This is a genomic window from Crossiella sp. S99.2, from assembly GCF_023094165.1.
Lineage (GTDB): Bacteria > Actinomycetota > Actinomycetes > Mycobacteriales > Pseudonocardiaceae > Crossiella.
Genome location: NZ_JALMDK010000005.1, coordinates 1 through 228,799 on the forward strand (window position 1 = coordinate 1; position 228,799 = coordinate 228,799).

Sequence of the window (228,799 nt, forward strand, 5' to 3'; positions counted from 1 at the left end):
CTTTGCCACGTCTCGTTCCCTCCGGACTCTCCGTCAATTCTACTTGGGGACGTGTCCGGAAAACTCGGGGCACCTCAGTACGACTTTGGCCAACTCGGCGTACGAGATTGGCCAACACGTCGGGGAGGGTCAGACTGCGGTGCCGGCTTTGACTCGGGGTTTGGGCATGCGGAGTTTGCGGATCTGGGTGGCTCGGGTGAAGGCGTACCAGCCCAGACCGAAGCCGCGGCTGGTGTCGCTGGGGAAGCGTTCGCGGACCTTCCTGGTGACCAGACGGCCCAGCACGATGCCTTCGATGATCATCGACAGCAGCATGAACATGCAGAACAGGCTGGCGTACTGCTTGATCATCGGCGACGGCGTGAGGATGGAGACGAAGACGATGATTGCCAGGGGCATGAACAGCCCCATCAGGTTGCGGCGGGAGTCGACCAGGTCGCGCACGTAGGCGCGGGCCGGGCCGCGGTCCCGCGGCATCAGGTAGGCGTCATCGCCTGCGTTCATCCGCTCGCGGCGGATCGCGGCGGCCTTGCGCCGGTCCTCCTTGTTGCCCTTGGCGCGGCGCAGGGCCTCGCGCTGGGTCCGCGGCGGCGGGGGCACGGGTCCGCGCTTGCGCACCTCGGCCTCGCGGCGCTTCGGGGTCGCCCTGCCCTTGGCCGGCGTGCGCCCCTTGTCGCCCTCGATGGGCTCGGCGAGTTCGGCCGACGACACCCCCTCTTCGGGGCCCGTGGTCGACTCGGTGCTGTTGCGACGGAGAAACCTCACGCAAACAGGGTAGGGCAGGGGCAAAACGGCCCGAGTACCGTCCGCCCTTATGACGGAAGACTCGCTTGCGGAGTCGATCATTAGCACGGACATTTCGGGGCGGCTGGTGCTCATCGCCCCTGACTGTTTCGGTGGCACGCTCACGGCTACGGAAGCCGCGGAGGCCATCGCGCGGGGATGGCGGCTGGGTTCGCCCGCCGACCGGCTCCTGCTTCGTCCGCTCGCCGACGGCGGCCCCGGTTTCGTGGACGTGCTGCACACCGCCCTGGGTGGCGAACTGCACACGGTCGAGGTCACCGGACCGCTGGGCGAACCGGTCACCGCTGAGTGGCTGGCCCACGACGGCACCGCCTATATCGAATCCGCCCAGGCCGCGGGACTGCACCTGGTCCCCAAGGCGGATCGGCCGGCCGGTCTGACCACCACCCGTGGGGTGGGGGAACTCCTGCTGGACGCCGTGCGCGCCGGGATGCACACCGCGGTGGTCGGGCTCGGCGGCTCGGCCACCACCGACGGCGGCGCCGGACTGTTCGCCGCGCTGGGCGCCGGGCCGGTGGACACCCTGGGCGCGCCGCTGCCCGAGGGCGGCGCGGCCCTGGCGGACTGCGCGGGGCTGGCCGGTCGGCCGGATCTGGGCGCACTGCGGCTGATCGCCGCCTCCGACGTGGACAACCCGCTGCTCGGCCCGACCGGCGCGGCACACGTGTTCGGCCCGCAGAAGGGCGCGAACCCCGACCAGGTCGAGCAGCTGGACCGGGCGCTGACCCGCTGGTCCGAGGTGCTGCAGGAAGAACTGGGCGTCGAGGTGGCCGGTCTGGCCGCCGCGGGCGCGGCCGGTGGGCTGGGCGCGGCGCTGCTGGCGCTGGGCGCGACCGTGGACTCCGGCGCCGACCTGGTCCGGCGGCTCAGCGCGCTGGACGAGGCCCTGGACGCGGCCGGGCTGGTGCTCACCGGCGAGGGCAGCTTCGACTGGCAGTCCCTGCGCGGCAAGCTGGTCAGCCGGGTGGCCGCGGGCGCGGCCGAACGCGGGGTGCCCTGCCTGGTGCTCGCCGGTCAGGTGAGCGTGGGCCGCCGCGAGGCCGGTGCGGCCGGGGTCGAGGACTCGTATTCGGTGGCCGACCACGTGGGTTCGGTGGCCAGGGCGATCGCCGAACCCGCTGGTGGGCTCAGTGGATTGGCCGAACGGGTGGCCCGTCAGTGGCGGAGCCCACAGAACTAACGCGGAGATATTGCTGTGCGACCATAGGAGTACGGGAACATCCCGGCTCAGGGCTGCGTTGCAGCTACGGTACGGGCCCGAGCGCCGACCTCGTAGGGAGAACCATGACCGCCGAGAACACCACGGCGACCGAAGCGCAGACGCACGGCGTCACGCTCACCGACGTCGCTGCCAGCAAGGCGAAGTCGCTGCTCGACCAAGAGGGTCGGGACGACATGCACCTGCGCATCGCCGTGCAGCCCGGTGGCTGTGCCGGCCTGCGTTACCAGTTGTTCTTCGACGAGCGCACCCTCGACGGGGACGTCTTCCGTGACTTCGGTGGCCTCAAGGTCGCGGTGGACCGGATGAGCGTGCCCTACGTGGAAGGCGCGGTCATCGACTTCGTCGACACCATCGAGAAGCAGGGCTTCACCATCGACAACCCGAACGCCGGTGGCTCCTGCGCCTGTGGTGATTCTTTCCACTAGTTCTGCTGGTAGACCCAGAGCACGAAAACTGGACCGCGGTGATCGCCGCGGTCCTTTTTCGTGCCGGGCGCTCAGGCGCCGTAGTCGTCCATTTCCTTGACCTGGGCCGAGCACACCTCGTTGACCTGCCACGATGCCTGGTTCCGTGGCAGCGGGAGCAGGTGCTCGGACGGCCGGAGGGCAGGGGGGATCTCGGCGCAGTCCTCGATCAGCTCAGCCAGGGTGCTGGCGTCCGGAATCGTCACATCGAGGACGTTAGAACCGTGGATTGATGTGCGACACCCTTACCACCAAGTAGTCTTCGCTCCCGGCTGTCTGCGACCGGAACGGGTGACGATGGCCTGCCAGCAGTCGTCTCATAGGGAGCGCGGTACGTGCCTGTCGCTGTGACTGGAAGCATTGCCACCGACCACCTGATGCACTTCCCGGGCCGGTTCGCCGACCAGTTGGTCGCCGACCGTCTGGACCGGGTGTCGCTGAGCTTCCTGGTGGATGACCTGACCGTGCGCCGGGGCGGCATCGCCGCCAACATCGCCTTCGGCATGGGCGTGCTCGGCTACTCGCCGGTGCTGATCGGCGCGGTGGGCGCCGACTTCGCCGACTACCGCTCCTGGCTGGAGCGCCATGGCGTCGACTGCTCGGGCGTGCACACCTCGGAGGTGAAGCACACCGCCCGGTTCGTCTGCACCACCGACGACGACATGAACCAGATCGCCTCCTTCTACGCGGGCGCGATGGCCGAGGCCCGCAACATCGAACTGGCCCCGATCATGGACAAGGTCGGCGGCCTGGAGCTGGTGCTGGTCAGCCCGAACGACCCCGAGGCCATGCTGCGGCACTCCGAGGAGTCCAGGCAGCGGGGCATCCCGTTCGCCGCCGACCCCTCCCAGCAACTGGCCCGGATGGACGGTGACCAGGCCAAGCGGCTCGTCGAGGGCGCGAAGTACCTGTTCACCAACGACTACGAGCTGCAGCTGCTGCTGCAGAAGACCGGCTGGTCCGAGGAGGAGATCCTGGACCACGTCGACCTGCGGATCACCACCCTGGGCGAGAAGGGCGTGGAGCTGGTCGGCAAGGGCCTGTCCGCGCCGCTGCACGTGCCCGCGGTGCCGGAGACGCACAAGGCCGACCCGACCGGCATCGGCGACGGCTTCCGCGCCGGTTTCCTGGCAGGCATCGCCGCCGGCCTGCCGCTGGAGCGTGCCGCCCAGCTCGGCTCGCTGATCGCGGTGCTGGTGCTGGAGGTCGACGGCCCGCAGGAGTGGGTGCTCGACCGCGAGGCCGCGCTGACCCGCCTGGCCGAGGCCTACGGCGCCGAGGCGTCCGCGGAGATCGCCAAGGCGCTCAAGAACTAGCCAGCACCACCTCCCGCATCTCCGTGAGCCGCGGGAGGAACGCTTCGGTCCGGCCGATCTGCCTGTGCAGGTCGGCCGGTCCTGTTGGGTGGCCCAGATCGGCCATCAACTCGGTGAACGCGGGGTCGTTGTCCCGGTTGAGCGCGATGAGGCAGCGGGCGTAGGTGGCGGCCAGCCAGAACATCGCCTCGCGGTGTTCGCCCGCGGCCAGCAGTTCGTGCGCGCCGTCGATGGCCACCGGGCGGGCCTGCGCGCTGAGGTCGCCTGCGAAGGAGACCGGGCTGGTCGCGGCGGCCGGGCCGGCCTCGTCGAAGATCGTGGTGAGGGCGTCCAGGTGCCCGCGGACCTGGTCCGGGGTGAGGTGGGCGCAGCCCAGGACGGTCAGGAGTTCCTCCTGCCAGTCCGGGTGGCCCAGGTCGGTGAGCAGGGCCCTGGTGGCGGCGTAGCGGCGGCGGATGGTCGGGTTGCGCTGGGCGGCGACCAGCAGCACGTGGGTGGTGACGCCGGTGGCGAAGAGCCAGCGGGTGACCTGCCAGGGCCAGGGTTGCGGGGTCTGCGCGGCCATCAGGCCGGTGCGGATGCGGGTTTCGGCGTGCGCGCAGCGGCGGCGGATCCACCGTGGCGCGCTGAAATCCCTGGCCACCGCCGCCTGCAGGGCGGTGAGGCGGCCGGTGGGGTCGGCCAGGATGGTGTTGACGCGCAGTCCGCCCGCCAGGTGGTAGTCGGACAGGACCGCCTTCGGCGAGGACAGTTCGGTCCAGCTCAGGTAGGTGGGTTCGAGCAGCAGGCCGTCCTGGCGGCACTTGCCGGGCTTGGGCGGGGCCGGGCTGCTGCCGGTGACCAGCATGATGTCCACGTCCGAGGTCGCGGGCAGCACGGCGTCGGCGGGCAGCCAGGCGGCCGAGCCCGCGAGGTAGGCGCCGCCGAACCCGGGGTCGCCGGTGGCGTGTTCGGCGACCCAGCGGGCGGCGGCGGTCCTGGCTGCGGCGATGGTGACCGGCATCAGCCGCCCGCCACCGAGGGGATCACCTGGATCTCCGCGCCGTCGGTCAGCGGGGTGTCCGGGCCGTCCAGCCTGCGGCATTCCTCGCCGTTGACGTAGAAGTTCACGTACCGGCGCAGCGCGCCCTGCTCGGTGCGCAACCGGCGGTTCAGCGCCGGGTGGTCCGCGGCCAGCACGTCCAGCGCGGCGCCCAGGGTCGCGCTCTTCGGCAGCTCCAGGTCCAGCCGGGCGGCGTCGCCCGCGGCGGGGCGCAGCACGCCGGGCAGCAGCACGGTGACCCGCATCCGGCTCACCGCCTGATCACGGCCGCGCGCACGCTGAGCACGTCCGGCAGGTGTTCGATGATCCGCTGCCAGCTGGCGCCCTCGTCCCGGCTGGCGTAGACCTCGCCGGAGCGGGAGCCGAAGTAGACCCCTGGCACGCTCGCGTCGTCCACGCACAGCGCGTCCCGCAGCACCGTGGTCCAGAAGTTCTCCTGCGGCAGGCCCTTGGTCAGCGCGGTCCAGTGCGCGCCCGAGTCCTCGCTGCGGAAGACCCGGCAGGCCCCCTCCGGCGGGAACCGGTTGCTGTCGGCGGTGAGCGGGAAGCCGTAGACCACCTCGGGCCGGTGCGGGTGCACCGCGATCGGGAAGCCGAAATCGCTGGGCAGACCGTCCGCGATGGAGGTCCAGTGCGCGCCGCCGTCCTCGCTGCGGTACACGCCGTGGTGGTTCTGCAGGAACATCCGGTCCGGGTCGGCCGGGTTCTGCGCGATCTTGTGCACGCACTGGCCGTACTCGGGATAAGGATCGGGCAGGAAGTATGCCTTGATGCCGGTGTTGCTGGGCGTCCAGTTCGTGCCGCCGTCCTCGGTGCGGTAGACCCCGCCGGTGGACATGGCCACGGTGACCCGCTCCCGGTCGGTGGGGTGCGGCAGGATCGTGTGCACCGCCTGCCCGCCGTAGCCCGCGCCCCACTGCTCCCGGTGCGGGTGGTCCCACAGCCCGCGCACCATGTCGTAGGTGCGCCCGCCGTCGGTGGAGCGGAACAGCGCCGAGGGCTGGGTGCCGGCGTAGACCACCTCGGGCTGATCGGCCGGGCCGGCGGCGAGCTGCCAGACCCGCTGCAGCTCCGCGCCGGTGTCGGCGGGGAAGGCCACCGGGGCGTGGTCCGGCTCCTGCCAGCTCTCGCCCAGGTCGTCGCTGGTGGCCACGCTCGGGCCGAAGTGCTCGCTGGCCACGCCGGCCAGCAGCCGGGGTGTCTCGCGCCGGGTGTCCACGGCCACCGCGTAGACCTCGGTCATCGCGTGGTGCGGTCCGGACCAGGTCCAGTCCGCCCGGTCGTGTTCGCTGGTGGCCAGCCACAGGCCCTTGCGGGTCCCCACGGCCAGCAGCACCTGTTCGTCAGGCACGGCGTCCTCCGAGTGATGTGGGTCACTTGACGGATCGCAGGCTACGCGGGGTCCCCGACATTTTCTCGGCTGAACAACCGTCCGCCCAGGTCGACGCCGGTGACCCGGCCCGCCGCGTCCCGGGAGAAGCAGCCGCGCTGACCGGTGAACGCGCCACTGGTCAGGATGTACTCGTCCGCGGGCAGCAGGCCCAGGTCGAAAGGCTCGTGATCGGGGATGGTCACGCCGAGCCGGGCGCGCAGGTCCGGCTTGAGCAGCACCTCCAGCCGCAACCGAGGACCGGTCGCGCTGATGGTCAGGGTCATCGCGCCGCTGTCGTAGCGGCCGGTGATCTCACCCGCCCGGGTCTGGTCGTGCGGGAGCGGTTCGGGGTCGCGGTCGAGCAGGCCGAGGTGATGTTCCAGGGCCCAGCGCACGATGGCCTGGTTGGCCGGGATGCCGTCGGGGCCGGCGTTGGACAGCGACACCACGGCGAAGTCCCGTTCCGGCACCAGCAGCAGCTCGGCGAACTGACCGTCCCCGGAGCCGCCGTGCCCGACGGCCCGCACCCCGTTGATCCCGCGCAGGAACCAGCCCAGCCCGAGACCGTCGCCCAGCGAGCTGCCGCGCAGGTCCACGGTGCGCTTCCGCATCCGGCCCAGGGCGGCGTCGCCGAGGTGGTACCGGGCCCAGCGGAGCAGCTCGGACACCGAGGAGACCAGGCCGCCGCCGGGGTTGTCGGCCCGAAAGTCCTTCCAGTTCCGGGCGATGGTCAGCGTGCCGTCCGGCCCGCGGTTGTGGCCGACCGCGAACCGCCGGGTCATCGCGTCGTTGCGCGCGTAACAGCTGGTGGTCAGTCCGGCCGGTTCGAGCACCAGCCCGGCCATGGCCCGCTCGAAGGTCTCGCCGGTGACCCGCTCGATGATCCGGCCCAGCAGGTTGTACCCGGCCTGGCTGTAGGAGGCCCTGGCGCCGACCGGGGCGATCAGCTCGATCTCCGGCAGCCGCGCCACGTACTCGCGCAGCGCGTCCGCGCCCTCGCCGGTGTCCAGCAGCAGGTGGGTGTCCAGGCCGGAGGTGTGGTTGAGCAGGTGCCGCACGGTCATCGTGGCCGCGGCCCGCTCGTCGGCCAGCCGCAGCTCCGGCAGGTGGCGGCGGACCGGGTCGGCCAGGTCGAGGCGGCCCTGCTCGGCCAGCCGGAGGATCGCGGTCGCGGTGTGCGTCTTGCTGACCGAGGCCACCGGGTACAGCGTGTCCGGGGTGACCGGCAGCGGGTTGTCGAGGCTGGTCACGCCGTGGCAGGCGAAGGTCTCGGTGTCCCCGGTCAGCACCCCGGCGGCCAGGCCGGGGATGCCGAACCCGGTGGCCGTGGCCTCGACGAACTCGGCGAACGTGGTGGTCATGCCAGGTCCTCTCACTAGACTTGCACTTTGTTCAAGTTCGACCGTAGGCAAGAGTTGAACAAAGTGCAAGTGGCGAGGGGTTGTCCTATCGTAAGCCCATGCCGCGTGACACGCTGACCAGGGAACAGATCGTCAAGGCCGCGGTCGAGCTGCTGGACGCGGACGGGCTTGAGGGCTTCAACATGCGTGCGCTCGGCAAGTGGCTCGGCTCGGCGGCCACCGCGATGTACTGGCACGTGGGCAGCAAGGAGAACCTGATCACCCTGGCCGGGGACGAGATCTGGCAGGAGATCGCGCTGCCCGACCCGGCGAAAACCGGCTGGCGGGCGGCCGCGGAACAGCTGGCCACCGGCCTGTACGCGATGCTCGGCAGGCACCCCTGGCTGGTGCAGGCCTTCGGCGCGCACCTGATGTTCGGGCCCGGCAAGGCCCGCTACGACGAGTGCGGCCTGACCGTCTACGAGACCGCCGGATTCACCGGCGCGCGCGCCGACCAGGCCGCCGCCGGGGTGTTCACCTACGTGCTGGGCAATGCCCTCGGTCCGGCCGCCACCGCGTCACTGACCAGGAAGCTCGGCCGGGACGGCGGCGACGCCGAGGGGCAGCTGCGGGAGGTCATGGCCAAGGCGTACGAGGCCGCGGCCCCGTTCCCGCGGCTGCGGGCCCGGATGGGGGTGGCCGCCACGGACTACGCGGCGGCCCCCGAGGACTCCTTCGAGTTCGGCCTCCAGGCCATTCTGGACGGCCTGGAGGGCCGGCTCAGAGCTTGACCGGGTAGTGCGGCTCCGGCACGTGCACCGCGATCCGGCGCTCCACGAAGATCCCGTGCCAGAGCATGAACACCAGCAGCGCCCAGATCCGGCGGCTGTGGTCGAGCAGGCCGGAGCGGTGCTCCTCCAGGATGCGCAGCACCGCGTTCTTGTTGATCAGGTCGTCGGTGAGCGACTGGTGCACGATGTCGCGGGCCCAGTCGTGCATCTCGTCCTTGAGCCAGTGCCGCACCGGGACCGGGAAGCCCAGCTTGCGCCGGTTGAGCACGTGCGCGGGGACGATGCCGCGCATGGCCTGGCGCAGCGCGTACTTGGTGGTCTCCTTGGTGATCTTCTGGTCCTGCGGGATGCGCGCGGCCACCCGGAAGACCTCCGGGTCCAGGAACGGCACCCGCAGTTCGAGGGAGTTGGCCATGGTCATCTTGTCCGCCTTGACCAGGATGTCCCCGCGCAGCCAGGTGAACAGGTCGATGTGTTGCATCCGGGTCACCGGGTCCCAGGCCAGCGAGTCCCGGTACCAGCGCGCGGTCACGTCGGTGTGCGAGATGCGCGGGTCGTGCGTGCGCAGCACCTGCTGGATCTGGTCGTCCCGGAAGATCCGCGCGTTGCCGTAGTAGCGCTCCTCCAGGGTCAGCGCGCCGCGGCGGAGCAGGTCCTTGCCGCGCACGCCCTCCGGGATCCGGCTGGAGACCTTGCCCATGACCGAACGCAGCGCGCCCGGCACCTTCTCGAACGGGGCCAGCGAGAGCGGCTCGCGGTAGATCGTGTACCCGCCGAACAGCTCGTCCGCGCCCTCGCCGGAGAGCACCACCTTCACGTGCTGGCGGGCCTCGCGGGCGATGAACCACAGCGGCACCAGCGCCGGGTCGGCCACCGGATCGTCCAGGTACCAGGTGATCAGCGGCAGGGCCTGCATCATCTCCTGCGCGGTGACCGTGCGGACCACGTGCTTGACCCCGATCGCGGCCGCGGACTCCGCCGCCACGTCCACCTCGGAGTAGCCGGTGCGCTCGAACCCGGTGGTGAAGGTGATCAGGTCCGGGTTGTGCTCCTTGGCCAGCGCGGCGATCGCGGTGGAGTCGATGCCGCCGGAGAGGAAGGCGCCCACGGTCACGTCGGCGCGCATGTGCTTGGCCACCGAATCACGCATCACCCCGGCGATGTCCCGGTAGAGCTGCCCGGCCTCGGTGCTGGTGGTGATCGGGCGCGGGGCGAAGGTCGGCTGGAAGTACCGCTCGGTGACCACCTGGCCGCCGGGGGAGACGGTGAAGGAGGTGCCGGACTCGATCCGCCGGATCGTGGTGTGCAGCGTTTCCGGCTCCGGCACGTACTGCAGGATCAGGTAGTGCTGCAGCGCGGCCTGGTCCAGCTTGGGTGACAGGCCCAGCGTGGGCGCCAGGTCGAGCAGGCTCTTCTTCTCACTGGCGAAGGCCACCCCGCCCGGACCCGCCGCGTAGAACAGCGGCTTGATGCCGAACGGGTCCCGGGCGCCGAAGATCACCCGCTTCTCCGCGTCCCAGATCAGGAAGGCGAACATGCCGCGCAGCTTGCCGACCATGGACGGGCCGAGGTGGTGGTAGGCGGCCACGATGGCCTCGGTGTCGCCGTCGGTGGCGAACTCCGCGCCGTAGCTGTCGCGCAGTTCGGCGCGCAGTTCGAGGTAGTTGTAGATCTCGCCGTTGAACAGGATCGTGTAGCGGCCCTGCGCGTAGTGCAGCGGCTGGTGGGAACGCTCCACGTCGATGATCGACAGCCGGTTGAAGCCGAAGACCACGTCGTTGTTGTGCCAGGTGTCACTCTCGTCGGGACCGCGGTGGCGCTGGCACTGCAGCGCCCTCGCGACGCTGCCGACCGCCGTGCCGATGTTCGCGTTGTTGTTCTGGGCGGAACACACCAGTCCAAGCAGGCCGCACACGCTTCTCGCGCACCTCTCAAGTCGACGACGTCGCGGCCAAGTATGCCCGCCGACACGCGGGGCTCCGGTTCACCCCGAACGGGTAGCCAGGCTAGTGCTGGGCTAGAGTCCCGAACTGATTGCGACGGCAGGTCGATCGCGCTGGTGCGCGGGTCGGCCGTGACCGTTTTCCAGCCTGTCACGAGGAGGCAGCGAGCAGTGGGCCGCAAGGAGGGCAACCGGGCAGCGCGGCTGGCCAAGGTCACCGGCCTGGTCAGCCTGGTGGGCGTCGCGGCCAGTGGCTGCTCCGTCGACGAGGTGCTGCGTTTTGGCTGGCCGAAGGGGGTAACCCCGCAGGCAGAGGCCATGCGTCAGTTGTGGACGTGGTCTGTGATCGCCGCGCTGGTCGTCGGCGTGATCGTGTGGGCGCTGATCTTCTGGTCGATCATCTTCCACCGGAAGAAGTCCGAGGAGTTCCCGCGCCAGTTCCAGTACAACGGGCCGCTGGAGTTCGTGCTCATCGGGCTTCCGATGATCATCATCGTGGTGTTGTTCGTCTTCTCCACCCAGGCCCAGAACGTGGTCACGGCCAAGGACAAGACGCCGGATGTCAACGTCAAGGTCTGGGCCTTCCAGTGGAACTGGGAGTTCGAGTACCAGGACTTCAAGACCCCGGACGGCACCACCGTGCGCACCACCGGCTCGAGTACCGAGATCCCGTTGCTGGTGCTGCCGGCGAACAAGGAGATCCGCTACACCATCGAGTCCAAGGACGTCATCCACTCCTTCTTCGTGCCGGAGTTCCACTTCAAGCGGGACACCATCCCGTACCCGGAGAAGAACAGCCAGGACAACGTCTTCCAGAACTCCATCGACCGGGAAGGCGCCTTCGTCGGCCGGTGCGCCGAGCTGTGCGGCACCTACCACGCGGTGATGAACTTCGAGGTGCGGGCGCTCCAGCCGCAGGTCTTCGACCGGTACATGCAGCTGCGGGTGAAGCTGAACCCGGGCACCGGCAAGACCTACACCGCCGCCGAGGCCCTCGCCGAGCTGAAGTGCGGCCCGATGTGCGCCCCGCAGGCGGTCACCACCAAGCCGTTCGACACCAGCCGCACCTCGCGCAAGCCTTCCGGCGGGGACCGGTGAGGAGCCTGGTGAGCAGCGCAGAACTGGAGTTGAGGAAATCATGAAGGTCGAAGCGCGGATCTTCGAGTTCATCACGGCCTTCTGCTTCGTGGCCGCGATCGTCTACGGCTTCTGGGCCAAGGAGCCGGTCGGCACGGTGGGGCTGGTCCTCTCCGGTGGGCTGACCCTGCTCTGCGGCACCTACTTCCGGTTCATCGCGCGCCGCATCGACCCGCGGCCCGAGGACGAGGACGACGCCGAGATCGCCGACGGCGCCGGTGAGCTGGGCTTCTTCAGCCCGGGTAGCTACTGGCCGGTCGGCATGGCCGCCGCGGCCGCCTTCACCGGGGTGGCACTGGCCTTCTTCCACATCTGGCTGATCGCCCTCGGCCTGCTGGCCGTGCTGATCATGGTGGGCGGGCTGCTGTTCGAGTACCACACCGCGGCGCCCAGCCACGACTGAGGTTTTCCGCATCGCCGACGGCGGGCGTTCCCTTCCCGGGGGACGCCCGCCGTTCGCGTTGGTCAGGCGGCGAGCAAGGCGGTGAGGCGGGGGACCGCGAAGTCGACCAGGGCCCGCGCGGGCAGCAGGCGGCACTGCGCCGAGCCTGCCCGGAACGGCCGGATGCCGTGCTGCTGCTCGAACTCCGCGCCCAGGGTGGGGAAGAACCGGCCGTGGTCATCGGCCACGTCCAGGGCCTCGCACCACACCCGTTCACCATCGACGAGCAGCGGGAACCGGCGCAGTTTGAGCCGTGGCGCGGGGGTGCGGGTCTCCACGTGGTGCAGGAAGCTGTTGCGGTCGTGCCCGACGCCGATGAGCAGGATGCGCGCGTCCAGGTCGTAGAGCCTGCCAAAGGGCGAGTCGGCGGACAGCGCGAAGGACAGCGGCTGGTGTTGCACGATGTCCGCGGCCCGCGCGCCGACCGCGGCCACCGACGCCTGAGGGTGGCCGCTGCGCAGCGCGCCGGGGCAGGTGCGGATGGCCTCGGCCACCGCGCCCATCGGCGAGGGCAGCCCGGGGTGGAACAACGGCACCGCGGCACGCTGGTCCCGGGTCCGCGCGTCCGGGACACCCGCTTGCGGGGCCGGATCGGCCACCTGCGGGGTGAACGCGGGGCCGACCAGGGTTCCGGTGCTACCGAGGGCCTGGCGTAGGGAGGCGACCACGGTGGCCGCGCCGCCGGGCACCTGGCCGAGACTGGACAGCGCGGCGTGCGCGATCACCGTCATGCCCTCGGCGATCCCGGCCTGCCGCCAGGCGGCGAGCAGGCCGGGCCCGTCGATCAGGTCAGCTCCGACTTCAGCTTCTGGGTCAGGGTGACCCAGCGGGCCAGCAGGTCCGCCGCCGCGCCGGAGTCGATGGCCGCGGTCACCACGCCCAGGGCGTCCCGCAGGTCGGCGAGCAGGTCGCCGCTGGGGCCACGGTGGGCCACCACCGCGCCGGCGGCGTTGAGCAGCACCGCGTCCCGGACCGCGCCCTTGGCACCGGCCAGGAGCTGCCGGACGGCCTCGGCGTTGACCGCGGCGTCGCCGCCGAGCAGCGCCGCCGGATCGCTGACCGGGATGCCCAGCTCGGTCGGGTCCAGGGTCTGCCGGTCCACCTTGCCCTCGTGCACCAGCCAGACCGTGCTGGTCGTGGTGGTGGTCAGCTCGTCAAGGCCGTCGTCGCCGCGGACCACCAGCACCGAGGAGCCGCGGCCGGCGAAGACCTGGGCCATCAGCGGAGCGGCCTTGGGGTCGGCGCAGCCGATCAGCGCGGCAGGCGGCTGGGCCGGGTTGGTCAGCGGGCCCAGCAGGTTGAACGTGGTCGGGATGCCGATCTCGCGGCGGGCCGGGGCGGCGTGCCGCATCGCCGGATGGAACACCGGTGCGAAGCAGAAGCCGATGCCCAGTTCGGCCACGCTGCGCCGCACCCCCTCCGGCGGCAGGTCGATGACCACGCCCAGGGCCTCCAGCACGTCGGCGGTGCCGCATTTGGAGGAGGCGGCCCGGTTGCCGTGCTTGACCACCGGCACCCCGGCGGCCGCGGTGACCAGGGAGGCCATCGTGGAGATGTTCACCGTGCCGGAGCGGTCGCCGCCGGTGCCCACGATGTCCACCGCTGGCACGTCGATCTGCACCCGGCGGGCGTAGGCCAGCATGCCCTCGGCCATGCCTGCCACCTCGTCGGCGGTCTCGCCCTTGGCGCGCAGCGCGACCACCAGGGCCACCGTCTGCGCGATGGTGGCCGCGCCGGACATCACCTGGCCCATCGCCCAGGCCAGGTCCGCGGTGCCGCAGTCGATCCGGTTGACCAGGCGGCCCAGCAGGTCCGGCCAGGTCGGCTCGACGGGAGTGCTCGGGTCAGGCGTCTCCTCGCTCATGGATCGCACCCGCCCGTCCCGCTCAGCCCTGGGCCGCGGGCAGCCGCTGGGAACGCAGCACCTCGGCCACGGTCTCGGCGGCGGCCAGCGGGTCCAGCGGGTGCACGATCACCGCGTCCGCCTGGGACCAGGTGGCCAGCCACCGGTCGTCCTTGCGCCGCACCGCGACCACGATCGGCGGGCAGTGCGTGATCTCGTTCTTGAGCTGCCTGGACAGCCCCATGCCGCCGGTGGGCTGGGCCTCGCCGTCCAGGATGGCCAGGTCCACTCCGCCGGAGTCGGCCTCCACCAGAACCTCGGCGATGGTGCCCGCCTCGACGTAGCGCAGCTTGGGCAGATCCGGCGCGGGCTTGCGGCCGACCGCGCTGATGATCGCCTCGCGCACCTCGTCGCGGTGGCTGAACACCAGGACGGTCAGGGTCTCGTTGCTCATCACGCGTCCTCTTCGGCAGGTCGTTCGGGCAGTTGGATGCTATAGCCCGGCCCGGCGAGCACGGCCTTCACCCTGGCGGCGGATCCTCGCGCGCGGTGCGCGCGGGGGTGTGGGACAGGACACGATCGGGAACTCGGCCGGACCCGGCCCAGCGAGCGTTGGAGCCGCAGGACATAATGCGTCGCGTGACAACTGCTGCGCCCTCCATCGGCCAACGGGTGCACTCGCTGAACCGCCCGAACATGGTCAGCGTGGGCACCATCGTCTGGCTGTCCAGCGAGCTGATGTTCTTCGCTGGTCTCTTCGCCATGTTCTTCACGGTGAAGGCCCAGAACACGGGGAAGTGGCCACCGGATCCGACCGAGCTGAACCTGCCGTACGCCCTGGTCTTCACGACCATCCTGGTGGCGTCCTCGTTCACCTGTCAGATGGGTGTCTTCGCCGCCGAGCGCGGTGACGTGTTCGGTCTCCGACGGTGGTACACGCTCACCCTCGTCATGGGTGCGATCTTCGTCGGCGGTCAGATCGGCGAGTACTACACGCTGGTCACCGGGCACCACACCACCATCGCGTCCTCGGCCTACGGCACGGTCTTCTACCTGACCACCGGGTTCCACGGTCTGCACGTGGTCGGCGGGCTGATCGCCTTCGTGTTCCTGATCTGGCGTACCAAGCTCAGCAAGTTCACGCCGGCCCAGGCCACCGCGGCGATCGTCGTGTCGTACTACTGGCACTTCGTCGACATCGTCTGGATCGGGCTGTTCGCCGTCATCTACCTCGTTCCCTGACGAGACGACTTCTTCCCGAAGCTCCCACCCAAGGCGTACGCCCGAATTCGACTGCAAGGGTTGCCGCACTGATGACCACCAACAACGATCGGGCCAGGAAGCGGGCCAAGCTCAGGCGCCGCCTGTCCGGCCTGCTCGCCCTCGGCATCGCGCTCGTCGGCGCGGGTGCGCTCTACGCCGGGTTCCTGCCCGAGCCGCAGACCGCGCAGGCCCAGTCGGATCCCACCAAGATCCGGCAGGGCGAGCAGCTCTACAACACCGCCTGCATCACCTGCCACGGCGCGAACCTGCAGGGCGAGCAGGACCGTGGGCCCAGCCTGATCGGCGTCGGCGAGGCAGCGGTCTACTTCCAGGTCTCCTCCGGCCGGATGCCGATGGCCCGCCAGGAGGCACAGGCCGGGCGCAAGCCCGCCAAGTTCAACTCCGAGGAGATCGACGCCCTCGGCGCGTTCATCCAGTCCAAGGGTGGCGGCCCGACCCTGCCGCAGGAGTCCGGCAAGGAGCTGCGCGGGGAGAACTCCGCCCGCGGCGGTGAGCTGTTCCGGCTCAACTGCGCCTCCTGCCACAACTTCACCGGCCGTGGCGGCGCGCTGTCCTCTGGCAAGTTCGCGCCCGCGCTGGACGGGGTGACCGAGGAGCAGATCTACGCCGCGATGCTCACCGGCCCGCAGAACATGCCGAAGTTCTCCGACCGGCAGCTCTCGCCGCAGGAGAAGAAGGACATCGTGGCCTACGTCAAGTCGGTCACCGACGGCAACAACAACCCGGGCGGCCACCCGCTGGGCGGATTCGGCCCGGCCACCGAAGGCCTGGTCGCCTGGATCATCGGTCTCGCCGCGCTGATCGGCGTGACCGTGTGGATCGGGAGCAGGGCATGAGCGACTCGCACGAGAAGAAGACACCCACTGACGCGGAACTCGCCGAGCTGAGCCGGGACGAACTGGTCACCCTCGGCCTGGCCGCCGACGGGGTGCACCTGCGGCACCGGGACCCGCACTTCCCGGTGCCGGGCACCAGGGCCGAGCGCCGCACCGAGCGCGCGGTGGCCGCCTGGTTCGGGCTGGGCGCGCTGGCCGGTCTCGCCTTCCTCGGCGTGTACCTGTTCTGGCCCTCGCACTACGTGGCGCCGGACCAGCCAGGCAGCTTCTGGTACGACCTCTACACCCCGATGGTGGGCCTGACCCTGGGTCTGTCCATCACCGGCATCGGCGTGGGCGTCATCGCCTACGCCAAGCGGCTGCTGCCGCACGAGGTCGCGGTGCAGGACCGGCACGACGGCGGGTCGACTGAGTTCGACAAGGAGACCGCGGTCGCGCTGCTGGCCGACTCCGGCGTCAAGTCCGAGATCGGCCGCCGGTCGCTGATCCGGCGCAGCCTGCTCGGCGCGGGCACCGTGTTCGGCCTGGGCGTCGGCGTCTTCGCCATCGGCGGCCTGGTCCGCAACCCGAAGGCCTACGACGAGAACGGCCCGCTGGCCACCAGTGGCTGGAAGAAGAAGGACGACAAGGAGAAGGTCTTCCTGCGCCGGGACACCGGCGACCCGCACGATGTCGTGCTGGTCCGCCCGGAGGATGTCGAGGCCGGTGGCTTCGAGACCGTCTTCCCGTTCCGCGAGTCCGAGCGCGGCGACAACCACGCGCTGCTCAAGGCACTGCGCCGGTCGGACAACCCGGTCATGCTGATCCGGCTGCGCCCCGGCCAGCCGGTGACCAAGCGCAAGGGCCAGGCGGACTTCAACTTCGGCGACCTGTACGCCTACTCGAAGGTCTGCACCCACCTGGGCTGCCCGACCTCGCTGTTCGAGCAGCAGACCGGTCGCCTGCTCTGCCCGTGTCACCAGTCGCAGTTCGACGTCTTCACCTACGCCAAGCCGATTTTCGGCCCAGCGACCCGCTCGCTGCCGCAGCTGCCCATCACGGTGGACCCGGAAACGGGTTACCTGGTGGCCCGCGGTGATTTCATCGAGCCGGTGGGCCCGGCCTACTGGGAGCGTAAGTCATGAGTTCGATCACCACGCCGACCAAGCAGGCGAACCCGGCGGCCAGGGCGGCCGGCGGCGCGGCGAAGTGGGCCGACGACCGCTATCACGTCGCGGCCGGGCTGCGCAGGCAGATCAACAAGGTCTTCCCGACGCACTGGTCGTTCATGCTCGGTGAGATCGCGCTGTACAGCTTCATCGTGCTGCTGCTCTCCGGTGTCTACCTCGCGCTGTTCTTCGACCCCTCGATGGAGGAGGTCCAGTACGGCGGGGTGTTCACCAACCTCAAGGACGTGTGGATGTCGCGGGCCTTCGAGTCCGCGCTGAACATCTCCTTCGAGGTGCGCGGCGGCCTGTTCGCCCGCCAGGTGCACCACTGGGCGGCGCTGCTGTTCATGGCCTCGATCGTGGCGCACATGTTCCGGGTGTTCTTCACCGGCGCGTTCCGCCGCCCGCGCGAGGTCAACTGGATCATCGGCATCCTGCTGTTCGTGCTGGGCATGTTCGAGGGCTTCACCGGCTACTCGCTGCCTGACGACCTGCTCTCCGGTGTCGGCCTGCGGATCGCCTCCGCGCTGATCCTGACCATCCCGGTGCTGGGCACCTGGGTGCACTGGGCGCTCTTCGGCGGTGAGTTCCCCGGCACGGACATCATCCCCAGGCTCTACACGGTGCACATCCTGCTGCTGCCGGGCATCATCCTCGGCCTGGTCGCGGTGCACCTGGCGCTGGTCTGGTACCAGAAGCACACCCAGTTCCCGGGTGTCGGCCGCACCGAGAGCAACGTGGTCGGCGTGCGCATCATGCCGGTGTTCGCGGCCAAGGGCGGCGGCTTCTTCGCCGTCACCGTGGGCGTCATCGCGCTGATGGGCGGGCTCTTCCAGATCAACCCGATCTGGAACTTCGGGCCGTACAACGCCGCGCAGGTCTCCGCGGGCAGCCAGCCCGACTGGTACATGGCCTGGACGGACGGTCTGGTCCGGTTGTGGCCCGCCTGGGAGATCTACATCTTCGGGCACACCATCCCGGCGTCGTTCTTCCCGTTCATGGGCAGCATCGGCTTCTGTGTCACCGCGGCGATCCTCTACCCGTGGATCGAGCGCCGGATGACCAAGGACGAGGCGCACCACAACCTGCTGCAGCGGCCGCGGGACGTGCCGGTCCGCACCAGCCTGGGCGCGATGGCCATCACCTTCTTCATGGTGATGATGCTGTCCGGCTTCAACGACATCATCGCGTGGCAGTTCAACATCTCGCTGAACGCGATGACCTGGGCAGGCCGGATCGGGCTGATCATCCTGCCGCCGATCGCCTACATCATCACCTACCGGCTCTGCCTCGGCGCCCAGCGCGGCGACCGCGAGGTGCTGGAGCACGGGGTGGAGACCGGCATCATCAAGCGGCTGCCGCACGGTGAGTTCATCGAGATCCACCAGCCGCTCGGCCCGGTGGACGACCACGGCCACCCGGTGCCCCTGGCCTACCAGGGCACCTCGGTGCCGAAGAAGATGAACGCGCTGGGCGCGGCAGGCGAGCCGGTCGCGGGCAGCCTGCTCAAGCCGGACCCGGTGGAGGAGACCGCCGCGCTCAAGCGCGCCAAGCACGAGGGCGAGCAGCGCGGTGGCGACAACACCAGGGAGCTGACCGCGGGCAAGCCCGCGGAGCCCAAGGAGTAAGCAAGAAGCACGAAGGCGCGGCCCGCGAGCACGTTCGCGGGCCGCGTTTTTTTGTTGTCCTAATTCTTGTCCGCCGGCGGCGAACTAGGACACGGGCTGTCCGCTTGGCCCAATACCGTCCCGCTCATGACGAACGAGCGCACCCAGACCCTGGCCATGCTGGCCGAAGCCCGCGAGACCCTGCTGATCACCCTGCGCGGCCTGACCGACGACCAGGCAGGCACCCGGACCACGGTGAGCGAGTTGACCCTCGGCGGCCTGCTCCGCCACCTGAGCATGGCCGAACGCGTGCTGACCAGGATCCTGCTGACCGCGGACGGCTCACTGCCTGAGGGCATGTTCGACATGGACCAGTACCAGATGCCCACGGACCGCACCCTGGATGAACTGCGCGCCGAGTACCTGGCCGCCGCCAAGATCACCGACACGGCCTTCGCCACCGTCGACCTGGACACCATGGTCCTGCTGCCGCAGACCCCGTACTCCCCGCCGGAACCCCAGTACTGGTCGGCCCGCCAGATCCTGCTGCACCTGTTCCGGGAGACCGCGCAGCACGCCGGTCACGCCGACATCATCCGCGAGTCCCTGGACGGGGCCAACACCACGGCGCAGCTGGGCGAGGCGAAGACGGACCAGTCGAGCGGGGACTAGTCGACGCCGATGTTGAACGCGGCCTCGGTGTCGGCCTTGGAGTAGGAGCGGAACGCGATGTGCGTGTCCGTGTTGAGCACCCCGGCCACCTTGCCGATCCGCCCCGGCACCAGCTCCGCCAGATCCTCGTGCCGGGACACCTGGACCACCGCGATCAGGTCCACGTCACCGGCACAGGAGTAGACCTCCAGCACACCCTCGAAGTCGGCGATGGTCTGCGCGGCCTCCGGGATGCTCGCGGCGTCGGACTGGATCAGCACGATGGCCTTGATCACGGTGTGCTCCTTGGGCGCTGAGGTGGTGGACCGATCGTAGCCAGCGGGTTTTCCACCGCGCGGGGTGGCCGGACCCGATCGGGTGGCGGGGGCTGGGTTGACCCTGTGGCAAGGGGGAGACTGAGGGAGGACGGGCAGGGCGGGGACATGGGCCAGCGGGTGGGGACATGGGACAGCAGGTGGGGACAGTGGACCAGCGGGTGGGGACAGTGGGACGGGCAGGGGAGCGGGCGATGAGGCTGGGACCGGGGCATCCGGACTGGGTGGATGTGGCCAAGACGGGGCCCGCGGTGTGGGCGGCGCTGGAAGGTGAGGCGCGGTCCATGTTCGAGGAGGTGTTCCGCGCCGCGCTGGTCCAGGCCGCCGAGGATTTTGACCTCGCGCCGGTGCAGGAGGTCGTGCACGCCTGGTGGCCGATGGCCATCCTCGGGGCCAATCCGGACCCGGAGGTGGAAGCGGAGATCAAGCGGTTCCGGGACAGCGGCGAGGACTTCTCCCTGCTGCCGCCGCCGATCCGCGATGAGGACGAGGCCCGGCCGTGAAGTACGAGGTCATCCTGGCCGAGGTCGCGCAGCGCACCTACGACAGCATGCCGCCGGCCGGGCAGCAGGCGTTCACCACGAAGCGTCGCCGGCTGGCGGTCGCGCCCGAGCAGGAAGGCACCTGGAGCCCCAAGACCCACCGGTGGACCACGCACATGGGGCCGCACGGGGTGATCGAGTACACCGTGCACGGCTCGGTCGTCCGGGTGGTGGTCTGGCGGATCCAGTTCTACGGCTAATCCGCCCCCGCGTACCCCTGCCGCCCGGCCTCCGCCCGCTCCAGCCACTCCCGCCACCGGGCCGCCCCCCGGGCCGGTGACCGCCACGGCTCCGCCGCCCGCACCAGCCGCGTCCCCGGCTGCTCCACCCAGCGCAGGATCACCCGGACCTCCTCCGCCGGCGCCCCGAACAGCGGGCCCGGCCCCGGCAGCACCGTCTCCGCGCCCAGTACCAGGGCCTCCACCACCGGCATCGGCGCGACGCCGCGGCGGGCGCTGCCCGCGGAGGCCAGGCGGCCGTGCCGGACGATCGCGAACAGCCAGCCGCCGGCGCCGTCCGGGCGGGCCGCGATGAACTCCGGGATCGCCGCCAGCGCGGTCAGCCGCTGGCCCCGGTCCAGGCCCTTGAGCAGGCCGGCGATCCGGTCGCGGTGCAGGCCGGCCTGCTCGAAGCGTTCGGTGGTGGCGAAGGCGCCCAGCTGATCCAGCAGCAGGCGGACGGGGGCGTCGTCGTGGCCGGCGACCAGGGCGCGCATGGCGTGCACGGCGGGGGCGTAGTCCTCGGGGGACTGGTGGCCTGCGCAGGGGGCGGCGCAGCGGTCGAGTTCGGCCAGGATGCAGGGGCGGCCCTGGGGGTTGCGGGCGGGGATGCGCTGGTTGCACTGGCGGAGCGGGATGGCTTCGTGGATGGCTTCCACGGCCAGGGTGGCGGTGCCGCGGCTGGTGAACGGGCCGAGTGCCCCCTCGCGAGGGGTGGTGACCACGGACAGGCGCGGGAAGGGCTCGTCGGTGAGGGTGATCCACCAGGCCCGGTGCGGCTGGGTGGAGCGGCGGTTGTACCGGGGGCGGTGCGCGGCGAGCAGGCGGAGTTCGCGGACCGCGGCCTCCAGCGGGTGGGCGCATTCGACGTGGTCGACGCGGACGGCGAAGGCGACCATGTCCCGGACCCTGGCCCTGGTCTCGCCCGCGGTGAAGTACTGGCCGACGCGGCGGCGCAGGTTGGTGGCGGTGCCGACGTAGAGCACCTCCTCGCTGGGGCCGCGGAACAGGTACACGCCTGGCCGCTCGGGCAGACCGCTGGCCAGGCCGCGTTTGCCGCGCTGGGCCGCGGTCACCTCGGGCAGGTAGCCGAGCAGTTCCTCCAGCGAGTGCACGCCCAGCGGACCGACCCGCTCCAGCAGCGCGTGCAGCACGTCCACGGTGGCCTTGGCATCGTCCAGGGCCCGGTGGTTGGGGGTGACCGCGGCGCCGAAGAGCGCGGCCAGCGCGGAGAGCCGGCAGCTGGGGGCCTCCTCGCGGGAGAGCACCCGGCGGGCCAGCCGGACCGTGCACAGCACCTGCAGCTTCGGCCACTCGTAGCCGAGTTGCGCGCTGGCCGCTTTGAGGAAACCGATGTCGAAGGGCGCGTTGTGCGCCACCAGCACTGTTTTGGCGTCCCCGGTGGCGAACTCCAGGAACGCGGGCAGCACCTCGGCCAGTTTCGGCGCGTCGCGCACCATGGCCTCGGTGATGCCGGTCAGCGCGACCACCTCCGGCGGGATGCCGCGCTCCGGGTCGACCAGGGTGCCGAACTCGCCGAGCAGCTCACCGCCGCGGACCTTCACCGCGCCGAACTCGGTGATCATGTCCGTGCCCGGTCGCCCGCCGGTGGTCTCCAGGTCCAGGACGACGAAGGTCACCTCGTGCAGTGGGGTGCCCAACTGCTCGAGGCTGAGCTGCACTGGGATGGCCCTCGGGCGGTCCTGATTCATCGTCTTGAAGGTAGGTCAGGGCACCGACAGTTCCGGCGGCAGAACCAGTGCCCGGGTCAACTTCTCTTCCTGGTGTCCGTTCAAGATCCATTGTTATGTTCCGGCACGTTGGCCGTGGTGGGATGATCCGGAGGTCTGGGCAGTGGGCACGCGCGACAAGCAGGCACTGGCGCGGATAAGCCGCACCCTGGCCGCGGGCGAACGGCCCGACGGCTGGCAGGACAACCGCATCTCCTACGCGGAGAACCTGCGCGCGGAGATGGAGATCCTGGACAAGACCGCGGGCGCCTACTGGCACACCCTCGGCTGCACCCCGGCCGAGGCCAGGCTGGTCGAACCACTGGCGCTGCACTTCCACTCCCTGGTCTTCCAGGGCGAGCGCGGCTACGCGGCGGCCAGGGCCGAGGGGTCCAGCCGGATCACCGACCACAGCTGGAAGACCCGCCTGCAGGACCTGCTCAAGAACCACAACGTCTACGACAGCCGCATCCAGGCCACGCTGGACGATCTTGAGCGCTACCACGTGCTGGAGGGCCAGGTCCTGCTCGGCGAGCTGCCGCTGACCGAGGCCGTCCTGGAGGAGATCGCGTTCCTGCGCTCCTCGGACCTGCACGTGCTGGTCCGGGTGATCGACCGGCTCAAGGGCCGCACCCCGGACGAGGAGTTCTACCAGCTGGTCAAGACCTCGATGGCGCTGTTCGACCTCGACCAGGACCTCGGCTCCCACCAGCGCGGCAGCGCCGGGGACAGCCACAAGACCCTGCGCCTCTACCGCCGGCTGCACGGCGCCGACCAGGCAGGCCGGCGGCTCCGGGAGCTGCGGAACCGGATCGCCGCCAAGGGCCTGGCGCAGTTCGCCAAGGCCGGCAAGCCCGCGCTGGTGCGCTACCTGACCAGCACTCCGCTGGTGAATCTGAACCTGCCGGTGCTGCCGGCGCTGCTCGGCCTGCTGCCACGCCCGGTGCTGGTCACAGCGGCCACCTCGGTCTTCAAGTTCGAGGGATTCGGCGCGCAGGAGAACTCGAAGCCGATCGCCCAGCCGATCGCCGAACTGGACCAGCGGAAGGAAGACCGTGCCCTCTCGTCGTGAGCGGCAGTCCCTGGAGCGCATCCGGGCGACGATCTACAACCAGCCCAGGCACGCCACCTGGCGCCAGTCCGGCGTGCCGTACGCGGCCACCCTCAAGGGCACCTCGGTGCTGAAGTTCAAGGGCGGGGACATCTACCGCCGCCTGCTGGGGTGCAGCCGGGCCGAGTACGACCTGCTGCAGCCGTTGGTCGTGCAGTGGCTCGCGCTGGTCTACCAGGGTGATGAGATCTACGAGGACGCCCAGGCGAGCGGCCAGTCCAGCGCCGAAGGCGGCTGGAAGCAGCGGATGCGCGACATCGCCGAGGGCCATGGCCTCTACGAGCCCGCGGTCGGCAAGGAGATCGACGAGCTGGAGCGCTACTACATCCTGGAAGGGCAGATCCTGCTCGGCGAGGTCGAGCTGACCGACGAGGTGCTCCAGGACGTCCTGCGGATTCGCTCCAGCGACTTCTTCAGCCTGCTGGGTGTGGTGTTCCGGGCTCGTGGCGAGCGCTGCACGCCGGACTACGAGGCTCTGTTGCGTTCGCTGTGGCTGCTCGGTGAGATCAACGACGACCTCACCTCCTACGCCGAGGACGTGGCGGCCAACAGCTTCAACACCCTGCGCCTGATGGTGTGGCGGCACGGGGCGAGCGGCGCGGTCGCCGGGCTGCGCGCGTTGCAGAACAAGGCGATCGCCGACCTGCTCGGCGGCATCCGCACCGCGGGCCGGGACGCGCTGGTGCGGATGGTCAGCGGCAGCGAGGTGCTGCCGCTGGAGCACACCACCGGGCTGCTGCGCCTGCTGCCCACCGGCGTGCTGCGCGCGCTGGCGGGGACGCTGGTGCGGATCGAGATGGACATGCTCCGCAAGATTCCGGTGCCCGCGCCGATCGCGGAGTCCGGGCCGCTGGTCGCCGCCACCTCCTGACCCGGCGGCGCCGAGGGCGCCAGCCACACACTTGAGACGGGGAGAACGATCGTGACCGAGGCGGCGGTGCAGCGGCTCAAGGCGCGGATGGTTCCGGCGGAGCCGCCCGCGGCCTGGCAGGGACTGGACATCAGCTACCGGGACAGCATGCGGGCCAACCGCGCGCTGCGGTGGGACAACTGGGGCGCGCGGTACGCGCTCGGCTTCACCCGGCCCGAGTTCGAGGTGATCCGCCCGTTCGTCCGGCACTACATCGCGCTGGCCTACCAGGCCGAGGCCGACCCGTCGCTGGTGGGCGAGCTGTCCACGCTGGCCGACAGCTACGGTCTGCTCGACGAGCAGGTCAGGGCCGGGCTGGCCGATCTCGGCCGGGCCCTGCTCACCAGGGACCGGATCCGGCGCGGCGAGCTGGCGGTGGACGAGCAGGTCGTCACCGAGCTGACCAGGGACCGGGTCGCCGACATCCGGGTGCTCAACCGGCTGCTCTACCTGCTGCGGGACCAGCCGGTCGACGAGGAGCACCTGGCCCTGCTGGACCCGTGGCTGCGCCTGCAGGACCTGCGCGCCGACCTCGCGAACTACCCGGAGGACATCGCCTGGGACCGGTTCAACCTGCTCCGGCTCTTCGTCCAGGGCCACGGGCACAGCCAGGCCACGCACAAGCTGCGCGCCTACCGGTCCGCGCTGCTGCGCCAGGCGCTGGGCAGGCTGCCGGGCGCGAGCACCCCGGCGTTGCGCAAGCTGCTCCTGGCCGACCTGCCCGACCTGGGCCTGGAGCTGACCGCGGCGGTGGTGGCGAAGCTGCCCAGGGTGGTGCTGTTGCCGCTGCTGACCTCGCTCGGCCGCACCGGGGAGCTGGCCACCGCGCCGTTGCCCGCCCCGTTGCCCGAAAGTGCCAATCCTCGATAGAAATAGCCGAAGACCCCGGCAGTTCTGCGGTTACCGTGGTGACAACAGTTTCCTCATGTTCCGCTGACTTCGGCACCGGCGGCGGCCCGCGCTGCTAGCTTCGCCCCCAGTCCGTGTGTGGCGAGGAGGAGTCGTTGTCCAGCTGGGGAAACAAGTCGTTAACGAATGTCCGGGATAATGTGTACGGGCGGTCGGCGCCGGAGTTCTGGGAACAGAGCAGTGTCAGCTATCGGGACAAGGTGACCTCGACCGCCCGGCTCTTCTCCTGCGGCGGCCTGCGGTACTGGGAACTGCTCGGGGCTTCCCGGGCGGAAATCCGGCTCATCCAGCCGCTGGCCTACCACTACCTCGCGCTGTGCGCCCAGGCCCGCCGCCTGGAGACCGCGGACGGCTCCTGGAAGAAGGAGATCGAGACCTTCTTCAAGAGCTACGGGGTCTATGACACCGATGTGCAGAAGGGCCTCTACGACCTTGAGCACGCCCACACGCTGACCGCCTCGCTGCGGGCGGGCCTGGTCGAGCCGACCGAGTCCCTGCTGACCGAGCTGGCCCGGCTGGGCGCCGGTGAGCTGCTCGCCCTGGTCAAGGTCATCAGCACCCTGTGCGGCAGGCCGCTGTCCACCTTCGCCCTTGGCGCCTACGAGGCCGCGGTGCGGCTGGCCCAGCTCGACGGCGACCTTGTTGATTACGCCCAGGACGTGCGGGCGGGCCGGTACAACCACTACCACGCGCTGCTGGCCATCGCGGGCGCCCAGCAGGTCGGCGCCAGGATGCGCGAACAGCGCCAGGATCTGCTCACCGAGGCGGAGAACCGGTTGCGCGGCGGGCGATTCGGCCTGCGCGGGCACCGCGAGCTGCGCACCTGGCTGGCCCGGCGGCAGGAGCTGCCCGCGCTGCCGCAGCCGATCAGCGCGGTCGTCCCCGCCTGACGTCATTGTCAGGGCAAGCGTTTACCTACCTATCGACCCACGACTGACCTGGGGTATTCGTCATGGTGCAAGCAACAGTCACCGCCGAGGAGTTACGCGAGCGCATCCTCGGCCTCGACGGTCCCGAGACGTGGACCTCGAGCCGGGTCTCCTACCTGGAATCGCTCAAGGCCAGCCGGGTGATGTTCCTCGAGGGCTACGACTCGATGCTGCGCATGCTCGGCGTCACCGAGGACACCGCCAAGGTGTTCGAGCCACTGGTGATCCACTTCCTGGCCCTGGTCTACCAGGCCGACCTCGCCTACGAGGAGGCTCAGCTCAACGGCGACTTCGAGGTCGATCTGAGCTGGCGGCGGGACATGGAGGAGCTGCTGGAGAGCTACGGCCTGCTCGATGAGCGGGGCCGGGAACGCCTGGACGACCTGCAGCGCTACTTCGAGCTGGAGGGCAGGCTGCTGCTGGGCAAGGTCGAGGTCACCGAGGAGTCGGTCTACGAGGTGCTCTCCATCCGCTCCTCCGACATCGCGCTGGTCACCCCGCTGATGCTCAACCTGCTCGGCACCGACCCGCGGGTGGTGGAGGAGATGGTCCAGGTCAGCAAGCCGTTGTACATGCTGTGGGAGATCGCCGACGACGTGCCCTCCTACGCCAAGGACATCGCCGCGGGCAGCTACAGCACGATCCGGATGTACGCGCGCATCTTCGGCGCCGAGCGGGGCCGGGTGAAGCTGGAGGAGTTCCGCTCCCGGCTGGTCGAGCGGGCCTGTGCGGAGATCGACCGGGTCAGCGTGCCCACGATGCTGCTGGTGCTCGCCTCGGCGGTCCCGGACTGGCTGCTGCCGGTGCTGCGCAAGCTGCCGCGCCCGGTGCTGGCGCGGATCCTCAAGACCATCGCGCGCCAGGACAAGCTGGGCAGGCCGGAACTGCCGGTGCTCATTGACGAGAAATGACATTTCTCTGCAATTCGATGTTTCCGCAAGCACTTCTTCCGGCGTTTATGTGAATTCGCCGAAGTGGCCGAGGTGAGATTTTCGAATTCTATCCTGGATTCGCATGTCGGGGCGAACACGGGAGGAATCGGACATGTCGGATTGCTGGCAGGAACACCACATCAGCTACCAGATGCACGCGCGAGCGCACAGGTTCCTGGACTACCTCAACGGCTACAACCTCAAGTTCGGCCACTACACCGCCGCCGAGGCGGCCACGGTGCGGCCGTTGATGGTCCAGTACTACGCCCTGATGTACAAGGGTGACTTCTTATACGAACAAGCCCAGCGGACGGGCAGCTCGACCATCGCCGACCACTCGTGGAAGCACGAGATGATCGAGCTGATCAAGGGCCACGACGCCTGGGACGACGGGGTGGCGCACCTGGTGGACGAGCTGGAGCGGTACTACCTCCTGGAAGGCCGGATCATGCTCGGCGAACTCGAGCTGACCCAGGAGGTCTTCGCCGAGGTCTGCGATATCCGCTCGCTGGTGGTCAACGGGTTGACCAGGGTGCTCAACAACGTCAAGGGCGTGCCCACCGACGAGGAGCTGTTCCACGTGCTGCGGCCGTTGGCCGGCTTCCTGGACATGATCGACGACTTCGAGTCCTACGCCGAGGACGTGGCGCAGGACTGCTTCAACTCGCTGCGGCTGCTGGTCCGGATGCACGGAGTGGAGCAGGCCCAGGTCACGGCGCGGGAGTTCCTGTCGGAGCGGCTGGCGGAGGCCGCGGCGCGGCTGCGCCGGGCGCCCCGGCACACCGTGCTCGGCGTCTACCAGGTGCTGCTGCTGGACAAGGAGAACGTGGCGCCGGTGCGCGCGATGTTGCGGATGCTGCCCACCAGGGCGCTGGCCGCGCTGGCGGAGAAGTTGGTGCGGCTGTACTTCGCCATCCCCGCGGAGATCCCGGCTCCGGTGCCCGAGCGGACCCCGCTCTCGGTCCGGGCGTGATCAGCTTGTTGTGCAAGCGTCGCCGAGCGTGACGGTGGCTGCGCGCCAGGGGCGCTGACGACGGCTAACCTTATCCGGGTGTTCCCGTTGCCCGCGCAGACCAGCCACGACCGGCCGGAACCCGATCCGGGTCCGTCCGCTGTGGACGGTGCGCCGCCGCCGGAGCCCGAGCTGGAGTTCGACACTCTGCCCGAGGCCGTCCGCGCGCGACTCGCCGAGTTGTCCGCCGAGGCGCTGGGCACCATGCCCCAGCTCGACATCCCGCAGCCGCTGCGGCCGGTGGCCCGCTTCGCTCCCGCCAAACGGGCGAAGCTGGGCACCGGTCCGCTGCTGGCCGCGCTGCGGGATTCGGCGGTCTTCCGCAACGCGGTGGTGCAGTGGTGCCGGGAACACCGGCCCAGCACCCTGGAACTGGCCCCCGGCGATCCGGTGGCCACCGCGGCCGCGGCCGTGCTGCTGGCCGATCCGGCCGCACCGCTGCACGTGGAGCTGGTCGCCCGGCGTTCGGTGGACGCCCAGCTGCGCTCCGAACGCGACGCCGGTGTGTCCCGGATCGAGCGCCTGGAGGCCGAACTGGCCAGGGTGCGCGCCGAACTGGACGAGGCCACAGGTGCGGCCGAGCGGGTCCGGCAGGAGGGCGAGGTCGAGCTGGACCGGCTGCGCAAACGCCTCCGCGAGCAGGGCGTGAAGCTGCGTCAGGCCAAGGACGAGGCCGAGGCGGCCAGGACCGCGCTGACCAAGGGCCACGGCGAGACCGAGGCGGTGGTCGCCGCGATCACCGCTGAACGGGACAAGGAACGCGAACGCGCCGAGGCCGAGCGGCTCAAGGCGGGCCGCGCGCTGGCCGAGGCCGAGGTGGCCCGGCAGTCCGCCAGGGAGGCCCGCCAGGCCGACGAGGTCCGGCTCGGGCTGCTGGTGGACACCCTGGCCGGCGCGGTCACCGGCCTGCGCCGGGAACTCGCCCTCGGCGGCAGCGGTCCCCGGCCCGCCGACACCGTGCGCGGGGCCACCCCGGCCACCGGCGCGGTCGGCCGGGTGGAGGATCCGGCCGCGCTGGACCGGCTGCTCGCGCTGCCCACCGTGCACCTGGTGGTGGACGGCTACAACGTGACCAAGACCGGCTATCCGGAGCTGACCCTCTCCGAGCAGCGGGACCGGCTGGTGCACCAGCTCGCGGCGCTGGCCGCGCGCACCGGGGCCGAGGTCACCCTGGTCTTCGACGGCGCCGGCGTGGTCGCGGTGCCCGCCTCGGCGCCGCGCGGGGTGCGGGTGCTCTTCAGCGACCCGGGCGTGCTCGCCGACGACGTGATCCGGGCCCTGGTCACCGCCGAGCCAGAGGGCCGCCCGGTGGTTGTGGTGACCTCCGACCGCGCGGTGGCCGATTCGATCCGCCGCCGGGGCGCGCACCCGGTGCCCTCGGCGGTGTTGCTGGCCAGGCTGGGCCGGGTGTGAGCGTGCGCATACGCGGTTGGCGTGTGGCGCTCGTCACTTTTCTGGGGTGAACCGGGTTGCAACCAGAGACGGACCGTGTCGGTGGGTATTGACAGTTGATCTCTAGGGAAGGCCAACACCGCAGGTCGCGCCGAATATGGTGAGCGATTACACAGCGCTGTTGTGTCGCTGGGTAACTAGTCCGATCGGGCGGCCGGGTCACGGCCAAACATCGGCTGCCCCCGGGCGGTGGACTGGGGGCCTCACTACTCGTAACCTGTCCGAGATCTCGCGGCGGACCGTCGTCCAACCGAGGGCGACAACGCGAGACACCGCCGAATCGGCTTGTCGGGGGCCGAACCGGGGACCCAGGCAGTTGGGGTGAATCGGGCGGGCCTGAACCTGGGCGCCGCGCGTAGGGCGACTTCGGGCCCGAACCCGTCAGCTAACCCGGTAAGCGGTAGCGAGCACGAAGGAGTAGTACGCCACGTGGCGTCGCATCGACTGAAGCGCACAATGCGCGGGGCCCTCGCGGCCTCAGCGGTTGTGGTAGCCGTCGGCCTCGCGCCGACGACCCCCGCGCTGGCCGACCCGGAACTGCCCGCCAACGCCTCCGAGGCGATGAAGCAGCTCCAGGAAATGTCCAAGGAAACCGAGAAGGTCGCGGAATCCCTGCACGAGGCCAAGGACGACCTCAACAAGAAGAACGCCGACCTGGAGAAGGCCAACAAGGAGGCCGAGGAAGCCAGCAAGCTCGGCGCCCTGGCCCGTGAGCAGGAACGGCAGCTCCGCGGGGACGTCGACAAGATGGCCTCCGCCGACTTCGAGGGCGCGCGGCTGAACCAGCTCAGCGCGCTGCTGATGTCGCGTTCGCCGAATGAGTTCCTGGACAAGATGGCGTTGCTCGACATGCTCGCGGGCGACAACAAGGACGCCATCGACAAGCTGCACGCCACCATCAAGCAGGCCGAGGACGCCGGCAAGCGTGCGGTGGAGGCCAAGGACCGCGCGCAGAAGGCCACGGACGAGGCCAAGCGGATCACCACCGAGCTGGACAAGCGCCGGGCCGAGCTGGAGACCCGCCGGTCCAAGGTGAAGGCGCAGTACGACAAGCTCACCCAGGATGAGCGGAACAAGCTCAAGGGCCCCGAGGACAACTCGGTCATCAACATCCCCGGCAACAGCGGGATCGCGGGCGCGGCGCTGGAGAAGGCGCTGAGCAAGCGTGGCTCGAGGTATGTCTACGGCGACGAGGGTCCGAGCACCTTCGACTGCTCCGGCCTGATCTACTGGGCCTACCAGCAGGTCGGCATGACCCTGCCGCGATCCAGTTCGCAGCAGGCCCGGATCGGCACCGCGGTGCCGGTCAGCGCCATCCAGCCGGGCGACCTGGTCGCCTACAAGGGCCACATCGGCATCTCGGTCGGCAACGGCAAGATGGTGCACGCGCCCACCACCGGCGACGTGGTCAAGATCGCCCCGCTGCAGAGCGGCATCGTCGCGGTCCGCCGGGTCGGGGTCGGCTCCTGAGCCACTCGTCCAGGTAAGTCCGTTTTTCCGCGGGGCCGTCACCGATCGGGTGTCGGCCCCGCGGCCTGTCCGGCCCTAGGATGCAGCTGTGTCCGGGGTTGGCCGGTACAGGAGCTGGCTGGTCGCCGCGGTGGCCGCCGTGCTGCTTGCTGGGCTGGCCGTGGTCGCCACCCCGCAGGCCCGCGACGCGGTCGACCCGCAGCCCCAGGTCACCACGCTGGACGCGGCGGGCCGCCCGGTCCCGCCGGAGGCCCCGGCCACCACCGCGGAGGCCCCGCGCGCCGCGGCCGTGGCCGAGCTGATGCGCCGCCGGGCCGAGGCGATCCTGCGCCGGGACGAGGCCACCTTCCTCGCCACCCTGGACCCCAACGCCGACTCGGCCTTCGCCACCGCCCAGCGCAACCTGTTCGTCAATCTCGCAGGCGTGCCGCTGAGCAGCTGGCGCTACCACCTCGAACCCGCCGAAGCCCTGGGCACCTCCGGGCTCACCTCCTACGCCCCCGACGCCGAGGAGCTGTTCGCGCCGAGGGTGGAGCTGAGCTACGCCCTGGGCGGCGGCGACGCGGTGGCCACCACCCGGCCGATGGGCTACCTGTTCGCCCGCTACGGCGAGGGCTGGTACCTGACCTCCGACTCCGCGCTGGAGGCCCAGGGCCGCCGCACCTGGCGCGGCCCGTGGGACTTCGGCCCCTGCGTGGTGCTGACCACCAACTCCGGCATCGTGCTGGGCCACCGGGCCAACCAGGCGCTGGCCCAGCGGGTGGCCAAGGAGCTGGACGCGGCGGTGCGCGCGGTCAGCGAGGTGTGGGGCCGGGAGTGGTCGCAGCGGGTGGTCGTGGTGCTGCCGGAGACCACCAGGGAACTGCAGGCCATGGTCGGCTCGGAGTTCGCGGTGGACTCCATCGCCGCGGTCGCCCTGGCCGACCGGGTGGACCACGAGCAGCAACTGGTCGAGGGCGCCCGGATCGTGTTCAACCCCAAGACCGCCACCCGGTTGTCGGCCAGCGCGCTGCGGGTGGTGCTGCGGCACGAGATCACCCACGTGGCCGCCAGGGCCGCCACCGTGGACGGCGCGCCGATGTGGCTGCTGGAGGGCTTCGCCGACTACGTGGGCTACCGCGGCTCGGGCATCGCCCCCACCGAGGCCGCCCCCGACCTGACCCGCCGGGTCCGCACCGAGGGCGGGGTGCTGGACCTGCCCGCCGACGCCGACTTCCGCTCCGGCGGCCAGAAACTGGACGTGGCCTACCAGTCGTCCTGGTCGCTGACCACGCACATCGCCGAACGCTTCGGCGAGGCCACCCTGGTGGAGCTGTACCGGCGGCTGGCCAGAGCAGGCCAGACCGACACCGCCGGACAGGACCGGATGCTGCGCGAGGTGCTGGGCGTGGACCGGATCAAACTTGTTGCGGGCTGGCGGGATTTCCTCCGCAAGACCTACAACTAGTGGTGCGGCCCGGAGCCTTCACCCGTCCTCGACCGCGCCACGACGCGACCGGCGGCGTTGCCGGGACACCCACGTACGACCCGGTACGCGGGTGCCCCGGCGCCTTGCCGGACGCGCCGTGACACGGCCGATACCGAGCGAATGCTCCGGGCCGAACCACTAGGGTTCCGCTCGTGCGCCGCACCCTGTTGGTCACGAACGACTTCCCGCCACGACCCGGTGGCATCCAGGCGTACCTGCACTCGCTGGCCACCGCGCTGCCCGCGGACCGCCTGGTGGTCTACGCGCCCGGCTGGGACGGGCCGCCCGCCTCGGCCGCCGAGTTCGACGCCGCCCAGCCGTTCCCGGTGGTGCGGCACGCTTCTCCGGTGCTGCTGCCCGAACCGGAGGTGGTGGCCAGGGCCGCGGACATCCTGCGGGCCGAGGGCTGCACCGCGGTGTGGTTCGGCGCGGCCGCCCCGCTGGGACTGCTGGCCGCGCGGTTGCGCTCGGCAGGGGCGCGCCGGGTGGTGGCGTGCAGTCACGGGCACGAGGTCGGCTGGTCGATGTTCCCCGGCGCGCGCTGGGCGCTGCGCCGGATCGGCGCCGCCGCCGACGTGGTCACCTGCGTGAGCCGCTACACCAGGGCCGCCATCGCCTCCGCCTTCGGCCCGCTGGCCGCCCTGGAACACCTGCCCGCGGGCGTGGACGCCACCTACTACCGCCCGGATTCCGTTGCCCGCCAGGAGATCCGCCGCCGGCACAACCTCGGCGCCGCCCCCGTGGTGCTGTGCCTGTCCCGGCTGGCCCCGCGCAAGGGCCAGGACACCCTGATCCGCGCCCTGCCCCGGATCCGGGCCAGGGTGCCCGGCGCCAAACTGCTGCTGGTCGGCGCCGGCCCGTACCGCAAACGCCTGCGCACACTGGCCCAACAGTCCACAGTGGACGAACACGTGATCTTCGCAGGCCACGTGCCCCCCAGCGAGACCCCCGCCTACTACGCCGCCGCCGACGTCTTCGCCCTGCCCTGCCGCAACCGCGGCTTCGGCCTGGACGTGGAAGGTCTGGGCCTGGTGTTCCTGGAGGCGGCGGCGAGCGGATTGCCGGTGGTGGCGGGCGATTCGGGCGGCGCGCCGGAGACGGTGCGGGACGGGGTGACCGGGACCGTGGTCAACCCGCGGTCGGTGCGCGCGGTGGCGGAGTCGGTGACCCGGTTGTTGCTGGATCCGGAGCTGGCGGCCTCGATGGGGCGGGCCGGGCGGGAGTGGATGCGGCGGGCCTGGCGCTGGGATGCGGCGGGGGCGCGGCTGGCGGGTTATCTGGACGGGTGAGCGGCGCCGAGTTCGGCCAGCAGGGCCTTGGCTTCCGCTTCGCCGCGTTCGTGTCCCATATTCTGGAAGGCGGACAACGCCTCGGTCGCGTGCCCGGTCGCCACGGCGGCCTCGCCCAGTCTGGCCTCGGTCCTGGCCAGCACCACCAGTGCCCTGGCCTCGAAGACCCCCTGCTGGGTGCGCTGGGCCAGGGCGACCGCGTCGGTGCCGTGCCGTCGGGCCTCGTCGAGTTCGTCGAGGTCCAGGTGGGCCATGGCGAGTCCGATCAGCGCACGGGCCAGCTCGGTGTGCTTCCGTAGTGGCGCCGCGAGGTTGAAAGCAGCGGTGAAGTGCTCGATCGCCAACCGGGACCGACCCTGCCGGTACTCCACGGTGCCAGCGGAGACACGGGAGTAGGCCGCGTTCATCCGGTGGCTCGCCGGGTCTGGGTCGGCGTGCATCTGGTCGAGCTGACGGCGGGCGTTCGGGTAGTCGCCGAGTTCGGCGTATGCCTCGGCGAGCAAGCCCGCGATGTTCATGTCCGGGGTGGTGAACCCGACGGCACTGCGGTGCTCCATTACCCGCAGCAGGCTTGCCACGGCGAGGTCAGGGCGATCCAGGTAGAGCAGCCTGCTGCCCTCTTCGGCAAGGTAGTACGAGCGCATTCCGGTCGCCTCGACCGCCCCTAGCAGCTCGGACGCGGCGGAGGAATGCTCGTGCGCGGCTACGAGCCTGCCCAGGCGCAGGGCCGCGGTGGCGAGATGGGCCTGGGCCTGGCCTTCCGCGTACTTTGAGCCCGCCCGCACCGCCACCCGGCTTGCGCGTTCGAAGTACTCGTAGGCCATGGCGAGCTGCCCGGCCAGGCCACGCGCGTGGCCGATGCGGGTCAGCGCCATGCTCTCGCCGACGAGCAGACCGATGTCCGCGTAGTGCGCTCTGGCCACGGCGGCGTGCCGCACCGCGGTGGCGTACCGCCCGTGCCAGAGCATCGTCTCGCTCAGCGAGATCAGGGTGTCCGCGACCCCCCGGCGATTCCCGGCCAGGCCGGCGGCCTGGACGGTCAGGTCGGCGATCGCCACTCGCTCGTCTTGCCGGTACTGGAACAGCATCACCCAGAGCATCGCGACACCGAGTACGGCGGCATCGGCCGGGTTGTGCTCAGCCGCTTGCGCGTGCACCGACTGCAGGGTCGCGAACTCGGTGCCGAACCAGGAGATGCTCTCGGGCAGGGTGTGCAGCCGGAACTGGGTGGGCGGTGCTTCCCAGTCGTCGACCACGGTGCCCGTGCTCTGCCCGTGCAGGAAGGCGAACACTTGGATGACGCCGCCCAGACAGTGGATCAGGAGCCGCCGTTCGGCGGCGGCCCGGTCCGCAGGGGCGTCCTCGGCCTGGTGCCGTTCATCAGCGTAGATCCGCAGCAGGTCGTGACTGCGGTACCGGCCGGTCCGGTATTCGTCGATCAGGTGCGCGTCGGCCAGTTCCCGCAGCATCGGCAGCGCCGGCTCCTCGGCGAGCGCGGTCGCCGCGGGTTCGGCGAGGTCGGCTCCCGGCACCACGCTCAGCAGCCGGAACATCCGCCGTGCCGCGGTGGACAAGGTCCGGTAGGACAGGTCGAACGCGCGCCGGACCGCGGTGTCCTGATCGTCCTCAATGGACAGTTCGCCGAGCCGGTCGTTGCTGCTCAGGCGGTGCAGGTATCCGGTCAGGTCGGGGGTGGGCAGGCAGGCGATGTTGGCCGCGGCCACCCGCAGGGCCAGCGGGAGGCGGGCGCAGAGGTCGGCGAGGCGGGTGGTCTCGGCCGGGTGGGCCTCGACCAGGTCCCGGCCCAGGGTGCGGGTGAGCAGGGTCCTGGCTTCGGCAGGGCTCAGCACGTCCAGGGTGACGCGGCGGCATTCGGGCAGGCCGGGGATGATGCCGCGGCTGGTGATCAGGGTGCGGCAGTGCGGGCCGGTGGGCACCAGGGGGGCGACGGTGGCGGCGTCGGCGGCGTTGTCCAGCAGGACCAGGAAGCGGCGCTTGGCCAGCAGCGACTGGTAGAGCTGGGACCGGCCGGGTTCGGTCGGCGGGATCTCGGATTCGGCCAGGCCGAAGGCGCGCAGGAAGCGGGCCAGCACGGCGAAGGGGGCCGGTTTCTCGCCGGGGGAGTAGCCGCGCAGGTCGACGTAGAGCTGGCCGTCGGGGTAGCGGTCCTTGAGCAGGTGTCCGATGTGGACGGCCAGCGCGGTCTTGCCGACGCCGGGCTGGCCGTAGATCACTGTGGTGCCCCTCGGCGCGCTGGTGATGGCCTCGATCAGGTCCGCGCGGCCGACGAAATCGTTGCTGTCCAACGGGAGTTGGTGGATGGGCGGGCCGCGGCGCGGGGGCGGGCCCGGCGGTGGGACCGCCTCGGTGAGGATGGCCTGGTGCAGGGCGCGGAGTTCGGCGGCGGGGTGGATGCCGAGCAGGTCGTGCAGCACGTCGCGGGCGGTCTGGTAGGTCTGCAGGGCCTCGGCCTGGCGGCCTGCCCTGGCCAGGGCGAGCATGAGCTGGGCCCAGTGGCGTTCGCGCAGCGGGTCCTGGGTGGTGAGCCGGCGCAGTTCCACGATCAGGCCGGTGTGCTCGCCGAGTTCCAGGTCCAGGTCGATGCGGCGTTCCAGGGCGCGCTGGTGGTCGGCCTCCACCCCGGCCACGGCCTGGCGCAGGGCGGGGGAGAAGACGTCGGAGAGCGCGGGGCCGCGCCAGAGCGCCAGCGCGGCGCGCAGGGTGTCCCGTTCGGCCTTCGGCTCGCCGGCGGCCTGGGCCAGCAGGGTGCGGAAGCGGTGCAGGTCAACGGAATCGGCCGGCACGTCGGCCTGGTAGCCGGTGGCGGTGGTGCGCAGCACCGGTTCGGGCAGCGCGGCGCGCAGGCGGCGGATGTAGGTCTGCAGCGCGTTCTTCGGGTTGCGCGGCGGTTCCTCCCACACCTGCCCGGTCAGCTCGGCGATGCTCACCGGCCGGCCTGGACGCAGCAGCAGCGCGGCCAGCACGGTGCGGTGTTTGCCTGCCAGGGTGGGCAGTGGCGCGCCGTCCTGCCGGACCTCGGTGGGGCCGAGCAGGCGGAACTCCAGTGTCACGGCGCGGCTCCCTGCGCGGCCAGCCGGGCGGCGAGCCCGGTGCGGTCGACCATGCCCAGCTCACGGTAGAGCGCCAGGGCTTCTGTCCACAGTGGACACGCGGCGGCCGGGCCGTCCAGCACCGATCGGGCGTTGCCCAGCACCTCCAGCGCGGTCGCGGCGGCCGGGCGGCGGCCGGTGTCCCGGTGCAGTGCCAGCGCGGCCTCGGCCAGTTCGGCCGCGGGCGCCGCCTCGCCCAGGGCCAGGCGGACCTCGGCCAGTTCGGTGAGCGCGTCGCCGAGCACGGTGCGCAGCCCGCCCGCGCGGGCGATGTGTTCGGCCGCCACCGCGTAGGGCAGCGCCTCGGCGGGTTCGTGCAGACCGCGGTGCACGGCGGAGAGGCCGACCGAGATCAGCACCGGGAAGGCCGGGTGTCCCGCGGCGTTGGCCAGTTCCCTGGCGGCCAGGTAGTGGTGGTGCGCCCTGGCCCATTCCCGGTGCCCGCGGTGGATGTCGGCGATCAGCGTGCGGGTGCCCGGCGCCAGCCGGTCCCGGGAGTTGTCCACCGCCACGGCCAGCGCCCGGTCCAGGTGCGCGCGGGCGCCGGGCAGGTCGGCGCGGGCCAGCTGGAGCCGGGCGCGGGCCTCGGCCACCATCCGTTCCTGCAACCCGCCCAGCCGCCGGGCCAGTGCCGCCGCCTCGGCCAGTCGCGCTTCGGCCTCGGTGAACTCGCCCAGCGCGGCCAGGGTGTCGGCCAGCTGCACCAGGCACTGCGCCTCGGACTCGTGCGCGTGGTGCCTGCGCATGATCTTGCAGGCGTGCTCGATCCGTTCCTTGGCCTCGGTCAGCCTGCCGACCGCGACGTAGGCCGAGTGCAGGCCCTGACTGGCATATGCCTCGCCGGCCGGGTAGCGCGCCTCCCGGCTGAGCCGGATCGCCTTGGTGTAGCGGGCGATCGCCCTGGGGAAGCGGCAGGCCACCTCGTAGGCCATCGCGATGTTGGCCAGCACCAGCCCTTCCCCGCCGAGCCCGCCCACCTCCCGGTACCGCAGCACGGAGCGCGTGCCGTGCCGCACCGCGTCGGCCACCCGCCCGTACAGCGAGAGCACCCCGCTGAGCCCGTTGTGCATGTCGGCCTGGCCGATGACGTACCCGCGCCGGATCGCCGCGCGCAGCCCGGTCTCGCAGATGAGCACCTGCTCCTCGAAGTGCCCGTTGGTCCAGAAGTGGTTGGTCAGCGCGGTCGCCAGGTCCACGCACAGCTCGTCCGGCCGGTCCTCGGTGGCCAGCACGGTGGCGATCAGGGTGGCGCGTTCCTCGTCCAGCCAGTGCTTGGCCGCCACCGGCTCGTCGAAGGGGGCGAGTTTGCCGACCACGGCCCGGTTGCGCGGGGCCTCGGCGTAGAGCAGCACGGTGCCGTAGTTCGCGCAGTCCAGCAGGTAGTCGAAGAGCTGTTGCCTGGCCTGGGACACCTCCTCCGGACTGTCCTCCAGATCGCGTTGCTGGCCGGTGTAGAGCCGGAGCAGGTCGTGGAACTGGTAGCGGCCCTCCCGGTGTTCCTGGACCAGGTGCGCGGTGGCCAGCGCCTGCAGCAGCTCCTCGGCCCTGGCCAGCTCGAATCCGGTGAGCGCGGCGGCGTGCGCGGCGGTGAAGTCCGGGCCGGGCACCAGGCCGAGCAGTCGGAAAAGTCGTTGCGCGGCAACGGAGAGCGTGCCGTAGGACAGGTCGAAGGCGCGGTGCACGGCCGCGTCGTCGTCGCCGTCGATGGCCAGTGCGGCCAGCCGGTTGCCGGTGGCCAGCTCGTGCACGTAGCCGGGCAGGTCGGGTTCGCCGCGGATGGTCAGGTTGGCCGCGGCGATCCGCAGGGCCAGCGGCAGCCGGGCGCACAGTCCGGCCAGTTCGGTGGCCGCTGCCGGGTGCGCCGCCAGGTGCTCGCCGCCCAGGATCGCGCCGATGAGGGCGAGGGAATCCTGTTCTCCCAACGGATCCAGCCGGATCCGCGGAGTGTCCACAGTAGACAGAGCATTGCGGCTGGTGACCAGTCCGGCGCTGCCGGGGGAGTCCGGCAGCAGCGGCAGCAGCTGTTCGGCCGAGCCCGCGTTGTCCAGCAGCACCAGCACCCGCCGCCCGGCCAGCAGCGCCCGGTACTTGCTGATCCGGTCCGCGCTCCGGTACGGCACCTGGTCGGCGGGCACGCCGAGGGCACGCAGGAACTGGCCGAGCACCTGCGCCGGGTCGAGGCGCTCGCCGGGGCAGAAGCCGCGCAGGTTGACGTAGAGCTGCCCGTCCGGGAAGGCCGGACGCAGCAGGTGCCCAGCGCGCACGGCCAGCGCGGTCTTGCCGATGCCGGGCTGCCCGCAGACCAGCACCCGCCGCGCCTGCTGGCGCACCAGCAGGCCGGTGAGCGCGCGTAGTTCCTCCCTGCGGCCGGTGAAGTCGCCGATGTCGGAGGGCAGCTGGCAGGCCGGTCGCCAGAGCACGGCCGGGGCGGCGGGCGGGGCGAGTTCGGGCGCGTTGGTGAGCACGGCCTCGTGCATCCAGCGCAGCCGCGGCCCCGGCTGCACCTGGAGTTCGGTGTGCAGGGTGGCCGCGGCGGTGGCGTAGGCCTGCACCGCCTCGGCCGGGCGCTGGGCGCGGTAGAGGGCGAGCATGAGCTGGCTCCAGAACACCTCGTGCACCGGGTGCTGCCGGGTGAGCAGCTGGAGTTCGCCGATCACCGCGTTGTGCTCGCCGCGGTCGAGGTCGAGCTGGATCCGCCGGGCCAGCGCGGTCAGCCGCAGTCCGGCCCAGCGGGCCGTCTCGGGGGTGGCGAACTCCGGCGCGGGCACGTCCGCGAACGCCTCGCCGCGCCACTGGGCCAGCGCGGCGGTCAGTTCGGCGTGTTCGGCCGCGGTGTCCTGGGCCTCGTCGGCCCGCCGCAGGTGCGCGGCGAAGCGGTGCAGGTCGACGGCTTCGGCCGGCACGTCGAGCAGGTAGCCGTGCTCGACGGTACGGATGGCCGCGGCGCCGAGCTGGCCGCGCAGCCGCTGCACATAGGTGTGCACCGCGCCGCGCGGGTTGCGCGGCCTGCCGTCAGCAGGCCACAGGTGCCCCGCGATGGTCTCGGCCGCCACCGGCCTGCGCGGGTTCAGCAGCAGACAGGCCAGCAGGATCCGGTGCTGGGCCGCGCCGATCCGCAGCGGCTGGCCGTCCTTGGTCACCTGCAGTGGGCCGAGGACCCGGAAATCCAGCTCGGTCACGCCTACCGCCCCCTCTCCGCTGATCTGTCTACTCGACCCCAGCGGGTTCCCGGTGCCGCCCCCACAACTCGGCGAAGAGCGCGTCGGCCCGCTGCCGGTAGGACTGGGCCGCGGCGGTGTCCGCGCCGAGGGCCAGGCCGTCGGCGATGATCAGCAGCGTGCGGGCCTCGCCGAGCCGGTGCCCGGTCTCGGTGTGCAGGTCCAGGGCCTGCTGTGCGGTGGCCAGGGCCACGCCCGCGCCGCCGCCGGCCAGCGCGGCCGCGGCCAGCGCGGTCAGCGCCTGGCCGATCTTGACCTGCCGGCCTGCCGCGCGGGCCACCCGTTCGGCCTCCCGGCCGCAGTGCAGTGCCTCCTCGGCGGCGCCCGCGGCGGTGTGCGCCTGGGTGAGCACGATCAGCGCGTCGATCTCGGTGCCGGCGTGCGCGATGTCGCGGGCCAGGCCGAGTGAGCCGGTGGCGGCGCGCAGCGCGGCGGTGTGCTCGCCGGCGGCCAGGTGCAGGGCGGCCTGGGTGCACAGCGCGTCGCATTCGGTGCGCCGGTCGTCCACCGTGCGCGCGTTGGCCAGCGCGGCCTCGGCGTGCCGGGCGGCTTCGGCGTGCTCGCCCAGGTCCAGGTGCACCCTGGCCAGCGCCTCCTGGGTGTTGGCCTGGTCGTAGCGGGAGCCGTGGTCGGCGTAGAAGTCCAGCGCCTCGCCCAGGTGCGCGGCGGCGGTGCGCAGCCTGCCGAGGTCGGCCAGCACGATGGAGAGGTTGACCAGGGTGCTGTGCGCCAGGGCCGCCGCGCCGAGTTCGCGGTGCAGGGTGACCGCCTGGAGCAGGTGGTCGGCGGCCTCGGTGAGCCTGCCGAACACCGCGTGCGCGATGCCCAGGTTGTTCAGCGTGGTGGCGGTGGCCTTGGCGGTGGCCACCGTGCGCGGCCGGCCGGCGCGCAGGCTCAGCGCGCGCTGGAAGTGCTCGACGGCCTGCTGGTAGTCGCCGCCGTTGCTGTGCGCGGTGCCGATGTTGTGGTGCATGGTCGCGGCGGCCTCGACCTCGCCGTGCTGCTGGGCGGCGCGCAGCGCGGCGTGCCCGGCGGCCAGCCATTCCGCGGTGTGCCGGTGCGCGTAGAAGTACAGCCGCAGCGAGTCGATGAGGTGCCAGGCGGTCTCCGGCGGCCCGTGGTCGGCGGCGTGGTGCACCGCGGCGAGCAGGTTGGCGCGTTCGGTGTCCAGCCAGGCCAGCGCGGCCGGGCCGGTGTCGAACTCGGGCGCGGGGACGTCCTCGGCGTCCCTGGGCAGCAGCAGCGCGTCGGGGTAGAGCCGCCGGATCGCGTGGTCCGCGCCGGCCAGGTAGGCCGCGAACAGCCGCCGTCTGGCCGCGGCCAGGTCCGCGCCGGAGTCCTCTTCCTCGCCCAGGTCCAGGGCGTAGCGGCGGAGCAGGTCGTGGAAGTGGAAACGTCCGGTGCGCGGGGCAGGGTCGGAGAGGTGGCCGACCAGGTTGGCCGCGGCCAGCCGGTCCAGCAGCCGGTCCGCCTCGGCCAGGTCGATCCCGGCCAGCGCGGCGGCGGCCTGGGCGGTGAAGTCGGGGCCGGGCACCAGGCCGAGGTGCCGGAACAGGCGGCGGGCGTCGGCGGGCAGCGCGGTGTAGGACAGGTCGAAGGCGGCGTGCACCGCGGTCTGGTCGTCGCCGTCGATGCTCAGCGCGGCGATGGTGCCCGCGCGCAGTTCGTCCCGGTAGCCGCCGAGGGTGTGCCGGGGGTTGCTGACCAGGTTGGCCGCGGCGATCCGCAAGGCGAGGGGCAGCCGGGCGCACAGTTCGGCCAGCGCGTCCGCCGCTAGGGGTTCGGCGGCCACCCGCTCCGGCCCGAGGATGGCGGCCAGCAGCCCGCGAGCCTCCGGCCGGTCCAGCACCTCCAGGGTGAGCCTGCGCGCGCCCTGCAGCGCGGTGAGCCCGCGCAGGTCGTCCCGGCTGGTCACCAGCACCCCGCAGCGCGCCTCGGCGGGCAGCAGCGGCCGGACCTGGTCGGCGGCGGCCGCGTTGTCCAGCACCACCAGCATCCGGCGGCCGGTGAGCAGCGACCGGTACAGCGCGGCCTGCTCCTCGATCTCGGCCGGGATCTGCTTCTGCGCCACTCCGAGCACCCGCAGGAAGTGCGCGAGCGCCTCGGCCACGGTCATCGGCCTGCTGGTGGCATGGCCGCGCAGGTTGATGTGCAGCTGCCCGTCCGGGAACCGCTCGCCGAGCCGGTGCGCGGCCCGCACAGCCAGCGCGGTCTTGCCGATGCCTGGCGGTCCGGAGAGCACCACGATCGGCGCCGCGGTGCCCGGCGCCGCCCCGGCCAGCAGCTCGCCGATCTGGGTCAGTTCCGGCTCGCGGCCCACGAAGTCGGCCAGGTCGGGCGGGAGCTGACGCGGCACCCCGGCCCGTGGCGCCTCGGCGGTGGCGGCGGGGTCGACCGGGCAGGGCGCGGCCAGCGCGGGGTCGTTGACCAGGATCGCCCGGTGCAGCTGGCGCAGCGCCTCACCGGGGTCGATGCCCAGTTCCTCGGCCAGGGTGTCGCTGACCTGGTGGAAGGTGCGCAGCGCCTCGGCCTGCCGGTCGCAGCGGTAGAGGGCGAGCATGAGCTGGTGCCAGAACCGCTCGCGCAGCGGGTGCTCGGCGGTGAGCCGCTGCAGCTCACCGGCGAGTTCGGTGTGCCGGCCCAGCTGCAGGTCCACCTCGATCCGCCGTTCCAGGACCTGCAGTCGTTCCTCGGCCAGCCGGGGCGCCTCGTCCCGGCGCAGCGCGTCCGAGGGCACCCCGGTGAGCGCCTCGCCGCGCCAGAGCGCCAGCGCCGCCCGCAGCCGGTCGGCCTCCCCGGCCGGATCGCCCTGCGCGGCCAGTGCCCGGCCCTGTTCCAGCAGCTCGCGGAAGGCGAACAGGTCGAGCTGGGCGGGGGTGAGCCGGATCAGGTAGCCCTCAGGCCGGGTGTGCACGAGCTGGTCGGGGCCGGGTTCGTCGCCCAGGGCCTGGCGCAGCCGCATCACGTAGGTCTGCAGGGTGCCGCGGGCGCGGGCGGGCGGGTACTCGCCCCAGATCCGGTCGGTCAGCTCCTCCAGCGGCACCACCTGGTTGGCCCGCAGCAGCAGGGTGGCCAGCAGCGCCCGGTGTTTTCCGGCCCGGACCTCGATCGGCAGTCCGCCTCGGCGGACCTCGACCGGTCCGAGAATCCGGAAAACCACCTCCTTGGGCGCTGATTCCATCAAATCCTTCCCCCTGTGCCCTGGTTGCGGGCACCATGAAACCCGGGTGGAGCGTGCCCCGAACACTGTAGGCCGCCGCGTTAGCCACACGTCAGCGAGACGACAGCGCCGTCCGGCAATCTTCTTGCCAGGGGGGCCGGGTGGCCCGCGCTACAGGGGGACGAAGCGCGGGTCACCCGATATTTATTTCTGGCTGTACATGCCGGTGATCTCGGTCGAGTAGGTCTCGTTCACCACGTTCCGGCGCAGCTTCAGACTCGGCGTCAGCTCGCCACCGGCCTCGGTGAAGTCCACCGGCAGGATCCGGAACTTCTTGATCGCCTCCGCGTTGGACACCGCCTGGTTGGCCTCGGCCACCGCGGCCTCGATCTCCCCGCGCAGGTCCGCGTCCTCGCTCAACTCGGCCACGGTGGCGGCCTCGGGCTTGCCGTGCTGCTTCTTCCAGGCCGGGAAGAACTCCGGGTCCACCGTGATCAGCGCGGCGATGAAGGGCTGCCGGTCGCCGACCACCATGCACTGGCTGATCAGCGGGTGCGCCCGGAGCCGGTCCTCCAGCACCGCGGGGGCGACGTTCTTGCCGCCCGCGGTCACGATGATCTCCTTCTTCCGGCCGGTGATGCTGAGGAAGCCCTCGTCATCGAGTTCGCCCAGGTCACCGGTGTGGAACCAGTCGTCCCGGACGGCCTCGGCGCTGGCCGCCTCGTTCTTCCAGTAGCGCTGGAAGACGATCTCGCCCTTGATCAGCACCTCGCCGTCCTCGTCGATGCGCACCGAGGTGCCCGCCACCGGGCGGCCGACCGAGCCGATCCGGATCGCGTCCTGGGTGTTCACGCAGGCCGCGGCGCTGGTCTCGGTGAGGCCGTAGCCCTCGTAGACGGTGACGCCGACGCCGCGGAAGAAGTGCGCCAGCCGGGTGCCCAGCGGCGCGCCGCCGGAGACCGCGGCCTGGCAGCGGCCGCCGAGGGCGTTGCGCAGCTTGACGTAGACCAGCTTGTCGAAGATCGCGTGCTTGATCTTGAGCCCGAGCCCGGCGCCGCCGTGGTCGGCCGCCTCGCTGTAGGCCACCGCGGTGGCCTCGGCCAGGTCGAAGATCTTGCCCTTGCCGTCGCCGTGCGCCTTCTGCTTGGCGCCGTTGTAGACCTTCTCGAACACCCGCGGCACCGAGACCACCAGGGTCGGGCGGAACGTGCCGAGGTCGGCGACCAGGTTCTTCACATCGGCGGTGTGCCCGACCGTGGTGCGGGTGTAGACCGCGCACACCGCCAGCACCCTGGCCAGCACGTGCGCCAGCGGCAGGAAGGCCAGCAGCGAGTTCCCGGCCTGCAACAGGGTGGGGAAGGCGGAGATGGCGGCGCGGATCTCGGAGAGCAGGTTGCGGTGGGACAGCTCGCAGCCCTTGGGGCGGCCGGTGGTCCCGGAGGTGTAGATGATGGTGGCCAGGTCATCGGCCCGGACCGCCGCGCGCCGGGCGTGCACCTCGGCGTCGGGGATGTCCTTGCCCGCCTCGACCAGTTCGGCCACCGCGCCGGCCTCGACCTGCCACACGTGCTTCAGCTCGGGCAGGTTGCCGCGCACCCCGTCCAGGGTGCTGCGGTGCGCCGCGGTCTCCACGACCACCGCGCGCGCCCCCGAGTCGGACAGGTTCCACTCGACCTGGGCGGCCGCCGAGGTCTCGTAGATCGGCACGCTGACCGCGCCGGCGAACCAGATCGCGTAGTCGAAGAGGGTCCACTCGTAGCGGGTCTTGGACAGCAGACCGATCCGGTCGCCCTGCTGGATGCCCGCCGCGATGAAGCCCTTGGCCACCGCGACGACCTCGGCCGCGAAGTCCTTGGCGGTCACGTCCAGCCAGGTGCCATCCACCCGTCTGCGGAAACTCACCGCTGTGGCGAACCGCTCGGCGTTGGCCTGCACCATGTCGGTGAGGTTCTCCTCATCGGCCACGGTGGCGGTGGCCGGGACGCTGAACTCTCGCACGTCAACCTCGCTAACGGGGGGACGGTGTTACTGACGGGTTAACCTAGCTCTTTGTGACGCTGTGACAATAGGGCGTAACCCACCTGTGGCCGTTATGGCACGCTTCGTCCCATGTCCTCGGTAGACGTGGTCGACGAACTCTTCATCACGGTCCCGCCGTCCACCCTGGCCGCCAGCCTGGCCGATCCGGCCGCCTGGCGCGAGTACTGGCCGGACCTGGAACTGTCTGTCTACGCCGACCGCGGCGCCGAGGGCCTGCGCTGGACGGTCTCCGGCGCGCTCACCGGCACCATGGAACTGTGGCTGGAAGCCGTGCTGGACGGCACCGTGGTGCACTACTTCCTGCGCGCCGACCGGCCGGGAGAGGTCCCGTTCACCCCGCGCGAGGCCCAGCGCGAGACCGTGCGCCGCCAGCGAGCCCAGAAAAAGGTCGCCTTCACCTGGAAGGACCTGCTGGAAGCCGGGCGCGCTGTCGGTGTCGCGCCCTAGCCTGCCTGCATGCAGAGCAGCGCGGACACCGTCGAGGAGTACCTGGCCGAACTGCCGGCGGACCGGCGCGAGATCGTCGCCGCCGTCCGCGAGGTGGTGCTGGCGAACCTGCCCGAGGGCTACGCCGAGGGCATGGACTTCGGGATGATCTGCTGGCACATCCCACTGAGCCGCTACCCCAAGACCTACAACGGCCACCCGCTCGGCTACGTCGCGCTGGCCTCGCAGAAGCAATACCTGTCGCTGTACCTGATGGGGATCTACGGCCAGGCGGACGGGGCCGAGGAGTTCCGGGCGCGGTTCGAGGCCACCGGGCGCAAGCTCAACATGGGCAAGTCCTGCGTGCGCTTCAAGAAGCTGACCGACCTGCCGCTGGAGCTGATCGGCGAGGTGGTGGCCCAGGTTCCGGTGGAGCGCTACATCGAGATCTACGAGAACGCCCGCGGCGCACGGTGAGCCTCGACCGGTCGGCGCTCGCCGGTGCCGCGCTGGGTCGCCTGCTGACCATCGCCGAGTACCAGGCCCTGGGCGAGATCGAGTTCGGCTACAGCGAACTCCAGGAGGGCCGGGTGGTGATGTCGCCGAACCAGGACGTCACGCATGCCCGGACCGCACAGCGGTTCGCGGACCAGCTGACCAGGCAACTACCGGCGGGCGTCGAACTGATCTGCCGGGTCGACATCGACCTGGAGCTGGCCCCGGCTGATCAGCCGGGATCGTCCCGGCGACCGGATCTGGTGGTTGTCGACCAGGCGTGCCTGCCCCGGGTACGAGCCGAGGGCGGCATGATCCGCGCTGATGAGGTGGTGCTCGCCGTCGAGGTCGCGGCGCGTGACTCCCGGCGGACCGACCACGTGCTCAAACGCCAGGACTACGCCGACGCGGGAATCCCGCACTACTGGATTCTCGATGTCGGCGAGCCCGTCGCACTGGTCTCGTGCCGACTGGCCGGGAAGTTCGGCTACCAGGACGAGCCCAGGGCCACCGGCGTCTTCTCCACCAGTGCGCCGTTCCCGATCACCGTCGATCTGAACCACCTCAACTAGCGCAGGCCCGTCCGGGCGGCCGCCCGGTCAGCGCTGACCGCACCATCGGCCCCTCTTGCCCGGCCGCCGTCGATCCTGCCCGGCAAACCCAGTACCAAAGGGGCATGAGAACTCTCCAGCGGTTCGCCGCTGTCGCCGCGGCCCTGCTGGCCACCACGGTGATCACCCCCGTGGCCGCCGCTCCGGTCGCCTGCCCGTCGGTCAACGGCAACTGGTCCGCCCCCGGCCCCTTCGCCGTCACCAGCGCCTCCACCGGCAACGGCCACACCCTCTTCCGCCCCACCACCCTCGGCACCCTCGGCTGCGCCAAGCACCCGGTGCTGCTCTGGGCCAACGGCGCGCTGGGCACCGTCGAGGCATACGCCCCGCTGCTCACCCACTTCGCCTCGCACGGCTTCATCGTCGCCGCCGGCGAGGGCCAGTCCGGTTCCGGCCAACCGCTGCTCGCCGGACTCGACCACCTGACCGCCGAGAACGCCAAGCCGGGCAGCGTCTACGCGGGCAAGGTCGACCTGGACCGGGTCGGCGCCACCGGGCACTCCCTCGGCGGCGGGGCCGCGATCGGCGCTGGCGCGGACCCGCGGGTGGACACCGTCGCGCCGCTGTTCGGCGGGCCGTTCAACAACCCGGGCAACCTGCGTGGACCCGCGTTCTTCACCGCGGGGCAGCACGATCTTGTGGTGGGCTCGCCGGTGGTGTGGAGCCAGTACGCGCGGGCCGGGCAGGTGCCCGCGATCTTCGGCGAACTGCGTGGCGCCGGGCACCTGGCCAGCTTCGACCTGCGCGGGCCGGTGACGGCCTGGTTCCGCTGGCAGCTCCTGGGCGACAGCCAGGCACGCGGGCTGTTCTCCGGGCAGAACTGCGGGTACTGCGGGGCGGGTGCGGGGACGCCGTGGTCGAAGTTCGAGCGCAACGCGAAAGCGGAAGCCACCGCGACCTAAAGTCGTTGTGTGCGAGTTCATGTGGTCTCCGACGTCCATGGCAACGCCGACGCGCTGGCCAGGGCAGGGGACGGGGCGGACGCGCTGGTCGTGCTCGGCGACCTGCTGGACTTCGTCGACTACCACCAGCACGAGCGCGGGATCTTCGGCGCGGTCTTCGGCGCGGAGAAGGTCCGCCAGTTCGCCGAGTTGCGCAAGGGCGGGCGGCGGGGTGAGGCCGGGGCGTTCGTGCGCTCGCTGTGGGCCGGGCTGGCCGACGCGGGCGCGGTGATCGAGGAGGCGGCGCGGGAGCAGTACGCGGCCATGTTCGGCGCGATGACCGCGCCGACCTATGCCACCCCCGGCAACGTCGACCTGCCCTACCTGTGGAAAGAGTTCGCCGGGGCTGATCTCCAGGTCCTCGACGGGGATGTGACCGAGATCGGCGGGCTGCGCTTCGGCTTTGTCGGCGGGGCGCTGCTGGCCCCCGGCACCAGCCTGCCCAAGCAGGCGCCCTGGCTGCCCTACCTGCGTTCGGAGCAGGAGTACGCCGAGGCTGTGCTCGATCTCACCGCGGTCGACGTGCTCTGCACGCATATTCCTCCGGCACGGGCCGAACTGACCTACGACGTGATCGCACGCCGGGCCGAGTTCGGCTCCCGGGCCATCCTGGAGGTCATTGACCGGGACCGGCCGCGCTGGTCGGTGTTCGGGCACGTGCATCAGCCGCTGGCCCAGCGGATCCGGATCGGGCGGACCGAATGCGTCAACGTGGGTCATTTCCAGCGCCGGGAGCTGCCGTACGTGCTGCGGTGGTGACCCCCGAACGCGGTAACCTCCCCGACATGGCCGACCAGTCCACCCAGTCCATCGTCATCGACGCCTCGCCCGAGGAGATCATGGCGGTGATCTCCGACTTCGTCAGCTACCCCGACTGGGCCGACCAGTTCAAGGCTGTCGAGGTGCTGGACACCGATGACGCGGACCGCCCGAGCCAGGTCCGGTTCAAGGTGGACGCCGGCGCGTTCAAGGACGAGTACGTGCTCGCCTACGAGTACAGCGACGACAACCGCTCGCTGGGCTGGAACCTGGTCAAGGGCACCATGCAGAAGGCCCAGAACGGGCGCTACCAGCTGGCCGCCGAGGGTTCCGGCACCAAGGTCACCTACTCGCTCACCGTCGAGCTGGCCATCCCGATGATCGGGCTGTTCAAGCGCAAGGCGGAGAAGATGATCATGGACATCGCGCTGAAGAACCTCAAGCGCCGGGTCGAGAGCACCGGCTGAACCCGCGTCACGGAGAATCGTTCCTCGTGCGTGTCCTGCTGTTCACCGGTAAGGGCGGGGTGGGCAAAACGACCCTCGCCGCCGCGACGGCCGCCCGCCTCGCGGCAGACGGCCACAAGGCGCTGGTCGTCTCCACCGACCCCGCGCACTCCCTGGCCGACGCGCTCGGCGCGCCACTGACCTCGGCCCCGGCCGAGGTCGAGGGCGCGAGCGGGCTGTACGCGGCGCAGATCGACGCCCGCGGGCTGGTCGACGGGGCCTGGCAGGAGCTGCGTGGGCACCTGCACACCGTGCTCGCCGGGGCCGGTGTGGACGAGCTGGACGCCGAGGAGCTGACCGTGCTGCCCGGCGTGGAGGAGCTGCTCGCCCTCGCCGAGGTCGAACGCGCCGCCCGCCTGGGCCCGTGGGAGACCGTGATCGTGGACTGCGGCCCCACCGCCGAGACGCTGCGCCTGCTGGCCCTGCCCGAAGCCTTCGCCGGCTACCTGGAAAGGCTCTTCCCGACCCACCGCCGGGTGGTCCGCGGGCTGCTCGCCGGGGTCGCGGGCAGCGCCACCGTGGAGAAGTGGGACGCCGCCGCCGAGGCCCTCGGCAGGCTCGCCATCCGCCTGGAGGCCCTGCGCGACCTGCTGGTCAGCCCCGAACACACCAGCGTCCGGCTGGTGCTGACGCCGGAACGGGTGGTCACCGCCGAGACCCGGCGCACGCTGACCGCGCTCGCGCTGCAGGGCATCCGGGTGGACGGACTGGTCGCCAACCGGGTGCTGCCCGACTTCGGCGCGGCCGGTCGCGGGCCCGCCGCGCAGTGGCTGCGCACCCGGCGCGGCGAACAGGACACCGTGCTGGCCGAACTGCACGAGGCCACCGAGGTGCCGGTGCGCACCGTCGAGCACCGCGCCGAAGAACCGGTCGGCGTGGCCGCGCTCTTGGAACTGGCCGCCGAGCTGTACGGCCAGGGCGATCCCCTGGCCGGCGCCGCCCGGCCGCCGCTGGTCTCGGTCAGCGGCACCGGCCGCGGCCTGGAGGCCAGGTACGAGCTGCACCTGGCGTTGCCGCTGCTGGCCGAGTCCACTGTGGACCTGGCCAGAGTGGACGATGATCTGGTGGTCACCGTGGACGGCAGGCGCAAACTCGTCGCGCTGCCCGCGGTGCTGCGGCGATGCGAGGTGACCGGGGCGGCGGCCGGGTCCGAGGGACTCACCGTGCGGTTCCAGCCCGACCCCCGGCTCTGGATGCGGTGAGGCGATGAACGAGCAGAACACCCCCGGCGACGGACAGAACCGGCTGGCCGAGGAGGCCAGAATGTTGCTGGACGCCGTGGCCGACCGCGCCGTGCCCTGGCTGCGCAAGATCGCCGCCGACGCGCCGCCGGAGGGACACAACCCGGCCAGTTGCGGCTGGTGCCCGCTGTGCGCGGCCATCGCGATGGTCCGTGGCGAGCGGCCGGAGCTGGCCGTGCGCGCCGCCGACCACCTGGCCGGACTGCTCGGCACCCTGCGCTCGGCCATGGAGGAACGCGTCCCCGCGCCCCCGGCCGAGCCCCGCCCCGAGCACGAGGACGCCGCCGGGCCGCCCCCTGCCGATCAGCCCGCACCGCCGCCGGGCACGCCCCGGGTGCAGCGGATCACCGTGGAGCGGGAGTGCTGACTGTCGGCATCGATGTCGGCGGGACCACGGTGCGCGCGGGAGTCGTCGACAACCACGGATCCGTGCTGGACACCGCCCGCACCGCCACCCCGGCCGGGCAGGACGCGCTGGAGAACGCGATCAGCTCGGTGGTGGCCCAGCTGACCCACCGGCACGAGGTGTCCGCGGTCGGCCTGGCCGTGGCCGGTTTCGTCACCGAGGACCGGCGCGGGGTGCGCTTCGCCCCGCACCTGGCCTGGCGGCAGGCCCCGGTCGCGGACCGGATGTCCCGCAAGCTGCGGCTGCCCGTGGTGCTCGAACACGACGCCAACGCCGCCGCCATGGCCGAATACCGCTTCGGCGCCGCCCGCGGCGCCCGGGTGGCGGTGATGGTCGCCCTAGGAACCGGCATCGGCGGCGCGCTGCTGATCGACGGCGAGGTCTTCCGCGGCGCGCACGGCGTCGCCCCCGAACTCGGCCACCTGCGGGTGGTGCCCGGCGGTCGCCCGTGCCCGTGCGGCAAGCGGGGCTGCTGGGAGCGCTACTGCTCGGGCACCGCGCTGGCCGCGACCACGGTCGAACTGCTGGCCACCGAACCCGGCCTGTCCACCGTGCTGGCCCGCGAACCCGTCCGGGACGGCCGCACCGTCACCGGTCGCGCGGTGGCAGGCGCGGCCCGCGAGGGCGACCCCTTGGCACTGCGCGCCTTCGCCGAACTGGCCCGTTGGCTGGGCGAGGGCCTGGCCCTGGTCGCCGACGTCTACGACCCGGAGGTCGTGGTGATCGGCGGCGGGGTGTCCGAATCCGCGCCGCTGTTCCTGGACGAGGCCCGCGAGCACTACGCCAAGCAGGTCACCGGGGCCGGCCACCGGCCGCTGGCCCGCATCCGCCCGGCCCAGCTCGGCGACGACGCCGGCATCGTGGGCGCGGCCGCGCTGGCCGCGGACCTGGTCGCCCGGGTCTGACCCAGGAGCCGGGACACCTTCGAAAAGACAACGGACCCGGCGCGAAGGCACGGGTCCGGCAAGAGGAAACGCCTGGCTGAACCGGCGACGCTGCCGGTCAGGCGCCGCTACTTCAGCGGCCGCTACGGCGGAACAGGCGGCGGCGGAGGCCACCGGTGGTGTTGCGACGGTGCTGCTTCTGCTCACGCGCCCAGCTCGTCTCGGCGAGCGCCTTGGCGAGCCACATGGCCTGGAGCTGATCCATGGAGTCCGGACCTGCCTTCCGTGTCTGTATCGGTTCTGACGAGTCTCAGAATACGGCTCGGCTGAATCGGTACACAAACGGATAAGCCCAGTTCGTGGCGTAGTTCACCGTGTTACGGCCGGCCCTGTGAGCTGGCTCCCGCCGGACCAGACGAGTTGGCCAAAGCGGGACGGCCAGTGGGGCCAACCGGGCGTACGACTTGGGCCAACTCGGCGGGGGCGGGCTCAGACCTGCGCGCCGTCGTCCCAGCCGGAGTCCGGGGGCGGGCCCTTGCGCATGTTGACCACCAGCCAGCCGATGCCGCCGCTGATCAGCAGCAGCCCCAGCGGGAACGCGGTGCTCCACAGCATCCCGATCAGCCCGTGCAGGAAGAACAGCAGCACGCCCAGGGCGATCAGGGCCAGCGAGGCGACCGTGGTGCGGCGCATCGGCGGCAGGGGTGGGGGTTCGGGGGGTTCGTAGTGGCCCTCGTCCTCCTCGGGCGGGGCCGGGGGCCGGGACGGTGGGGCGTCCTTTTCGACGGTGGCCGCGCGGTCGGGGCGCGGCGTGCGTTCGGCCTCGGTGGACTCCGGGGCCTCGGCGGCCTTGGCCGCGGCCTCCGGGCTTTCCGGCCATTCCGGCGCGCTGCCCTCACGGCGCAGCCCCGCGACGATCGCCTCGAAGGCGGCGTCGACGTCCTCCGGGCCGTTGGTCTCCTCCGCGCGGTTGCTCATCATCCGCCATCGTCCCACGACCGGGGCGCCTCCGGCAGGCGTCCAGGTAGCGCAAGGTCGTGTTTGGCGGCACCCACACGCGATCGCCGGGCCCAGCCCGCCCCTGGCAGCACCGCTGGGGTGACCACGTACAACACCGGTACGAGGTCACCCCAGCGGCACCGCCAAGAACGACCTGGACTCCGACGCTCACGCACGGGTGCCGCCAAACACGACCTCACCGGCAGAACAAACTGGGTGTGTCTGGTCACCACTGCACGTCAACGGGTGCGTTGCCGTTGTGCGCAGTCGAACTCGCTCCGTAGTCTGGAGTACACCGGCCTGGTCTGGGCTTTGAGGGAGGCGCTTTCCGCGGTGTTGTGGTGGGTGATGAAGTGGGTCCTGCTCGGGCCGATCTTGCGTCTGTTCTTCCGTCCGTCCATTCAGGGCCTTGAGCACATCCCGGAGTCCGGTGGGGCCATCCTGGCCAGCAACCACCTGGCGGTGGCCGACTCGTTCTTCCTGCCGTTGATGGTGCCGAGGCGGGTGACCTTCCTGGCCAAGCGGGAGTACTTCACCGGCAAGGGCGTCAAGGGCCGGTTCAAGCGCGCCTTCTTCGGCGGCCTCGGCCAGGTGCCCATCGACCGGTCCAGCGCGGTGGCCGCGCAGGCCGCCCTGGACACCGGCGTCCGGCTGCTCAAGGAGGGCAAGCTGCTCGGGATCTATCCCGAGGGCACCCGTTCGCCCGACGGCAGGCTGTACAAGGGCAAGACGGGCGTGGCCCGGATGGCCCTGGAGGCCGGGGTGCCGGTGGTGCCGGTGATCATGATCGGCACGGACCGGGCGAACCCGATCGGCTCCAAGATGTGGCGGCCGCACAAGATCCGGATCGTGGTGCTCCCGCCGCTGGACTTCTCCCGGTACGAGGGCCTCGGCGGGGACCGGTTCATCGAGCGGTCCATCACCGACGAGATCATGTACGCCCTGATGGAGACCTCCGGCCAGGAGTACGTGGACGTCTACGCGGCCAAGCTCAAGGATCCGCAGCCCGCGCCTGCCGCGGCCAAGCCCGCGCGCAAGGCGGCCTGAGCGCGGGTCGGCCACGGCGGCGACTAACCTTGGCCGGTGCGGTTCTTCTACGACTGTGAGTTCATCGAGGACGGTGTCACCATCGACCTCGTCTCCATCGGGGTGGTGAGCGAGGACGGCCGCGAGTACTACGCCGTGTCCACCGAGTTCGATCCCGACCGGGCCGGGCCGTGGGTGCGGCAGAACGTGCTCAACCAGCTGCCCCCGCCCTCGGATCCGCACTGGCGCAGCCGCGGTCAGATCCGCCGCGAGCTGCTGGACTTCGTGACCGAGTCGGACAACCAGCCCGAGCTGTGGGCCTGGTTCGCCGCCTACGACCACGTGGCGCTGGCCCAGCTCTGGGGCGCCATGCCGGCGTTGCCGCAGGAGCTGCCCCGATTCACCAGGGATCTGCGGCAGCGCTGGGAGGACCTGGGCAAGCCCCGGCTGCCCGGACCGCCCGCGGACGCGCACGACGCGCTCGCCGACGCCCGGCACAACCACCAGCGCTGGCAGATCATGGAGCAGACCCGGCAGCGGAAGGGCTTCGCGGTCCGCTGAGCGCACGGGCTTAGTTCCGCCGGTTTCGCGGAAGTTCCGCAGATGTTGCCGGTTCTAGCCACCCCGCTTGCTGCACCGATCCAGCTACCGGCACACTCGGCGGTGACGCGAGACGACGGTCACATGGCCGGCGTGACGAGGAGGCACTAGATGCGCATTGGTGTGCTCACGGGTGGCGGCGACTGCCCGGGGCTGAACGCGGTGATCCGGGCGGTTGTCCGCAAGGGAGTCGAGGTCTACGGCCACGAGTTCCTGGGCTTCCGCAACGGGTGGAAGGGTCCGATCGAGGGCCACACCAAGCCGCTGGGGCTGGATCAGGTCGAGGACATCCTGACTCGCGGCGGGACGATCCTGGGTAGCTCCCGGACCAACCCGTACAAGGTGGACGGCGGCGTCGAGGCGATCCGCAAGACGCTGGCCGAGCACCAGGTCGACGCGCTGATCGCGATCGGCGGCGAGGACACCCTCGGCGTGGCCAAGCGGCTGACCGACGACGGCATTGGCGTGGTCGGCGTGCCCAAGACCATCGACAACGACCTGGGCGCCACCGACTACACCTTTGGGTTCGACACCGCGGTGCACATCGCGACCGAGTCGATCGACCGGTTGCGGACCACCGCGGAGTCCCACCACCGGGCGCTGGTCGTCGAGGTGATGGGCAGGCACGCGGGCTGGATCGCGCTGCACTCCGGGCTGGCCGGTGGCGCCAACGTCATCCTGGTGCCGGAGAAGCCGTTCAGTGTGGACAAGGTCGTCGAGTGGGTGCAGCGGCGGTTCGAGCGTGAGTACGCGCCGATCATCGTGGTGGCCGAGGGCGCGGTGCCGGAGAACGGGGCCGAGGTCCTGATCACCGGCGAGAAGGACGCGTTCGGGCACGTCCGGCTGGGTGGCATCGGCACCTGGCTGGCCGAGGAGATCGCGGCCCGCACCGGCAAGGAATCGCGGGCCGTGGTGCTGGGGCACACCCAGCGCGGTGGCACGCCGACCGCCTACGACCGGGTGCTGGCCACGCGGTTCGGGCTGCACGCGGTGGACGCGGTCAACGACGGCGACTTCGGGGTGATGGTGGCGCTCAAGGGCACCGACATCGTCCGGGTCAAGCTGTCCGAGGCGACCGCTGAGCTGAAGACCGTGCCGGCGGACCGGTACGCCGAGGCCGAGGTCTTCTTCGGCTGAGTTTTCCAGCGGCGCTCTCAATGGCGAGAGCGCCGCCTTCGCTCAGCTCCGGTGGTGCGTTCAGTGCACGGGCGCGGTCCGCTGCCCGGCGGAGATGGCGACCATCTCCGCCCGCGAGACCACCTTGATCCGCTCCCGGCCGGCGGCCAGGCCCAGCTTGAGTTCGTGCGTGTCCAGCCGGTTCCAGCCTTCGAGCGTGGTGAACTCGACCCCGCGTTCGGTGAGCAGGTCGATCACCCGCTCCGGCGCGGGTTCGGGGGCCGAGGCCAGGTTGGGCAGGTCGGCCAGGATGCTGTTGACCGTCTCCAGCGCGTCGCCCTTGGTGTGGCCGATCAGGCCGACCGGGCCACGCTTGATCCAGCCGGTCACGTAGGCGCGGTCGAACTGGTCCGCGCCGTCGAGGATCCGGCCCGCCTCGTTGGGCACCACGCCCGCGGCGTGGTCGAAGGGCAGTTCGGCCAGGTGCGTGCTCAGGTAGCCGACCGCGCGGTAGACGGCCTGGACCGGCCAGTCCCGGAAGTTCCCGGTGCCGGTGACATCGCCGGTGCCGTCCAGTTCCATCCGCTCGGTGCGCAGGCCGGTGACCACACCGTCGCCCAGGATGGCCACCGGGCGGTGCAGGAAGTGCAGGTGCAGGCGGCGGGGACGGCTGCCGGGGTCGCGGATGGCCCAGTCCTGCAAGGTCTTGACGACCTGGCGGACCTGGTTGCTCTTCTCGATCGCGGCCATGCTGCCCTGGTCGAACTCGATGTCCTCGGGGTGCACGATGACCTCGACGCTGGGGGAGTGGTCGAGTTCGCGCAGTTCGAGCGGGGTGAACTTGGCCTGGGCCGGGCCGCGGCGGCCGAAGACGTGCACGTCGGTGACCGGGCTGGCCTTGAGGCCCTGGTAGACGTTGTCCGGGATCTCGGTGGTGAGCAGTTCGTCGGCGGACTTGGCCAGGATGCGGGCCACGTCCAGGGCGACGTTGCCCACGCCCAGCACGGCGACGCTGTTGGCGACGAGGGGCCAGTCGCGCGGCACGTCGGGGTGGCCGTCGTACCAGCTGACGAAGTCGGCGGCGCCGTAGCTGCCGTCCAGGTCCACGCCGGGGATGTTCAAGCCGCGGTCCTTCTCGGCGCCGGTGGCGAAGATCGCGACGTCGTAGTGCCTGCGCAGGTCGTCCAGGGTGAGGTCGGTGCCGTAGCTGACGTTGCCCAGGAAGCGGATCTCCGGGCGTTCCAGGACGCGCTGCAGGGCGTGCACGATCTGCTTGATCCGCGGGTGGTCGGGGGCCACGCCGTAGCGGATGAGGCCGTAGGGGGCTGGCAGCTTGTCGAGCAGGTCGATGGACACCGGGGTGTCGGACTTGGCCAGGATGTCGGCCGCGTAGATGCCAGCCGGACCCGCACCGACGACCGCGACCCGAAGCGGGCGCTGCATGAACTCTCCCTCAGCTGTGGATGACTCCCTGTATCTTAAGGTTAGCCTGACCTAACTGGATTGATTCCGTGAGGCTGCTCTCACGTTTCCGTTCCAGATATCGGGAGTCCTGTACCACCGGTCAGGAGGCTGGTAGCACCGCGTACTCTTTGGGCCGTGAACTGGACCGTGGACGTGCCGGTCGACACGCTGCCAGCGTTGCCGCCCCTACCGCCCGAATTGCGCACCCGCCTCGACGACGCCCTCGCCCGTCCCGCTGCCCAGCAGCCGGACTGGCCCGACCCCGAGCAGGTCCGCAACGTCCGCGCCGTGCTCGAGAGTGTTCCCCCGATCACGGTGCCGCCGGAGATCGAGCGCCTTCGCGACCGGCTGGCCCAGGTGGCCCGCGGCGAGGCGTTCCTGCTCCAGGGCGGCGACTGCGCGGAGACCTTCGCCGACAACACCGAGCCGCACATCCGGGGCAACATCCGGACGCTGCTCCAGATGGCGATCGTGCTGACCTACGGCGCTTCCATGCCGGTGGTCAAGGTGGGCCGGATCGCTGGGCAGTATGCCAAGCCCCGCTCCTCCGGCACGGACGCGCTGGGTCTGCCCACCTACCGGGGCGACATGGTCAACTCGCTGATCGCCACTCCGGAGGCGCGCGCGCACGACCCGTCCCGGCTGGTCCGCGCCTACGCCAACGCCGGCGCGGCGATGAACCTGGTCCGCGCGCTGACCAGCGCGGGCATGGCCGATCTGCACCGCGTGCACGACTGGAACAAGGACTTCGTGCGCTCCTCGCCCGCGGGTGAGCGCTACGAGGCGGTGGCCGCCGAGATCGACCGCGGGCTGCGCTTCATGCAGGCCTGTGGCGTCACCGACCACAACCTGGAGACCGTCGAGCTGTACGCCAGCCACGAGGCGCTCGTGCTGGACTACGAGCGCGCGATGCTGCGGATGGACGTCAGCGGGGACAGCCCCAAGCTGTACGACCTGTCCGCGCACTTCCTGTGGATCGGCGAGCGCACCCGCCAGCTCGACGGCGCGCACATCGCCTTCGCCGAGCTGCTGGCCAACCCGATCGGGCTCAAGATCGGGCCGGGCACCACGCCGGAGATGGCCGTGGAGTACGTGCAGCGGCTCGACCCGCACAACGTGCCCGGCAGGCTGACGCTGATCTCGCGGATGGGCAACGGCAAGGTCCGCGAGGTGCTGCCGCCCATCGTGGAGAAGGTCACCGCCTCCGGCCACCAGGTCATCTGGCAGTGCGACCCCATGCACGGCAACACCATCGAGGCCAGCACCGGCTACAAGACCCGGCACTTCGACCGGATCGTGGACGAGGTGCAGGGCTTCTTCGAGGTGCACCGCAAGCTCGGCACCCACCCGGGCGGCATCCACATCGAGCTGACCGGTGAGGACGTCACCGAATGCCTCGGTGGGGCCCAGGAGATCTCCGATGACGACCTGGCCGGTCGTTACGAGACCGCCTGCGACCCGCGGTTGAACACCCAGCAGTCCCTGGAATTGGCCTTCCTGGTCGCGGAGATGCTCCGCAACTAAAAGGCTTGTCTCCGATGGCGGTCACCCGGTGGGTGGCCGCCATCGGCGTTTCCGGGACTAGGCGAACCAGCGTTCCAGGACCTGGGCCACGCCGTCCTCGGCGTTGGTGGCGGTGACCTCGTCGGCGAGGGAGTGCAGGTCGGGGTGGGCGTTGGCCATGGCCACCCCGTGTCCAGCCCACTTGATCATGTCCAGGTCGTTGGGCATATCGCCGAAGGCCAGCACCTCGGCCTGGTTGACGCCGAGGCGCTCGGCGACCCAGCGCAGGCCGGTGGCCTTGGAGACGCCGGGGGCGGAGAGTTCGATCATGGCGCCGGCGCCGGAGTAGGTGATGTCGACCGCGCCGGCCAGCACCGCTTCGGCGGCCAGGCACAGCTCCGCGCTGGGCACGCCCGCGCGCTGGACCAGCAGTTTGACCGCGGGACGGCCCAGCACCTCGGCCAGGGGCGCGTGCGCCAGGCTGCCACCGGGCAGCAGTGGCTCCGGCCAGCCGATCGGGTGCTCCAGCTCGGTGAGGAAGACGCCGTCGGGGAACTCGGGGGCGTGCTCGGGGCTGAGTTCCACGGCGAAGGAGCAGCCGGGGATGGCCTTGGCCAGGGCGGAGGCGACGTCGGCGAGCAGCACCGGGTCCAGCGGCCAGCTCCGCGCGGCGCGGCGTTCGCCCAGGTGGTGGATGAGGGCGCCGTTGGCGGTGACCGCGTAGCCGGCCAGGCCGAGCCGGTCGCTGATCGGGTGGGTCCAGCGCGGTGGGCGGGCGGTGGCGAGCACGAACGGCACACCGGCGGCGGTGACCGCGGCCACCGCCGCCCTGGTGCGTTCGCTGAGGTGGGCCAGTGGGCCGAGCAGGGTGCCGTCCAGGTCCGAGGCCACCAGCAATGGTTCTCGCATGCGCCTGATCCTGCCCGCCCGGGTTGCGCCGACCGGACGCCGGTGGCGGCCAACCCCCAGTGGTGGCCGCCGCCGGCGCCGCCGCGGCGACTCGGGGCCCTGCGTCAGCCGCCGCGGTAGGCGGAGAGCTTCTCCCCGGCAGGTACAGCGGTGGTCCAATCCGGATACAAGCCGTTCAGCTAGCCGTGCGCCTGCGGAACAGCCGGCCGGTCAGCGGAGCCACGACCAGCAGGATCGCCGTCCACCACAGCACCGCCAGCCAGCCCTGCCCGGTGGTCGGCACGCCCAGCAGCAGTGGGCGCACGGTGTCCATCACCAGCGTCAGCGGCTGGTGCTCGACAAAGGCGCGCAGCCAGTCCGGCAGGGTGTGCGCCGGCACGAAGGCACTGCTGGCGTAGGGCACGAACAGCAGGATCAGGCTCAGGCCGCTGGCCCCTTCCACGGTGCGGGCGAGCAGGCCGAACAGGGCCGCGATCCAGGCCATCGCCGCGGCCAGCAGCCACAGCAGCCCGAAGATCGCCAGCCAGTCCAGCGGGCCCGCCTGCGGCCGGAACCCGAGCAACAGGCCGATGAGGATCATGGCCACCGTGGACACCGTGGTGCGCACCACGGTGGCCGCCACGTGGCCGATGATCACCGCCGAGCTGAGCATCGGCATCGCGCGGAAGCGGTCCACGATCCCGTCGGCCATGTCCTGGCGCACGCCGACCGCGGTGGGCATCGAGTTGGTGCCCACGCTGATCACCAGGATGCCCGCGATCAGGTAGTTGACGTAGCTGGTGCCCTGGGTGGCCACCGCGCCGCCGAACATGTACCGGAAGATCACCAGCATGGTGGTCGGGATCAGCAGCATCACCGCCAGCTGCTCCGGGTTGCGCAGAATGTGCCGGATGTTGCGGCCGATCATCACCTGGGCGTCGACCAGGTAGGACAGGGATTTCACGCGGCGCCTCCGATGCGCTCGGACTCCGGGCGGGCGCCGGTGAGGGACAGGAACACGTCGTCCAGACTCGGGCGGGTCAGGGCCAGCCCGGCAGGTTCCAGACCGGCGGCTTCCAGGTGTTCCAGGAGTTGGCGCAGGTGCCGGGCGCCGTCCACGGCGATGCTGAGCCGGGGCGCCTCGCCCTCGTGCCGCAGTGGTTCGCCGGGCAGCGCGCGCAGGGCGCGGTCCAGTTCGGCGGCGGTGCCGAAGGTCAGCTCCAGGCGTTCCGCGCCGACCTTGGCCTTCAGCTCGGCCGGGGTGCCCTCGGCGATCACCCGCCCGTGGTCGAGCAGCACCACCTCGTCGGCCAGCCGGTCCGCCTCCTCCAGGTACTGGGTGGTCAGCAGGATCGTGGTGCCGCCTGCCAGCAGCCGCTCGATCGCGGTCCACAACGTGGTGCGGCTGCGCGGGTCCAGGCCGGTGGTGGGCTCGTCCAGGAACAGCACCGGCGGCGTGGTGATCAGGCTGGCGGCCAGGTCCAGCCGCCGCTTCATCCCGCCGGAGTAGCCGCTGACCGCCCGGTCCGCCGCCTCGACCAGGTCGAACTCGGCCAGCAGTTCGGCCGCCCTGGCCTTGGCGGTACGCCGGTCCAGCCGGTGCAGGCGGCCCAGCATGACCAGGTTCTCCCGGCCGGTGAGCAGCCCGTCCAGGGCGGTCTGCTGCCCGGTCAGGCCGATCATCCGGCGCACCCGGTCCGGCCGCCTGCCCACCTCGGCCCCGTTGACCAGGGCCGTTCCCCCGTCGGCGGCCAGCAGGGTGCTCAGGATGCGCACCACCGTGGTCTTGCCCGCCCCGTTCTGCCCCAGCAGCGCGAGCATCCGCCCGCGTCGCACGGTCAGGTCCACCCCGCGCAGCACCTCCACCGAACCGAAGGACTTGCGCAGGCCGGACACGCTGATCACGGCGTCCGTCGCCATCTTGCCCCCAAACTGTGTATCACGCACACTGATTGTGTACTTGATACACAGTTCTAGGATGAGGGTCAAGCGAGTGATGGGTGGGAGATGTCAGCCGAGCACGAGGCGATGGGCCGCAGCCTGGAGCTGCTCTGGGGCGAGCGGGCCCAGCCCAGTCGCGGCCCACGGCCGAAGATGTCGGTGTCCAAGATCGTCGAGGCCGCGGTGGCGCTGGCCGACGCCGAGGGGCTCGGCGCGCTGTCCATGCAGCGGGTGGCGGCCGAACTGGGCTACACCACGATGTCGCTGTACCGCTACGTCCCGGCCAAGGAGCAGCTGATCGACCTGATGGTGGACCACGCCATCGGATCGCCACCCGCCGAGCTGGCCGACGCGCCGGACTGGCGCACCGGGCTGGAAGGCTGGACGCGGGCGTTCTGGCAGGTCTGCCACCGGCACCCGTGGCTGCTCAAGGTGCAGGTGGACCGGCCGCCGGTGGGGCCGAACCAGCTGTCCTGGCTGGAAGGCGGGCTCAAGGCGCTGGCCGGACTGGGCTTCGAGGGCTACGAGCGGGTCTCGGTGGTGACCTTCGTCTTCGCCGCGGTGCAGGGCCTGGCCAAGGTCTCCCTCGACCAGCGACCGCTCTCCGCCGGGGCCGAGGGACCGGTGGCGAATGCCTACGCGGCCGCGCTGGGCCGGTACGTGCGCCCGGACCGCTACCCGGAACTGGCCGGGATCATGGCGGGCGGCGCCTTCGACGTGCCGGCGGACTACCCGGACCCCGACGACCTGCTGCCAGACCTGGAGTTCGGCCTGTCCCACCTGCTCAACGGGATCGAGGCCTTCGTCCAGACCCGCCAGTCCCCACCCTGACCCGAGTGTTGGCCGTTGTCGTACGGCACGTTGGCCGTTGTGGCACGAGTTGGCCCAAGTCGTACGCCCGGTTTGCCCAAACTGGCGTACCAGTTGGGCCAACTCGGCGTACGGGAACGGCCAACACTCGGGGGTGGTTAATGGGCTACGTCGGTGAACAGGCCGTGTGGTCTGGTGGTGTCGGCAGGCTCGACCGGGTGGAGCGTGCTGCCCCAGCCCGGTTCGCCGAAACGCTGCTCGACGCTCTGACGTCCCGAGTTGTCCTCGTCGTACGGTTCCATCACAGAATCCCCCTCCCCAGTGCCGGTCCTCCCACCGGCATCTGTTGAGGGTAGCGAACGGGTTGTGCGGCGCGCGGCGGCAAACCGCACAAACTCGCGACTAGGACTTCGACGGCCCCTGGAAGCTGCTCAGATCCAGGCCACCCTCATTTTTCACAGTGTTGCCGTCCGGGGTGTTTTCCGCCGCCGGAGTGGTCCCCATGGACTGCATCAGGGTGCGCGCCAGACCCAGCCCGGTGCCGCCCAGGGTCATCGCCTTGGCCAGCAGGTCGGAGAGGCCGTCGGCGCCGTTGAGCACCACCATGTGATCCACGTTGCCCAGCGCGCTCGCGCCCGCGGCCACGATCTCCGGCCACTTCTCCGCCAGCTGCTGCGCGATGACGGCCTCCTGGTTCTCCGCCAGCGCGTTCGCCCGCGCCTTGATCGACTCGGCCTCGGCCAGGCCCTTGGCCCTGGCGGCCTCGGCCTCGGCCAGACCACGGGCCTTGGCCGAGGCGGCCTCGGCCTCACCGGTGGCGCGGGTGGCGGCCGCACTGGCCTCACCGCGGGCCTTGGTGGCCTCGGCGTCGGCGATCGCGGCGGTCTTGACCCTGGTCGCGTCCGCGGTGGCGCGCAGCTCGGTCTCCTTGGCCTCGGCCTGCGCGCGGGCGATCTGCGCGTCCCGCTCGGCGTCGGCGTGCGTCCTGGTCTCATACGCCTTGGCGTCGGCGGGCTTGCGCACCTGGGACTGCAACCGCTGCTCGGCCAGGTCCGCTTCCAGCTGGGCGGCCCTGGTCTCCTGCACCACGACCTCCTGGCGTGCACTGGCCTGGGCCAGCGGGCCGGACTGCTGCGCCTTGGCCGCGGCCTGGTCGATCTCGGCCTGGTAGGACGCCTGCTTGATCTTGCTGTCGCGCAGTGCGGCCGCCTTGAGCGCGGCGGCGATCTGCTCGGCCTCGGCCGCCTCCTGGTCCCGCTGCGCCTCGGCGATCCGGGCCGAGGCGGCCACCGCCGCGGCATAGGGCTTGCCCAGGTTGAGGATGTAGCCGGACTCGTCCTCGATCTCCTGGATCTGCAGCGAGTCCACCACCAGGCCGAGCTTGCTCATCTCGATCGCCGAGGACTGCCGCACCTCACCGGTGAGCGCGTCCCGGTTGTGGATCATCTCCTCGATGGTCAGCCCGCCCACGATCGAGCGCAGGTGACCGGAGAACAGCTCGTGGATGGTGAGGTTCATGGTGTTCTGCTGGTCCAGGAACCGGCGGGCGGCGTTGGCGATGGAGACGAAGTCGTCGCCCACCTTGTAGATCACCACTGCGCGCACGGTCACCGGCAGGCCCTGCTTGGTCACGCAGTGGATCTGCAGGTTGGCCGCGTGGGTGTCCAGCGACAACCGCCGGGCCACCTGGAAACCGGGCAGCACCAGGGTGCCCTTGCCGGTCACGATCTTGAAGCCGAGGCTGTCCGCGGTGTCGGCGGTGTTCCCCTTGGCCCCGAAGCCGGAAATGATCATGGCCTCGTTCGGCTCCGCCACCCGCCACAGCAGTCGCAGCAGCAGGAACAGCAGGAGCAGTCCGACGATGCCCCCACCAACCGCGACCAGAATCGTCTGATTCATCGTCATACCCGCTACGACACCGGCTGAGGGCAAAAGGTTCCGCTCAGAACGCGGGCAGTTCCCACGGCTCCACGTAGAGCATCCGCGGCGGCTCGAAATCGACCACCAGCACCCGGGTGTCCACCTCGATGGTGGCCGCCCGGTCAGCCGGTTTGGCGTAGTAGGCCTCGGATCCGCCGCGGATCTCCAGCATCACCTCGCCGATCAGGCCCGGCCCGATGCGGCCGGTGACCCGGCCGGTCCTGCCGATCATGCGTGACCTCTCCCCAGCCGGTCTACGGGAACGCGTTGACGGTGATCTTGGACCCGGGGCGCACCCTGGAGCCCGGCGGCGGCAGCTGGCCGAACACCCTGGCGTCCTCGCCACCGCCGAAGGCGTGCTGCACCTCGAAGCCCAGCCCGCGCTCGCCTGCCCACTGCCGGACCTCGCCGACGGTCTTGCCGATCAGGCCGGGCACGGTGATCGCGTTGGAGATGACCACCCCGACCCGGCTGCCCTTGGACACCCTGGCGCCCACCGCGGGATCGGCGGAGATCACCCGGCCCGCCTCGACATCGGCGGAGAAGTCCTGGCTCTTCTCGAACGGCTCCAGGCCCACCCGGCGCAGTTCGGCGAAGGCGGCGTCCTTGGTCATGCCGACCAGGTTGGGCACGTTCACCGGCGCCGCGCCCTTGGACAGCCCGATGGCCACCGCCGCGCCCATCTGCACCGCGCTGCCGGGGGCCGGGTCGACCTTGAGCACCTTGCCCTCGGGCACCTCGGAGCTGAAGCCGTCCAGTCCGGGATCGCGGCGCGGGGCGAGCTGGGCGTCCCGGATGAGCACCTCGGCCTCGATCTGGCTGATGCCCGGTTTGATGTCGGGCACCACCGGGCGGCCGCGGGAGACCACCACCGAGACGTTCTCATCGCGCAGCACATCGGTCTTGCCTGCCGGATCGGTGCGGATCACCGTGCCGGCCACCACGTCGTTGTGGTGCTCGACCTTGACCACCGGCACCAGATCGGCCGCCTTGAGCGAGCTGATCGCGGATTCCTGGGTCTGCCCGGCCACATCGGGCACCTGGGTCCAGCGGCCCGAGCCGAGCCACCAGGACACCACGCCGATGGCCACCGCCAGCACCGCGACCACCGAGATCCACAGGGTGAAGCTGCGGCGGCTGCGCGCCCGTTCCCTGGCCCGCTGCTCGGCCAGGCCGGGCGCGGGCCGGGGCGGAGTGGGCGGCCCGGCCGCGGGGGCCGGGGCGAACTGGGGGAGTTCGGCCCGCGACATCGCCCTGGTGCCCTGCGGGCCGATCGGCGCGGGCGCGGGCGCGGCGGCCCTCGGCACGGCGCGCACGGTCGCCTCCGGGTCGTCCACCACCGGCTTCATCTGCTGGGTGACGGCCTCGTCGACCTCCTCGACCGGCACCGGCACCGGCACGGTGGACAGGCCGAGCTGCTCCCGGAGCTGCTGCACGGCCAGCAGGAACGCGGCCGCGTCCACCGGGCGCTGGGCCGGATCGCGGCGGGTGGCCCGCAGCACCAACTCGTCCAGCGCGGGCGGCAGGCCCGGCTTGGCCAGGCCGGGCGCCGGGACATCGCTGTTGACGTGCCGGTAGGCCACCGAGATCGCGGTGTCGCCGGTGTAGGGCTGGGCGCCGGTGAGCATCTCGTAGAGCACGATCCCGGCCGCGTAGACATCGCTGCGGGCATCGGCCGCGCCGGTGGCCACCTGCTCGGGGGAGAGGTAGGCGACCGTGCCCAGGATCATGCTGTCGCTGGTGGTGCCGGCCCCGGCGATCGCCCGGACCAGGCCGAAGTCGGCGACCTTGACCGCGCCGCCCTTGCCGATGAGCACGTTCTCCGGCTTGATGTCGCGGTGCACCAGCCCGGAGCGGTGCGCCGCGGCCAGCGCGGAGAGCACCGGCTCGATCACGCTGAGCGCCAGCGGCACCGGCAGTGAGCCGCCCTCCTTGCGCAGCAGATCGCGCAGGGTGCCGCCCTGGAGCAGCTCCATCACGATGAAGGCCAGATCACCCTCTGGCGTCGGGTCGATGCCCTGGTCGTACACGCCGACCACGCACGGGTGATGCAACCGGGCCGCGCTGCGGGCCTCGCGTTCCAGCCGGTCCAGGAAGCTCCGGTCACCGGAGAGCCGCTGGTCCATGACCTTGATGGCCACCGGACGGTCCAGTCTGGTGTCGAGCCCGCGGTACACGGTGGACATGCCACCGTGCGCGATCAATCCCTCGACCCGGTATCGGCGCTCCAACACCGTGCCGGTCAGTACTGAACCCCGCGTCTGCACAACCCGATCGTACGGAGCGGGGTCAATCCGTGGTTCAGCGCACACCCACTCGGAATGTGGCAGGCTGATGAGCTGTGAGTACGATCCCTGCCGCCGATGACGTGCTGAAGCGCGAGGTGGAGGTCCTGCCGCTGCCCACGGTCGCGGAGAGCCTCGGCCTGCCGATCACCCGGGTGCACCAGATGCTGCGTGACGGCCAGCTGCTGGCCCTGCGCCGCGATCGGGTGCTCGTGGTGCCCGCGGAGTTCATTGATGACACCGGTGTGGTCAAGCACCTATCCGGGGTGATCACCGTGCTCAAGGACGGTGGTTACACCGTGGAGGACATCCTGCGCTGGCTGTTCACCGAGGACGACTCGTTGCCGGGCACCCCGGTCGGCGCGTTGCGTTCGGACCGCTCCCGCGAGGTGAAGCGCCGGGCACAGGCAATGGCTTTCTGAGAAGTTCTTCCAGTCGGTCGGACTGTGGCGGCCACCCGCCACAGTCCTTTTCTCATGCCCGCGAACGCAGTTTCAGCGGGTCCGGCCGCACTATCGAGAGCGCGGCCAGCGCCGACACGCCGAACGCGCCCGCCAGATAGCCCCAGTCGTAAAGCGCGGAGTCACCGGTCGGGTAGGTGACCAGCAGCAGCCACACCGAGGCGGCCACCGCGGCCACCACCGCCCGCCCGGACCAGACGAACCCGGCGGCCAGCACCAGCGCCCAGCTGAAGTACCAGGGGAACGTGGTCGGGGACAGCAGCGCCGCGGCCAGCAGCACCAGCGTGGCCCGGTGCACCGCGCTCACCCCGCCCGCCCTGGCCAGCCACCACTGCCGCAGGCCGAAGGCGAAGAGCAGGATCCAGCCGGTGGTGCGGGCCACGCCCAGGAACCAGCCGCCGTCCACCGTGAAGAACACGCTGACCAGGCCGTGCACCAGCTGACCGGCCGCGGTCGGCAGCGACAGCCAGTTGATCACCGCGGAGGAGTTGCTCAGCGAGCTGAGCCAGCCAAGGCCGACCCCGGCGAACAGGGTGCTCAGCGCGAAGGTCGCGGTGAACACGGCCAGTCCGGCGGCCACCGCGCGGCCCAGCCGCACCCGCGGCGAGCCGTCCATCCGCGCCGCCCACATCCACACCAGGAACGGCAGCGCGAACACCGCGCTGGCCTTGACCGCCACCGCGAGCGTGACCAGGGCGATGCCCAGCACGAACCGGCGGTCCAGGGCGAAGACCACGCCCGCGGCGAGCAGGCCGACCATCAGCAGGTCGTTGTGCGCGCCGCCGACCAGGTGCACCAGGATCAGCGGGTTGGCAGCGGCCAGCCACAGCGCCAGCGGCGCCTTGCCGCCCAGCCGCACGGCCAGCTTGGGCAGCGCCCAGCACAGCAGCACCAGGCCGCCGGTGAGCGCCAGCCGCATCAGCACCACACCGAGGATCATGCTGTCGCCGGTGAGCGCGACCACGCCCTTGGCGACGAGGATGAACAGCGGGCCGTAGGGCGCCGGGCTGTTCTGCCACAGCCAGCTCACGTTCTCCAGCAGCGGCCCGGTGGCCAGCTGGATCGGCCCGGCCACGTACGGGTCGTAGCCCTGCCAGGCCAGCGCGCCCTGGGCCAGGTAGCTGTAGATGTCCCGGCTGAACAACGGCGGCGCGACCAGCAGCGGCAGCGTCCACACGCCGACGGCCAGCAGCACCCCGCGGGCGGAGGCCCGGCCTGCCCAGGCATCGCGGCCCAGCCGCACCCAGGCCAGCACCATCAGCGCCAGGCCGGCGTAGAGGGTCAGCGTGGCCAGGTCCTTGCCGTGGCCGTAGCGCAGCCAGCTGAAACCGGTGTCGGCCAGCAGGGGGTCGCGCACCAGCACGCCGCCGGCGCCGATACCGCCGAGGGTGATCAACGCGGCGCCGAGCCCGCCCAGCAGCACCGTGCGCACGGACACCGGGCGCGGTCGCGGCGCGGGGTCCGGTTCGGGCTGGGGCGCGGGTTTCGGCTCGGGCTCGGGCGCGGTCACGGCCGGGCGCGCGGGCGTCTCCGGCCGGAGCATCGGCTGGGTCGCCATGTCCGTCTTGCCCACCGTCAGCGGCGCCGAGAGCACCTGGGCGATCTCATGCGAAAACCGCACCGGTTCACCACCGGCGCTCGAACGAGGAAGCGAGGGAATGGAGGTCATCGCGACCTCCATGGTCCCACAACGGCTTCGGTGCCCGGCACGGGATCGGCGCCGAGGAGACGCACGTCATCAATCCCCGGCGCGCCGCTCCATTCAGGGGTCAGTCGGAAGGGGGAATTCCGGCGATCCTGTTTCCGTGCCGTGTCAGCCGGGTGACGGCAATGCTCAGTGATCGCGCCGGGTGGCCTCGATCGCGAGTTCGGCGAGCTTGTCGCGGGCCAGTTCCTCGGCCATCGGGGCGGTGGCCAGTGCGGCCAGCGCGGCCTCGGTGTGCCCGGTGATCCGCTGCTCCACCGCGTCCACCGCGCCCAGCTCGTGCAGCAGCTCCCTGGTGCGGTCCACCCCGGCCTCGTCCAGCGCCGGGTTGCCGATCGCCTCCTGCAACGCGGTCAGCGCGGCCCGGTCGCCCCGCTCCTCGGCGCGCTGCAGACCGAGGGTGACCAGCAGGGTGCGCTTGCCCTCACGCAGGTCGTCGCCGGCGGGTTTGCCGGTGACCTTGGGGTCGCCGAAGACGCCGAGCAGGTCGTCCCGCAGCTGGAAGCCGATGCCCAGGTCGGTGCCGAAGACCCGCAGCGCGGCGATCAGCTCCGCCGGCCCGCCGGCCAGCGCCGCGCCCAGGTGCAGCGGCCGCTCCACGGTGTAGGCCGCGGTCTTGTACCGGTTGATCCGCATCGCGGTCTCCGGCTCGTTGGCCGCGCGGGCCTGGGCCAGCACGTCCAGGTACTGCCCGACCAGCACCTCGGTGCGCATGGCCCGCCACACCGGACGGGCCCTGGCCAGCGCGGACTGGTCCAGCGCGGCGTCGTAGAGCAGGTCGTCGGCCCAGGCCAGGGCCAGGTCGCCGAGCAGGATCGCGGCGGAGAGCCCGAAGGCGTCCGGGGTGCCCGCCCAGCCCGCCGCGTGGTGCTGCATGGCGAAGCGCACGTGCAGGGTCGGCTGCCCGCGCCGCCGGTCCGAGGAGTCCATCAGGTCGTCGTGCACCAGCGCGCAGGCCTGGATCAGTTCCAGCGAACTCACCGCGCGCAACACCTCGGGCGCGTCCGGTGACTCCGGCCGCCCGCCACCGGCCCGCCAGCCCCACCAGGCGAAGGTCGGCCGGATCCGCTTGCCGCCGTCGAGGATGAACCGGGTCAGCGAGTCCATGGCCGCGGCCACCGTCTCGTCGATCGCGTCGATCTCGGCCCGCCGCTGTTCCAGGAACTCCTGGAGCGCGTGGTGCACGTGCGTGGTCAGGTCCAGATCGACCGGATGAAGCATGAGCTGCGGTGGGGGCACCCTTTAATCCTGCGTGTTCCTCAGCCACGGCGCATGCCCGGGTGGTGAAACTCCCATTTCGCGCACCTGGTATCGGGCCGATCGGGTGGCTGCCCGCGAACTGCCATCCACTTGTTGGAACAACCGATCTGCCCCGGGTGCCCGGCCAGTAACCTTGGCGTATGACGTCGGTGGTGGATCGGCTGTGCTCGGCACGGCCCTCGTTCTCGGTGGAGTTCTTCCCGCCGGGGGATGAGAACGCGGAACGACAGCTGTGGCGCTCGATCCGTGATCTGGAACCCCTGGAACCCAGCTTCGTCTCGGTCACCTACGGCGCGGGCGGCACCAAGCGGGACCGCACCATCCGGATCACCGGCCGCATCGCCGCCGAGACCACGCTGACCCCGGTGGCGCACCTGACCGCGGTCAACCACTCCATCGCCGAACTGCGCAACATCATCGGCTGGTACGCCTCGGCCGGGGTCACCAACGTGCTCGCGCTGCGTGGTGACCCGCCCGGCGACCCGCACGGCGAGTGGATCCCGCACCCCGAGGGCATCGCCTACGCCGAGGACCTGGTCCGCCTGGTGCGCGGGCTCGGCGACTTCTGCGTCAGCGTGGCCTGCTTCCCCAACGGCCACCCGCGCTCGGCCAGCCTGGACGCCGACGCGGACTTCCTGGTGCGCAAGTTCGAGGCGGGCGCGCAGTACGCGGTGTCCCAGACGGTGTTCCGGGTCGAGGAGTTCCTGCGGCTGCGCGACCGGGTGGCCGCACGCGGCATCGACGTGAGCAAGGTCCCGCTGCTGCCCGGCCTGATGCCGATCACCTCGGTCAAGGGCGTGCGCCGGATGGCCGAGCTGTCCGGCGACCCGATCCCGGCCGAGGTGCTGTCCCGGATCGACCCGATCGCCGAGGACCCGGCCGCGGTGCGCGAGGAGGGCGTGCGGATCGCGACCGAGCTGTCCCAGCGGCTGCTCGCCGAGGGCGTGCTGAACCTGCACTACTACACGCTGAACAAGTCCACCGCGACGCGTGAGGTGCTGGAGAACCTGGGATTGGTACCCGCCAGAGCGTGAATGGTCGGCCCTATGGTCCGCACGGACCGTAGGGCCGACTGGTCCACTCAGGTGCAGCCGTTCGTCGCATCCGGTCTCCTTGTGATGAACGGATACGGTGAATGCCGTTGCGCCACATGACTTTCGCTAAGGTCAACACACCCGGCGAAAGGTGGTGCCCCGTTGTCGATCCACCACCTGACCGCGCCGCCGACCGCACCGGACATCCAGCCGTTGTTGTCAGACCAGGCGCAGTTGACCATCGTGCTGGTGGTCTGGGTCGCGGTGGCGGTGATCCTGGCGGTGGTGGTGGCGCGCTCCTGCTGGCGGCGCAAGCGGGCGGACCGGCGCTCACGGGCCGATGACGCGGGCCCGTTCATCCGGTTGATGCCACCGGAACCGGACACCAAGGCCAGCTGATCAGCTCAGCCGGGCGTCCACCTCGATCTCGATCCGCGCCCGTGGGTCCAGCAATCCGCCCACCAGCATGGTGGCGGCCGGCCGGGCCTGGCCAAAAGCCTTGCGCAGCAACGGCCAGCACGGCTCGAAGTCGGCGCGGTCGGGCAGCAGGTAGCGGACCCGGACCACCTGCTCGAAGGTGCAGCCCGCCTCGCCCAGCGCGTGCTCGATGTTGCGCAGGCACTGCTCGGCCTGGTCGAGGACGCCCTCGGCGATGGTCATGGTCGAGTAGTCGAAGCCGGTGGTGCCGGAGACGTAGACGTGGTCGCCGACCACGACGGCCCGCGAATAGCCGACCTGCGCCTCGAATGTGGACCCGCTGGAGATGATCCGTCGTTCGCTCATGGGATCGAGGCTAGGGCTTGCGCGGAGGAGGCACTAAGGGGTTTCCGGGGGCCCCGGACGGTCGTGCAGGCGCCAGGCGTGGCGTTGCCTGGCGCCTGGTCACGCCGACCGGGGCGTGGGGCGGCGACCCTGGCCGCGGGAGTCGGCCCACCGGGTCGCTGGCGCAGTGGCCCGGCGTGGGATCCGGGCGCCTGGCCGTCGGGCACCGAGGACCACCTGCAGGTCCCCGACCGGCCTTGCCGTCCGGATCTGTGTCGCCGCCATGGTTGTCGCCTTCCGGTCGCGACGCGCACACCCCCAGTGGTCCGCGTCGTGCAGCGAAGGTATTCCGGGCGCTCCGGCGGGTAAATCCACTTCGCGACAGGATGGGTGCCGCATTCCGGACAACCAGCGCCAGGGCTGGGACGTCCTCGTTAGGGCACGGGGAGTCAGCATGATCTTGTTCGAGGGCCGGGATGTCGATGAGGTGCACGAGGTGGTCAGCAACCACTTCGCGCCGCATCGGCTCCGGGTGGTGGCGAACCAGCCCCTGGCGGGGCGGTTCACGGCGGTGCACGTCGGTGCGGTGTCGGTGTTCGAGCTGGGCTATGGCGCCGATGTCGAGGTGCGGCCGGGGGAGATGCCCGACATCTACAACGTGCACGTGCCGTTGAGCGGGCACGGGGAGTTGCGGGTGGACAACCTGGCGGTGGGCACCGAGAGCAGTGTGGTCGGGCCGGGGCAACGGTTGCGGATGCGCTGGAGCGGGGACAGCAACACGCTGATCCTGCGCTTCGCCCGCGCCGCCATCGACGAGGCGCTGGCCACCCGGCTCGGCGACCTGCCAGCCACGCCGACCCGGTTCGACCCGGAGATCCGGGCCGCGGCCCAGTCCTGGCTGGTGGCCATGCGCGCCTTCGCCGACAACGCCGCGGCCGGGCTGTTCGCCCGCTCCCCGCTGGCCGCGGCGCACTTCGAGCAGATGCTGGTGCACGGCCTGCTGGACACCCAGCCGCACACCCTGAGCGAGGCGCTGGCCGAACCGGGCCGCCCCGAGCTGCCGCAGGTGCTGCGCCGGGCGATGGCCTACTGCGAGGAGCACGCGGCCGAGCCGATCACCCCGGCGCACATGGCGGTGGCCGCCAGGGTCGGTGTGCGTTCGCTGCAACGCGCCTTCCGCAGCCACCTGGACACCACGCCGCTGGCCTACCTGTACCGGATCCGGCTGGACCGGGCGCACCAGGACCTGCTGGCCATCGCCGAGGGCCGGGCAGGCGGGTCGGTGACCGAGGTGGCGCTGCGCTGGGGGTTCACCCACCTCGGCCGGTTCTCCGCGCAGTACCGCCAGGTCTACGGGCACCCGCCGGTGCGCACCCTGCGGCCGGCGGATCGGTTGCGGGACAACGTCCGCGAGTTCCCGCGCTCGGCCACGGCCGGCTGAGGCGGGGCGGTCAGCCCACCGGGTCGAGCCGGGCCACGTACCGCCGGTGCGCGACGAAGGCCAGCACGTACACCAGCAGCGCCACCCCGCCGGAACCGCCGGCGACCACCATCGCCCAGTACTGCCAGGACTCGGTGCGCTGGTCGGCGTAGGAAACCGTGGCGGCCAGCTCGGTGATCTCCCCGGCCTTGGGGGACCAGGCGATGCCGTTGGCGACGTGCCTGCCGTTGGTGCTGGCGATCCGGCCGGGGAAGTTGATCCGCAGCTGCACGTCGGTGCGCTCCGGGGCCAGCGAGGTGAGGTCGACCGAGCCGGAGAGCGTGACCAGTCCGCCGGAGCGGCGTAGCTGCAGCCGGTAGTTGGTGGACATCAGGTCGGTGGCCGAGGAGAGCAGGCGCAGCTCCTCGAAGGTCAGCCCGTTGAAGAACAGCTGCGAGCCGGCGTAGCCCTCCCGGCTGTGCGGCAGCACCCGCACCCGGCTGGCCAGCTCGGCGGGCACCTTGAGCTGGGGGCCCAGGTCGCCGTCGCGGGCGGGCAGGGTGAGCAGCACCAGTTCCCCGGAGACCCGGTCGTCCTCGGTGACCGCCATGGTCAGCGAGGCGCGCACGCAGCCGGAGAGGAACAGCACGCACAGCAGCCCGAGCAACGGCAGGGCGACCAGTCGCGGGCGGGACAGGGGCACCGCGCCATCCTGCCAGCCGTTCGGGTGAGCTGTCCTTGACCGCGCACAAGAACTCGAAAGCGTCCGCCCGGACCCGCCCGGTAGCGTCCGCTGCATGTCCGCGACCGAAGGCGTCCACCAGATCAGCGAGCGGTATGTGCGAGACCTCGCCGCGCTCGACCCGAACACCGCCACCTACCTCGGTGTCCCTGGTCATGACGACAAGCTCACCGACTATTCGCCGGATGGCCATGGCGCCCGCGCCGAGCTGGCCCGCACCGCCCTGCGCGACCTGCGCGCCGCCACCGCCGCGGACGCCGACGAGCAGGCCGCCAAGGACGTGTTCCTGGAGCGGGTCGGGCTGACCGTGGAACGGCACGAGGCCGGCCTGGACGTCAGCGAGCTGAACGTCATCGCCAGTCCCGTGCACGAGCTGCGGCAGACCTTCGACCTGATGCCCAGCGACACCGCGGCGGACTGGGCGGTGATCTCCACCCGGCTCGGCGGCATGCCGGTCGCGCTGGAGCAGGTGCGCGCCGCGCTGAGCCACTCCGCCGCGCACGGCCGCACCTCCGCGCTGCGCCAGGTCCGCCGGGTGGCCGAGCAGTGCGAGACCTGGGCCGGCCGCCGCGGCGGGGAGTCCTTCTTCAGCACCATGGTCGCCGCCGCCGAACAGGTGCAGGGCGTCTCCGCGGCGCTGACCGGCGAACTGCGCGCGCACGCCGAGTCCGCCTCGGCCGCCTACGCCGACTTCGGCCGCTTCCTGCGCGAGGAACTGGCCCCCAGCGCGCCGGAGAAGGACGCGGTCGGCCTGGAGGTCTACCAGCTCTCCTCCCGCTTCTTCACCGGCGCGGAGCTGGACCTGCAGGAGGCCTATGACTGGGGCTGGGAGGAGTTCTCCCGGATCGAGGCGGAGATGAAGCAGGTGGCGGGCCGGATCCGCCCCGGAGCCACCCTCGCCGAGGCCGCCGCGGCACTGGACGCCGACCCGCGGTACCGGGTGCACGGCCAGGACGCCTTCCAGCGCTGGATGCAGGAGCTGTCCGACCGGGCGCTGACCGAGTTGCGCGGCGTGCACTTCGAGATCCCGGACCGGCTGATGAAGCTGGAATGCCGGATCGCCCCGCCCGGCGGCACCGTGGGCGCCTACTACACCGGCCCCACCGACGACTTCTCCCGCCCCGGCCGCATGTGGTGGTCAGTCCCCGCGGACAAGGAGGAGTTCTCCACCTGGCGCGAGGTCTCCACCGTCTACCACGAGGGCGTGCCTGGCCATCACCTGCAGATCGCCACCGCGGTGGCCGAGGCCGAGCGCCTCAACCGCTTCCAGCGCCTGCTCTGCTGGGTCTCCGGCCACGGCGAGGGCTGGGCCCTCTACGCCGAGCGCCTGATGCGCGAACTCGGCTACCTCGACGACGACGGCAACCTGCTGGGCATGCTCGACGCCCACCTGTTCCGTGCCGCCCGGGTGATCGTCGACATCGGCATGCACCTGGAACTCCCCATCCCCGCGGGCTCCGGCTTCCACCCCGGCGAACGCTGGACCCCGGAACTGGGCCTGGAATTCCTGCTCACCAGAACCATCACCGACGCCACCCACGTCCGCGACGAGATCGACCGCTACCTGGGCTGGCCCGGCCAGGCCCCCTCCTACAAACTCGGCGAACGCCTCTGGCTCCAAGCCCGCGACGAAGCCAAACAACGCGAGGGCGCCGACTTCGACCTCAAGCGCTTCCACGAACGAGCCCTCAAAATGGGCGCCATGGGCCTGGACCTCCTCCGCACCCGCCTGGGCGCCTAACCCCACCCACAACGGCCAACACACCGTCCATTCCGGCCAACACTCCGGCAAGGGTTCAACCCGACCGGAGTGTTGGCCGTTGTCGTACGCCACGTTGGCCGTTGTGGGCGGGCGAAGCTCAGGACAGAGGGATGGCCTCGCCGGCCGGGCAGACCACCGGAGGGGTGGGGCAGATCAAAAGCCGGGTCCAGCAGGTTGCGGGGCTGGGCAGGCTGCCGGCTCAAGACCCAGCGTGGCTCCGAGGGCTCGTGTCTTCTCCGCACGGCCTTCCGCCAGCCAACCACGCCCCGATGAGCGGCCCCCGTCACGTTGGGAGGCAAGGGTTACGCAGGTTGCCGGGGCCACTCCTCGGGGTGTGGTCTGCATGCTCCAGGCCGTACGGAGAAGACACGAGAACCCTCGTCGTGGGGTTTCACCCCCACTCCGCCCCACAACGGCCAACTCGCCGTCCACAACAGCCAACTCGCCGTCCATAACGGCCAATCCGGCGTCCACAACAGCCAACTCGCCGTCCATAACGGCCAATCCGGCGTCCATAACGGCCAACTCGGCGTACGACAACGGCCAACACTCCGTCAGAGTGGCAGTGCCCGTCCCAGGACAGCGAAGGGGCGAGGGTCGCCGGTGAAGGTGTAGTGGCGCAGCACGTCCTGGAAACCCAGGCGCCGGTACAACTTCCACGCCCGGGACGGGCCCTCTGGGGTGGACAGCAGCACCGTTCCCGAGCCGGTCCGGGTCATCAAGCCCCGCAACAACTGCTCGCCCAGCCCCTTGCCCTGCGCGTCCGGCCGCACGTGCAGCTCGGTCAGCTCGAAGTAATCGCCCATCCACTGGTGTACCTGCTCCGGCGCCGCCACCGCGGTCAGTCCCCGCCGGACCTGCTCATGCCACCACTGCCCGCTGGCGCCCCGGTAGCCGTAGCCGATCCCGGCCAGCGTGCCCTGCTCGTCGAAGGCGCCCACGCAGCGCCAGCCCACCCGGACCATGTGCGCCAGCCACATCGGGGCCCGCTGCTGCACGGTGCTCGGCGGGTATCGCATCGCCGCCACGTACAGCGCCAGGGCCTCACCCAGGCGCAGGCGGAGGTCGTCGGCGGTCAGCTCGACGACGGTCTCGCTGATGCCGGGATGCTCTGCTGCGCTCACCGTCCCATCAGACCATGACCTGCCGCCCCCGCGGTGTTCCGCCCCACGTCGAGATGGGTTGAGCATTGTCGGTGCCCCAGGCTAGGGTGGAGTCGTTCGAACGCATGTTCGAGAGATCATGTGTTCGGGCCAAGCCGGGCGGCGGGGTGGGGGAAGCACCTCGCCGCCCGGCGCCGCCGGCTTCCCCTCGGCGGAGTCGTCCTTTGTGGTGACGTTCTGAGGAGGCCGTGATGTCTGTCCCCGTCCACTTCCCGATCCAGCGGCGCAACTCTCCCGAGCTGCCCTACCGGCCGCGCACGGGTCCGGTGGCCGCGGCCGGTCTGCTCGCCCAGGCCCAGCGTGGCCTGGACACAGCCCGCAGGGAACCGCAGCCCGCCGAGCGCTACGCCGTGGCGCACCTGGCCGCACTGCGCGCCGCCGCCTCGGTGCTGGCCATCCGGGCGCGTCCCCGCCCGGGCAAGAACCGTCCGACCAGCGTCTGGGTGTTACTTGCCGCCGCAGCCCCTGAGCTGCGGGAATGGGCTGCCTTCTACGCCTCGGGCGCCCATCGCCGGGCGCAGGTGCAGGCCGGGATCACCCGGCTGGTCACCCAGCGCGACGCCGATGACCTGCTCCGGCAGACCGAGGACTTCCTCGTGCTCGCCGAGCGGGTCCTGCACGAGGCAGACAGGTGAGCGGGCAGGCACTCATCGACCCGGCCCGATTGCTCGACGTCCTGGAGAACGAGGGCGAACTGCTCGCCGTCTGCGCGGCCGAGGCGGACCTGACCAGCACCGTGCCCGCCTGGCCACGGCGCACCCTCGGCGAGGCGGTCCGCGCGGCCGCGCTCGGCTACCGGCTCGCGCTGAGCTGGCTGCGCACCGGGGCGCCGCCCCTGCTCACCAGCGAGGAGGACGAACCGGAGGACCCACTGCCCGACCAGGTGCGCGCCGGACTGCGCGCCCTGGTCGGCGAACTGGCCGGGCACGACCCGTACGCGCCCTGCCCGACCTGGTGGCCCGCCGATTCCAGCTACGGGTTCTGGCGGCGGCGGATGGCGCACGAGAGCACGCTGCACCGGGTGGACGCCCAGTCCGCCGCGGGCAGTCCGCTGCTGGAGATCGCGCCCGAGTTCGCCGTGGACGGGGTGGACGAGGCCCTGCAGCTCTGGCTGGGTTACCGGCTCGGGCGGCTGGGCATCACCGGCCCGCAACGCGGCACGGTCGGCCTGCGCACTGGCGGCCACGCCTGGCTGGTGCACACCGGACCCGAGGGCACGGTGGCCGAGCGCGTCTCGGCCACCGAGGCCGCGGGCGCGGACGGCCTGGTCACCGGTGAGCCCATGTCGGTCTACCTGTGGCTGTGGGGCCGCGTCCCGGACCGCACGGTCACCCTGGCCGGCAGCCGGGACGCCACCGCCCAGCTCTGGGCGCTGCTCCGGCTGGCCACCACGGCCGGGTGAACCGGGTCACCTTCTTCCGTCTTCGCGGTTGACCTTGACGCTGCGTCAACTTCTACCGTTGCTCTCACCGAACGACGACGAGAGGTGAGCGGCGATGGAGTGGTCGATCCAGGACATCGCCCGCTCGGCGGGCACGACCAGCCGCACGCTGCGCCACTACGGCGAGCTGGGGCTGCTGCCGCCCAGCCGGGTGGGGAGCAACGGTTACCGGTACTACGACCAGGACTCCCTCGTGCGCCTGCAACGCATTCTGCTGTTGCGGGAACTCGGCCTGAGCCTCCCGATGATCACCGAGGTGCTCGACGGGCAGCGGGACACCGCCGCCGCGTTGCGCACCCACCTCGAACTGCTGGAGCAACAGCGCAGGCGGATCGGGCGGCAGATCGAGTCGGTGCGGACCACGTTGCGGAAGACGGAAGAAGGTGAAGAACTGATGGCTGCCGAGGTTTTCGACGGCTTCGACCACACGAAGTACGAGCAGGAAGTGACTCAGCGCTGGGGCAAGGAGACCTACCAGCGCGGTGACCGATGGTGGCGCGGACTCGGCGCGGACGGCCGCCAGGCCCACCTGGACGAGCAGATCGCGATCGGCACCGCGCTGGCCCAGGCCGCCGCGGCGGGCCAGGACCCGGGCGAGGCCGAAGTCCAGGCCATCGTGGCCCGGCACTACGACTGGGTGGTCGCCGGCTGGCAGGGCAGGCGACCCACCGCGGAGCAGTTCCGCGGGCTCGGCGAGATGTACGTCCAGGACGAGCGGTTCACCGTGAACTACGAGAAATTCGGCACGGGCGTGGCCGAGTTCATCCGGGACGCGATGGCGGTCTACGCCGACCGCCTGCGGTAAATCGGTTGGGGCGCTTGAGCGTTCCGGCTAATGTTCTACACGTGCCCGGTGCGCAGGCAACGGTTACTTCCACTCGTAACGGCGGGGTCGCGGGTTCGAATCCCGCCCAGGTTCCGGCCTGGTAGCTCAGCTTGGTAGAGCACGTGTACCGTCGCCGACTTGGATCTCGGGCACACCTAATCTTGTTTTTTCGTTATCCCACAAGGAAATCCCCGGGGGGTGTTCCATGAGCAAGTTCAACCTGCTGACGCGGCTGCGTCCGCGCACGCACCAGGGCGGTATCGCCTACAAGCGGGACACCCGCACCGAGCTTTTCCTGCTGGCCATCAGCAATCTCGTCGGCGAGACCTCGTGCTACGAGCAGGCCCAGGACCGTGACAACCGTTACGCCGCACTGGTTCGCGCCGCCACCCTGGCCGATCCGGAGTGGACGGCGCGGCTGCTGGCCTGGCTGCGCACCTCGGCGAACCTGCGGTCCGCGGCCCTGGTGGGCGCGGCCGAGTTCGCCAAGGCCCGCCTGGACAACGGCCTGCCCGGCCAGTCCCGGCAGGTGATCGACTCGGTGCTGCGGCGTGCGGACGAACCCGGTGAACTGCTGGGCTACTGGACCGCGCGGCACGGCCGGGCGATCCCGAAGCCGGTCAAGCGCGGCATCGCGGACGCGGTGCGGCGGCTCTACGACGAGCGTTCCGCGCTCAAGTGGGACTCGGTCGGCCGGGACTACCGGTTCGCCGACGTGCTGGAGCTGACCCACCCGGCGCCGCTGGACCAACGCCAGGGCCTGCTGTTCCGTCGGCTCATCGACGAGCGGCACGGCCGCGCGGGCGAGCCGGCCGGACTGCCGGTGCTGCGGGCCCGCCAGGCCCTGACCGCGTTGCCGGTCGAGGCCAGGCGCGCCAAGCTGACCACTGATCCGGCCCAGGCCGTCGCCGACCTCCGCGAGGCAGGCATGACCTGGGAGGCGGTGGCCGGCTGGCGGCAGGGTCCGCTGGACGCGGCGGCCTGGTCGGCGGTGATCCCGTCCATGGGCTACATGGCGTTGCTGCGCAACCTGCGCAACTTCGACCAGGCCGGGATCAGCGACCAGGACGCGGCCTGGATCGGCGCGAAGCTGGCCGATCCGGCGCAGGTGGCCAGGTCCAAGCAGCTCCCGCTGCGTTTCCTCTCCGCCTACCGGGCGGCCGGGGAACGCTGGTCGGGCGTGCTGGACACGGCGCTGGGGCACTCGCTGGCCGCGGTGCCGCGGCTGTCCGGCCGCACCCTGGTGCTGATCGACACCTCCTACTCGATGACCGACTCGTTCTCCCGTGACGGCACGCTGAAGCGGTGGGACGCGGCGGTGGTCTTCGGCCTGGCCCTGGCGGCCAGGGCGGCGCGTCCGACGGTGGTGTCCTATTCGGACGAGAGCCGGGTTTTCCCGGTCCGCCCGGACGAGCCGGTGCTGCGTGGCGTGCGGCGCTGGCAGGAGGAGGGCTACTTCCTCGGTCAGGGCACCGACACGGTCGGCGCGCTGCGGACGCACTTCCGCGGGCACGACCGGGTGGTGCTGCTCACCGACGAACAGCACGGCCAGGGCGACGTGCACACCGCCGTCCCGGCCCGGGTTCCGCTCTACACCTGGAACCTGGCCGGTTACGCCACCGGCCACACCCCGGTGAGCCAGCCTGGCCGGCACACCTTCGGCGGCCTGTCCGACCGCTCGTTCGACCTGCTGACCCTGGTGGAACGCGGCGAACGCGGGGACTGGCCGTTCTAGGCCCGGTGGACCGAGCGATCACGGGGATCGCTCGGTCCACTGTGGACGGTCATCGCATCGGCTTGCCGAACCAGGTGGCCAGCGCCCGGCGCAGCGACTCCGCCGCGCCGGGCGTGTCCGCGTTGCCTGCCCAGGCCACGTAGCCGTCCGGCCGCACCAGCACGACCCCGACTTCCCCAAGCCCGGCCCCGGTGCCTGCCTCTGAGCGCACCCCGGCTGAGGCGCCCAGTGCGGTCGGCTCGGCATCTTCGCTCTGCCGAGTCGGCTCCACGTCCTCCTCTTCCAGCTTCGCCGGCACCACGTCCACCCAGTCCCTGGCCACCGCGGCCAGTTCCGGCGCGTCCGCCAGCGTCAGCAACAGCGGCCGGGCCGCGCGCATCAGCTCGGCCACCCTGGTCGGCCCGTCCTCGGTGCGCAGGGACACATCCGGCAGCCAGCGCCCGACCAGCGGATGCGGGTCCTCGACGCCCATGTCGTAGCGGATGTCCGCGCCCGCCATGAGTTCCGCGATCCGCCGGGTCACCACCGGCTCGGTCAGCAACTCCTCGAACAGCTCGCGCGCCGCGGTCACATTCGGCCCCGGCGAGACCAGCGCGGTCTGCGCCCTGGTGTGCATGAGCACCCGCTCGCCGACCGGGAACCGTTCCCGTTCATAGGAATCCAGCAGTTCCTCGCCCGCGCGGCCGGTGATCACGGCGGCCAGTTTCCAGCCCAGGTTCAGCGCGTCCTGCAGGCCCAGGTTCAGCCCCGGCCCGCCCATCCCGGAGTGCACGTGCGCGGAATCGCCGACCAGCAGCACCCGGCCCTCGCGGTAGCGGTCGGCCTGCCGGGAGTTGATGCCCGCGGTGGTGCAGTCCGGCTCATCCATCCCTGCCACCGCGCGCATCGGGATGTCCGTGCCGAGCACCCGGCCCGCCGCGGCGCGCAGTCCGGCCAGTCCGCTCTCCGCCTCGTCCCGGTGCCATTCCATGATGAACACCCGGTAGTGGCCGGGCTCGAACATGCCGTAGGCGAACAATCCGCGTTCGGTGCGCCGGAAACTGGCCGGGTACAGCCTGCCGATGCCGGGCACCTCCAGCTCGCCGGTGCCGGGCACCGCCACCGGCTCCTCGATGACCACACTGCCCATCCAGCCAGTGAAACTGTCGTCGGTGATGCCGGGAAAGCCGATGCCGCAACGCTTCCGGATCGTGCTGCGCCCGCCGTCCGCGCCAACCAGGTAGCGGGTGCGGATCTCCTGCTCGCCGTGCGGCGTGCGTACGGACAGCGTGACGCCCTCGACGTCCTGGCTGAGGTCGGTGACCTCGTGCTCGCGCCGGATCTCCACCCCGAGTTCCCGCGCGCGTTCGGTGAGCAGCGCCTCCATCTTCGCCTGTGGCACCATCATCACCCGCAACGGATGATCGTCCACAATGGACAAATTCAGTAACATCGCGCCGAACTGGAAGAACGGCGTGCGCGGCGCGGGGCCAGGCGTGCCGCTGAACCGCTCGTACAACCCGCGATAGTCGAGAGCCTCGATGACCCGGCCGACCAGTCCGTTGGCCTTGGGTTCCAACGAGGGTTCGGCCAGTCGTTCCAGCAGCACCGGCCGCACGCCGGCCAATGCCAGTTCGCAGGCCAGCAGCAACCCGTTGGGGCCGCCGCCTGCGATGACCACGTCGTGCTGTTCTGCCACGGTGTCCTCCCTTGCTCTTGCCAGCTGGACAAGGGCACGGGGGGAGGAAAGTCGTTACGGCGCGGGAAGTCCGGCGGAGACCTGGGCCAGCGCGTCGGCGATCAGCGGGATCACCGGCTGCGGCGGATCGGAGTGCAGCCAGATCTCGGTGGCCACCCCGATCGCCGAACTGACCGCGCCCGCCACCAGCCGCGGGTACAGGTCGTGCCCGATGTCGGTGCCGGTGCGCTCGGCGATGGCCAGCGCGAACTCGTGATCGGCCAGCGCGCTGGCCTTGAGGAACTCCCCGGTGAGACTGGGGTCCTCGGTCATCAACCGCACCCCGGCCTGCCACACCGGGTCCGGCGGTTTCTGTTCCAGCGCCCGGAAATGTCCGAGCACCGACTCGGTCAGCGCTTCCCACAACGGCTGCCCGGCCGGGCATTCCCGGAAGCGGACCGCGATCTGCCGGGCCCGCTCCAGATGCCGGGAGGCGATTGCCTCCGCCTTGCTGCCGAAGTAGTTGTTGAAGGTCCGCGCGGACACCCCGGCCTCCGCCGCGATGTCCTCGACCAGCACATTCTCCAGTCCGCGCTCGACCGACAGCTTGATCGCGGCCCAGCTCAGCGCGTCCCGGGTGGCGGCCTTCTTTCGCTCCCGCAGCCCGGGTTCCGGCTTCGCGCTGTCCATGGGGAAACCGTAGCGAGGAACATGCGGGGCGCGCAAGTTTTCGGGTCACGCAGTTTTTAGTCGTCCATATCGTCCAGCTGCCGCAGCAGGCTGGCGGCGTGCCCGTACCCGGCGCTCGGCCTGATCTCGGTCGAGGTCCTGGTCCGGGCCTGCGGCCGGTAGAGGTAGCCGACGCCCCTGGCCGAGACGATGCAGGCGCTGCCCAGCGCGGTGGTGTCCAGCTTCGAGCGCAACCGGGACACCGCGAACTTGACCCTGCTCGTCGCGCCCTCGCCGCCCGGGTCCTCCCAGGCGTGCCCGACCAGCTTGTCCAGCGGTTGCACCGCGCCCGCGTTGCGCGTCAACAGTTCGAGCAGCCGGAACTCGATCGGGGTCAGGGGCAGCCGGACGCCGTCCACGTGTGCCTCGCGCCGCAGCGAGTCCAGCCGCAGCAGCCCGTCGTCGTAGACCTCGGCGGCCCACTGCCGCGCGGACTCGCGCTGGAGCAGGCGGGTGATCCGGGCGAGCAGTTCGCCGACCGCGAACGGCTTGACCAGGTAGTCGTCGGCGCCACTGGTCAGGCCCACGATGCGGTCGTTGATCCCGTTGCGCGCGGTGACCACGATGACCGGCACATCGCTGACACCGCGGAGCTGACGCAGCAGCCGGAAGCCGTCCATGTCCGGCAGCCCGAGGTCGAGCAGGACCAGGTCGGGCCGCCACCCATAGGCCGCACGCAGCCCGTCCAGGCCAGTGCGCTCGGTCGTGACCCGGAAACCCCGGCTGCCGAGGCTGAGCCGCAGTGCCTCGGCCACCCGCACGTCGTCCTCGATCAGCAGGATGCGTGCCGAGGACTGAACCGGGGCCTGGGGCGCTTCGGCCGCGGCCGGGTCCGGCCCGGCCAGTCGGGTGACCTCGACCGCGGTGGCCGGCACCCCCTGGTTGATCAGGAACAGCAGCGTGACCTCATGGCAGCGGCCGCAGACCCGGAACCGGCGTTCGTGCACCGCCAGCTCGAATTCCGCGTCTCGTGGGCAGGAATGCCCGGCGAGCCCGGTCGAGCAGCGTCGCGCCTGCTCCTCGGCTTCGGCCTTGCGGAGCCGTTCCCTGGCCCGGCGTGCGGCGGAGCGGCAGGTGTCCGAGCAGAACCGCCGCGGCCGGCCCGCCTCGGGCGCGGGCGGCAGCGGCTTGGCGCATTCCGCGCACTCCGCCGCCTCGCTCATCGCACCCCCCTCCCTCCAGCACATCATGATCCGGGCGCGCACGAAACCCGTTCCGTGCCGGGCCCCAGGGTGCGATCCGGTTGGCATCGCTTGGCAATCGAGCGTGTTCGTTGTTTCCTGGACGAGGAACCCGGCCGCCGCAAGACGGCCGGGCCCACCTCGGGTGTCAGGGCCGCCTGTGCTCGCCAGCCTCAACGGTCATCTCACCCAGCACGATGAGCGCCCTTGTCGTCAGGACAAGGGCCTCGTCATTTCTCAGGGCTGCCACCGCCTCCAGCAGCTGGAGCACGGTGCGCAGTCCTCGCCACCACCACAGGTCCGGCTCGGTGTCCCGAGCCGAGCCGTCCGGTTCCGGCGTACGCCCCATCAACTACCTCCTCCCGGCCGCGACCGCGGCCCTCGCGAGTTGTCGCGACCCGCCCGCGCTGGCGGCGCCGCCGGAGGAGTGGGCCGAACCGCGCGCTCCCCGTCACCCGTAGTGACAAGTCCACGGTGGCGGGGCCGGGGAAGTGGATCCAGCTCGGGCAATGAACGTAGCCAGGCCCGCGTGCTACGGTGCCGGTATGCAATATATTAGTCGGGTGGACCGGTCGCTGTTGCGGGACCGCGCGCTGACCGCCATCCGCCGGGCCATCGTGGTCGGCGACCTGCCGCCCGGCTCGCCGGTCCGCGACGTGGACCTGGCCGAACGCCTTGGCCTGTCCCGAACCCCGGTGCGCGAGGCGCTGGCGCGGCTGACCGACGAGGGCCTGATCGAGAGTAAACCGCACTCCTACACCCGGGTCACCGCGGTGGATCCGGTGGCGGTGCGGGACGCGCAGGTGGTGGTGCAGGCCATGCAGGCGGTGGCCACCCGGCTGGCCGTGCCGCGTTTCGGCCCGGCCGAGCTGACCGCGATGCGCGCGGCCAACGAGCGCTTCGCCGCCGCGCTGGCCGCCGGTGATCCGCTGGGTGCGCTGACCGCGGACGCGGAGTTCCACGCGGTCGCGGTCAGCACCTGCGGAAACGTCGCGGTGGCCGCCACCATCGAGCGGTACCTGCCGGTACTGCAACGGGTGGTGCTGCTGCGATTCGACTCGCTCGCCGGGCGCGATTCGGTGCGCATGCACGAGCAGATCATCCGCGCCTGCGCCGCCGCCGAGGCCGGCCGGGCCGCCGAACTGGTCGAGGCCAACTGGGCCGCCCTGAACACCCACGACGACGGGAGCAGCACGTGAGTCTGGCGAATTTCCCCCGCTATCCGCTGTTGTTCGGCCCGTCCCCGGTGCACGAGCTGACCCGCCTCACCCGGCACCTGGGCGGCGCCCGGATCTGGGCCAAGCGTGAGGACTGCAACTCCGGCCTCGCCTACGGCGGCAACAAGATCCGCAAGCTGGAGTACCTGGTGGTGGACGCTCTCGCACAGGGCTGCGACACCCTGGTCTCCATCGGCGGCGTGCAGTCCAACCACACCCGCCAGGTGGCCGCGGTCGCCGCGGTGACCGGGATGCGCGCGGTCCTGGTCCAGGAGGACTGGGTCGAGCACGACACCCCCGGCTACGCCCAGGTGGGCAACCTGCAGCTGAGCCGGTTGCTGGGCGCGGACATCCGGCGGTCCAAGGCGGGCTTCGACATCGGCCCGCGCCCCAGCTGGGAACAGGCCCTGGCCGAGGTCCGCGCCGAGGGCGGCACCCCGTACGCCATCCCGGCCGGCGCCAGCGACCACCGCCTGGGCGGCCTCGGTTTCGCCCGCTGGGCCCAGGAAGTGGTGAACCAGGAACGAGAACTGGGCATTTTCTTCGACACCATCGTGGTCTGCTCGGTCACCGGCTCCACCCACGCCGGCATGATCGCCGGCTTCGCCGCCGCCGGCGGCCCGCCGCGCCGGGTGATCGGCATCGACGCCTCCGCCACCCCCGAGGCCACCCGCGACCAGGTCCGCCGCATCGCCGAGGGCACCGCGTCCTTGCTGGGCACGGAAATCCCGGCGGACGCCCTGATCCTGGACGAGCGCTACCACGCGGGCGTCTACGGCCTCCCGGACGAGCAGACCCTGGCGGCGATGCGGGTGGCGGCCCGGATCGAGGGCATGATCACCGACCCGGTGTACGAGGGCAAGTCCATGGCCGGCCTGCTGGACCTGGTGTCCCGCAAGGAGATCGCCCCGGATTCGACGGTGTTGTACGCGCACCTGGGCGGGCAGCCCGCGCTCAACGCGTACCCGGAGCTGTTCGCCAGCTGACCGCGACCTCGCCTGGCCGCCGGTCCTAGCCCAGCCGGGCGGCCAGGCCGTCCAGGACCCGCCGCAGGCCGTAGTCGAAGCGGTCCTCCCGCGGCTGGTCCTGGCTCCGGTACAGCGCGGTCAGCTCGGCCAGCCGCGGATACGGCGCCATCGCCCGCTCCGCGGTCTCCCGCAACCCCTCCGCCCACTCCGCCTCGTCCTGCCCGCTGCGCGCCAGCGTGGTCAGCCAGGCCGCCTCGCTGGTGCTGATGCCGATCACGTACGCCGCCACCACGCTCAGCGCCTGGTCCGCCTCGGGCAGATCGAAACCGGCGGCCAGGTACACCGCGAGCATCCGGTCGTTGAGCCGCATCACGTTGGGGCCCAGGTAGGACAGCCCGACCTGGCCCAGCACCGAGGCCAGCCACGGGTGCCGCAGGATCACCGCGCGCATGCTGTGCGCGCAGGCCGTGGCCCCCGCCCGCCAGTCCAGGTCCGGATCCGGGATCTCGATCTCGCCGTAGACCTCGTCCACCACGAGTTCGATCAGCTCGTCCTTGTTGGCCACGTGCCGGTACAGCGAGGTCGCGCCCGCGCCCAGGCGTGCGCCCAGGTTGCGCATGCTCAGGGTGTCCAGGCCGTCGGCGTCCAGCAGCCGGACCGCCTCGGCCACGATCTGCGCCCGGCTCAGCGCCGGTTGCTCGCGGGTGCGCCGCGGACGGGTCCACACCGACAGGTTCGGCTTCTGCTCTGCGGCCATGCCCGCAGGCTAGCGCACAACGTACGCAGTTGCGTCTCTGCTCGCGCTGTGCGTACAGTGTGCGCAACAACGGAACATCGTTCGCAACCTGGGGAGAATCCGATGACCTTCGACCTCGCGCACTGGCAGACCCGCCTCGACCAGCTCCGCGCCGACCACCAGGTGCCGGGCGCGACCCTGGCCGTGCTGGTGGACGGCCGGATCCACGAACTGGCCAGCGGCGTCCTGCATCGCGGCACCGGCGTCACCGCCACCGCCGACTCGCTGTTCCAGCTCGGCTCGGTCGCCAAGGTCTACACCGCGACCCTGGTGATGCGGCTGGTCGAGGCGGGCAAACTGGACCTGGACGCCCGGGTGATCGACGTGCTGCCCGGGTTCACCGTCGCCGACCCGGTGGCGGCCGGGACGGTCACCGTCCGCCAGCTGCTCAACCACACCAGCGGCCTCAGCGGCGACTTCAGCCTGGACACCGGCCGCGGCGACGACGCCCTGGCCGGCTACGTCGCAGCCTGCGCCGACCTCGGCCAGGACTTCCCGCCCGGCGCGGCTTTCGCCTACAGCAGCAGCGGCTACAACGTGCTCGGCCGGATCATCGAGGTCATCACCGGCCTGACCTGGGACGAAGCCCTGCGCACCCTGCTGCTGGAACCGCTGGGCCTGACCCACTCGGTGACCCTGCCCGAACAGGCCCTGCGCTTCCGCACCGCCATCGGCCACGAAGGCCCCCAGGGCGAAGCGCCCACCCCGGTCCCGGTCTGGAACCTGATGACCCGCAACGCCGGCCCCTACGGCGGCGCCCTGTGCAGCAGTGCCGCCGACCTGGTCCGCTTCGCCCAGCTGCACCTCAACGACGGCCGTACCCCCGACGGCACCCGCCTGCTGTCCACCGCCACGGTCACCGCCATGCAGAACCGCGAGGTCGAGGTCCCCGACAAGTGGACCGTCAGCTCCGACGCCTGGGGCCTGGGCTGGACCCTCTACGACTGGGACGGCACCCCCGGCTACGGCCACGACGGTGCGGGCACCGGCCAGTTCGCCTACCTGCGCGTCATCCCCGGCACCCGAGTGGCGGTGGCCCTGCTGACCAACGGCGGCGACGCCCGAATCCTGTACGCGAACCTGTTCCGCGAGCTGCTGGCCGAGATCGCCGAGGTGCGGATGCCCGCGCCGTTCGGTCCGCCCGCGCGGCCGCTGGTGGTGGATGTGGCGCGGTTCGCGGGGACGTATCGGCGGGAGGGCGTGGAGATCACGGTGACCGCGCGGGATGGGGTGGCGCGGCTGGTGTATCGGTTCGTGGGTGGGATGGCGGTGTACTCGGATGCGCTGGAGATGGAGTTGACGGCGGTGTCGGAGTCAGCGGGGGTGTCGGTGTTCGCGGGGCCGGGGACTGGGACGTTCAGCGGGGATTGGATGCCGGTGGTGTTCAGCCGGCTGCCGGATGGGACGGGGTGTGTGTACGTGGGTGCTCGGGCGACGCCGAAGATCGCCTGATCGGGTGGATCGGGGCGGCCGGGCCGGCGGGACAGTTCGGTGGAGCGCGGACCACTCCGCGGAGCGCGGACCACTCCGCGTATCCGGCAGGACCCCGCTGGCCGGGTATCTCGGTCGCCCCGAGCCCCGAGCCCCGAGCCCCGAGCCCCGAGCCCCGAGCCCCGAGCCCCGAGTTCCCGGTTGTCCGGCCGGGCAGCGGTGGGGCGGCGGCGGGTGAGCAGTGCGGGGCCTCAGCCGGTGGGCTGGACGTTCTGCCGGGCCTCGGTCGCGGTGGTCGGCGCCGGGAAGGGCAGCGGGCTGGTGTCGGGGCAGGCCGTCGGGTGCGCGCCGCCCTCGGGACGGCCCGGCTTGCCGAACTCCAGGGTGAAGCAGCGACGGGCGGTGGCCTCCGGGGGGCCGGAGCGGCGGTCGCCGGTCATCCAGTTGCTGCGCCAGCCCTCGCCGGTGACCCGGACCAGCAGGGAGACGCCGCCCACGGCCCGGTCCACGCCCTCGGTGCGCAAGACCTGCACGCCTGGCTGTTCGACGGCCAGGCGGGCGTGCTCGGTGACGCCGGACAGGCGCATCCGGGCCAGCTGGTCGCCGAGGGCGGTGGCGCGGCGGGTGGCATCGGCTTCCGCGTTCTCCTGGGCGCCGGTGCCGTCGAACAGCCCGGTGAACAGCCACACCGGTACCGCCAGCAGTGCCGCGGCCACCGCGAAGATCGCCAGCCCCCCGGCGACCGAGTTGGTCGTGCGTATCCCCATGGGGAAATTTTGGCGGGTCAGGCGGTGAAGCGGAAGGTGCTCACCACCGCTGCGTGATCGGAAGTCCACTCGTTGTCGCGATGGTTGGGCACCGGCTTCGGGGTGCCGACCACCACCGCGCGGGAGTCCAATACCTGCAGCGGCCCCTTGACGTGGATGAAGTCGATCCGGTCCTGGGGCTCGGCCTTCCCCGCCTGGTCGTTCCAGGGGTAGACCGGGGACCAGGTGTTGCCCGGGGCGCGGGCCGGGTCGGGATGGGCGGCGCGGTAGGAATCGGTCAGCCCGGCCTTGGCGACCTCCCGGGTGGTGGGCCAGTCCAGCGCGTAACCGCAGTGCGACTTCCGGGTGGCGCGGGTCCAGTCCAGGTGCGAGGGCGAGTTGAAGTCACCGGCCAGGATCACCGGTGTGCGCCCGGACTCGGCCAGCTCATCCCGCAGCTCGGCCAGGATGTCGCGGATCTCCTGGGGACGCTGGGACTCCTCCTCTCGACGCAGGATCTGCTCGTTGGTCATGCCGGCGTGGCACGCGTCGTACGGGCCGTACGGCGTGTAGTTCAGGTGCGCCGACCAGACCACCGCCTCCCGGCCACCGGGCAGCCGGATCCGGATCCCGGCGCCGCTGAGGGTTTTCCCGGCAGCGTTGACCGGCGCGTACTTGGCGATAATCGGGTGCCGGCTGATCAGGCCGAGGCTGTAGCTCGCCTGGTAGTGGTGCCAGCCGAGTTCCGCCGCCAACTCCTTGGCCGCGACGCTGTAGCTCCACTGCTGGTGTCAACTAACAACTACACTGACACCAGGCACTACCAGCGAGGATACGGCCGATGAGCGCACCCGCACCCCGAAAGCGACGCAGGTTCAAGCGGCAGGAAAGTAGCCGGAGACCGGCTATCCCATTTACTTCAGATGGTGATGCCGCAGTAGCCTATACCCGGCAGTCCGTCTACAGCGATGAGAGTACTTCCAGTTCGGTCCAGAAGCACGAAACACACCGATGGGCGAATGCTTATGGTGTTCCGATTGTTGCTTATGTTGAGGACCTGAGCGTCTCTGGTGATGTGGAACCTACTCAGCGAGCCGGGCTGAAGCAGTGGCTTTCTGATGCGCCTCCGAAGCCATGGAAGACGCTGGTAGTTTCCAAGCTGGACCGCTTGGTTCGTAACGTGATGGACGCGCTCCACTTGTTGAACTGGGTAAGGGAACGAGGCAAGCGGCTAGTCTGTATTGCAGAAGGAATCGACTCCAGTAACTCGATGTCCGAGTTCCTGATCACTATCATTGCCGCGTTCGCTCGGATGGAGCGCGAACGGATGAAAGAACGGTTTCGGGACGCGAAAGCAAAACTTAGGGAACAGGGGCGCTGGGCGGGAGAAGTTCACTCTTACGGCGTTATGCCGTTTGAACTGCCCGCAGGAGGTTGGGTTCTTGGGATTGACCAGTACGCCGTGAAGATTCTCCACTCTCTCTCTAAGCTGGCGAGATCAGGAAAAGGTCTCACTGAGATGTGCGAATGGCTGGAAGAAAACCAGGTGTTGACCCCGAGAAACCGGCAGCTTCAACTATCGGCAGAAAGGCGAGGGGCGGACCCGGCGACAGTCGAGCTGAAAGATGCCAAGTGGAGCACAACGTCACTCCGTAGCACGCTGCTAAACCCGGAACTTGTGGAACTCGGCATCTTCGAACCAGCAGAACAGGCGGAGATTTTTGCCCGACTCGAAGAGAAGGCGGCACGGAAGACACGTGGCAGTAACCAGCCGTACCCTTTCTCGGGCATCTTCGTGTGTCCGGATTGCCTTGAGCCTATGTGGCACCATCTGAGCCACGTGGACCGTACCCGCAAGGATGGATCTTTGGTCAGTGCCGACTATCGGTACTGGCACTGCGGCATAGGTCGCCATGGAACCAAGATTCGGGCGGATGTAATCGAGCCGTTGGCAGAGCAGGCTTTCTATAAGATTTTCTCCATGGTTCCCGTTCGAGAACGTATCGTGTTGCCGCCTACTAGTCATGCGAACGAGATAGCAAAGCTGGAAAGAGAATACGCCAAGATTATGGCTGGGGTGGCGCGCGCGAATTCGGCAGAAGACCGGCGCAGGATCATGGAAGATGGTAACAGGATTCTTTCCGATATCGACACACTTAGGTCCCTTCCTGTCGATCCCGGGGGAGTGCAATGGGTCCCGACTAATCGGACCTGGCAGGAAGAGCTAGAAGGAATGTCGCCCGAGGACCGGCGTCTGCGTTGGCTCGAACTCGGGTTTGCCTTTGCGGTGCAGAAACGAAAGGACGGCACATGGACTGCTGGCTGGCGTCTGCCGGACGGCTGGCGGGACGCAATGCCGGAACTCGCCCAGTGGCATGATCGAATCTCCGACAGTGGCGAAACTGTGGAGATTAAGGATTTACTTGACTGGCCAACGCCAGAATCCCCAGGGGCGGCAGACGGGAAGAGCTAGACCGGAAAGCTCATAGAGAGAGGGTCCCCTCAGCATATGCTGAGGGGACCCTCTCTCTATGAGGCCAGCAGAGTAATCGCCAACCCGGCTAGCTGAGCACTATTGGGGTGGGTGTGCAGACATAAGCACGTCGCACACCACAGTGATTCTGGCGGCCACCTCCTGAATATCTTCCCCTTCAACGATCACCCACAGCGTGCCTCCCGGTCCGGCCGTGAGCTTCGCCGAAACCTGGGCGGAGACCGGCCGTTGCCGATGCCGCCGTGAACCCTCCAGATCAGTTTCCAGATCGTGAACTTCTTCAACATCGCTGCTTCCCTGACTCGGTGTCGGTGTGGCGGTGGCCGGTGGCCGGTTACTGGTCGCTGCCACCACCCCCAGCCGGATCAGGGGGGCGCTCCGGACCGTCATCCGCCTTATCGCGATTCCGCGCTATGGCCTCGGCAACGTCGTCGGCTTTGACGACCATTGACCCATCGGACTTACGCGGCGGGACCCCGTTCTCATCCAGTACCGCACGAAGGTCACGGGCTGTCCAGGATTCGTACTGGTCCGGATTGTGTGCAACGAGTCGAGCAAGCACGGTCTGTGTCCGTACGCGCGCCTCTCCATCCATAACGCGGTGAATGTCGGCAAGGTGATCGACCGGTGCCGCTTCAATTTCTACCCGCATGCCCGTTGCGGCCAGCACGGGGCCGTGGTCAGCACGATGCGCCATAGCGCGGGCGACAATTGGCGTCACCATGTCTGCCCCGTCCTCAAAGGGCACGTAGAATGAGCGGATGAGTTCGAACACGTTGTCCGTCACCCCGACCGCCACACATGTACCCCGGTCGGTTCGCATCCGCAGTTCCGTAGCGCGAATCCCGGCCCGGTACTTCCCTGCTCCGAGTAGTCCGTCATTGGCAATGTGGTCGGCCACGGAGAACGCCACACCACACGAGATGTTCCGGGTCACTTCCTTGGGAATGCTGTCCTTAGTCGGGGACTGCGTCGCCAGCAACAGGACGATCCCATACTTGCGCCCACGCTTGATCAGGCGAACCGCGAGTTCTTCCGCCTTCTTTCCGTACTTCGGGTGCTGGAACAGCTCGTGACATTCATCGATCGACATGATCAGCGGGTGCAGGCCAAGCCGGGGCTTGTCGGCCAGCCTGCGAGAGACCTTCGGAGGTTGGCCCGGCTGTGCGCTCAAGACCTTGCCCCGCCGCTCCATCTCGCTCAGAAGGTCCTCAAGGGCCGCGACGGCGTCAGCGGCCACCGCGTCATCAGTGCCCACCCGATAGCGGCTCAGGCGCGGCCCTAGGGGCTCGAAATCGGGACTCTCGCCCATGACGTAGGCCCACAACTCAGCGGTCGGGTCCAGCGCCGCACCGAGCATCAGCACCCGGAGCACGTTGGTCTTGCCCTGGCCCGGCCTGCCGCCGACCAACCAGTTCGACTCGAACAATGGCGCGTTGATCACCACGCCGCGCTGGGTCAGTCCGAACGGCACCCCGTCGAACACGTCGGCGAACCCGTCATGGAGAAGTGGCCAGTCACCCGCACCGCCGGACAGCGTGCCCTTGTCGGCAACCCACAGGTCGAGCACCCCGTCTTCCTCGCCGGTGGTCGGCCAGGTCTCCAGTGCAGCGCGACCTAGGTTGGCGGCCAACACCTTCCGCCGGTCGGTCACCATCTCGGCCGTCACTCCCAGCGGCATCCGAAGCTGTGCGTGGGTGCCGTCTCCGTCCTTACGGGCCGCGACGGTATAGACGAGCTCGCCGCCCTTCTTGAGAAACGCATTCAGTGGCGCGATTCCAAGGTGCGCGAGTGCGCGCGAGATCATCCGTTCGTCCACCCAGGAATCACCGTCATCCCGGTCTGGTCGGGTTAGCCAGCCAGCGCCCGGGGTGCGGTCGCGGCCCTCCCAGATGGCGGCACCAACCAGGCCAGCAATCACCAGGCCCGGAAGCCACGACGACGCTGCGCTCAGCCCGTCGGAGATCCCATCCCGCACCCCGTACAGCGCCTGCAGCCATCCCGGCATGGCCACTCGGTCGACCACCTGGTCCAGCAGCACCAGCAGTCCCAGTAGGACAGTCACCACGGCCGCACCGACCACCGCCCGGCGTAGGGCGGTTCCTGCTTTGGCCCAACGGGTTCGGGCATCCGCCCGGATCAACTCCTGTGCCTCACGCCGTGCCTGGGAGTCTCCGGCTAGCCTGGCCGCCCGCGCGTCGGCCCGCAGATCGGCATAGGACAACCAGCGCCACGCCTTCCCCGTCCAGCGCCCTACCCCCCTGATCCCGAACCACACCAGCCGGACGAGATCCCGGGGTGCCTTGCGCACCCGATAAGCGAGCACCGACCGCGCCCAGACAACCGCCTCATGATCCGCCATCAGCCTTACCGCGGAACGAACCGCGGCCATGATCAAACTGCCAGCCGGCCGGATTCGCTCCGGCGGATCATGTTGTGCCGCAACGGTTTCGTCTTCCACTATCTCGGCATCGTGGATTTGTCGGACCAGTTCCCGTCGTGTCATCGGCGCTCACCACCCCGGTGCCTGCGGCGGGGCGCGCGTTCGTCCACAGTGGTCACGGTCAGTGCCCGCACCAACACCCACGATCCGAACAACGCGGGCACCACCAACGCGGCGGCCTTCGCCACGACCGGGCTGTCCGGGTGGGTCAGTGCGAGCCACTGAACCCCGGAGATCAGTAGCGCGCCGACCAAAGTCCGGCCCGCCAGCGAGAACAGCCGGACGCTCGAACGCGCGGCGTCAGCCTTCGCGCGGGCCCGCCGGTTCGAGGCCCGCCACAACCACACCAGGATCACCAGCACGGCCAGCCCGATCAGCGCGTGCTGCAGCGTCACGCTCAGCCCGGTCATGGCCGCCCGCCGTTCGCCGTGCCGTCGCGCCTGTCCAGCCATCGCAGGAACACCGCCCGCCTGTCGTCCTCGGCCAGTGCGCCCCATACCCCGGCCTGGGCGTAGCCGTGGGTGCGGAACTCCCATTCCAGGCATTCCCGCCGCACGGGGCATGCGGCACAGATCGGCGCGGCCAGCTCTCGATCAGCCCGGTCGTCCCCAGTCCACTCCGGCATGTCGCCGCTGGTGTTCAGCCAGCCACACGAACCAGACCGCCGTACCGCATCGGCCAATTCCTCATCCGGCACCGGCTCGAACACATCCAGCTCAGCGGCCACCTGATCAAACAGTTCCTCACTCACTGCGACTCACCCCCGTTGCGGGAGTCCGTCAGCTCTGCCACCGCGCAGGCCGGAACGAGCACCCTGCCCCGCAGTCGCACTACAGGCAGCGTGCCGACGCGGACAGCGCGGCACACATTCGCCTCGCTCATGCCGGTCAGCCATGCCACCTGGCTTACAGAAAGAAAAACAGAACGCGAGAACTTCATGATTGTGTGTCCTTTACTTGATTGTCCGGCCTGCGGATTCGCGGGCCGCTGCAATCAAGTAAGCCGCTGAGCGACACAAACCACTATGTCGGATGCGGAATATCCGTATGCCCCCTCCGATATATCGCAGGTCAGAGGACTGCTCGCAGATCTGGATATGCCGAGAAAAAATATCTGGCCGCCGATATTCCGGAGAGGAATATCGGCGGTCTCTGCCGTCTGAGGGCATCCGGCCAGGTACCGGAGTGCCGCCATTGCACCGACGCTCCACCTGTCGATCATCGTCTGAGCAGGCGTTATGCCGGTTCCGGCATGCCTCATGCCCAATGAGATATAGACGCACTTCGGGTTGCGTGGTTGCTTGTGGAACAGGCGTGCCTGCCGGGAGGGCACGAATGATCCGGGTTAGGGGACATGAAAGATGACCACTGGCGAACTCCGCGCATGATCGTCACTGCCTCACTCACCACCGGAGTCGCCCGGGTTGCGCGCGGGCTGACGGAAGCAACGCTTCTTATTGAGGAAATACTGGAAACGGATCACGTGAGCTGGGAATCCATTCTGCATGTCGGCGATACCGAGTTTCGCCGTAGCAAGGACGGTCCGATTCCCAATCATCAGTTTCGAGTCAGCATCCGCCCGTCTGTCGGCATGGCGGCTCTCAACTATATGGACCACGACGATCCGCATATGCCGATCGCCAATTCTTTTAGTCGGAAACGGCCACTTCCCGATGTACTTCTGATCTTCAATGGCAGCACAGGTTCCATATTCCCACGCACTGCTGTAGTCCCGATTCTAGACGCACGCCGGGCACTATTCGAGTGGCTGAAGACACGCAAGCGCCCGACCTGCATTGAGTGGCGTCCTTTCGACAACTACTAGAAGAACGCAAGGGGCAACTAGTGTCGAAACTCCCGCGCACAGGTGAAAATACACAATGGAGTGTCCGTTCGGTTGAGATCACCGAGATTGGCGGCCTCTTGCACTACGTCACACTCACTGCGATGGCTAGGGGAGTAACCGAAGGAAAGGGCTGGTACCTACCTCTCTGTGGCAAACGAATTCATGCCGCATTTATGGAGGTTCCGCCGAGTCGGACGTGTGCGCACTGCGCGTCGAGAATCGCGCCGGTCATTGAGCGGCCTCGAATTCCCCGAGGGCCCAAACGTCCCGTGAGGACTGCGAAATTCTACCCGCCCAACTCGGTCGAGAACAGGTTTATCGTCCTGCTTCGTCGAGTCTTCCGCAAGGGCGCTGAGGCGCAAGACTCCGGAGGTCGTTGTGGAGACTGAAACGACTCTCATTGACAAATGCTACAAGAACCAGATTCAGTGGCGCTTCGCGTTTCGAAATACGTCTCTTGACGTGGCCCTGGACATCCACATCGTTCCGGTCCACCTATTCGACCCGAACCCGAACCACTCGATTTGCTACTGCGGGATTCCCATGGATCTCGAAAGCCATCAGGTCAACGTCATTCCCCCGTACGACGACATGAATCTGTGCCCCAAGTGCCTCACGTTTGTTCCTGAGCGATTGAGGAAGTTCCTGCCTTTGCTGAGTCGTGACCCGGTGAACTTTGAGCTGGCACGGTTTTCGTGGTCGTTCCCTGAGACCACATTGTGTGCCAGGTTTATACCTGGCTATGAGCTTCTGGTGAAACACCGGCTTAGGTGGTGGGCAGCCAATGAATTCTGAATCCGAGTTCAAGGCGCTGCGTAACCGGGGTGTCCGTCACATCTTTGTGACAGTCGACGTCCGGGTTCCTTCAAAGTGGTTCGCTCACATCGCACCTGTTCCGATGTGGATGCCGGGCGGCCGGGAAATTCCTGATACATTCACGGTCTATTGCTGGCTCAACATGCATGCAAACCAGGTGACCGTGGTCGACCACAAAGAAGTCGCGCTATGCCCGAAATGCGTGCAGCACATCCCCGACGAATACAGAGAAATTCTGCCGCCTCACTACCAGGAACAGAAACACCCTCCTGCGCAAGCACAGCAGACTTCCCGCGTTATATGGTCAGGGGTGGCTTGAATGTCGAATAGCGAAGCCACTCCAGAACAGCCAGAAACTCCTGCCTTACACAAAGGCGTGATCTTCACAGACGATATCCCGTTCGGCGTGCCCGTGGTGCACGTGTGTGCGATTCCGAAAAGGGAGTACTTCTCCGTAAGGGGAGGCTGCCTGCCAGAGAAGGTAGCTACCTACTGCGGGAATTCTAAGAATCGTTTTTCCTGCGAACTGGCGAAGATAACAGATACGTCCGTCGTGTGCCACGAATGCTACATGGCCCTTCCCGAGAGACATTGGGACTGCCTTCTCAAGGTATATCGAGATCCGGTATTCCGCATGCAGATTTCTAAAGCCGCGACTAACGATCTGAGCAGTCCTCACAACAGGTCGCTGTTGACGTTTAAAGCCGCACTCCATCACACCCTACGGGACGAACCTGGTGGCGGGGCATGAATGCAAGCCAGGCACTCTCATCTACCTGCGCGGCAATGAGTACGACGGCAAAACTCACCTTGTCGTCGTGTCTGGCAGAGACAAAAGAGGAACCCAGATTCTCACCGGATGCGGCTTGTATCGCTGTACCACCAAGACCGCAATTGGCTCACCGTCAGGCTCCCTGGGTTGCATTGCTTGCAGGCGGAGAGCGCGGGATTTTGGACTGGAATGGCAACAATGCACTTAGCCAGGTTTGAGTCACTCCGACTCCCGGCAAAGAGTAACTGTCCCAACTGGCGGATAGCAGACCACCCCCTGTAACAGAAACGTGCAGGGGGTGGTCTGCTATCCGGGTTGCGTGCTGCCTGCGAATTAGCGCGACACTCAATCCGCGGTTTGCGGTGAACGCTTGATGTCGCTCAGCAGTTCTTCGAATTCCGCGCCCGCGCCGTGGCCGAATGTGCGCAGTTCTTCCTGAACTTCACCGGCAACCATCAGAAGTGATGGACGACTCTGCCGCCCACCCTGCAACGCCTGTATGCCCAGCGAAGTAGCTTCATCAACGTCACCTTGTCGTGCCGCGACAACCGCCAAAGTGAGTTCCGCTTCAGCCCTCCGCATAGGGGAAACGATGTAGCCATCCGGATTCAGGCTGCGCCGGATCACTTCTTCAGCGTTACGCCTCGCCAGTTGGTCATGACCAACAATTCGGTAGGCGTCCATCGCATAGAAATCCCACTTGTCTGGATCAACCACGAAGTGGTTATCTGGCCTATCCGGGTACGGCAGTGTGTCCAGCAAGGCTCGGCCGCTTTCGAGCGCTTCATGTACCTGCTCCGGCATCCCCATCCGGGCGTACGCCTTTGCCTGCTGGCCGTACAGTTGCACCGCGACAGAGTGGGACGGCGCTAGAGCAATGCCCGCTTGCGCGGCAGGAATGACCGCGCGGTGATTACCTGCTGTCAGGTGAAACCATGCCAGCATCTCATGAGCCCAACCCGCGATTCCCGGATCTCCGGCTTCCTTGCCCAGCTCCATTGCCATACGTCGTGTTGCCTCAGCCGATGGAGTGTAGCCGAGATCGTATTCAAGGCATCCCACAAGCAGCGCGAGCATTCCAGCGTTGTGGAGTATGTCCCGATGCTGGATTAGAGTGAGCTGATTTCCGAGAAGTTCCGTAACCTTGCCTAGCCACTTCTTGCTGACAGCCATCAACTCACGGGCGTCCGCATGGGCGTAGTCGCAACACAACTGTTCAACCGTGATACTGAGCGCATCAACCGTAGCCGGGTCCACTGCCGATCGGCGCACACGGCTAAGCAACTCGACTGTATCCAGGCCAGTGGACGCAATCAAAAGTCCATCATGGGAGGGCATGCTTGCAGAAACACGTGACGACGTCGGTAGGCGCAAGCGGCTCGTACCGGGCAAGTCGAACCACAGTCGGTCCTGCGGCAGATGCAGAATTTTCGCGTAGTTCCGGAGTGTTGAGAGGTTCTCTTCTTGCCGCAGGCCCATTTCGAGCTTGCTTACTTGAGCCTGCGTGAGACCGAGCCACCGCCCTAGGAGTTCCTGAGTGAGCGCGGTACCGAACAACTGTAGGTGGCGAGGATGGTTGCGGTATGCCCTGAAAACCTTGCCGATGTTCTCGCTTTGGAAGGCAGCCTCGAACTCGTCCGTCTCAAAGAATTCGTTTCTGAGTTGGGCCGGGGGTGTGCGCAGTTGATCTCGTTGGTCCCTGTGACAGCTACTGCACAGGCGGGCGGTGTTGTCAGCAGCGAGTACCTTTCCGCACCCTGCGCAGCGTCGACCGCCGACCGCACCGCCCGGGGCAGCCCGTTGCGGGTCAGTTGCGCCCATCTCAACCCCTCGGTAGTCGGAGCCGATCTAGCCTCTGATCAGCCTACCTTGGCGAACTGAAGGCTAGCCGGGATCGTCTGCAGGAGAGTCGTCACAAGATCCACGGGTACGTCAGGGAGGGAGTCACCCGACGGGCCCGCACCACCGGAATTCCGGTGGGCTGCGAACCTCGCCTCACGTGACGGGCGCGCCTCCCTTGCCGGTGTTTACGCAGGTCAGGCGAGGGAGTCTTAGACAGGGATGGGTCAGGGAAAACTCCCTGTCCAGCCGGTACCTCCCTGCTGCGCGCACGCCAGGGCCGCAGAATCAGGTTCTCGCTGGTAGAGGGCGTGTTAGGGTGTTGTTGGTTGACACAGTCAGTGGCTCTCCTGCACGGCCACCACGTCCACGGCCTGCTCCCGAAGAAAGCGGACCTGCTTGGCGCGGTAGTCATTGACCTTGGTGCCGCCGTACCAGAGGTTGACCGACATGACCTTCAGCTGTTCCGGCGCGGTCTGCTCCGCCGCCGCGGGCACCGCGGTGGCCAGGGTCAGGCCGGCACAGGTCAGCAGGGCGAGAAGTCGAGTGAGTCGCACCCGGGCACGGTGTCAGTCGAAGGTGGACGGCAGGCAGCCGCCGATCGACGGGCGGATTTCAGATTTTCAGGCTCGTAGCCGCAGTCCTTTCGGTGTGGCGCGGAAACCGGCCTCGCGGAGCACGTCGGCCAGGTGCGAGGTGAGCGCGGCCTCGCCGTCGGCGCGCTGCACCGCGAGCTGCCCGAGCCAGCCGTCGTGCACCGCCTGGGCCAGCGCGGACGCGCCCGCCCGCAACGCGCCGTCCTCCTCGGTGAAGGACAGCAACGACCGGCCGCCGCGCTCGACGTACAGCGTCGGCACCCCGTCCACCAGCACCGCGAGCGCGCCCGCCTTGCGGCCGGGCCGGTGTTTGGTGTCGCCGAGCGCCGCGGGCCAGGCCAGCGCCGCGCCGTAGGGCTGGGCCGGGTCGGCGGCGGCCAGCACCACCGCCCTGGGCTGCTCGGGTAAGGGCTCCGCGCCGCGGGAGTTGGCGCGTAACTGATCCACCGCGCCGCGCACCGCGAACTGGGCCGCGCCCAGCCCTTCCACCACGTACCCGCGGACCACCTGCCCGGACTCCTCCATGGCCCGCAACACCCGGTACACCCCGCTGAATCCGCCGGTCACCCGCTCAGTGTCCAGCGCGCCCCTGGTGAGCACTCCGTGTCGTTCCAGGAAGGCCTCGGCCCGCGCGTGCGCCCGCCGGGTCGGGTCGATCGCCCTGGGCGGCACCAGGGTCCACCGCCCGGCCGCGGTGGGCGGGCCGCTGCGGCTGGGCATGGCCGGGCGGGCCGCACGCAGCCGGGCGTACCGGCCGCGGGGCGCGCTCGCCCGGGGTTTGTGCGTGGCTCCGCGACCGGAGACCAAGGCCCGCAACGGGGTCAGCGTGTCGTTGCTGACCAGCCCGGCCCACACCAGCTCCCACAACCCGGCCAGCACCGCCTGGTCGTCGGGGGCCGGTTCCGCCTGGGCCAGCAGGATTTCCCCGGCCCGGCCGGCGAGCTGCCGGAAGAACAGCGCACCACCGTCCAAAGTGGACAGCAGGGCGGTGTGCAGTGGTGTGGCGGGCGGATCGTCCTCGGGATCGGGCAGCAGCAGGTCGGCGACCTCGGTCGGCGCCAGCACAACCCAGCCGTCGCCACCGGCCAGTGCGCCACTGCCGGTCCAGGTGACCTCGCCACTGGCGGTGAGCTGGTCGAGCAGCGCGGGGGAGTAGCCGGGCAGCCGGGCGGGCAGGATCAGCGACTCCAGCGCGCTGGCGGGCAGTGGCGCGCCCGCGAGCTGTTCCACCACGGCCAGCACGTCGTCCTCGGTGGGCGCGAACCGCATCCGCCGGGAGACGCCGTGCCAGGACGGCAGGAACCGGCCCAGGGCCGCGGGTTCCACCGGTTCGACCTCGGCGCGCAGCCGCGCCAGGCTGGCCCGGCGCAGGCGGCGCAGCACCTCGGCGTCGCAGTACTCCAGCCCGCCTGCCGGCACGTGCGCCTCGGGCAAGGGGCGCAGTTCACCCTTGACCAGGCGGCCCAGCCCGGTCTGGCGTTCCAGCACCGCGGTGACCACGGCGACGCCGAGGCCGAAGCGGGTGGCCGCGTCGGCCGCGGTGAACGGACCGCGGGTGCGGGCGTAGCGGGACAGCAGGTCACCGACTGGGTCGGGCACCGGTTCGGTGAACACCTCGGGCACACCCACCGGCAGGGCCGCGCCCAGCGCGTCCCGGACCCGGCCGGCGTCCTCGATGGCCAGCCAGCGCTGCTCCCCGGCGATGCGCACCTGGATGGCCCGGCGGGTCGCGGCCAGTTCCGCGAGCCAGTCCGGCTGCACACCGCGGGCGGCGGCCTCCTCGGTGGACAGGTCGCCGAGGAAGCGCAGCAGGTCGGCCGCGCCCTCCAGGTTCCGCACCCGGCGATCCGGGCTGAGGCGTTGCAGTTGTTGTTCGATCTCGGCGAGCACCTCGGGGTCGAGCAGTTCGCGGATCGCCTCCGCGCCAAGCAGTTCGGCGAGCAGGGTGCTGTCCAGGGACAGCGCGGCCGCACGCCGTTCGGCCAGCGGCGCGTCGGTCTCGTAGAGGAACATGCCGACATAGCCGAACAGCAGGCTGCGCGCGAACGGCGAGGGCGACGGGGTCTCGACCTCGACCACCTTGACCTTGCGGGCGCGCACCTCGGTCATGAGCGCGCGCAGCCCCGGTAGGTCGTAGACGTCCTGGACGCACTCGCGCATGGCCTCCAGCACCACCGGGAACTGCTCGTAGCGCGCGGCCACGGCCAGCAACTGGGCGGACCGCTGGCGCTGTTGCCACAACGGCACCCGCCGGGCCGGATCGCGACGGGGCAGCAGCAAGGACCGGGCGGCGCATTCCCGGAACCGGGCGGCGAACAACGCGGAGGAGCCCAGTTCGGCGACCACGACCTGCTCGACCTCCTCCGGGTCGAGCAGCACGTCCTCGGCGGTGGGCAGCACCTCGCCGCCGTCACTGTCCCAGGCGTCCGGCAGTCGCAGCACGATGCCGTCGTCGGAGTGCGCGACCTGCGCCTCCAGCCCACGCCGCTCGCGCAGCCGGGCGGCCACCGCCAGCGCCCACGGCCCGTTGACCCTGGCGCCGAACGGCGAGTGCACCACCAGTCGCCAGTCGCCCAGCTCGTCCCGGAACCGCTCGACCACGATGGACCGGTCACTGGGCACGTGCCGGGTGGCGGCCCGCTGTTCGGCGAGGTAGCTCAGCAGGTTGTCCGCCGCCCACTCGTCCAGCCCGGCCGCGCGCACCCGCGCCCTGGCCGCCGGTTCGTCCATTGTGGACACTTCGCGGACGAACCTGCCCAGCGCCCGGCCGAGTTCGAGCGGACGGCCAGGGGAATCGCCCTTCCAGAACGGCATCCGCGCGGGCTGGCCGGGCGCCGGGGTGACGATCACCCGATCGTGGGTGATGTCCTCGACCCGCCAGGCGGAGGTGCCGAGCAGGAAAGTGTCGCCGACCCTGGACTCGTAGACCATCTCCTCGTCCAGTTCCCCGACCCGCGAGCCAGCGCCCTCGGCGCCGGCCGGGGTCATGACGGTGAACAGGCCGCGGTCGGGGATGGTGCCGCCGGAGGTGACCGCGAGCCGTTGCGCGCCGGGGCGGCCGCGTAGTTCGCCGGTGATCCGGTCCCAGGTGATCCGGGCGCGCAGTTCGCCGAAGTCCTCACTGGGGTAGCGCCCGGCGAGCATGTCCAGCACCGCGTTCAGCGCCGAGTCGGGCAGTGCGGCGAACGGCGCGGCCCGGCGGACCAGCGCGGCCACCTCGGTGACGGTCTTGGGTTCGAGGGCGACCATGGCCACGATGTGCTGGGCCAGCACATCCAGCGGATTGCGCGGGTAGCGGACGGCCTCGATGGCGCCTTCGGTCATGCGTTCGGCCACCACCGCGCAGGCCACCAGATCACCGCGGAACTTGGGGAACACCACGCCCTTGGACACCGCGCCGACCTGGTGCCCGGCCCGGCCGACCCGTTGCAGCCCGGCCGCCACCGACGGCGGCGCCTCGACCTGGACCACCAGGTCGACCGCGCCCATGTCGATGCCCAGCTCCAGTGAGGAGGTGGCCACCACACAGGGCAGCACCCCGGATTTCAGTTCTTCCTCGACCAGGGTGCGCTGTTCCCGGGACATGGAGCCGTGGTGCGCCCGCGCGATCACCGGGTGCGCGCCGGTGCTCAGCCCGGACTGGCCGATCGCCTCGGCCGGGAAGTGGTCGAGATCGATCCGGTCGTCGGGTTCGGTGGCGAGTTCGTTGAGGCGGGCGGTCAGGCGTTCGGCCAGCCGGCGCGAGTTGGCGAAGACGATGGTGGACCGGTGGGCGCGGACCAGCCGCAGCACCCGCTCCTCCACCGCGGGCCAGATCGAGGTGCGTTTCTCCGCCCCCGCGGCCGATCCGCTGACCTCGCCGGTCGGCTCGCCGAGGGTGGACATGTCCTCGACCGGCACCTCCACCCTGACCTCGATCGTCTTGGGTGTCTTGGGCTGCACCACCTCGACCGGGCGGCCACCGGCGAGGAACGCGCTGACCTCCTCGATCGGCCGCACCGTCGCGGACAGTCCGATCCGCTGCGCGGGCGCACTGAGGAGTTCGTCCAGGCGTTCCAGGGACAGCGCGAGGTGCGCCCCGCGTTTGCCGCCCGCCATCGCGTGCACCTCGTCCACGATCACCGTGTGCACCCCGCGCAGGGAGTCCCTGGCCGCCGAGGTGAGCAGCAGGAACAGCGATTCGGGCGTGGTGACCAGCACGTCCGGCGGCTTCCGGCCGAAGGCGCGGCGTTCCTCGGCCGGGGTGTCGCCGGTGCGCATGCCGACCGTGATCGCCGGTTCGGGCAGGTCAAGCCGGTGGCTGGCCTGGCGGATGCCCGCGAGCGGCCCGCGCAGGTTGCGCTCGACGTCCACGGCCAGCGCCTTCAGCGGGGAGATGTAGAGGACACGGCAGCGGCCGCGCGGGTCCTCGGGTGGTGGTTCGGTGGCCAGCCGGTCCAGCGCCCACAGGAAGGCGGCAAGGGTCTTGCCGGACCCGGTGGGCGCCACGACCAGGGCATGCCGGCCCGCGGCAATGGCAAGCCAGGCACCCAGCTGGGCCGCGGTGGGCTCGGCGAAGGCGCCCCGGAACCAGTCCCTGGTGGCGGGGGAGAACATCGGCAGGTCGGCCATGGCACCCATCCTCACCCCGCACCCCGACATTCGGCCTAATCGGTTATCCACAGGGCCCGGGGCGGGGCGGAGTTATCCACAGGGCGGCGGACTACAGGTTGCGCACCAGGCCCACGGCGTCCGAGAGTGAGATGCCCGGGAATTCCCGGCGCACCGCCCGGACCGCGACGATCTCGGAGTCGTCACGGAGCAGGCGGATGTGGCTGAGATCGTGGGTTTCGCGGATTCGGGCCGCGGAGTGGAACTGGTCGCGGAACTGCTGTTCGCGCCGGGCTTTGTCCCGGTTCGAGCCGTAGCTGGCCACGACCAGGCCCAGCAGGGCGACACCGAGGGCAAGGGTGCTGTTGTCGGTGAGCACCAGGACGAGGGTGATCACTGCCGTGATCGCGCTCAGGATCGTCCACATCACCTGGGCAGCATATGGCCCGGCACGGTCGATGGCTGGCCGGTTGAGGACTGGTGTGGGCGTTCTGGTTGAGCTGAGTGCGCTGGTGGCCGGGATGTCCGGGCATCGGTTGGGCGGGTGGTGTGGAGACTGTGACGGCGGCTCGGGCCGCGTGGTCCTCGCCGCTGGCCTGGCGGTTGCCGGAGCGCTCGGCGAGAGCTGGCGAGAGCGGTGTTGTTGGGCCGTCGGTGTGACTTGTGGTTGTTGGCGTGGCCGGAGGCTCGCGGTGCTTCGGGGACTGCCGGAGCGTCAGGCGGTTGCTGGTGTGGCGGTGGGTTGCCGGTGTGCTTGGCAGCCGCCGGAGTGGCTGCTGGGCTGCCCGGCGACTGCCCGAGTGGCTGGTGGCTGCCGGGATGTCCGGCGGTTGCCGGAGTGCGCGGGGTGTCCCGTGCGCCCCGGCTCGCCGCTGGGCTGGACGTACCTGACCGGCTGAGGTCTGGGGTGTGGTGCCGGCTAGGGCTTGGTGCCGTAGTGGACGGTCTTGGCGGACAGGAAGAACAGGTCCTGTCGCTGGTCGACGCCTGCTGGGTCCTTGGGGTCGAGCAGGCGGTCCAGGGTGGCCAGGTCGTCGGGGGCGAGGTCCTCGGCGAAGCCGTGGCGCTGGCGTTCGAGGGTTCGGCGGATGGATTGGCGGTGTGGTTCTGACAATGGAGAGGGGTGGTCGATCAGGAAGGTCTTGCTGCGGACTTCGGTGAGGCCCGTGTTGGCGAGGAGAGTTTTCCAGTCCTCGACCACGGGGACCGTGCCGGGCAGGTCCGCGCGCATCCGGTTGAAGCGGTCGGTTGTCGCCGCGTCCAGTCGGGTGGCCAGGCCAGGGCGGCCGAAGCCCAGGTCGCGTGGCAGACAGCGGGTCGGTAGGCCGCCTTCGACGATGGCCAGCACGCCGCCCGGGTTGAGCAACGCGGTCAGGCGGTGGAGCGCGTCCTGCTGGTCGCCCACGTGGTGCACGACCTGGCCGGACCACACCAGGTCAGCGTGGTCCAGGTCGGCGAGGCCTGCCGGGAACTCGGCTACCTGGGTGCGCAGGGTGACGCCGAGGCGTTTGGCACGCAGTTCGGCGCGGTCCAGCAGTTCGGGGCTGCCGTCGACGGCGGTGACCTCGGCCTGTGGGAAGGCCGCGGCGAGCTGGCAGGCGGCCACACCCGGGCCGCTGCCGATGTCCAGGATGCGCCGCGGGGTCAGGTGGCTCAGCTCGGCCAGCGCCTGCTCGACGTACGGGAAGTTGGTCTCGGCCTCGCGTTCGAGCAGGTCGGCCATTGCGGCCCAGTCGATGTCGGTCATGACCCGACCATGCACCCGGGTGAGGAATATTGACAAACTTCTTTGCTGTTTCTGCAATATGAGTATGGATGAGGTGCTCGCCGAGGTCGGACCTCGGCTGAAACGGATCCGCCAGCAGCACAACTGCACGCTGGTCGCGTTGTCGGAGACCACCGGCATCTCGGTGAGCACGCTGTCCCGGCTGGAGTCGGGTCAGCGCAAACCGAGCCTGGAGCTGTTGCTGCCGATCGCGCACGCGCACCAGGTGCCGCTGGACGAGCTGGTCGGGGCGCCACCGGTGGGGGACCCACGGGTGCGGCTCAAGCCGGTCCGGCACGGTGACTCGGTCGTGGTGCCGCTAACCCAGCAGCCGGGCGGGTTGCAGGCGTACAAGATGGTCATCGGAACCACCAAGAACAGGCCAGACCCGCGCACGCACGAGGGATACGAGTGGCTGTACGTGCTCGCCGGGAAGCTCCGGCTGGTGCTGGCCGAGCACGACGTGATCCTCAAGGTCGGGGAGGCCGCCGAGTTCGACACCCGGTTGCCGCACTGGTTCGGCAGCACCGGGGAGGCCCCGGTGGAGATCCTCAGCCTGTTCGGTCCGCAGGGGGAGCGGATGCACGTCCGGGCCAAGCCGCGCGGGGACTAGCGACAATCAATCGCCCTCAATTAGGGGATCCGCCCGCGTTGCTCCGTTCGGACATGGCAGCATCAGCCTCCGCTGAAGGAAAGCGAGGGGAGAGCTGTGCGCGTCCTGTCCGTTGACCTGGGCACGTCCAACACCGTGGCGGTGCTGTCCGCACACGGCCTGCCGCCGCGGGTCATCGAGGTGGACGGTTCCGCGACTATGCCCTCGGCGGTCTACGCCAACGAGGACGGCACCCTGCTGGTCGGCCGGGACGCCGAACGGCAGGCGCGGCTGGACCCGTCGCGGTTCGAGCCGAACCCGAAGCGGCGCATCGACGAGACCACGTTGCTGCTGGGCACCAACGTCATCACCGTCACCGACGCGCTGGCCGCGGTGCTGGAGCGGGTCGCCAAGGAGACCGCTCGGCAGCTCAACGGCGTGCTGCCGGACGAGGTGCGGCTGACCCACCCCGCGCAGTGGGGCACGGTGCGGCGCAACGCCCTGGTCTCCGCGGCGCGGCTGGCCGGGCTCGGGCCCAACCTGGTGCTCGTGCCGGAGCCGGTGGCCGCGGCCGCGCACTTCGCCTCCTTCCCGGATCGCGAACTCAACCCCGGGCAGGCGCTGGCCGTCTACGACCTGGGCGCGGGCACCTTCGACGTCGCCGTCGTCGGGGTCACGCCGACCGGGTTCACCGTGCTCGCCGAGGACGGCCTGCCGGACCTGGGCGGCCTGGACGTCGACCACGCGCTGCTCATCCACGTCGGCCGGGAGGTGTCCTTCCGCGACCCCGGCCGCTGGCAGCGACTGCTGCGCCCGGAGTCCACCGCGGACCGCCGGGCCCGCCGCACCCTGCTCGAGGACGTGCGCGAGGCCAAGGAAGCCCTCTCCCGGCACCCGCAGACCGAGGTGCCGATGCCGGAGGAGTTCTCCGACGTCCTGGTCACCCGCACCGAGCTGGAAGCGCTGATCCGCCCCAGCCTGCTGCGCAGCGTGGACGTGCTGTCCCAGACCATCCAGCGCGCGGGCATGTCGCCGGAGCAGCTCGCCGGGATCTTCCTGGTCGGCGGGTCGAGCCGGATCCCGCTGGTGGCACAGCTCATCGCGGACCGGCTGCGGGTGGTGCCGGTCAGTCTCGACCAGCCCGAGACCGCGGTGGCCATGGGCGCGTACCACGTGCCGCAGGACGACAACCCGCTGCGCACCCAGGACGTGCCGTCCGCGACGGCCCAGGGCCTGCAGACGGGCTCGGGCGTGCAGACGGCGTCGGGCGCGCAGGCCGGGCAGGCCGCGGCGGCCGGATACGCCGCGCACGGCACGCAGGGCGAGCACGCGGGTCAGACCGGGTACGGCGAGCATGCCGCGCAGGCCGGACTAGGCGCGCACGCTGAACACGCCGCGCAGGCCGGATACGGCACGCACGCTGAACACCCGGCGCAGTCTGGGTACAGCGCCCAGGCCGAGCACGGGGCGCAGTCCGGGTACAGCGCTGCCGGGTACGCCGCGCAGCCAGGCCATGCCGGCTACCCGGCGCAGGGCGAGCACGCGGGGCAGGCCGGGTATCCCGACCAGACCGCGTACCTCGACCAGACGGGGCACACCCAGGCAGGGCACACCCAGACGGGGCACGGCACGCAGCCGGCGCACGTCACCCAGTCCTCGCACGTGACGCAGTCGGCCACCCCGGCCCCCGGACTGCCGAGCCAGTCCCAGTACCCGGGGCAACAGCAAGGCTACGCCCAGCAGCAGCAGTACCCGGGCGGTTATCCACAGGGTGGCGGTTATCCCCAGGCGGCCGGTGGTGGCAAGGTCGGCAAGGGCAACAAGAACAAGTTGCTGCTGATCGGGATCGCCGCGGCGGTGGTGGTCGTGCTCGGTGTGGTGATCGGGGTGTTCGCGTTCGGTGGGACGAATCTGCCTACCGCGCAGGACTGCCAGTCGGTCGGGTCGGCTGATGACAAGGGCTTCACGAGTTGTCTGCGGCAGCTCGCCGGAACCGTGGCCGACACCGGGAAATGCGCCAAGGGGCCCGGGGTGGCCAATGTGCCGGCCGAGGTCGCGAAGCTGGTCGGGGCGCAGGTGAGTTGCAGCGTCAGCGGGGCGGACGGGCAGCAGGTGCAGGTGATCTACCAGCAGGCGCCGTCGCAGCAGTCCGCCGACATGGCCGCGGCCATGACCAAACAGCTCGCGGGCAAGGGCGAGAAGGTCGAGGCGCCGTGGCAGGGCAACGGGCTCAAGGGGCACTACTCGGCGGCGGTGAACAACAGCACCGGGTGGGTGGTCTTCACCGTGGAGGGCAGGCCGCTGTTCGGGGCGGTCAACGTGACCGGGGCCAAGGCGGGTAACGCCAACGCGATGGCCGACCTGTTCGAGCAGAAAATCCAGCCGGGCACCAGCTGAGACCGGACGGCGGCGCTCCAGGGCGAGATGGCGGCCGTGGTGGGCGTGGTTGCGGCCGGGGCGGAGCAGTTGTGGCTGGGACGGCGGCATCCCTGGGTGGGACGCCGCCGTCGTCAGGTCAGCCGATCTCGTAGGCCTTGAGCACGGTCTGCTCGACCGAGTTCGTGCCGTCGGATGCCTTGCCCCGCAAGGACACGAAGCCCTTGGCCGGGTTGCGCACGGTCGCGGTCCAGCCGGTCGCGCTCTTGTCCACCTTGGCCTGCTGCCAGGTGGCGCCGTCATCCACGGAGTAGTCCACGGTCAGGCTGGTCGCCTCGGCCGGGCCGTCCTGCCGCGGCACCGTGACCGGGATGGCGAACTCCCGGTCCCCGGGCGCCAGGTTGCGCAGGTTCACCGGGGGTGCGTAGCGGACGTTGAACAGTGGCAGGGCCCCGGCCTCCACCCGCGGGATGCCGAAGGTCCACACCGAGTTGATCTTCGTGCTGGTGGTCCACCACGGCGCGTCCCGGCTGACATCGGACTCCAGCCGGTACTGGGTGGCGCGTTCGCGCAGGAAGATGCCGCGGCCGGGGGCGTTGTGCCGGGCGACCTCCTTGCCGTCGGCGAACAGGGTGGTGGTGCCCTTGTCGATGCCCCAGCTCGGGTCGGCGGGCCTGGGGTGGCCTGCCGCGTCGGACCACCAGGGCACCGTGACGTCGATCAGGTCGGCCTTGAAATGGGCCCACGGGTGGTTGTCGCCGACGCCGTTGCTGGTGGTGCCGGTGAAAGCGGGGCCGTTGACCGCCTTGTTCCATTCCTGGCGGTAGGACTTGCCTCCCTCCAGCTTCACCTTGCCGACCAGGTCGCCGGAGGCGCCGTACCAGCCGCCGACGTTGATCTCCCAGTTGCCCGGCGTGTAGTGCTCGACCCGTTCGGCCGAGGCCACCGCCTGGGTGAACCAGTTGGTGCTCAGCCGGTCGCCGAGGGCCTCCACACTGGCCCCCACGATGGGCGGCTCAGTCTCGCTGAAACCGTGGTAGGCCATGGTGATCGCGGCCAGGTCGGCGGTCTTGACCGGGTAGTCCACCTTGGCCGGGACCTTGCCGGGGGAGGGGAAGGACAGCTCGTAGCGGTACTTGCTGCCGCGCCGCGTGGTCAGCGAGAGCTGCCCGCCGGTCTTGGCGTACTCGGCGAACTTCGGCCCGTAACTGCCGAAGACCCGCACCGAGGGCAGCACCGCCGGGTTCTCCTCCTGGGCCAGTCGCGCACCCGCCCGGAACGGCTGATCGTCGGTGACGTAGAGCCCGACGATCAGGCCACCGGCGGCCTTGATGTTGCGGATCCGTTGGTACACCTCGTCAAAGGTGGTCTGGCCGGGCAGACCGATGACCACCAGCTTGCCCTTGGCCTCGACCTTGGCCAGCTCCTCCACCGTGCCGCCACCGGCGTACACGCTGGGCAGCTTGGTGCTGATCGGGTCATCCGGCGAACCGCGCAGCCAGCCGACCGGGATCTCCTGGCGTTGCGTCCCTTCGGTGAACAGCTCCAGGTCGGCCTCCTCCAGGCGGAGGTTGTCCGCGTAGCTGAAGGAGGGCGAGCCGGCCCCGACGGAATGGCTGTAGTACTCGGAGAAACGGGGGTTGAGCAGCCAGCCGAAGCTGTAGGTCAGCCCGTTGTCCTTGATCCGCTGCCGCATCTGGGACAGCCAGTACCCGCTGCGCGCGGCGGGCTGGTCACTGCTGACCTTGACCCGCTTGGCCTGCCTGGTGTCGAAGGAGACGGTCGCCGCCTTGGTGATCTTCACCTCGGGGTTGGCCACCATCGCGATGGTGGCGTCGGCGCCCGGCCGCGGCGTGGTGATCGAGGCGATCGCGCTGTAGACGCCCGGCGGCACACGGGTGCTGCCGGCGAAGGAGAGGTAGTAGCGCGCGCCGTCCTGCTGCCGCAGCAGCGTGATGTCGCCGTCCTGCGCCGTGGCGGGCTTGCCGTCCTGCCGGATCGCCTTGGCGTTGACGTCGTAGTGCTCGCCCTCCTCGTGCGCGCCGAGCAGCGAGCGCACCGTGGTGCTGCCGTCGGCGGCGGTGAGCACGCCGCCGTAGCTGCCGGGCTTGGCCGCACGCGGGGTCAGCGTGACGCTCACCTCGGCCTTGCCACCGGCCGGGACGGTCACCGAGTTGGCGGACAGCTTGGCCAGTCCGGCAGGCGCCGGGTTGCCCGCGGTGTCGGCCAGGTCCAGCTTGAGGGCCAGCGTCAGCGGCGTCGTGCCCGGGTTGGTGTAGGTCACCGTGCGGGTCTCGGCCTTGGTGCTGGGCCACTTCAGGAACGCGTTGACCACGCTCGGACTGGCCAGCGCCTGGGCGCCGACGGCCTTGCCGAGATCCATCCGGCCGCCGCCGACGGTGAAGGCCCCGTTGCCGGACACCGGAACCGCGGTGGAGACCAGCGCGGACTTGATCTGCTCGGCGGTCCAGTCCGGGTGCTGCTGGGCCAGGATCGCCGCGCCGCCCGCGACGTGCGGGGTGGCCATCGAGGTGCCGGATGCCTTGGTGTAGCGCTCGTTCACCGGGGTGCCCATGGCCGTGCCGGTCGCCCGCGCGGCCACGATGTCACTGCCCGGCGCCGCGATCTCCGGCTTCACCGCGCCGTCGCCGACCCGCGGTCCCTGGCTGGAGAAATCGGACCGGCCGCCGCCCTTGGTGACACTGCCGACGGTCAGCGCCAGGTCCGCGCTGGCCGGTGAGGACACCGTGCCAGGGGCGCCGGAGTTGCCCGCGGCGATCACGAACAGCGTGTTGTGCTTGCGGGACAACGTGTTCACCGCCTGCGCCATCGGGTCCGAGCCGTCCGTGGGCCCGCCGCCGAGGCTCATGCTGATGACCTTGGCCTTGACCTCGGCCGCAGCCCACTCCATGCCCGCGATGATGTCGGCGAAGCTGCCGCTGCCGCCGTCGTCGAGCACCTTGCCCACGGCCAGGTCGGCCTCGGGGGCCACGCCCTTGAACTTGCCGCCCTCGGCCGCGCCGGAGCCGACCGCGGTGGCGGCCACGTGCGTGCCGTGCCCGTCGCCGTCCTTGACGTTGCCCTTGCCGCTGAAGTCCTTGCTGTGCTTGACCTTCCCGGCCACATCCGGGTGCGTGTCGTCGATGCCGGTGTCCAGCACGGCGACCGTGGTGCCCTTGCCGGTGAACCCGGCCTGCCAGGCCGCGGGCGCGCCGACCTGCGGCACGCTGGCGTCCAGGTTGGCCTTCGCCTTGCCGTTGAGCCAGATCTTGCGCGCGCCACCGGCCAGCGTGCCCGGCCCCTGGTGGGTCAGCTCGCGCCAGAACTCGGCGGTGCTGGACTTGCGGTCCTCCACCGCGGCCATGTTCAGGCTGGGCAGCTCCCGGCGCACGGTCGTGCCCGGCAGTTCCGCGGCACGGCGGGTGGTCGCGGCCTCCGGGTACTGCATCAGCAGCGGCAGCGCCGGGCTGCGCGCGTCGTCATAGCCCTGCCGGATCAGACCGGTGATGTTGAACAGCTCGCGGTCCAGCAGCCCCTCGCCGATGAGGCGATCGGCCTTGTTCGGCACCAGATACCAGTCGGTGCGGCCGTGCTGGGTGACCGGGAACTGCTGGTAGCCGAACGCGGTGCCGTCGGCGACCGGTTCGACGGTCAGGCTCCAGCTCCCGTCGGCGCGCTGGCCCGCGCGCACCCGGTCGCCGGTGATCAGTGTGACCTGGTGGTGCGTCCCGGCGCCCGGCGTGCCGGCCGGTGCGGCGGTGGCGGGCGGCGCCACCGCCAGCGTGGCGCTCACCGTGGTCAGTGCCACCAGTCCGGCCAACGTCCGTGATCTTCGGTTCATCGTTGGACCCCTCGGTAGGAATGGGGCGGATGTGGATGCCCCTTTCCCTTAGTGGCCGAAACCTGGTGAGAGTTCCACTTTTTCGTGCGATCGACCGACATCCATCGACGGGTCAGACCTGGTCCCAGGGAGCGAGTTCGTAGGCCCGTCGCAGCAGGTCCATCAGGTCCGGGTCGACCGCGAACTCGACCTCGTCGACGCAGCTCAGGGCGCGTGCGCCGGTGGTCGCGTTGGTGAAGAAAGCAGCCCGGAAACCGGGTAGATCGACTGGTTCCACCGGGCGGAGCGCCTCCGGGACGCCCAGCTGCGCCAGACCGCGGCGCAGCAGCTGGTAGGCGATGCCGGGCAGCACGTCCGCTTCCGGCCAGACGATCCGCTCGCCGTCGAACAGGCCCAGGTTCCAGATCGAGCCCTCGCTGAGCCTGCCGCGCTCGTCCAGGAAGACCACGTCCGCATAGCCGGCCAGCCGGGCCAGCCGCTGCTGCTGGAACAGGCCGAAGGTGCCCACGTGCTTGAACTCCGGCGCGTCCCGGGAGTAGCGGACGGTGCGGGTGCGCAGCGGCGCGGTGGCGACCTCGGGGGCCGGGCGGATCAGCACCAGCACCCGGGAGTCGATCGGATCGCCGAGCCCGCCCCAGCTCAGCTCGGCCGGGAAGACGTTGATCCGGGCGTTGACCGGGCCCGGCAGGCCGGAGAGTGCCTGCCGCAACAGGGTGCGCACCCGGTCGGTGTCCAAAGTCGTGCCGAACAGCGACTTCGTCGCGTTGCCGAGCCGGTCCAGGTGCAGGTCCAGCCCGCGGACCCGGCCGTCCACCGCGGTCATGCCGGTGAAATGGCCGTAGTTGACCGTGGTCGTGGTCAGCAGCTCCTCGACCGTGGCCGGTCGTCCGTCGATCTCGGCGCGCAGCACGTGCATGCCGCCGAGACTAGGACTACGCGCGCTTTTGTCTGGTCAGCAGGGTGCGCAGCCGGCTGATCGCACGGTGCTGGGCCACCCGCACCGCGCCGGGAGTGGACCCGACCGTGCTGGCGGTCTCCTCCGCGGAGAGCCCCACGACCACCCGCAGCACCAGGATCTCCCGCTGCTTGGGCGGCAGCACGTCCAGCAGCTTGCCCATCTCCGCGGACAGCTCGCGGTAGAGCGCCAGCTGCTCCGGCCCGCCCTCGGTGACCACGGTGTCCGGCACCTCCGGCACCGGTTCGGAGAAGTTGCGCGCCGCGTGCCGGTAGGCGTCGGCGACCTTGTGCCCGGCGATGCCGTAGACGAAGGCCAGGAACGGACGGCCCTGGGAGCGGTAGGTCGGCAACGCGGTCAGCACCGCGAGACAGACCTCCTGCGCCACGTCGTCGGCCGAGGCGTAGGAGCGTTCCTGGCGGCCGATCCGGGTGCGGCAGTAGCGGACCACGATGGGCCGGAGGTAACCCAGCAGCCAGGACATCGCGTACCGGTCACCCGCGATGGCCGCCGACACCACCCCGTCCAGTTCGCTGTCCAGGGTTTCCGGGCGGACCGGGGTGAAGATGGTGCTCGTGCGCCTGGCGATATCCCGGCGTAACACCCCGCCGAGTCCCCCAAGGGAATGCGCCTGTGCGGACACTGTGTCGTCCCCTCTCTAGTCGCCCCAGCCGACACGATTCCTGCGTTCGGACGAACTCTTGCTTCAACTTTCGACTTGTTCTGTGACGCAACGCACGGTGCGACGGGGCCGGAGACGGAATGTGATGTCTCCGGTCCAAACCGTTACCTGAATGGCGGGCGCTCGTTGCCCGTTCGGTCGCGCCGTGGCCGAGCACCGCTGGACGGTTCCGCGCTGGTGGGCCGCATGCCACGATCGAAGGCATGGAGCGTCAGCTGTACGAGGCCGAGCACGAGGCGTTGCGGGCGACGGTGCGGGAGTTCCTCACCAGGTCGGTGCTGCCCCACCACGAGCAGTGGGAACGGGACGGCATCGTCGCGCGCGAGGTCTGGGAGGAGGCGGGCAAGCTCGGTCTGCTCGGCATCGACATGCCGGTGGAGCACGGCGGCGGGGGCGAGTCCGACTACCGCTTCTACGCGGTGCAGGACGAGGAGATCGTCCGGGCCGGGGCCACCGGGCTGGGCTTCGGGCTGCACAACGACATCGTCGGGCCGTACCTGCGCGAGCTGACCACGCCGGAGCAGCGGCAACGCTGGCTGCCGGACTTCTGCGCGGGCAAGCTGATCACCGCGATCGCCATGAGCGAGCCGGGCGCGGGCTCTGACCTGCAGGGCATCCGCACCTACGCCCGCCGGGACGGCTCGGACTGGGTGCTGTCCGGGTCCAAGATCTTCATCACCAACGGCATCCTGTCCGACCTGGTCATCGTGGTCGCCCGCACCGATCCGGAGGCCACCGGCAGCAAGGGCCTGAGCCTGCTCGCGGTGGAACGCGGCATGCCGGGGTTCGAGCGCGGGCGGAACCTGGACAAGATCGGGCAGAAGGCCCAGGACACCGCCGAGTTGTTCTTCGACGAGGTGCGGGTGCCCGCGGCCAACCTGATCGGCGAGCAGAACCGCGGCTTCTACCACCTGATGCGCTTCCTGCCGCAGGAACGGCTGTCCATGGCGGTCGGCTCGGCCGCGGCGGTGCGCGCGATGCTGGACCTGACCGAGCGGTACGTGCGCGAGCGCAAGGCCTTCGGCCGCTCCATCGGCGCGTTCCAGAACACCCGGTTCGAGCTGGCCGAGATGGAGACGCAGTACTGGGTCACCCAGACCTTCGTGGACCGGTGCGTGCTCGACCTGGTCGCCGGGAAGCTCACCGCGGAGGACGCGGCCATGGCCAAGTTGTGGGCCACCGACATCGACCGCAAGGTGGCCGACCGCTGCCTGCAGCTGCACGGCGGCTACGGCTACATGCGGGAGTACCCGATCTCCAAGTACTTCCTGGACGGGCGGGTCCAGGCGATCTACGGCGGCACCAACGAGATCATGAAGGAGATCATCGGCCGGTCGCTCCGGCTGGACGGCGACGGGTGAGCGCTCCGGCGCCCGCGGTGCAGCGCCGGGTGCTCGGGGTGCTCACGGCCACCCAGGTGCTCGGCACCGGCGGGGTGGCCGCGGGGGTGGCGGTGAGCGCGCTGGCCGCGGCGGCGCTCTCCGGCAGCGCCGCGGTGGGCGGACTCGCCGCGACCGCGCCCACCCTGGGCTCGGCGCTGCTCGCGGTGCCCGCCGCGAGCCTGGCCGACCGGCGGGGCAGGCGGCCCGCGCTGGTGCTGGGCTACGGGATCGGCGCGCTCGGCGCCGGACTCGCGGTGCTGGCGCTGGCCGTGCGCAGCTGGCCGCTGCTGCTCGGCGCGCTGATTCTCTTCGGCGGCGGGTCGATGGCCGGACTGGCCGCCCGCTATGCCGCCACCGACCTGGCCGCCCCGCACCGCCGGGCGCGGGCGCTGTCCGTGGTGGTGTGGGCCAGCACCGCCGGGGTGGTGGTCGGCCCCAACCTGGCCGGTCCGGCCGGTCAGGCGGCGGGTGGACTCGGCCTGCCCGAGGCGGCGGGCGCCTACCTGGTGACGATGCTGGTGTTCCTGGCCGCCGCGCTGGTCGCCGGACTGGGACTGCGCCCCGATCCACTCGTGCTGGCCAGGGAAACGGCCGGTGACGCGGGGTGTCCGATGCACGGCGGCGTGCTGACCGTGCCCTCCCGGCAACGCCGGGCCGCGGCCTGGCGGCAGCTGCGCGGGCAGACCCGGCTGGCGCTGGCCGGGATCGTGCTCTGCCACGCCGCCATGGTCGGGCTGATGTCGATGACCCCGGTGCACCTGGACCACGGCGGCCACTCACTGGCCGTGGTCGGCGTGGTGATCAGCCTGCACGCGGCCGCCATGTACGCGGCCAGTCCGCTGTTCGGCTGGCTGGCCGACCGGCATGGCCGGGTGCCGGTGCTGGGCCTGGGCGCGGCGCTGGTGGTGGCCGCGGCCGGGATCGCGGGCACCTCGGACAGCGGGGACGCGCCACAGCTCGCGCTGGCACTGATCCTGCTGGGTTTCGGCTGGTCAGCGGGGGTGGTCTCGGGTTCGGCACTGCTCACCGAGTCGGTGCCGCTGGCCGAGCGGCCCAATGTCCAGGGCCTGTCCGACCTGCTGATGAACCTGGGCGGCGCGGGCGGCGGCGTGCTGGCCGGGGTGCTGGTGACCGCCGGGTCCTACGCGGCGCTGGGCCTGCTGGTGGGCTTCGCCGCGTTGCCGCTGCTGGTGATCTGCGCGTTGCGCGCGTTGCAGCCCGCTTAGTCCTCGTCGTCGCGCTTGCGCTTGTTGCGCAGGTACCGCAGGTTGATCACGATCGCGCCGATGAGCGCGGCGATGATGATGATCGTCGCGAGCGGGGAGGACAGACCGGTCGGGTCGTCGCCGAAGTCGAGCACGCGCCGAGCGTACCGGGGTCGCGCCGTAGGCTGGTTGGCAATGAGAAACACGGTGTTCCGCAGTCTGATGGCCGAGGAGTTCGGCGAGGTGCGCGCGGAGATGCTGGCCAGGGACCACGTCTTCTCCGCACTCGGCGGACTGACCGCGGACCAGGCCCTGGACGCGGGGATCTCGCCCAAGCAGGTGTGGCGCGCGGTGTGCGAGGACCTGGACGTGCCCCCGGAACGTCGCTGACCCGCCCGGAACAGGGACCGGGCGGGTCAGCGCACTACTTCATCCAGTGGGTCGGTGACTCAGCGGATCAGAAGGTCAGGCTCCAGGAGTCGATCTTGCCGGTGTCGTAGGTCGCGACATCCCGCACCCGCAGCTTCCAGACACCGTTGGCGACCTCGCTGGAGGCGTTGACGGTGTAGGTGGCCAGCACGTTCGCCGCCGAGTCGCCCGAGGAGGACGCCTTGAGCGGGTACCCGGTGCCGTCCGGGGCGAGCAGGTCGACCACCAGGTCGCCGCGGTAGGTGTGCTTGATGTCCACCGCGACCTTGAGCGCGCTGGACGCGTTGCCGGTGCGGCCGGCGACGGTGATCGAGGAGGTCACCGCGGTGCCGCGGTCGGGGATCGCGACGTCCTCGGCGTTGCTGAAGGTCCCGGCGGGCGGCGGGGTGGTGCCGCCGATCGCGGCCACCGTCTTGGCGGCGTCGGCCAGGCCCGAGCCACAGCCGCCGGTGCAGGTGCCGGGCAGCGGGCGGGCGTTGTCCTTGATCAGCTGCTCGACCGTGGCCGGGGACAGCGTCTTGTCCTTGCCCAGCATCAGCGCGGCCAGGCCGGCGATGTGCGGGGCGGCCATGCTGGTGCCCTGGTACGGCTCGTAGTTCTCCGCGCCGGGGGTGGTCGCGCCGTTGTTCAGCGTGGACCAGATGCCGTTCTCCGGGGTGGTGATGGTGCCCGGGGTGTCATTCGCCCGACGGGTCTCGCCACCGGGGGCGGCCACGTCGACCTTGGCGCCGTAGTTGGAGTACCAGGTCCGGTTGCCCTCACGGCTGCTCGCGGCCACCGAGACCACGTTGCCGCAGCTGGCCGGGGTGTAGCCGGCCACGTCGTCGTTGCTGTTGCCCGCGGCCACGACCACCGTGGTGCCCCGGCCGACCGCCGAGTTGATCGCGTTCTGGTAGGTGCTGGAGCAGCTGGACTTGCCGCCCAGGCTCATGTTGATGACCTTGGCCGGGGTCGGGTTGGCCGGGACGCCGGAGACGGTGCCACCGGAGGCCCAGGTGATCGCGTCGGCGATGTCGGAGGTCGCGCCGCCGCACTTGGCCAGCACCCGGATCGGCTGGATCTTGGCGTTGTAGGCGATGCCCGCGATGCCCTTGGCGTTGTTGGTGGAGGCGGCGATGGTGCCGGCCACGTGCGTGCCGTGCCAGCTGGAGTCGGTGTCCTTGGCCGGCACCGGCTGCCCGGCGGCGTCGGTGCCGCACTCGCCGCGCTTGACCCAGTCGCCCTCGTCGGCCGGGTTGTTGTCGCGGCCGTTGCCGTCCCTGGCGCGGGCGGAGTCGGCGACGAAGTCGTAGCCGGAGACGATGTTGCCCGCCAGGTCGGAGTGCGCGACGTAGCCGGTGTCGATCACCGCGACGGTCACGCCGGTGCCGGTGGTGGAGTCCCAGGCGCCGGGCACGTTCATGCCAGCGGTGGCCTCGAACAGGTCCCACTGCCGGTTGTACTCGGTGTCATCCGGCCCGGCCAGCGGCTGCATCATCAGGTCGGGTTCGACGTAGGCGACCTTGGGGTCGGCCCGGAACTCCTCGATGGTGCGGGCGGCGTCGGCCTTGGTGTTCTTGCCACCGAGGTCGACCACTGCCGCGCCGGTGGACAGGCGGCGGTCCAGCTTCAGGTTCTTGCCGACCCGCTCGGCCTTGCCGCGGGTGTCGCTGGCGGCGGCGTCGTCGGAGGAGGACTCCAGCGAGCTGGACTGGTAGCCGACGATCAGCCGCTCGAACGGGCGCTCGGTCACCGGCTGGCCGGGCTGGGTTCCGGCGGGTGCGGCCTGGGCGGACAGGGGCAGCAGCATGATGCTGCTGGCCAGGGCGGCGGGCACGGACGCTGCGGCCAGCGCCGTGCGGAACACACGGTTCACAGGGGTTTTCCTTCCAAAGCAGGGGACTTGCGAAGGTAGGCATTGGTGTGACCGCAGGCACAGCGTTGTCCGCGGCTGTTTTACGTCAGCACCGTGTTCACGCCATTACGCGATCACGCATTCGCCATCACCCGACTACTATGCGTTCAGGACCTGCGGCGAATGGTCTAACGGATTGCCGACCTGTTGGCCGCTCGGTCGGATAATCACTTGAATACTGGTAATTCCGGCAAAGAGCGGCGAGAGTGCCTTTTCGCTTTCCGGGAGTCACACTGTGCGGAACAGGCGGGAGGGGACGGGTGTTCGAGAACCTCGGCGTGAGCGCGGGTGAGTCGGCGGTCTACGAGTTGCTGCTGCGTGGCGGCACGAGCACCGCCGCCGAGTTGGCCATGGCCGGGTCGGAACGCGATCCGCGCAGGTTGACCGAGGTGCTCGGCGAGCTGGAGGTACGCGGGCTGGTGCGCAGGGTGGCCGGCGCGACGGCCCGCTGGTGCGCGGTCCCGCCCGATCTCGCGCTGGAGCTGCTCATCGCCGACCGGGAGAGCGAGCACCGCCGCGCCAGGGCGGAGACGGCCCGGCTGATGGAGATCTACCGGCAGTCCGGCAACGGTTGTCCGGAGGACGAGTCCATTGTCGAGGTGGTGAAGGGCGCGGACGCCGCGTTGTCCCAGTGGCGGGCCCTGTTGCTCAGTGCGCGGGAGGAGGTCCGGGTTTTGGACAAACCTCCTTACCTATCCCATTCCGAGGAGTTCATCGGACTGGAAAGCGACAGCAGCAAACGCGACGTCAGCTGGCGAGTGGTCTACGAAAGGTCCAGTTTCGAGCTGCCGGGGCGGCTGGAAGAGGTGCTCGCGCTGGTCGCCGGCGGGGAGAAGGCCAGGGTGACCCCGGACCTGCCGTTCAAGCTGGGCCTGGTGGACCGGCGCGGCGCGGTGCTGCCGGTGGTCGGCGCGACCGGCATCGACAGCGTGCTGGTGATCCGGCCGTCCCCGCTGCTGGACGTGCTGCACTCCACCTTCGAGCTGTACTGGGACCGGAGCATCCCGTTCACCGGCGTGGCCGCGGCCGAAGCGGCGCCCGAGGTGGACCCGCAGCTGCTCGCGCTGCTGGCCGCCGGACTGACCGACGAGAGCATCGCGCGGCAGCTGGGCATGGCGCCGCGGACCGCGCAGCGGCGGGTGCGCCAGCTGATGGACCGGTGCGGCGCGCAGACCCGGTTCCAGGCCGGCGTGCAGGCCATCCGGCACGGCTGGCTCTGAGTTCGCCGGCCCGCCCCGCAAGCAGCGCTGACCCCTCAAGCAACGTCGTCCGCGCGCCGAAACCCTCTCGGGGCGCGGCACCGTAGCAGAGGGCGTGTCGGTTTCGGGATCGAACACCTGTTCGGTTACCCTGTTGTCCACATCGGGCCGGTTATCCACAGACGGCAAGTGCCTCCCGGCGGATTGTCGGTCCTGCCCGCTAGCGTGAGCGCGACCCCAGAGACCAGCCCGGAACAGAAGGCGGACAACGCGATGCCACCCGCAGCACCCGACAGAGACAAGGCCCTCGAACTGGCGCTGGCCCAGATCGACAAGCAGTTCGGCAAGGGCTCGGTGATGCGCCTCGGCGAGGAGGGGCGTCCGCCGATCGAGGTCATCCCGACCGGATCCATCGCGCTGGACGTGGCCCTGGGCATCGGCGGCCTGCCGCGTGGCCGGGTCGTGGAGATCTACGGTCCGGAGTCCTCCGGTAAGACCACGGTCGCCCTGCACGCGGTGGCCAACGCGCAGAAGAACGGCGGCATCGCCGCCTTCATCGACGCCGAGCACGCGCTCGACCCCGACTACGCCAAGGCGCTCGGGGTGGACACCGACGCGCTGCTGGTCTCCCAGCCGGACACCGGTGAGCAGGCCCTGGAGATCGCGGACATGCTGATCCGCTCCGGCGCGCTGGACGTGCTGGTGATCGACTCGGTGGCCGCGCTGGTGCCCCGCGCCGAGATCGAGGGCGAGATGGGCGACAGCCACGTCGGTCTGCAGGCCCGGCTGATGAGCCAGGCGCTGCGGAAGATCACCGGCGCGCTGCACAACTCCGGCACCACCGCGATCTTCATCAACCAGCTCCGGGAGAAGGTCGGCGTCATGTTCGGCAGCCCGGAGACCACCACCGGTGGCAAGGCGCTGAAGTTCTACGCCTCGGTGCGCCTGGACGTGCGCCGGATCGAGACCCTCAAGGACAGCGGCGACGCTGTCGGCAACCGGACCAGGGTCAAGGTGGTCAAGAACAAGGTCGCGCCGCCGTTCAAGCAGGCCGAGTTCGACATCATCTACGGCATCGGCATCAGCCGCGAGGGCTCGCTGATCGACGTGGGTGTGGAGCAGGGCATCGTGCGCAAGTCCGGTGCTTGGTACACCTACGAGGGCGATCAGCTGGGCCAGGGCAAGGAGAACGCCCGCAAGTTCATGCGGGAGAACCCGGACGTGGCCAACGAGATCGAGAAGCGGATCAAGGAGAAGATGGGCATCGGCGCCAAGCTGGACGCCGACGACAGCGCGCCCGCCCCGGCCCCGGTCGACTTCTGATCGTGGGCTTCGGACAGCGCAAGCCGGAGCAGCCGCAGCCGCAGGATCCTGTGGCGCACGCCAGGGACATCTGTCTGCGGCTGCTCACCGCCCGCCCCCGCACCAAGTCGGAGCTGGCGCAGAGCCTGACCCGCAAGGGAGTGGACCCGGAGGTCGCTGAGGGCGTGCTGGCCCGCCTGGACGAGGTGGGCCTGATCGACGACGCCGCCTTCGCCGAGGTCTGGGTCCGGTCCCGGCACTCCTACCAGGGCATGGCCAAGCGCGCGCTGAGCATGGAACTGCGCCGCAAGGGCGTGGCCGATGAGGTGGCGGCCGAAGCGGTGGCCGCCGTGGACCCGGCCGCCGAGGAGGACCGCGCCAGGGAACTGGTGCGCAAACGCCTCCGCGGCGGCAGCCTCCAGTCCGCCGACGAACAAACCCGCATCCGCCGCCTGGTCGGCATGCTGGCCCGCAAGGGCTACTCCGAGGGCCTGGCCTTCCGCGTGGTCCGCGAAGAACTCCGCGAAGCCAACCTGGACGCCGACCTCCTGGACAACCCCCCGGACTGACCCCAACCCCCCGGGCGCCGTCGGCGGGGCCGGTTCCGTCGAACTCACCCGGCTCAGCGCTCCTCCGCCGGGGTCGCCCGGCCCGCTGGCTTCGCTGGTTTTGCCAGAGCTGTCCGGCTGACCGGCGGCACCGGCTCCACCGGAACCGCCCGCCCCACTCGCGCCACCGGAGTCGCCCCGTGCCGCTGCCGCCGTCAGACCCACCGGACCCGCTCTCCGCTCTCCGGGCCCTCTGCCTCGCCCTCCCCGACACCACCGAACGCCTCAGTCACGGCGAGCCGACCTGGTTCATCCGTGGCAAGAAAACCTTCGTCACCTACGCCAACCAGCACCACGACACCCGCCTCGCCTTCTGGTGCGCGGCCCCGCCCGGCGCCCAGGAAGCCCTTATTGCCGAGGCGCCCGAGCGCTACTTCCGGCCGCCCTACGTCGGGCACCGGGGCTGGCTCGGCGTCTACCTGGATGTTCCCGGCCTGGACTGGGCCGAGATCGGCGAACTCGTCGAGGACGCTTTCCGCGCCGTGGCCCCCAAGACCCTGCTCGCCCGACTGGACGCTTCCTGAGCACACCGGGTCACCGCCTGGACACCGCTCGTCGCGAGTCCTTGCCCGCCTGAGTACTATGCTTGTAGTGGTTGACGGGGGAGGTGGCTGGTGGTTCAGAACCTGGCTCGGCGGGCGGCGCTGGTGGATGCGGCGATCGAGGTGCTGGCCCGGGAGGGGGCCCGGGGGCTGACGTTCCGGGCGGTGGATGTGGCAGCGGGGGTGCCCAAGGGGACCGCGTCGAACTACTTCGCCAATCGGGATGATTTGCTGCACCAGGTGGGTGGGCAGGTGCACCTGCGGTTGGCGCCGGATCCGGAGACGCTGGTGGACACCATGCGGGCGCCGCGCTCGCGGGAGCTGGTGGACACGCTGATGCACCAGTTGCTGGACCGGATGAACCGGGATCCGGCCGGGTACCTGGCGTTGCAGGAACTGCGGTTGGAGGCGACCCGGCGGCCGGAGTTGCGAGCGGCGATGACCGAGACGATGCAGGCCAACTTCGACTCCTACGTGCGGTTCCATGTGGACAGTGGGCTGCCGGGTGGGGCGGAGACGGTGGCGTTGCTGTACCTGGCGATGACCGGGCTGGTGGTCGAGCACCTGACGCTGCCCGAGGCGATGCGGCCGTTCGCGGCCGCTGAACTGGTCTCGGCGCTGGTGGCGCGGATCGTGCCGGTGGAGTGACGGGTCAGAAGAACTCGTCCAGCAAGCGGTGGAAGCGGATCCGGGCGGGGTCCGGTTCGGGGTGGCCGTAGCGGGACAGGAAGCGGGCCGGGTCCAGGTTCGCGCGGGCCAGGCTCCTGGTGGCCAGGGCCAGATCCAGGTGCCGGTCGGCGCGGCCGAGGCGGCCTAGGTCCAGCACGCCGGTGACGGCCAGGGAATCCGGGTCCAGCAGGACGTTCGGGGTGCACAGGTCGCCGTGGCACACCACGGATTCCTCGCTGTCCGGGCGGGTGCGGTCGAGTTCGGCGACCAGGTCCGCGGTGGACCAGCCCGCGTACTCGGCGGCCAGGTGGGTCAGGTCGATCAGGTCCGCCGCGGCGGCGGCCTTGGCCAGCGGGACGGTGACGGCCAGGCCGCGGTCGAACGGGCAGCCGGCCACCGGCAGGGCGTGCAGGGCGCGGGCCAGGCCGGCCAGCGCGTCGACCACGCCCGCGGCCTGGTGGGCAGGCCAGGGATCGCTGATCGGGCGGCCGGGCAGGGCGGTGGTGACCAGCCAGGAGAAGCCGTCGCGGTCGCCGTGCTCGACCACCTCCGGGGCGGGGAAACCCTGGGCGGCCAGCCAGCCGCAGCGGGCGGCCTCGGCGGCGGGGGCGGCGGCCGGGTCGGGGTGCGGTGGGGTGAGGGCGATCTTGAGGTAGTGCTCCGCGGTCCGCCAGACCCGGGCGCCGGACTCGCCCACGGTGACCGGGGTCCAGTCCCGGCCGTAGCGGGCGCCGAGTTCGGTGATCAGGTCAGCCACTGCGGTCCGGGCCGGCCCTGGTCAGTTCGACGCGGATCAGCACCCGCCGCTCGGACTCCATCGTGGCCCGGTACTCCGCCCAGTCCGGGTGCTCGCCGGTGACGCGGCGGTAGTAGTCCTCCAAGCCGGGCATGGCTTCGGGCAGGTCGACGACGGTGGCCGTGCCCTCGATCTGGATCCACCGGCCGAAGAAGGCATCCGGCAGCACGCACAGCCAGATCCGCGGATCGCGGCGCAGGTTCTTCACCTTGAACGCGGTGGCCCGGCTGCTGATCAGGATCGCGCCGTCCTCGGCCACCCCGGCCAGCACCGGCGACATCTGCGGGCTGCCGTCGGTGCGGGTGGTGGCCAGCACCGCGCGCGGTTGTTCCCGGACGATCCGGCGTGCCTCGGTGAGATCCATGCCCCCATCATGCCCAGCGCCGCCCTATCGTGCCCGGCATGGACATCGTCGACGTCTGGGCCCAGCAACCCACCGACCGCTTCATGGCCGCGCCCTGGCTGGACACCCTGCTGCGCTGGACCGGCATCTCCCGGGAGACACCCACCGTCGAGCAGAACCTGGCCGCCATGGACGAGGCCGGGGTGTCCCTCGCGCTGCTCGCGGGCTGGCACGGACCGACCGGCTCGCTGATCTCCAACGACGAGGTGGCCGCGGTGGTCGCCGCGCACCCGGACCGCTTCCGCGGCGTGGCCACGGTGGATCTGGCCGATCCGATGGGCGCGGTGCGCGAGATTCGCCGCTGTGTCAACGAATTGGGCTTCGTCGGGGTGCGGGTGGTGCCGTGGTTGTGGAACCTGCCGCCGAACGATCGGCGCTACTACCCGGTCTATGTGGCCTGCGTGGAGCTGGGCGTGCCGTTCTGCACCCAGATCGGGCACACCGGACCGCTGTGTCCGTCCGAACCTGGCCGGCCGATCCCGTACCTGGACGAGGTGCTGCTCGACTTCCCGGAGCTGACCGTGATCGGCGGGCACGTCGGCTACCCGTGGATCCACGAGGTGCTCTCGCTGGCCACCAAGTACCCCAACTTCTACGTGGACACCTCGGCCTATGTGCTGCACCGGCTGCCCGCGGAACTGGTGGACTTCCTGCGCGGGCGGGGCCGGGACCGGGTGATGTTCGGCACGAACTGGCCGATGCTCAGTGCGGGCCGGGCGCTGGCCCGGCTCGACGAGCTGGGGCTGGACGAGCAGGCGCGGCAACTGTTCCTGGGCGGCAACGCCCGCCGGGTATTCCGGCTGGCGGCCGGCTGAGCAGGCCGGGTTGGCCGCGGCGCGGCGCGGCGGGCGGGGCTGGTCAGCCCGGGTGGCCGGATAATCGGGCGGGCGTTGTCGGTCCGGCGGCTTAGTATCCGGCCGTGATGACACGGGACCGCACACTCCGCGCCACGCACGTTGTCTGGGACTGGAACGGCACCCTGCTGGATGACAACCAGGCGGTGCTCGACTCGGTGAACCAGGTCTGCGCCGGTTTCGGCAGGCCCTCGATCACCATGGACGCCTGGCGGGACACCTTCTCCCGGCCGCTGGTCGACTGCTATTCGCGGTTGCTGGACCGCGAGTTGACCGCCGAGGACTGGATCCGGCTGGACAAGACCTACCACGAGGCATACCGGTCGGTGCTGGACACCTGCGCGCTGGCCGCCGGGGTGCCGGTTGCGCTGCACGACTGGGCCGCGACCGGCGGCACCCAGTCGCTGCTGTCCATGTGGTTCCACCACGAACTCATCCCGCTGGTCACCGAGTTCGGGCTGCTGGACCTTTTCGCCAGGGTGGACGGGCTGCGGGTGGACACCGGTGGCGGCTCCAAGTCCGGGCACCTGGTGGCACACCTGGCGGCGCAGGAACTCGATCCGGCCGAGGTGGTGCTGATCGGCGACGTGGTCGACGATTCCGATGCCGCCGAAGCGGCCGGCGCCTCCTGCGTGCTGGTCACCACGGGTGTGATGAACCGGCGCAAGCTGGAGGTCACCGGCCGCCCGGTGGTCGACTCGATCCCGGAGGCGCTGGCCCTGCTCCGGCGCCCCTAGACCGAGCCGCGGTTCTCGCTCAGGCCCCGCAGGCGGCGTCGCGGGTGCTGGTGAGCGAGAAGGTGTACGCGACGTCGTGCTCATCCAGCACGAAGTGGTACTTCGCGCCGGCATTGCCCGGGACCGGGGTCTTGTGCAGGTAGGGCTGGTCCGGGTCCTGGGTGAGCTGCGGGTAGATCACCTTGACGTCGCTGATGCGCATGTTCGGCCAGGCGCCCTCGCGGGTGAGCATCCGCGAGGTGGCGCCGATCGAGTTCAGCTTGCGGTTCTCGTCGAAGAGCACGCCGCTGTAGGCGGGCATGCTCCCCTCACCGGTGACGAACCGGTAGCTGACGCAGCTCCCGATGGTCTCCTGCTCGGTGAGCAGACCGGTGGCCAGGGCATCGGCCTCCGACATGCCCAGCTTCAGGCTCTTGTAGCCGTCCGGGCCGAGGTAGGGCAGTTCGGCGGGTGCGGCCGAGGCGGTGGCGCCGCCCAGGACGGTGACCGCCGCGGTCAGCGCCAGTACCGGCGCGAACTTGCCGACGAGCTTGTTCATTTTCTTTTCCCCCAACGGTTTTCGTAGTTCCCCAGTACCCGGTCAGGCTCCGCAGCCGGGGTCTTCGTTGTTCTGCAGCGAGAAATCGGTCGCGATGTCCTGGTTGTTGTTCACAATGAAGGTGTAGTTCGCGCGGCTGTTGCCAGGCACCGGGGTCCGGTACAGGAAGGGCTGCTGCGGGTCCTGGGCGAGCTTCGGGTAGACCGCCTTGACGTCGTTGAGGTGCATGTTCCGCCAGACCCCCTCGCGGGTGAGCATCCGCGAGGTCGCGTCGATGGAGTGCACCTTGCCGTTCATGCCGATCAGCACGTCGCCGTACTCGGATCCCGTGCCCTCACTGGACCGGAAGCGGTAGGTGAAGCAGCCACTCATCCACTGCTTGTCGGTGAGCAGGCCGGTGGCCACCGCCTGCGCCTCGGTCATGTCCAGCTTCAGGGTCTTGTAGCCGGTCGGGCCGAGGTAGGGCAGTTCGGCCGGGGCGGCGGCCGCGGCGGTGGCGCCGCCCAGCAGCAGGACCGCCGCGGCGGCCGCGACAACCGGGACGTGCTTGTACACCAGAGCACTCATGTTGTTTTCCCCCAACAGTTTGACGATGATTCCGGCGCTCTCCCGCGCCGAATCCACCCTCAAGACGTCCCGCCCTCCCCGCGGGTTGCGTCCGGTCCGGGAAGTTTCTTTCCCCGACCGCCTACAGCTCGCTGGCCTGTAGCCCGAAGTCGGTGACCCGGCCGCCGTCCACGGTGAACCAGTAGTGCGCGCGCGGGTTGCCGGGGGCGGCGGCGCGGTAGATCCAGTCGCACAGCCGGTCGCGGCGCAGCACCGGGTAGGCATCGCGCAGGTCGGCGAGTTCGCTGCCGCGCCAGATGCCTTGCGGGGTCAGCATCTTCGAGGTGCCGCCGATCATGACCACGCCGTTGGTCGGCGAGATGAACACGCCGCTGGTCTTGGGCTGGCTGCCCTCGGCGGCGGTGAAGCGGTAGAAGCGGCACACCCCGCTGGTGTCGTCGGTGCTGAGCAGTCCGGTGTCGAGCGCGTCCGCCTCGCTCATCCCGAGCCGCAACGCGCGATAGCCGTGCGCGTGCAGGAGTCGCAACTGAGCGAGGTCCGTGTGTGCTGTGACGGACTCCGCGAGATTGGTCATGGTCCACCCCCGGGGCAGGAAAACGCAGCGCTGACACTTGTGACACGCATGGGCCGCGCGGGTGGTTGCCGATCTTCCGGACTTTTTTCCGGCTTCCCTCGAACGGGTGGTGCTCAGTCGCGCTGGAGCAGGGCGCGGATGGTGTCGGTGAGCACCGAGGCCGGCAGCGTGGGGTCCAGCGCGCGCTGCATGCCCAGGCCGATGCCCAGGCTGAGCAGGGCGGGCGCGAGCACCTCCGCGGACAGCGCGGGCCGCAGGCCGAGTTCCGCGCTCTGCTGCTCGATCAGCGCGGCGATGGCCCGGTGCAGGCCGCGGGCCCGCCGGGCCAGTTGCCCGCCCAGTTCCGGATCACGCCGGGCCTGCACCGCGAACTCCACCTCCAGCAGCGTCCAGCCGGTGTCGCCGAGCATGCGCTGGGCCCAGGCGTCGAAGGCGGCCAGCCGCTGCTCGCTGTCCGCGCTGGACTGGAAGGCGGCCACGATCTGCGCTGCCTCGGCCACGTGCAGCGCGTCCAGCACCGCCAGGCACAGCTCGTCCTTGTTGCGGAAGTTCGAGTACACCGCGCCCTTGGAGAACCCGGCCGCCTCGGCGACCTTCTCCAGCGAGGTGGCGTGGTAGCCGTCGCGCAAGAACAGTTCCCGCGCGGTGTCGACCAGCAGCTCCCGGGTGCGGGCCTGGCTTTCGGCGCGGCTCAATCGGGGCACCCGGACAGCCTAGGGCGCTGGCTCTCCGCCAGGAGGCCCCGGCCATCGTCGGGCGGCGGACACCCAGCGCGCCGGCACCCGCCAAGGCGGCATAAATACTGCTAGTCTCCGGAAACCGTCGGTATCCGGAACGGGGTGTCGCTGATGACGAACCGGCTGACCAGGGATTTCCCGGTGCTCGTGGTGGGCGCCGGGGCGTCGGGAATCGGTGCGGCGGTCAAGCTGCGCGGAATGGGTCTCACCGACTTCGTGGTGCTGGAGAAGGCGGCGGAGCTGGGCGGCACCTGGCGGGACAACACCTACCCGGGCTGCGCCTGCGATGTGCCCTCGGCGCTGTACTCCTACTCCTTCGCGCCCAACCCGGAGTGGACCCGCGCCTTCGCCACCCAGCCGGAGATCAGGGACTACCTGGAGCACATCGCGCACCGCTACCGGGTGACCGGGCACCTGCGGTTCGGGGTGGAGGTCCTGGCCGCGCGCTGGGACGGCGAGCGGTGGGTGCTGGAGACCACCGACGGGCGCTACACCGCGCGGGTGCTCATCGCCGGGGCCGGGCCGTGGCATGAGCCCAAGGTGCCGGACATCCCGGGCCTGGCCGACTTTCCCGGCGAGACCTTCCATTCGGCGCGCTGGAACCACGACTACGACCTGCGCGGCAAGCGGGTCGCGGTGGTGGGCAGCGGGGCCTCGGCGGTGCAGTTCGTGCCCAGGATCGCGCCGGAGGTCGCCGAGCTGCACCTGTTCCAGCGGACCGCGCAGTGGGTGCTGCCCAAACCGGACCACTATGTGCCGCGGCTGGAACGCTGGCTGCTGCGGAACTTCCCGCGCACCCAGCGGGCGTTGCGGGCGGCCGAGTACGCCGGGCTGGAGGCGCTGGGCGTGGGCTTCCGGCATCCCTGGGTGCTGCGGCTGGTGCAGCAGCTCGGGCGGCTGCACCTGCGTGCCACGGTGCCGGAGCCGCGATTGCGGGCCGCACTGACCCCGGACTACACGTTGGGCTGCAAGCGATTGCTGCTGTCCAACAGCTACTACCAGGCACTCACCCGGCCCAATGTCGAGGTGCGGGCGACCGAGCTGAGCCGGATCGAGGGCAGCGTGGTGGTCGGTGCGGACGGCGGGCGCACCGAGGTGGACGCGATCATCTTCGGCACCGGCTTCCACATCACCGACATGCCGGTGGCCGACCGGGTTTTCGACGGGCGGGGCCGCAGCCTGGCCCAGGTCTGGCGGGGCAGTCCGCAGGCGTACCTGGGCACCTCGGTGGCCGGGTTCCCGAACCTGTTCCTGTTGCTGGGCCCCAATCTGGGCACCGGGCACTCCTCGGCGTTCGCGATCATCGAGGCCCAGCTGAGCCACGTGCTGGCCGCGGTGCGGTTGCTGGCCGAGCAAGACTGGCCCGCGCTGTCGGTGCGGCCGGAGGCGCAGCAGCGGTTCAACGCGGCCGCGCAGCGGGCCCTGGCACGCACGGTGTACAACGCGGGTGGCTGTGCCAGCTACTACCTGGATGCCAACGGGCGCAACAGTTTCTCCTGGCCGTGGTCGACCGGCGAGCTGACTCGGCGGGTGGGCGCGTTCGACCCGGCGGACTATCTGCTGGTGGCGCGGACGGCCGCGGGCTCGGGGAAGGAGCCGGGCGGACCGGTCAGCTCAGGGCGTGCGCGAGATCGGCGATGAGTTCGCGGGACCTGGTGCGGGACAACGAGATCCCGTCCAGGTCGGTCAGGATGCGGCGATAGGTGGCCAGGTCGGCGGGGGATTCCAGGTACAGGTCCTGGGTTTCCTGGGGCAGGTGCACGACCGGGCGGTCGTCGCCGTAGTGCAGCAGGGAGAAGGGGCCGCCCAGGCCGGGGCAGACGCCGGCGGACAGCGGCACCACCCGGATCTCCACGTGCTTCCAGTTGCTCAGGAAGACCAGGTGCAGCAGCTGCTCGGGCAGCACCGAGGGCGTGCCGACGGTGCGGCGCAGCGCGGATTCGTCCAGGTGGAACAGGGTGGTCGGCGGGTGGGCCCGGCGGAGCGGGGATGGTCGTTCCGGCAGGCGGCCCAGTGCCCTGGCGTAGTCGTCGGTGCGTAGCAGGGGCGGGATCAGCACCGGGGCGAAGGTCTGGATCGAGCTGGCCTGGTTCTCCTGCGAGGTGCGCGGGCGGGGGCAGGCCCAGACGCCGTCCGGGGCGTCGCGCAGCAGGTCGAGCAGGCGGGTGGTCTCGGTGTCGCTGGCGCCGTAGAAGCCGAGCACGTAGGCCACGTCGGCGACGGTGGTGCCGCGGTCGCCGGTTTCCAGGCGGGAGATCTTGCTGTGCGACCAGCCGGTGCGGCGGGCGAGGTCCATGCCGGTGTACCCGGCCTGTTCGCGCTTGCGGCGCAGCTCGGCGCCGAGGGCGCGGGAGCGGATGGTGGGGGGTTGGGTGGGCATGGGGGTGAATCTATTGGGGGGTGGGGTGTGGGGGGTGGGGTGGAGCGGGGGAATCGCTGAAAGGTGTGTGGGTGTGCCGGGGTGGCACAGAGAGGGAGGTGGGGGCTGGTCACTGCGCGTGCCGGGGGCGGGTGGGGGTGTGGCCGGGTGGTGGGGGATTGTGTTGCGGGGCAAGGGGATGGGGTGGCGGGGATGCTGGGCGGGCGGACCCGGGTGGGTGAAGTGTGGCCTGGGGTGGGGCGGTGGGAACTTTCCGCTGGGTGCCTTGGGCGGGGTGGGAGTTGTTGTGGGGTAAGGGAATGGTGACCGGGGACGCACCGGGGGAGTGGCCCCCGGTGCGCGCCGGTTCAGGTCAGCTCACCCACGGCGGGGTGACCTGCCAGGTGGCGTCCTCGGCGAAGAGGTGCGGGTTGTCGAAGGGGAAGCGGTTGCTGTTGTCGGCCAGGTAGATCCCGCCGTCGCTGTGCCGCAGGAAGCGGCCGGGCAGGTTGACCGACTCGAAGGAGACGTCTGCGCCGGTGCGGCCCTTGCGGGCGCAGAAGGTGGCGTCCTTGGCGAACAGTTCGGTGTTGTCGTTGCCCGCCAGGCTGATCCGGAAGTCGCGGTGCCGCAGGAAGCTGCCCCGGAAGTTCACCGACTCGATCGAGTAGCAGTCCGGGTCGGCCAGGCCGGGCACCAGCATCCAGGTGGCGTCCTGGCGGTCCAGTTCGCCGGTGATCGGGCTGATCGAGGCGACACCGTTGAAGTGCCGCAGGAACGGCGAGCCGGACAGGCCCGGCGAGGTGGCGTGGAAGGACTGGCGCAGCAGCGGCGCGCGGTCCCTGGCGAGGAAGGCCGCCCGCTCGGCGGGACCCGCGGCCAGTGCCTCCTTGCCCGCCGTGACCAGCAGTGGGCTGACGCCGGTGTTCTCCGCGTGGGTGACCATTTCCAGGATCTTGCGCTGGTTGGCCTGGTCCTGCTTGGCCGCGGCCTCGGCGAGGTCCTTGGCGTGCGCCTGGTGGATGCCGGTGAAGACGTAGTGCCGCAGCGCGCCGGGTTCCTCGCTGTGCAGCGCCTCAAGCGCCGCACCCGCGACCTGGCTGAGCTGGGGCGCGGCCTGGTAGACCTCGAACACGAAGCTGCGCTCCGGCATCCCCAGCAGCGCCTCGGTCGCCGGCACGTTGATCACGGCCAGCGCCTTGGTCCTGGCCTCGCGCACACGCAGCCGCTCCTTCTCGGCCTCCTCCTTCTCCTTGGCCTCCTTGGCGATCCGCTCGTCGGCGGCCTGCTTGGCCGCGACGACGCCGGTGGTCAGGAACTCCTGCTCCTGCTCGGCACTGCCCCGGTAGGCCACCAGCGCGGCCTCCCTGACCTCGGTGAACTCCTTCGGGCAGGCCTCCCAGAGGCGGAAGAGGAAGTTCTTGCGGTCCACCAGCAGCATGGACTCGGTGGGCGTCACGCCGATCACGGCCGCGGCCTTGATCCGCAGCGCCCGCTCGGCCTGGCGCGCGGCCTCGGCGGCCAGATCCTGTTCGTGCGCCTGGTGGATGCCGGTGTTGACGAACTGCGCCAGCGCCTCGGGCGTGTTGGTCTGGTAGGCGAGCAGGGCCGCCTGCCGGACGTTGGCCGCCTTCTCGTTGTCCGCGGCGCGCCGCCACAGCTCGTAAACGAAGTTGCGGTCGCTGAAGACCAGCAGGCGGCTGAACTCGCTCTCCGCGAAGCCGGCCAGCCTGGCGGCCTTGATCTTGGCCTCGTTGGTGATGACGTTCTGCTGTGCGGCGGGCGCCGGCGGCGCCGCGGCCAGCGCGGTGCCGGAGGTGAGTGCCGCCAGTACGGTGGTCGCGGCGAACGCGCGCGCGACAAAGGACATGGATCGAGCCATGCGATTACCCCCCAGGTGATCGAATCACCGGAAGCCTCGCATGGCGGGCAGGACGGGTCAACCCGTTGTGCCCCAGGCGATCCGGCCCCGGCCCTGGTGCGAATCCAGGGCCGGGACGGGACGGGTCAGGCGAGTGCGGCGGCCTCGGCGGCCAGCTTCTCCACCACGGCCCAGTCCCCGGCGGCCAGCGCGGCCTTGGGGGTCAGCCAGGAGCCGCCGACGCAGGAGACGTTGGGCAGCGCCAGATAGCCGCGGGCGCTGGTGACGGTGATGCCGCCGGTCGGGCAGAACCGCAGGTGCGGCAACGGTCCGGAGAGCGCCTTGAGGAAGGTGGTGCCGCCGGACTGCTCGGCAGGGAAGAACTTCAGCGTCTCGTGCCCGCGTTCGGCCAGCGCCAGCGCCTCGGAGATGGTGGCCGCGCCGGGCAGGAACGGCACCCCCGAGTCCTCCAGCGCGGAGAGCAGGCTGGGCGTGGTGCCCGGGGTGACCAGGAACCGGCTGCCCGCCTTGACCGAGGCGGTCGCCTGCTCGGCGGTGATCACGGTGCCCGCGCCGACCAGGATCTCCGGCACCTCGGCCGCGATCCGCTCGATCGCGGGCAGCCCGGCGGCGGTGCGCAGGGTCACCTCGATGACGCCGATCCCGCCCTTGGCCAGCGCCCGCGCCAGTGGCACGGCGTGCTCGACCTCGTCGATGACGACGACCGGGATGACGGGGGAGACGGCGAGAAGCTCCCGTGCGGTGGTCACTGAACTACCTCCATCGGCAGGCCCGGGTTCGCGGGCAGGGGGAAAACACTGGCGCCCTGGCTGGCCGGGCCGACCGCGGTGCGCAACGCGCCGAACAGCTCCCGGCCCACGCCGACCCACTCCTCGTCGGCGGGCGGGCCGTCCACGATCGCGCGTTCGGCCAGTTCGGCGTCGGGCACCAGCACCTCCAGGATGCCCGCCTCGGCGTCGAGGCGGATCATGTCGCCATCGCGGACCCTGGCCAGCATGCCGCCGACCGCGGCCTCTGGGGTGAGCTGGATGGCGGCTGGGATCTTGCCGGAGGCGCCGGACATCCGCCCGTCGGTGACCAGCGCGACCCGGTGCCCCCGGTCCATCAGCACACCCAGCGCCGGGGTCAGCCCGTGCAGTTCGGGCATGCCGTTGGCGCGCGGGCCCTGGTTGCGGACCACCACCACGACATCGCCGTCCACCTCGCCGGCGGCGAAGGCGGCGCTGACCGCGTGCTGGTCGGTGAACACCCGCGCGGGCGCGTGCACCACCCGGTGTTCGGGGGCCACCGCGGACACCTTGATCACCGAGGTGCCCAGGTTGCCGTGCAGCACCCGCAGCCCGCCGTCCCCGGCGAAGGGCTCGCGCACCGAGGTCAGCACCTCGGGGGCCTGGCTGCGCTTGGGCGCGTCCCGCCAGGTCAGCTCGCCGCCGGCCATGGTCGGCTCCTGGCGGTAGCGGTGCAGGCCGGGACCGGCCACGGTGCGCACGTCGGCGTGCAGCAGTCCCGCGTCCAGCAGCTCGCCGACCAGGTAGGGCACGCCGCCGGCGGCGTGGAAGTGGTTGATGTCCGCGCTGCCGTTGGGGTAGATCCGGGCCAGCAGCGGCACCACCCTGGACAGGTCGCTGAAGTCGTCCCAGGTGAGCTGGATGCCCGCGGCCGCGGCGATGGCGGGCAGGTGCAGGGTGTGGTTGGTGGACCCGCCGGTGGCCAGCAGCGCGACCACGCCGTTGACCACGCTGCGCTCGTCCACCACCTCGCCGATCGGGGTGTACTCGCCGCGTCCGTGCGCCAGTTCCACCACCCGGCGGGCGGCGTGCTCGGTCAGCGCCTGGCGCAGGCCGGTGTCGGGGGGCACGAAGCTGGAGCCGGGCAGGTGCAGGCCCATCACCTCGACCACCAGCTGGTTGGAGTTGGCGGTGCCGTAGAAGGTGCAGGTCCCCGGCGAGTGGTAGGAGGCCTCCTCGGCTTCGAGGAGGTCCGCGCGGGTGGCCTTGCCCTCGGCGAAGAGCTGCCGGACCCTGGCCTTCTCCTTGTTGGGCAGGCCGGAGGCCATCGGACCGGCCGGGATCAGCAGGGTCGGCAGGTGCCCGAAGGCCAGCGCGCCGATCAGCAGACCGGGCACGATCTTGTCGCAGACGCCGAGCAGCAGCGCGCCGTCGAACATCTCGTGGGAGAGCGCGACGCCGGTGGCCATCGCGATGACCTCCCGGCTGAACAGGGACAACTCCATGCCGCCGCGGCCCTGGGTGATGCCGTCGCACATGGCGGGCACGCCGCCGGCGAACTGGGCCACCCCGCCCGCGGTGCGCACCGCGGCTTTGATGATCTCCGGGTAGTCGGCGAAGGGCTTGTGCGCGGAGAGCATGTCGTTGTAGCTGGACACGATCGCGATGCCGGGCGCCCGGTTGGCGCGCAGCAGCGCCCGGTCCGGGCCCGTGATGCCGGCGAATCCGTGCGCCAGGTTGCTGCACCCCAGGCCACCGCGGGCCGGTCCCTCACCTGCTGCGACGGCGAGTCGTCGCAGGTAGGCCGTTCGGGAGCGCTCGCTGCGGGCGGCTATCCGGTCGGTCACATCCGCGATGACGGAATGAAGCTGGCTCATGCCGGGGCTCCTCGTCGGTCCTTGGGCCACCTGGGTGACCCCGCGGAGACGACTTTGGCGCCGCGTAGCTGGCAGTCAGTACGTCTCACACGTTAGGCGTAACTCCCCGGTAACAGCAAAACCGATACAGAAGCGTGAAGCAGCCGAGTTTCGCCCGGATGAGACCACCGGATGAAACCTGGCGTGTGGGCCTTGTCACAAGGTCCAGTCAGCGGGCAGAGTCTGCGGCACCACCACGACGCGTCGAGGGAGGTGTTCGGTATGCCGGACACGGAACTGGCCGCTCTGCAGCGAGCGATCGGCGATCTCCGCCAGAGTCTGACCCAGCTGCGGCTGCGCTATGGCGACACCACCGCGGTACGGCGGATCGCCAACGATGTCGACCGGCTCGACATCGACGCCGCCGAACTGTCCGCCCTGCCGGTCCCGCGCACCGCGGGCCAACGGGAGATGGTCGTCGTCTCCGACACCCCGTACGACCCCGACCTGTGGCGCGGGGCCGATGACGAGGGCGTAGGCGGCTACCGGGCCCAGGCATAGGGCAGGGCCATCCCGTTTCGGTCGAGACGGAGCACCACCCGCTGACTCGCAACGACGCGGACACCAGCGAACAAGGGACACCATGACGGTTTCCGACAACGCCGCCGGTCGGGCGCGCATCGACGCACGCACGTTGCGCACCGACCGGTGGTGGCTTTCTCCCCTGCTGACCTTCGCCGGACTGGCCACGTTCATCGTCTACGGGCTCGTCCGCACGTTCATGAACAGCGCGTACTGGGTGCCCCAGTACCAGTACCTGGCGCCGTTCTACTCGCCGTGCCTCTCCGAAGCCTGCGTTGAGGGCTCCGCGCACTTCGGCCGCTGGTTCCCCGATCTCGGGTTCCTGATCACGCCGCCGCTGTTCGTGCTGCCGTTCGTGCTCGGCTTCCGGCTGACCTGCTACTACTACCGCAAGGCCTACTACCGGGCGTTCTGGTTCTCGCCCCCGGCCTGCGCGGTCGCCGAGCCGCACGCGAAGTACTCCGGCGAGACCCGGTTCCCGCTGATCGTGCAGAACATCCACCGCTACTTCTTCTACGCGGCCATTCCGATCGCGGGCATCCTCACCTGGGACGCGGTGATCGCCTTCACCGGCAAGGACGGTGGCTTCGGCATCGGCCTTGGCAGTCTGATCCTGCTCACCAACGTGGTGCTGATCTGGTGTTACACCATCTCCTGCCACTCCTGCAGGCACATCATCGGCGGGCGGCTCACCCACTTCTCCAAACACCCGGTGCGGTACTGGCTGTGGGGCAAGGTGTCCAAGCTCAACGGCAGGCATATGCAGCTCGCCTGGGCCTCCTTGGCCTCGGTGGGGCTGGCTGACCTGTACGTGTCGCTGGTCGCGAGCGGTGTGCTCACCGACCTGCGCCTCTTCAACTGACCTTCGGGGCATCTGACAGCGAGGAATTAGACACAGCATGAGCGAAGTCGAACGGCACAGCTACGACGTCGTGGTGATCGGTGCCGGCGGCGCTGGCCTGCGCGCGGCGATCGAGGCCAGGGAACACGGCATGCGGGTGGCGATCGTGTGCAAGTCCCTGTTCGGCAAGGCGCACACGGTGATGGCCGAGGGCGGCATCGCCGCGGCCATGGGCAACGTCAACTCCGGGGACAACTGGAAGGTGCACTTCCGGGACACCATGCGCGGCGGCAAGTTCCTGAACAACTGGCGGATGGCTGAGCTGCACGCCCAGGAGGCGCCGCAGCGGGTGTGGGAGCTGGAGACCTACGGCGCGCTGTTCGACCGGACCAAGGACGGCCGGATCAGCCAGCGCAACTTCGGCGGCCACGAGTACCCGCGGCTGGCCCACGTCGGCGACCGCACCGGGCTGGAACTGATCCGCACCCTGCAACAGAAGATCGTGTCCTTGCAGCAGGAGGACTTCGCCGAATCGGGTGATTACGAGGCCAGGCTGAAGGTCTTCGCCGAGTGCACGGTCACCGAACTGCTCAAGGACGGCGACCGGGTCTCCGGCGCGTTCGGCTACTGGCGCGAGTCCGGCCGGTTCGTGCTCTTCGAGACCCCGGCGGTGGTGCTGGCCACCGGCGGCATCGGCAAGTCCTTCAAGGTGACCTCCAACTCCTGGGAGTACACCGGGGACGGGCACGCGCTGGCCATGCGCACGGGCGCGGCGCTGATCAACATGGAGTTCGTGCAGTTCCACCCGACCGGCATGGTCTGGCCGCCGAGTGTGAAGGGCATCCTGGTCACCGAGTCGGTGCGCGGGGACGGCGGCGTGCTGCGCAACTCCGAGGGCAAGCGGTTCATGTTCGACTACGTGCCCGAGGTCTTCAAGGACAAGTACGCCAAGACCGAGGCCGAGGGCGACCGCTGGTACACCGACCCGGACAACAACCTGCGCCCACCGGAGCTGCTGCCCCGCGACGAGGTGGCGCGGGCGATCAACTCCGAGGTCAAGGCGGGCCGGGGATCGCCGCACGGCGGGGTGTTCCTGGACGTCTCCAGCCGGCTGCCCGCCGAGGAGATCATCCGGCGGCTGCCCTCGATGCACCACCAGTTCAAGGAACTGGCCGATGTGGACATCACCGCGGAGCCGATGGAGGTCGGCCCGACCTGTCACTACGTGATGGGCGGGGTGCAGGTGGACCCGGACAGCGGTCAGTCCAGGGTGCCGGGCCTGTTCGCCGCCGGTGAGGTCTCCGGCGGCATGCACGGCTCGAACCGCCTGGGCGGCAACTCGTTGTCCGACCTGCTGGTCTTCGGCAAGCGCGCCGGGGCCGGCGCGGCGTCCTATGTGGAGGGTCTCGGGACGGTGCGGCCGGCAGTGCTCCAGTCCGATGTGGACAGTGCGGCGGAGGCGGCGCTGACGCCGTTCACCGCGGCCGCGGTCGACGGTCCGGTGGAGAACCCGTACACGCTGCACACCGAACTCCAGCAGGTGATGAACGACCTGGTCGGCATCATCCGCAAGGGCGAGGAGATGACCCTGGCGCTGAAGAAGCTCGACGACCTGCGGCAGCGCGCGGCGCACGCCGGGGTCGAGGGCCACCGGCAGTTCAATCCCGGCTGGCACCTGGCGCTGGACCTGGCCAACATGCTGCTGGTCAGCGAATGCGTGGCCAGGGCGGCCCTGGAGCGCACCGAGAGCCGCGGCGGGCACACCAGGGACGACTTCCCGGTGATGGATCCGACCTGGCGGCACACCACCCTGGTGTGCACTGTGGACGGTCCAGGGGTGGCCGTGACCAGGGAGACGCCGTCGTCGATGCGCGAGGATCTGTTGTCGCTCTTCGAGATCGGCGAGCTGCGCAAGTACTACACCGAGGCCGAGCTGACCGGGCATCCGGGCGGCCAGGAAGAGCGGGGCTGAGATGAGCTACCAGGCGCACTTCCGGGTCTGGCGCGGGGACAGCGCGGGCGGCGGTCTCACCGACTTCACCGTGGAGGTCAACGAGGGCGAGGTGGTGCTCGACATCATCCACCGCCTGCAGGCCACCCAGGCCCCCGACCTCGCCGTTCGCTGGAACTGCAAGGCGGGCAAATGCGGTTCCTGCTCCGCGGAGATCAACGGCAAACCGCGGCTGCTGTGCATGACCCGGATGTCCACCTTCACCGAGTCCGAGACGGTCACGGTGACCCCGATGCGCACCTTCCCGGTGGTGCGCGATCTGGTGTGCGACGTGTCGTTCAACTACGTCAAGGCCCGCGAGGTGCCCGCGTTCAAGCCGCCGGAGGGCGTGGCCCCTGGTGACTACCGGATGCAGCAGGTCGACGTGGAGCGCTCGCAGGAGTTCCGCAAGTGCATCGAGTGCTTCCTGTGCCAGAACACCTGTCACGTGGTGCGCGACCACGAGGAGAACAAGGAGTCCTTCTCCGGGCCGCGGTTCCTGATGCGCATCGCCGAACTGGAGATGCACCCGCTGGACGCGGCCGACCGGCACCAGGACGCGCAGAGCAAGCACGGGCTCGGGCTGTGCAACATCACCAAGTGCTGCACCGAGGTCTGCCCCGAGCACATCCAGATCACCGACAACGCGCTGATCCCGCTGAAGGAACGGGTGGCGGACCGGCGCTACGACCCGCTGCTCAAGCTGTTCCGGCGGCGTAAGGACGACTGAGGCGACGTCAGGCCCCCGGTGGCCGGGGTGGGTACGGTGGCGGCGATGTCCTCGACACCGTCTGTCCAACCGCTGCCCTGGCCACCGGAATGGCCGCGGGCGCGCGGCCGCTGGTACCTAGCCCTGGGCTGGCTGACTTTGCTCGCGCTGGTGTCCTTCGGCGGTGCGGCGCTGCTGCGGGGCGGCGAGTTCGATCCGGCGGTCAAGTACTTCGTGCTGTTCGGGCTCGTCTTCGCGGTGGTCGTGGTGCTGGGCTACGACAGCAGGGTCCGGCGGCGCCGGGGCCAGGTGCGCACGGCGCCGGACCTGACCGGGCGGCAGGGGACCGTGTTGCCCTATTCCTGGCTGGGCTTCGCCGGGGCGCTCGTGCTCACCGTGCTGATGGCGCTGATCCTCGGGCTGGCCGCCTACGACCTCGGGCGCAGTCCGGCGGTCGTCGCCCCGGCCGCTGCCGCCGGGGTTTTCGGCGCGGCCGGGCTGTTCTTCCTGGTCTACCCGGCGCAGGTGCTGGCAGGGCGGATCGTGCGCGGACGGCTGGTGCTGACCCCGGACGGGATCGAGCATCGAAGCTGGGGCTTCCGGTCCAGGCTGGGCTGGGACGGGGTGCGGCAGGTGGCCGCGGTCGCCGGGGACGGACCGCGGATCTGGGTGTCCGCCTTCGACAACCGGATCGAGCATCAGCAGCGCGCCTGGCTCGCCGGCAGGCCACCGCGGGAGCCCGGGGTGCTCATCGAGGGGCGGATGCTGGGCGTGGATCCGGTGCTGGCCTACCGGATGCTGGACTTCTACGCCGCCCGGCCGGGGATGCGGGCAGAGCTGGGCACCCCGGCTGCGGTGCGGCGGGCTCGGTCGGGGGATTTCGACTAACGTTTGCGGGCCTGGGTGTGCGGCCCGATGACGGTGATGGTGCCCTTGCCGGACGGCGCCGCCTCGGTGGCGGCCAGTTTGGTCAGTTCGGCCAGGCTGATCCGGACCCCGGTCAGGCTCAGCGCGAGGCTGGCGTGCAGGGCGTCGCGGAGGTGGTCGTCGGTGATGGACTCGATGGCGGTCAGCCCCTCGCGGAAGCAGGCCTGCCGTTGGCGGTCGGCGCGGCGCAGGAAGACCAGGCCGAGCGCGACCGCGCCCAGACCGGCCAGGGCGGTGGCGCCAGCGCCGATCAGGCGGGCCGGGTCGCCGAGGTAGAGCGCCAGGGCGACCGCGATGGTGGCGAAGCCGATGAGCAGGCTGACCTGGCCCAGCGGGGTGTACCGGTCGGGACGCATGTCTCCAGGGTCGCCCCTGGTGAGCCCGTTGTTAACCCGGATCACCGCTGGTGATGAGTTCGAGAGCCGACCGTGACTACTTCACGCTCGGCGGCGCGGGCGCGGGCGAGCCGAAGCTCTCCTGGTACAGCTTCGCCCAGGACCCGTCACTGATCGCCTTGCCCAGGACCTCCACCAGCTTGGCACGCAGCGCGCGGTCGCGGGCCGGGATGCCGACGAAGTAGCCCTCGGCGCCCAGGTTGCGGCCGAGCACGGTGAAGGCGCCGTTCTCCGCGGCCGCGGAGCCGCGCAGCACCAGGTCGTCCCCGGAGAAGGCGGTCACCGCCCCCGAGCGCAGCGCGCTCACGCAGGCGTCGCCGTTGCGCTCCTCGACGATGTTGGCGCTGACCGCGCGTGCCTTCTCCGCCGCACCCGACTCGGCCACTACGCACACCGGCTGGCCCGGGGCGACCGAGCCGGTGCCCTTGCGGGTCAACAGGTCCTGGTGCACCGGCAGGTACGGGCCGACCAGGCCGATCTGCGGCTGTTTGCTGGTCTTGATGCCGCCGAAGGCCAGGTCCACGTCGCCACTCTCCAAAGTGGACAGTCGGGTGGCCGCGGTGGTGCTGCGGAAGCGCACCGAGTCCTTGGGCAGCCCGAACCCGGTGGCGATCAGATCGGCCAGCCGGATGTCGAACCCGCTGTGCTTGCCGCCGTCCTGGTTGTACTTGCTCACGCCCGGCAGGTTGTCCGCCACCCCGACCACCATGCGCCCGCGGGCCTTGATCTTGTCGATGGTGGGGGAGCCGCTGGCCTGCTCGGAGGTGGGTGGGATGGAGACGCTGGTGGCGGTGCCGCCGGGGGTGGTGCTGGGGGCGGGGTCCTCGCCGCCGCAGGCGGTCAGGACGAGGAGACCGGTCAGGGCCACGAGGGCGATCCGCTGCACCGGCCCAGCCTAACGGCGACGGCCCGCCCCCGGGATGGGGACGGGCCGTCGCCGAGCTTCGCGGCTGGCTAACCGCCGGCACCGCCGTCACCGGTGCGCAGGCCAGTGGCCGCCATCGGGTCGGGGCCGGTCGGCTGCTCCAGGTGGTCGGCCTTGACCCCGCGCGGTGGGCGGCTGCGGCGGGACATCCGCTTCTCCAGCAGCAGGGCCACCCAGCTGAGCAGGCTGTTGAGCGCGATGTAGATCAGCGCGATCACGATCATCGTCTGGAGCACGTTGTTGTTGTACTCGTTCGGCAGGATCCGGAACTGGCGCATCAGGTCGGAGAAGCTGAGCACCGCACCGCCGAGCGCGGTGTCCTTCACGATCACCGCGACCTGGCTGACGATCGCGGGCAGCATCAGCGTCACCGCCTGCGGCAGCAGGATCATCCGCATGGTCTGCGTCTTGCGCATGCCCAGCGCCATGGACGCCTCGGTCTGGCCCTTGGGCAGGGACAGGATGCCCGCGCGCACCACCTCGGCCAGCACCGAGGCGTTGTACAGCACCAGGCCGGTGACCACCGCGAACAGCGGCCGGTCCGCCCGGTCCACGTCGGTGAAGGCCGCGTAGAACTCGTTCGCGAAGACCATCAGCAGCAGCACCGGGATGGCGCGGAAGAACTCCACGACCGTGGCGGCCGGCACGCGGATCCACACGTGGTCGGACAGCCGCAGGATGCCGAAGAGCGCGCCGATGGGCAGCGCGATCAGGAGCGCGAGCGCCGCGGCCTTGAGCGTGTTGAGCAGGCCGGGTAGCAGGAACGTGGTCCAGACCGTGCCTTCGGTGAAGAACGGGGTCCACAGCTCCGGCCGCAGCTGGTCCTTGGCGCCGAGCTGGACGAAGATCCAGTAGAGCACCGCGAGCAGCACCACGGCGAAGATGATCGTGTAGACGACGTTGCGGGCCTTGGCCTTCGGGCCGGGCGCGTCGTAGAGAACCGAGGGGGCGCTCATCGCTTCACCGCCACCTTCTTGCTGACCCAGCCGAGCACCAGACCGGTTGGCAGGGTGAGCACCACGAAGCCCAGCGCGAAGATCGCGAAGACCAGGATGATCTTGTCACTTTCCTTCTCGATCATGTCCGACATCAGCAGCGAGGCTTCGGCGACACCGATCGCGCTGGCCACCGTGGTGTTCTTGGTCAGTGCGATCAGCACGCTGGCCAGCGGGGCCACCACGGCGCGGAAGGCCTGCGGCAGCACCACGATGCCCAGTGTCTGGCCGAAACCCAGGCCCAGCGCGCGGGATGCCTCGGCCTGCCCGACCGGCACCGTGTTGATGCCCGCCCGGATCGACTCGCAGACGAAGGTCGAGGTGTAGATGACGAAACCGAGCACCGCGAGCCGGAAGTTGTTGGTGTCCAGGAAGGTCAGGTCGCCGGGCAGCTCACGGGCCAGCTTCAGGCCCAGCACGTTGTACAGCGCCAGCGACATGGCCAGGATGATCAGCGTCAGCGGGGTGTTCCGGATGATGTTCACATAGGCCGTGCCGAACGCCCGCATGATCGGGACCGGACTGACCCGCATGCCCGCGAGCACGGTGCCCCACACCAGGGAGCCGATGGCTGAGTACACGGTGAGCTGCACGGTGCCCCAGAAGGCGCCGAGCACGTCGTACTCGCTCAGGAAGTCCAGCATGGTCTCCTCGACCTATGACTTGAGTAGACGGTGGTAGACGAAGTGCCGGGCACGGTCGTCGCCGCGCCCGGCACCCCGGGCTCAACTAGAGGTCAGCTCACTTCTCGGTCAGGGCCGGCGGCTCGCCGACCTTGAAGATGGAGCCGAGGTTCTTCTCGATGGCCTTCTTCCACTCACCGGAGGAGTAGAACTTCTCCACCGCCTTGGCGATGTCGGCCTTGCGGGCGTCGCCCTTCTTCAGGCCGATGCCGTAGTTCTCGGTGGTGAAGGTCTTGCCGACCAGCTTGTACTTGCCCGGCTGCTTGGCGGCCAGACCGGCCAGGATGGTGGCGTCGGTGGTCAGCACGTCGATGGTGCCGGTGTCCAGACCGGACAGGCACTGGGAGTAGCCGTCGACCTGCTGCAGCGACGCTTCCTTGGCGAACCGGGTGACCACCGTGTCGGCGGAGGTCGAGCCCTTCACCGAGCACAGCTTCTTGCCGTTGACCGACTCGGGGCCGGTGATCGCGGTGTTGTCCGCCTTGACCAGCAGGTCCTGGCCGGTGACCAGGTACGGGCCGACGAAGTCCACCTCGGTCTTGCGCTTCTCGGTGATGGAGTAGGTGGCGGCGATGAAGTCGACGTCACCCTTCTTCAGCAGGCTCTCCCGGTCGGCCGACTTGGCCTCGACCCAGTTGATGTTCTTGGCGTCGACGCCCAGCTCCTTGGCGACGAAGGTCGCCACGTCGACGTCGAAGCCCTCGTAGCCGGTGCCGGTCTTCTGGCCCAGGCCGGGCTGGTCGAACTTGATGCCGACCGTGAGCTTCTTGTCGCCGCCACTGCCGGCGTTCCCGCCGCCACCGCAGGCGCCGAGGAGGGCGACCGCGGCGGCAACGGCCACACCCGCCTGGAGGACTCGGGTAACGCGCATCTGCTGTCCCTTTCGGATCATCTCAACTACGAGGCGGCTGCCTCGCCCGTTCATCTCGCTGGGGCGCCGAAGCGTTTCAGTGAGTGAGGATCTTGCCGAGGAAGTCCTTGGCCCTGGCCGAGCGCGGGCTGGTGAAGAACTCCGTCGGGGTGGAGTCCTCCACGATCTCGCCGTCGGCCATGAAGATGACCCGGTCCGCGGCCTTGCGGGCGAAGCCCATCTCGTGGGTGACCACGAGCATGGTCATGCCGTCCTTGGCCAGCGTGGTCATCACGTCCAGGACCTCCTGGACCATCTCCGGGTCCAGTGCCGAGGTGGGCTCGTCGAAGAGCATCACCTTCGGGCGCATGGCCAGCGCGCGGGCGATGGCCACCCGCTGCTGCTGGCCGCCGGAGAGCTGGGCGGGGTGCTTGTCGGCCTGGTTGGCGATGCCGACCCGCTCCAGCAGTTCCATGGCACGCTGCCGCGCATCGGTCTTGTTCAGCTTGCGCACCTTCATCGGGGCGAGCATCACGTTCTCGAGGATGGTTTTGTGCGCGAACAGGTTGAACTGCTGGAACACCATGCCGACGTCGGCGCGCAGGGCGGCCAGCTGCTTGCCCTCAGCGGGCAGCTGCTTGCCGTCGACCTCGATGATTCCGGAGTTGATCGGCTCAAGCCGGTTGATGGCCCGGCACAGCGTCGACTTGCCGGAGCCGGAGGGCCCGAGCACGACCACGACCTGGCCCTTGGGCACCTCCAGGTCGATGTTCTTCAGCACGTGCAGCGGCCCGAAGAACTTGTCCACGCCCGCCATTCGGATCATCGGCGGAGTGTGGGCGGCCGAGGTCATCAAACCTCCATAGTCGGCAGAACACGGGGTGGTGGACGATGGCGGAAACCTAGGGGTCGGAAACCACACCAGTCCAGGGCACTTGAGTAAGACTTAGGGTCTCAACTCTGTCACGGATGAGCCACGTGAGTCGGGAGGCACCACACGTGCGGGTACTGCTGGTCGAGGACGACGACCGAGTGGCCGAGGCTTTGGAGCCCGCGCTGACCAGGCGCGGCATGGCTGTCACCCGCCTGCCCTCGGGCAAGGGCGTGCTGGAGGCGGTCGGCAATGTCGACGTCGTGCTGCTGGATCTCGGGCTGCCCGACGTGGACGGCTTTGTGCTGTGCCGGGCGATCCGGGCGGCCAGCGATGTCGCGGTGATCGTGGTGTCGGCGCGCGGGGAGGTCGACGACCGGATCCTGGGCCTGCACTCCGGGGCCGATGACTACCTGGTGAAGCCGTACGACATCGGAGAGTTGGTGGCGCGGGTGCACGCGGTGCGCAGGCGCCGCGGCGAGGGCAGCGGCACCCCAGGCGCGGCGCTGACCTTCGGCGATGTCGAGGTCCACATGGGACGGTACGAGGTGACCGTGGCCGGCGTGCCGGTCGCGCTGTCCCGCAAGGAGTTCCAGATGCTGGCCATGCTGGCCCAGGCCCGCGGCGCGGTGTGCACCAGGGAACGGATCATCGCCGAGGTGTGGGGCCGCAGCTGGTCCGGGGCGAACCGGACCCTGGACGTGCACATCGCCACCCTGCGCACCAAGCTGGGCCGCCCGGATCTGGTGGAAACCGTGCGCGGCGTCGGTTACCGTCTGGCCAGTCCGGCGGAGGGCTGAGCGGATGCGGTCCAGGCTGCTGGTCATCGTGCTGTCGCTGGTCATCCTGGTGCTGCTCGGCCTCGGCGTGCCGCTGGCGCTGAACGTGGCCGGGATCGAGCAGCAGCAGCTGTTCCTGGACCGGGTCGGCGACACCAGCCGGTTCGCCAGCCTGGCGCAGAACCCGCTGCTGGCGGACAAACCGGACCTGATCCGGCCCGAGCTGCAGCGGTATCACCAGGTGCACGGCATCTCGGTGCTGGTCACCGACCGGGAGAACCATTTCCTGGTCAGCTCGGACGACTCGATCAAGGTCGGCGACCCGCGGATCGCGGATCGGCTCAAGCTGGCCCTGGCCGGGCGGGTGCCGGAGACCGAGAACGCGCTGATGCCCTGGGACAGCACCCCGCTGGTGCTGGCCGAGCCGGTGCGGGTGGGCGGCGAGGTGCGCGGCGCCGTGGTCACCGTTTCGCCCACCGGCGCCAGCAGGCTGCGGGTGCTGCTGTGGTGGGGCGTGCTGGCCCTGGCCAGCGTGGCGGTGCTGTGCCTGGGTGTGCTGCTCGCACTGCCCATCGTGCGCTGGACGCTGCGCCCGGTCCGCCGCCTGGACGAGGCCACCGGCCGGATGGTGGCCAGCGTGGTCAGCGGCCGCCCGGTGGAACCCGTTGGCGGCGACACCGGCCCACCCGAGCTGCGGCACCTGACCCGCTCCTTCGACCAGATGGCCGCCAGCGTCAGCGATGTGCTGGCCGCCCAGCGCGCCTTCGTCGCCGACGCCTCCCACCAGCTGCGCAACCCGCTGACCGCGCTGCGCCTACGCCTGGGCAACCTGGAAGGCCACGTGCACGAGGACTCCGTCGACCAGCACAACGCGGCGATGGAGGAAACCATCCGGCTCAACCAGATCCTGGACGAGCTGCTGTCCATGGCGCGGGCCGAGGCCAGCTCGGTGGAGCCGGTGCCCGCGGAGGTGGACGCGGCGGTGGCCGAACGGGTGGACGCCTGGCGGGTGGTCGCGGCGGCTCGCGGCATCGCACTGTCCACGCGGACGGAGCCGGAGCTGTTCGCGCTGGCGCCGCCGCGGGGGGTGGAGACGGTGCTGGACGCGTTGCTGGACAACGCGCTGAAGTTCAGCCCGGACCGGTCCTCGGTGGTGGTGAGCGCGGAGCAGTCCGGCGAGCTGGTGGTGCTGATCGTGCGCGACCACGGCCCCGGCCTGACGGCGGAGGAGCTGGACCGCGCCACCGACCGGTTCTGGCGCTCACCCAGCCACCAGAACATCACCGGCTCCGGGCTGGGACTGGCGATCGTGCGGCGAGTGGTGGAGCGGGCAGGCGGCTCGGTCCGCCTGGACCTGCCAGAAGGCGGCGGCCTGGCCGTAGTCGTCGAACTTCCAGCCCTCGACCTCGGCCCCGACGAACACGCCTGACCCTCCCCGAAGTGTTGGCCGTTCTCGTACGCCCGATTGGCCAAACTCGTACGCCAAGTTGGCCAAACTCGTACGCCGGGTTGGTCGTTGTGGGCGGGGTCAGTCCGCGATCACCGCTGGGTTGAGGCCGGGGGCGATGCGGTTGCCCGCCACCCGGTAGCCGCTGCTGCCGTGGAAGCGGAACAGCGGCGTGGCGTACGGCGGCGCGGCCGGGTCGAGACGGCGCACCGAGTTGCCGGTGAAGCGCAGCCCGCCGGTGCTCTTCGCGTCCAGCACGCTGACGTCGCCGATGGTGAACTCGTTGTGTGTCACCGTGATCCCGCGGTGCACCGGGCTGGCCGGGTCGAGGATCCGGTTGGTCGGTTCGATGAAGATCGCGGGGTTGGCGGGGAGGGTGAAGGTGTTGTCGCGGATGGTCACGTCGGTGACCGGGCCGGATTCGTACCACTGGTGGGCGTCGGCGGAGATGTACACGCTGGCCATGGTCATGCCGTCGAAGTGGTTGCCCGCGATGAGCACCGGGCGGGGCGTGGTGACCAGGACGCCGCGGGTGGGCACGTTGCGGAAGACGTTGCCGGTGATGGTGACCGCGGGGGTGTAGGTGGTGTTCTCCAGCACCGTCTCGGCGGGGACGACCCCTGCCGGGACCGGGCGGTCCAGGGTGACGGTCATGGTGGTCAGCGGTTTGTCGTGGTCCCGGCCGGTGGGGCCGTCCACGGCGCGCACCTTGGCCGGGCCGCCGGGCAGCGGGCGCATGGTGCGCTTGTCGGTGAACTGGACCTCGTCGCCGGGGTGGAACTGGGGGAAGCCGGCGGTCTCGTTGTGCTTGTAGTCCACGCGCACGGTGTCCGGGGCGGGCTGGGCGGTGACTTCCAGGTAGGTGCCGTGCACGTTGATCGGGTCGTCGTGCGGGCCGTCGAAGACGTTGCCGGTGATGGTCACTTTGCCGCGGACGCCGGACATCTGGATGTGGTCGGCGAAGGAGGAGGTGGTCCGGCCGGACGCGGGGTCGGGGGCGAAGTTCACCGCCTCGATGGTGATGTTCTCGCTGAACTGGCCGACGATGCCGAAGGACTGCAGGTAGTGCGCGTTCACCCGGCGCACGGTGACGTCGCGGGACTCCCAGATCAGCGCGCCCGGTTCGGTGCGGTCGGTCAGGCGCATCTGGTAGACGAGGCCGGCGTCGGTGGGGCGGTCCGTGCCGGTGTAGTCGACGCGGATGCGCTGGCCGCCCAGGTCGGTCAGCTTGGCCACGTCGCGGAACACCGGGTTGCTCAGGCGGAAGGTGCGGCGGGCGGCCGGATCGTGGGCCTGGGTGTACTGGAGTTTGTCCTGGCCGGACCAGTACGGCTGACCGGTCACCGGGCTGGTTTCGCCGAGCCAGGTCAGGTGGGTGCCCTCGACCCGGTACGGGCTGCCGGGCGGGACAGTCAGCACTCGGTAGCCGGGGCCGGTCTCGGTCACGGTGGCTTCGACGACCTTGGGCGCGGCGTAGTCGAAGGCGAAGCCGGTGAAGGTGACCCGGCTGGAGCGGATCGCGGCGAAGGCGGTCTGCTGGCCGTGGAAGACCAGCTTCGCGCCGCCGCCGTCCACCGTGACGTCCCGCATGTCCTCCACGAGCAGGCCGATCCGCTTGTCCCGGTAGCGCTGGTCGGCGCCGACGGTGTTGGACACGTACAGCTCGCGTTGCTCGGCCTGCTCCGGGTAGAGCTGGAAGGTGCCGCGGCCGAACACGATCCGGGTCGGGCGGCCTAGGCCCTTGGCGTGCCGGAAGGCCGCGCGGACCGCGGCCGCGGAGTCGGTCCGGCCGGTCGGGTCGGCCCCGAAATCGGTCACCCGGACCACCGCGGTGGGGGCCGCGGCCGCGAGTGGCGGGGTTAGACCTCCGATGAGTGCCAGTGCCGCTGTGGCAACCGCCAGTCGGTGCATGGGGCTCCTCCGCGAGGTCTGGGCCAGACGTCGGAGCGATCCTGCCCTAGGTCTTGGTCTGCCGGTAGTAGCGCAGGGCCCCTTCATGCAGGTCGATCGGGGCAGTCTCGATCGCCGAACGGGAGTCCAGGGACAGGGCTACCGCGTTCGCCCGGATCAGGTCCTCCCTGGCCTCGAACAGGCCCTCGGTCAGCGCGGCCACGGTGTCGGCGGGCAGCGCCTCGGTGGCCATCAGGAAGTTGCGCACCACCAGCGTGGTCACCGGCTTGTTGTCCATGCCGTAGCTGGAGGCGGGCACGCTGGCCTGGCCGTATACCGAGGAATATTTGTCCAGCAGGCCGGTCAGCACATCACTCAGGTCGATCATCCGCAGCTTCTGCCGCTTGGCCAGCTCGAACACCGCGCGGGTGGGCAGGCCACCGGACCAGAAGAACCCGTCCAGCTCCTTGCGCTCCAGCGCCACGATCGAGTCCGACAGGTCGGTCGGCGACTGACGCAGGTCCGCGGCGGAGAGTTTCGCCTGCTCCAGCAGCCGGTCGGCGATCAACCGGGTGCCCGACTCGGCCGAGCCGGTGCCGATCCGCAGCCCGCGCAGCTCGGACAGCTTGGTGGCCGGGACCTCGGCGCGCACGATCACGTGGAAGAAGTCGTCGTGCATCCGGGCCAGCGCGCGCAGCCGCCGGTTCGGGCGCTGCTGACCGAAGGCGCGCACCGCGGCGTCCGCGGCGGCGAAGGCCAGATCGGCCTCCCCGGACTCCAGCTTGCCCAGCGCGTCCACCGAACCCGCGGTGGTCTGCACGGTCGGCCGCGGCATACCCAGGTCCCGCTCCCAGGCCCCGGCCAGCGCGTTGCCCAGCTGGTAGTAGACCCCGGCGGGGCCACCGGTGGCGATGGTCAGCCGCACGCCCTCCAGCGCGCCGCCGCAGCCGGGGGTGGCGAGCACGGCGGCCAGGACGAGCAGCAGACTCAGGAGTCGGCGGGGCACCGGTTCATCCTGCCAGGCGGCGCGCTCTACCCTGGACAATCGGAACCGGGAAACCGGGAAAGGACGAGCGGGTGACACGCAGCTACCAGATCCGTACCTACGGTTGTCAGATGAACGTGCACGACTCCGAACGGCTCGCGGGCCTGCTGGAGGACGCGGGATACGTGCGCGCCGCCGATGACAACGCCGACATCGTCGTCTTCAACACCTGCGCGGTGCGGGAGAACGCGGACAACCGGCTGTACGGCAACCTGGGACGCCTGCGCCCGGCCAAGGACGCCAACCCCGGCATGCAGATCGCGGTCGGCGGCTGCCTCGCGCAGAAGGACCGCGGCGAGATCGTCAAGCGCGCGCCCTGGGTGGACGTCGTCTTCGGCACGCACAACATCGGCTCGCTGCCGGTGCTGCTGGAACGCGCCCGGCACAACGCCGAGGCCCAGGTGGAGATCCTGGAGTCGCTGGAAACCTTCCCGTCCGCCCTGCCCGCCCGGCGCGACTCCGCGCACTCGGCCTGGGTGTCGATCTCGGTGGGCTGCAACAACACCTGCACCTTCTGCATCGTGCCCTCGCTGCGTGGCAAGGAGAAGGACCGCCGACCCGGCGAGATCCTGGCCGAGGTGGAGGCCCTGGTCGCCGAGGGCGTGCTGGAGGTGACCCTGCTCGGCCAGAACGTCAACTCCTACGGCGTGGAGTTCGGCCAGCGCACCGCCTTCTCCGAGCTGCTGCGCGCCTGCGGCAAGATCGAGGGCCTGGAACGGGTCCGGTTCACCTCCCCGCACCCCAAGGACTTCACCGACGACGTCATCGCCGCCATGGCCGAGACGCCCAACGTGTGCCCGCAGCTGCACATGCCGCTGCAGTCCGGTTCGGACCAGGTGCTCAAGGCGATGCGCCGCTCCTACCGCGCCGACCGCTATCTGTCCATTGTGGACAAGGTGCGCACCGCGCTGCCGCACGCCGCGATCACCACCGACATCATCGTCGGATTCCCCGGCGAGACCGAGCAGGACTTCCAGGGCACCCTGGACGTGGTGGCCGCCTCCCGGTTCAGCTCCGCCTACACCTTCCAGTACTCCAAGCGCCCCGGCACGCCCGCGGCGACCATGGACGAGCAGCTGCCCAAGCAGGTCGTGCAGGAGCGCTACGAGCGGCTCATCGCCTTGCAGGAGCAGATTTCCTGGGATCTCAACCGGGAGCAGGAAGGCCGTGTGGTCGAGATCGTGGTCTCCGAGGGCGAGGGCCGCAAGGACACCGCCACCCGGCGCCTGTCCGGCCGGGCCCGGGACGGCCGCCTGGTGCACTTCAACCCGGCGGGCGTGGTGGATCAGGAGATCCGCCCCGGCGACGTGGTCACCACCGAGGTCACCTACGGCGCCCCGCACAACCTGATCGCCGACGGCGAACTGCTCTCCCACCGGCGCACCAGGGCCGGTGACAACTGGGCGGCCGGCCGCAAGCCCAAGACCTCCGGCGTGACCCTGGGGCTGCCCTCCTTCGGCGCCCCGGCCACGCCCGAACCAGCGGCGGTGGGTGGATGCGGCAGCCGATGAACGCCGACGCGCAAGACGGACGGGATGAGATGGCCGAGTTCGCCGAAGAGCTGAAGCAGGTCGAGCGCCGCGTGGTCCGCCGGGTGGAACCGCACCCGCGCAGCGCCATGGTGATCGCGGGCGCGGTCTTCGTGCTGCTGCTGTCCGCGCTGCTGCCCTGGGTCGGCGACGCGGCGGGCTGGCAGGTGCTGCTCGGCCAGACCGATCCGGCGCTCAAGGTCGGCGTGCTGCCCCGGCTCTTCGGCGGTTTCGCGTTGTTCTTCGGCGTGCTGCTCACCGCGCTCACGCTGAGCCTGCGGCTGTGGGCGCTGGCCTGGGTGGCCACCCTGGGCTGCTGGCTCTCGGTGATGCTGGGCCTGCTGTCGGTGTGGACCCGGCAGACGGTGTTCCAGGCCCCCGGCCCCGGGCCGGGCCTGTACGTGGCGGCGCTCGCGCTGGCGGTGCTCGGCATCCAGTGGTTCCGCCAGTCCTGGTCCCGCCCCTAGCCGCTGCGCCGGGCGAGTAGCTCCCGCGCCTGCTCGATCCGCGCCGGCTCGGCCAGGCTCTCGTACTGGGCGATGGCATCGGTCAGCCAGACCCGGGCGTCGCTGTCCCGCTCGGCCCAGTCACCCTGCTGCACCAGCATGTCCGCGGCCCGCAGGTCCGCGCCGAGCCTGCCGAACTCCGTCCGCGCCTCGCGCAGCCGGTCCCGGCCCGCGCTGGTGGCCCAGGCCCCGTCCTTGCCCGTCGCGCTGAGCTGCCTGCCCAGCTGGAGCAGGGTCTCCGCCCACGCGGCCAGCGCGTCGGCCGCCGCAGGGTGCCCGTGCGCCAGGTACAGCTCGCGCGCGCACCGGACCGAGGCCGCCGCCTCGGTGAACTCGGCCAGCTCGACGAGCACCGCGCCCCGCAGGTGCAGCACGGTCGCCCGCAGCAGCTCATCGCCGGACTGGTAGGAGTCGCTGACGGCCGCGTCCAGCACCAGCTTCGCCTTGCGCTGCTGACCGGCCTGGTAGAGCGTCCAGGCGGCCTGGTACCCGGTGCCGGCGGCGGTGCTGAACCCACCCCGCTCGCGCAGGATGGCCAGTCCCTGCCGCAGCAGCGCCACCGCTTCGGCGTGCTCCCGGCGCGCCAGCAGGCAGCGGCTGAGCCCGAGCAGCGCCTCGGCCTCGACCACCGCCGTGTGCGCCCGCACGGCCGTCTCGGCGGAGCGCTGGAACAGCGTGCTGGCCGTGTCCAGGTCGTGCGGCAGGTGCCACCGGCCCTGGCGGCCCAGGGTGGCGGCCTGGCAGTCCAGGCAATCCGGCCACGCGACGTGGTGCTGGAACAGCCCGCTCAGTCCGTGCCGCGCCAGCAGATCGTCGCATTCCCGCTGGAGCCCCCATTCGCACAGCGGGGACAGCGTGATCCGGCACAGGTCGAGCAGGTGTTCGCCGCCGTCACGCAGGCAGGCCAGCAGGTTGTGCCGCTCGGCGCGCAGCAGCCGCCAGCCGTCCGGGGCCAGCGGCAGCACCCGCGCCCGCGGGGAGTGCGGGCAGGGCGGATCGGCCAGGTGCGGGGTGAGCAGATCCAGGTAGGCGCGCTGGAGGTCGGTGCGCACCCGGGCGGGCAGGCCCGGTGGGTCCACGGTCGCGGACACTTCGGCGATGGCGGTGCGCCCGGCCCGCCAGCGGTACCGGTCGCCGTCCCGGCCCAGCAGTTCCAGCCGGACACCGCGGTCCAGCCGGGCCTGGGCCTCGGCCTCGGTCAGCTCGTCCAGCCGGGCCGCGATGGCGGCGGTGAAATCGGGGCCGGGATGCAGGGCCAGGCGCCGGAGCAGGCGCTGGTGCGGTTCGTCCAGGGACCGGTAGGCGGTCAGGGCGGCGCGGCGCAGCAGCCAGTCGCGCAGGGTGGCGTGCCGGAACCGGTAGATCGCGCCCTCCTGGCGCAGCACGTCCGCGGCGGTCATGGCGTCCAGGAACGGGATCAGCCGCACCGGCAGCCGTCTGGTCAGGGCCAGGGGGATCCGGGCGGCGGCGAACCAGGGCCATTCCGCCCGGGTGCACACCGCCGCCGCGGCCACCAGCACCGCGACCACGCTCGCCAGTCCCGCGTGCTCGCCGACCCTGGCCAGCAGCGGAAAACTCAGCCGGTTGGTCTCGATCTGGGCGGCGGCGAGCTGGACCAGCAGCACCAGCCCGGCCGCCCCGCCCAGCAGGTACAGCAGCGACCAGCGCCGGTCGGTGGCCAGGCTGTGCCGCGGGTTGACCGCCTTGCCCGGATCGGCGTCCAGGTGCGGGGCCAGCTCGCCGGGCCAGTGGCCGAGGGCCTGGAACCGCACCCAGTCGGAGTCGTCCTCCGTCACCAGCGCCAGCAGCCCGCCCAGGAACAGCCCGATCCCCACGCTGAGCACGATGAGCAGCAGGTAGGGGTCGACCAGCAGCAGGTTGGGCAGTAGGTCGCCGCCGCCGAGGGCCTGCCGGATGAGTTCCGGGAAGACCAGCGAGGTCAGCCAGATCAGCCAGCCGAAGGCCCAGATGAACAGCGCGCCGGCCACCAGGCCGCGGGCGAACCGGCGCCACCGGCCGGACCGGGTCGCCCGCCAGCGATCCCGCAGCCAGGACCTGATCTCGGCCAGGGAGATCGTCCGCTGCGGCGCGCCGGGTGGCCGGAAGGACTCCGGTTCCAGCCAGCCGGGCGGCCGCCGTCTGCCGAGCACCGCCCGGCGCAGCTCCCACCAGCGGAACTCCTGGGTGTCCTGACGTTCCAGATGCCGGGCCAGGAAGGTCAGCCAGGTCAGCACCGAGGGTTCCCGGTAGTCGCGGTCCGCGGGCAGGTTTCGCTTGCGGCGCAACGTGGTCGGCAGCCAGGACCCCAGGATGTGGTCCTCGATGGCGGCCGCGCCGGGCAGTGCGGCGAGTTCGGCTGGATCGCGGTCGGGGTCGTGCCGGTGGTAGACCTCGGCGGCCAGCGCGACCAGCAGCGGCCGGGCCAGCATCCGGGCCAGCGTCGAGTCAGGATCCTTGCGGCACAACGAGAACAGCCGTTCCCAGCTGGCCAGCTGCCGGGCGGATGCCTCCCGGCCGAGGATGCGCGCGCTGTCCGGGACCTCGATCGGGCGCAGCGTGAACACGGTGTCCACCGGCAGCCGGGGCGCGGCGGTGCGGCAGGTCAGGATCAGCGGCGAGCCCTCGGGCAGTGCGTCCCGCAGCGCCGCGCCCAGCGCGGTCCGCGGGCCCTCCGGCAGCTCGTCCAGGCCGTCCACCACCGGGAAGATCCGCTTGTGCACGACCAGGTGCCGGGCCAGGGTGATTCCGGCGGTGGTCTTGCGGGACAGCGCGCGGTGCTCGGTGCGCAACTGGCGCTCCAGCCAGCGTGGCACCGGTTCGCCCTCGGTCCAGGAGGAGGCGGAGATCAGCACCGGCACCGGCTCGCGCGCCGCGCGTCCCGGCAGCCAGGCGTAGGCCAGCCAGCGGGCCAGCGAGGACTTCCCGGCGCCCGCCGGTCCCACGATCAGCACCCTGGCCCGCTGCTCGCGTAGCCGGGCCGCGGTCTCCTCGATCTGCGCGCGGGTGGTGCGGCGCAGCCGGAACTGTGGATCAGGTTCGACCGGATGGTAGGAGCTGATCGCCCACGGCACCTCGATCAGTCGCCCGGATTGCAGGCCGCGGTGGTTCAACGCCTTGTCCCACAACGCTTCCGAGGTCTGGGCCAGTGCGGTCACCGCGTCCTCGACCTCGGCAGGGCCGACCGGTTCCCGCCCGGCCCAGGTGACGTAACCGGCCACCGCGGCGCTGACCGTGATCAGCACGCCGACGCCCAGCCAGGCCCACGGGTTGTCCCGCAACGCGGTCGCCTGGCCGATGAGCACGGTCAGCGTGGTCCCGGCCCCGGCGGCCAGCACGGCCGCGACCACCCGGTGCCAACCCCGCCCAGCCACCCGACCTCCCGGTAGTCGCCTGACTACCCTCCGCAGTGTGCCAGATCGCGCGTCACCCGTAAAACGTCAATGCCGTAAAAAGTAAATTCTGTTCGGGCTGGGTTGTTTCTCCTAAGCTCTGAATTGCCACCAAGCAATTTTCCATGCCAAGGAGCAAACCATGTCGAAAACCACGCGCGCACTGAGTGTCGCGCTGTTGTCCGCGGTCGCCGTCAGCGGGTTCGCGGCCCTGCCCGCACAGGCCGCCGAGGGCGCGGTCCGGGGCGCCGACGCGGCCACCGCGGTGCCCGGCAGCTACCTGGTCGTGCTCAAGGACCAGGCCGCCAAGGCCAGCCCCGATGCGGTGTCCGGAAAGGTGGGCGCGCAGGTCAGACGGACTTTCTCGACTGCGCTGAACGGCTTCGAGGTCACCGCGGACGCCCGCGCCGCGCGCCGGCTGGCCGCCGACCCGAACGTGGCCTACGTGGAGCAGAACCAGGTCGTCGCACTCGCCGCGACCCAGCCGAACCCACCGTCCTGGGGATTGGACCGGATTGACCAGCGCAACCTGCCGCTGGACAACTCCTACACCTATTCGACCACGGCCGCGAATGTGCACATCTACATTCTGGACACCGGAATCCGGGCCAGTCATCAGCAGTTCTCCGGCCGGGTCGGAAATGGTTTCGACTTCGTCGACAACGACAGCAACCCGGATGACGCCAACGGCCACGGCACGCACGTCGCGGGCACCGCGGCCGGCACTGCCTACGGCGTGGCCAAGGGCGCGCGGCTGCACGGGGTCCGGGTGCTCAACGCCCAGGGCAGCGGCACCACCGCCGGGGTGATCGCCGGCGTGGACTGGATCACCCGCAACGCGGTGAAGCCCGCGGTCGCCAACGTCAGCCTCGGCGGCGGCGTGTCCGCGACCCTGGACGCCGCGGTGCAACGCTCGATCGCCTCGGGCGTGACCTACTCGATCGCCGCGGGCAACAACGGCGTGGACGCGGTGAACAACTCCCCGGCCCGGGTCGAGCAGGCCATCACGGTCGGCGCCACCAGCCGGACCGACGCCAAGGCCAGCTGGTCCGCGTTCGGCCCCCGGGTGGATCTGTTCGCCCCCGGCGTCGACATCACCTCCTCCTGGCGCACCGGTGACACGGCGACCTACACCGGCAGCGGCACCAGCTTCGCCGCCCCCCACGTGACCGGCGCCGCCGCGCTCTACCTCGCCACCAACCCGGCCGCCACCCCGCAACAGGTCCGCGACGCCCTGGTCGCCAAGTCCACCCCGAACAAGGTCACCACCCCCGGCGCAGGCTCCCCCAACCGCCTCCTCCACACCACCCCCTGACCCCCACACCGGCCAACACTCCCGGGAAGCTCCTCCGCCCCGGGAGTGTTGGCCGTTGTCGTACGCCGAGTTGGCCGTTATGGACGCCGGATTGGCCGTTATGGACGGCGAGTTGGCTGTTGTGGACGCTGGGTTGGCTGTTGTGGGGCGGGGGTGGGGTGAAAACCTCACGACGAGGGTTCTCGTGTCTTCTCCGTACGGCCTGGAGCATGCGGACCGCGCCCCGAGGAGCGGCCCCTGCAACCGGCCGCCGCCCCAGTCGCCCAGCCGTGACGGCCCGCGGCGTCCCACAACGGCCAACACCGGGTACAACAACGGCCAACGTGGCGTACGACAACGGCCAACACGCCGGTGGGGGTTGGGTTAGGGGTGGGGGATGCCGTCCCAGCGGATGGCGAAGGTGCCGGGGCCGACGTCTTGGGCGGTGGCGTGTACTGAGCCGGCGGCGGAGACGGTCAGGGCGCGGCGGCGGGTGCCGGTGGGGGAGGCCAGGGGGCTGGTTACCTGGTAGGCGCGTTGGGGGAGGGCTTCGGGGTGGAAGCGGACTTCGGCCAGGTAGTCGCGGACCGGGCGGCGGAATTTGCGGCAGAACAGGTCGCCCTGGCGGGGTGGGGCGCCTGCGGGGCTGATGATCTCGAACTCCATCATCACCGTCTCGCCGCGGCTCAGTGGTTCGTCGAAGAGGAGTTCGGCGGCCATCAGGCCGGTGTCGGGGTGTACGGCGAGGTTGCCCACCCGGCAGTGCCGCAGCGGCACCAGGTCGGCGGCGGCGCCGCGGGGGTGGCGGGGGTCGTAGACCACCAGCCAGCGGTCGGCGCCGTCGGCGTCGGCGCGCAGGACCTGTTTGACGCGCAGGCTTTGCTGTCTTCCGTCGCGACCGACCTCGACCAGGTCGTGCTGGCTCAGCCGGGTCAGCAGCTCGTCCGAGCTGGTGTCCACTGTGGACAGTAACTTGCCCAGGAGGTCTCGGCGGGACCAGAGTTGTTCCACCGTGGGGGTGGCGACCGGGGCCATGGCGTGTCTGCCGCGGGGACGGGGCGGGCCGACCAGCATCCGCAGCGCTGCCTCGGGCAGGCCGAGCACGGCCTCCAGATGGCCCAGCACCACGAAGGAGTCGTCGCGTTCTGGCTGGCGGCGGCCGGATTGCCAGTTGCTCAGGGTGGCCACGCTGACGGTGGCGCCGCGGGCGCGTAATCGGTGCTGCACCCGATCCAGGCTCAGGCCGCTGGCCTGGATCGCGGCGCGCAGGGCAGCGGGGAAGGGGCCGGTGCGCAGCAGGGTGGTCAGGTCGGGGGAGGAGACGGCCAGCGTCATGGAGTTGGTCCCGTTGGTCTCGTGAGGGCAGGGGCGAGACGTGGCGTACGGGATCAGCGACAGGCCGCGGAGGCCACCCGGACAAGGTCGATGTGACCCCGGGTGGTCAGGATTTCCTGCGGTGCCATGGGTTGGACGCTAGGGGCGGTGGTTTCGCGCTGTCAACGGCTCTCACGTGGTGGACAGCCCTCGACGCCTGGCCACGCCCCTGCCGATTCAGGTGCGTAGCCAGGCTCGCCAGATGGCCCAGTGTGTGAGGCACCGCCACCACTGGGAACCGCTTCAGGATTGCGGTTTCCCGTGGCGGCGGGAGACTGCAATCCTGAGCGAAGGCACCGACGATCGATGCGGGCCATCAGAGTGATGCGGTTAGGCCATCAGCATCAGGCGCAGGTGAGTGTGGCCTCGGCCCAGTCCGCGTGGTCGTAGTTGATGTTGTCGCCGCCGTCGGTGACGACCAGCCGGAGTTGTTCGGCGGCACTGACATCGGCGGTGATCGCGGTGGCGCCGCCTGCTCCGGTCAGCACGCCGGTGGCCGCTTTTCGGGTGCCGTCGGCGTGCACTTCGAAGACCACCGACCCGTTGGCCCCGGCGACCTCGTCGTCGATGCCGACCTGGGCGGTGAAGGTGGTGCATTTGCGGCCCAGGTACACGGTGATCTCACTGCGCGCGTGCACGCCGATGCCCTTGGGGTAGCTGACGCCGCCGATGGTCAGCGGCTTGCCGTCACCGGCGGGCTGGTTGCCGTTGCTGCGGTCCTTCTCGGCCGGGCCCCAGCCGTTGGCCACGCCCTGCCAGTCCAGGTCGGAGACCTGCGAGGTGCCCGCGGGCGGTGGGGTCTGCGCGCCGACCCGGCTGACCCGGTACATCACGGTGCCGTGGGCGGGCACTGAGGCGCTGATCGCGCCGGTGCTGGTGCGGGTGGCCTTGGACCACAGGTCCTTGAGCCGGAAGTTGTTGCCGGACAGGCCGATCTCCGCGGCGGTGGTGTTGATGGTGGCGGCCGAGCCGTTCTCGTTGAACAGCGCCACCGCGACATCGCCGTTGGCCAGCGGCTTGGCGATCACGTAGGTGCCGCCGGATGCCTTGATCTGCTTGCCCTGCACGCCCTTGGCGTCCTGGTCGACGTCGATGACGTCCTTGTTGAGCAGGGTGGTGAAGTTCTCCTGGTTGACCTTGCGCAGGTCGGCGCCGATGAGCAGGGGCGCGGCCATGATGGCCCACAGGCTGAAGTGCGAGCGGTATTCGGTGGGGGTCATGCCGCCGTTGCCGACTTCGAGCATGTCGGGGTCGTTCCACGCGCCGGGTTTGGCGTACTGCGCGAGGGGCAGGTTCTTCTTGAAGATCTGCACCATCTTGGCCCAGGTGTCGTTGATGTCACCGGTGGTGCGCCACAGGTTTCCGGTGTCCTGGGCCCATTCCCACGGCTTGTTCTGGCCCCATTCGCAGATGGAGAACACGATGGGGCGGCCGGTGGCCTTGAGCGCGTCGCGCATCTTGCGGTAGCGCATTTTGGCGTCCACGCCCTGGTTGTTGCAGTTATCGTACTTGAGGTAATCGACACCCCAGCTGGCGAAGAGTCTGGCGTCCTGTTCCTCGTGGTTGAGCCCGCCGGGGAAACCGAGCGCGTTGCAGGTCTTGGTGCCGGCACTGGTGTAGATGCCGAATTTGAGGCCCTTGCTGTGCACGTAGTCGGCGACGAACTTGATGCCGCGCGGGAATCGCTTAGGGTCGGGTTCGAGGTTGCCCTGGGCGTTGCGGGTGGTCTTGGCCCAGCAGTCGTCGATGTTCACATACTGGTAGCCGACGTCCTTGAGGCCCTTGTTCACGAAGATGTCGGCCATGTCCATGACCATCTTCTCGTTGAACTCCGCGCGGCAGTGCGTGGTGTTCCAGTTGTTGAAGCCCATCGGGGGTGTGCGGGCCAGGCCGTTCTCCAGTGCCTCGGCCTGCGGCGCGGCCACGGTGGTCAGCACGAGTCCGGTCGCGGCGATCACGGTGGATGCCGCGGCCAGTACGGCCGTCAGTCTTCTGCGCACGATAACTCCTTGTCCGGCAACGGGTTTCGCGGCGGCGAGGTGAGTTTTAGGACAGGCCCCATGGCTTGCCGGGGTTGCTGATCCGGACCGGTTCGATGGTCAGCTCGGGCATCGCGCCCTGCGGGTAGATCACCGCGGTGCCGCCGCGGGCCAGGTCGAACTCGACCACGCCGCCGGGCAGTTCGCGGAAGACCACCGGCGAGCCGTCCGGGCGGCTGACCTGGATCGGCCGCTGGATGCCGTGCCGCACCTTGCACGGCGAACCCGCTGTGCTGTGCACGGAAACCCACCGGGTGCGGCCGCCCTTGCGGACCGCGCTGATCTCGAAAGCGCCCTCGGTGAGGAATTTGTCCACGGTGACGTCGGCCCAGCCGCGCGGCACCGCCGGGAAGATCCGGATGAACTCGCCCCAGCTCTGCACGAGCATGTCGTGCAGGGACTGTGCCGCGGACAGCGGGGTTTCCACCACCGGGCTGCCCTCGCGGTACATGGTGTTCTCGGTGACCGGGTACCGGGTGCTGGGGTCGAAGAACTTCAGCAGGTAGGCCAGTGCCTCATCACCCCGGCCGAGTCCGGCCAGCATGGAGGCGGCGCCGGTGTAGCTGTAGCCGCGGTGCGCGCCCTGGATGGCGTGCCAGTGCTTGATCGAGGTGTCGATCAGCGTGCGCTGCGCGGGATCGTCGCCGGTGATCTCATACAGCGGGTAGACCATCAGCAGGTGCGAGTAGTGCCGGTGCGATTTCTCGTACGGCACCCCGGCGCCGATCATGAACCCGTTCTTGTCGGTGGGGTAGGGCACCAGATCGCGCAGCACCTGCCGCCACTTCGACGCGAGTGGGTCGTTCTTGCCGAGTTTGTCGTTGGCGTACAACAGGGTTCGGCAGCCCCAGCGGATCAGCGCGAGGTCGTAGTTGCAGTCCGGCGCGTTGCCGTACTCGGGGGAGTGGGTTTCCGGCAGGTGCAGTTTGCCGTCGCCGCCGGGTTTGAGGAAGTGCAGGTAGTAGTTGATGGACCGGCGCAGGATCGGGAAAATCGTGTCCCGCAGGATGGAGATGTCCATGGTGTGCCGGTAGGTCAGCCACACGTTGTGCAGGGTCCAGGTCAGGTTGCCGGTCTCCGGGCTGCCGCCGCCGTCGCCGGGGCGGGCCACGTAACTGCCCTTGAGCGTGGTCCGGTCGGTGCTGCGGCCCACGCCCGCGGAGTCGTGCTGGTATTCCGGCCGGACATTCTTGATCAGCTGGGCCTGGTTGTCCCGCAGTGTGCTGGTGATCGCGTCCAGTTCGACGTGGTTGCTGCCGTGGATGAGCCAGTATTCGAGCTGCACGTTCAGGTTCCACCACACCGCGGGCCAGCCGGTGGGCTCGAACCAGGGTCCGCAGGTGGCCATCACGGTGCCGCCGGCCCTGGTGCCGGTGGCGGTCTTGTAGAGCTGGATCCACCAGAAGCTCTGCAACCGCTGGTCCGGCAGCGAGACGAAACTCTTGCGGTAGAAGGCGTGCCACCACTCGCGGTGGCTGGCCACCAGCGCGGCCACCCCGAGATCGGCGGCGTCCCGGACCAGTTTCAGCGCCTCGGCCTCGGCGGTGCGGGCCGGGAAGCTGTGCGCCACCGCCAGCAGCAGGGTGTGCTCGCCGGAGGTCCAGGCCGGGTCGCGGTAGGCGGTGGCGGTCTGCCCGCCGGCCAGCATTTCCTGGCGCACCACCTGCTCCGCGCCGTTGGTCCCGCGCACCGGCTCCGGGTTGGGGGTGTAGCCGCTGGGCGGGTCGGGCCGGGTGCTGACCGCGGGTTCGGGGTGGAAGACCCAGCGCACCCGCTCACCGCCGCCCGGGGTCACCTGGGCCAGCAGCACCGAGCGGGTGGTGTGGATGAACGCGCGCACCTTCAGCGTGCCGGCCGAGGTGGTGATGGTGCCGGTGAACTCGCCGTGCCACAGGTCCAGGCGCCAGTCCACGCCGGTGATCGTGCCGGCGGGTTCCAGGGTGAGGTGGCCGACCGGCAACCGGCACACGCCGTGCCCGCTGCCGAACTGCGGCCGGTGGTCCTGCACCTCGGCGTGCTGCACGCTGAACCGGATCGCGTTCTTGCCCGGTTCCTTGCGGATGATCGACCCGAGCCGCCCGTCCCCGAGGAAGGGCCCCTGCCACCACTCGGCGGGCAGCTTCTTCCACACCGGATCCTGCGCGCCCAGGAACTTCGCCCAGTCCACCTCGGACAGTCCGGCGATCCCCGGCTCCGGGGCGGGGTTCTCGACCGGTGCGGCGGTGGCGCTCGGCGCGGCGGCGCCGACTACCCCGGCCGCCGCGGTGGCGGCCAGGAAGGTCCGACGAGAAAGATCCCATCTCTGCTCATCCATCGATAAGCCTCTTTCGCTTCCATGGATGGGCCGATGGCGGCATTTCGACCCCGATGTCGTGCACGAAGCTAGGAGCGTGGGCCCCGGCGCGTCAATGCTCCGACAAGGTAAGAGATCGGATGTATAGGTTTTCGAATCTGGTCGTCAGGGACAAAAAAGACCCCCGGTGCGCAGTGCACCGGGGGCCTGGTTCTCGCTGGTCAGCGGCTCGCGAGGGACTCCTCGGCGGCGGCCAGCCACTCGCGCCACTGCGCGGCCTGGGCCTCCGCCTCCTTGGCCTTGCGATCGTTGCCCGCCGAACGCGCCTTGGCCGCCTGCGACTCGAACTGCTCGACCCGCTCGCGGAACTGGGCGACCCTGGCCTCAGCCTCGGGGTCGGAGCGGCGCCACTGCGCGTCGACCGCGCCGCGCACCTTCTCCTCGACCGCGCGCAGCCGGCCCTCCAGCTCGCGCACCCGCTCCCGCGGCACCTTGCCGATCGCGTCCCAGCGTTCCTGCAGCTTGTACAGCGCGCCGCGCGCGGCCTCCAGGCCACCGGCGCCCGCCGGATCGATCTGCTCGGCCTCGGCCAGCAGCTCTTCCTTGAGCTTGGCGTTCTCGCCGAACTCCGCGTCCCGCTCGGAGAAGGCGTCACTGCGACGGGCGAAGAACTTGTCCTGCGCGCCGCGGAAACGCTGCCACAGCGCGTCGTCCGCGTCCTTGGGGGCCCGACCGGCGGCCTTCCACTCGGTCATCAGGTCCTTGTAGCGGGTCGCGGTGTCGCCCCAGTCGCCGGACTCGGCGATCCGCTCGGCCTCCTCCACGATCTCCTGCTTGCGCTGCTTCGCGGTGGACCGCTGCCGGTCCAGGTCCGCGAAGTGCGAGCCGCGCCGCCGGTTGAAGGCGTCCCTGGCCTTGGCGAAGCGCCGCCAGAGTTGCTCGTCGGTCTTGCGGTCGACCCCGCGCACGGCCTTCCACTCGTCCAGCATCTGGCGCAGCCGGTCCCCGGCCACCTTCCACTGCGTGGACTCGTTGGCCAGGCCTTCGGCCTCGTCGACCAGGGCCTGTTTCTTGGCCACCGCCTCGACCCTGGCGGCCTCCTTGGCCACCTTGCCCGCCTCGACCGCGGCCTCAGCCTTGATCACCAGCGCGTCCAGCTTCGTGGCCAGCGCGGCCAGGTCGCCGACCACATGGGCCTCGGCCAGGCTCTCCTTGATGGTGCGCACGCTGGTCAGGGCCTGCTTGGGGTCCCCGGCGCCGGAGGTCAGCCGGGTGTCCAGCAGTTCGACCTCGGTGCGCACGTCATCGAAGCGGCGCGCGAAATGCGCCAGCCCCTCGGCGGGCTCGCCCGCCTGCCATGACCCGATCGACCGCTCGCCGTCCGCGGTGCGCACATATACGGTGCCATCGGCATCGACCCTGCCCCAGCGGCCTGGATCGTCGGACGCGACCGGCACCGTTGGTGCCGGACCCGTTCCGCCTGGGTGCTGCGCCGGTGTGGCCGCAGCTACAGTCGCCAGGTTCGTGTCCTGGTCCGTCATCGCCGGCTCCTCCTTGACTGCCCGCCTCGCTCGCCCGCACCCGATCTGCGGGCGCCCCGCAGCAGCGGGGCCAGTGCACGTCGTCGAGGACCGGCACTCGCGGTCCTCGACGCCGCATTCAAACAGGTCAGGGCCGCCGGTGGTACTCCTGGGCCAGGTTGTGACCTTGCTTTTGCCTACGGTTGCCCCCGAGCGAGCCCCACTAGCCTTGATGCTCGTGATCGCCCGAGTCGCCTTCGCGCCCCATCCACCCCTGTTGGTACCCGAACTGGTGACCGGAGCCGCCACCGAGACGGAACCCCTGCGCCGGGCCTGCCGTACCGCCGCCGCCACCCTCACCCAGATGGCCGACCACTGGTGGGTGATAGCCGTTGACCAGGCCGGACCCAAGATCATCGGTCCGGAGGCCCGCGGCACCTTCGCCGGGTTCGGCGTGGACCTGGAGGTCGACCTGGGCCGCGGCCAGGGCGGCGCCGACCCGGAGCTGCCGGTCCCGGCGCTGATCGCGGGCTGGCTGCGTGCGCACGCGGGCGCACGTTCGGTGACGGTCCAACTGCTGCCCGCGGATCTTTCCCCGGCCGAGTGCCTAGAACTGGGGACAACGCTGGCCGCGGGCCCGGAACCCACCGGCCTGCTCGTGCTCGCCGACTCCTCGGCCCGCCTGACCCCGCGCTCCCCGGTGCCGCCCGACCCACGCGCCCCAGAGTTCGACGCTCAGATCTCCAGCGCGCTCGCCACCGGCGACCCCGCCCCGCTGACCGCCCTGGACCCGGCCCTGGCCGTCGAGCTGTGGGCACACGGCCGAGCCGCCTACCAGGTCGCCGGAGCCGCCACCACGGGCCGCGGCTGGCAGGCCGACCTCCTCTACTCCGACTGCCCCTACGGCGTCGGCTACCACGTCGCCACCTGGACCTGACCACATCGAGTTGGCCCAACTCGTACGGCAAGTTGGCCCAACCGGGCGTACGAGTTGGGCCAACTCGTACGCTCGGGTGGTGAGTCGTGTTTGTCCGGTCGCGATCGTCGGCCCCACCGCTGCCGGCAAATCCGGGCTCGGCGTGCGATTGGCGCGGCGACTCGGCGGTGAGGTGGTCAACGCCGATGCCGCCCAGCTCTACCGGGGCATGGACATCGGCACCGCCAAGCTCACCGAGGCCGAGCGGGACGGCGTGCCGCACCACCTGCTCGACGTCCTGGAGGTCACCGAGACCGCCGCGGTGGCCGCCTACCAGCGGCAGGCGCGGGCCAAGGTCGAAGAGCTGCTCGCCGCGGGCCGGACGCCGATCCTCATCGGCGGCTCCGGTCTGTACGTGCAGTCCGTGCTGGACGACCTGGAATTCCCCGGCACCGACCCGGAACTGCGCGCTCAACTGGAGGCCGAACTCGCCGAGGTCGGCTCCGCCGTGCTGCACGACCGGCTCACCGAACAGGACCCGGTCGCGGCCGCCTCGATCCTGCCGAGCAACGGACGCAGGGTGGTCCGCGCGCTGGAGGTCATCCGGCTCACCGGCCGTCCGTTCTCCGCCACGCTGCCCACGCCCGGCCCCGCCCGCTACGGCACCGTGATCATCGGCCTGGCCCCTGACCTGCCGCTGCTGGACGCCCGGATCAACGCCAGGGTCACCGAGATGTTCGCCGCCGGACTGGTGGACGAGGTGCGCAAACTGGAGGCGATCGGCCTGCGCGACGGGCTCACCGCGTCCAGGGCCCTGGGCTACCAGCAGGTCCTGGCCGCCTTCGACGGCGCGCACGACCTGGACACCGCCGCCGAGCTGACCGCGCAGGCCACCCGGCGCTTCGTCCGGCGGCAGCGCTCCTGGTTCCGCCGGGACAAGCGCACGCACTGGTTCGACCCGGCGGACCCCGGCCTGGACCAGGCCGTGCTGGACGTACTCTGAAGCCGTGGCCGGAGTGGAATTCCTCAAGGGACACGGCACGGAGAACGACTTCGTGCTGCTGCCCGACGCGGACGGAGAACTGGACCTGACCGACGCCCTGGTGCGCGCGCTGTGCGATCGGCAGCGCGGACTGGGCGCCGACGGCGTGCTGCGGGTGGTGCGCACCGCCAAACTCACCGACGCCCCGGCCGGGGTCGAGTCGGCCGAGTGGTTCATGGACTACCGCAACGCCGACGGCTCCATCGCCGAGATGTGCGGCAACGGCGTCCGGGTCTTCGCGCACTACCTGGTGCGGCAGGGCCTGGCCCAGGCAGGCGAGTTCCCGGTGGGCACCCGCGCCGGGATCCGGCCGGTCATCGCGCACGCCGACGGCACCGTCACCGTGGACATGGGCCCGGTCACCGTCTTCGGCCGCTCCACCGCCACCCTGGGCGGCCGCGAGTACCCCGGCGTCGCGGTCGACGTCGGCAACCCGCACCTGGTCTGCCCCCTGGACGGCGGCCTGGAAGACCTCGACCTGACCAGCCAGCCGGGCTACGACCCGGCGGTGTTCCCGCGTGGGGTCAACATCGAGTTCGTGCGCACCCTGGCCCCCGGCGCGCTGCGCATGCGGGTGCACGAGCGCGGCGTGGGGGAGACCCGCTCCTGCGGCACCGGCACGGTCGCCACCGCGGCCGCCGCCCTGCACCTGACCGGCCACAACACCGGCGAGGTCACCGTGGACATCCTCGGCGGCCAGGTCCGGGTCACCGTGGAGGACCAGCGCGCCACCCTCACCGGTCCCGCCGTGCTGGTCGCCAGCGGCAGGCTGGATCAGTCCTGGTGGGACTCGTTCCGCGCGTCGTAACCCGCGCGGGCCAGATACACGTGGTCCATGTTGGCCTCGGCCCACAGCTTGAGCTGCTCCACCGTGGCCCGCAGGCTTTTGCCCAGCGGGGTCAGCGCGTAGTCCACCCGCACCGGCACCGAGGGCGTGACCTCGCGGGTGACCAGGCCGTCGCGCTCCAGCGTGCGCAGCGTCTGGGTGAGCATCTTCTGGCTGATCCCGGCGAGCTTGCGGGACAGCTCGTTGTACCGGCGCGGCCCGTCCTGCAGCGCGCAGAGCAGCAACGTCACCCACTTGTCGCTGATCCGGTCCAGCAGGTTCCTGGTCGGGCAGGCGGCCAGGTAGGCGTCGTAGGCGTCCCGCTCGGCTGATCTGCGGTCGGCTGCGGTCTGCGTGGCCATGACTCTCCTCCCGGTGTGGTACGCACTGTGAAGTACGTACTCCCCGGGAGAGAGTAGCTCACTTAATGTCCTCCGCATGCGAGCAATTCTGATCAAGAAGTTCGGCGGCCCCGAGGTGCTGGAGGTCGCGGAGGTGCCGGTGCCCGAGGCAGGCGCGGGCCAGGTGCGGATCAAGGTCGAGGCCGCCGCGCTCAACCCGGTGGACCTGCTCAGCGCCGGCGGGTTCTTCGTACAGGGCGGGAACCTGGCGCAGCTCCCGGCCTACGGCGTGGGCTGGGACGTGGCCGGGGTGGTCGACGCGGTGGGTGCGGGCGTCACCGGCTACGCGGTCGGCGACCGGGTGATCGGCCTGTCCGACAAACTGGACCGGGTCCCCGATGTGCAGGCCGAGTTCGCGGTGCTGCCCGCCACCGACCTGGCCCCGTTCCCGGCAGGCAAGACCGCCGCGGAGGCGGCCAGCCTGCCGCTCAACTCCCTGACCGCCGACCAGGCCATCGACCTGCTGGAACTGCCCGAGGGCGGCACCCTGCTGGTCACCGGCGCGGCCGGTGGCGTCGGCGGTTACGCGGTGGAGCTGGGCAAGCTGCGCGGCCTGCGGGTGATCGCCACCGCGAGCGCGGCCGATGAGGACCTCGTTCGTTCCTTCGGCGCGGCCGAGTTCATTCCGCGTGGCGCCTCGCTGACCACCTTCGGGCAGGTCGACGGCGTGCTCGACGCGGCCAACATCGGCGCGGCCGCGGTGGCCGCGACGCGCCCCGGCGGCGGCTTCGTCGCGGTCAACGGCAGCCAGCCGGAGACTCCCGAGGACGTGCGCGGGATCGCGGTGTTCGTCACGGCGCACGGCCCGCGGCTGGCCGAGCTGTCCGCGCTGGTGGAGAAGGGCGAACTCAGCGTCCGGGTGTCCGAGGAGCTGCCGTTCGAGCAGGTCACGCAGGCCTACACCAAGCTGGCCGCCGGCGGGTTCCGCGGCCGGATCGTGCTGGTCCCGTGAGCACCGGCTCCGGCCGGGGTCAGTCGATCCCGGCCGGAGCGTTCCGGTAGCTCCAGTGTCACCCGTACGGCGGTGGGTCGGCGAAAGTGCCCGGTCACACCGGAAATCGCTGGCGGAACGTGGGACACTGGACCCCGTATGACGGAATTCATGACACAGGCCGACGAGACGGACATCCTCTCGACCGGCGAGATGGAACTGGCCGACCGCGCCGCGCTCCGCAGGGTCGCCGGGCTGTCCACCGAACTCGCGGACATCAGCGAGGTCGAGCAGCGACAGCTCCGGCTCGAGCGGGTGGTGCTGGTCGGCGTGTGGACCGAGGGCGACGCCGAGGAGGCGGAAGCCTCGCTCGCGGAGCTGGCCCGGCTGGCCGAGACCGCGGGCGCCGAGGTCCTGGAAGGCCTCATCCAGCGCCGCCAGAAACCCGACCCGGCCACCTATGTGGGCTCCGGCAAGGTCATCGAGCTGCGCGAGTCGGTCATCGAGACCGGCGCCGACACGGTCATCTGCGACGGTGAGCTGTCCCCTGGGCAGCTCCGGCAGCTGGAGGAGAAACTCAAGGTCAAGGTGGTCGACCGGACCGCGCTGATCCTGGACATCTTCGCCCAGCACGCCAGCTCGCGGGAGGGCAAGGCCCAGGTCGAACTGGCCCAGCTGCAGTACCTGCTGCCACGGCTGCGCGGCTGGGGCGAGTCGCTGTCCCGGCAGGCCGGTGGCCGCGCCGGTGGCAACGCCGGGGTGGGTCTGCGTGGTCCCGGTGAGACCAAGCTGGAGACCGACCGCAGGCGGATCACCAAGCGGATGGCCAAGCTGCGCCGCGAGATCCGCGCGATGGGCACGGTCCGGGAGACCAAACGCGGCATGCGGGTGGCCAACCTGGTGCCGAACGTGGCCATCGCCGGGTACACCAACGCGGGCAAGTCCAGTCTGCTCAACGCCATCACCGGCGCGGGCGTGCTGGTCGAGGACGCGCTGTTCGCGACCCTGGACCCGACCACCCGCCGGGCGCTGACCCCGGACGGCCGCACCTACACCCTGACCGACACCGTCGGCTTCGTCCGGCACCTGCCGCACCAGCTGGTGGAGGCATTCCGCTCCACCCTGGAGGAGGTCGCCGACGCGGACCTCATCCTGCACGTGGTGGACGGTTCGGACCCGCTGCCGGAACGCCAGGTGTCCGCGGTGCGCGAGGTGTTCGCCGAGATCATCCAGGACCGGGACGCGCCGATGCCGCCGGAAGTGCTGGTGGTGAACAAGCTGGACCAGGCCGACGAGCTGACCGCGACCCGGCTGCGCCACCTGTTCCCGGACGCGCTGTTCGTCTCCGCGCACACCGGCTCCGGCATGGACACGGTGCGCGACCTGCTCGCCGAGCGCATCCCGCGACCGGACGTGCTGGTGGAGCTGCTCATCCCGTACAGCCGGGGCGAAATGGTCTCCCGGGTGCACTCCGAGGGCCAGGTGCTCACCGAGAAGCACACCGAGGACGGCACCGAACTGCGCGCCAGGGTGAAGCCGGAACTGGCCGGGCAGCTCGGCGAGTTCGCGGACAACCGGGCGTGAGTTTCCCGACCCGCACAACAGCGCTGCTGGTGACACTGGCAGCGCTGTTGTGCTCCTCCGGGCTGCCCGCGCTGGCCGCGGATCCGCCCGCGCCGGTGGACAAGTGCCGGTACACGGACAAGCGGCTCAAGGAGCTCAGCGGCCTGGCCAGTGACGGCAAACGCTGGTACGCCATGGCCGACGGCGGCTCCCGGCTGCAGGTCCTGGTGCTCACCCCGGAGTGCAAGGTGGAGCGGGTGATCAGCAACGCCACCGACCCCTTCGACGTGGAGGACTTGGCCCGCGCGGCCGACGGCACGCTGTGGCTGGCCGACACCGGCGACAACGGCAAGAAGCGGGACAGCATCGCGCTGCACGCGTTGACGCCCAACGGAAAAGCCACGCTGTACCGGCTGACCTACCCCGACGGCCCGCACGACGCGGAAGCCCTGCTGCTGGACCGCAAGGGCACCCCGTACATCGTCACCAAGGAACCCTTCGCCCCGGCCGGGATCTACCGCCCTGGCAAGGCGCTGACCGCGCCGGGCCCGACCCCGCTGGAGAAGGTCGGCTCGATCCGGATCAAGTCCAGCAGCACTCCCGGCGGCCCGGTCGCCGGGTTCGGCTCGGTGCTGGTCACCGGCGGCGCGGTCAGCCACGACGGCACCGTGATCGCGCTGCGCACCTACACCGACGCGCTGCTGTTCCCGGCCCCCGACGGCGATATCGCCGAGGCGCTCAAGCGGGAACCGGTCCGCGTCCCACTGCCGAATGAGACCCAGGGCGAGGCCATCGCGTTCGAGCCCGACGGCACCCTGCTGTCCGGCTCCGAGGAGATGGACCCGATCCGCGCGATCCCCGGCGCGGCCAAGCTCGCCGCCGGCGCACCCCCGGCCGGGAACCAGAACCCGGCCACGCCCGCGCCCAACGGCGGCGGCAACCAGGCATCCGGCCAGCCCGCCGACGCGGAAGGCTCGACCTCCTGGGGCGGGATCCTGCTCGCCGGGGTCGGCGTGCTCGCGGTGATCCTCCTGGTCGGCCGCAGCCGACGGGCCAAGCGCTAAAACCCGCGTCCGCCGTCGAGTTGGCCAAAGTGGTACGTCCAGTTGGGCCAACTACGCGTACGACTTGGGCCAACTCGACGTTTGGCGGGGTGCGGGGGCGTGGGCGGGGCGCGCTTAGCATGGCGAGATGACGACGCGTGTGGAGACCGTGACGGTCTCCGATGGCACCTTCGACCTCTCCGTGTGGCTGCCCGAGGCCACCACCCCGCGGCCGGGAATCCTGCTGGTGCAGGAGATCTTCGGCGTCGGCGACTACATCAGGGCGGTGGCCGCCGACCTGGCCGCGCTCGGCTACGTGGTGGCCGCGCCCGACCTGTTCTGGCGGCAGCACCGCAACTGGGCCGCCGACCACGGCGAGGAGGGCCTGAAAGCCTCCATGGAACTCGTCGGCAAGCACGACTTCCCCGGCGGCATCACCGACTCGCTGGCCGCCCTGGAAGTCCTGCGCGGCCTGCCCGAGGTCGGCGGCCGGCCGGTGGGCGCGCTGGGCTTCTGCTTCGGCGGCACGGTCACCTTCTTCCTGGCCGCACAGGGGGATCCGGACGCGGTGGTGTCCTTCTACGGCTCCGGCGTGCCGGACAACGCCGGACTGCTGGCGAACATCAGCGCGCCGATCCTGATCCACTTCGGCGGCGCCGACCCCTACATCCCGCGCGCGGAGGTGGCCAAGGTCGAGGCCGCCGCACAGGGCCGGGCCAACGTCGAACTGCACGTGCAGGAACAGGCCGGGCACGCCTTCCACAACCGCAAGGCCCCGGCGTTCCACCACCCGGAGGCGGCGGCCGAGGCCTGGCGGCTGACGGAGGAGTTCCTGGCGCGGACGCTGCCGGTCAGCTGACCGTGAACTCCGGGGAGGCGCCGGTGAACGGGGTGATCTTGGTGGACAGGGCCTTCGCGTCACCCGAGTACACGATCCGGTACTTCCCCGGTTGCGCGGTCGCCGGCACGTCCCAGGTCGCGGTGACCCGGGAGGCCGCGATGCCCCAGCGCGCCCAGTGGAACTTCGTGGACCAGTCGCCGTCGTCGGCGACCCGCTTCCACCGGTCGCCCTCCTGACGCTGCACCTCCAGGTAGGACCCGCCGTGGTGCAGGTTGTTGTTCGGGTGCGCGCCGGCGAACTCGACCTTCACCTGCTGACCGCGGGTGTAGGCGGCCGCGGGTGGGGTGACGGTGTCGCCGAACTGGTACCCGATCGGCGGGGCGTCCAGGACCACCCCGGGCTGCACGGTCCACTTCGACCCGGACAGGTCCGGGACCTGCGGCCCGGGGTTGGTGGCCCGACCGGCCTTCAGATCACCGGCGACCCTGGCGAACTCCTGCTGGTAGGCGGGCAGCGCCCAGCGGCCGAACATGGTGTGACCGCCCTCGTAGTCCTGCTGGTCGTACTCCTCCGGCGTGGTCAGGTAACCCGAGTAGTCGTTGGTGTAGCCGGAGACCAGCACGTTCTCCAGCGGCGCCCCGGTGGCCGCGGCCACTGTCTGGCGCAGCCGCAGCCCGGCCACGATGGTGGCCTCCTTGGACACGGTGGCCAGGTAGAACTGACCGATCTTGAGCACCTGCACCGGCAGGATCTTCGGGGTCAGCCCGAGCTCGCCGGTGTCCAGCAGGATGTCCTTGGGGGACTGGCAGGCGCGCAGTTCCGGCGAGGCCTGGTAGCGGGCCTTGGTGACCAGTTCGATCAGCGGGTTGTTGCCGACCCCCTCCTTGAAGATGTCCGGCCCCGGCCCGTCCTCGGTGCTGCCCGCGGCGAAGCTCGCGCCCATGGCCGCGCCACAGGTCTTGTGCGCCTGGCCATCCCCGGTGAAGCGCTGGTCCACCGTCACATTGCTGAGGTCCACAAAGGACAGCCGGGAGCCGATGCTGCCCGCCACCGCGGTGCCGCCGTTGTCCAGCAGGCGTTTGGCCGCGGCGAACTGGCGCTCACCGATGATCTTCGTGTTGGCGATGTGGTCCTCGGTCGGGCCGGTGCCCGGCTTCAGCGCCAGGTTCGGGCTCATGTCCCCGGCGCTGGTCTGGGCGAAGGCCGCCACAAAACCCGGTGCGCCACTGAGGTAATCGACCCCGCTGACATCGCGCTCCCAGTGATAGGCGGCGTAACCCTTGTTGTCACCGGAGATCAGCTTGTGGTCGCCGCGCAGGCTGGTGCCGTGGGTGGCGAAGAAGTTCAGCGCGCCGATCGGCTTGCCGCCGCGATCGAAGCGCAGCAATGTGGTCTGCGGGTCGATGCCCTCGGGGAAGAATGCCTTGTCCGCGGCCGGGTTGCGGTCGAAGGCCCGGCGGGACCGGTTCACGCTGGCATCCCGCAACTCGCCCTTGCCCAGGGACACCGAGCCCGGCGCCAGGTCCTGGTGGGCCTGCTTCACCGAGGCCACGATGCCGTTGACGATCGCCTTGAAGGTGTCGTCGTGGTAGCCGAAGGTGGTGATGTTGTAGAGCGAGTAGTGCGAGTAGCCGCCCGGCCCGGAATGGGTGTGGGTGGCCGTGATGGCCAGGTTCGCGTCCGTGTAGGCCCCGCCGAGTTCCTGCCCGAGCCGCTTGAGCACGGCCTGCCGGACGCTGGCGAAGATCTGCCCGACGTCCACCGTCACCAGCGCGATCCGTTGTGTGCCTGCGGAATCGGCCACCACGAAGGCCCTGGACCGCTGCCGCTGGTGGATCCCGGCGGTCTGCTGGTCCAGCTTGGCGTAGCCCATCATGCCGCGTTCGGCCGGTTCCCCGGTCACATCGGCGATGCCCCGGCCCACCAGGTAGGTGTCCGCCGGCGCGGCCGTGGCCGGGTCGAGCTGGGTGAGCAACCCGGCGCCGAGCAGTGTTGCCAGGGCGAGGGTCAGGGCAGGTCTGATGCGGTTCAGGCGCATGGCGGTAGCCCTTCCGGCCAAGGTCGGCTGTGACCTGGAACACGACAAGCGTTGGCCTGAAGGTAGCGAGGCCCGAGGCGAATGTGAACCCTTCTCACGTATGACCCGGGTGGATCACGCCCAGTAGCACAGCCGGGCCGTGCTAGGCCACTCAGCGCACGCCGGTAGCCTCTCGCGCGTGCCATCAGTGGTCGCTACAGCCCCGCCTCGCCCGTCGCTGACCGAGCCGGTCCGACTGGACGAGCTAGCCGGCATGGTCGGCGCCGTTCTCGCTGGTGACAACGGCCGCGAACACGCTGCGGTCCGGGTCACCGGCGCCACCCTGCGCGCGCAGCAGGCCCAGCCAGGCGACCTGTTCGCCGGACTGCCGGGGGCCCGCGCGCACGGTGCCCAGTTCATCGCCCAGGCCGTCGAAGGCGGCGCGATCGCGCTGTTCACCGACGCCGCGGGCGCGGACCTGCCCGAGGTGCGCGCGGCCGGCCTGCCGGTGCTGGTGCACCCGGATCCGCGGGCCGTGCTGGGCGAACTGGCCGCCCGGATCTACGGCAACCCCTCGGACCGGCTCGCCATCATCGGCATCACCGGCACATCCGGGAAAACCACGGTCAGCACGCTGATCGAGGCCGGACTGCGCGCCGCCGGCCGCACCACCGGGCTGATCGGCACGGTGGCCACGGTCATCGCCGGGGACCGCCTCGACAGCGCGTTCACCACCCCCGAGGCCCCCGACCTGCAGGCGCTGTTCGCGCTGATGCTGGAACGCGGGGTCAGCGATGTGGCCATGGAGGTCTCCAGCCACGCGCTGTCCCTCGGCCGGGTCGCGGGCACCCACTTCACGGTGGGCGCCTTCACCAACCTGTCCCAGGACCACCTGGACTTCCACGCCGACATGGCCGACTACTTCGCGGCCAAGGCCAAGCTGTTCGACGGCCGCGCGGACCAGGCCGTGGTGATGGTGGACGGCGAGTGGGGCCGCAAGCTGGTCACCGAGGACACCGTCACCGTCTCCCTGGACGGCGCGGCCACCTGGCGGGCCGCCGACATCAGCACCGAGGCCACCGGCATCCAGCGCTTCCGCGCGCTCGGCCCGGACGGCATCGAGCTGCGACTGGCCATCCGGCTGCCCGGCGACTTCAACGTGGCCAACGCGCTGCTGGCCGCCGCCTGCCTGCACGCGGCCGGGGTCCCGGACGCGGCCATCATCGAGGGCCTCTCCAGCGTGGACGTGCCCGGCCGGATGGAACGGGTGGTGCGCGGCCAGGACTTCACCGCGGTGGTGGACTACTCGCACAAGCCCGGCGCGGTCGCCGCGGTGCTGGACTCGGTGCGGGAACAGGCCAAAGACAGCCGGATCATCGTGGTGCTGGGCTGCGGCGGCGACCGGGACAGCGCCAAACGCGCGCTGATGGGCGAGGCCGCCACCCGCAGGGCCGAGCTGACCATCGTCACCGACGACAACCCGCGCACCGAGGACCCGGCCGCGATCAGGGCCGCCATGCTGGCCGGCGCGCTGGCCGTGCCCGAGTCCGAGCGCGGCGAGGTCATCGAGATCGGCGACCGCGGCGCCGCCATCCGCGAGGCCGTGCGCCGCGCGGGTCCCGGAGACGTGGTGGTCGTGGCGGGCAAGGGCCACGAGACCGGCCAGGAGATCAACGGCGTCGTGCAGCCCTTCGACGACCGGCAGGTGCTGTCCGGGGCGATCGACGCGCAACTGTCCGGCAACCCCGGTGGCGCTCCAGGCGTCCACCACACGGAGGGTTCATGATTCCGCTCAGCCTGGCCGAGATCGCCGCGGCGGTCGGCGGGCGCCTGCACCGCACCGATGGCAGCCCGCTGGTCACCGGGAGCGTCGAGTTCGACTCGCGCAACCTGACCGAGGGCGGCCTGTTCCTGGCCCTGCCCGGACTGAAGGTGGACGGCCACGACTTCGCCGCCGCCGCGATCCAGGCCGGCGCGGCGGGCGTGCTGGCCGCGCGGGAGGTCGACGCGCCCGCGGTGATCGTGCCGCCGGTGAGCGAGGCCAACCGGGGTTCGGTGGCGCTGACCGGCGACACCGACGGCTCCGGCGCCGCGGTGCTGGCCGCGCTCGGCAAGCTGGCCCGGCTCACCGTGGACACGCTGGCGCCCAAGGGACTCACCGTCGTGGGCATCACCGGGTCCTCCGGCAAGACCTCCACCAAGGACCTCATCGCCCAGGTGGTCGAGCCGATGGGCCCGACGGTCGCGCCGCCCGGCTCGTTCAACAACGAGCTGGGCCACCCGTGGACCGTGCTGCGCGCCGACGCCGACACCCGGTTCCTGGTGCTGGAACTCTCCGCGCGCGGGGTGGGCCACATCGGCCAGCTCTGCCAGACCGCGCCGCCCCGGATCGGGGTGGTGATCAACGTCGGCACCGCGCACCTGGGCGAGTTCGGCTCCCAGGAGGCAGTCGCCCAGACCAAGGGCGAACTCGCCGAATCCCTGCCCTCGGCGGCGGAGGGCGGCGTGGCCATCCTCAACGCCGACGACCCGCTGGTCGCCGCGATGGCGCAGCGCAGCAAAGCCAAGATCGTCTTCTTCGGGACCGACCCGAAAGCCACCGTGCGCGCCGCGGACGTCGACCTCGACGAGCAGGCCAGGGCCACCTTCCGCCTGGTCACCCCAGCCGGGGAAGCCGAGGTCAAGCTCGGCCTGCACGGCGCGCACCACGTGTCCAACGCGCTGGCCGCGGCCGCGGTCGCGCTGGAACTGGGCGCCACGCCCGCGGAGGTCGCCGACCGGCTCTCCGCGGCGCGACGGGTCTCCGCCCGCCGCATGGAGGTCACCACCCGCGCCGACGGCGTCACGGTGGTCAACGATTCGTACAACGCCAACCCGGAGTCGGTGCGCGCCGCGCTCAAGACCCTGGCCGCCATGAGTCGCACCGAGCCCCGCCGCCGCAGTTGGGCCGTGCTCGGCGTGATGGGGGAGCTGGGCGAGGACAGCATCGCCGCGCACGACGCGATCGGCCGCTACGCGGTCCGGCTCGACGTCAACCGGCTCGTCGTGGTCGGCGAGCAGGCGGGCGCGATGCATCAGGGCGCGTACCTCGAAGGATCATGGGGAGAGGAGTCCGTACTCGTGCCGGACGTCGAAGCCGCCATCGCGCTGCTGCGTGATCAGGTGCGGCCAGGGGACGTCGTGCTGGTCAAGGCCAGCAAGGTGGCCGCGCTGTGGCGGGTCGCCGACGCGTTGCTCGAAGGCGGTGACACCGCGTGAAAGGCATTCTCGTCGCGGGCGCGATCGCGCTCATGGTCTCCATCCTGCTCACCCCCTACCTGGTCAAGGTCTTCTCCCGGCAGGGATTCGGCCAGGAGATCAGGGAGGAGGGTCCCCAGCACCACAAGACCAAGCGCGGCACGCCCACCATGGGCGGCATCGCGATCCTGGTGGCCATGTGGGCCGGTTACGGCACCAGCCACCTGTTCGTCTACCTGACCAGGGGCACCGGCGACCAGGTCGGTCCGACCGCCTCCGGCATGCTGGTGCTGTTCCTGACCACCGGCCTCGGCCTGGTCGGCTTCCTGGACGACTTCATCAAGATCCGCAAGGCCCGCAACCTGGGCCTGTCCGGCACCGCGAAGATCGTCGGCCAGGTGCTGACCGCGACCATCTTCGGCTACCTGGTGCTGCAGTTCCCGGACGCCAGCGACTACCACCTCACCCCTGCCTCGGTGAACCTGTCCTTCGTCCGGGACATCTCGATCATCTCCTTCGGCGCCATCGGGTTCATCATCTTCTGCAACCTGCTGGTGGCGGGCTGGTCCAACGCGGTCAACCTGACCGACGGCCTGGACGGCCTGGCCGCCGGCACCGCGGCGATGGTGCTGGGCACCTACGTGGTCATCTCGTTCTGGCAGTTCCGGCTGGACTGCTCCGAGCGGCTCAACCCGGCCTGCTACTACGTCCGCGACCCACTCGACCTGGCGATCGTGGCGGCCGCGGCGATGGCAGGCTGCGTCGGCTTCCTCTGGTGGAACGCGGCCCCGGCCAAGATCTTCATGGGCGACACCGGATCGCTGGCCCTGGGCGGCCTGGTCGCCGGTCTGTCCATCGTGACCCGCACCGAACTGCTGATGTTCGTCGTCGGCGGGCTGTTCGTGGTCGAGGTGCTCTCGGTGAGCCTGCAGATCCTGGTCTTCCGCACCACCAAACGAAGACTGTTCCGGATGGCGCCCTTCCACCACCACTTCGAGCTGGCCGGCTGGGCGGAAACCACGGTGATCATCAGATTCTGGCTGCTCGGCGGCATCTGCTGCATGATCGGCCTGGGTCTGTTCTACAGCGAGTGGCTGGCCTCGGGCGGATGAGCCAGTCCCAGTTCGCCGGCGCCTCGGTCCTCGTCGCGGGGGCCGGGGTGTCCGGTCTGTCCGCCGCCCAGGCCCTGGCCGACTGCGGCGCCAAGGTCACCGTCACCGACGGCAACGAGTCCCGGCTGGCCTCGATCACCGAGTACGCCACCGCGCTCGCGCTCACCGAGCCGCCGCCGGGCACCGACCTGGTGGTCACCAGCCCCGGCTGGCGGCCGGAAACCCCGCTGCTGGCCGCCGCGACCGCCGCCGGCATCGAGGTCATCGGCGAGGTCGAACTGGCCTGGCGGCTCGACCAGGAATCGGCCGACGGGCCGCGGGCCTGGCTGGTGGTCACCGGCACCAACGGCAAGACCACCACCATCGGCATGCTGGAGCACATCCTGCGCGCCGCCGGGGCCGACGCGGTCGCCTGCGGCAACGTCGGCCTGCCCGTGGTGGACGCGGTCCGCGCCGGACACCGGGTCCTGGCCGTGGAACTGTCCAGCTTCCAGCTGCACTGGTCGCCCTCGGTGCGGCCCAGCGCGGGCGCGCTGCTCAACATCGCCGAGGACCACCTGGACTGGCACGGCTCCCTGGACGCCTACGCCGCAGCCAAGGCCGCCGTGCTCACCGGCGAGGTGGCCATCGGCAACCTGGACGACCCCCTCGTCGCCGAGCTGCTGGCCGCCGCCCCGGCCCCGCGCAAAATCGGTGTCACGCTGGGCGAACCGGCCCCCGGCCAGTTCGGCATCACCGGCGGCAACCTGGTGGACCGGGTCGAGCAGGCGGTGCTCGCCGAGGCCGCGGCGATCCGCCCAGCCGGACCACCCGGACTCGCCGACGCCCTCATCGCAGCCGCCCTGGCCCGCGCGCACGGCGTCTCCGCCGACGCCGTCCGGGACGGCCTGGCGAGCTTCCAGCCCATCGCGCACCGGGCCAGCCCGGTCGCCGAGGTCGACGGCGTGCGCTACATCGACGACTCCAAGGCCACCAACCCGCACGCCGCCGCCTCCTCTCTGCGCGCCCACGACCGGGTGATCTGGGTGGCAGGCGGACTGCTCAAGGGCGCCTCGGTCGAAGACCTGGTGGCCGAAGCCGCGCCGCGACTGGCCGGGGTGGTGCTGATCGGCCAGGACAAGGACGTGATCGCCGCCGCGCTGGCGCGACACGCGCCCGAGGTCCCCGTGCACACGGTGCCGGAGGGGGACGATAAGGCCATGGTGTCGGTGGTGAGAGCGGCGAGCGCAATGGCACGACCGGGTGATGTTGTGCTGCTGGCGCCCGCGGCGGCCTCCATGGACATGTTCACCGACTACACCCACCGCGGCCGCGCCTTCGCCCAAGCCGTCCGAGAGGTACACCAGTCGTCAGAGGCTGGGTGAGGGCGGGATGCCGCGACGGACCCGCAGGACCCCCCGCGTCTCCTGGCGCTCGGCCCTCACCGCCTGGCTGAGCAGGCCACTGGCCGACTTCCACCTGGTGCTGGCGGTCTTCGGCCTGCTCACCATCCTCGGCCTGGTCATGGTGCTCTCCGCCTCGATCCCGGACAGTCTCAATAAGTTCAACTCCTCGTTCGTGATCTTCGCCAAGCAGCTCGTCTACGTCGTCGTCGGCCTGGGGCTGTTCTGGATCGCGCTGCGGCTGCCGGCCAGAACCCTGCGCAGACTCAGCATCCCGGCCATGGTGATCAGCCTGCTGCTGCTCATCCTGGTGCTGGTGCCGGGCATCGGCGCCGAGATCAACAAGGCGCGCAGCTGGTTCAAGATCGGCCCGCTGTCCTTCCAGCCGGTGGAACCGGCCAAGGTCGCGCTGGTGCTCTGGGGCGCGCACGTGCTGGCCACCAAACGCGCCATGCTGCACCAGTGGCGGCACCTGCTGGTGCCGCTGGTGCCCGCGGCGCTGATGATGTTCGCGCTGCTCATGCTGCAACCCGACCTGGGCTCCACCATCACCCTCGCGGTGATCGTGCTGTCCCTGCTCTGGTTCGCCGGCGCGCCGCTGCGGCTCTTCGGCGTGATCGCCCTGGGCGCGGTCACCGGCGCCATCGTGCTGGCCATGACCGCGGCCTACCGGCTGGAACGGCTGACCTCCTTCTTCAACCCCGACGCCGACCCGACCGCCTCCTACCAGTCCAGGCAGGCGCTCTACGCCCTGGGTGACGGCGGCATCTTCGGCGTGGGGCTCGGCCAGGGCAAGGCCAAGTGGAGCTACCTGCCCAACGTGCACAACGACTTCATCTTCGCCGTGATCGGCGAGGAACTGGGCCTGATCGGCGCGCTGCTGGTGCTGGTGCTCTTCGGCCTGCTCGCCTACGTCGGCCTGCGCATCTCCCAGCGCAACACCGACCCGTGGATCCGGCTGGTCTCCTCCACCCTCACCGTGTGGCTGGTGGCCCAGGCCGCGATCAACATCGGCTACGTGGTCACGCTGCTCCCGGTCACCGGGCTGACGCTGCCGATGATCTCCTCCGGCGGCACCTCGGCCGCGGTGACCATGCTGGTCTTCGGCATCCTGGCCAACAACGCCCGGCACGAGCCGGAGGCCGTGGCCGCGTTGCGCACCCTCGGCCCCGGCCGGGTCGGCAAACTGCTCCGGCTGCCCGCGCCCGAGCCCTACCGGCCACCGGCCAAACGCAAGCCGGTGCGCCCGTCCACCCCACCCCGCCAGGCCGGTCGCCCGGTGCGCCCGGCCGCCCACCAGGCCGCCTCGGCCCAGGACGACCGGCGGCGCACCCGGCGCAGCACCGGCAGCCCCGATCCCCGGCGCCGAGCCGGCTACCCGAACAGCCGCGAGGGCCGGATCCGCTGATCCCCGTGCCTGGGCGCGCTGCGTAGCGCCCCGGGCGCACGCAGTGTCACAGGCGGATTTTGTTACCCTCGCGGCCATCCGATCCCCCATGACGATGCCTGGGAATCCGGGCTGGAGGACTTCCGCAGTGTCTGGTGAAACCGTCCGAAGTGGACCCTGTGTCGTCGTCGCCGGAGGCGGCACCGCCGGGCACATCGAGCCCGCGCTGGCCCTGGCCGACGCGGTGCGCCGGATCCGCCCCGACGCGCGGATCATCGCGCTGGGCACCGAGCGGGGGCTGGAGAACAAGATCGTGCCGGCCCGCGGCTACCAGCTGGAGCTGATCCCGCCGGTGCCGATGCCGCGCAAGCCCACCCCTGAGCTGCTCCGGCTGCCGCTGAAGGTCCGGGACGCGGTCCGCCGCACCCGCGAGGTCTTCGAGCGGCACGGCGCGGACGTGGTGGTCGGCTTCGGCGGCTACGTGGCCCTGCCCGCCTACCTGGCCGCCCGCGGCCGGGTGCCGATCGTGGTGCACGAGGCCAACGCGCGCACCGGCCTGGCCAACAAGGTCGGCGCCCGCTTCGCCGCCGCGGTGGCCGCCGCGGTCCCCGGCTCCGGCCTGCCCGGCGCCAAGGTCATCGGCATCCCGCTGCGCCAGTCCATCACCACCCTGGACCGGTTCGCGCTGCGCGCCGAGGCCCGCCGCTTCTTCGGCCTGCACCCCACCGCCCCCTGCCTGCTGGTGGTCGGCGGCTCGCAGGGCGCGCAGTCGATCAACTCCGCGGTCTCGGCCGCGGCCGGGATGTTCGCCGCCGCCGGCATCGGCGTGCTGCACGCGCACGGGCCCAAGAACACCGTGGCCGTGCAGCAGGTGCCGCACGCCCCGGCCTACGTGCCCGTGCCCTACCTGGAGCGGATGGACCTGGCCTACGCCGCCGCCGACGCGGTGCTCTGCCGCTCCGGCGCGATGACCGTGGCCGAGGTCTCCGCACTCGGCCTGCCCGCGGTGTTCGTGCCGCTGCCGCACGGCAACGGCGAGCAGGCGCTCAACGCCAACCCGGTGGTGGACAACGGCGGCGGCATCATCATCGCCGACGGCGAGCTGACCGCCCAGCGGATCGGCGAGCAGGTCATCCCGATCCTGCGCGACCCGGAGCGGATGGCCAAGATGGGCGCGGCGGCCCAGTCCGGCGGGCACCGCGAGGCCGATGTGGTGCTGGCCCGCATGGTGCTGGACCTGGTGCGCCGGTGAGCGCCCCCGAGGTCGGCCCGCTGGATCCGCGCCTGGCCCGCACCCACCTGGTGGGCATCGGCGGCGCCGGGATGAGCGGCATCGCCCGGATCCTGCTGGCCCGCGGCGCGCGGGTGTCCGGCTCGGACGCCAAGGACTCGCCCACCGTGCTCGCGCTGCGCGCCCAGGGCGCGGAGATCAGCGCCGGGCACGCGGGGGAGAACCTGGACCAGCTCGACGGCGGTCCCACCGCGGTGGTGGTCTCCACCGCGATCCGGCCGGACAACCCGGAGCTGGTGGCCGCGCGGGAACGCGGGATCACCGTGCTGCGCCGGGCCGAGGCGCTGGGCGCGCTGATGGCCGGGCACCGGGTGGCCTGCATCGCCGGCACCCACGGCAAGACCTCCACCACCTCCATGCTCACCGTGGCCCTGCAGCACTGCCGGCTGGACCCGTCCTTCGCCATCGGCGGCGACCTCAACGAGTCCGGCGCCAACGCCCACCACGGCAGCGGCGGCAGTTTTGTGGCCGAGGCCGATGAGTCCGACGGCTCGTTCCTGGTGTTCAGCCCGTCCATCGCGGTGGTCACCAACGTCGAGGCCGACCACCTGGACCACCACGGCACGGTCGAGGCCTACGTCGCGGTCTTCGACGAGTTCGTCGGCCGGATCGAACCCGGCGGCGTGCTCATCGCCAACGCAGACGACCCCGGCTCGGCCGCACTGGCCGGGCGCGCCGCAGCCCAGGGCGTGCGGGTGCTGCGCTACGGCCGCGCCGAGGGCGCCGACGCGCACCTGCTCGCGCACCGGCCCACCGCGGCCGGTGGCGAGGTGGAGCTGGAGCTGAACGGGGAGAAGATCACCGTCACGGTGGCCGTGCCCGGCGAGCACATGGCGGGCAACGCGGTCGCCGCGCTGCTGGCCGGACTCGAACTGGGCGCGCCGCTGGCCGGTCTGCTGGCCGGGCTGGCCGCCTTCGGCGGTGTGCGCCGCCGGTTCGAGTTCAAGGGCCAGGCCGCCGGGGTGCGGGTCTACGACGACTACGCGCACCACCCCACCGAGGTCGACGCCCAGCTGCGCGCCGCCCGCCCGGTGGTCGGCGGCACCGGCAGGCTGATCACCGTGTTCCAGCCGCACCTGTACTCGCGCACCAAGGCATTCTGCGCCGAGTTCGCCCAGGCGCTGGCCCTGGCCGACGAGGTCGTGGTGCTCGACGTCTACGGGGCACGTGAGGAGCCGCAACCGGGCATCACCGGCGAGCTGGTGGCCGAAAACGTGCCACTGCCGCCCGGCCGGGTGCACTACGAGTCCTCGTTCAGCCACGCGCCCAAGCTGGTGGCCGGCCTGGTCCGGCCCGGTGACCTGGTGATCACCATGGGCGCCGGCGATGTCACCATGCTCGGCCCGGAGATCCTGAGCGAGCTGGCCGGCGGCGAGGACGCCGGACGATGAGCGCGACGCCGCAGCGCGGCAGGCGGTACAGCGACCCGCGCCGGGCCGCCCGGCCGCGCCCGGCGTCGGTGCGCGGCCGCCGTCCGGCCGCTCGGCGGCGGGTGGCCAAACTCCGCAGGCTGCTGCGGCCCTGGGTGCTCATGTCCGCGGTGACGGTGCTGGTCGGACTGGGGTACGTGCTGTACTACACCGGCCTGTTCGCGGTCCGGGAAGTGCGCTTCGAGGGCCTCAAGGCGCTCAGCGCCGAGGACATCCGCACCGCGGCCAACGTGCCGGACGGCACGCCGCTGCTGCAGGTGGACACCGAGGAGGTGGCGGCCCGGATCGGCGCCGTGCCCAGGGTGTTCACCGTGCGGGTGGAACGCTCCTTCCCGAGCAGCCTGGTGGTCACCGTGGACGAGCGCAGCCCGGTGGCGGTCTTCGAGGGCGCCGAGGGCCCGCAGCTGGTGGACAGCACCGGCCGGGCCTACGCCACCGTGCCCAAACCACCGGACGGCCTGCCCGCGCTCAAGGTGCGCAGCGCCGCGCCGGACGACCCGGCCGCCAAGGCCGCGGTGGACGTGCTCGCCGCGGTGCCGGAGAAACTGCGGCCGGAGGTGCTGGAGGTCGCCGCCGAGGTGCCCGGCGACGTCCGGCTGAAGCTGACCGGCGGCCGCGAGGTCCGCTGGGGCAGCACCGCCGACTCCGACCGCAAGGCCCTGGTCCTGGAACCGTTGCTGGGCCGTCCCGGCAAAATCTTCAACATCTCCAGCCCCGACCTGCCTACTGTCGTCTGATGACCGAGCAGAAGATCGACACCCGGCCCGAGCCACCACTGGACGCCGACGAGCGCGCGACCCTGTCCGGCTTCCTGGACTTCCTGCGCGCCACCGTGGTCATGAAAGCCACCGGACTGTCCGAAGTGGACGCTCGAAAGTCGTTGATCCCCAGCTCACCGCTGATGACCGTGGTCGGCCTGCTCAGCCATCTGCGCTGGGTGGAATGGGCCTGGTTCAGCAACCGGGTGGACGAGCAGCCCGGCGAACCGCCCTGGTACGGCGGCGACGAGGAGGCGGAGTTCAAGGTCCCCGCGGAGCAGTCGCTGGCCGATGTGATCGCCGAGTACGAGCGGGAATGCGCGGCCAGCCGGGAGATCCTGGCCCGAAAGGACCTGTCGGCGACATTCGCTCATCCGCGACTCGGTACCGTATCCGTGCGCTGGGTGCTGACCCACATGATCGAGGAGACCGGACGCCATGCCGGTCACCTCGACCTCATCCGCGAGCTGCTCGACGGTGTGACCGGAGAGTGACGGACAGTGGGGACGTGCCCACGGCTTTCCGCCGTGGGTTACGTGTGCGGGTTCACTCGGCGTGGCTGCTGGACGGAGAACACCGACGGTGCATAACGTCCCGTTCGATGGTCAGGGGTTGACATAACTCTCAACCGACAGTTGAGGCTGAGGGTTTCGAGACGGGGCTGGCGCCGGGTGGCGACGGTCCAGACCCGCGAGCCACAGCACTGGAACACACAGCCACGATCAGGAAGGCGGACCCGATGACGCCCCCGCACAACTACCTCGCGGTGATCAAGGTCGTCGGAATCGGCGGCGGCGGCGTCAACGCGGTGAACCGCATGATCGAGGTTGGGCTCAAGGGAGTCGAGTTCATCGCGGTGAACACCGACGCCCAGGCACTGCTGATGTCCGACGCCGACGTGAAGCTCGACATCGGCCGCGAGTTGACCCGCGGTCTTGGCGCCGGCGCGAATCCGGAGGTCGGCCAGCGCGCCGCCGAGGACCACCGCGAAGAGATCGAAGAGGTCATCAAGGGCGCCGACATGGTCTTCGTGACCGCCGGCGAGGGCGGTGGCACGGGCACCGGCGGCGCGCCGGTGGTCGCCTCGATCGCCCGCAAGCTCGGCGCGCTGACCATCGGCGTGGTCACCCGCCCGTTCTCCTTCGAGGGCAAGCGCCGGGCCAAGCAGGCCGAGGACGGCATCCAGGCACTGCGCAACGAGTGCGACACCCTGATCGTCATCCCGAACGACCGGCTGCTCCAGCTCGGTGACATCGGCGTCAGCCTGATGGACGCCTTCCGCTCCGCCGACGAGGTCCTGCTCTCCGGTGTGCAGGGCATCACCGACCTGATCACCACTCCCGGTCTGATCAACCTGGACTTCGCCGACGTCAAGAGCGTCATGTCCGGCGCGGGCAGTGCCCTGATGGGCATCGGCTCGGCCCGCGGCGAGGGCCGCGCGGTCCAGGCGGCGGGCAAGGCGATCAACTCGCCGCTGCTGGAAGCCTCCATGGAAGGCGCGCACGGCGTGCTGCTCTCCATCGCCGGCGGTTCCGACCTGGGCCTGTTCGAGATCAACGAGGCCGCCTCGCTGGTCCAGGAAGCGGCCCACCCCGAAGCCAACATCATCTTCGGCACGGTGATCGACGACTCCCTCGGCGACGAGGTCCGCGTGACGGTAATAGCGGCTGGGTTCGACGGCGGCACCCCCACGCACAAGAAGCTGGAACCAGCTCCGGTCAGCTCCCGCGCCCCGGTCGCCCCCGCCACCGCGGGCCAGCTCGGCGGCGCCCCCCAGCAGCCCGAGCAGCAGCCGCAGCCCGCCCCCCAGCCCCAGCCCACCTACCAGCCCGCGCCGCAGCCGCACACGAGCTACCAGCCCGCGCAGCAGCCGCAGCCCGCGCCCCAGCCGGTGGTCCAGCAGCCCCCGGCCCCCCAGCCCCACCAGCAGCAGCCGGCCAACCCCATGAACCCGCTCCCCCCACGCACCGGCGTACACGGCCTCCCCCCGGTCAACTCCGGCCTCGGCGGCGGCCTCCCGTCCCGATCGGTCCCGGTAACCGACGAGCCCGACGACGACGAAGTAGACGTCCCCCCCTTCATGCGCCGCTGACGCAAGCAAGCGAAAGGGCCGCCCCCGGGCGGCCCTTTCGCTTGCCCCCATCCCGCGTGTTGGCCGTTCTCGTACGCCGAGTTGGCCCAAGTCGTACGCCAAGTTGGCCCAACTTGGCGTACGAGTTGGCCCAACCGGTCGGGCAGCGGCCAAGTCGCCGTCCACAACGGCCAACTCTCGGTACGACAACGGCCAACACTCGGTGGGGGTGGGGGCGCGCTAACGTTCGGGCCGTGCGCATTCGTCGTGTCATCACCACGCGCGCGGGCGGATCCTCGCGTGCGCCGTACGAGTCGTTCAACCTCGGCGATCACGTCGGGGACGCCGCCGAGGCGGTGAGCGCCAACCGCAAGCGGCTCGCCGAGGGCATCGGCCTCGGCGAGGACCGGCTGGCCTGGATGGAGCAGGTGCACGGCCGCACCGTCACCACCGTGGCCGGTCCCCAGGACGGCCCCGCCGAGGCCACCGACGCCCTGGTCACCGCCGAGCCGGGACTGGCGCTGGTCGCCCTGACCGCGGACTGCGTGCCGGTGCTGCTCGGCGATGCCGAAGCCGGCGTCGTGGCCGCGGTGCACGCGGGCCGGGTCGGCGCCCGGGTCGGCGTGGTGCCCGCCGCGCTGCGGGCCATGGACGCCGCAGGAGCGCGGATCGACCGGGTCGAGGCGTTGCTCGGGCCCTCGGTCTGCGGGGAGTGCTACGAGGTGCCGCAGGCGATGCAGGACGACGTCGGCGCGCACCTGCCCGGTTCGGCCTGCCGCACGCGCAAGGGCACCCCGGGCCTGGACCTGCGCGCCGGGCTCTGGCAGCAGCTCGCCGACGCGGGCGTGGCCAAGATCGGGCTCGATCCGCGCTGCACGGTCGAGGACAAGACCCTGTTCAGCCACCGCCGCGACGGCAACACCGGCCGCCTCGCCTCGGTCGTCTGGGTGGAGGCGTGATGACCGGCGAGCTGACCAGGGAGCAGCGGCGGGCCGAACTGGCCGCCGCGCTGACCGAGATCCGGGAGCGCATCGACGCGGCCTGTGCCAAGGCGGGGCGGGACCCGGCCGAGGTCCAGCTGCTGCCGATCACCAAGAACTTCCCGGCCTCGGACGCGGCCCTGCTGGCCGAGCTGGGCCTGACCGAGTTCGGCGAGTCCCGCGAGCAGGAAGCCGCCGCCAAGGCCGCCGAACTCGCCGCGGCCGGCATCCACCCGCGCTGGCACCTCATCGGGCGGCTCCAGCGCAACAAGTCACGCGCTGTGTTGCGCTGGGCCGGCGTAGTCCAGACGGTGGACAGCGTCCGGCTCGCCGAAGCCCTCGCCGGCGCGGTCGCCAAGGCCCGTGCCGAAGGGGAGCGGGAGGCCCCCCTGGACGTGCTTGTGCAACTGAGCCTGGACGGTGATCCACACCGCGGCGGGGTTCCGCAAGATCAACTCGCTGAGTTGGTGGCCAAGATCACGCGATCGGGTGAACTGAGCCTGAAAGGTGTGATGGCCGTCGCACCCCTAGGTAGTAATCCCCATGACGCTTTCGGGGAACTCGCTGAGGTGTCCGCGCGTCTAAGGGACGAGCATCCAGGTGCCGTCATGGTGTCCGCGGGCATGAGCGGGGACTTGGAAGCGGCGATTGACCACGGCTCGACCTGTGTGCGTGTCGGAACCTCGTTGCTCGGCGGACGGCGGCTAACCTCGCCCTAAGCCGTGGAAGCGGAGGCCACGGTGGGTGAGGTCGACCAGAAGTAGGAAGGGCTGGCGATGAGCGCGCTCCAGAAGCTGAAGGCCTACTTCGGAATGGTCCCCGCCGACGAAGTCGACCGGTACGCCGCCGAAGAGGACGACCGCTACCGCGGCCGCAGCCGCGAGTACGCGGACGAATACGGCGACCGGGACTACGACGACCGCCGCTACGCCGACGCCGAGTACGAGTCCTACCCCGAGCGGGGCTCGCGCAGGCGCCGGTTCGGCACCTACCGGCCGGAACTGGTCGAGGACGTCGACGACTACGAGCCAGAGCCGGAGCCCGCGCGCACGCGCAGGCCCTGGGCGGCCACCACGTCGGCCAGCGCGTCCAGCACCCCCCAGACCCGCGGCGCGCTCGCCGTGGACTCTCAGGTCCAGCACGAGCCCGCGCCGCGGACCCGTGCGGTCATCGAGCACCCCTCGCACCCGCTCAGCCGGATCACCACCCTGGCCCCGCGCAGCTACCTGGAGGCGCGGACCATCGGCGAGCACTACCGCGAGGGCACCCCGGTGATCATCAATCTGACCGGGATGGCGGACGCCGACGCGCGCCGTCTGGTCGACTTCGCCGCCGGTCTGGCCTTCGCGCTGCGCGGCGACATCGACAAGGTCACGAACAAGGTGTTCCTTCTCTCACCCCCCAACGTCGACGTCACCGCGGAGGATCGCAGGCGCCTGGCGGAGGGTGGCTACTTCAGTCAGAGCTAGAAAGTGGCAGAGTGGAGGCGTGCTACCGGTCTGGGTCGTCGCCTATTACCTGCTGTTCGCCTTCTGGCTGTTCCTGACCGCCAGGGTGATCGTCGAGCTCGTCCGATCGTTCGCCAGGGACTGGCGGCCGGCGGGCGGGGTTGCGGTGACGCTGGAGACCATCTACACAGTGACCGACCCCCCGGTCTCACTGGCCCGTCGGGTGATCCCGATGGTACGAATCGGGGGCATCGGACTGGACTTGTCGATTATGGTGCTGCTGCTGGTCGTGTTCATCCTGATGCGACTGGTGCCGATCTCGTGACGGGGACCGGGATCGAAAGGCAGCCCCGAGTGCGTGAGGTGATCTGATGGGCTTGACCCCCGCCGACGTTCATAATGTGGCGTTCAGCAAGCCGCCGATAGGCAAGCGGGGCTACAACGAGGACGAGGTTGACGCCTTCCTCGACCTCATCGAGGCCGAGCTGGCAAGGCTGATCGAGGAGAACAACGACCTGCGTCAGCAGGTCGAACAGCTCGACAGTCAACTCGGCAACGCCCGCGTTGAGCTTGAGGACGCACGGAACAAGACTGTCGCGGGCGGGCACTCCCCGGTCCGCGCGGTCGACGAGCCGCGCCGCCTCACCCCCGTGCCCCCGCCCAGCGTGATGGAGCAGACCTCCCCCGGAGGCGACCATCACGTGCAGGCCGCCAAGGTCCTGGGCCTGGCCCAGGAGATGGCTGACCGGCTCACCGGTGAGGCCAAGGCGGAGTCCGACGGCATGCTCTCGGAGGCCCGGACCAAGTCCGAGCAGCTTCTGTCCGAGGCTCGTGCCAAGGCGGACAGCATGGTCAACGAGGCGCGCACGCGTGCCGAGACCATGCTCAACGACGCGCGCACCCGCGCGGAGACCCTGGAGCGTCAGGCCAGGGAGAAGGCCGCGGCCCTGGAACGGGACGCCCAGCGCAAGCACACCGAGGTGATGGGCTCCATCACCCAGGAGAAGAACGCGCTGGAGAAGAAGCTCGACACGCTGCGCACCTTCGAGCGTGAGTACCGCACCAGGTTGAAGACCTTCCTGGAGTCCCGCCTGCAGGAACTGATCGACCAGGGTTCCGCGGCCCCCGCGGCGCCGACGGAGAGCCGGGCCAATCAGTCCGGTTACACCTTCGGCACCCGTGCGGCCGAGGCCGGCTGATCCCGGGCAGTAGGGAGTAGGTCAGGTGCTGTACCTGGTCCTGCTGCTGGTGCTGGCCGCCTTCGGGCTGCTGGTCACCGCCCTGGTCTCCGGGGTGACCGCCTGGGCGTGGGGTTCGGTCGTCGCGAGCGTGGCAGCCGCGCTGCTGCTGTTCGCGGACTGGTTCCTGCGCCGACGACGGGCGCTCGCCGCGGATCCGGACCCGGCTGCTGATGGGGAAGTCGGCCGTCCGGACGCTGGAGAACACACCGGGGCGGCTGGCGCCGCGCGGGAGAAGGTCGTAACCGGGCCTGAGGACGACGAGGACGCCGGGGATGCCACTGTGAAGGTGGCATCCCCGGCTGAGCCGTCCACGGGCCTTGGAGCGTCCACGGGCGCTCCGGGCGAGGAGGACACCGACGCCGCCGATCTGCTGATCGTCGCGGCGCTGGCGGCCGAGGTCCGGGTGGTCGACGAGCACCCGCGCTACCACCTGGCCGAGTGCACCTGGCTGACCGGCTCGGCCACCTTGCGGCTGCCCGTGCGCGAAGCCCGCGAACTGGGCTTCACCCCCTGCGGGCGCTGCGGGCCGGACCGCAGCCTGGCGGCAGCACACCGGGCCGAACGCGCCCGCTGAGCCCACCGCATAGTCCAAGTCACACCCGCCTGATCAATCTCAAGTTGCCTAAGTAGTACCAACTCACCCACAGTGACCCCATTCGGGGGAGCACAACGGGTTGGGCAACCTGTATGGCCTAGCGTTTCGGCCCGAAGCGGGTGGCTGGGATCCGATTTGCCAGTCGAGTTACCCTTGACACACAGGCGCCGATCCGGACATCACCGGGGAGCCTCCGGAAGAACGGGCGGCCCGCCGCCTCAGTAGAACCGGACGGGACGGCCCGTCACAGCCGATAACGAGAGGCCGGTTCGCCAGGGAGAACTCCCCGGTGGACGGCAAGCGGGGTGGTACCGCGGAGCGCCGGCGACGGCGCGTCGTCCCCGTGTGGGCGTGAGCCCGTACGAGCCGACGACCGCACGCGAGGAGCATCCCCGTCATGGCCTACCCCAAGGTCGAACTCGACAGCGCGGCCGGCGTGCCTGCCCAGCCGTCCTTCCCGGTGCTGGAACAGGACGTGCTGGCCTACTGGGCCGCCGACCGGACCTTCGAGGCGAGCATCGAGAACCGCCCGGCCGGGGACGAGGGCCGCAACGAGTTCGTCTTCTACGACGGCCCGCCCTTCGCCAACGGCCTGCCGCACTACGGCCACCTGCTCACCGGCTACGTCAAGGACGTGGTGCCGCGCTACCAGACCATGCTGGGCCGCCGGGTCGAGCGCCGCTTCGGCTGGGACTGCCACGGCATGCCCGCGGAGTTCGCGGTGGAGAAGGAACTCGGCATCACGCACAAGTCCGAGATCGAGCAGCTCGGCATCGACAAGTTCAACGAGGCCTGCCGCGCCTCGGTGCTGCAGTTCACCGGCGACTGGCGGGACTACGTCACCCGGCAGGCCCGCTGGGTGGACTTCGACAACGACTACAAGACCCTGGACCTCCCCTACATGGAGAGCGTCATGTGGGCCTTCAAGTCGCTGTGGGACAAGGGCCTGGTCTACGAGGGCTTCCGGGTGCTCTGGTACTGCTGGCGCTGCGAGACGCCGCTGTCCAACACCGAGACCAAGATGGACGACGTCTACCGCGACCGGCAGGACCCCGCGGTCACCGTCGGCATGCGGCTGGAGACCGGCGAGCTGGCCCTGGTGTGGACGACCACGCCGTGGACGCTGCCGAGCAACCTGGCCATGGCCGTGCACCCCGACGTCGACTACGTGACCGTCGAGCACGAGGGCGAGCGTTACCTGCTGGCCGAGGCCCGGCTGGCCGCCTACGCCCGCGAACTGGGCGAGGACGCGGCCGAGCACGTGGTGGCCCGGTACAAGGGCGCTGACCTGGTCGGCCGCAAGTACACGCCGGTGTTCCCGTTCTTCGCCGGGCGCGAGCGCGCGCACCAGGTGCTGGCCGCCGACTACGTCACCACCGAGGACGGCACCGGTGTCGTGCACATCGCGCCCGCCTTCGGTGAGGAGGACAAGCTCGTCACCGACGCCGCCGGGATCGAGGCGGTCGTGCCGGTGAACAGCCGCGGCGAGTTCACCAGCGAGGTCCCGCCGTACGAGGGCCAGCACGTCTTCGAGTCGAACAAGGCGATCATCCGCGACCTCAAGGCAGCCGGGGTGCTGCTGCGGCACGAGACCTACAACCACCCGTACCCGCACTGCTGGCGCTGCGAGAGCCCGCTGATCCAGCGCGCGGTGTCCTCCTGGTTCGTCGCGGTCAGCCAGTTCAAGGACCGGATGGTCGAGCTGAACCAGCAGATCAACTGGGTGCCTGGGCATATCAAGGACGGCCAGTTCGGCAAGTGGCTGGAGAACGCCCGCGACTGGTCGATCTCCCGCAACCGGTTCTGGGGCTCGCCGATCCCGGTGTGGACCTCCGACGACCCGGCCTACCCCCGGGTGGACGTCTACGGCTCGCTGGACGAGCTGGCGCGCGACTTCGGCGTGCGCCCGGACGACCTGCACCGGCCGGTGGTCGACGACCTGGTCCGGCCCAACCCGGACGACCCCACCGGCAAGTCGATGATGCGCCGGGTGCCCGAGGTGCTGGACTGCTGGTTCGAGTCCGGCTCGATGTCCTTCGCCCAGGTGCACTACCCGTTCGAGAACCGCGAGTGGTTCGACAACCACTACCCCGGCGACTTCATCGTCGAGTACACCGCGCAGACCCGCGGCTGGTTCTACACCATGCACGTGCTGGCCACCGCGCTGTTCGACCGGCCCGCCTTCCGCAACTGCCTGGTGCACGGCACCGTGCTGGGCGATGACGGCCAGAAGATGTCCAAGTCGAAGCAGAACTACCCGGACGTCCGGGAGGTCTTCGACCGCGACGGCAGCGACGCCATGCGCTGGTTCCTGCTGGCCAGCCCGGTCTCCCGCGGTGGCGACCTGAGCGTGACCGAACGCGGCATCCGGGACGCGGTCCGCCAGGCCGTGCTGCCGCTGTGGAACTCCTGGTACTTCCTCTCCCTCTACGCCAACGCGGCCGGGGTGGAAGGCACCTGGCGGGTCGACAGCCAGCACGTGCTGGACCGGTACGTGCTGGCCAAGACACACGACCTGGTGCGCTCCGTGCGCGGCGGGCTGGACGGCTACGACCTGTCCACCGCGCACCAGGCGGTCCGGGAATTCCTGGAGGTGCTGACCAACTGGTACGTGCGCCGCTCCCGGGAACGGTTCTGGGCCGGTGAGCAGGACGCGGTCGACACCCTGCACACCGTGCTCGAAGTGGTCTGCCGGGTGGTCGCGCCGCTGCTGCCACTGACCAGCGAGGCGGTCTGGCGCGGCCTGACCGGGGACCGCTCGGTGCACCTCACCGACTACCCCGCCCTCGCCGACCTGCCCGCCGACGACAAGCTGGTAGCCGCCATGGACGAGGTGCGGCAGGTCTGCTCCACCGCGCTGTCCCTGCGCAAGGCCAACAAGCTGCGGGTCCGGCTGCCGCTGGCCAAGCTCGTGGTGGCCGCGCCCTACGCCGACGACCTGGCCCCGTTCAAGGAACTGATCCGGGACGAGGTCAACGTCAAGGACGTGGTGCTGACCACCGACGTGGCCGCGCACGGCCGGGTCGAACTGGCCGTCAACGCCCGCGTCTGCGGCCCCCGGCTGGGCAAGGACGTGCAGAAGGTGATCAAGGCGGTCAAGGCGGGGGAGTGGACCACCAGCGAGACCGGCGCGGTGGTCGCGGCCGGGATCGAGCTGCTGCCCACCGAGTACGAACAGCGGCTGGTCTCCTCCGACCCCGGCGCCGCGGCCGCGCTGCCCGGCGGCTCCGGCCTGGTCGTGCTCGACACCGAGGTGACCGAGGAACTCTCCGCCGAGGGCCTGGCCCGCGACCTGGTCCGGGTGATCCAGCAGGCCCGCCGCGAGGCGGGGCTGGCGGTCTCCGACCGGATCGCGCTGACCGTGGAGGTCCCGGCCGAGGTGATCCCGGCGGTCACCGCGTTCGTCGAGTTCATCACCACGGAAACCCTCGCGCTGTCACTGACCCACGGACCGGCCGGCGACGGCGGGTTCGCGGGCAGCGTGGGTGAGGGCACCGCGGTCAAGGTCGCCGTCGCGAAGTCCTGATCCGACTTGGCCTGGCACGGCCATACGCTACCGTATGGTCGTGCCAGCCAAGATCAGGAAGACCCGCGCCGACTGGACCGCCGCCGCGCTCACCGCGCTGGCCGAAGGCGGCCTGGCCGCGGTGGCCATCGAACCCCTGGCCGCCAGGGTCGGCGCCACCAAGGGCAGCGCCTACTGGCACTTCGCCAACCGGGAGGCGCTGCTGGTGGCCACCCTGGCGCGCTGGGAACAGGAACACACCGAAGCCGTGATCACGTTGGCGGAACAGGAACCCGACCCCGCCCGGCGGCTCCGGCTGCTCTTCGTCAGCGTGCTGGACCACCCGTGCGGCAACGCGGTTGAGCTGGCCCTGCTCGCCGCGGGCGAGGATCCAGTGATCCGGCCGGTGCTGGACCGGGTCACCCAGCGCCGGATCGCTTATCTGACAACACTTTTCGGCCAGTGTGGCTTTGTGAAGGCAGAGGCTCGGCGGCGTGCGGTGCTGGCCTACAGCGCGTACCTGGGGCACGCGCACCTGTTCCGGATGGCCCCGGCCGCGATGCCCAGCACGAAACAGCAGCGGCGCGCCCATCTGGACGAGTCGATGGCCGCGTTGCTCAGCAGGCAGAATTAGCCGGAGGTTTCCCGTGGTGTGGCCAAAACCGGCCGCCCGCAAGGGTTCCGTGCCGCCGTGAACCGGCGCAGGGTGATTCCCCAAGCTTATCCCGGCGAGCACCTCCGGGCATAGAGTCATGCATAATTCATCGCAATTACCGAAAAATCGGTGCTGAGCAGCCACAATGGACACAGCAGAGCCATAATCTGAGTCCGGAGGCGCCCTATGACCGACCTGACGACCGTGCTCGGAATCGGCGCCGGGGTACTCCTGGTGGCGGTGCTCGCCGTGCGCGTGTCCGTCCGGCTCGGTCTACCGTCTTTGTTGCTGTACCTGGGAATCGGGCTCGTCATCGGCGAGGCCGGGCTCGGCATCCAGTTCTCCGACGCCGGTCTCACCCAGTCCCTCGGCATCGCCGCGCTGGTGCTGATCCTGGCCGAGGGCGGGCTCACCACCCGCTGGTCGGCGGTGAAACCCGCGCTGGGCCTGGGCATCGCACTGTCCACAGTGGCCGTTGGGGTGAGCATCCTGGTCACCGGCGGGCTGCTGCACTACATCCTGGACCTGGAATGGCGCACCGCGTTGCTGTGGGGCGCGGTGCTCTCCTCCACCGACGCGGCCGCGGTGTTCAGCGTGCTGCGTGGAGTCGGGGTGAGCAAACGGCTCGCGGGCGCGCTGGAGCTGGAATCCGGGCTCAACGACGCGCCGGTGTTCCTGGCGGTGGTGTTGCTCGCGAGCACCGATCCGTTCACCTGGTGGACCCCGGCGCTCATGGTCTACGAACTGGCCATGGGCGCGGCGGTGGGCATCGCGCTGGGCTGGCTGGGCGCGTTCGCGTTACGCCGGGCGGCCCTGCCAGCCACCGGTCTCTACCCACTGGCCACGGTCGGGGTGTGCGTGCTGGCCTACGCCGCCGCCCAGGGCGTGCACGGCGCGGGTCTGCTGTCGGCCTATGTGGCGGGGCTGGTGCTCGGCAACGCCCGGCTGCCACACCGCTCGGACACGCTCTCCTTCGCCGAGGGATTGGGCTGGCTGGCCCAGATCGGCCTGTTCGTCCTGCTCGGCCTGTACGCCTCGCCGTCCCGGCTGCTGCACGTGCTGGTGCCCGCGCTGGTCGCCGGTGGCGTGCTGCTGCTGGTGGCTCGCCCGCTCTCGGTGTTCCTCGCCGCCACCCCGTTCCGCCTGCCCTGGCGGGAACAGACCTTCCTGGCCTGGTCCGGGTTGCGCGGCGCGGTGCCCATCGTGCTGGCCATGATCCCGGTGACCCAGGGCGTGGAAGGCGCGCAGACCCTGGTCGACGTGGTGTTCGTGCTGGTCGTGCTGCTCACCCTGATCCAGGGCAGCACCCTGCCGGTGCTGGCCCGCTGGCTGGGCCTGGTGCGCCGGGGGGAGCTGCAGGAGGTCCAGGTCGACGCGGGACCGCTGGACGAGCTGGGCGCGGAGCTGCTGCAGATCCGCATTCCCGAGGGATCCAAGCTGCACGGCGTCTACGTCTCCGAACTGCGCCTGCCCGCGGGCGCCACGGTGAGCCTGGTGGTCCGCGCCGGCACGGGCTTCACCCCGCAACCGGTGACCCGGCTCCAGTTCGACGACCAGCTGCTGGTGGTCAGCACCGAAACGGCCAGGGACGAGGCGGAGAAACGCATCCGCGCCATCGACCGGGCCGGCCGGTACGCCCACTGGCGCGGCGAGCGCGGCGAGAGTTAGCCGGTGCAGTCGGTCGGCACCCATGCCGCGGTCACGTCGGCGGCGACCACCACGATCGTGCCGGTCACGCAGCCGAACTCGTGCCGCACCCCGTGCTCATCGGGGAGCAACTCGTCCAGCATCAGATCCTTGGGCAGGGTGCCGGGTGGGTCCACGGTGTACTCGGTGACGCCGGTGTAGCGCAACACCAGGTCGGCGTCGTGTTTCCAGCAGTTGTGCCGGAGTTCGAGGACGAGCTGGTCGCCCTCGGTGCGGGGTTCGGTGGGTTTGAGGTCCTTCACGCAGCGCTTGCCGTGGAAGTCGTAGTGGTCCGGGTCGGTGGCGAAGGCACGTGCGCCGGGCGGCAGGTCGGCGGCCAGGGTGGGCAGCACGGCCAGGTAGGCCTCCGGGTCGATCATGGCGCGGGTGTTGCCCACGGGCACGGTCACGTATTTCATCGAGCCCGAGTCTGCCACCAGCGCCAACCCGTTATTGGCGGTCGCCCGCCGGTCGCCGGGCCTGGGCAGAATGGCGGTCATGTCCCGCATCGTGCTGATCACCGGCGCCAACCGCGGCATCGGCCTGGCCACCGCCCGCCTGCTCGCCGCCGAGGGCGACCGAGTGATCATGACCGGCCGTAACCCGGACGCGATCCGCGCCGCCGCCGCGGAGCTGAACGCCGAGCCCCGGCAACTGGACGTGTCCGATCCAGCCTCGATCGCCCGCCTGGCCACCGAGCTCCAGGCCGACCACGGCCACCTGGACGTGCTGATCAACAACGCCGCCGTCGACTACGACACCGACGCCCTGGCCAGCACCGCCGACCTGTCCCGGGTCCGGAAAGCCTTCGACACCAACCTCTTCGGCGCCTGGCAGGTTACCCTCGCCCTGCTGCCGTTGCTCCGGGGCAGCGCGCACCCGCGGATCGTGAACGTCTCCAGCGAGTCCGGTTCGATCAGCGGCCTCGGCGCGGGCACCCCCGGCTACTCGACCGGCAAGGCCGCGCTCAACGCGCTGACCCGGATCCTGGCCGCGGAGTTGCGGGCGGAGAACTTCCTGGTCAACGCGGTGTGCCCGGGGTGGGTGGCCACGGACATGGGCGGTCCGGGCGGCGGGCCGTTGACCGAGGGCGCGGCGAGTGTGGCCTGGGCGGTCCGGCTGGCCGATGACGGCCCGACCGGCGGCTTCTACCGCCACGGCCAGCCCCTGCCCTGGTAGGCCGCCCGGCTCTGCTTGCTCCGTTTGGCGGACATCGTTTGGGGCCTGACGGTCCGCGCCCAACTGGCTACCTTCATGAACTCCTTCACCCGAAAGGGTGCCCCCTGTAAGGAGTCAACATGTCGGGGAACCGCCGTTCCACCCGGTTACTGGCCGCGGCCGCCTTGCTCTCCGGTGGCCTGCTGCTCGCGCCTGCCGCCGTGGCCGCGCCGCTGGCCGATCCGGTGCTCTCGTTGCCGTTCGCCACCAGCCAGAACACCTATTCGGCCGGGGTGCACTCGGACAACGGGCAGAGCGGGGTCAAGAACGCCATCGACTTCTCGCCCAGCGATGGCATCGCCCGGTCCGCCGCGGCGGGCACGGTGCGGATGCAGCGCTGTTCCGGCGGCGACTGGGTGACCGTGGATCACTCGGACGGGTGGCGTACCGGGTACTACCACCTGGAGGGTATCCAGGTTCAGGACGGGCAGTCCGTGGCGGCGGGGACGCCGTTGGGGCGGACGGGCAACGCGTTGCCGTGTGGTGGGTCCAGCTCGGGTGCGCATGTGCACTTCACGCTGTGGCAGCTCAACGCCGCGCCGAGGGTGAACGCGGACTGGAGTGGGCTGTCCTACGACGAGGTGAGCACCCGGGTCGCGGATGAGGTCGGGGTGCCGGTGGACGGCAAGGTGCTTGGCGCGTGGCGGTTCCGGGCCGGGGCGCAGCAGTACTCCGGGCGCGCGGAGCGGGTCAGCGACGGGTTCAGCGTGACCCTGCCGGGGCGGTTCCAGGTCTGAGCGCGGCGACCGGGACGGCCCGTGGCTGGGTCGTCCCGGTGCTGTGCGTCACGTTTGCCTCAGCCGCGGTGGAACCATTCCTGCACTTCGTAGTCCGGCCGGTTCGGGTCGACGAAATCGGTTCGCCAGACGATCCACAGCTGGCCAGGACGGTATTGCGACATCTTCGCCCAGACGTGCCGCTTGGCGTATCCGTGGTCGTAGAAAGCGTGGATGTGACCGGCGGCCTGGCGGAATTCGGAATTGCTCCAGCCCCAGTCGCAGTTGGTCGATGAGCACTTCCCGAACACGCGCATGGTCCAGCCCGCGTCGTGCACGATGCGGCAGATCGAACCCTCGCAGACGGTGACCGACTGGCAGTCCCGCAGCTCGGCCCTGGCCAGTCCGGTGGCGTTCGGATCGGCGTTGTTCCAGTTGCCGTGTTCGACGGCGTGACCAGTGCACAGCAGTGGTGCGGCGACGCTGTTGGGTGCCGCGAGTTTCGCCGTGACCCCCGGAGGTGCGGTCTCGACCGGGATCGGCGGCTCGGCGGGTGCGGCCTGCGCGGCGGCCGCCGCACCCAGGATCGCGGTGCTCATCATCATTGTCGCCACGGCTAATCGAACAAAGCCGCGCCGGATTCTGCTCGTGCTGCTTTTCTCCATGACAGCCCCCTGCTATGGAATTACCGGGTGTGGTGTCCGGTTCAGTCAGGCTAGACCGGGGAGAAATATCAACTCGGTGGGCGATGGGATATCGCCCCAAGCGATGCCCGATCAGGTGCCCGTTCGGTGCGGCGGGGCGGATCAGGCGGCTTCCCGGTATCTGGAATGGGGGCTTCCCAAGTCGCCGGGTCGTCGGCTAGCTTCGAGGCCAAGGTCATGAGTACCAGCAACAAGCCCCGGCTCGCTGGTCGGCAACCCTCCTACCGCGGTGGGGTGCTCCGGGTGAGGACCTGGTCCGTCGTGAGGTGCGACGGGCAAGCGCGGGCCTCCCAGCAGGTCCGATCCGGATCCTGGAGGCTTGTATGTCGCTCGCTGTCATCCCGGCGCAGAACACCCCCGCGGTCACCGCTGTTGCCACGCCCACCGCGCAGGTCGTCCCGGCCGTGGTCGGCGCGCACACCGCGGTCCCGCTGGTCACCGGGGAGCGCGTGACCTACGCCAACCTCGACCACGGGGCCAGCGCGCCCTGTCTGGCCGCGGTCCGCGACGCCGTGGACGAGCTGCTGCCCTACTACGCCAGCGTGCACCGCGGCGCCGGCTTCGCCTCCCAGGTGTGCACCAAGGTCTACGAGCAGGCCAGGGACGTGGTGCGGAAGTTCGTCGGGGCGCACAGCAGCGATGTCGTGGTGTTCACCCGCAACAGCACCGACGCGCTGAACCTGCTGGCCCGCAGCGTGCCCAAGGGCGCCAGCGTGGTCACCTTCGACACCGACCACCACGCCGCGCTGCTGCCCTGGCGCGGCCCCCGGGTCACCCGGATCGCCACCCCGGAGACCCCGCAGGGCGCGATCCGCGCGCTGGAGGAGGCGCTCGGGCAGACCCCCGAGGGCGCGCGGCTGGTCGTGCTGACCGGGGCGTCCAACGTCACCGGCGAACTGTGGCCGGTGCGCGAACTGGCCGCGGTGGCCCGCCGCTTCGGCGCCCGGATCGCGCTGGACGCCGCGCAGCTCGCCCCGCACCGCCCGGTGGACATCCAGGCCCTGGACGTGGACTACGTGGTGCTCTCCGCGCACAAGCTCTACGCGCCCTACGGCAGCGGCGCGCTCATCGGCCGGGCGGACTGGCTGCACGTGGCCGAGCCGTACCTGGTCGGCGGCGGAGCCACCAAGCACGTGGTGGACTGGGGCGACCACCTCGGTGTCGGCTGGGCGCCCGCGCCCGAGCGGCACGAGGCCGGTTCGCCGAACGTGGTGGGCGTGCACGCCTTCGCCAGCGCCTGCCAGACCATCACCCAGCACGGCTGGGACGCGGTGATCGCGCACGAGACCGAGCTGTTCACCCGGCTGCGCGCCGGGCTCAACACCCTCCCCGGCTTCCGCGAGCTGTCCATCTTCGGCGCGGCCCAGGACCGGGTCGGCGTGGTGAGCTTCACCCTCGACGGCCAGGACCCTGGCCTGGTGGCCGCGGTGCTCTCGGCCGAACACGGCATCGGCGTGCGGGACGGCGCGTTCTGCGCGCACATCGCCACCCGGCGACTGCTCGGCCAGGCCGGGTCGGACACCGACCGCGCGGTGCGGATCAGCCTGGGGCTGGGCACCACCGCCGAGCACATCGACCGGGTGCTGGACGCGCTGCGCGAGCTGGTCGCGCACGGGCCGGGCTGGAAGTACGAGATCGTGGACGGGCGCTGGGCGCCGGTGAACGACCCGCGGCCGCTGCCGCCGTTCGTCGCCGGCTGAGCGACGGGCCGAGGTCGGGCTGGGGCTGGCTGAGTAAGCCCTGGTCCTGGAGTGCGGGACAATGGGGCGGTGAGCACGGACGACAAGCCGCCCCGCCGCCTGGTGCCCTTCGCCCTGGTGGCGATCGCGGTCTTCGCGGCGGACCTGAGCACCAAGGACCTCGCGGTCGCCGCGCTCGACGGGCAGCCGCCGGTCCGCCTCGCCGGTGGCGCGCTCTACCTGGTGCTGCTGCACAACCCGGGCGCGGCGTTCTCGCTGTTCCCCGGGCAGACCTGGCTGCTGACGGTGATCACCGCGCTGGTGGTGCTGGCCATCCTGGCCTTCGCGTCGCGGCTGCGCTCCACCGGCTGGGCGCTGGGCATCGGCCTCGTGCTGGGCGGCGCCACGGGCAACCTGGCCGACCGGCTGACCCGCCCGCCCGGCTTCGGCGAGGGCCATGTGGTGGACTTCCTGTCATTGTTCGCCCCTGATGGCAGTGTGTGGCCGGTGTTCAACATCGCCGACGCGGCCATCGTCAGCGGCGGCGTGCTCCTGGTGTTGCTGGCACTGTTCGGCGTCGACTACGACGGGCGGGTGGCGAAACATCAAGCAGACGAGACGAAGGCCAAGGCCACGGTGGAGGAAAACGCGTGAGTGACCAGAGGACCCTGCCCGTTCCGGACGGCCTGGACGGCATGCGGGTGGACGCGGGCCTGGCCAAGCTGCTGGGACTGTCCCGCACGGTCGCGGCCGGCCTGGCCGAGAACGGCGGGGTCCTGCTCGACGGTGCGCCCGCCGGGAAGTCCGACCGGCTGATCGCGGGCTCGTGGCTGGAGATCACCCTGCCCGAGCCCGAGCACCCCGTCGCGCTGGTCCCTGCGGTGGTGGACGGCATGGTCGTGCTCTACGAGGACGACGACATCGTGGTGATCGACAAGCCGGTCGGCGTCGCGGTGCACCCCAGCCCCGGCTGGACCGGTCCGACCGTGGTGGCCGGGCTGGCCGGCGCCGGGATCCGGATCGCCACCTCCGGCGCGGCCGAGCGGCAGGGCGTGGTGCACCGGCTGGACGTGGGCACCACCGGGGTGATGGTGGTGGCCAAGAGCGAGCACGCCTACTCCTGGCTCAAGCGTGCCTTCAAGGAACGCACCGTGGAGAAGCGCTACCACGCACTGGTGCAGGGCCACCCGGATCCGAGCCGGGGCACCATCGACGCCCCGATCGACCGGCATCCCCGGCAGGACTACAAGTTCGCCGTGGTCGCCAGCGGCAAGCCCAGCGTCACCCACTACGAGGTCCTGGAGGCGTTCCGGGCCGCCTCGCTGGTGGACGTGAAGCTGGAAACCGGGCGCACGCACCAGATCCGGGTGCACTTCTCCGCGCTGAAGCACCCCTGCGTCGGCGACCTGACCTACGGCGCGGACCCGGTGCTGGCCAAGCGGCTCACACTGACCCGGCAGTGGCTGCACGCCCGGACCCTGGGCTTCCACCACCCCGCGGACGAGCAGTGGGTGGAGTTCAGCAGCGACTACCCGGCCGACCTGCAGGCCGCGCTGGATCTGCTGCGCGAGGAGTGAGCCCGGGCTACAGCTGCGCGGTGAGCACAGTGAACGCGGCCAGTCCCAAGTAGACGATGACGGCCAGATCCCGTTGCCACCGCAGGAATCGCGGTCGCCGGGTGAGCAGCCGGTGCAGCGGCGCGCTGAGCTGGACGTAGGCCAGGTCCAGTAGCAGCGCTACCGCGAAGCCGACCGCGCCGAGCACCAGCAGGTGCGTGCGGGTGGTCGCCGGATCGGCCCCGGCCGGCACGAACTGCGGCAGGAACGTGAGGAAGAACAGCATCACCTTGGGGTTGAGCACATTGATCAGTGCCCCGTCCAGGAAGAGCCGGACCGGCCTGGACCTGACTCCGGTGGTCAGGTCCAGACCGGCTGGCTGGCGGTGGGTGCGCACCGCCAGGTACACCAGGTATGCCGCGCCCGCCAGGCGCACCGCGGTGAAGGCCGTCGGCGAGGCCGCCACCAGCGCGGACACCCCCGCCACGGCCGCGATCACGTGCACCAGGGTGCCCGCCTCCACGCCCAGCGCGGACAGGAATCCGGCTCGCCTGCCCTGGGTGAGCGAGCGGGTCAGGATGTAGATCAGGTTGGGGCCGGGCACCAGCACCAGCGTGACGGTGGCCGCGACGAACCCGAGCAGCACGGCGGGCGCTGGCATGTCAGCCCGCCCGCAGCGCGGTGCCGAGCAGCCCGAGCGGCGGCGAGCCGAGGCCGAGCAGCGCGGTGTGGAAGCGGCGCAACGAGAACTGGGCGCCCCACTCCTGGCGGGCCCGCTCGCGCAGGTCGCGGATGAGCAGCTTGCCCCAGGTGTAACAGATGCCGGTGGGATTCAGCACAACCCGGTTCGCCGCGGTCTCCGCGGCCGGACCGGCCAGGAAGGCGTCCGTCTTGAACCGCTGCACGGCCTCCTGCCGGGTCATCGTGCCGGTGTGCAGGCCGATGACGCAGGCCATCCTGGTCACCCGCAGCAGCGCGTCCCTGGCCACCGCCGCGGCGAAACGCGGATCGCCGTCCCGGAAGCCCTCCTCCAGGGCGAGTTCCTCCACGTAGTGCGCCCAGCCCTCGCTGAACCCGTCGTGGATCAGCGTGCGGCGCACCTCGGTGCCGGCCTCGCGCAGCGCCCGGCCGTGGGTGAAGTGACCGGGGGCGACCTCGTGCAGCGCGATCACCGGCAGCGCGTGCCGGGCGAACATGCTCAGCCAGTCCCGGCGCTGGGCCGCGGACCAGGACGGATCACCGGGATTCACCCGGAACCAGCTCGGCCCATCCGGTTCGGCGGGCGCGGCGGCGGTCATGGTGGCGACCTGCCACGGCTGCGACGGTGGCACCAGCCCGACCAGGCAGGTGCCGTCGGTGGCCAGGCCCAGCCCGGCGGTCCAGTCCAGCACCTCCTGCACGGTGCCGCTGGTCCAGGACGGCAGCTGGTCCGCGGTGGGGCGATCGGCCAGCAGGGTCTTCATGGTGGCTTTGGTGCTGCCGAGCGGGTCGATGCGGCGGCAGGACTCATCGAGCAGGGCGCGCACCCGGTCGAGTTCGGCCTCGGCGCGCTCGGCCAGTTCGGTCAGGTTGACGTCGATGGCCTCATCGGCGGAGAGCAGCCTGGTCAGGCCGGCTTCGCCGAGCGCGGCCGAGGGCTCCCCGTGCTCGGCCGCCTTGCCGAGGTGCTCGACCAGCAGGGTGATCGCGTAGCGGCCGACCTCGCCGCCCAGGTCCTCGGGCTGGAGGAGCGCGGCCAGGCCGCGGGCGGCGGGCAGGGCGGCGCGGGCGGCGGGCGCGGAGACCTGGTCGAGGACCTCGATGGCGGTGGCCACGGCATCCGGCCACTGCCACAGGTGCGCCTGCCGGGCGGTCCGCCGCTGCCAGATCGAGGCGTACTCCCGGTCGTACCCGGCGAGGTCCAGGTTGGCCAGGTGCAGCAGTGGGTCGCGCCGGTGCAGGTCAAGTTCGCCGAGGCGCACCAGCAGGGCCTGCTCGGCTGCGCGCAGGCGGATCTCGTCGTCCGCGTCGGCCGCGCGGTCCCCCTGGCCCAGCCAGGTCAGGCCGCGCCGCACCCCGGTCGCGGACAGGTCCTGCACCCGGCCGTCGTACTCGTGCAGGCCGGCGACCTCCCTGGCCCTGGGCATGCTGAGGTCGTGCACGGCGCGTAGTCGGGCATGGATGCTCATAGTCGCGATTCACCTGTCCAGATTCCAGTCCACTTCGGTAGATGGACCACTCAGGGGACTAGTCTTCGCGGCAAGCTGACCGCGTTGACCTGCCAATGGAGGCGGAAGTGGACCGTTTCGCCGATCCAGCCGAACTGGTCCGGCTGCTGGGTGACTGGACTGGCCGGCGCGGGCCGAGGTACCAGCGGCTGGCCGCGGCGATCAGCGACCTGGTGGCCGAGAGCACGCTGCCGCGCGGCGCCCGGCTGCCAGCCGAACGCGGACTGGCCGGCGCGCTGGCGGTCAGCCGGGCCACCGTGGTGGCCGCCTACGACCGGCTGCGCGAGCAGGGCGTGCTGCACAGCCGGCGGGGCAGCGGCACCACGGTCAGCCCGCACACCACCGCCAGGGTCCGGCCGGACGGGCGGGTGCGCGGCGGGCGGTCCGGCCCGATGCTGGACCTGCTGGTGGACCGGCCCGGCCAGACCATTTCGCTGGCCCAGGCCATCGAACCGGCCGTGCCCGAACTGGCCGGGGCCCTGCGCGAACTGGTCGAGGCCGACCTGCCCGCGCTGCTGGCCGACGGCGGCTATCACCCGCGTGGCCTGCCCGCGTTGCGCGAGGCCATCGCCACCCACCTGACCGGGCTCGGCCTGCCCAGCACCGCCGCGGAGATCGTGGTGACCACCGGCGCGCACCAGGCCATCGCGCTGGTCGCCGGGCTGTACCTGGACCGGGGCGCCACGGTGCTGGTCGAATCGCCCGGCTGGCCCGGCTCGGTGGACATCCTGCGGGCCGGCGGCGCCACCGTGGTGGGGGTGCCGATCGACGAGGACGGCCCGCGCCCCGATCTGCTGGCCGCCGCGGCCGCCCGGCACCGGCCGGATCTGGTGTACCTGATGCCCACCTTCCACAACCCGACCGGCGTGCTCACCTCGGCAGGCCGCCGGGCCCGGATCACCGAACTGGCCAGGGAACACGGGTTCGCGGTGCTGGAGGACAACGCCTATGTCACCGCCGGGCACGGCGACCCGTTGCCGCCGCCGGTGGCCGCCTTCGCGCACCCCTCGGTGGAGGTGCTCAGCGTGGGCTCACTGGCCAAACCGGTGTGGGCCGGGCTGCGGATCGGCTGGGTGCGCGGCCCGCGCGGCATCATCGACCGGATCGCCAGGGCCAAGGTGCTGGCCGACATGGGCAGTCCACTGCTGGACCAGGCCCTGGCCGCCCGCCTGCTGCCCCGGCTGCCCGAGATCGCCCAGGCCCGCGCGGTGACCCTGCGGCAGCGCCTGCGCCACCTCAGTGGACTGGTGCGCACCCGGCTGCCGGAGTGGCGGTGGCGGGAACCGAGGGCCGGATCGGCGCTGTGGATCGCGCTGCCCGGGGTGGACGCCGCGGTGTTCGCCCAGGTCGCGTTGCGGCACGGGGTGGAGGTGGTGCCCGGCGCGGCGATGGACCCCGACGGCGGGCACGACCACTACATCCGGCTGCCGTTCACCTTCCCGGAACCGGTGCTGGACGAACTGGTGGACCGCCTGGAGCGGGCCTGGACCGAACTGCGCAGGCACGGCCCGGCCGACGGCGGCACCCGGCCGGTGGTCTAGGGCCGGGTGATCAGCGCCAGCACCGCGTCCAGCCCGGCCACGATGCCGGCGGCGGGGGAGTCCGGTGCGCGGGTGAGCAGGGCCAGGCTCACCCCGTCGAGGGCCGAGCTGAACAGGCGGGCCAGGGCGGCGTGGTCCTGGCCGGGCGGGATCTCGCCGGACTCCTCGGCGGCCCGGAAACTGGCCGTCAGGATCGCCTGGAACTCCGCGTCCTGGGCCTGGACCAGCAGCGCGAAATCGGTGCGGGTCATGGCTTTCGCGGTGAAGGCGTAGTACACCCGCGCCTCGATGATCCGCTGCTCGTCCAGGGGCAGCAGCTCGTCGGCGATCCGGCGCAGCGTGTCCAGCACCGGGGCCCGCTTCGGGATCCGCCGGATCCGCTCGGCGGTGGCCGCGCCGGTCTGCCGGAGGGCGGACAACAGCAGCTCGTCCTTGTCCGCGAACTGTCGTTGCACCATGCCCAGCGAGGTCTCGGCCTCGGTGGCCACCGCGCGCAGGCTGACGCCGTCCAGGCCATCCCTGGCCACGATCCGGAGCAGGGCGGCGCCGATGGCGTGCCGGCGTGCGTCAGGCACGGTCAGGTTCTCCACCCCGTCAGCATAGCCGACTCTGATACGTTCGAATCGATAGCGAGTCAACTGTATCGGAGGGGTTATGTGCACGGTGGGACGACGAACGTTGCTCAAGGCCGCGGTCGCGGGGGCGGGGGCCGCCGCGCTGGCGGTACCGGCCGCCGCCGACCCGGCCCGCGCCGCCTTCGCGATCCGGGGCGCCCGGGTCTTCGACGGCGAGCGGGTCCTGGACGGCCGGACGGTGGTCTGCGCGGGCGGCCGGATCGTCAGCGTCACCCGCACCCCGGCCCCGGCCGCCGGACTGGAGGAGGTCGACGGCCGCGGCCGGACCCTGCTGCCAGGACTGATCGACGCGCACATCCACGACCACGGGATCCCGCGGTCGGATTCACCGCGGTTCGGCGTCACCACCGAGCTGGACATGTTCAACCTCATCCCCCGGCTGCGGGCCGACCTCGGTGACTACGTGGCCGCCCGGCAGTCCGACCGGGCCACCGCGGCGGCCGATCTGTGGAGCGCCGGAGCCATGATCACCGTGCCCGGCGGCCACGGTTCGCAGCTGGGCCTGCCGAAGGACTTTCCCTGGCTGCGGCCGGGGATGTCACCGGCTCAGCACGTCGACGACCGGCTGGCCGAGGGCTCGGACTACATCAAGTTCGTGGTCGAGCCGATGGTGACCAGCGACCCCTGGCCGACGATCTCCCCGGAGCAGGGCAGCGCGATCATCCGGCGCGCCCGGGAGCGCGGTGTGCTCAGCCTGGCGCACGTGTCCATGGCCGCGGACGCCCGCTGGCTGCTGCGGGCCGGGGTGAACGGACTGATCCACACCCCGCAGGACCGCGGGCTGAACCGGGAGGAGCTGTGGCTGGCCGGTCGCTCCGGCGCGTTCGTCACCAGCACCCTGGCCATCTTCCACTCGCTGCTCAACCAGCCCGAATACCACCGGCGCTACACCGATCCCCGGGTCACGCCATACCTTTCCGAGAAGCAGCGGGTGTTCGCCGATCGCCGGTTCCCGAAGGACTTCCCCGGTGACAAGCCGGACCTGGACGCGCTGAACTTCAACATCCGGGCCCTGGCCAAGGCAGGCGTGCCGATCCTGGCCGGGACGGACGGCGCCAATCCGGGCCTGCCCAACGCGATCGGCCTGCTGTTCGAGCTGGAGCTGCTGGTCCAGGCGGGACTCACCCCGATCGCCGCGCTCACCGCGGCCACCTCGGCGCCTGCCCGGCACTTCGGGCTGCGCGACCGCGGCCGGATCAAACCCGGCCTGCGCGCGGACCTGGTGCTCGTCGAGGGTGATCCGACCGAGGACATCACCGCGCTGCCCGGCATCGCCGCGGTCTGGCGCAACGGTTTCCGGATCGACCGCAGGCCCTGAGCCGGTCAGTCCTCGATCGCCCAGGTCAGGCTGTGCGCCTCATCGCCGGGATGCGGGCTCCACCGGATGTGGGTGAGCCGCAACGCCTCCGGCAGCACGTACACCGTGTGCCCGCCCGCGGTCTCGCCCGGCGCCACGCCGATCCGGTGCGGCGGCCGGGAGGACAGTGCCACCGGGGCCTTGGAGATGTGCTGCCCGTCGTCGGTGACCAGCACCAGGTACAGGTCCGGCAGCGAGGCGAAGGGCACCGGGCCGCGGTTGTGCAGCTCGGTGTGCACCACCACCGAACGTTCGCCCTCTTGCAGCCGGTAGCCGGCCGCGGTGAACAGGAAGTCGGCCGGATCGACCACCTCGACCAGCTGGATGACCAGGCGTTCGCCTTCCTGGCCCTCGGTTTCCAGCGCGCCGCCGACCACGCCGGTGCGGCTGTTCGCCGCCGGGGCGGTGGTCACCGTCGGCTGGTCGCCGCGGGCCCAGGCCGCCGACTGCGGCGGGCCCCAGGTGCTCATCGGATCCGCGGCGGCGGCCGGGAACGGCTGGGCGACGGGCGGCTGGGCCGGGAAACCGCCGCTGGGCGGGTAGGCCGGGGGCGGCGGCGGGTAGGCGCCGGTGCGATTCCCCGGCTGCTGCGCCGGGTACGGGCCGCTCGGGGTGCCGTACGGACCGCTGGGTGTCCCGTGTGGACCTGGGTACGGGCCGCTCGGCGTGCCGTAGGGGCCACTGGGGGTGCCGTGCGCCGGGTAGGGGCCGCTGGGGGTGCCGTAGGCCGGACCGGGTCCGTTCGGCACGCCGTACCCGGCGGGGCCGTACATCGGCGCGGGCGGTGGCACGGCGGGCTGCGGCGGTGCGGCAGGCGGGAAACCGGTCCACGCCCCGGCCGCGGCCAGCGCGCCACGCAGGCCGTTCGGATCGAACTCCACGCCGACGATCAGCGGCAACCCGCTGGCCGACAACGCCACCAGCCGGGAGGCGGCCTCCCGCGGATCCAGACCGGCCCTGGCCGCGATCTCGTGCACGGGAGCCGCGCGCCCTGACTCGGCCAGCAGGGCGAGCAGGCGCATGTCCACGGGATCGGGCGACACCACGGACAAAAACCTACCCCGTCCCCGCGATCACCGTCGGGGCGCACCCACCGACGGAAAAACCCGAGATGTGACCCTTGTCATCTTCCACCCGGTCTGGTGACTATTTCACCCCACGTAGATCAGCCAGGTGAACCACCGGCTCCGAGGAGGTGGCGGATGCGCAAGCTCGCGACTCCGCTTGTTGTGGTCGCGTCACTGGGCTTGCTCGCCGGATGTCTCGGCAGCCCCCAGCAGACCGACACCGCCCGCAACGCCGACGCGAAGGAGCTGACGCTCACCATCACCGGCAACTCCGTGGTCGGCGGCAAGAACGCCGCCCGCGCCGCCTGGGTCACCGAGTGGGTGATCCCCAAGTTCACCGAGGCGCAGAAGGCCAAGGGCGTCACCGTCACGGTGAAGTTCGAGGGCAACGGCGCGGGCGATGAGGACTACAAGACCAAGGTCGCGCTGGACCTCAAGACCGGCGGCGGCGCGGACGTGCTCACCATCGACGGCATCTGGGTCGGCGAGTTCGCCGAGGCCGGCCAGCTCAAACCCCTCGACGACCTGCTCGGCAAGGACCGGGTGGACGCCTGGGAGGGCTGGGCGCAGATCCCCAGGTCCGTGCAGGGCCTGGGCAGCTTCGGCGACCGGCGCTACGGCATCCCGGACGGCACCGACGGCCGGGTGCTCTTCTTCAACAAGAAGCTGTTCGCCCAGGCCGGACTGCCCACGGACTGGCAGCCGAAGAGCTGGACCGACCTCCTGGACGCGGCCGCGGTGCTGAAAAAGCTGCCCGGAGTGACCCCGTTGCAGGTCAACGCGGGCACCGCGATGGGTGAGGCGACCACCATGCAGGGCGTGCTGCCGATGCTGGCCAGTGCCGGGAAGCCGCTGTACCGGGACGGGAAGTGGCAGGCCGGTCCGGCCATGGGCGAGGTGCTGGAGTTCTACGCCAAGGTCTACCGCGAGGGCCTCGGCGATCCGCTGACCCAGCAGGAGGCCAAGGGCCGGGACAAGTCCTTCGCCCAGTTCGCCGAGGGCAAGCTCGGCATCATGATCGAGAGCGACTACCTGTGGCGCGGGGTGGTCGAACCGACCCGCGGCGTGGCCAAGATGGCCGACCGGGACCAGGTCGTCGGCTGGGCCAAGATCCCGGCGAGGCAGCCCGGCGTGGGCGGGCGGGACTTCGTGAGCATGTCCGGCGGCGCGGTCAACGTGGTCAACCCGGCCACCCAGTACCCGCGGCAGGCCTGGGAGCTGCTGCAGTTCATGAACTCCGCCGAGTCGATCAAGGCGCGGATGGGCGGCGGCGCGCAGGTCACCGCCCGCGCCGATGTCAACGACCAGGTGCTCGCCGGCGACCCGATGCTGTCCTATGTGGCCCGCGAGGTGCTGCCGGTCACCCAGTACCGGCCGCCGGTGGCCGGGTACCCGCGGGTGTCCGCGGCCCTGCAACAGGCCACCGCCGACGTCATCGCCGGGCGCAGCGTGCCCGAGGCGCTGTCCAACTACCGGGCCGCGCTGTCCAAGATCGTCGGCGAGTCCAATGTCGACGCCGGTTGACCTCACCCCCGCGGCGGAGTCCACTGTGGACACTCCGGCGCGGAAGGGCGGGATCGCCGACGTGGCCGGGCTCGGCGTGGGCCGCGCGATCGGGTTCGTGCTGCCCGCACTGGCCTTGATCGCGCTGTTCCTGGTGTTCCCCGCGCTGTGGACGCTCTACATCGGCATCACCGACTACCAGCTCACCGGCCCGGCCGCGGCCAACCCACAGGTCATCGGCATCGACAACTTCCTCAACGCGCTGGGTGACACGCTGTTCCGCAACTCGCTGTGGCTGACCGTGCTGTTCGTGCTCGGCTCCGCGGTGATCGGGCAGAACCTGCTCGGCTTCGGCCTGGCCTGGCTGCTGCGCGGGGCCCGGCCCTGGCTGCGCAGGCTCACCGAGAGCCTGGTGCTGCTGGCCTGGATCCTGCCCAGCACGGTGGTCGCCTTCCTCTGGTTCGCCGTGCTGGACCGGGACGGCGGCACGCTGAACCTGTTGCTGGGCAACGAGGGCACCGCCTGGCTGGTGCAGTATCCGCTGATCTCGATCATCCTGTTCAACATCTGGCGCGGCACCGCGTTCTCCATGCTGCTCTACTCCTCGGCGCTGGCCGCGGTGCCGCCCTCGCAGCTGGAGACCGCGAAACTGGTCGGCGCCAGCGGCTGGCAGACCGTGCGGGACGTGGTGTTCCCGCACATCCGCGGGCACGTGCTGACCAACACGCTGCTGATCAGCCTGTGGACCGCCAACGACTTCACCCCGTTCCTGCTCACCGCCGGCGGCCCCAACCACGCCTCGGAGACGTTGCCGGTGTTCATCTACCGGCAGGCACTGGAGGGCGGGCAACTCGGTTACGCCTCGGCGATCTCGTTGCTGCTGCTGGTGGCCAACCTGGTGGTGGCCGGGCTGTACCTGCGACTGCTGCGGAGGCGCTCATGAGCGTGAAGTTCCTGGTGCGCCGGATCGGTTTCTACACGCTGATCGCGGCGGTGCTGTTCTTCTTCGCGGTGCCGATGCTGTGGCTGGCCAGCGCGCCCTTCGACGCCAAACCCGGCCTCGGCCTGCGCTGGCCGGAGTGGACCCTGGACAACATCGGCAAGACCCTGGAGCACCCGTACGCGCTCACCTCGCTGCTGAACTCGTTGCTGCTGTGCGGGATCGCCACCGTCGTGACCACGGTGTGCGCCGCGCTGGCCGCCTACGCGCTCTCCCGGGTGCGCATTCCCGGCCGGGACCTGTTGCTGTACCTGCTGTTGCTGCTCTCCAGCGTGGTCACCGGCACCGCCGCGATGGTGCCGATCTTCGTGATGATGTTCCAGCTCGGCCTGATCAACTCCCAGTACGGCACCGCGCTGGTGATCGCCGGCGGCATGCTGCCCGCGGCCATCTTCATCCTCAAGGACTTCATGGACTCGGTGCCGCGCTCCTACGAGGAATCGGCCAGGGTCTTCGGCGCCTCGCCAGGCCAGGTGCTGCGGCACGTGGTGCTGCCGGTGGCCCGGCCCGGTATCGCGACCATCCTGGTGTGGGCCTTCGTCAACGCCTGGGGCAACTTCCTGCTGCCGTTCCTGCTGCTGCGCGAGGTCGAGGCGCAGCCGGCCGCGGTGCTGCTGCGCACCCTGCAGGACGAGGGCGGCAGCGCCAACCTCACCGTGATCCCGGTGTTCTCACTGCTGTACTCGATACCGGTGGTGCTGCTGTACCTGATCGTCAGCAAACGCTACGGGTTCCGCTTCCACGGAGGGATCAAGAGCTGATGGCCGGTATCGACATCACCGCACTGTCCACTGTGTACCCGAACGGGGTCCGCGCGGTGGACGATCTCGATCTGCACATCGCCGACGGTGAGTTCTTCGCGTTGCTCGGTCCTTCCGGCTGTGGCAAGACCACGCTGCTGCGCACCATCGCGGGCCTGGAGCAGTCCAACGCGGGCACCATCACCATCGGTGCGAACAACGTCACCGCGGTCGATCCCGGCAAACGCGGGGTGGCCATGGTGTTCCAGGACTACGCGCTGTTCCCGCACATGACCGTGGCGGAGAACATCGGCTACCCGCTGCGGGTGCGCGGGCAGAGCAAGGCCGCGCAACGCGAGGTCGCCGAGTCCACCTCGGCCGGGCTGAGCCTGGCCGGACTCCTGGAACGCCGCCCCGCCCAGCTCTCCGGCGGCCAGCAGCAACGGGTCGCGCTGGCCCGCGCCATCGCGATGGGCGCCGAGGTGCTGCTGCTGGACGAGCCACTGTCCAATCTGGACGCCCGGCTGCGGCTGGAGGCACGCACCTTCCTCAAGCGACTGCAACGGGAACTGGGCATCACCACGGTTTTCGTCACCCACGACCAGGCCGAGGCGCTAGCCCTGGCCGACCGGATCGCGGTGATGGAATCCGGCAAGATCCGGCAGCTGGGCAGCCCGCGTGAGGTGTTCCAGCGGCCGGCGAGTGTGTTCGTGGCGAACTTCATCGGGTCCACCCCGATGAACCTGCTCGACGCGGTGGTCGTCGAGGACGAGGTGGAGGTGGCAGATGCGAGGCTGGGTCGGCCCCTGGGTCTGGCCGTGTCCGACGGCGACAAGGTCACGGCGGGCATCCGCCCCGAGTACCTCCGGCTCGCCCCCCAAGGCACAGCCGGCGGGATCACTGGCGTGGTGTCGACGGTGGAAAACCTCGGGGTGAGTTCCCTGGTGTCCCTGGACTGCGCGGGCGGCGTGCTGGTCGGCGTCACCGTGCCGGAACAGGACGAACCTCCCATCGGCAGCACCGTCACCGCGGTCCCCGAACCCGGCAGGCTGCTGCTCTTCGACGCCGAAGGTTCTTTGCTGGGCCCGGAACCGGTGCCCGCATGATCATCCACAGTGGACTGATCACCCGCGAGCAGCGGTCCGCGAACCGGTGGCTGGAACTGCCGTTCGAGGTCCCGGCTGGCTGTGCGGGCATCACGGTCGAGCTGACCTACGCCGACCCGGCCATCCTGGACATCGGCTGTGCCGGTCCGGCGGGCTGGCGTGGCTGGTCCGGATCGGCCCGCCGCCGCTTCGCCATCACCGCCGAGACCGCCACCCCCGGCTACCTGCCCGGCGAACCGGAACCGGGGGAGTGGCGGGTTGTCCTTGGCCTGCACCGGATCCCGCCGGAGGGCGCGCACGCCCAGGTCGAGGTGACCCTCGGCCCGGCTTTCGTCGAGGTCGCGCCGCCGGCTCCGCTCGCCCCGGCGCCGCGGCCGGTGCGGCAGTTGCCGGCCACCGCGGGCCTGCGCTGGATCCCGGCGGACCTGCACTCGCACACCCTGCATTCCGACGGCAAACTGACCGTGCCGGAGCTGGCCGCACTGGCGGTTTCTAGGGGCCTGTCCGCGCTGGCGGTCACCGATCACAACACGGTCGCGCACCACGCCGAACTGGCCGAGGTCGGGGACCGGTACGGCATCGCGCTGATCCCCGGGCAGGAGGTCACCACCGATTCGGGGCACGCCAACGCCTTCGGCGACATCGGCTGGATCGACTTCCGCAGGCCCCCGGCCGAATGGCTGTCCACTGTGGAGGAACGCGGCGGACTGCTGTCCATCAACCACCCGCTTTCCGGCGACTGCTCCTGGCGCGACCCGATGCCGGTCCGCCCGCCACTGGCCGAGATCTGGCACTCCAGCTGGTGGAGCCGGACCTGGGGTGGCCCCCTGGCCTTCTGGCGGTCCTGGGGCATGCACGTCACCCCGGTGGGCGGCAGCGACTTCCACGGCCGCGGCGCGGACGCCGAACCCGGCAACCCGACCACCTGGCTGGCCGTGGACGAGAACGCCTACGGGCCCGGCGAACTGGCCAAGGCCGCCCTGGACGCGTTGCGCGCCGGCCGCACCGCGATCAGCGCCAACCCGGACGCCCCGGTGCTGCTGCCGGTGGACGGCGATCTGATGCTGGTCGGCGCGTCAGGGGCGCTGCTGTACGGCCCGGACGGCAGCCGGTGTGAGGCCCGGACCGAGGGCAGGCTGCCCGCCGCCGGTCCGGGCGGTCACGTGCTCACCGATCACGAGGGCGGCATGATCACCCTCTGCGGCAACCCCTGACCCAGCCGGATCGTCGCGATCTCCCAGCCCCGCAACACTAACTCCACCGAGTCAGCCACCACATCCAGTTTTCCCACCACGTTCCCGGCCAGGTCGGTCACCCGCGCGGTGGCCAGGCCGGGCCAGCGCAGCACGGTCGGCACGGGCTTGTCGGAGTAGGCGACCAGGCGCACCTCCAGCTCGCCTTCGCGTTCCCGCACCCCGCTGACCACCGCACCCTCGACCGCCAGGCCCACCGCGTCACCCAGGTGTCCGGGCTCGCCGGTGCCCGGCGCGCTGACCAGGGGCAGGGTGAACCGCTCCACCAGGTCCATCGTCTCGGCGACTGATCGGGCGCCGACCGCGATGCCGAACCGGGCGGTGCGCCAGCCCAGTTCCTGTGCCCCGGGGATCGGCGTGGTCGGCCCGGCCGGTTCGGCCCGCAACGGGTGCAGGTTCCGGCTGATCGCGCCCACCGAACGCAGCAGGGTCAGCGCCAGCTCACCGCCGGTGATCTCGTACTCGGTGGCCTGCTCCAGCAACACGGTGGCCTGCCCGGCCGCGACGAAGCCCGAGGCCGGGAAGGTGGGCAGTGGCGCCTCGCCGTTGCCGCCCTCATTGCGCAACCCCCGTGCCACCACGCCGAACTGTCCCTCGGCCCGTGATCCGGCCACCTCGCCCACCGGCAGATGCCAGCGCACCCGGTGGTCCCGGCTGCGGTTCTCGAACCGGATCTCCACCCGGACAAACGGCTCCCCGGCGCGTAGTTCCACCGCCATGGACACCTCGGTCGCGGCCGCTTTCGCCGCCCGCGCCGACCCGGCCGCGTCGTGCAGCCCGATCGGCCATTCATAAGTGCGGTACACGGTGTACCCGCCGAGCAGAGGTCCTGGCGCGTCCGGGCAGACCAGGATCGCCACCGGCTCGTGCACCAGCAGATCGGCCACCGGCGGGCCGTAGTTGTAGCTGTCCCCGGCGTCGCCGCCATCGCAGATCCGGCCGACCCCGTCGAGCAGGGAGCCGTCCGCGCCGGTGATCCGCAGGGTGCCGTCGTCCAGCACGGAGACCGAGACCAGGCCGTTGCTCAGCACACCGTCCACAAGGGACACCGGCGCGTCGGCCGACGCGGTGGCTTCGACCGCCCGGATCCCGGTCCAGCCCAGCGGTGGCACCGGAATCACGGCCAGGAGTTCCCGCCGTGGCTCGTCCACCACCCGCAGTTCCCACACCGGATGTTCCCCGGACCGGGCCGCCAGTTCCGTGGCGAACCGCTCTAGGTCGTAGGCCGGATTCCCCAGTCGCCCCACCGAGAACTCCACCACGCCGGCCCCGATCACGGCCTGCCGCACCGCCCGGTCGTACATCACCTGCCCGAAGGTCCGCCGCCGCACCGCTTCCGCGATCTCCGCGGCCGGGAACTCCGCCGACACCAGCACCCGCTCGGGCCGGTCCACCTCCTGGGCCGGCACCCGGCGCCCGTCCGGCAGCTCGAACTCCACCGCCGCCCACGCTTCCTCAGCCACCGGTGAACACCGCACCAGGTCCTGGCGTGGCCACGGACTCGGGTTCAGCACCAGCACCGCGTCCCCGGGCACCCGGGCGGCGAGGGCGTCCACCACCCGGTCCCGCACCGCCGAACCGAGCTGCTCGGCCTCCGCGATCCGGCCCGCCACCTGCGCCGCGGTGCTGTCCGCGCCGCAGCCGGTGACCGAATCGTGGCAGGAGGCGTCCACCAGGCGCTGCCAGGCCATCTCCGCGAACGGGCGGGCCGCGGCCGGGAACCACAGTGCGGCAAGGGGTTCGGCGTAACGCTGCACCATCCGCTCGGCCGCGGCCATGGCCTGCTTCACCGGGGCCCGCACCGAGAGCACGCCTGGCAGCAGGTTCGCCCTGGCGTGACTGCGCAGTTCGCCGTGCACCTCAAGGAGTTCGGCGGACAGGTCCCGGTCGGCGAGCGCCTCGGTCAGGGTGGCCAGCCGCAGCATGACCGGCGAGTCGGCGGCGCTGACCGCGCGCACCTGTTCGGTCAGCGAGGGCAGCGGCCCGCCGTGATCCGCGCCGTACATGGCCAGCACCTCGTCCGCGCCGAACCACGCCGTCATCCGCTCGGCGAAGTCCTCGGCCCGGCCCTGGGTGGCGTCGCGATCGCTGAACAGCACGGCCGCGTTGCCGTAGCCGCCGGGCAGGTACTCGGTGCGTACCGCGGACCCGTCCGGGGCCACCCAGGCGAACCCATTGCTGTCCACAATGGACGGAACGCCGCGCCACAGGCATGCCTGACGGAAACCGAAGCCGCGCAACACCTGCGGCAACTGGGCGGCGTGCCCGAACTGGTCCGGCAGGTAGGCCACCGGCATCGCGCCACCCAGTTCCGCCGCCCGGGCCAGGCCGATCTCCAGGTTGCGCACCAGGTTCTCCCCGGAGCACAGGAAGGAGTCCGCGAGCACCCGCCACGGCCCGACCGCGAGCTGGCCGCGCCGCACCAGATCCCGGACCTGGTCGAATGCCTCGGGCCGGATCTCCAGGTAGTCGTCCACCGCGGCGGTCTGGCCGTCCAGGGTGAAGCGCAGCTCCGGATCGGCCGCCAGCCTGGGCAGCACCTCGTCGAGTAAGTCCACCAGCCGCAACCGGAAGCGCTGGAACGGCTCGTACCATTCGCGATCCCAGTGCGTGTGCGGGACGACATGGACGAGGCGGCGCTGTGGCGTCGTAGGCACGGTCACACGTTAGTGAGCCACGATGGTTATGTGTATACCGTTGGGAACTTTCCCGACCTTCGGCACGTTGCTCTGAACGGGTGACATTGTCCGAGGCTGGGAGCGGAGTAGGGTCGGAAATCGTTGAGTTAACGATGTTCACAATACGGTGACGTATGTGAATCCGGGACGGATTTGGGGAGAGCACCGGAATGGTCAACGACACCGCCGCGGCGGCCGAGCCGCTGCCGGATCTGGCTATGTTCGATCAGACGTACATGCGGGATCCGTACCCGATCTACGCGAAGCTGCGTCAGCAGTTGCCCGTGCACAAGACCTCGCTGCCCAACCGCTCCTTCGACATGTGGGTGGTCACCCGCTACGAGGACGTGAAGGTGGCGCTGACCTCCCCTGCGGTCAGCAAGGACTCCGCCCGGCTGCGCGCGCTGATCACCAAAACCGCGCCGGAGGGCGCGCCGCAGTTCGCCGAGGCGCTGGGCGGGCACATGCTCAACAGCGACCCGCCGCAGCACACCCGGCTGCGCAAGCTGGTGGCCAAGGCATTCACCCCGCGCCGGGTGGAGCAGTTGCGGCCGCGGATCGAGCAGATCACCACCGAGCTGCTGGACCAGGTGGCCGCCGGGGGTGAGGTGGTCGATCTGATGGAGACGATGGCCTTCCCGCTGCCGGTCACCGTGATCTGCGAGCTGCTCGGCGTGCCCGAGCAGGACCAGGCCGACTTCCGCCGCTGGTCCAACTCGTTGCTGGGCAACTCCAACGACCCGCAGGAGCAGGCCAAGGACAGCCAGGACCTGGCCGCCTACCTGGTCCAGCTGATCGAGACCAAGCGGGTCACGCCCACCGACGACCTGCTCTCCGACCTGATCCAGGCCAGCGACGACGACGATTCGCTGACCCAGGGCGAGCTGGTCGCGATGGCGTTCCTGCTGCTGGTGGCCGGGCACGAGACCACGGCGAACCTGATCGGCAACGGGGTGCGCGCGCTGCTCACCCATCCCGAGCAGCTGGCCGAGCTGAAGGCCAAGCCCGAGCGCATCCACAACGCGATCGAGGAGCTGCTCCGCTACGACGGCCCGGTGATCACCGGCACCATCCGGATGACCACCGAGCCGCTGACCCTTGGCGAGGTGACCGTGCCCGCCGACCAGCTGCTGCTGGTGGGTCTGGGCTCGGCCAACCGGGACAGCAACAAGTTCGAGAACGCCGACGAGCTGGACCTGGACCGGGTGCTGGGCGGTCACTTCGGCTTCGGGCACGGCATCCACTACTGCGTGGGCGCGCCGCTGGCCCGGCTGGAGGCGGTCACCGCGATCGGCGGTCTGCTGGCCCGCTTCCCGGAGGTCTCGCTGGCGGTGCCCGCGGCGGAGCTGAACTACCGCAGCAGTGTGCTGATCCGCTCGCTGGTCGAGCTGCCGGTACGACCGAACGGCTGAACCGCAACCCACCACAGAAGACGGTGGCGTGTCCCGAGGACGCGCCACCGTCCCCTGTGGACACTCAGCAGGACAGCCGGGCGTTGACCCAGTCGGCGTGGTCGAAGTTCCGGCCATCACCGCCGTCGCTGACCCGCAGTGTCAGCGTGCGCGCCCCGGTCAGCTCCACCGACAGCGGGGTCGCGGCCTGCCCGGTCCGCAGCACCCCGGTCTCCTGCCGGAGGACACCATCGGTGAGCACGTGGAAGGCCGCGCTGCCTGGTGAGGTGGTCTCGTCATCCAGTCCGACCAAGGCGGTGAACCGGGTGCACCGGCCGCCCAGGTGCACCGAGACCTCACTCGGCGCGTGCGCCCCGAGCCCCTTGGCGTAGCTGATCCCGTTGATCCGCAACGGGTTTCCGTCGCCACCGGCGGAGTCGTTGTTGGACCGGTCCCGTTCGACCGGGCCCCAGCCGTTGCTCTCCGCGGTGAACGGCAGTTCACTCACCCACGGCTGCCCGGTCAGCGCCACCGCGGCCCGGACCGCCTGCGCCACATGCATCCGTTGCCGCCCCGGCGGCAACGCCGGATCGGTGAACTCGGCGAACACCGGCAACTCCACCGGCCCGAACTTCGCTTCCGCCCCAACGGTGACCCGCCACCGGCCACGCAACTGCCCGCCCTGCCCCAGCCGGGCGGCGGTCACCGCCGGTCCGCTCACCGTGAAGCCCGCGGGCGCGCTCGCCCGCAGCTCGACCTCCCGCAGAGTCCGCGGACTGTCCACAGTGAACTCGGCGGTGACCTCGAAACTGTTGCCCGCCACCACATCACCGGCATCGGTAGGGTTGATCGCCAGCCGGGTTAGCGGCGGCTGCGGGACCGGCTGGTGACAGGTGGTGCGACCGGCGGTGGCCGGGCAGGCGATCGCGGCGAACCCGCCGTTGCGCGGCACGTCCACCGACAGCCGGTCCCTGGACGTGCGCACCGCGGTGTCCACCAGCACATCGCCGCGGCCGCCCGGCGCGTCCCGGACCACCTCGACCAGCCAGCGGCCCGGCCCCAGCAGGTCCAGACTCGCGGTCAGCGTGGCCGGGTCGCCGGTGGCGATGCCGCCGAAGAACCAGCGGTCGCCGCTGCGCCGGGCCAGCACCGCGTCCTGACCCGGGTAGCCACTGCGGAACCGGGTCTCGTCCCACACCGTCGGCACCTGGTCCAGGAACCGCAGTGCGCGCGGGAAGCGCTGGTACGCCTCGGGTTTATCCGCGAAGTGCTGCCAGCCTGACTCGAACACCACTGGCAGCGCGATCTCGTGCGCGATGGTCGAGGTCCGCGGGCCCACCTCCAGGGACACCGGGGTGAAGTCCATCGAGCCGACCACGTTGCGCGCGAACGGGTGCACCGGGTTGTCGGTGGGCTGGGGCAGCTGTTCCGCGCCGTGCACGGCCTCCATGGTCATCACGTGCGGCCAGGTGCGGGCCAGGCCGTGCGGGATGGTCGAACCGTGGAAGTTGACCATCAGCCGGTGCCGGGCGGTATCGGCCAGAGCCTGGTCGTACCACTGGTAGCGGGACTGCGAGTCCGACTCCATGAAGTCGATCTTCACGCCCTTGACGCCCCAGCCGGTCACCCGTGCGAACTCGGTGTCCCGTTCCTGCTGGGTATCGAGGCGCTGCCAGTGGTACCAGAGCAGGATGTCCACGTTGCGGGCCCGCGCGTACCGGGTTAGCTCCGGCACCCACTGCGGGCTCCAGCCCTCATCGACCAGCACGTACGGCCAGCCGTTGCGCGCGGCGAAGTCCACGTACTCCTTCTGCCGGGCGAAGTTCGACGGACTGGCGTGCTCACTCAGCCAGGACCAGGCCACCTTGCCCGGCTTGATCCAGGAGGTGTCGCTGAACCGCGCCGGGTCGGCCAGGTCGTCCACCAGCGTGGACTCGGTCACCGCGCCGAGGTCGCCGATGATCGCGGTCCGCCACGGCGTCGGCGTGCCCGCGCCCAGCCGCACCCGCGGATCGGCCAGTTCCACCGCGTAGGTGCTGGATCCGGCCGCGTGTGCCAACCGGCTGCCTGCGTACCGCCCGTCCACCCCGGCCTCGGTCAGCAGCACGTAGTCCGCGCCCACCTGGAACAGCGAGGGGTTGCCGAAGATCCCGGCGGGCGCGCCGCCCGCGGTGGTCCGTTGCCGCCGGTTCTCGTGCTGCGGGTTGTACGGCATCAGCCAGGCGGGCGAGTCCGTGGGCAGGGTGAACGCGGAGGTTTCGCCGAGCACGATCTCCTCGCCCGGCACCACATACCGGTAGGCGACGCCGTCCTCGGCCACCCGCAACACCAGGTCCATCGCGGCATCGCCGTTGCCCCGCAAGGAGAACCGGGTCTCGGTCATCCTGGCCACCCGGTCCAGGCGTTTGCCGGTGGTCATCCGGTACCGCTCGGTCACCGCCCGCTGCGTCTGGCTGACCAGCCGCAACCCGCGGGTCAGGTCGACCCGTTCGGTGCGCAGGCCCAGCGGCGAGGGCAGGATCAGCTCCCGCCCGTTCCGCTGCACCGACAACAGCACCGAGCCGTCCGCGGCGCCGAAGTCCACCTTCGCGGTGATCCCCGCGTCCGGCCCGCGTACCGCGACACTCCGGCTCTCCTCCGCCGCCAGCGCGGGCACCCCGCCCGCCGCCACCGCGGCGAGCACCGCGACCAACCCACCGGACCATCGTCGACCTAATCGCAGCAACGGTTCTCCCAGGTAGAAGGCTCCCAGCCACTCTGCCAGCTCCCCAGATCGCCGTGTTGGCCGTTCTTGGACACCACCCCTCCCGGAGCGTTGGCCGTTCTCGTACGCCACGTTGGCGAATCGGCGGCGTGATCCGCACCCCCGTACCACTTGGGCCAACTGGTACGCCCGCTTGGGCAAAACCGGCGTACCAGTTGGCCCAACTCGCCGGAAGATCGGCACGCCAAGGCGAATTCGCCGACAGAGTCCTGGTAGGTCACGTTGGCCGTTCCGGGACGCGGGAATCGGCCAGGTTTGGTAAACCCATGCCGTGATCCCCGCGACGCCGCCCGGTCCGTCCCTGCCGACCAGCGCGGCCGAGTTGCGCCTGCGCTGGCTGCGTGCCCAGCCGCTGCTCCTGGTCGCCTACGTGCTCATCCCAGGCTTCGCGGCCGCCCTGGTACTCACGCTGATGATCTTCGGGCTGACCGTGGCGATGCACGGACTGTTCGGCCTGTTGTTCCTCTGCGGCCTTCCACTGGCCGTTTTCGGCTGGACGCTGACCCGCGGACCGGAGTGGTGGCTGACCCCGCTGGCCTGGCCCCGCCGGGCGTTCTGGCTCACCGTGCTGGTCTGCTTCGCGCTGGTCCCGGCCACCGGCTACTGGAACCCCACCCAGTGGTGGGTGTGGCCGCTGGTGGCGAGCCTGTGCCTGATCCTGCCCGTCTCGTCCTCGGCCTTGGCCCGCCTGGCCCGCCGCACCTTCGGCCTCCCACTGACTCCCGACCTCGGCGAAACCGGGTTTGTGCTGCACTTCGACCTCAACGGCATGTCCGGCCAGGTCTGGCTGGAGCTGACCGAACTGCGCTGGCACCTGGCGGGCACCGGCCACCAGATCACGCTGCCGTTCCAGCAGATCAAGCAGGTCGAGGTGGCCGACCCCAACCAGGAGACCAGGTCCGTGCGCGGCGCGCTGAGCAGGCTGGACGGCAGCGACGGCGCGGACCTGCCACCCGGCCCGCTGCTGGCGGTGACCAACCGCCAGGGCCTGGTCCTCTTCCCGGTCCAGCACCCGGAGGCCGTAGCCGAGATCCTGCGCAGACGCATGGCCGCCCGCGTCCAGCTCACCCACCACCTGGCCACCTGAACGTCCACAGTGGAACCCACCAAGCACCCCGCGTGTTGGCCGTTGTGGTACGCCAAGTTGGCCGTTCCGGACGCGCCGATCGGCCGGGTTTGGTAAACCCATGCCGTGATCTCCACCAAGCCGCCCGGCCCGTCCATCGAGGCCAGCGAGGCCGAGCTGCGCCTGCGCTGGCTGCGTGCCCACCCCCTGCTCGTGCTCGGTTACGTGATCATCCCAGGCTTTGCCGCCGCCCTGGTGGTGACGCTGGTGATCTTCGGATTCAGCATCCGGGTCGACTCCGCGGTCGGTCTGGTGATCATCACCGGCGGTCCGCTGTGCGGTTACGTGTGGGGACTGACCCGCAAACCGGAGTGGTGGCTCACCCCGACCGCCTGGGCCCGCCGGGCGTTCTGGCTCACCGCGCTGGTCTGCTTCGCGATGCTGCCCGCGACCGGCTACTGGTCGCCGATCCAGTGGTGGGTGTGGCCGCTGGTGCTGACCCTGTGCGTGCTGCTGCCCACCCTGTCCGGGGTGCTCGCCGGTCGCGCCCGGCGCAGCTTCCTGCGGCCGTTCTCCCCGGATCTCGGCGAGTGCGGATTCGTGCTTTTCGGCGAACTCAACGGGATCGCCGGCGAGCTGCGCCTGGAACTGACCGAACTGCGCTGGAAGCAGGGCGGCTCCGGCGAGGAGGTGTCCTTGCTGCTCAAGCAGATCGAGCAGGTCACCGTGGGCGCGGTCACCCGGGACAGCACGCCGTCCCCGCGGGCGCTGGGCAAGCCGGACGGCAGCGGGGGAGCGGCACTGCCGCCGGGACGGGTCATGGCGGTGCAGGGGCGCAAGGGCACGATCCTGTTCCCGCTCAAGGATCCCGAGGCATTCGCCGCGATCCTGGAACGGCGGATGGCGGCCCGGCCGCAGCTGATCAAGAACGCCCGGGTCACGATGTGAGTGTCCACAAAGGACGGTATTCGCGGCGGATCCGGATGGTGACCCCGGGCGTGCGGTAGTAGGGATCGGCCGCCAGGATCTCGGACAACGCCGCCGCGTCGCAGTCGAAGAGCAGCAGGGCGCCGGAGTCATCCGCCCACGGTCCGGCCAGCACCAGCACACCCGCCGCCCGCAACTCGGTCAGGCGGGCGCGGTGCGCGGGCCGGGCGGCCAGGCGGCGCGGGTCATCGGTGAAGACGAGTTCGACCACGATCATGGCCGTAGCCTGCGGGACGGGCGGCGTCCGGCGCTGTATCACGTGATACTGCCGCCATGACCGACCCGCTCGCCCAGGTGCCGCTGTTCGCCGGGACCGACCCGGCCCGGCTGACCGAGCTGGCCGCCCGCGGCCGGTCCCGCACCGTCGAGGCAGGTGAAACCCTGGCCCGGCACGGTGAACCGGCCACCGCGCTGATCGTGCTGCGCACCGGCACGCTCACCGCCACCCGGGACACCGCCGACGGCCGCCGCCTGCGCCTGGGCGAGTTCCGCGCGCCCTGCGCCGTGGACAAGACCGCGGTCCTGGACGGCGGCGGCCACACCGCGACCTGGACCGCCGCCACCCGGGTCCAGGTGCTGCTGATCCCCGCCGCGGACCTGCTGACCCTGCTCGACGACGTGCCCGCGGCCCGCAGGCACGTGCTCGCCCACCTGGCCGCCCAGGTCCGGCAGCGCCAGGACGACCTGGTCCGCACGCACAGCGCCGACGCCGTGGCCCGCATCGCCGCCTGGCTGCTCAGCACCGCCGACGGCGCCGCCAGGGTGCTGCTGCCCGGCGCGCAACAGGGCCTCGGCGAACACCTCGGCCTGTCCAGGGTCACCGTCAACCGGGCCCTGCGCGCGCTGGCCGCCGACGGGCTGATCGAGGTCGAACCCGGCGCCGTGCGCTTGCTCGCACCCGAGTTACTGGCCGCCCGCGCTGGTTAGGGTGCCCGGGTGAGCCAGGAACTCCTCGACCTCGACCGCAGGCACGTGTGGCATCCCTACGGGCCGATGCCCGGCACCCAGGAACCACTGCTGGTCGAGTCCGCGCGCGGGGTGCTGCTGACCCTGGCCGACGGGCGGGAACTGATCGATGGCATGTCCTCCTGGTGGGCGGTCATCCACGGCCACCGCCACCCGGTGCTGGACGCCGCCCTGCACGCCCAGGCCGACAAGCTCAGCCACGTCATGTTCGGCGGCCTCACCCACGAACCCGCGATCCGGCTGGCGCAGAAGCTGGTCGAGATCACTCCGGCCCCGCTGCAGCACGTGTTCCTGTGCGACTCCGGCTCGGTCTCGGTCGAGGTCGCGATCAAGATGTGCCTGCAGTACTGGCGTTCCCTGGGCCGCCCGGACAAGCGCCGCATGCTGACCTGGCGCGGCGGCTACCACGGCGACACCTTCCAGCCGATGAGCGTCTGCGACCCCGACGGCGGCATGCACATGCTCTGGCGCGGCATCCTGCCCGAGCAGGTCTTCGTGGACGCCCCGCCGCGCGGCTTCGACGCCGACCTCGACCCGGTCTACGTGCAGCACCTGGCCGATGCCATCGAGGACAACGCGGACACCCTGGCCGCGGTCATCGTCGAACCCGTCGTGCAGGGCGCGGGCGGGATGGCCTTCCACAACCCGCGCTACCTGCACGTGCTGCGCGAACTCTGCCTGGCCAACGACGTGCTGCTGATCTTCGACGAGATCGCCACCGGCTTCGGCCGCACCGGCGCGCTCTTCGCCGCCGACCACCCCGGCATCAGCCCGGACGTGCTCTGCCTCGGCAAGGCGCTCACCGGCGGCTACCTCAGCCTGGCCGCCACGCTGTGCACCGAGCGGATCGCCGAGGGCATCTCCCGGGGCGAGCTGCCGGTGCTCGCGCACGGCCCCACCTTCATGGGCAACCCACTGGCCACCGCGGTCGCCGGCGCCTCCCTCGACCTGCTGCTCAGCCAGGACTGGGCGAGCGAGGTCCGGCGGATCGAAACCGGTCTCGGCAAGGGCCTGGCCGCGGCCAGGGCACTACCCGGGGTACGCGATGTGCGGGTGCTCGGCGCCATCGGAGTGATCCAGCTCGACCATCAGGTGGACATGCGGGCCGCCACCGCCGCCGCGGTCGCCGAGGGCGTGTGGCTGCGCCCGTTCCGCGACCTGGTCTACGCGATGCCGCCGTATGTCAGCACCGACGACGACGTCCAGCGGATCACCACCGCCATGTGCGCCGCGGCGGCCGCCGGGTAGCCCTCCCCCGATCGGGCCCGTCCGAGCGCTTGAGTAGCGTGCACAGACGTGACCGTGCTGGTGATCACTGGAACCGGTACCGAGGTCGGCAAGACGGTCGTCACCGCGGCCGTCGCGGCGCTGGCCAGGGCCGAGGGCAAACGGGTCGCCGTGCTCAAGCCCGCGCAGACCGGGGTCGGGCCGAACGAACCCGGTGACATCGACGAGGTGGTCCGCCTCACCGGTGCCATCACCGCGCGCGAACTCGCCCGCTACCCGCAACCGTTGGCCCCGGCCACCGCCGCCCGCGCGGCCGGGATGCCCCCGGTCCGGCCCGCCCAGATCGCGGCCGCCGCGACCGGACTGGACGCCGACCACGACCTGGTGCTGCTGGAAGGCGCCGGTGGGCTGCTGGTCCGCTTCGACACCGCGGGCAGCACCCTGGCCGATGCCGCCTGGGCGCTCGGCGCGCCGGTGCTGCTGGTCGCCTCGGCCGGACTCGGCGTGCTCAACACCGCCACGCTCACCGTGGAGGCGCTGCGCCGTCGTGGCCTGATCTGCCAGGGCCTGGTCGTGGGCAGCTGGCCGCACCAGCCCGACCTGGCCTGCCGGCACAACCTGGCCGACCTGCCCGAGGTCACCGGGGTGCCGCTGCTGGGCGTGCTGCCCGAGGGCGCGGGCAAGTACCACGAGGAGGACTTCCTGCTGCTGGCCCGGCGCTGCCTCGCGCCCGAGCTGGGCGGGGAGTTCGACGCGGCCGAGTTCACGGTCCGGCACGGGCTCACCTGATGCCCCGGCCCCCGGCCCGGAAATCACCCGGCTGCGCGGTCGTGCTGCTGCTCCTGCTCGCCGGGCCCGCCGCCTATCTGCTCTGGGCCGCGGTCTTCCACACCACCGATCCCTCGACCCGGATCTGGCAGACCATCGGGGCCGCGGTGCTGCTGGTGGCCACGGTGGCCGGCCTGCTGGTCACCCTGGACATCGGCGACGGCAAGCGCCCCGGCTACGACCTGGGCTGCGTCGGCCTCGGCCTGCCGCTGCTCACCGGCCCTGGCCTGCTGCTCGCCCTGCTCGGCGCGGACACCGGGATCAGCATCGTCGGCTGGATCCTGGTGGTGGCCGGGGTCATGGTCATGTTCGGCGCCATCCTCAACCGCGGCGAGGCCGAGCCGGTCGAGCCGGGCAACGGCCAGGTCAACGGACTGCCGCCGGGGCCGGCCAAGGCCGAGGAGCCGGTGCCCGCGGCCAACCGGATCGGCTGCTCGCTCGCCGCGATCGGCCTGCTCGCGCTGCCCGGCCTGTCCCTGCTCTGGCTGGCCGCCTTCGACCCCGGCCGCAGTCACACCGGCCGGGTCTGGTGCGCGGTCGGCGGGGCCGCGCTGCTGGCCCTGGCCGCCGCCGCGAGCGCCGCCTCGCTCGGCCTCGGCGACTCCGCCCGCCGGCTGGACCTGGGCTGCCTCGGCCTGGTCCTGGTGCTGCTCATCGCGCCGGGCGTGCTGCTGCTGATCGCGGCCAACCCGCCGGGCGGGGTGCGCATCGTCGGCTGGTGCCTGCTCGGGCTGGCCCTGTGCGCCCTGCTGGGCACGGCGACCCGCAGCAGGCGGGCCCGGATCCGCGACTCCGGAACAGGCGTCCAGGACCCTCGTACGTGAGGTACGCCGCACCACACCGCGGCCCCGGTAAGGCAGGATGAGCCGACCGAGCGTCCATCGGGAAGGAACACACGGTGACCACAGCCGCCAAACAGGCCACCGCGCGTGACGCGGGCGAGCGGGACATCCTCGACATCGCCCGTGAGCAGGTGCTCGAACGCGGCGAGGGGCTGACCGAAGCGCAGATCCTGGCCGCCCTGCAGCTCCCTGACGAGCGCCTGGCCGACCTGCTCCAGGTCGCGCACGAGGTGCGGATGGCCTGGTGCGGGCCGGAGGTCGAGGTCGAGGGCATCGTCAGCCTCAAGACCGGCGGCTGCCCAGAGGACTGCCACTTCTGCTCCCAGTCCGGCCGTTTCCCCTCGCCGGTGCGCTCGGCCTGGCTGGACATCCCCGGCCTGGTCAAGGCGGCCGAGCAGACCGCGGCCACCGGTGCCACCGAGTTCTGCATCGTGGCCGCCGTGCGCGGACCGGACAAGCGACTGCTCGCCCAGGTCAAGGCCGGGATCGAGGCCATCCGCGCGGCCGGCATCGAGATCCAGATCGCCTGCTCGCTGGGCATGCTGACCCAGGAACAGGTCGACGAGCTGGTCGCGATGGGGGTGCACCGGTACAACCACAACCTGGAGACGGCGAAGTCGCACTTCACCAACGTGGTCACCACGCACACCTGGGAGGAGCGCTGGGAGACCCTGCGGATGGTGCGCGAGGCGGGCATGGAGGTCTGCTGCGGCGGCATCATCGGCATGGGCGAGAGC

General features: G+C 70.8%; 207 protein-coding genes and 2 riboswitches (1 of these 209 cut by a window edge). Of the genes, 121 read left to right on the top strand and 86 right to left on the bottom strand.

Going from position 1 to position 228,799, the window contains the following annotated elements:
* Window positions 1–129: 129 nt before the first annotated feature.
* Window positions 130–765: a DUF3043 domain-containing protein gene (locus MZC64_RS19775; RefSeq protein WP_247758883.1), complete on the bottom strand. Its 636-nt coding sequence runs from the start codon at window positions 763–765 to the stop codon at window positions 130–132.
* Window positions 766–814: 49 nt separating this feature from the next.
* Between MZC64_RS19775 and MZC64_RS19780 the strand changes: the two genes are divergently transcribed.
* Both MZC64_RS19780 and MZC64_RS19785 read left to right on the top strand, forming a co-directional pair.
* Window positions 815–1,984, top strand: a complete 1,170-nt coding sequence (locus tag MZC64_RS19780) for a glycerate kinase (protein ID WP_247758882.1) — start codon at window positions 815–817, stop codon at window positions 1,982–1,984.
* A gap of 104 nt (window positions 1,985–2,088) precedes the next feature.
* Window positions 2,089–2,451: an iron-sulfur cluster assembly accessory protein gene (locus MZC64_RS19785; protein WP_185002449.1), complete on the top strand. Its 363-nt coding sequence runs from the start codon at window positions 2,089–2,091 to the stop codon at window positions 2,449–2,451.
* 71 nt (window positions 2,452–2,522) lie between these two features.
* On the opposite strand, the gene MZC64_RS19790 is transcribed toward MZC64_RS19785, so the two are convergent.
* Window positions 2,523–2,696 (bottom strand): hypothetical protein, encoded by a 174-nt coding sequence (locus tag MZC64_RS19790; protein WP_247758881.1) that lies wholly within the window; start codon window positions 2,694–2,696, stop codon window positions 2,523–2,525.
* Window positions 2,697–2,867: 171 nt separating this feature from the next.
* Between MZC64_RS19790 and MZC64_RS19795 the strand changes: the two genes are divergently transcribed.
* Window positions 2,868–3,806, top strand: a complete 939-nt coding sequence (locus MZC64_RS19795; RefSeq protein ID WP_247758912.1) for a carbohydrate kinase family protein — start codon at window positions 2,868–2,870, stop codon at window positions 3,804–3,806.
* On the opposite strand, the gene MZC64_RS19800 is transcribed toward MZC64_RS19795, so the two are convergent.
* Genes MZC64_RS19800 through MZC64_RS19815 form a run of 4 tightly spaced genes read right to left on the bottom strand, consistent with a single transcriptional unit; the run spans window position 3,796 to window position 7,581 of the window.
* Window positions 3,796–4,809, bottom strand: a complete 1,014-nt coding sequence (locus MZC64_RS19800) for a hypothetical protein (protein WP_247758880.1) — start codon at window positions 4,807–4,809, stop codon at window positions 3,796–3,798. The two genes, MZC64_RS19795 and MZC64_RS19800, sit on opposite strands and share 11 nt — an antisense overlap.
* Entirely contained in the window at window positions 4,809–5,093 is a 285-nt protein-coding gene (locus tag MZC64_RS19805) for a ubiquitin-like small modifier protein 1 (RefSeq protein ID WP_247758879.1), read from the bottom strand. Before MZC64_RS19805 ends, MZC64_RS19800 begins: the two co-directional genes overlap by 1 nt.
* Before the next feature lie 5 nt (window positions 5,094–5,098).
* Window positions 5,099–6,199, bottom strand: a complete 1,101-nt coding sequence (locus MZC64_RS19810) for an exo-alpha-sialidase (RefSeq protein ID WP_247758878.1) — start codon at window positions 6,197–6,199, stop codon at window positions 5,099–5,101.
* Window positions 6,200–6,240: 41 nt separating this feature from the next.
* Window positions 6,241–7,581, bottom strand: coding sequence for a serine hydrolase (locus MZC64_RS19815; RefSeq protein ID WP_247758877.1), 1,341 nt, complete (start codon window positions 7,579–7,581; stop codon window positions 6,241–6,243).
* 98 nt (window positions 7,582–7,679) lie between these two features.
* On the opposite strand from MZC64_RS19815, the gene MZC64_RS19820 reads away from it, so the two are divergent.
* Complete coding sequence (locus MZC64_RS19820) at window positions 7,680–8,351, top strand: TetR/AcrR family transcriptional regulator (protein WP_247758876.1); 672 nt, start codon at window positions 7,680–7,682, stop codon at window positions 8,349–8,351.
* On the opposite strand, the gene asnB is transcribed toward MZC64_RS19820, so the two are convergent.
* Window positions 8,341–10,266 (bottom strand): asparagine synthase (glutamine-hydrolyzing), encoded by a 1,926-nt coding sequence (asnB, locus tag MZC64_RS19825; RefSeq protein WP_185002453.1) that lies wholly within the window; start codon window positions 10,264–10,266, stop codon window positions 8,341–8,343. The genes MZC64_RS19820 and asnB overlap by 11 nt on opposite strands.
* Window positions 10,267–10,464: 198 nt before the next feature.
* Between asnB and coxB the strand changes: the two genes are divergently transcribed.
* Window positions 10,465–11,391, top strand: a complete 927-nt coding sequence (gene coxB / locus MZC64_RS19830) for a cytochrome c oxidase subunit II (RefSeq protein WP_247758875.1) — start codon at window positions 10,465–10,467, stop codon at window positions 11,389–11,391.
* A 40-nt stretch (window positions 11,392–11,431) separates the two neighbouring features.
* Complete coding sequence (locus tag MZC64_RS19835) at window positions 11,432–11,833, top strand: cytochrome c oxidase subunit 4 (protein WP_247758874.1); 402 nt, start codon at window positions 11,432–11,434, stop codon at window positions 11,831–11,833.
* A 62-nt stretch (window positions 11,834–11,895) separates the two neighbouring features.
* Here MZC64_RS19835 and MZC64_RS19840 read toward each other — a convergent pair whose 3' ends face one another.
* From MZC64_RS19840 to MZC64_RS19850, 3 genes are read right to left on the bottom strand one after another with little or no spacing between them, the layout of a single operon-like run.
* Complete coding sequence (locus MZC64_RS19840; RefSeq protein ID WP_247758873.1) at window positions 11,896–12,603, bottom strand: aminoglycoside N(3)-acetyltransferase; 708 nt, start codon at window positions 12,601–12,603, stop codon at window positions 11,896–11,898.
* 53 nt (window positions 12,604–12,656) lie between these two features.
* A complete protein-coding gene (trpD, locus tag MZC64_RS19845) occupies window positions 12,657–13,736 on the bottom strand; it encodes an anthranilate phosphoribosyltransferase (RefSeq protein ID WP_247758872.1) in 1,080 nt (359 codons plus the stop codon).
* 22 nt (window positions 13,737–13,758) lie between these two features.
* Entirely contained in the window at window positions 13,759–14,169 is a 411-nt protein-coding gene (locus tag MZC64_RS19850) for a hypothetical protein (protein WP_185002458.1), read from the bottom strand.
* A gap of 176 nt (window positions 14,170–14,345) precedes the next feature.
* Between MZC64_RS19850 and MZC64_RS19855 the strand changes: the two genes are divergently transcribed.
* From MZC64_RS19855 to MZC64_RS19875, 5 genes are all read left to right on the top strand, one after another.
* Window positions 14,346–14,957 (top strand): heme-copper oxidase subunit III, encoded by a 612-nt coding sequence (locus MZC64_RS19855; RefSeq protein WP_247758871.1) that lies wholly within the window; start codon window positions 14,346–14,348, stop codon window positions 14,955–14,957.
* A 71-nt stretch (window positions 14,958–15,028) separates the two neighbouring features.
* Entirely contained in the window at window positions 15,029–15,835 is an 807-nt protein-coding gene (locus tag MZC64_RS19860; protein WP_247758870.1) for a c-type cytochrome, read from the top strand.
* Window positions 15,832–16,959: a ubiquinol-cytochrome c reductase iron-sulfur subunit gene (locus MZC64_RS19865; RefSeq protein ID WP_247758869.1), complete on the top strand. Its 1,128-nt coding sequence runs from the start codon at window positions 15,832–15,834 to the stop codon at window positions 16,957–16,959. Before MZC64_RS19860 ends, MZC64_RS19865 begins: the two co-directional genes overlap by 4 nt.
* Entirely contained in the window at window positions 16,956–18,611 is a 1,656-nt protein-coding gene (locus MZC64_RS19870) for a cytochrome bc complex cytochrome b subunit (protein WP_247758868.1), read from the top strand. Before MZC64_RS19865 ends, MZC64_RS19870 begins: the two co-directional genes overlap by 4 nt.
* A gap of 126 nt (window positions 18,612–18,737) precedes the next feature.
* Complete coding sequence (locus MZC64_RS19875; RefSeq protein ID WP_247758867.1) at window positions 18,738–19,262, top strand: DinB family protein; 525 nt, start codon at window positions 18,738–18,740, stop codon at window positions 19,260–19,262.
* Here the strand turns inward: MZC64_RS19875 and MZC64_RS19880 are convergent.
* The gene (locus tag MZC64_RS19880; protein WP_185002464.1) at window positions 19,259–19,537 is read right to left on the bottom strand and encodes an Lrp/AsnC ligand binding domain-containing protein; all 279 of its coding nucleotides are present in this window, start codon (window positions 19,535–19,537) and stop codon (window positions 19,259–19,261) included. The genes MZC64_RS19875 and MZC64_RS19880 overlap by 4 nt on opposite strands.
* A gap of 233 nt (window positions 19,538–19,770) precedes the next feature.
* Here MZC64_RS19880 and MZC64_RS19885 point away from each other — a divergent pair, with 233 nt between their 5' ends.
* Window positions 19,771–20,079 carry a DUF6247 family protein gene (locus tag MZC64_RS19885; protein ID WP_247758866.1) on the top strand — a complete coding sequence of 103 codons (309 nt, stop codon included), beginning with the start codon at window positions 19,771–19,773 and terminating at the stop codon, window positions 20,077–20,079.
* The gene (locus tag MZC64_RS19890) at window positions 20,076–20,318 is read left to right on the top strand and encodes a hypothetical protein (protein WP_247758865.1); all 243 of its coding nucleotides are present in this window, start codon (window positions 20,076–20,078) and stop codon (window positions 20,316–20,318) included. Before MZC64_RS19885 ends, MZC64_RS19890 begins: the two co-directional genes overlap by 4 nt.
* Here the strand turns inward: MZC64_RS19890 and MZC64_RS19895 are convergent.
* A complete protein-coding gene (locus tag MZC64_RS19895) occupies window positions 20,315–22,048 on the bottom strand; it encodes a DEDD exonuclease domain-containing protein (protein WP_247758864.1) in 1,734 nt (577 codons plus the stop codon). The genes MZC64_RS19890 and MZC64_RS19895 overlap by 4 nt on opposite strands.
* A 142-nt stretch (window positions 22,049–22,190) precedes the next feature.
* On the opposite strand from MZC64_RS19895, the gene MZC64_RS19900 reads away from it, so the two are divergent.
* The 10 genes from MZC64_RS19900 to MZC64_RS19945 all read left to right on the top strand — a co-directional run bounded on the left by MZC64_RS19900 (window position 22,191) and on the right by MZC64_RS19945 (window position 33,548).
* Entirely contained in the window at window positions 22,191–23,138 is a 948-nt protein-coding gene (locus MZC64_RS19900; RefSeq protein ID WP_247758863.1) for a hypothetical protein, read from the top strand.
* A complete protein-coding gene (locus tag MZC64_RS19905; RefSeq protein ID WP_247758862.1) occupies window positions 23,122–24,048 on the top strand; it encodes a hypothetical protein in 927 nt (308 codons plus the stop codon). The genes MZC64_RS19900 and MZC64_RS19905 overlap by 17 nt, the downstream gene beginning before the upstream one ends.
* Before the next feature lie 51 nt (window positions 24,049–24,099).
* On the top strand, window positions 24,100–24,957 hold the full coding sequence (locus MZC64_RS19910) for a hypothetical protein (protein ID WP_247758861.1): 858 nt from the start codon (window positions 24,100–24,102) through the stop codon (window positions 24,955–24,957).
* Window positions 24,958–25,091: 134 nt separating this feature from the next.
* Window positions 25,092–25,886, top strand: a complete 795-nt coding sequence (locus MZC64_RS19915; RefSeq protein ID WP_247758860.1) for a hypothetical protein — start codon at window positions 25,092–25,094, stop codon at window positions 25,884–25,886.
* 62 nt (window positions 25,887–25,948) lie between these two features.
* Window positions 25,949–26,836, top strand: coding sequence for a hypothetical protein (locus MZC64_RS19920; RefSeq protein WP_247758859.1), 888 nt, complete (start codon window positions 25,949–25,951; stop codon window positions 26,834–26,836).
* A 103-nt stretch (window positions 26,837–26,939) separates the two neighbouring features.
* Window positions 26,940–27,830, top strand: a complete 891-nt coding sequence (locus tag MZC64_RS19925) for a hypothetical protein (RefSeq protein WP_247758858.1) — start codon at window positions 26,940–26,942, stop codon at window positions 27,828–27,830.
* Between the two features lie 78 nt (window positions 27,831–27,908).
* Window positions 27,909–29,282, top strand: coding sequence for an NYN domain-containing protein (locus tag MZC64_RS19930; RefSeq protein WP_374205775.1), 1,374 nt, complete (start codon window positions 27,909–27,911; stop codon window positions 29,280–29,282).
* Between the two features lie 302 nt (window positions 29,283–29,584).
* A riboswitch (cyclic di-AMP (ydaO/yuaA leader) is annotated at window positions 29,585–29,736 on the top strand.
* Window positions 29,737–29,750: 14 nt separating this feature from the next.
* The gene (locus MZC64_RS48740; protein ID WP_247758857.1) at window positions 29,751–30,791 is read left to right on the top strand and encodes a C40 family peptidase; all 1,041 of its coding nucleotides are present in this window, start codon (window positions 29,751–29,753) and stop codon (window positions 30,789–30,791) included.
* Between the two features lie 88 nt (window positions 30,792–30,879).
* Entirely contained in the window at window positions 30,880–32,238 is a 1,359-nt protein-coding gene (locus tag MZC64_RS19940; RefSeq protein ID WP_247758856.1) for a basic secretory family protein, read from the top strand.
* Window positions 32,239–32,411: 173 nt separating this feature from the next.
* Window positions 32,412–33,548 carry a glycosyltransferase family 4 protein gene (locus MZC64_RS19945; RefSeq protein ID WP_247758855.1) on the top strand — a complete coding sequence of 379 codons (1,137 nt, stop codon included), beginning with the start codon at window positions 32,412–32,414 and terminating at the stop codon, window positions 33,546–33,548.
* Here the strand turns inward: MZC64_RS19945 and MZC64_RS19950 are convergent.
* The 4 genes from MZC64_RS19950 to MZC64_RS19965 all read right to left on the bottom strand — a co-directional run bounded on the left by MZC64_RS19950 (window position 33,533) and on the right by MZC64_RS19965 (window position 45,034).
* Window positions 33,533–36,619, bottom strand: coding sequence for a BTAD domain-containing putative transcriptional regulator (locus MZC64_RS19950; protein ID WP_247758854.1), 3,087 nt, complete (start codon window positions 36,617–36,619; stop codon window positions 33,533–33,535). The genes MZC64_RS19945 and MZC64_RS19950 overlap by 16 nt on opposite strands.
* Window positions 36,616–39,837: a transcriptional regulator gene (locus tag MZC64_RS19955; protein WP_247758853.1), complete on the bottom strand. Its 3,222-nt coding sequence runs from the start codon at window positions 39,835–39,837 to the stop codon at window positions 36,616–36,618. The genes MZC64_RS19950 and MZC64_RS19955 overlap by 4 nt, the downstream gene beginning before the upstream one ends.
* A gap of 28 nt (window positions 39,838–39,865) precedes the next feature.
* Window positions 39,866–43,057: a BTAD domain-containing putative transcriptional regulator gene (locus MZC64_RS19960; RefSeq protein WP_247758852.1), complete on the bottom strand. Its 3,192-nt coding sequence runs from the start codon at window positions 43,055–43,057 to the stop codon at window positions 39,866–39,868.
* A 183-nt stretch (window positions 43,058–43,240) separates the two neighbouring features.
* Window positions 43,241–45,034 carry an AMP-dependent synthetase/ligase gene (locus MZC64_RS19965; protein ID WP_247758851.1) on the bottom strand — a complete coding sequence of 598 codons (1,794 nt, stop codon included), beginning with the start codon at window positions 45,032–45,034 and terminating at the stop codon, window positions 43,241–43,243.
* A 111-nt stretch (window positions 45,035–45,145) separates the two neighbouring features.
* On the opposite strand from MZC64_RS19965, the gene MZC64_RS19970 reads away from it, so the two are divergent.
* The 9 genes from MZC64_RS19970 to MZC64_RS20010 all read left to right on the top strand — a co-directional run bounded on the left by MZC64_RS19970 (window position 45,146) and on the right by MZC64_RS20010 (window position 51,366).
* Complete coding sequence (locus MZC64_RS19970) at window positions 45,146–45,523, top strand: polyketide cyclase / dehydrase and lipid transport (RefSeq protein ID WP_247758850.1); 378 nt, start codon at window positions 45,146–45,148, stop codon at window positions 45,521–45,523.
* A gap of 9 nt (window positions 45,524–45,532) precedes the next feature.
* On the top strand, window positions 45,533–45,979 hold the full coding sequence (locus MZC64_RS19975) for an iron chaperone (protein WP_247758849.1): 447 nt from the start codon (window positions 45,533–45,535) through the stop codon (window positions 45,977–45,979).
* Entirely contained in the window at window positions 45,976–46,569 is a 594-nt protein-coding gene (locus tag MZC64_RS19980) for a Uma2 family endonuclease (protein WP_247758848.1), read from the top strand. Before MZC64_RS19975 ends, MZC64_RS19980 begins: the two co-directional genes overlap by 4 nt.
* 104 nt (window positions 46,570–46,673) lie before the next feature.
* Entirely contained in the window at window positions 46,674–47,510 is an 837-nt protein-coding gene (locus MZC64_RS19985) for an acetylxylan esterase (protein ID WP_247758847.1), read from the top strand.
* A 9-nt stretch (window positions 47,511–47,519) separates the two neighbouring features.
* Window positions 47,520–48,308, top strand: coding sequence for a metallophosphoesterase (locus tag MZC64_RS19990; RefSeq protein ID WP_247758846.1), 789 nt, complete (start codon window positions 47,520–47,522; stop codon window positions 48,306–48,308).
* Window positions 48,309–48,334: 26 nt separating this feature from the next.
* Entirely contained in the window at window positions 48,335–48,775 is a 441-nt protein-coding gene (locus MZC64_RS19995) for an SRPBCC family protein (RefSeq protein ID WP_247758845.1), read from the top strand.
* Window positions 48,776–48,801: 26 nt separating this feature from the next.
* Window positions 48,802–50,016: an ArsA family ATPase gene (locus MZC64_RS20000; RefSeq protein WP_247758844.1), complete on the top strand. Its 1,215-nt coding sequence runs from the start codon at window positions 48,802–48,804 to the stop codon at window positions 50,014–50,016.
* Between the two features lie 4 nt (window positions 50,017–50,020).
* Complete coding sequence (locus MZC64_RS20005) at window positions 50,021–50,422, top strand: hypothetical protein (RefSeq protein WP_247758843.1); 402 nt, start codon at window positions 50,021–50,023, stop codon at window positions 50,420–50,422.
* A complete protein-coding gene (locus MZC64_RS20010; RefSeq protein ID WP_247758842.1) occupies window positions 50,416–51,366 on the top strand; it encodes an ROK family glucokinase in 951 nt (316 codons plus the stop codon). The genes MZC64_RS20005 and MZC64_RS20010 overlap by 7 nt, the downstream gene beginning before the upstream one ends.
* 112 nt (window positions 51,367–51,478) lie before the next feature.
* Here the strand turns inward: MZC64_RS20010 and MZC64_RS47920 are convergent, their stop codons facing one another.
* Window positions 51,479–51,610 carry a hypothetical protein gene (locus MZC64_RS47920; RefSeq protein WP_282105624.1) on the bottom strand — a complete coding sequence of 44 codons (132 nt, stop codon included), beginning with the start codon at window positions 51,608–51,610 and terminating at the stop codon, window positions 51,479–51,481.
* Window positions 51,611–51,834: 224 nt separating this feature from the next.
* A complete protein-coding gene (locus tag MZC64_RS20015) occupies window positions 51,835–52,323 on the bottom strand; it encodes a hypothetical protein (RefSeq protein ID WP_247758841.1) in 489 nt (162 codons plus the stop codon).
* 354 nt (window positions 52,324–52,677) lie between these two features.
* On the opposite strand from MZC64_RS20015, the gene MZC64_RS20020 reads away from it, so the two are divergent.
* The 3 genes from MZC64_RS20020 (at window position 52,678) to MZC64_RS20030 (ending at window position 55,107) form a co-directional block, all read left to right on the top strand.
* A complete protein-coding gene (locus tag MZC64_RS20020) occupies window positions 52,678–53,391 on the top strand; it encodes a lysophospholipid acyltransferase family protein (RefSeq protein ID WP_247758910.1) in 714 nt (237 codons plus the stop codon).
* Window positions 53,392–53,427: 36 nt separating this feature from the next.
* Window positions 53,428–53,931 carry a polyadenylate-specific 3'-exoribonuclease AS gene (locus MZC64_RS20025; RefSeq protein ID WP_247758840.1) on the top strand — a complete coding sequence of 168 codons (504 nt, stop codon included), beginning with the start codon at window positions 53,428–53,430 and terminating at the stop codon, window positions 53,929–53,931.
* A gap of 150 nt (window positions 53,932–54,081) precedes the next feature.
* A complete protein-coding gene (locus MZC64_RS20030) occupies window positions 54,082–55,107 on the top strand; it encodes a 6-phosphofructokinase (RefSeq protein WP_247758839.1) in 1,026 nt (341 codons plus the stop codon).
* A 60-nt stretch (window positions 55,108–55,167) separates the two neighbouring features.
* Here the strand turns inward: MZC64_RS20030 and MZC64_RS20035 are convergent, their stop codons facing one another.
* Window positions 55,168–56,529, bottom strand: coding sequence for an FAD-dependent oxidoreductase (locus MZC64_RS20035; RefSeq protein WP_247758838.1), 1,362 nt, complete (start codon window positions 56,527–56,529; stop codon window positions 55,168–55,170).
* Between the two features lie 156 nt (window positions 56,530–56,685).
* Here MZC64_RS20035 and MZC64_RS20040 point away from each other — a divergent pair, with 156 nt between their 5' ends.
* Window positions 56,686–58,074, top strand: a complete 1,389-nt coding sequence (locus MZC64_RS20040) for a class II 3-deoxy-7-phosphoheptulonate synthase (RefSeq protein ID WP_247758837.1) — start codon at window positions 56,686–56,688, stop codon at window positions 58,072–58,074.
* A 57-nt stretch (window positions 58,075–58,131) separates the two neighbouring features.
* Here MZC64_RS20040 and MZC64_RS20045 read toward each other — a convergent pair whose 3' ends face one another.
* The 3 genes from MZC64_RS20045 to MZC64_RS20055 all read right to left on the bottom strand — a co-directional run bounded on the left by MZC64_RS20045 (window position 58,132) and on the right by MZC64_RS20055 (window position 60,861).
* Window positions 58,132–58,962, bottom strand: coding sequence for an HAD family hydrolase (locus MZC64_RS20045; RefSeq protein ID WP_247758836.1), 831 nt, complete (start codon window positions 58,960–58,962; stop codon window positions 58,132–58,134).
* Window positions 58,963–59,137: 175 nt separating this feature from the next.
* Window positions 59,138–59,905 (bottom strand): ABC transporter permease, encoded by a 768-nt coding sequence (locus MZC64_RS20050; RefSeq protein WP_247758835.1) that lies wholly within the window; start codon window positions 59,903–59,905, stop codon window positions 59,138–59,140.
* On the bottom strand, window positions 59,902–60,861 hold the full coding sequence (locus MZC64_RS20055; protein WP_247758834.1) for an ATP-binding cassette domain-containing protein: 960 nt from the start codon (window positions 60,859–60,861) through the stop codon (window positions 59,902–59,904). The genes MZC64_RS20050 and MZC64_RS20055 overlap by 4 nt, the downstream gene beginning before the upstream one ends.
* Before the next feature lie 87 nt (window positions 60,862–60,948).
* Here MZC64_RS20055 and MZC64_RS20060 point away from each other — a divergent pair, with 87 nt between their 5' ends.
* Window positions 60,949–61,713 (top strand): TetR/AcrR family transcriptional regulator, encoded by a 765-nt coding sequence (locus tag MZC64_RS20060; protein WP_247758833.1) that lies wholly within the window; start codon window positions 60,949–60,951, stop codon window positions 61,711–61,713.
* Between the two features lie 137 nt (window positions 61,714–61,850).
* Here the strand turns inward: MZC64_RS20060 and MZC64_RS20065 are convergent, their stop codons facing one another.
* The 4 genes from MZC64_RS20065 to MZC64_RS20080 all read right to left on the bottom strand — a co-directional run bounded on the left by MZC64_RS20065 (window position 61,851) and on the right by MZC64_RS20080 (window position 65,879).
* Entirely contained in the window at window positions 61,851–61,994 is a 144-nt protein-coding gene (locus MZC64_RS20065) for a hypothetical protein (RefSeq protein ID WP_247758832.1), read from the bottom strand.
* A 100-nt stretch (window positions 61,995–62,094) separates the two neighbouring features.
* Window positions 62,095–63,597, bottom strand: a complete 1,503-nt coding sequence (locus tag MZC64_RS20070; RefSeq protein ID WP_308301039.1) for an SPFH domain-containing protein — start codon at window positions 63,595–63,597, stop codon at window positions 62,095–62,097.
* A 37-nt stretch (window positions 63,598–63,634) separates the two neighbouring features.
* Window positions 63,635–63,844, bottom strand: coding sequence for a hypothetical protein (locus MZC64_RS20075; RefSeq protein WP_247758830.1), 210 nt, complete (start codon window positions 63,842–63,844; stop codon window positions 63,635–63,637).
* 22 nt (window positions 63,845–63,866) lie between these two features.
* Window positions 63,867–65,879: a Stk1 family PASTA domain-containing Ser/Thr kinase gene (locus MZC64_RS20080; RefSeq protein ID WP_247758829.1), complete on the bottom strand. Its 2,013-nt coding sequence runs from the start codon at window positions 65,877–65,879 to the stop codon at window positions 63,867–63,869.
* A gap of 74 nt (window positions 65,880–65,953) precedes the next feature.
* On the opposite strand from MZC64_RS20080, the gene MZC64_RS20085 reads away from it, so the two are divergent.
* Window positions 65,954–66,319 (top strand): Rv2175c family DNA-binding protein, encoded by a 366-nt coding sequence (locus MZC64_RS20085; RefSeq protein WP_247758828.1) that lies wholly within the window; start codon window positions 65,954–65,956, stop codon window positions 66,317–66,319.
* A gap of 52 nt (window positions 66,320–66,371) precedes the next feature.
* Here the strand turns inward: MZC64_RS20085 and mptB are convergent, their stop codons facing one another.
* Together mptB and MZC64_RS20095 are read right to left on the bottom strand one after the other, a co-directional pair.
* On the bottom strand, window positions 66,372–67,979 hold the full coding sequence (gene mptB, locus MZC64_RS20090; RefSeq protein WP_247758827.1) for a polyprenol phosphomannose-dependent alpha 1,6 mannosyltransferase MptB: 1,608 nt from the start codon (window positions 67,977–67,979) through the stop codon (window positions 66,372–66,374).
* Between the two features lie 213 nt (window positions 67,980–68,192).
* A complete protein-coding gene (locus MZC64_RS20095; RefSeq protein WP_247758909.1) occupies window positions 68,193–69,284 on the bottom strand; it encodes a polyprenyl synthetase family protein in 1,092 nt (363 codons plus the stop codon).
* Between the two features lie 179 nt (window positions 69,285–69,463).
* Here MZC64_RS20095 and MZC64_RS20100 point away from each other — a divergent pair, with 179 nt between their 5' ends.
* Entirely contained in the window at window positions 69,464–70,357 is an 894-nt protein-coding gene (locus MZC64_RS20100; protein WP_247758826.1) for a methylenetetrahydrofolate reductase, read from the top strand.
* Window positions 70,358–70,519: 162 nt separating this feature from the next.
* Window positions 70,520–70,756, top strand: a complete 237-nt coding sequence (locus MZC64_RS20105; RefSeq protein ID WP_247758825.1) for a hypothetical protein — start codon at window positions 70,520–70,522, stop codon at window positions 70,754–70,756.
* On the opposite strand, the gene MZC64_RS20110 is transcribed toward MZC64_RS20105, so the two are convergent.
* Window positions 70,757–71,140: a RidA family protein gene (locus MZC64_RS20110; protein ID WP_247758824.1), complete on the bottom strand. Its 384-nt coding sequence runs from the start codon at window positions 71,138–71,140 to the stop codon at window positions 70,757–70,759.
* A gap of 433 nt (window positions 71,141–71,573) precedes the next feature.
* On the opposite strand from MZC64_RS20110, the gene MZC64_RS20115 reads away from it, so the two are divergent.
* Window positions 71,574–72,560 carry an AraC family transcriptional regulator gene (locus MZC64_RS20115; RefSeq protein WP_247758823.1) on the top strand — a complete coding sequence of 329 codons (987 nt, stop codon included), beginning with the start codon at window positions 71,574–71,576 and terminating at the stop codon, window positions 72,558–72,560.
* A 10-nt stretch (window positions 72,561–72,570) separates the two neighbouring features.
* On the opposite strand, the gene MZC64_RS20120 is transcribed toward MZC64_RS20115, so the two are convergent.
* Window positions 72,571–73,242 carry a DUF3153 domain-containing protein gene (locus MZC64_RS20120; RefSeq protein ID WP_247758822.1) on the bottom strand — a complete coding sequence of 224 codons (672 nt, stop codon included), beginning with the start codon at window positions 73,240–73,242 and terminating at the stop codon, window positions 72,571–72,573.
* Window positions 73,243–73,336: 94 nt separating this feature from the next.
* Here MZC64_RS20120 and MZC64_RS20125 point away from each other — a divergent pair, with 94 nt between their 5' ends.
* Window positions 73,337–75,022 (top strand): DUF885 domain-containing protein, encoded by a 1,686-nt coding sequence (locus MZC64_RS20125; RefSeq protein WP_247758821.1) that lies wholly within the window; start codon window positions 73,337–73,339, stop codon window positions 75,020–75,022.
* Window positions 75,023–75,597: 575 nt separating this feature from the next.
* Here MZC64_RS20125 and MZC64_RS20130 read toward each other — a convergent pair.
* On the bottom strand, window positions 75,598–76,167 hold the full coding sequence (locus MZC64_RS20130; protein WP_247758820.1) for a GNAT family N-acetyltransferase: 570 nt from the start codon (window positions 76,165–76,167) through the stop codon (window positions 75,598–75,600).
* Window positions 76,168–76,397: 230 nt separating this feature from the next.
* Here MZC64_RS20130 and MZC64_RS20135 point away from each other — a divergent pair, with 230 nt between their 5' ends.
* The 4 genes from MZC64_RS20135 (at window position 76,398) to MZC64_RS20150 (ending at window position 80,208) form a co-directional block, all read left to right on the top strand.
* Entirely contained in the window at window positions 76,398–76,841 is a 444-nt protein-coding gene (locus tag MZC64_RS20135; RefSeq protein WP_247758819.1) for an SAV_6107 family HEPN domain-containing protein, read from the top strand.
* Window positions 76,838–77,608 carry a maleylpyruvate isomerase N-terminal domain-containing protein gene (locus MZC64_RS20140; RefSeq protein WP_247758818.1) on the top strand — a complete coding sequence of 257 codons (771 nt, stop codon included), beginning with the start codon at window positions 76,838–76,840 and terminating at the stop codon, window positions 77,606–77,608. Before MZC64_RS20135 ends, MZC64_RS20140 begins: the two co-directional genes overlap by 4 nt.
* A 94-nt stretch (window positions 77,609–77,702) precedes the next feature.
* Window positions 77,703–78,452 (top strand): MerR family transcriptional regulator, encoded by a 750-nt coding sequence (locus MZC64_RS20145; RefSeq protein ID WP_247758817.1) that lies wholly within the window; start codon window positions 77,703–77,705, stop codon window positions 78,450–78,452.
* Window positions 78,453–78,678: 226 nt separating this feature from the next.
* On the top strand, window positions 78,679–80,208 hold the full coding sequence (locus MZC64_RS20150) for a TROVE domain-containing protein (RefSeq protein ID WP_247758816.1): 1,530 nt from the start codon (window positions 78,679–78,681) through the stop codon (window positions 80,206–80,208).
* 49 nt (window positions 80,209–80,257) lie between these two features.
* Here MZC64_RS20150 and MZC64_RS20155 read toward each other — a convergent pair whose 3' ends face one another.
* From MZC64_RS20155 to MZC64_RS20170, 4 genes are all read right to left on the bottom strand, one after another.
* A complete protein-coding gene (locus MZC64_RS20155; protein WP_247758815.1) occupies window positions 80,258–81,886 on the bottom strand; it encodes an FAD-dependent monooxygenase in 1,629 nt (542 codons plus the stop codon).
* A 54-nt stretch (window positions 81,887–81,940) separates the two neighbouring features.
* Window positions 81,941–82,555 (bottom strand): TetR/AcrR family transcriptional regulator, encoded by a 615-nt coding sequence (locus MZC64_RS20160; RefSeq protein ID WP_247758814.1) that lies wholly within the window; start codon window positions 82,553–82,555, stop codon window positions 81,941–81,943.
* A 56-nt stretch (window positions 82,556–82,611) separates the two neighbouring features.
* A complete protein-coding gene (locus MZC64_RS20165) occupies window positions 82,612–83,757 on the bottom strand; it encodes a response regulator transcription factor (RefSeq protein WP_247758813.1) in 1,146 nt (381 codons plus the stop codon).
* A 166-nt stretch (window positions 83,758–83,923) separates the two neighbouring features.
* Window positions 83,924–84,124 carry a hypothetical protein gene (locus tag MZC64_RS20170; RefSeq protein WP_247758812.1) on the bottom strand — a complete coding sequence of 67 codons (201 nt, stop codon included), beginning with the start codon at window positions 84,122–84,124 and terminating at the stop codon, window positions 83,924–83,926.
* 214 nt (window positions 84,125–84,338) lie between these two features.
* Between MZC64_RS20170 and MZC64_RS20175 the strand changes: the two genes are divergently transcribed.
* Both MZC64_RS20175 and MZC64_RS20180 read left to right on the top strand, forming a co-directional pair.
* Complete coding sequence (locus tag MZC64_RS20175; protein ID WP_247797725.1) at window positions 84,339–84,974, top strand: GntR family transcriptional regulator; 636 nt, start codon at window positions 84,339–84,341, stop codon at window positions 84,972–84,974.
* Window positions 84,971–85,978, top strand: coding sequence for a 1-aminocyclopropane-1-carboxylate deaminase (locus MZC64_RS20180; protein WP_247758810.1), 1,008 nt, complete (start codon window positions 84,971–84,973; stop codon window positions 85,976–85,978). Before MZC64_RS20175 ends, MZC64_RS20180 begins: the two co-directional genes overlap by 4 nt.
* A gap of 25 nt (window positions 85,979–86,003) precedes the next feature.
* Here the strand turns inward: MZC64_RS20180 and MZC64_RS20185 are convergent, their stop codons facing one another.
* A complete protein-coding gene (locus tag MZC64_RS20185; RefSeq protein ID WP_247758809.1) occupies window positions 86,004–86,717 on the bottom strand; it encodes a TetR/AcrR family transcriptional regulator in 714 nt (237 codons plus the stop codon).
* A gap of 102 nt (window positions 86,718–86,819) precedes the next feature.
* Here MZC64_RS20185 and MZC64_RS20190 point away from each other — a divergent pair, with 102 nt between their 5' ends.
* A complete protein-coding gene (locus MZC64_RS20190) occupies window positions 86,820–88,208 on the top strand; it encodes a serine hydrolase (protein WP_247758808.1) in 1,389 nt (462 codons plus the stop codon).
* 230 nt (window positions 88,209–88,438) lie between these two features.
* On the opposite strand, the gene MZC64_RS20195 is transcribed toward MZC64_RS20190, so the two are convergent.
* Both MZC64_RS20195 and MZC64_RS20200 read right to left on the bottom strand, forming a co-directional pair.
* Window positions 88,439–88,954 (bottom strand): hypothetical protein, encoded by a 516-nt coding sequence (locus MZC64_RS20195; RefSeq protein WP_247758807.1) that lies wholly within the window; start codon window positions 88,952–88,954, stop codon window positions 88,439–88,441.
* A 17-nt stretch (window positions 88,955–88,971) separates the two neighbouring features.
* Complete coding sequence (locus tag MZC64_RS20200; RefSeq protein WP_247758806.1) at window positions 88,972–89,688, bottom strand: endonuclease/exonuclease/phosphatase family protein; 717 nt, start codon at window positions 89,686–89,688, stop codon at window positions 88,972–88,974.
* Window positions 89,689–89,774: 86 nt separating this feature from the next.
* Between MZC64_RS20200 and MZC64_RS20205 the strand changes: the two genes are divergently transcribed.
* The gene (locus MZC64_RS20205) at window positions 89,775–91,406 is read left to right on the top strand and encodes a recombinase family protein (RefSeq protein WP_247758805.1); all 1,632 of its coding nucleotides are present in this window, start codon (window positions 89,775–89,777) and stop codon (window positions 91,404–91,406) included.
* 355 nt (window positions 91,407–91,761) lie between these two features.
* Here the strand turns inward: MZC64_RS20205 and MZC64_RS20210 are convergent, their stop codons facing one another.
* From MZC64_RS20210 to MZC64_RS20220, 3 genes are read right to left on the bottom strand one after another with little or no spacing between them, the layout of a single operon-like run.
* The gene (locus MZC64_RS20210) at window positions 91,762–93,933 is read right to left on the bottom strand and encodes a hypothetical protein (protein ID WP_247758804.1); all 2,172 of its coding nucleotides are present in this window, start codon (window positions 93,931–93,933) and stop codon (window positions 91,762–91,764) included.
* Window positions 93,930–94,322 (bottom strand): hypothetical protein, encoded by a 393-nt coding sequence (locus MZC64_RS20215; RefSeq protein ID WP_247758803.1) that lies wholly within the window; start codon window positions 94,320–94,322, stop codon window positions 93,930–93,932. The genes MZC64_RS20210 and MZC64_RS20215 overlap by 4 nt, the downstream gene beginning before the upstream one ends.
* Window positions 94,277–94,621 (bottom strand): WhiB family transcriptional regulator, encoded by a 345-nt coding sequence (locus tag MZC64_RS20220; RefSeq protein ID WP_247758802.1) that lies wholly within the window; start codon window positions 94,619–94,621, stop codon window positions 94,277–94,279. Before MZC64_RS20220 ends, MZC64_RS20215 begins: the two co-directional genes overlap by 46 nt.
* 602 nt (window positions 94,622–95,223) lie before the next feature.
* Here MZC64_RS20220 and MZC64_RS20225 point away from each other — a divergent pair.
* A complete protein-coding gene (locus MZC64_RS20225) occupies window positions 95,224–95,694 on the top strand; it encodes an Imm1 family immunity protein (RefSeq protein ID WP_247797727.1) in 471 nt (156 codons plus the stop codon).
* An 805-nt stretch (window positions 95,695–96,499) separates the two neighbouring features.
* On the top strand, window positions 96,500–96,850 hold the full coding sequence (locus MZC64_RS20230) for a hypothetical protein (RefSeq protein WP_247758800.1): 351 nt from the start codon (window positions 96,500–96,502) through the stop codon (window positions 96,848–96,850).
* A 798-nt stretch (window positions 96,851–97,648) separates the two neighbouring features.
* Here MZC64_RS20230 and MZC64_RS20235 read toward each other — a convergent pair.
* From MZC64_RS20235 to MZC64_RS20255, 5 genes are all read right to left on the bottom strand, one after another.
* Window positions 97,649–99,124: a bacterial transcriptional activator domain-containing protein gene (locus MZC64_RS20235; protein WP_247758799.1), complete on the bottom strand. Its 1,476-nt coding sequence runs from the start codon at window positions 99,122–99,124 to the stop codon at window positions 97,649–97,651.
* Between the two features lie 356 nt (window positions 99,125–99,480).
* Window positions 99,481–99,699, bottom strand: coding sequence for a hypothetical protein (locus MZC64_RS20240; RefSeq protein ID WP_247758798.1), 219 nt, complete (start codon window positions 99,697–99,699; stop codon window positions 99,481–99,483).
* A gap of 66 nt (window positions 99,700–99,765) precedes the next feature.
* Window positions 99,766–104,349, bottom strand: a complete 4,584-nt coding sequence (locus MZC64_RS20245; protein WP_247758797.1) for an ATP-dependent helicase — start codon at window positions 104,347–104,349, stop codon at window positions 99,766–99,768.
* Window positions 104,350–104,440: 91 nt separating this feature from the next.
* The gene (locus tag MZC64_RS20250) at window positions 104,441–104,758 is read right to left on the bottom strand and encodes a hypothetical protein (protein ID WP_247758796.1); all 318 of its coding nucleotides are present in this window, start codon (window positions 104,756–104,758) and stop codon (window positions 104,441–104,443) included.
* Between the two features lie 489 nt (window positions 104,759–105,247).
* Window positions 105,248–106,075: a trans-aconitate 2-methyltransferase gene (locus tag MZC64_RS20255; protein WP_247758795.1), complete on the bottom strand. Its 828-nt coding sequence runs from the start codon at window positions 106,073–106,075 to the stop codon at window positions 105,248–105,250.
* Between the two features lie 64 nt (window positions 106,076–106,139).
* Between MZC64_RS20255 and MZC64_RS20260 the strand changes: the two genes are divergently transcribed.
* Both MZC64_RS20260 and MZC64_RS20265 read left to right on the top strand, forming a co-directional pair.
* Window positions 106,140–106,706, top strand: a complete 567-nt coding sequence (locus MZC64_RS20260) for a helix-turn-helix domain-containing protein (RefSeq protein WP_247758794.1) — start codon at window positions 106,140–106,142, stop codon at window positions 106,704–106,706.
* A 96-nt stretch (window positions 106,707–106,802) separates the two neighbouring features.
* Window positions 106,803–109,082 (top strand): Hsp70 family protein, encoded by a 2,280-nt coding sequence (locus MZC64_RS20265; RefSeq protein WP_247758793.1) that lies wholly within the window; start codon window positions 106,803–106,805, stop codon window positions 109,080–109,082.
* Between the two features lie 118 nt (window positions 109,083–109,200).
* On the opposite strand, the gene MZC64_RS20270 is transcribed toward MZC64_RS20265, so the two are convergent.
* From MZC64_RS20270 to MZC64_RS20280, 3 genes are all read right to left on the bottom strand, one after another.
* On the bottom strand, window positions 109,201–112,902 hold the full coding sequence (locus tag MZC64_RS20270; RefSeq protein WP_247758792.1) for a S8 family serine peptidase: 3,702 nt from the start codon (window positions 112,900–112,902) through the stop codon (window positions 109,201–109,203).
* Between the two features lie 112 nt (window positions 112,903–113,014).
* The gene (locus MZC64_RS20275) at window positions 113,015–113,818 is read right to left on the bottom strand and encodes an aminotransferase class IV (RefSeq protein ID WP_247758791.1); all 804 of its coding nucleotides are present in this window, start codon (window positions 113,816–113,818) and stop codon (window positions 113,015–113,017) included.
* Window positions 113,819–113,834: 16 nt separating this feature from the next.
* A complete protein-coding gene (locus tag MZC64_RS20280; RefSeq protein WP_247758908.1) occupies window positions 113,835–114,425 on the bottom strand; it encodes a sigma-70 family RNA polymerase sigma factor in 591 nt (196 codons plus the stop codon).
* Between the two features lie 317 nt (window positions 114,426–114,742).
* On the opposite strand from MZC64_RS20280, the gene MZC64_RS20285 reads away from it, so the two are divergent.
* Window positions 114,743–115,900 carry an acyl-CoA dehydrogenase family protein gene (locus MZC64_RS20285; protein ID WP_247758790.1) on the top strand — a complete coding sequence of 386 codons (1,158 nt, stop codon included), beginning with the start codon at window positions 114,743–114,745 and terminating at the stop codon, window positions 115,898–115,900.
* Window positions 115,897–117,147, top strand: coding sequence for an MFS transporter (locus tag MZC64_RS48745; protein WP_247758789.1), 1,251 nt, complete (start codon window positions 115,897–115,899; stop codon window positions 117,145–117,147). Before MZC64_RS20285 ends, MZC64_RS48745 begins: the two co-directional genes overlap by 4 nt.
* Here MZC64_RS48745 and MZC64_RS20295 read toward each other — a convergent pair.
* The gene (locus MZC64_RS20295) at window positions 117,144–117,281 is read right to left on the bottom strand and encodes a hypothetical protein (RefSeq protein WP_247758788.1); all 138 of its coding nucleotides are present in this window, start codon (window positions 117,279–117,281) and stop codon (window positions 117,144–117,146) included. The genes MZC64_RS48745 and MZC64_RS20295 overlap by 4 nt on opposite strands.
* 40 nt (window positions 117,282–117,321) lie before the next feature.
* Here MZC64_RS20295 and MZC64_RS20300 point away from each other — a divergent pair, with 40 nt between their 5' ends.
* The gene (locus MZC64_RS20300; protein WP_185002527.1) at window positions 117,322–117,516 is read left to right on the top strand and encodes a DUF3046 domain-containing protein; all 195 of its coding nucleotides are present in this window, start codon (window positions 117,322–117,324) and stop codon (window positions 117,514–117,516) included.
* Between the two features lie 67 nt (window positions 117,517–117,583).
* Here MZC64_RS20300 and MZC64_RS20305 read toward each other — a convergent pair whose 3' ends face one another.
* Window positions 117,584–119,410, bottom strand: coding sequence for a S8 family serine peptidase (locus MZC64_RS20305; RefSeq protein ID WP_247758787.1), 1,827 nt, complete (start codon window positions 119,408–119,410; stop codon window positions 117,584–117,586).
* Between the two features lie 299 nt (window positions 119,411–119,709).
* Between MZC64_RS20305 and MZC64_RS20310 the strand changes: the two genes are divergently transcribed.
* From MZC64_RS20310 to MZC64_RS20330, 5 genes are all read left to right on the top strand, one after another.
* Window positions 119,710–120,669 carry a helix-turn-helix domain-containing protein gene (locus MZC64_RS20310; protein ID WP_247758786.1) on the top strand — a complete coding sequence of 320 codons (960 nt, stop codon included), beginning with the start codon at window positions 119,710–119,712 and terminating at the stop codon, window positions 120,667–120,669.
* Window positions 120,670–120,921: 252 nt separating this feature from the next.
* A complete protein-coding gene (recA, locus tag MZC64_RS20315) occupies window positions 120,922–121,971 on the top strand; it encodes a recombinase RecA (protein WP_247758907.1) in 1,050 nt (349 codons plus the stop codon).
* Between the two features lie 2 nt (window positions 121,972–121,973).
* Window positions 121,974–122,519, top strand: coding sequence for a recombination regulator RecX (gene recX, locus MZC64_RS20320; RefSeq protein WP_247758785.1), 546 nt, complete (start codon window positions 121,974–121,976; stop codon window positions 122,517–122,519).
* A 179-nt stretch (window positions 122,520–122,698) separates the two neighbouring features.
* The gene (locus MZC64_RS20325; RefSeq protein ID WP_247758784.1) at window positions 122,699–123,082 is read left to right on the top strand and encodes an MmcQ/YjbR family DNA-binding protein; all 384 of its coding nucleotides are present in this window, start codon (window positions 122,699–122,701) and stop codon (window positions 123,080–123,082) included.
* Between the two features lie 90 nt (window positions 123,083–123,172).
* Window positions 123,173–123,748 carry a TetR family transcriptional regulator gene (locus MZC64_RS20330; protein ID WP_247758783.1) on the top strand — a complete coding sequence of 192 codons (576 nt, stop codon included), beginning with the start codon at window positions 123,173–123,175 and terminating at the stop codon, window positions 123,746–123,748.
* 4 nt (window positions 123,749–123,752) lie between these two features.
* Here MZC64_RS20330 and MZC64_RS20335 read toward each other — a convergent pair whose 3' ends face one another.
* Window positions 123,753–124,526: an APH(3') family aminoglycoside O-phosphotransferase gene (locus MZC64_RS20335; protein WP_247758782.1), complete on the bottom strand. Its 774-nt coding sequence runs from the start codon at window positions 124,524–124,526 to the stop codon at window positions 123,753–123,755.
* Window positions 124,519–124,929: a PPOX class F420-dependent oxidoreductase gene (locus MZC64_RS20340; protein ID WP_247758781.1), complete on the bottom strand. Its 411-nt coding sequence runs from the start codon at window positions 124,927–124,929 to the stop codon at window positions 124,519–124,521. Before MZC64_RS20340 ends, MZC64_RS20335 begins: the two co-directional genes overlap by 8 nt.
* Window positions 124,930–124,967: 38 nt before the next feature.
* Between MZC64_RS20340 and MZC64_RS20345 the strand changes: the two genes are divergently transcribed.
* On the top strand, window positions 124,968–125,783 hold the full coding sequence (locus MZC64_RS20345; protein WP_247758780.1) for an amidohydrolase family protein: 816 nt from the start codon (window positions 124,968–124,970) through the stop codon (window positions 125,781–125,783).
* Window positions 125,784–125,890: 107 nt separating this feature from the next.
* Entirely contained in the window at window positions 125,891–126,559 is a 669-nt protein-coding gene (locus MZC64_RS20350) for an HAD family hydrolase (RefSeq protein ID WP_247758906.1), read from the top strand.
* 19 nt (window positions 126,560–126,578) lie between these two features.
* On the opposite strand, the gene MZC64_RS20355 is transcribed toward MZC64_RS20350, so the two are convergent.
* The 4 genes from MZC64_RS20355 to MZC64_RS20370 form a co-directional block, all read right to left on the bottom strand.
* Window positions 126,579–127,097, bottom strand: coding sequence for a hypothetical protein (locus tag MZC64_RS20355; RefSeq protein WP_247758779.1), 519 nt, complete (start codon window positions 127,095–127,097; stop codon window positions 126,579–126,581).
* Window positions 127,098–127,139: 42 nt separating this feature from the next.
* The gene (locus tag MZC64_RS20360) at window positions 127,140–127,664 is read right to left on the bottom strand and encodes a hypothetical protein (protein WP_247758778.1); all 525 of its coding nucleotides are present in this window, start codon (window positions 127,662–127,664) and stop codon (window positions 127,140–127,142) included.
* A 121-nt stretch (window positions 127,665–127,785) separates the two neighbouring features.
* On the bottom strand, window positions 127,786–128,238 hold the full coding sequence (locus MZC64_RS20365; RefSeq protein ID WP_247758777.1) for a hypothetical protein: 453 nt from the start codon (window positions 128,236–128,238) through the stop codon (window positions 127,786–127,788).
* Window positions 128,239–128,351: 113 nt separating this feature from the next.
* Window positions 128,352–128,942, bottom strand: coding sequence for a TetR/AcrR family transcriptional regulator (locus tag MZC64_RS20370; protein WP_247758776.1), 591 nt, complete (start codon window positions 128,940–128,942; stop codon window positions 128,352–128,354).
* A gap of 144 nt (window positions 128,943–129,086) precedes the next feature.
* Here MZC64_RS20370 and MZC64_RS20375 point away from each other — a divergent pair, with 144 nt between their 5' ends.
* On the top strand, window positions 129,087–130,616 hold the full coding sequence (locus MZC64_RS20375) for an NAD(P)/FAD-dependent oxidoreductase (protein WP_247758775.1): 1,530 nt from the start codon (window positions 129,087–129,089) through the stop codon (window positions 130,614–130,616).
* Here the strand turns inward: MZC64_RS20375 and MZC64_RS20380 are convergent.
* The 4 genes from MZC64_RS20380 to edd form a co-directional block, all read right to left on the bottom strand.
* Complete coding sequence (locus MZC64_RS20380; protein WP_247758774.1) at window positions 130,585–131,355, bottom strand: helix-turn-helix transcriptional regulator; 771 nt, start codon at window positions 131,353–131,355, stop codon at window positions 130,585–130,587. The genes MZC64_RS20375 and MZC64_RS20380 overlap by 32 nt on opposite strands.
* A gap of 352 nt (window positions 131,356–131,707) precedes the next feature.
* Complete coding sequence (locus tag MZC64_RS20385) at window positions 131,708–133,216, bottom strand: AbfB domain-containing protein (RefSeq protein WP_247758773.1); 1,509 nt, start codon at window positions 133,214–133,216, stop codon at window positions 131,708–131,710.
* A gap of 125 nt (window positions 133,217–133,341) precedes the next feature.
* Window positions 133,342–133,965: a bifunctional 4-hydroxy-2-oxoglutarate aldolase/2-dehydro-3-deoxy-phosphogluconate aldolase gene (gene eda / locus MZC64_RS20390; protein ID WP_247758772.1), complete on the bottom strand. Its 624-nt coding sequence runs from the start codon at window positions 133,963–133,965 to the stop codon at window positions 133,342–133,344.
* Entirely contained in the window at window positions 133,962–135,821 is a 1,860-nt protein-coding gene (gene edd / locus MZC64_RS20395) for a phosphogluconate dehydratase (RefSeq protein ID WP_247758771.1), read from the bottom strand. The genes eda and edd overlap by 4 nt, the downstream gene beginning before the upstream one ends.
* A gap of 261 nt (window positions 135,822–136,082) precedes the next feature.
* Between edd and MZC64_RS20400 the strand changes: the two genes are divergently transcribed.
* The 5 genes from MZC64_RS20400 to MZC64_RS20420 all read left to right on the top strand — a co-directional run bounded on the left by MZC64_RS20400 (window position 136,083) and on the right by MZC64_RS20420 (window position 140,810).
* Complete coding sequence (locus MZC64_RS20400) at window positions 136,083–136,361, top strand: hypothetical protein (RefSeq protein WP_185002544.1); 279 nt, start codon at window positions 136,083–136,085, stop codon at window positions 136,359–136,361.
* An 82-nt stretch (window positions 136,362–136,443) separates the two neighbouring features.
* Window positions 136,444–137,244 (top strand): hypothetical protein, encoded by an 801-nt coding sequence (locus MZC64_RS20405; protein WP_247758770.1) that lies wholly within the window; start codon window positions 136,444–136,446, stop codon window positions 137,242–137,244.
* Window positions 137,245–137,281: 37 nt separating this feature from the next.
* Complete coding sequence (locus MZC64_RS20410) at window positions 137,282–139,195, top strand: fumarate reductase/succinate dehydrogenase flavoprotein subunit (RefSeq protein ID WP_247758769.1); 1,914 nt, start codon at window positions 137,282–137,284, stop codon at window positions 139,193–139,195.
* A gap of 1 nt (window position 139,196) precedes the next feature.
* The gene (locus tag MZC64_RS20415) at window positions 139,197–139,943 is read left to right on the top strand and encodes a succinate dehydrogenase/fumarate reductase iron-sulfur subunit (RefSeq protein WP_247758768.1); all 747 of its coding nucleotides are present in this window, start codon (window positions 139,197–139,199) and stop codon (window positions 139,941–139,943) included.
* Window positions 139,944–139,988: 45 nt separating this feature from the next.
* Window positions 139,989–140,810, top strand: a complete 822-nt coding sequence (locus MZC64_RS20420) for a hypothetical protein (protein ID WP_247758767.1) — start codon at window positions 139,989–139,991, stop codon at window positions 140,808–140,810.
* Here the strand turns inward: MZC64_RS20420 and MZC64_RS20425 are convergent.
* From MZC64_RS20425 to MZC64_RS20450, 6 genes are all read right to left on the bottom strand, one after another.
* A complete protein-coding gene (locus MZC64_RS20425; RefSeq protein WP_247758766.1) occupies window positions 140,807–141,205 on the bottom strand; it encodes a hypothetical protein in 399 nt (132 codons plus the stop codon). The two genes, MZC64_RS20420 and MZC64_RS20425, sit on opposite strands and share 4 nt — an antisense overlap.
* Window positions 141,206–141,281: 76 nt before the next feature.
* Complete coding sequence (locus tag MZC64_RS20430) at window positions 141,282–142,130, bottom strand: transporter substrate-binding domain-containing protein (protein ID WP_247758765.1); 849 nt, start codon at window positions 142,128–142,130, stop codon at window positions 141,282–141,284.
* Between the two features lie 68 nt (window positions 142,131–142,198).
* Window positions 142,199–143,125 (bottom strand): amino acid ABC transporter permease, encoded by a 927-nt coding sequence (locus tag MZC64_RS20435; protein WP_247758764.1) that lies wholly within the window; start codon window positions 143,123–143,125, stop codon window positions 142,199–142,201.
* Window positions 143,122–143,808 (bottom strand): amino acid ABC transporter permease, encoded by a 687-nt coding sequence (locus MZC64_RS20440; protein ID WP_247758763.1) that lies wholly within the window; start codon window positions 143,806–143,808, stop codon window positions 143,122–143,124. The genes MZC64_RS20435 and MZC64_RS20440 overlap by 4 nt, the downstream gene beginning before the upstream one ends.
* Window positions 143,809–143,905: 97 nt before the next feature.
* The gene (locus MZC64_RS20445; protein ID WP_247758762.1) at window positions 143,906–144,718 is read right to left on the bottom strand and encodes a glutamate ABC transporter substrate-binding protein; all 813 of its coding nucleotides are present in this window, start codon (window positions 144,716–144,718) and stop codon (window positions 143,906–143,908) included.
* A gap of 76 nt (window positions 144,719–144,794) precedes the next feature.
* Window positions 144,795–145,523 carry an amino acid ABC transporter ATP-binding protein gene (locus tag MZC64_RS20450; RefSeq protein WP_247758761.1) on the bottom strand — a complete coding sequence of 243 codons (729 nt, stop codon included), beginning with the start codon at window positions 145,521–145,523 and terminating at the stop codon, window positions 144,795–144,797.
* Between the two features lie 173 nt (window positions 145,524–145,696).
* Here MZC64_RS20450 and MZC64_RS20455 point away from each other — a divergent pair, with 173 nt between their 5' ends.
* Together MZC64_RS20455 and MZC64_RS20460 are read left to right on the top strand one after the other, a co-directional pair.
* Complete coding sequence (locus MZC64_RS20455; RefSeq protein WP_247758905.1) at window positions 145,697–146,368, top strand: response regulator transcription factor; 672 nt, start codon at window positions 145,697–145,699, stop codon at window positions 146,366–146,368.
* A gap of 4 nt (window positions 146,369–146,372) precedes the next feature.
* Complete coding sequence (locus MZC64_RS20460; RefSeq protein WP_247758760.1) at window positions 146,373–147,776, top strand: HAMP domain-containing sensor histidine kinase; 1,404 nt, start codon at window positions 146,373–146,375, stop codon at window positions 147,774–147,776.
* A 99-nt stretch (window positions 147,777–147,875) separates the two neighbouring features.
* Here the strand turns inward: MZC64_RS20460 and MZC64_RS20465 are convergent, their stop codons facing one another.
* Both MZC64_RS20465 and MZC64_RS20470 read right to left on the bottom strand, forming a co-directional pair.
* Window positions 147,876–149,612, bottom strand: coding sequence for a hypothetical protein (locus MZC64_RS20465; RefSeq protein WP_247758759.1), 1,737 nt, complete (start codon window positions 149,610–149,612; stop codon window positions 147,876–147,878).
* Window positions 149,613–149,751: 139 nt separating this feature from the next.
* Window positions 149,752–150,690, bottom strand: coding sequence for a TAXI family TRAP transporter solute-binding subunit (locus MZC64_RS20470; RefSeq protein WP_247758758.1), 939 nt, complete (start codon window positions 150,688–150,690; stop codon window positions 149,752–149,754).
* Between the two features lie 71 nt (window positions 150,691–150,761).
* Between MZC64_RS20470 and miaB the strand changes: the two genes are divergently transcribed.
* A complete protein-coding gene (miaB, locus tag MZC64_RS20475) occupies window positions 150,762–152,240 on the top strand; it encodes a tRNA (N6-isopentenyl adenosine(37)-C2)-methylthiotransferase MiaB (RefSeq protein ID WP_247758757.1) in 1,479 nt (492 codons plus the stop codon).
* Entirely contained in the window at window positions 152,225–152,725 is a 501-nt protein-coding gene (locus MZC64_RS20480) for a hypothetical protein (RefSeq protein ID WP_247758756.1), read from the top strand. Before miaB ends, MZC64_RS20480 begins: the two co-directional genes overlap by 16 nt.
* Here the strand turns inward: MZC64_RS20480 and MZC64_RS20485 are convergent.
* The gene (locus MZC64_RS20485; protein WP_247758755.1) at window positions 152,722–156,135 is read right to left on the bottom strand and encodes an NACHT domain-containing protein; all 3,414 of its coding nucleotides are present in this window, start codon (window positions 156,133–156,135) and stop codon (window positions 152,722–152,724) included. The two genes, MZC64_RS20480 and MZC64_RS20485, sit on opposite strands and share 4 nt — an antisense overlap.
* A 160-nt stretch (window positions 156,136–156,295) precedes the next feature.
* Between MZC64_RS20485 and MZC64_RS20490 the strand changes: the two genes are divergently transcribed.
* Window positions 156,296–157,468 carry a S8 family peptidase gene (locus MZC64_RS20490; RefSeq protein ID WP_247758754.1) on the top strand — a complete coding sequence of 391 codons (1,173 nt, stop codon included), beginning with the start codon at window positions 156,296–156,298 and terminating at the stop codon, window positions 157,466–157,468.
* 363 nt (window positions 157,469–157,831) lie between these two features.
* Here the strand turns inward: MZC64_RS20490 and MZC64_RS20495 are convergent, their stop codons facing one another.
* The 5 genes from MZC64_RS20495 to MZC64_RS20510 form a co-directional block, all read right to left on the bottom strand.
* A complete protein-coding gene (locus MZC64_RS20495; RefSeq protein WP_247758753.1) occupies window positions 157,832–158,782 on the bottom strand; it encodes a hypothetical protein in 951 nt (316 codons plus the stop codon).
* A gap of 53 nt (window positions 158,783–158,835) precedes the next feature.
* On the bottom strand, window positions 158,836–158,910 hold the full coding sequence (locus tag MZC64_RS49140; protein WP_374205783.1) for a putative leader peptide: 75 nt from the start codon (window positions 158,908–158,910) through the stop codon (window positions 158,836–158,838).
* 255 nt (window positions 158,911–159,165) lie between these two features.
* A complete protein-coding gene (locus MZC64_RS20500; RefSeq protein ID WP_374205776.1) occupies window positions 159,166–160,821 on the bottom strand; it encodes an NPCBM/NEW2 domain-containing protein in 1,656 nt (551 codons plus the stop codon).
* Between the two features lie 46 nt (window positions 160,822–160,867).
* Window positions 160,868–163,174 carry a glycoside hydrolase family 95-like protein gene (locus MZC64_RS20505; RefSeq protein ID WP_247758752.1) on the bottom strand — a complete coding sequence of 769 codons (2,307 nt, stop codon included), beginning with the start codon at window positions 163,172–163,174 and terminating at the stop codon, window positions 160,868–160,870.
* Between the two features lie 200 nt (window positions 163,175–163,374).
* Window positions 163,375–164,694 carry a DUF349 domain-containing protein gene (locus tag MZC64_RS20510; protein WP_247758751.1) on the bottom strand — a complete coding sequence of 440 codons (1,320 nt, stop codon included), beginning with the start codon at window positions 164,692–164,694 and terminating at the stop codon, window positions 163,375–163,377.
* A 217-nt stretch (window positions 164,695–164,911) separates the two neighbouring features.
* Here MZC64_RS20510 and MZC64_RS20515 point away from each other — a divergent pair, with 217 nt between their 5' ends.
* The 3 genes from MZC64_RS20515 to dapF all read left to right on the top strand — a co-directional run bounded on the left by MZC64_RS20515 (window position 164,912) and on the right by dapF (window position 167,439).
* Entirely contained in the window at window positions 164,912–165,610 is a 699-nt protein-coding gene (locus tag MZC64_RS20515; protein ID WP_247758750.1) for a class III extradiol dioxygenase subunit B-like domain-containing protein, read from the top strand.
* Window positions 165,611–165,689: 79 nt separating this feature from the next.
* Entirely contained in the window at window positions 165,690–166,592 is a 903-nt protein-coding gene (miaA, locus tag MZC64_RS20520; RefSeq protein ID WP_247758749.1) for a tRNA (adenosine(37)-N6)-dimethylallyltransferase MiaA, read from the top strand.
* A gap of 4 nt (window positions 166,593–166,596) precedes the next feature.
* On the top strand, window positions 166,597–167,439 hold the full coding sequence (dapF, locus tag MZC64_RS20525) for a diaminopimelate epimerase (protein ID WP_247758748.1): 843 nt from the start codon (window positions 166,597–166,599) through the stop codon (window positions 167,437–167,439).
* Here dapF and MZC64_RS20530 read toward each other — a convergent pair.
* The gene (locus MZC64_RS20530; protein ID WP_247758747.1) at window positions 167,406–167,819 is read right to left on the bottom strand and encodes a helix-turn-helix domain-containing protein; all 414 of its coding nucleotides are present in this window, start codon (window positions 167,817–167,819) and stop codon (window positions 167,406–167,408) included. The genes dapF and MZC64_RS20530 overlap by 34 nt on opposite strands.
* Window positions 167,820–167,895: 76 nt before the next feature.
* Here MZC64_RS20530 and MZC64_RS20535 point away from each other — a divergent pair, with 76 nt between their 5' ends.
* The 4 genes from MZC64_RS20535 to MZC64_RS20550 all read left to right on the top strand — a co-directional run bounded on the left by MZC64_RS20535 (window position 167,896) and on the right by MZC64_RS20550 (window position 172,254).
* Window positions 167,896–168,810 (top strand): NADP-dependent oxidoreductase, encoded by a 915-nt coding sequence (locus tag MZC64_RS20535; RefSeq protein ID WP_247758746.1) that lies wholly within the window; start codon window positions 167,896–167,898, stop codon window positions 168,808–168,810.
* A 138-nt stretch (window positions 168,811–168,948) separates the two neighbouring features.
* Window positions 168,949–170,373 carry a GTPase HflX gene (hflX, locus tag MZC64_RS20540; protein ID WP_374205777.1) on the top strand — a complete coding sequence of 475 codons (1,425 nt, stop codon included), beginning with the start codon at window positions 168,949–168,951 and terminating at the stop codon, window positions 170,371–170,373.
* Window positions 170,370–171,416 carry a hypothetical protein gene (locus MZC64_RS20545; RefSeq protein WP_247758744.1) on the top strand — a complete coding sequence of 349 codons (1,047 nt, stop codon included), beginning with the start codon at window positions 170,370–170,372 and terminating at the stop codon, window positions 171,414–171,416. Before hflX ends, MZC64_RS20545 begins: the two co-directional genes overlap by 4 nt.
* A 127-nt stretch (window positions 171,417–171,543) precedes the next feature.
* Window positions 171,544–172,254 carry a dienelactone hydrolase family protein gene (locus tag MZC64_RS20550; RefSeq protein WP_247758743.1) on the top strand — a complete coding sequence of 237 codons (711 nt, stop codon included), beginning with the start codon at window positions 171,544–171,546 and terminating at the stop codon, window positions 172,252–172,254.
* On the opposite strand, the gene MZC64_RS20555 is transcribed toward MZC64_RS20550, so the two are convergent.
* Window positions 172,247–174,274 (bottom strand): neutral/alkaline ceramidase, encoded by a 2,028-nt coding sequence (locus MZC64_RS20555; RefSeq protein WP_247758742.1) that lies wholly within the window; start codon window positions 174,272–174,274, stop codon window positions 172,247–172,249. The two genes, MZC64_RS20550 and MZC64_RS20555, sit on opposite strands and share 8 nt — an antisense overlap.
* Before the next feature lie 253 nt (window positions 174,275–174,527).
* Here MZC64_RS20555 and MZC64_RS20560 point away from each other — a divergent pair, with 253 nt between their 5' ends.
* The 19 genes from MZC64_RS20560 to MZC64_RS20650 all read left to right on the top strand — a co-directional run bounded on the left by MZC64_RS20560 (window position 174,528) and on the right by MZC64_RS20650 (window position 197,013).
* The gene (locus MZC64_RS20560) at window positions 174,528–176,039 is read left to right on the top strand and encodes a UDP-N-acetylmuramoyl-L-alanyl-D-glutamate--2,6-diaminopimelate ligase (RefSeq protein WP_247758903.1); all 1,512 of its coding nucleotides are present in this window, start codon (window positions 174,528–174,530) and stop codon (window positions 176,037–176,039) included.
* Window positions 176,036–177,511 (top strand): UDP-N-acetylmuramoyl-tripeptide--D-alanyl-D-alanine ligase, encoded by a 1,476-nt coding sequence (murF, locus tag MZC64_RS20565; RefSeq protein WP_247758741.1) that lies wholly within the window; start codon window positions 176,036–176,038, stop codon window positions 177,509–177,511. The genes MZC64_RS20560 and murF overlap by 4 nt, the downstream gene beginning before the upstream one ends.
* On the top strand, window positions 177,508–178,602 hold the full coding sequence (gene mraY, locus MZC64_RS20570) for a phospho-N-acetylmuramoyl-pentapeptide-transferase (protein ID WP_247758740.1): 1,095 nt from the start codon (window positions 177,508–177,510) through the stop codon (window positions 178,600–178,602). Before murF ends, mraY begins: the two co-directional genes overlap by 4 nt.
* A complete protein-coding gene (murD, locus tag MZC64_RS20575; RefSeq protein WP_247758739.1) occupies window positions 178,599–179,966 on the top strand; it encodes a UDP-N-acetylmuramoyl-L-alanine--D-glutamate ligase in 1,368 nt (455 codons plus the stop codon). The genes mraY and murD overlap by 4 nt, the downstream gene beginning before the upstream one ends.
* 7 nt (window positions 179,967–179,973) lie before the next feature.
* Entirely contained in the window at window positions 179,974–181,392 is a 1,419-nt protein-coding gene (gene ftsW, locus MZC64_RS20580; protein WP_247797728.1) for a putative lipid II flippase FtsW, read from the top strand.
* 94 nt (window positions 181,393–181,486) lie between these two features.
* Window positions 181,487–182,623 (top strand): undecaprenyldiphospho-muramoylpentapeptide beta-N-acetylglucosaminyltransferase, encoded by a 1,137-nt coding sequence (gene murG / locus MZC64_RS20585; protein ID WP_374205784.1) that lies wholly within the window; start codon window positions 181,487–181,489, stop codon window positions 182,621–182,623.
* Between the two features lie 71 nt (window positions 182,624–182,694).
* The gene (murC, locus tag MZC64_RS20590) at window positions 182,695–184,053 is read left to right on the top strand and encodes a UDP-N-acetylmuramate--L-alanine ligase (RefSeq protein ID WP_247758902.1); all 1,359 of its coding nucleotides are present in this window, start codon (window positions 182,695–182,697) and stop codon (window positions 184,051–184,053) included.
* Window positions 184,050–184,829, top strand: coding sequence for a cell division protein FtsQ/DivIB (locus MZC64_RS20595; RefSeq protein ID WP_247758736.1), 780 nt, complete (start codon window positions 184,050–184,052; stop codon window positions 184,827–184,829). The genes murC and MZC64_RS20595 overlap by 4 nt, the downstream gene beginning before the upstream one ends.
* Entirely contained in the window at window positions 184,829–185,344 is a 516-nt protein-coding gene (locus MZC64_RS20600; RefSeq protein WP_247758735.1) for a DinB family protein, read from the top strand. Before MZC64_RS20595 ends, MZC64_RS20600 begins: the two co-directional genes overlap by 1 nt.
* Window positions 185,345–185,589: 245 nt before the next feature.
* The gene (gene ftsZ / locus MZC64_RS20605; protein ID WP_247758734.1) at window positions 185,590–186,942 is read left to right on the top strand and encodes a cell division protein FtsZ; all 1,353 of its coding nucleotides are present in this window, start codon (window positions 185,590–185,592) and stop codon (window positions 186,940–186,942) included.
* Between the two features lie 233 nt (window positions 186,943–187,175).
* Window positions 187,176–187,880, top strand: a complete 705-nt coding sequence (pgeF, locus tag MZC64_RS20610; RefSeq protein ID WP_247758733.1) for a peptidoglycan editing factor PgeF — start codon at window positions 187,176–187,178, stop codon at window positions 187,878–187,880.
* Window positions 187,880–188,620, top strand: coding sequence for a YggS family pyridoxal phosphate-dependent enzyme (locus tag MZC64_RS20615; RefSeq protein WP_247758732.1), 741 nt, complete (start codon window positions 187,880–187,882; stop codon window positions 188,618–188,620). Before pgeF ends, MZC64_RS20615 begins: the two co-directional genes overlap by 1 nt.
* A 57-nt stretch (window positions 188,621–188,677) precedes the next feature.
* The gene (locus MZC64_RS20620) at window positions 188,678–189,370 is read left to right on the top strand and encodes a cell division protein SepF (protein ID WP_247758731.1); all 693 of its coding nucleotides are present in this window, start codon (window positions 188,678–188,680) and stop codon (window positions 189,368–189,370) included.
* 19 nt (window positions 189,371–189,389) lie between these two features.
* Complete coding sequence (locus MZC64_RS20625; protein WP_247758730.1) at window positions 189,390–189,674, top strand: YggT family protein; 285 nt, start codon at window positions 189,390–189,392, stop codon at window positions 189,672–189,674.
* A gap of 46 nt (window positions 189,675–189,720) precedes the next feature.
* The gene (locus tag MZC64_RS20630) at window positions 189,721–190,548 is read left to right on the top strand and encodes a DivIVA domain-containing protein (RefSeq protein WP_185002584.1); all 828 of its coding nucleotides are present in this window, start codon (window positions 189,721–189,723) and stop codon (window positions 190,546–190,548) included.
* Between the two features lie 25 nt (window positions 190,549–190,573).
* Window positions 190,574–191,164, top strand: coding sequence for a hypothetical protein (locus MZC64_RS20635; RefSeq protein WP_247758729.1), 591 nt, complete (start codon window positions 190,574–190,576; stop codon window positions 191,162–191,164).
* 418 nt (window positions 191,165–191,582) lie between these two features.
* Window positions 191,583–194,711 carry an isoleucine--tRNA ligase gene (ileS, locus tag MZC64_RS20640; protein ID WP_247758728.1) on the top strand — a complete coding sequence of 1,043 codons (3,129 nt, stop codon included), beginning with the start codon at window positions 191,583–191,585 and terminating at the stop codon, window positions 194,709–194,711.
* A gap of 40 nt (window positions 194,712–194,751) precedes the next feature.
* Complete coding sequence (locus tag MZC64_RS20645; protein WP_247758727.1) at window positions 194,752–195,324, top strand: TetR/AcrR family transcriptional regulator; 573 nt, start codon at window positions 194,752–194,754, stop codon at window positions 195,322–195,324.
* 207 nt (window positions 195,325–195,531) lie between these two features.
* Window positions 195,532–197,013, top strand: coding sequence for a potassium/proton antiporter (locus MZC64_RS20650; protein WP_247758726.1), 1,482 nt, complete (start codon window positions 195,532–195,534; stop codon window positions 197,011–197,013).
* Here MZC64_RS20650 and MZC64_RS20655 read toward each other — a convergent pair.
* On the bottom strand, window positions 197,010–197,531 hold the full coding sequence (locus MZC64_RS20655) for a hypothetical protein (protein ID WP_247758725.1): 522 nt from the start codon (window positions 197,529–197,531) through the stop codon (window positions 197,010–197,012). The two genes, MZC64_RS20650 and MZC64_RS20655, sit on opposite strands and share 4 nt — an antisense overlap.
* Between MZC64_RS20655 and MZC64_RS20660 the strand changes: the two genes are divergently transcribed.
* A complete protein-coding gene (locus MZC64_RS20660) occupies window positions 197,530–198,210 on the top strand; it encodes an SDR family oxidoreductase (protein ID WP_247758724.1) in 681 nt (226 codons plus the stop codon). The two genes, MZC64_RS20655 and MZC64_RS20660, sit on opposite strands and share 2 nt — an antisense overlap.
* Before the next feature lie 119 nt (window positions 198,211–198,329).
* Window positions 198,330–198,986, top strand: coding sequence for a M23 family metallopeptidase (locus tag MZC64_RS20665; RefSeq protein ID WP_247758723.1), 657 nt, complete (start codon window positions 198,330–198,332; stop codon window positions 198,984–198,986).
* Between the two features lie 59 nt (window positions 198,987–199,045).
* Here MZC64_RS20665 and MZC64_RS20670 read toward each other — a convergent pair whose 3' ends face one another.
* Window positions 199,046–199,564: a hypothetical protein gene (locus MZC64_RS20670; protein WP_247758722.1), complete on the bottom strand. Its 519-nt coding sequence runs from the start codon at window positions 199,562–199,564 to the stop codon at window positions 199,046–199,048.
* 278 nt (window positions 199,565–199,842) lie between these two features.
* A riboswitch (SAM riboswitch) is annotated at window positions 199,843–199,957 on the top strand.
* Between the two features lie 35 nt (window positions 199,958–199,992).
* On the opposite strand from MZC64_RS20670, the gene MZC64_RS20675 reads away from it, so the two are divergent.
* The 3 genes from MZC64_RS20675 (at window position 199,993) to MZC64_RS20685 (ending at window position 202,925) form a co-directional block, all read left to right on the top strand.
* Window positions 199,993–201,369, top strand: coding sequence for an aminotransferase class V-fold PLP-dependent enzyme (locus MZC64_RS20675; protein ID WP_247758721.1), 1,377 nt, complete (start codon window positions 199,993–199,995; stop codon window positions 201,367–201,369).
* A gap of 69 nt (window positions 201,370–201,438) precedes the next feature.
* Window positions 201,439–202,002, top strand: coding sequence for a signal peptidase II (gene lspA, locus MZC64_RS20680; RefSeq protein WP_247758720.1), 564 nt, complete (start codon window positions 201,439–201,441; stop codon window positions 202,000–202,002).
* Between the two features lie 41 nt (window positions 202,003–202,043).
* Entirely contained in the window at window positions 202,044–202,925 is an 882-nt protein-coding gene (locus MZC64_RS20685) for an RluA family pseudouridine synthase (RefSeq protein ID WP_247758901.1), read from the top strand.
* 7 nt (window positions 202,926–202,932) lie between these two features.
* Here MZC64_RS20685 and MZC64_RS20690 read toward each other — a convergent pair whose 3' ends face one another.
* Together MZC64_RS20690 and MZC64_RS20695 are read right to left on the bottom strand one after the other, a co-directional pair.
* A complete protein-coding gene (locus MZC64_RS20690) occupies window positions 202,933–203,565 on the bottom strand; it encodes a LysE family translocator (protein ID WP_247758719.1) in 633 nt (210 codons plus the stop codon).
* A gap of 1 nt (window position 203,566) precedes the next feature.
* Window positions 203,567–205,072: a DUF885 family protein gene (locus MZC64_RS20695; protein WP_247758718.1), complete on the bottom strand. Its 1,506-nt coding sequence runs from the start codon at window positions 205,070–205,072 to the stop codon at window positions 203,567–203,569.
* A 107-nt stretch (window positions 205,073–205,179) separates the two neighbouring features.
* On the opposite strand from MZC64_RS20695, the gene MZC64_RS20700 reads away from it, so the two are divergent.
* Window positions 205,180–206,652 carry a PLP-dependent aminotransferase family protein gene (locus MZC64_RS20700; protein ID WP_308301041.1) on the top strand — a complete coding sequence of 491 codons (1,473 nt, stop codon included), beginning with the start codon at window positions 205,180–205,182 and terminating at the stop codon, window positions 206,650–206,652.
* Here MZC64_RS20700 and MZC64_RS20705 read toward each other — a convergent pair.
* Complete coding sequence (locus tag MZC64_RS20705; RefSeq protein ID WP_247758716.1) at window positions 206,649–207,227, bottom strand: TetR/AcrR family transcriptional regulator; 579 nt, start codon at window positions 207,225–207,227, stop codon at window positions 206,649–206,651. The genes MZC64_RS20700 and MZC64_RS20705 overlap by 4 nt on opposite strands.
* 88 nt (window positions 207,228–207,315) lie before the next feature.
* Here MZC64_RS20705 and MZC64_RS20710 point away from each other — a divergent pair, with 88 nt between their 5' ends.
* Window positions 207,316–208,605 carry an amidohydrolase family protein gene (locus tag MZC64_RS20710; RefSeq protein ID WP_247758715.1) on the top strand — a complete coding sequence of 430 codons (1,290 nt, stop codon included), beginning with the start codon at window positions 207,316–207,318 and terminating at the stop codon, window positions 208,603–208,605.
* 5 nt (window positions 208,606–208,610) lie between these two features.
* Here the strand turns inward: MZC64_RS20710 and MZC64_RS20715 are convergent, their stop codons facing one another.
* Window positions 208,611–209,690, bottom strand: a complete 1,080-nt coding sequence (locus MZC64_RS20715; RefSeq protein ID WP_247758714.1) for an AsnC family protein — start codon at window positions 209,688–209,690, stop codon at window positions 208,611–208,613.
* 156 nt (window positions 209,691–209,846) lie between these two features.
* Between MZC64_RS20715 and MZC64_RS20720 the strand changes: the two genes are divergently transcribed.
* From MZC64_RS20720 to MZC64_RS20740, 5 genes are read left to right on the top strand one after another with little or no spacing between them, the layout of a single operon-like run.
* A complete protein-coding gene (locus tag MZC64_RS20720) occupies window positions 209,847–211,235 on the top strand; it encodes an extracellular solute-binding protein (protein WP_247758713.1) in 1,389 nt (462 codons plus the stop codon).
* Window positions 211,219–212,157, top strand: a complete 939-nt coding sequence (locus tag MZC64_RS20725; RefSeq protein WP_247758712.1) for a carbohydrate ABC transporter permease — start codon at window positions 211,219–211,221, stop codon at window positions 212,155–212,157. The genes MZC64_RS20720 and MZC64_RS20725 overlap by 17 nt, the downstream gene beginning before the upstream one ends.
* A complete protein-coding gene (locus tag MZC64_RS20730) occupies window positions 212,154–212,975 on the top strand; it encodes a carbohydrate ABC transporter permease (protein ID WP_247758711.1) in 822 nt (273 codons plus the stop codon). Before MZC64_RS20725 ends, MZC64_RS20730 begins: the two co-directional genes overlap by 4 nt.
* The gene (locus MZC64_RS20735) at window positions 212,975–214,060 is read left to right on the top strand and encodes an ABC transporter ATP-binding protein (protein ID WP_247758710.1); all 1,086 of its coding nucleotides are present in this window, start codon (window positions 212,975–212,977) and stop codon (window positions 214,058–214,060) included. The genes MZC64_RS20730 and MZC64_RS20735 overlap by 1 nt, the downstream gene beginning before the upstream one ends.
* Window positions 214,057–215,274, top strand: a complete 1,218-nt coding sequence (locus MZC64_RS20740; protein ID WP_247758709.1) for a CehA/McbA family metallohydrolase — start codon at window positions 214,057–214,059, stop codon at window positions 215,272–215,274. Before MZC64_RS20735 ends, MZC64_RS20740 begins: the two co-directional genes overlap by 4 nt.
* Here the strand turns inward: MZC64_RS20740 and MZC64_RS20745 are convergent.
* Entirely contained in the window at window positions 215,235–217,970 is a 2,736-nt protein-coding gene (locus MZC64_RS20745) for a hypothetical protein (protein ID WP_247758708.1), read from the bottom strand. The two genes, MZC64_RS20740 and MZC64_RS20745, sit on opposite strands and share 40 nt — an antisense overlap.
* Before the next feature lie 191 nt (window positions 217,971–218,161).
* Between MZC64_RS20745 and MZC64_RS20750 the strand changes: the two genes are divergently transcribed.
* Window positions 218,162–219,403: a cytochrome P450 gene (locus MZC64_RS20750; protein ID WP_247758707.1), complete on the top strand. Its 1,242-nt coding sequence runs from the start codon at window positions 218,162–218,164 to the stop codon at window positions 219,401–219,403.
* 64 nt (window positions 219,404–219,467) lie between these two features.
* On the opposite strand, the gene MZC64_RS20755 is transcribed toward MZC64_RS20750, so the two are convergent.
* A complete protein-coding gene (locus tag MZC64_RS20755) occupies window positions 219,468–222,065 on the bottom strand; it encodes a glycoside hydrolase family 97 catalytic domain-containing protein (RefSeq protein WP_247758900.1) in 2,598 nt (865 codons plus the stop codon).
* A gap of 352 nt (window positions 222,066–222,417) precedes the next feature.
* On the opposite strand from MZC64_RS20755, the gene MZC64_RS20760 reads away from it, so the two are divergent.
* Together MZC64_RS20760 and MZC64_RS20765 are read left to right on the top strand one after the other, a co-directional pair.
* Window positions 222,418–223,233: a hypothetical protein gene (locus MZC64_RS20760; RefSeq protein WP_247758706.1), complete on the top strand. Its 816-nt coding sequence runs from the start codon at window positions 222,418–222,420 to the stop codon at window positions 223,231–223,233.
* Window positions 223,234–223,338: 105 nt separating this feature from the next.
* Complete coding sequence (locus MZC64_RS20765) at window positions 223,339–224,160, top strand: hypothetical protein (RefSeq protein ID WP_247758705.1); 822 nt, start codon at window positions 223,339–223,341, stop codon at window positions 224,158–224,160.
* Here the strand turns inward: MZC64_RS20765 and MZC64_RS20770 are convergent.
* Entirely contained in the window at window positions 224,150–224,416 is a 267-nt protein-coding gene (locus tag MZC64_RS20770) for a YciI family protein (RefSeq protein ID WP_247758704.1), read from the bottom strand. The genes MZC64_RS20765 and MZC64_RS20770 overlap by 11 nt on opposite strands.
* Window positions 224,417–224,472: 56 nt before the next feature.
* Between MZC64_RS20770 and MZC64_RS20775 the strand changes: the two genes are divergently transcribed.
* The 5 genes from MZC64_RS20775 to bioB all read left to right on the top strand — a co-directional run.
* Entirely contained in the window at window positions 224,473–225,126 is a 654-nt protein-coding gene (locus MZC64_RS20775) for a Crp/Fnr family transcriptional regulator (protein ID WP_247758703.1), read from the top strand.
* Between the two features lie 9 nt (window positions 225,127–225,135).
* Window positions 225,136–226,413, top strand: a complete 1,278-nt coding sequence (locus MZC64_RS20780) for an adenosylmethionine--8-amino-7-oxononanoate transaminase (RefSeq protein WP_308301042.1) — start codon at window positions 225,136–225,138, stop codon at window positions 226,411–226,413.
* A 48-nt stretch (window positions 226,414–226,461) separates the two neighbouring features.
* Window positions 226,462–227,181 carry a dethiobiotin synthase gene (gene bioD / locus MZC64_RS20785; RefSeq protein ID WP_247758702.1) on the top strand — a complete coding sequence of 240 codons (720 nt, stop codon included), beginning with the start codon at window positions 226,462–226,464 and terminating at the stop codon, window positions 227,179–227,181.
* Entirely contained in the window at window positions 227,181–228,044 is an 864-nt protein-coding gene (locus MZC64_RS20790; RefSeq protein WP_247758701.1) for a hypothetical protein, read from the top strand. The genes bioD and MZC64_RS20790 overlap by 1 nt, the downstream gene beginning before the upstream one ends.
* A 74-nt stretch (window positions 228,045–228,118) precedes the next feature.
* A protein-coding gene (gene bioB, locus MZC64_RS20795; RefSeq protein WP_247758700.1) for a biotin synthase BioB crosses the window boundary here: on the top strand, window positions 228,119–228,799 show its 5' portion. It continues 360 nt past the right edge of the window; 681 of the gene's 1,041 nt are visible here — the first part of the coding sequence; the start codon lies at window positions 228,119–228,121; the stop codon falls past the right edge of the window.

Bases quoted from the DNA above. Each gene is read 5' to 3' on its own strand.
- MZC64_RS20405 (WP_247758770.1), top strand. From the start codon at position 136,444: ATGACGGTTTCCGACAACGCCGCCGGTCGGGCGCGCATCGACGCACGC.
- MZC64_RS20145 (WP_247758817.1), top strand. From the start codon at position 77,703: ATGGAGTGGTCGATCCAGGACATCGCCCGCTCGGCGGGCACGACCAGC.
- MZC64_RS20420 (WP_247758767.1), top strand. From the start codon at position 139,989: ATGTCCTCGACACCGTCTGTCCAACCGCTGCCCTGGCCACCGGAATGG.
- MZC64_RS20510 (WP_247758751.1), bottom strand. From the start codon at position 164,694: ATGACGGACCAGGACACGAACCTGGCGACTGTAGCTGCGGCCACACCG.
- MZC64_RS19865 (WP_247758869.1), top strand. From the start codon at position 15,832: ATGAGCGACTCGCACGAGAAGAAGACACCCACTGACGCGGAACTCGCC.
- MZC64_RS20095 (WP_247758909.1), bottom strand. From the start codon at position 69,284: ATGCTTCATCCGGTCGATCTGGACCTGACCACGCACGTGCACCACGCG.
- MZC64_RS20775 (WP_247758703.1), top strand. From the start codon at position 224,473: ATGACCGACCCGCTCGCCCAGGTGCCGCTGTTCGCCGGGACCGACCCG.
- MZC64_RS20255 (WP_247758795.1), bottom strand. From the start codon at position 106,075: ATGACCGACATCGACTGGGCCGCAATGGCCGACCTGCTCGAACGCGAG.
- MZC64_RS20790 (WP_247758701.1), top strand. From the start codon at position 227,181: ATGCCCCGGCCCCCGGCCCGGAAATCACCCGGCTGCGCGGTCGTGCTG.
- MZC64_RS20055 (WP_247758834.1), bottom strand. From the start codon at position 60,861: ATGGCGACGGACGCCGTGATCAGCGTGTCCGGCCTGCGCAAGTCCTTC.
- MZC64_RS20435 (WP_247758764.1), bottom strand. From the start codon at position 143,125: ATGAGCGCCCCCTCGGTTCTCTACGACGCGCCCGGCCCGAAGGCCAAG.
- MZC64_RS20600 (WP_247758735.1), top strand. From the start codon at position 184,829: ATGACCGAGCAGAAGATCGACACCCGGCCCGAGCCACCACTGGACGCC.
- MZC64_RS19985 (WP_247758847.1), top strand. From the start codon at position 46,674: ATGAGAACTCTCCAGCGGTTCGCCGCTGTCGCCGCGGCCCTGCTGGCC.
- MZC64_RS20075 (WP_247758830.1), bottom strand. From the start codon at position 63,844: ATGATCGGCAGGACCGGCCGGGTCACCGGCCGCATCGGGCCGGGCCTG.
- MZC64_RS20660 (WP_247758724.1), top strand. From the start codon at position 197,530: ATGTCCCGCATCGTGCTGATCACCGGCGCCAACCGCGGCATCGGCCTG.
- MZC64_RS20300 (WP_185002527.1), top strand. From the start codon at position 117,322: ATGAGAAACACGGTGTTCCGCAGTCTGATGGCCGAGGAGTTCGGCGAG.
- MZC64_RS20445 (WP_247758762.1), bottom strand. From the start codon at position 144,718: ATGCGCGTTACCCGAGTCCTCCAGGCGGGTGTGGCCGTTGCCGCCGCG.
- MZC64_RS19850 (WP_185002458.1), bottom strand. From the start codon at position 14,169: ATGAGCAACGAGACCCTGACCGTCCTGGTGTTCAGCCACCGCGACGAG.
- MZC64_RS20350 (WP_247758906.1), top strand. From the start codon at position 125,891: ATGACACGGGACCGCACACTCCGCGCCACGCACGTTGTCTGGGACTGG.
- MZC64_RS20110 (WP_247758824.1), bottom strand. From the start codon at position 71,140: ATGAGCGAACGACGGATCATCTCCAGCGGGTCCACATTCGAGGCGCAG.
- ftsW (WP_247797728.1), top strand. From the start codon at position 179,974: ATGCCGCGACGGACCCGCAGGACCCCCCGCGTCTCCTGGCGCTCGGCC.
- MZC64_RS20065 (WP_247758832.1), bottom strand. From the start codon at position 61,994: ATGGAACCGTACGACGAGGACAACTCGGGACGTCAGAGCGTCGAGCAG.
- MZC64_RS19815 (WP_247758877.1), bottom strand. From the start codon at position 7,581: ATGACCACCACGTTCGCCGAGTTCGTCGAGGCCACGGCCACCGGGTTC.
- ftsZ (WP_247758734.1), top strand. From the start codon at position 185,590: ATGACGCCCCCGCACAACTACCTCGCGGTGATCAAGGTCGTCGGAATC.
- MZC64_RS19860 (WP_247758870.1), top strand. From the start codon at position 15,029: ATGACCACCAACAACGATCGGGCCAGGAAGCGGGCCAAGCTCAGGCGC.
- MZC64_RS20410 (WP_247758769.1), top strand. From the start codon at position 137,282: ATGAGCGAAGTCGAACGGCACAGCTACGACGTCGTGGTGATCGGTGCC.
- MZC64_RS20195 (WP_247758807.1), bottom strand. From the start codon at position 88,954: ATGGGGATACGCACGACCAACTCGGTCGCCGGGGGGCTGGCGATCTTC.
- MZC64_RS20070 (WP_308301039.1), bottom strand. From the start codon at position 63,597: ATGACGATGAATCAGACGATTCTGGTCGCGGTTGGTGGGGGCATCGTC.
- MZC64_RS20245 (WP_247758797.1), bottom strand. From the start codon at position 104,349: ATGGCCGACCTGCCGATGTTCTCCCCCGCCACCAGGGACTGGTTCCGG.
- MZC64_RS47920 (WP_282105624.1), bottom strand. From the start codon at position 51,610: ATGGATCAGCTCCAGGCCATGTGGCTCGCCAAGGCGCTCGCCGAGACG.
- MZC64_RS20015 (WP_247758841.1), bottom strand. From the start codon at position 52,323: ATGAGCAACCGCGCGGAGGAGACCAACGGCCCGGAGGACGTCGACGCC.
- trpD (WP_247758872.1), bottom strand. From the start codon at position 13,736: ATGAGCGAGGAGACGCCTGACCCGAGCACTCCCGTCGAGCCGACCTGG.
- MZC64_RS20440 (WP_247758763.1), bottom strand. From the start codon at position 143,808: ATGCTGGACTTCCTGAGCGAGTACGACGTGCTCGGCGCCTTCTGGGGC.
- MZC64_RS19885 (WP_247758866.1), top strand. From the start codon at position 19,771: ATGAGGCTGGGACCGGGGCATCCGGACTGGGTGGATGTGGCCAAGACG.
- MZC64_RS20695 (WP_247758718.1), bottom strand. From the start codon at position 205,072: ATGAGCATCCATGCCCGACTACGCGCCGTGCACGACCTCAGCATGCCC.
- MZC64_RS20725 (WP_247758712.1), top strand. From the start codon at position 211,219: ATGTCGACGCCGGTTGACCTCACCCCCGCGGCGGAGTCCACTGTGGAC.
- MZC64_RS20185 (WP_247758809.1), bottom strand. From the start codon at position 86,717: ATGGCCGCAGAGCAGAAGCCGAACCTGTCGGTGTGGACCCGTCCGCGG.
- MZC64_RS20360 (WP_247758778.1), bottom strand. From the start codon at position 127,664: ATGAGTGCTCTGGTGTACAAGCACGTCCCGGTTGTCGCGGCCGCCGCG.
- MZC64_RS20385 (WP_247758773.1), bottom strand. From the start codon at position 133,216: ATGGCTCGATCCATGTCCTTTGTCGCGCGCGCGTTCGCCGCGACCACC.
- murD (WP_247758739.1), top strand. From the start codon at position 178,599: ATGAGCCAGTCCCAGTTCGCCGGCGCCTCGGTCCTCGTCGCGGGGGCC.
- MZC64_RS20685 (WP_247758901.1), top strand. From the start codon at position 202,044: ATGCGGGTGGACGCGGGCCTGGCCAAGCTGCTGGGACTGTCCCGCACG.
- MZC64_RS20375 (WP_247758775.1), top strand. From the start codon at position 129,087: ATGACGAACCGGCTGACCAGGGATTTCCCGGTGCTCGTGGTGGGCGCC.
- MZC64_RS20425 (WP_247758766.1), bottom strand. From the start codon at position 141,205: ATGCGTCCCGACCGGTACACCCCGCTGGGCCAGGTCAGCCTGCTCATC.
- MZC64_RS20115 (WP_247758823.1), top strand. From the start codon at position 71,574: ATGATCTTGTTCGAGGGCCGGGATGTCGATGAGGTGCACGAGGTGGTC.
- MZC64_RS20215 (WP_247758803.1), bottom strand. From the start codon at position 94,322: ATGGCTGGACAGGCGCGACGGCACGGCGAACGGCGGGCGGCCATGACC.
- MZC64_RS19820 (WP_247758876.1), top strand. From the start codon at position 7,680: ATGCCGCGTGACACGCTGACCAGGGAACAGATCGTCAAGGCCGCGGTC.
- MZC64_RS20480 (WP_247758756.1), top strand. From the start codon at position 152,225: ATGCGGCAGCCGATGAACGCCGACGCGCAAGACGGACGGGATGAGATG.
- MZC64_RS20450 (WP_247758761.1), bottom strand. From the start codon at position 145,523: ATGATCCGAATGGCGGGCGTGGACAAGTTCTTCGGGCCGCTGCACGTG.
- MZC64_RS19780 (WP_247758882.1), top strand. From the start codon at position 815: ATGACGGAAGACTCGCTTGCGGAGTCGATCATTAGCACGGACATTTCG.
- MZC64_RS20355 (WP_247758779.1), bottom strand. From the start codon at position 127,097: ATGAACAAGCTCGTCGGCAAGTTCGCGCCGGTACTGGCGCTGACCGCG.
- MZC64_RS20550 (WP_247758743.1), top strand. From the start codon at position 171,544: ATGACGACGCGTGTGGAGACCGTGACGGTCTCCGATGGCACCTTCGAC.
- MZC64_RS19925 (WP_247758858.1), top strand. From the start codon at position 26,940: ATGTCGGGGCGAACACGGGAGGAATCGGACATGTCGGATTGCTGGCAG.
- murC (WP_247758902.1), top strand. From the start codon at position 182,695: ATGAGCGGCATCGCCCGGATCCTGCTGGCCCGCGGCGCGCGGGTGTCC.
- MZC64_RS20535 (WP_247758746.1), top strand. From the start codon at position 167,896: ATGCGAGCAATTCTGATCAAGAAGTTCGGCGGCCCCGAGGTGCTGGAG.
- MZC64_RS20160 (WP_247758814.1), bottom strand. From the start codon at position 82,555: ATGGACAGCGCGAAGCCGGAACCCGGGCTGCGGGAGCGAAAGAAGGCC.
- MZC64_RS20340 (WP_247758781.1), bottom strand. From the start codon at position 124,929: ATGGATCTCACCGAGGCACGCCGGATCGTCCGGGAACAACCGCGCGCG.
- MZC64_RS20205 (WP_247758805.1), top strand. From the start codon at position 89,775: ATGAGCGCACCCGCACCCCGAAAGCGACGCAGGTTCAAGCGGCAGGAA.
- MZC64_RS19855 (WP_247758871.1), top strand. From the start codon at position 14,346: ATGCGTCGCGTGACAACTGCTGCGCCCTCCATCGGCCAACGGGTGCAC.
- MZC64_RS20595 (WP_247758736.1), top strand. From the start codon at position 184,050: ATGAGCGCGACGCCGCAGCGCGGCAGGCGGTACAGCGACCCGCGCCGG.
- MZC64_RS20100 (WP_247758826.1), top strand. From the start codon at position 69,464: ATGACGTCGGTGGTGGATCGGCTGTGCTCGGCACGGCCCTCGTTCTCG.
- MZC64_RS20555 (WP_247758742.1), bottom strand. From the start codon at position 174,274: ATGCGCCTGAACCGCATCAGACCTGCCCTGACCCTCGCCCTGGCAACA.
- MZC64_RS20210 (WP_247758804.1), bottom strand. From the start codon at position 93,933: ATGACACGACGGGAACTGGTCCGACAAATCCACGATGCCGAGATAGTG.
- MZC64_RS20275 (WP_247758791.1), bottom strand. From the start codon at position 113,818: ATGCACGTGCTGCGCGCCGAGATCGACGGACGACCGGCCACGGTCGAG.
- MZC64_RS20750 (WP_247758707.1), top strand. From the start codon at position 218,162: ATGGTCAACGACACCGCCGCGGCGGCCGAGCCGCTGCCGGATCTGGCT.
- MZC64_RS20630 (WP_185002584.1), top strand. From the start codon at position 189,721: ATGGGCTTGACCCCCGCCGACGTTCATAATGTGGCGTTCAGCAAGCCG.
- MZC64_RS20675 (WP_247758721.1), top strand. From the start codon at position 199,993: ATGTCGCTCGCTGTCATCCCGGCGCAGAACACCCCCGCGGTCACCGCT.
- MZC64_RS20260 (WP_247758794.1), top strand. From the start codon at position 106,140: ATGGATGAGGTGCTCGCCGAGGTCGGACCTCGGCTGAAACGGATCCGC.
- MZC64_RS20505 (WP_247758752.1), bottom strand. From the start codon at position 163,174: ATGGATGAGCAGAGATGGGATCTTTCTCGTCGGACCTTCCTGGCCGCC.
- murF (WP_247758741.1), top strand. From the start codon at position 176,036: ATGATTCCGCTCAGCCTGGCCGAGATCGCCGCGGCGGTCGGCGGGCGC.
- MZC64_RS20735 (WP_247758710.1), top strand. From the start codon at position 212,975: ATGGCCGGTATCGACATCACCGCACTGTCCACTGTGTACCCGAACGGG.
- MZC64_RS20005 (WP_247758843.1), top strand. From the start codon at position 50,021: ATGAACGAGCAGAACACCCCCGGCGACGGACAGAACCGGCTGGCCGAG.
- MZC64_RS20045 (WP_247758836.1), bottom strand. From the start codon at position 58,962: ATGCGAGAACCATTGCTGGTGGCCTCGGACCTGGACGGCACCCTGCTC.
- MZC64_RS20655 (WP_247758725.1), bottom strand. From the start codon at position 197,531: ATGACCGCCATTCTGCCCAGGCCCGGCGACCGGCGGGCGACCGCCAAT.
- MZC64_RS20170 (WP_247758812.1), bottom strand. From the start codon at position 84,124: ATGGGGCGTACGCCGGAACCGGACGGCTCGGCTCGGGACACCGAGCCG.
- MZC64_RS19970 (WP_247758850.1), top strand. From the start codon at position 45,146: ATGTCCTCGGTAGACGTGGTCGACGAACTCTTCATCACGGTCCCGCCG.
- MZC64_RS19840 (WP_247758873.1), bottom strand. From the start codon at position 12,603: ATGACGGTGATCGCGCACGCCGCGCTGTCCAGTCTCGGCCAGGTGCCC.
- MZC64_RS20670 (WP_247758722.1), bottom strand. From the start codon at position 199,564: ATGAGCACCGCGATCCTGGGTGCGGCGGCCGCCGCGCAGGCCGCACCC.
- MZC64_RS19960 (WP_247758852.1), bottom strand. From the start codon at position 43,057: ATGGAATCAGCGCCCAAGGAGGTGGTTTTCCGGATTCTCGGACCGGTC.
- MZC64_RS20190 (WP_247758808.1), top strand. From the start codon at position 86,820: ATGACCTTCGACCTCGCGCACTGGCAGACCCGCCTCGACCAGCTCCGC.
- MZC64_RS20125 (WP_247758821.1), top strand. From the start codon at position 73,337: ATGTCCGCGACCGAAGGCGTCCACCAGATCAGCGAGCGGTATGTGCGA.
- recA (WP_247758907.1), top strand. From the start codon at position 120,922: ATGCCACCCGCAGCACCCGACAGAGACAAGGCCCTCGAACTGGCGCTG.
- edd (WP_247758771.1), bottom strand. From the start codon at position 135,821: ATGAGCCAGCTTCATTCCGTCATCGCGGATGTGACCGACCGGATAGCC.
- MZC64_RS19800 (WP_247758880.1), bottom strand. From the start codon at position 4,809: ATGCCGGTCACCATCGCCGCAGCCAGGACCGCCGCCGCCCGCTGGGTC.
- MZC64_RS20225 (WP_247797727.1), top strand. From the start codon at position 95,224: ATGAAAGATGACCACTGGCGAACTCCGCGCATGATCGTCACTGCCTCA.
- MZC64_RS19895 (WP_247758864.1), bottom strand. From the start codon at position 22,048: ATGAATCAGGACCGCCCGAGGGCCATCCCAGTGCAGCTCAGCCTCGAG.
- MZC64_RS20285 (WP_247758790.1), top strand. From the start codon at position 114,743: ATGGAGCGTCAGCTGTACGAGGCCGAGCACGAGGCGTTGCGGGCGACG.
- MZC64_RS20665 (WP_247758723.1), top strand. From the start codon at position 198,330: ATGTCGGGGAACCGCCGTTCCACCCGGTTACTGGCCGCGGCCGCCTTG.
- MZC64_RS20165 (WP_247758813.1), bottom strand. From the start codon at position 83,757: ATGAGCGAGGCGGCGGAGTGCGCGGAATGCGCCAAGCCGCTGCCGCCC.
- MZC64_RS20150 (WP_247758816.1), top strand. From the start codon at position 78,679: ATGAGCAAGTTCAACCTGCTGACGCGGCTGCGTCCGCGCACGCACCAG.
- MZC64_RS20060 (WP_247758833.1), top strand. From the start codon at position 60,949: ATGTCAGCCGAGCACGAGGCGATGGGCCGCAGCCTGGAGCTGCTCTGG.
- MZC64_RS19995 (WP_247758845.1), top strand. From the start codon at position 48,335: ATGGCCGACCAGTCCACCCAGTCCATCGTCATCGACGCCTCGCCCGAG.
- MZC64_RS20270 (WP_247758792.1), bottom strand. From the start codon at position 112,902: ATGAACCGAAGATCACGGACGTTGGCCGGACTGGTGGCACTGACCACG.
- MZC64_RS20345 (WP_247758780.1), top strand. From the start codon at position 124,968: ATGGACATCGTCGACGTCTGGGCCCAGCAACCCACCGACCGCTTCATG.
- MZC64_RS20380 (WP_247758774.1), bottom strand. From the start codon at position 131,355: ATGCCCACCCAACCCCCCACCATCCGCTCCCGCGCCCTCGGCGCCGAG.
- MZC64_RS20460 (WP_247758760.1), top strand. From the start codon at position 146,373: ATGCGGTCCAGGCTGCTGGTCATCGTGCTGTCGCTGGTCATCCTGGTG.
- MZC64_RS20690 (WP_247758719.1), bottom strand. From the start codon at position 203,565: ATGCCAGCGCCCGCCGTGCTGCTCGGGTTCGTCGCGGCCACCGTCACG.
- MZC64_RS20400 (WP_185002544.1), top strand. From the start codon at position 136,083: ATGCCGGACACGGAACTGGCCGCTCTGCAGCGAGCGATCGGCGATCTC.
- murG (WP_374205784.1), top strand. From the start codon at position 181,487: ATGCCTGGGAATCCGGGCTGGAGGACTTCCGCAGTGTCTGGTGAAACC.
- MZC64_RS20560 (WP_247758903.1), top strand. From the start codon at position 174,528: ATGGTCGGCGCCGTTCTCGCTGGTGACAACGGCCGCGAACACGCTGCG.
- MZC64_RS20490 (WP_247758754.1), top strand. From the start codon at position 156,296: ATGTCGAAAACCACGCGCGCACTGAGTGTCGCGCTGTTGTCCGCGGTC.
- MZC64_RS20530 (WP_247758747.1), bottom strand. From the start codon at position 167,819: ATGGCCACGCAGACCGCAGCCGACCGCAGATCAGCCGAGCGGGACGCC.
- MZC64_RS20770 (WP_247758704.1), bottom strand. From the start codon at position 224,416: ATGATCGTGGTCGAACTCGTCTTCACCGATGACCCGCGCCGCCTGGCC.
- MZC64_RS20740 (WP_247758709.1), top strand. From the start codon at position 214,057: ATGATCATCCACAGTGGACTGATCACCCGCGAGCAGCGGTCCGCGAAC.
- MZC64_RS20135 (WP_247758819.1), top strand. From the start codon at position 76,398: ATGTCTGTCCCCGTCCACTTCCCGATCCAGCGGCGCAACTCTCCCGAG.
- MZC64_RS20230 (WP_247758800.1), top strand. From the start codon at position 96,500: ATGAATTCTGAATCCGAGTTCAAGGCGCTGCGTAACCGGGGTGTCCGT.
- MZC64_RS20415 (WP_247758768.1), top strand. From the start codon at position 139,197: ATGAGCTACCAGGCGCACTTCCGGGTCTGGCGCGGGGACAGCGCGGGC.
- MZC64_RS20720 (WP_247758713.1), top strand. From the start codon at position 209,847: ATGCGCAAGCTCGCGACTCCGCTTGTTGTGGTCGCGTCACTGGGCTTG.
- MZC64_RS20615 (WP_247758732.1), top strand. From the start codon at position 187,880: ATGACCGGCGAGCTGACCAGGGAGCAGCGGCGGGCCGAACTGGCCGCC.
- MZC64_RS19875 (WP_247758867.1), top strand. From the start codon at position 18,738: ATGACGAACGAGCGCACCCAGACCCTGGCCATGCTGGCCGAAGCCCGC.
- MZC64_RS19975 (WP_247758849.1), top strand. From the start codon at position 45,533: ATGCAGAGCAGCGCGGACACCGTCGAGGAGTACCTGGCCGAACTGCCG.
- MZC64_RS20650 (WP_247758726.1), top strand. From the start codon at position 195,532: ATGACCGACCTGACGACCGTGCTCGGAATCGGCGCCGGGGTACTCCTG.
- MZC64_RS20495 (WP_247758753.1), bottom strand. From the start codon at position 158,782: ATGACGCTGGCCGTCTCCTCCCCCGACCTGACCACCCTGCTGCGCACC.
- ileS (WP_247758728.1), top strand. From the start codon at position 191,583: ATGGCCTACCCCAAGGTCGAACTCGACAGCGCGGCCGGCGTGCCTGCC.
- hflX (WP_374205777.1), top strand. From the start codon at position 168,949: ATGACGGAATTCATGACACAGGCCGACGAGACGGACATCCTCTCGACC.
- MZC64_RS20365 (WP_247758777.1), bottom strand. From the start codon at position 128,238: ATGACCAATCTCGCGGAGTCCGTCACAGCACACACGGACCTCGCTCAG.
- MZC64_RS20035 (WP_247758838.1), bottom strand. From the start codon at position 56,529: ATGCAGCGCCCGCTTCGGGTCGCGGTCGTCGGTGCGGGTCCGGCTGGC.
- MZC64_RS19870 (WP_247758868.1), top strand. From the start codon at position 16,956: ATGAGTTCGATCACCACGCCGACCAAGCAGGCGAACCCGGCGGCCAGG.
- MZC64_RS19795 (WP_247758912.1), top strand. From the start codon at position 2,868: ATGCACTTCCCGGGCCGGTTCGCCGACCAGTTGGTCGCCGACCGTCTG.
- MZC64_RS19785 (WP_185002449.1), top strand. From the start codon at position 2,089: ATGACCGCCGAGAACACCACGGCGACCGAAGCGCAGACGCACGGCGTC.
- MZC64_RS19835 (WP_247758874.1), top strand. From the start codon at position 11,432: ATGAAGGTCGAAGCGCGGATCTTCGAGTTCATCACGGCCTTCTGCTTC.
- MZC64_RS19805 (WP_247758879.1), bottom strand. From the start codon at position 5,093: ATGCGGGTCACCGTGCTGCTGCCCGGCGTGCTGCGCCCCGCCGCGGGC.
- MZC64_RS20235 (WP_247758799.1), bottom strand. From the start codon at position 99,124: ATGGGCGCAACTGACCCGCAACGGGCTGCCCCGGGCGGTGCGGTCGGC.
- MZC64_RS19920 (WP_247758859.1), top strand. From the start codon at position 25,949: ATGGTGCAAGCAACAGTCACCGCCGAGGAGTTACGCGAGCGCATCCTC.
- MZC64_RS20030 (WP_247758839.1), top strand. From the start codon at position 54,082: ATGCGCATTGGTGTGCTCACGGGTGGCGGCGACTGCCCGGGGCTGAAC.
- MZC64_RS20620 (WP_247758731.1), top strand. From the start codon at position 188,678: ATGAGCGCGCTCCAGAAGCTGAAGGCCTACTTCGGAATGGTCCCCGCC.
- MZC64_RS20730 (WP_247758711.1), top strand. From the start codon at position 212,154: ATGAGCGTGAAGTTCCTGGTGCGCCGGATCGGTTTCTACACGCTGATC.